This is a genomic window from Streptomyces alboniger, from assembly GCF_008704395.1.
In the GTDB taxonomy this organism is placed as follows: Bacteria; Actinomycetota; Actinomycetes; order Streptomycetales; family Streptomycetaceae; genus Streptomyces; species Streptomyces alboniger.
Map to the genome: position 1 here is coordinate 3753464 of NZ_CP023695.1, position 230686 is coordinate 3984149.

Sequence of the window (230686 nt, forward strand, 5' to 3'; positions counted from 1 at the left end):
GTGCCGCCGGGTACGCGAAGGTGGCCGCGCTCGTCGGTTGCGGCACCGTGAGCGCGGGCGCCGCGGGAGCCGCCGGCACGGCGGCCACGGGCGGGGCCTCCGGAGGGTCGGCCGCGGGCGGAGCAGCCGCCGCCGAAGGGCTCGGCGCCCCCGCCAAGGCCGGTATCGCCGCGGGCGTCGTCGTGGCGGCCGGGGTCGCCGCGGCGATCGCCCTCACCGGTGGCGACGGCAAGCCCAAGGAGGACCGGCCGCCGAAGGCCAAGGAGCCCGCGGTGTCCGAGTCGATCGTGCCGCAGAAGCCGCCGCCCCTGAAGCCCAAGCCCTCTCCTCCGCTCCCCGCGGCGAAGCCGACCCCCAAGCCCACGCCGCCGCCCCCCACGCCGAAGCCTCCCGCCGAGGAGAAGCCCAAGCCGAAGCCGCCGCCACCGCCGCCACCTCCTCCTGAGCCCGAGCCCACCCCCCCGCCCGAGCCGACCCCGAAGCCACCGCCGCCGCCACCGGCCCCGGCGGTCTACCACTGGAGCGAGCTCCAGTACGGCACGGTGGGCGACGGCACCAAGCCCGAGATGCGGCTCGGCGAGAGCAGCTGGGTGTGGCAGCGCCGGGGCCTGTCGATCGACGACCGGCGCTACTCCCACGGCGTGACCGTGCACGGCAAGTCCTCCGTGACGATCGACCTCAACCGCAGCTGCACGACGTACGACGCGCTCGTCGGCGTCGACGACATGACGATGGAGCTGGGCGCGGTGCGCTTCTCCGTGTACGCGGACGGGGCGCGGCTGTGGCAGTCGCCGCTGATGAAGGGCGGTGACCCCGCGCTGCCCGTGCAGGTGAACCTCACGGGCCGCAAGACCATCCGCCTCGTCGTCGAGCCGCACACGCCCTTCTCCTCGGTGGCGCTCGCGGACTGGGCGCAGTCGCGGATGCGCTGCTTCTAGGGAGTCCCCGGCCCCGCTTGACCGGACGGGTCCGGGCCACCCATGGCCTCGGTCAGCTCCCTGAGCAGTTCGTCGATCGTGAGGTCGCCGCCGGCGGCGTACGCAGCCTCGTACCGCGTCGCGGTGAGGGCGGCCGTGGCGGCGGACATGACGCGGTCGGCGGCGGTCACCTCGGGCCGAGGGCGCGGATGGCCGCCCCGGAGGCGTGTGCCGACGGCCAGGAGGCGGACCGCGCGCACGTGGTCACCGAGGTCGCTCAGGAACGTGGCGCCCGTATCCACCAAGGACGCGACGATCACCTCGGAGCAGCGCGCGTTCACGGCCTCGCGCAGCGCGTCGGTCAGCTCGGGCAGGGCCGCCGCCGGGCCCGACTCGGCGGCGGTGACCCGGGCCTCCACACCGCGCACGGCCACGCTGAACTGCGGTGGCGGCGTGCCGTACGTCGACTCGCCGCGGGCAGCGGCGCACAGCCTGCCGGCCGCGGCCGGATCGCCGTCGTCCAGCGCCATCACCGCGCGCAACAGCCGTACGTACGAATGGGAGTCGGTCACGCCGTAGCGGTCGGCCTCGGTGCTCGCCTCGTCGAGGGTCTTCTCCGCCGCCTCCCGGTCGCCCTCCAGATACGAGATCTCGGCGAGCCTCGCCAGGAGGAACGGCGTCTCCGCGTACGCCCCCACTTCGTAGGCCAGGCGCAGCCCTTCCTCGTAGGCAGCGCGGGCCTCTCCGTGGCGGCTGCGGGCCATCGCCGCCTCGCCCGCGGCGCTGCTCACCTGGGCCCTTATCCACCGGTCGCCCACGCGTCCGCTGAGCGCACGCAGCTCGGCCAGGTCCTCGTCGACGCCCGAGAAGTTGCCGTTCATGTCGATGGCCATGTGCGCGCGGAACATGAGGATGACGCAGAGTTCCCAGTCGCCTCCGTAGCGGCGGCAGTTCTCGACCGCCTGGTCGACGGCGGGGCGGGTGTGGTCGTGCGTGCCGCCGGTGAAGAAGATCGTGAACGGCCAGATCAGCCCAGGGAACCGGGCGGACTCCGGACCGGGGCGTGCGAAGACGGCGCGCACCCGCTCGACGTACCTGTCCTTGGTCCAGCCGTCCTGGTCCGTTCGCGCGTCGGCGGGCAGGGTCTCCGTCACCAGGAAGAGGTGCAGCAGCCGCAGCTCCATCCACGGCCAGTAGAGCGGGTCGTCCTCGTCGGGCAGGCCCCAGGCGCCGTACGTGGCGCAGACGGGGGCCAGGCCGAGGACTCGGCTCATCCACTCGCAGCCCTCGCGGCGGAAGTTGCGCAGCCACCAGAACCAGCCGGTGTGCAGGGCGAGGGCGAGTGCCGTCGTCGTGTCGCGCGTCTCGACGGAGTGCTGGAGGGCCGCGCGGATGTTGTCCAGCTCCGTCTCCAGGCGTCTGATCCACGGCAGTTGCTCGGCGGTGCGCAGCAGGGGCTCGGCGCGCTCGACGAGCGCGCGGAAGTACGCGCTGTGGCGCCGGGCCGCGGCCGGGAGCAGGCCGGGGGTCTCGGCGGCGCGCTCGGCGGCGTACTCGTGGATGGTCTCCAGGAGGCGGTAGCGCATGCCTCCGTCCTCGGGCCCGGCGCCCGGGACCGCCACGATCAGGGACTTGTCGACGAGGGCGCCGATCAGTTCCGTGGCGGGACCGGTGCAGACCGCCTCGGCGGCGGGCAGGTCCCAGCTGCCCGCGAAGACGGACACCTCGCACAGCACGGTCCGCTCCGCCTCGCCGAGCAGGTCCCAGGACCAGTCGACGACGGCCCGCAGGGTCTGCTGGCGGGGCAGGACCGTGCGGCTGCCGCTGGTCAGGAGGCGGAAGCGGTCGTCGAGCCGGTCGGCGATCTGGCGCGGGGCGAGCAACCGCAGGCGGGCGGCGGCCAGTTCGATGGCGAGCGGCAGGCCGTCCAGGCGGCGGCAGATCTCGGCGACGGCCTCGGCGTCCTCCTCGGGGGCGAAGCCGGGCCGCACCGCCGCGGCCCGCTCGGCGAACAGGCGGTGTGCCGGGTCGGGCGGGAGCGGCTCGACCGGACGTACGGACTCGCCGGGCACGCCCAGGGGCTCGCGGCTGGTGGCGAGGATCGTGAGGCCGGGGCAGTGCGTGAGGAGTGTCTCGGCGAGCGCGGCGGCGGCGTCGATCACGTGTTCGCAGTTGTCAAGGATCAGGAGCAGCGCGCGCTGGGCGCAGTACTCGACGAGCAGGCCGAGCGGGTCGTCCTGCGGGACGGACAGTTCGCTGGTCATCAGCAGGGTCTCGCGCAGACCGAGCGCGCTGACGACAGCGCCGGGCACCGCCTCGGGGTGGTCGAGCGGGGCCAGCTCGGCCAGCCATGCCTGCGGATGCCCGGCGGCGGCTTCCTCGGCGAGGCGGGTCTTTCCGGAGCCGCCCGGTCCGGTGAGGGTGACGAGGCGGGCCCTGTGCAGATCCGAACGGATGGCGGCCAGCTCGGGTTCCCGTCCGACGAAAGAGGTCAAACGGTTGCGGATGTTCCCCTTACGGGCAGGTCCGGTACGGATGCTTGCCTGCTGGTGGGCGATCCGGTCGACCGCTCGTTCGCCTGCTGGACCTACTGGGCCTACTGGGCCTGCTGCGGGTTCGACTGACGGGCCGGCTGCCTGGTCGACTGCCCGCCCAACCGTCGTCTCAGCCGTCCACTCAGCCGCCCGCTCGGCCTGAGGCGGGGGGAGGGGCGGCGTCCTGCGCGGACGGGGAGCCGCTTCGGCCGGGGCGAGCAACTCTTCGTGCAGGGCGCGCAGTTCCGGCCCCGGATCGGCTCCGAGGCCCTCGGCGAGGGCGCGGCGCGCGTCCTCGTAGGCGGCGAGCGCGTCGGCCCCGCGCCCGGCGTCGCGCAGGGCGCGGATCAGCAGGGCGCGCACTGTCTCGTCGTACGGCTGGGCCGCGGTCAGTTCCCGCAGTTCCGGTACGACATCGGGCGCGCGGCCCAGCAGCAGGTCCGCCTCGATCCGCGCCCGGAGCACCTCCGCGCGCTGAGCCTCGGGGCGTGCGGCGGCGGCCCCGTCGGGCAGGTCGGCGAGGGCCGGGCCGCGCCACAGGGCGAGCGCGTCACGCAGGGCGCGGGCGGCGGGCGCGGGGTCGTCGCGGTCCAGGGCGGCCCTGCCCTCACGCGCGAGGCGTTCGAAGCGGTGCAGGTCGACGTCTTCGGGGGCGACGGCGAGGCGGTAGCCACCGGGGGCCGAGGCGACGGCGTCCTTGCCGAGGGCGCGGCGCAGCCGGCCGACGAGGGCCTGGAGGGCGGCTGGGGCGTCGGTCGGCGGATCGTCGGCCCAGACCTCGTCGATGAGGGCGCCGACGGTGACCGTGCGGTTCGCGTGCAGCGCCAGGGCGGCGAGCAGGGCGCGCAGCCGCTGGCCCCCTACGGGCAGGGGGGCGCCTTGCTCGTCGTACGCCTCGGTGGCGCCCAGGATTCCGTACCGCACCGGGCCATTCTCCCTGGCATGTCCCCTTAAGGCGCGCGCTTTAGGGGCGCACGCTCCAGGCGCGCGGTTTACGGCGCACGCCTCAGCGGCCCAGGCGGGTGAGCGGATCAACGCCCCGCCCCTGAGGCGTCAACGCCCCGCCCCCAGCGCGCCCCTCTCCGGAACCACGCTCCCCGTAGGGACGGCTCGTTGCCGTGCGGGAGTGCCCGTCCAGCACGTTCCCCTTCGCGACAGCAGCCTGCGCAGCCACAGCTCCGTGGAGACCAGGTCGGCCAGGCCGTCCAGCGGGAGCGGCTCCCCCTCCGCTGCCTCGCGCAGCGCCTTGCGGACGACGCGGGCCTCTACCAGGCCCGCCTGAGCGAGCAGCGGGGTGTCGAAGAGGGTGATCAGCTCGTCCACCGCCACGCGCAGGCCGGTGCGGGCGGCGGCCGCGTTCGAGGCGTGGGAGGGGGCACCCCAGCCGGAGGGCAGATCGGCGACCCCGGCGCCCTCCAGCACCGTGCGCAGGATCGCGGCCCGCGCCCCCGGCTGAACGCGCAGGGCCTCGGGAAGCGCACGGCACGCGCGGACGACCTGGTTGTCCAGGAAGGGCGCGTGCAGGCGCTGGAAGCGGACCTCGGCGGCCTGCTCCAGGATGCGGAGGTCGGCGGCGTGCCGGGCGAGGGCCGCACGCGCGCGGAACTCTCCGGGGCGCTGGCCGGGGCCGCCGGGGCGCATCGTCGTGTCGTTCAGCCGAACCGATACTTCAGCGAGGGCCTCGCCGGTCAGCCAGCGCGCGGCCGGGCCGGGTCTGGCCCACGCGAGGGCGGCGAGCGACGCCCCCACGGCTCCGCCCGGTTCGTCGAAGCGGCGGTGCAGCAGCCGCTCGGCGAGCGACTGGACGCCCGCGCGGTGCGGCATGCGGGCCAGCTTGCGCGCCGCGCCGTACACGCGCGCGGGGACCATCACCGAGCCGTCGGCCTTCGCCAGCGCGGCCACCGGACGCACGAGGTGGCGGCGCTTGCGGTCCATCAGGAGGTCGGCGAGCCGTGCCGGGTGGGCGTCGAGGACCTGTCGCGCCCCGTGGCCCGTGAAGTGGTCCGCGCTGCCCGAGGAGAGCCGGGCGCGGTGGCGCTGGGCGGTCACCAGGGTGCTGCTCGGTTCGTCCGTCAGGGGCCCTTCCAGGTCGGCGTAGGGCAGGGCGTCCTCGCCCCCGGCGACGACCACGTGGTGCAGGCGCGGGTTGGCGGCGATGGCACCGGCCCGTTCCAGTTCCGCCTCGCGGCCGTTGACGGCGAGGTCGTTGAAGGTGACGGCGAGGAGGCGCTCCCCGGCGCCGGTGCCATGGCCGAGGACCGTGCCGGGCATGCCGGGCAGACCGGCCGCGAGGAGGGCGAGGGTTCCTGACGCGGGTCCTCCGGAGAGGTCCGCTCCGATGCCCGGCACCGGCATGCCGCGGGCGGCGCGCCGCTCGGCGGGCCCCATGCCGGGCACCGGGCCGGGGTCGACGTCCGTGCCGGGCACGTGACGCGGGGCGGTGAGGCGGGCTCGTACCGCCTCCACGAGGGCGTCACGGACGCCGTCCACCGCGCTCGCCGCGTCGGCGGAGGGGGCGGCGACGGCGAGCGAGGCGACCGGCTCGTACCCGGCGACTTCCCGTGCGCCCGCGCGCAGGATCAGCGCGTGCCCCGGGGGCACGCGCCGCACACCCTGGTAGGGCGTCGAGTCGTGCAGTGCCTCGGGGACGTCGGGGGCGGCGAGCAGCGCCGCGAGGTGGCCGATGTCGAGGTGGGCCTCGATGAGGTCGGCCAGCGGCAGCGCGGCGGTGGCGTAGGCCGTACCGCCCGCCCAGGGGGTGTGGAAGACGGGGCGCGCGCCCGCGAGATCACCGGCGATCATGACGCGGCGGCCGACCTGGACGACCGCCGTATAGCTGCCGGACCAGGCAGTGAGGTGGCGCAGCGCGCCGCCGCGCGCGGCGAACAGGCCCACCCGCAGCTGCTCGTCGGAGGCTCCGCAGGTGCCGAGGACCGCGATGCGTGTCTGTTCGTCGACCTTCAGCGTCCGCACTTCGTCGGGCCGCCAGTCGCCGACCGCCCAGAGCGGGTCCGGGTCGCCCCACAGGAGCTGGGAGCCCACGGGGTGCACGGACTCGCCGTCGTCACCGGTGGCCCCGGCCGAGCCCACCACCGAGGGCCTCGCGGCGGTACTGCTCCACCCCACCAACCACCGCATCACTGCCTCCACAGGCTGTGGACGACCGTCGGCGAGGCGCCGAGAGGCACGGCCGACCAGTGCACCGAAGCACTGGGGTCCCATGCTGCCACGAAGGAGGCGCACGGGAGGGGCCGCGTGGCCGCTTGCGCGGCGGTGAATCCACCCTGCGAGGGCGGTAGTTGAAGGGCGGAAGATGCCCTTCTCCTTGCGCACGATTCCAGCGGGCCGGGGCACGCGTATGGCGCCCGGCTCGCGAATGGGCGAAATGCCCGATCCATCACATAGGCTATTTTCGGCCAAATCGGCCTGGGATGAGCCCAGGACGTCATCGTTGAAGGGCAACACACAGCCCGGGAGGCGGTGTTCGCCTCCCGGACCGGTCCGCCGCCCGCGGGGACGGAGGCGGCGGTGTCCCCCAGCCCACTGACTCCAGCGCAGCGGGCCGACCCACGCATCCCCAAGGGAAGCGCTCCCGCCATGGCCGCAGAAGAGCGCACGGACAGGCGCACGGCCACACACCGGGAGCACGCTCCGGGGCCCCTCGCGCTTCCGTACGGACAACAATCCCGCCATACGGAACTGCGCCTCTTAACGCTTGGGATGCGGCGAACTACGCTGTGTGTGCTGATGTTTTCGCGGAGGCATATACCTGGAGGATCGGCCAAACGCTCTTGCGGCCGGGATTCCGGCCACCGGGCCCACTGCCCCCGGGGGAACGCAGCACGAATGCCGTGCGGTCCAGTCATCGCCCGGCAGCCGTCTGTGTCGAGGGGTGGCGCATGTCCAGGGAGCAACGCGGGCCGAACGAAAAACTCGGCACCGTTCTCGCCCTCGCGGGAATCAGCAACGCGGGACTCGCACGCCGGGTCAACGACCTCGGCGCACAACGCGGGTTGACGCTTCGATACGACAAGACATCGGTGGCCCGCTGGGTGTCCAAGGGCATGGTGCCGCAGGGCGCCGCCCCGCACCTGATCGCGGCGGCCATCGGCCAGAAGCTCGGCCGCCCGGTGCCGCTGCACGAGATCGGCCTCGCGGACGCCGACCCGGCGCCCGAGGTCGGCCTCGCCTTCCCCCGTGATGTGGGGGCGGCCGTGAAGTCGGCCACCGAGCTGTACCGCCTCGATCTGGCGGGCCGCCGCGCGGGCGGCGGCATCTGGCAGTCCCTCGCGGGATCCTTCGCGGTCAGCGCGTACGCGACACCCGCCTCACGCTGGCTGATAACCCCGGCCGACAGCTCCGTGGCGCGCGACGCCTCGCGCGACGTGCCGCGGGACCTGGCGCACGCCGACGACGGCGGCGCGCCGATGAAGGTCGGCCACAGCGACGTGCTGAAGCTGCGGGAGGCCGCGGAGGACGCGCGGCGCTGGGACTCCAAGTACGGCGGCGGCGACTGGCGTTCCTCCATGGTCCCGGAGTGCCTGCGGGTCGAGGCGGCGCCGCTGCTGCTCGGCTCCTACTCCGACGAGGTGGGCCGCGCCCTCTTCGGAGCGTCCGCCGAGCTGACCCGCCTCGCCGGGTGGATGGCCTTCGACACCGGCCAGCAGGAGGCCGCCCAGCGCTACTACATCCAGGCGCTGCGGCTCGCCCGCGCGGCGGCCGACGTCCCCTTGGGGGGCTACGTCCTCGCCTCCATGTCCCTCCAGGCGACCTACCGCGGCTTCGGGGACGAGGGGGTCGACCTCGCGCAGGCCGCCCTGGAGCGCAACCGCGGGCTCGCGACGGCCCGCACCATGAGCTTCTTCCGCCTCGTCGAGGCGCGGGCACACGCGCGTGCCCATGACGCGCCGGCCGCGGGGGCGGCGCTGCGGGCCGCCGAGGGCTGGCTGGAGCGGGCCCGCGACGGCGACAACGACCCCTCCTGGCTCGGGTTCTACTCCTACGACCGCTTCGCCGCGGACGCCGCCGAGTGCTACCGCGACCTCAAGGCGCCCCGGCAGGTGCGGCGCTTCACGGAACAGGCGCTGTCCCGCCCCACCGAGGAGTTCGTACGGTCGCACGGCCTGCGCCTTGTCGTCTCGGCGGTCGCCGAGCTGGAGTCCGGCAACCTCGACGCGGCCTGCGAGCAGGGCACGCGCGCGCTGGAGGTCGCCGGGCGCATCTCCTCCGCGAGGACCACGGAGTACGTGCGCGACCTCCTGCACCGCCTGGAGCCGTACGGGGACGAGCCCCGGGTCGTCGAGCTGCGCGAGCGGGCCCGCCCGCTGCTGATGGCACCCGCGTAGAGGCGCAGAGTGGGGCATATCGTCCGCACGCATCCACCCCAGGTTTGAGGGCGTTGTCAGTGGCGCAGGGCAGTATCTGTGGTGGGAGGTGAGGCGCGGTGAAGAAGGTCGCGTACGACTGCGATGTGCTGGTGATCGGCGGCGGGATCGTCGGTCTCGCGACGGCGTACGCCCTCACGCGCGCCGCCCCCGGCACCAGCGTCACGGTCCTGGAGAAGGAGACGGGCCCCGCCCGCCACCAGACGGGCCGCAACAGCGGCGTGATCCACAGCGGGATCTACTACGCCCCGGGCTCGCTGAAAGCCAGGTACGCGGTCCGCGGCGCCGCCGAGATGATCAAGTTCTGCGCGGAGTACGGCATCGCGCACGAGGTCACCGGCAAGCTGATCGTCGCCACCGGCCGGGCCGAGCTGCCCCGCCTCCACGCCCTCGTCCAGCGCGGCAGGGAGAACGGCATTCCGGTGCGCGAGCTGGGCCCCGCCCAGATCGTGGAGTACGAGCCGGAGGTCCGCGGCCTGGCCGCCATCCACGTCGGGACGACCGGCGTCTGCGACTACGGCGCGGTGGCGGAACACCTGGCGGCGGCCTCGGGCGCCGACATCCGCTACGGCGCGGGCGGGCACGTCGTCCGCGTGGACCGCCGCCCCGACCGCGGCGTCGCCGTCCGCACCGCCGACGGCGCCATCGTCCGCGCCAAGGTCCTGGTGAACTGCGCGGGGCTGCACTGCGACGAGGTCGCGCGGCTCACGGGCGACGACCCGGGCATGCGGATCGTGCCGTTCCGCGGGGAGTACTTCGAACTGGCCCGCCCCGAGCTGGTGCGCGGTCTCGTCTACCCCGTGCCCGACCCCGCCTTCCCCTTCCTCGGCGTCCACCTCACCCGGGGCATCGACGGCGGCGTCCACGTGGGGCCGAACGCGGTCCCGGCCCTGGCCCGCGAGGGGTACACCTGGTCGGCCGTCCACCCCCGCGAACTGGCCGGCACGCTCGGCTGGCCGGGCTCGTGGCACATCGCCCGCCGCCACTGGCGGTACGGGGCGGGTGAGCTGCGCCGGTCCGCCTCCAAGGGGGCGTTCACCGAAGCGGTGCGCAGGCTGCTGCCCGGGATCGGCCCCGAGGACCTGGTGCCCGCCCCGGCCGGGGTCCGGGCCCAGGCGGTCCTGCGGGACGGGACGCTGGTCGACGACTTCCTGATCCGGGAGGGGCCGCGCGCGGTGCACGTTCTGAACGCCCCCTCGCCCGCGGCGACGGCGTCCCTCCCCATTGGCAGGGAGGTGGCCCGCCGGGCTCTCGGGGCGCTGCGGGGGGCCTCTCAGGGGGCCTGAGGGTGGCAATCCCGGGGGCCCGGAGAGGGGCGGCGACCCGGAGGGCCCGGAGAGGCTGAGCGCGGATTCCCTGCGGGGCGGCGGTGGCTGAGCGCGCAGTTCCCCGCGCCCCTTACGGGGCACATCTGCGCGCCCCGCGTCGATTCCCCGCGCCCCTTACGGGGCACGTCTACGTGCCCCGCGTCGGATCCCGGGGCACGTCCGCGCGCCCCCTACTAGGCACAAGCCCGCGTCCGCCCGTCCCGACCCGTAAAATCGCCGCACTGTGTCTGACTCATCCCATACCCCCGAAGCCCCTCGGTCCGGTGGCCGTGCGCAGGCCGCGCCCCGTTTTCCCGGAGGGCCCTCCCCCGATCCCGCCGGGTCGCACCACGAGCGGCGCATCCGCAGTTTTCAGCCGCGTCGCAGCCGGGTGACCGCCAGCCAGGGTGATGCCCTGCGGCGGCTCTGGCCCACGTGGGGGCTGGACATCGACGGGCTGCGGAAGCTGGACCTCGCCGAGCTGTTCGCGGACGAGACCGGGCCGCGCCCCGACCTCCCCGTCGTCCTGGAGATCGGCTTCGGCATGGGCGAGGCCACCGCGCAGATGGCCGCCGCCGACCCCGGCACCGGCATCCTCGCCGTCGACGTGCACACCCCCGGCCAGGGCAACCTCCTCGGACTCGCCGAGCGCGGCGGCCTGACGAACGTCCGCGTGGCCAACGGCGACGCGATCATCCTGCTCCGCGAGATGCTCCCGCCCGAGTCCCTCGACGGACTCCGCGTCTACTTCCCCGACCCCTGGCCCAAGGCCCGCCACCACAAGCGCCGCCTGATCCAGCCGGAGTTCCTGACGCTGGCCGCGCCCTCGCTCAAGCCCGGTGCGCTGCTGCACTGCGCGACGGACTGGGAGCCGTACGCCGAGCAGATGCTGGAGGTGCTCACCGCGCACCCCGACTTCGAGAACACCCAGCCCGACGGCGGGTACGCCCCGCGCCCCGGCTTCCGCCCCTTCACCCGCTTCGAGGGCCAGGGCCTGGACAAGGGCCACACCGTCCACGACCTGCTCTTCCGCCGCGTCGACACCCTTCACGAACCGGCCCGCGAGGACGCCGGAACAAGCCCCCGGATCTGACACCCCGTCGCGGCCACCCGTATCCCTCGTTAGGGTCAACGACGTGGCCACCAGTCCTCCGTATCCGATACCCCCCGAGGCCCCCGCCCCGGGGGAGCTGCGCCGCGCCCACTGGTGGCAGCGGCGCGCGATACGGGCGGCCGGGCTCGTCACGCTGCTCGCCCTCTCCGGCCTGGTGATCCTCGCCCTGGTGAGGGAGCAGACCGGCACCGAGGGCTTCCTCGTCGGGCTCGGCCTCGCCACGGTTCCTGTACCGCTGCTCGTCGCCGCGTTCCGCTGGCTGGACCGGGTGGCGCCGGGACCCTGGCGGAACCTCCTCTTCTCCTTCGCGTGGGGTGCCTGCGCGGCCGCGCTCATCGCGATCGTCGCGAACAGTTTCGCGATCCGCTGGATAGCCACCGCCACCGCCGATCCCCACAGCGCCGACACCCTCGGCGCCACGGTCATCGCCCCGATCGTCGAGGAATCGGCCAAAGCGGCGGCGATACTCCTCGTCTTCCTCTTCCGCAGACGGGACTTCACCGGCCTCGTCGACGGCGTGGTGATCGCCGGGGTGACCGCGACCGGCTTCGCGTTCACCGAGAACATCCTCTACCTCGGCAACGCCTTCGTCACCGACCAGCTCAGCCGCGACAGCGGCCTCGCCTCCGTGACGGCCGCGACGTTCTTCGTACGCGTGGTCATGTCACCCTTCGCGCACCCGCTGTTCACGGTCCTGACCGGCATCGGCTTCGGCCTCGCCGCGTTCGCCGCCGAGCGCCATCACCTGCGCCGCGTGCTGCTCCCGCTCACCGGGCTGCTGCTCGCGATGGGCATGCACGCGCTGTGGAACGGCTCCGCGGTCTTCGGGCAGTACGGCTTCTTCACCGTGTACGCGCTGATCATGCTGCCCTCCTTCGGCCTGCTGACCTGGCTGGCGATCTGGACCCGGCAGCGCGAACTGCGCCTGATCCGCGCGGAGCTGCCCGCGTACACGGCGGCGGGCTGGCTCACCCCGCCCGAGCCGTTCGCGCTCGGCTCGATGCGCGCCCGCGCGCTGGCCCGTGACTACGCCTCGTACACCTGGGGGAAGGCCGCGGCCCGCACGGTCGTGGAGTACGAGATGTACGCGACGTCGCTCGCGTTCCTGCGCCACCGGGGCCGGCGCGGCAGGGCGGGACCCGACTTCGTCGTACGCGAACGGGAACTGCTCGAAAAGCTCTGGGAGCGCCGCGAACCGGCCCGCCCCGCCCTGGCCTACGCGGCCCGCGCGACGGCCCCGGTCATGCTCCCCATGCCCATGCCCATGCCCATGCCCATGCCGTACGCCGGGTACGGGTACGGGTACGGGCACACGTACGGGTACCCGGGTCACCCCCAGGCCCCGTACGCGGGGGCTCCGTACGTCCAAGCCCCGTACAACCCCTACCGCTCGTAGCCGCCGCTAGGCCGAAGCCGCCGTGAGCGCCGCGGTCTCCGTCTCCGTCAGTTCCACGTCCGCCACCGCCAGCAGGGCCGGCAGCTGCTCGACCGTGCGTGCGGATGCGATCGGTGCCGCCACGGTGGGCTGTGCCGCCAGCCAGGCGAGCGCCACGGTCGCGACCTGGACGCCGCGCTCCGCCGCGATCGTGTCGAGCGCGGCGAGGACACGGTCGCCCCGCTCGCTGCCCACGTACTCCTCGACCCGTCCGCTGCGCGCGCTCTCGACCCGCGCGCCGGGGCGGTACTTGCCGGTGAGGAAGCCGGACGCGAGCGCGTAGTAGGGGACGGCCGCGAGGCCGGAGCGGGAGGCGACCGCCTGGAGCGGACCCTCGTAGGTGTCGCGGGAGACGAGGTTGTAGTGCGGCTGGAGCGCGACATAGCGCGCGAGGCCCTCGCGGTCGGAGAGGTCGAGGGACTCCTGGAGCCGCTCGGGGCTGATGTTGGAGGCGGCGATCGCGCGCACCTTGCCGGCCCTGACCAGCTCGTCGAGCGCCCCGATGATCTCCTCCACCGGGACCGACGGGTCGTCGTAGTGGGTGTAGTAGAGGTCGATGTAGTCGGTGCCCAGGCGGCGCAGGGACGCGTCGACGGCCCTCTTGACGGTGTCGGCGGCGAGCCCCTGGTACTCGGGGTGGGCGCCGGCCTTCGTCGCGATGACGACATCGGAGCGGTTGCCGCGCTCGGCCAGCCACTCGCCGATGACGGTCTCGGACTCGCCGCCCTTGTTGCCCTCCACCCAGTACGAGTAGGCGTCGGCGGTGTCGATGAAGTTGCCGCCCGCCGCGGTGTAGGCGTCGAGGACGGCGAAGGACGCGGTCCGGTCGGCGGTCCAGCCGAAGACGTTGCCGCCGAGGGCGAGCGGGAAGACTTCGAGGTCGGATGCGCCGAGGGTACGAAGAGGAGTCATGCATTCCTCAACGTCCTTGCCGGAAACCGAATTCCGGAGGCCTGCCCAAAGAAGCGTCAAGTCCGCTCAGGGGTTGAGGCCCTTGCTCCGCAGCCAGGCCAGCGGGTCGATGGCGGCGCCGCCGGAGGTGCGGACTTCCAGGTGGAGGTGGGGCCCGGTGACGTTGCCGGTCGCGCCGACGCGGCCGATGACGTCGCCCGTGCTGACCTTCTGCCCGACGCTCACGTTGAGGGAGGACTGGTGGCAGTACCAGACCTCGGTGCCGTCCGACAGCTCAAGGACCGTGCGGTAGCCGTACGCGCCCGCCCAGCCGGCTTCCTTGACGGTGCCGGTGTGCACGGCCTTGAGCGGGGTACCCGTCGGCGCGGCGAAGTCGAGACCGGTGTGCTGACCGGAGGACCACATCGAGCCCGAGTCACCGAAGTGCGAGGTCAGGGTGTACGAGGAGGTGGGGATGGCGTAGCTTCTCGCGAGCTTGGCGCGGCGCTCGGCCAGGGCCTTGGCCTTGCGGGCCTCCTCCTCCTTCTTCTTCTTCGCGGCGGCCTTGGCGTCGGCCTCGCGCTCGGCTTCCTTCTGCTGGGCGGCGGCCTCCTCGGCGGCCTTCTTGGCGGCGGCCTCCTCGGCCGCGGTCCGCACCGCGTCGTCCGCCTGGTCCTGCTGGCTCTCGGCCTGCTGCATGATCCGGGCGCGCAGGGCCTCGCCCGCGTCGGAGGTGCCCTGCCCCGCGTCGGCGGAGGTCATACCGGCGGTCGTGAGCGGGGCGCCGGCGGGGACGGCGTCGGAGCCCGCGGCGTCCGGAGCGTCGTCGGATATCAGGGAGCCCACGCCCGGAAGGGACTTGGCCTCCGGCAGCGAGTCCGTGACGGTGCCCAGGTCGGGCATCGATAGGGAGACGGGGGGCTTGCCGTCCTGCGCGGTGGCGATGCCGCCCGCGCCGACGGCGGCGATGACGCCGACGCCCAGCACGGTCGAGCTGCGGGCGAGGCCGCCGCCGCCCTTCTTGTGCACACGGTGCCTGCCGCGGACGGGACGGACGGACTCCTCAGTGGGATTCCATTCCTCCCAGGTCTCTGGGTCGTACCCACCGAACTCGTCGTCGTTCGGTACGTACACGGCTTGGGGGGCAGGCCGGTTGGACGCCACTGGGGCGCACTCCTTTCCTTCCTTCTCGCCTACCGGGTTAGCTGACGGGTTCGGAGCAGGAAGGTCTCCTACGAACATCTGGCACGGATGCACAGATGCCCGATTCACCCCAAGTTGGTGGTTCCCCGGCTCCCTTGCGGGATTAGGCGTGTGCGCACGGAGCCGCCTCTAGTGACGGCTGGGACGACCGCGCTGCGTTATCGAACGTTAATAGACAGTGGGTCCGTATTCCAAGCTGTTCCGGTTGATCGTTAACGCGGACCCCCGCCCACCCGCCACCGGAACTTCACATTCCCTTGACACGACGTCACTTGTTATGCAGAGGGGTGCACTTCAGTCACGGCCGGTGACCTCGGCGTCCCCGGCCGTCGGCCGCCGCACCGCGAGCAGCGCCATGTCGTCCGTCGCCGCGCCCCCGGTGTGCCGCCGCACCTCCTGCGCGAGCGCGGCGAGCAGCGCGTGCGGCCCCTCGCGGCCGGGGAAGATCCGCCCGCCGAGCCGGGTCGCGGGATCGTAGAACTCCCCCGCTGCGTCCCGCGCCTCCGAGAGGCCGTCCGTGTAGAAGAGCAGCATCGCGCCGGGCGGGAACTCCGACTCGTCCGCCCGGTCCGGCCAGAACCCCAGCTCACCCATGCCGAGCGGCAGCGCGGGCTCGCTCGCGGAGAGCACACACAGCCGCCCGTCGCCGCGCAGCAGCAGGGGCGCCGGGTGCCCTCGGTTGACCAGCCGTACGAGCCCTTCGCCGTGCCGGATCTCCGCGAGGACGGCGGTGGTGAACCCCTCGAAGGCGTCGAGCCCGTCCCGCCGGGTGCCCTCACGCGCGAGCGCCCGCTCCAGGCGCTCCGCCACGGCCTCCAGAGTGGCCTCCTGCTCGGCGGCCTCCCGGAACGCGCCGATGACGACGGCGACGGCCGCCACCGCGCCCATGCCCTTCCCCCGTACGTCACCGACGACGAGCCGTACGCCGTGCGGGGTGTCCTGTACGGCGTACAGATCGCCGCCGATGAACGCGTCGGCCTGCGCGGCCTCGTACCGCGCCGCGATGTCGAGCCCGCCGATGCGGGGGTCCGGCTGCGGCAGGACGGCCCGCTGGGTGGCCTCGGCGATGGAGCGGGCGGTGGCGAGACGGTCGTTGCCGCGATGGATGACGCCGTTGATGACGATCGCGAGGGCGGCGACGGTCGCCACGGTGACCAGTTCGGTGACGGCCTCGACATGGCTGGTGTTGGTGTTGCCGTAGTGCAGCACCAGGACGGAGACGGAGGCCGTGATGCCCGTGAGGACGGTGTTGAGCAGCGAGTAGAAGGGAGCCGCGATCAGCGGGGCGGCCGTGAAGAGCGGGGCGGCGGTGAACTCGGCCGGGGTCGAGGCGTCGTACACGATGCCGACGGTCAGGAGCAGGAGGGGCAGGGCGCGGACGAAGGCCCGCTCGTGCGCGGTGGTTCCGCGGGTCCCACCGCCGGTTCCTCCACGCTGCCCCACCGCTTGTCTCCCGCCGAGTCCGCGCCCATCACCGCGCTGCACTCAGGCTTCCCGGAGCGGGGTGCGGGGGCGACCTGGTGTGGGCCGAGCGGGTTACGCACGTCCTGCCCCGGCACACGGAGCCGGAAAACACCCAGGGCCGGAAGCGATGAACGCTTCCGGCCCTGGGTCTTCAGTAGCGGGGACAGGATTTGAACCTGCGACCTCTGGGTTATGAGCCCAGCGAGCTACCGAGCTGCTCCACCCCGCGTCGGTAAACACAACTGTACGCCATCCGGAGGGGTGGTGCGAACCAATGCCCGAGGGCCCCGCTGAGCGGGGCCACCCGGGCCCGACGGGCGTCTAAGCCGCCGTGGTCAGCTCACCGCTGCGCGCCGCTTCGGTCTCGGTCTCCTCCGGGGTGGCCTCCTTGCGGTCCCTGATGAGGAGGACGGCGAGGGCGGCGGCGGCCAGGACGCCCGCGGCGCCGGCCCAGAAGCTGGCGGACATCGCCTCGGTGAAGGCCTCGCGGGCGGCCGTGGCGAGGGCGTTGTCGCCGGTGGACGCGGCGAGGGCGAGCGCGTCGGAGACGGAGTGGCTCGCGTCGGCGGGGGCGGAGTCGGGCATCGCGTCGGTGTAGGTGCGGGAGAGGACCGTGCCGAGGACGGCGACGCCGAGGGCCGCGCCGGCCTGCTGGACGGTGTCGTTGAGTGCGGAGCCGACCCCGGCGTGCTCGGCGGGCACCGCGCTCATCAGCGCGGCGGTCGCGGCCGGCATCGCCAGGCCGCCTCCGATGCCGATCAGGACCATGGCCGCGGCGAGCATCCAGAACTCGGCGTCCGAGGGCAGCGAGGCGAGCGCCCCGAACCCGGCGGCGATGACGGCCAGGCCGAGGGCGGTCATGGGCCGGTTGCCGATCTTGTTGCCGAGGGTGGCGCCGATGCCGTTGAAGAGCAGGGTGGCGACGGCCATCGGGGCGAAGGCGAGGCCGGTCTCGGCGGGCGTGTAGCCGAGTACGAACTGGAGGTACTGGGTCAGGACCAGCATCAGCCCGCCGTTGGCGAAGGTCAGCAGGACGAGGGAGAAGCTGGCGCCGCTGAAGACACGGTTGCGGAAGAGGCCGAGCGGGACCATCGGCGAGTCGCAGCGGACCTCCCAGATCCCGAAGGCGGCCAGGGCGAGGACGGCGACGCCGAGGGAGACCTGCGTACTCGTGTCGTCGAGCCCGGCCTTGGCGGACTCGATGATCGTCCACACCAGCGCGGTCATCCCGACCATCGAGAGGATCATGCCGAGCGGGTCGGCCTTGCGGGCGGGGCCCTTGGACTCCGGCATGAGGACGAGGGCGGCGACGATGGCGAGGAGGGCGATCGGGACGTTCATCAGGAAGACGGCACCCCACCAGAAGTGGGCGATCAGCACACCGCCGAGCACGGGCCCGCCGACCAGACCGACCACGGCCACCGCGCTCCAGGCACTGATCGCCTTGCGCCGCTCCTCGTCGTCGAAGACGGTGATGAGGATCGACAGCGTGCTCGGCATCACCAGGGCGCCCCCGATACCCATCAACACCCGCCCCGCTATGAGCTGTTCGGGATTCTGCGCGACGGTGGCCAGCAGGGAAGCGGCCCCGAAGAGGACGAGCCCCACGACCATCACCCGCCGCCGCCCGAACCGGTCGGAGAGGCTTCCCGCGGTGAGCAGCAGACCCGCGAAGACCAGGATGTACGACTCGATGATCCACTGGATGTCCTGGGCGTCCGCGCCCAGGTCCTCGGCGATCGGCGGGACCGAGACGGTCAGGACCATGTTGTCGACGACCAGGACCAACGTGCTCAGGCAGAGCACGATCAGGATGAGCCAGCGGCGCGGATGACGGCGCTCTTCCATCGTGGAACCCCTCAGGACTTGGGCGGCACGCCTGCTGCGTACGACGTGCCCTCGTTGCGAACACTGTACGCACAGCGCACGGTGTACGCAAGGAGCGAACGTCATACGCACTACATGGGAGCACCGTCGCTGGCCTGCGGTTCACGGGCAACGAGAGGGGGGTGGAATGACCGCTTGTCGTAGAGATCGCCCCGCGGACGCAGGCGGCTCATCGCTCACCGCAGCGCGCAGCGGGGCTTCGGGCGGCAGGTGGCGGTCCGGCCCGGCTAGCTCTCGGGCAGCAGGACCCGGCTAGCTCTCGGGCAGCAAGCCCGGATCGGTGCACAGCCCGCGCAGGCGCAGCAGTACGGCGCCGCGCGCATGGGCGAAGACCGCCTCCCGCTCAAGCAGCCGGGAGCGGGTGACCACGGCCTGACCGAGCCGGCCGAGGAGCAGTTGTCCGGCCGACGCTGCATCTGGTGCATGGCCAGCCTCAGCAACAACACCGCCATCGACCTCGGGGCGCGCGAGGAGATCGCACACGGCAGCGCCACTCGCTGGTTCCCCCGCAGCTGCCGCGCCTGCGGCTTCCAGCACATCTACCAGGCGCTCCTCGACCACACCCAGAACTGTGAGCAGCGCGCCGACGACCTCACCCGCTGCACCGCCGGTACGGCGCTGCGCATGGCCATGCGGACGGTGCGGTGATGAGCGGCCTCGCAGCACAGGGCACGTCCCTCAGCCACTTCCCGACGGAACCGCGGCGTGGAAGAGACAGTGCGGCTGGCTACAGGGCGGCCGCCCGCAGCCAGGAGGCCCCGGCCGGCATGTCCCCGGTCGGGGCCTCCTGGTGTCTCGCAGGGTGACGATCGCCGGCCCCTCGGGCCGGCAGGGGGCCAGCAGGGGGCCAGCAGCTGATCCTCGGGCCCCCGAAAACGACATCGGGCCCCTGGCCAAATCCCTCTGACCAGGGGCCCGTGCGGTAGACCGTGTGGGACTCGAACCCACAACCAATGGATTAAAAGTCCACTGCTCTGCCAATTGAGCTAACGGTCCTCGGCGGTGCACCCCCGAGCATAGCGGGACGCGCCCCGTCTTCCGATCGGGTATCGCCGGTTCACTGATCATGAAGTCGTCGGCACGTACGCCAGTGGCCCCCACCCGGATCGGGTGGGGGCCACTGTCAATGCGGCTCAGCGCGGCTCAGCGCGGCTCACGCGCGGCCGAGTGCCGTCAGCTGTTGCGCTTCCAGCGCGGCTTGTCGTCGCGGCGGCCGAAGGAGCCCGTGCCGGTGCCGGAGCGGTCGTCGCGGCGGTTGTACGACGGGCGGTCGTGGCCACCGGCGCGGAAGCCGCCGGAGGGGCGGTCGTCGCGGCGGTCACGGTTGAACGGACGGTCGCTGCCGCGGTGGCCGCCGGCGGGGCGGTCGTCGCGGCGGAAGCCGGAGCCGCCGCGGTCGTCACGGCGCTCGAAGGGACGGCCGCCGCGGTCGCCGCCCGAGGGACGGTCGTCACGACGGAAGCCAGAGCCACCGCCACGGTTGTCGTCACGGCGGAAGCCGCCACGGTCGCCGCCCGAGGGACGGTCGTCACGACGGAAACCGGAGCCACCGCCACGGTTGTCGTCACGGCGGAAGCCGCCACGGTCGCCGCCACCCTCACGGCGGTCGCCACCGCGGAAGCCGGAACCGCCGCGGTCGTCACGACGCTCGAAAGAACGGCCACCACGGTCGTTGCCACGGTCACGGTTGAAGCCGCCGCCCTCGCGACGGTCGCCGCCGCGGAAGCCGGAGCCACCGCGGTCGTCACGACGCTCGAAGGAACGGCCGCCACCGCGGTTGTCGTCGCGGTCACGGTTGAAGCCACCACGGTCACCGCGGTCACCGCGACGCTCGTAGTTGCCACGCTCGTCACGCTGCGGACGGCGGTTCTCGTACGAGGAGGAACGCTCCTCGCGAGCCGGGCGCTCGGTGCGCTCGGCGACCGGCTGCTCCGGAACCGACACGGCGGCCTCGACGACGGCCTCGGCAGCGGCGGCGGCCTCGGCGATCGCGGTCTCCGGGTCCTCGCCGCGCTCGCGGGCGGCACGCGCGGTGAGGCGGTCGGCCTCCTCGCGCAGCTCGGCGGCGCGGCGGGTGGCGCGCTCCAGCTCCTTGGTCAGCTCCTTGACCTCGCGCTCGGCCTGGGTCGCGGCGTTGCCCGCGGAGTCGGCCTGGACCTCGGTCATGGAACGGGCGCCGGTGATCTCGGCGACCTCCGGGTCGAAGGTGCCGCCGCCGTTGATGATGTGGCGCGTGGCGTCGACGCCCGCGTCCTCCATCAGGCGGAAGATCTGGCGGCGCTGGTGCGGCAGGGAGAGGGAGACGACCGTACCGCTGCGGCCGGCGCGGGCCGTACGACCCGAGCGGTGCAGGTAGTCCTTGTGGTCGCCGGCCGGGTCCACGTTCAGGACCAGGTCGATGCCGTCGACGTGGATGCCGCGGGCGGCGACGTCGGTGGCGACGAGCGCGTTGACGTAGCCCTTCTTGAAGTCCTCCAGGACGCGGGTGCGGGCACCCTGCGTCATGCCGCCGTGCAGCGCGTCGGCCTTCACGCCGGACTCGCAGAGCTGCTCGGCGATGCGATCGGCGCCCAGCTGGGTGCGGACGAAGATGATCGTGCGGCCCTTGCGCGCGGCGATGGCGGCCGTGACGGGCGCCTTGTCGCGGGGCTTCACGATGAGGATGTGGTGCGTCATGGTCGTGACGTTGCCCTGGGCGCTGTCGACCTCGTGCGTGACCGGGTTGGTCAGGTAGCGCTTGACCAGCGTGGAGATCTCGTTCTCCATCGTGGCCGAGAACAGCATGCGCTGACCGCCGGACGGGACCTGGTCGAGCAGCTCGGTGACCTCGGGCAGGAAGCCCAGGTCCGACATCTGGTCGGCCTCGTCGAGCACCGAGATCTGGGTGTTCTCCAGCGAGCAGGCGCCGCGGCTGATGATGTCGCGCAGACGGCCCGGGGTGGCGACGAGGATGTCGACGCCGCGCTCCAGGGCGTAGATCTGGTTGCCCATGGACGTACCGCCGCAGACGACCTTCATCTTCAGGCCGAGCACGTCGCCGTAGGGCTGGAGGGCGTCCGCGACCTGCATCGCCAGCTCACGGGTCGGGGTCAGGATGACGCCGCGGGGCTTCTTCTTCTCGGTGCGGCCGCCCTCGGCGAGCGTCGCCAGCATCGGCAGGCCGAAGGAGAGGGTCTTGCCGGAGCCGGTGCGGCCGCGGCCGAGGATGTCCTTGCCGGCCAGGGCGTCCGGGATGGTCGCGGCCTGGATCGGGAAGGGCGTGGTGACGCCGTTCTGCGCGAGCTTGCGGACGATGCCCTCGGGCAGACCGAGGTCCGCGAAGGTCATCTCGGGCTCGGCGTCGGCGACAGCCTCGGCGTGGGCCTCGGGGGCGGCGACAGCCTCGGCGGCCGCGGCGTCGGGGGTGACCTCGGCGACAGCCTCGGACTCGACGATGTCGATCGTCTCGACGGTCTCGACGGCGGCAACCGCGCCGGTCTCGGCGACCGCGCTGGTCTCGACGGCCTCGGCAGCGGCCTCAGCGGCCTCTACAGCGTCGACGATCTCAACGATCTCGTTCTCGGGCAGGACGGCGTGGTCAGAACTGAAAATGGACATGCGAAATGCGAAACCTTCCGGAGTCTCGGCACGCGCCCGTCAACTCCGTGATTTCGCAATGGACCGCCTCGATGCGGTCAGCCACGGCAAGGGAGAGTACGCGCCACGCGGCGCTCTTCTGTGTCGGCGCCGGGCAAATGGGATCAAACGATCTACCACCATACGCACCCCCCACCCCATATGGCAAACCGCTCCCCCTCTCCCCCCTCCCACCTGCGGATACGAGGCTCAGCTCCGCCCCGCGACAGTCGGCGGCAGCTACCGCGGACCCGCTTCGGGCGAAGGCTCCCGCTCCTCGATCTGCGCGCTCCGCCGCTGCAACTGCGCGCCCTGCCCCGACCCCTCGTGCGCCGACGAGGAGGGCTCCGGAGTGGTCGGATCCGGCGTCGGGGTCGGCGTCGGCTTCGGCGGCTCGGGCTCCGCGGTCGGCCGCGTCGGGGTCGGCTTCGGCCGGGGCGGGGCGGGCTTGCCGGGCCCGTCCGGTTTCGTCGGTCTCGCGGAGGCCGGGGCGGAGGCGGACCCCGACGGCTGCCCTCCCCGGGGCGCCGATTCGCCGCCCCCCGCGGACTTGCCGCCCGCGCCCTTGCGCTTGCCCTTGGCCTTCCCCTTGTCCCGGCCCTGTCCCCGCTCACCTCCGGACGCGACGCCGTCGCCCCGGGTCACCGGCTTGCCGTCCGACGCGGCCGCCCCGCCGCGGTCGCCCGCCGAGCGCCCGGGTCGCGGCCCGTCCCCGTCGTCACTGACGCTCATGCAGCCCGCCGTCGCCGCGACGGCCATCGCGACCGCGGCCCAACGGACGGAAACGTACAACTGGCGCACGGCCGAGCACCTCCTGAGGCGCTGAGAATCGGGACGCCCTGTCCAACTCCCGCGGCCCACAAGAGGACACGGACGCGACCCGCGCCCGCACCGCCCCCACACACCGACCGGACACGCTCGCTCACCCGTGCCCGTACCCGGACGCGTACGACCGGTCTCGCTCACCCGTACCCGAGCGCGTGCAGCCGGTCGTCGTCGATCCCGAAGTGGTGCGCCACCTCGTGCACCACGGTGATCTCCGTCTCGGCGACCACGTCCTCGCGCGATGCGCACATCCGGAGCGTGGGCCCCCGGTAGATGGTGATGCGGTCGGGGAGGACGCCCGCGTACCACTCACCACGGTCCGTCAGCGGAGTCCCCTCATAGAGCCCGAGCAACTCGGGATCGTCGGCGGGCGGCTCGTCCTCGACAAAGACGGCCACGTTGTCCATCAACCGCGTCAACTCCGGCGGAATCCGGTCAAGGGCCTCACTGACCAGTTCCTCGAACTCCTCGCGCGTCATCTCCAGCACACCCCCATTGTCGGCCACGCCGCCGCCGCCGTCCCGGCATACCCCTCGCCGCGACTGGGCATACGGGACCAATGGCTCGCGCCTTCACGGTCGTTCCCCAGGGCGTACGAAGGGCAGTGACCGCCCTCGTAAGCCACCGTCCCCTCAATTCCGCCCTCGGCCTCATAGCCGTCGTCCTCTTCGGTGCCTGGCTCGGCCTGCTGATCGTCGGCAGCGTGCACGCGCCCGTCGGCCCCATGGACACCCGCATGACGCTGCGCCCGTCCCTGACCGGCGGCACGAAGATCGACGTCTCCCCGCTCGGCGCCCTGGAACTGCGCTCCCACACCGCCCCCATCCGCCTCGACGTGGACGTCGACCGCCTCGACCCCGTGCGCTCCCAGGCCCTGGTCGACCACCCCGAGCGGCTCGCGGGCCTCCAGGACGAGGTGGCGCGCGATGTCGGACACGGCACGCTCGACCTGGCCGTACGCTCCTGCGTCGCCGTCGTCTCGGGCGCCACCGCACTCGGCCTCGCCGTCTACCGCCGCCCGCGCCGCGCCCTCGCGGCGGGCGGTCTCGCGCTCGCCCTGCTCGCGGCGTCGGGCACGGCCGCGTACGCCACCTGGAACCCGAAGTCGGTCCTGGAACCCAAGTTCTCCGGCCTCCTCAGCAGCGCCCCGTCGGTGGTCGGCAACGCGCGCAGCATCGTCAGCGAATTCGACGTCTACCAGCAGGAGTTGGCCCGCCTGGTCACCAACGTCACCAAGCTCTACGACGTCACGTCCACGCTCCCCGCCTACCAGCCGGACCCCACCACCATGCGGGTCCTGCACGTCTCCGACATCCATCTCAACCCGGCGAGCTGGAAGATCATCGCCTCGCTCGTCGAGCAGTACGAGATCGACGTCATCGTCGACTCCGGCGACACCATGGACCACGGCTCGGCCGCGGAGAACGGCTTCCTCGACCCCGTCGAGGACCTCGGCGCCCCCTACGTATGGGTGCGCGGCAACCACGACTCGTTCACCACCCAGCGCTATCTGGAGCGCTTCAAGAACGTCCACGTCCTCGACGACGGCAAGGCCGAGACCGTCGCCGGCCTGCGCTTCGCCGGGATCGGCGATCCGCAGTACACCCCCGACCGCTCGACGAAGCAGGAGGGCTCCGCCGTGCAGCACATGGCCGGCATCCGCCTCGCCTCGGCCCTGCGCGCCGAACGCGCCGCCGGTACGCCCGTCGACGTGGCGATCGCGCACAACCCGACGGCGGCGCGGGAGACGGACGGCGAGGTGCCGCTGGTCCTCGCGGGCCACATCCACCGCCAGGAGATGGAGGTCATGGACGGCGGCACGAGGCTGCGTATCGAGGGGTCGACGGGCGGCAGCGGGCTGCGGGCGGTCGAGGGCAAGTACCCCGACCCGGTCGAGGCGTCCGTCCTCTACCTGGACCGCACGACCAAGCGGCTCCAGGCCTGGGACGAGATCAGGCTGGGTGGGCTCGGCCTGACGAAGGCGGAGGTCAGCCGTCACCTCCCCAAGGAGAACCAGCCCGGGGCGACGCCCTCCCCGACGGCTCCCTCCCCCTCCCGCGCCGGGTCCTCCGGGGAGCGGTCCCCGGGCCCCGGGTAACCGTTTTGGCGATACCTCCCCGCATCCCATATGCTTCTCACGTCCCCGACGCGCTGCAAAGCGCCCAGGCGGGCCTCTTAGCCCTCATCGTCTAGTGGCCCAGGACGCCGCCCTTTCAAGGCGGTAGCACGGGTTCGAATCCCGTTGGGGGCACGCAACACCTTGTGCGAGACTAGTGCTCGCACAATGCTTGGTCCTGTGGAGCAGTTTGGAGTGCTCGCCACCCTGTCAAGGTGGAGGCCGCGGGTTCAAATCCCGTCAGGACCGCTTGCGATTCCACGCGGATCGCGTGGCTGGGTAGCTCAGTTGGTACGAGCGATCGCCTGAAAAGCGATAGGTCGCCGGTTCGATCCCGGCCCCAGCCACCTCTTCCGAAGGCCCCGTCCCCTGGACGGGGCCTTCGGCGTTCCCCGGCGGGGCTCACGCGTGCGCAGGCGTACCCCCACGCCCACCCGGATGCCGATGCCGCCACACCCAGAACACCGCCGACGACAGCACCGCCCACCCCCCGAGCACCAGGAAGGGGAACGCGTGCTGGTGTCCGCCGAAGTACACCGCCGTGTGCTGCGCGTTGACCGACGCCCCCGGCGGCAGCCACCGTCCGATGTGCCCCAGCACCGACGGCAGCAGCGGCCACGACACCGCGCCCCCGGACGACGGGTTCCCGAGGAGCACCATCAGGCCCCACGTCGGCAGCATCGCCCAGCGCCCGAACATCGTGTTGAACATCGTGAAGACCATCCCCGACGCGAACATCGTCAGCGCGAGGATCAGCCACGACTCCACGAACGGCAGGTCCACCGCCCCGAGCCACCAGTCCACGACCGCCGCGATGACGAACGCCCCGAGCAGCGCGTACAGCGCCGTGAAGCCGATCCGCTCCGCCGGATTCAGCCCCCGCGCGTGCACGCTCAGCTGGATCGCCCCCACGAAGCCGATGATCACCGCGGCCAGTGAGATGTAGAAGATGGCGAGCCCCCGGGGATCGCCCTCCTGGAGCGGCTTGATGTCCTTCACGGTGACGGGGACCCCGACCTGCTCGCCCACCTTCGGCGCGGTCTCCGCGAGGACCTGGGCGACCGAGGCCCCGGACGCCCCGGAGACGTCCAGGGTCACCTTCTTCTCGCCCTTCTCCTCACCCACATCGAGGATCGCGAAGACCTCCTGCTCCTCCACGTCCCGACGGGCCCCGGCCACGCTGTCGTACCGCCGCACTTCGAGCGAGGCGTTCAGCGCCTTCTCCATGCCGCCGAGGAAGGCCTTGCCGTGCGCCGCGTCGGGGCTGCCGACGACGGCCGTGGGGACGTGGTGGGGCGTCGGGTTCGCCATGGAGTACGTGTACGAGCCCGCGAAGAGCCCCGCGGCGGCCGCCAGGATGAACACCAGAACGATCGCGGGCAGGAACGGCGATTTCTTGAAGGCGACCCACCGTTCACGGGGGGTGGGGACCCTTCCGTGTGCGCCGTGCGGATACCGACTCTGCTCTCCCGGCTCATGATCAGGCATATAAATACGCTAAACCACACATAAGTCAGCAGCCGCCCAACTCACTCAGCTATCGACGAAACGGACTTCTCCCTCCGCCGCCACGTCCGCACCCCGAGCACCGCCCCCACCAGCACCACGACACCAATCAGCAGCACCGAGTCCGGTACGGCCCTGCCGACGCCCCCCGCCCACTGCTCCACCGCGAACGAGTCGTCGACGTCCAGGAGACCCGGCAGCGCGGTCGTCCCGTCGTAGGCGAGGAAGAGCGCCCCGAGGCCGATGAAGAAGAGCCCGGACAGCAGCGAGGTCGTGTGCAGTTCGAACCGGCCGAGCCGGAAGGCCCGCCCCCGCAGCCACCTCCGCCGCCCCAGCTCGAACCGCTCCCAGAGCAGGGCGAGGAGGAAGAGCGGCACGGCCATGCCCAGCGCGTACCCGGCGAGCAGCAGACCTCCGTACACCGGGCTGCCGCTCACCGCCGCGACCGTCAGGACGCTGCCGAGGATCGGGCCGGCGCAGAACCCGGCGAGCCCGTACACCGCGCCGAGCGCGTAGACGGAGACCGCGGTCGTCGGCCGGATCCGCCCCGAGAGTTCCGCGAGCCGCCGCGAGGCGAACCCCATGCCCACGATCTGAAGCGCCCCGAGCCCGATGATCAGCCACCCGGCGACGAGCACCAGCTGGTCGCGGTGGCCGAAGAAGAACCGCCCCGCGTAGGAGCCGGCCGCGCCCAGCGGCACCAGCGTCGTGGCCAGTCCGGCGTAGAAGATGCCGGTGCGCGCGACGAGCCGGGACGTGGAGTCGATCGAGTAGGCGAAAAAGGCGGGCAGGAGCAGCGCACTGCACGGGCTGACGAGAGCGAGCAGCCCGCCCAGGAACGCGGCGAAGTACCCCACGTCGGCGGTCACTCGGAGCCGCCCTTGCCGGACGCGGAGCCGCCCTTGCCGCTCCCCTTGCCCTGGGAGGCCGCGCTCTTGGCCGCCGCCTCGATCGCCTGATCGAAGACCTGGTCCGGCTGCGCGCCCGAGATGGGCCGCCCGTTGACCAGGAAGGACGGCGTCGAGGTGGCGCCGAGGCCGTACGCCTCCTCCTGGTCCTTCTTCACCGCCGCCTTCGCCGCGTCGCTCCCGGCGTCGCGCACGAAGCGGCCGACATCCTTGACCCCGGCTTCCTGCGCGAGTTCCTTCAGCCTGTCCTCGCCGAAGCCCTTCTCCTTGGACCCGTCGGCGTACGCGGCCTCGTGGAACTGCCAGAAGCGCCCCTGCTTCCCGGCGGCCCACGCGCCGCGCGCGGCCCGCTCGGAGTCCGCGCCGAAGATCGGGAAGTTGCGCCACTCGATGCGCAGGGTGCCCTCGTCGACGTACTTCTTCACGAGGCCCGGCTCGGTGTCACGGGCGAACTTCCCGCAGAAGCCGCACTTGAAGTCGGCGTACTCGACCATCACGACGGGCGCGTCGGCGCGGCCCTGGGCGAGCGGGTCCTCGGCGTTACGCCGCGCGAGCCTCTCCAGTTCGGGGTAGACCCCGGCCTGCTGCCCCGCGGAGGGCGCGGCGCCCTCGGCCGCCTCCTTCACGGTCCCGCCCGCGGAGTCGGAGGGCTTGGTCGCCGTGTAGGAGGCGGCGCCGAGCAGCAGGGCGGCGGCGGCGACACCCGCGCCGATGGCGATGTTCTTCTTCTTGTTGTTGTTGCTCTGCGGCATCAGGAGGTTCTCTCTGTTCCTGTACGTGGTGGAAGGGCCCGGACGCGGGCGCCTCTACACACGCAGGACAGAGAGATCCACGGGGGAGGGAGGCGCGAGCGGCGGCGGCCCCCGCACCGGCGTCACGTCAAGGACGGCCTGGTCGCCGCTCCAGGAGCCGCAGGCGCCGTGGGCCTCGTACAGCGCGGGCAGCAGATCGTGCGCGGAGCTGGAGCGCGGCGGCGACACGGGGCTCTGCCCGGTGTCCCCCTGCCCGCCCTTGCCGCAGCCGGGCCCGTCGTGCCTCTCCGCCGCGTGCGCCACCGCGGAGATCGGCGCCCCGGCGTCGGCCACCGCGGGCCCGCAGAACCCTCCGAGCACGACGAGCAGCACCGCCACCAAGGGGCACCACGCCGTACGCGCACGGGACAACATGCCCGGAATCGTACGTGCCGGGACACCGCCGAGGGGAAATCGGTTCGCCACTGTCGAGCGGCGGGTGAGATCCTGGACGGCGTATGTCTACGCAGCCCGCCCTCGCCCTCGACACCCTCGCCCCCCGCCTGTCCGAGCTCTCGTTGCGCGATGAGCACCGGATCGGCCGCCGGCTGGAGGGTGCGCGCCGCATCCGTAAGCCCGAGGCCCGCGCCGCTGTTCTCGCCGAGATCGCGGCGGACGTGGAGAAGGCCGAGGCGCGGATGGCCGAGCGCGGCTCCCGCGTGCCCGCGATCACGTATCCCGAGCAGCTGCCGGTCAGCCAGAAGAAGGACGAGATCGCCGAGGCGATCCGCGACCACCAGGTCGTGATCGTCGCGGGCGAGACCGGTTCGGGCAAGACCACGCAGATCCCCAAGATCTGCCTGGAGCTGGGCCGGGGCGTGCGCGGCATGATCGGCCATACGCAGCCGCGCCGCATCGCGGCCCGTACGGTCGCCGAGCGCGTGGCCGAGGAGATGGACACGCCGCTGGGCGAGGCCGTCGGCTGGAAGGTCCGCTTCACCGACCAGGTGAACCCGGACGGGACGTTCATCAAGCTGATGACGGACGGCATCCTGCTGGCCGAGATCCAGACCGACCGCGAGCTGCGCGCGTACGACACGATCATCATCGACGAGGCCCACGAGCGCTCGCTCAACATCGACTTCCTGCTGGGCTACCTCGCCCAGCTGCTGCCGAAGCGCCCCGACCTCAAGGTCGTCATCACCTCGGCGACCATCGACCCCGAGCGTTTCTCCCGGCACTTCGGGGACGCCCCGATCGTGGAGGTCAGCGGGCGGACGTATCCGGTGGAGGTGCGCTACCGGCCCCTCCTCGAAGAGGACTCGGACGACTCCGACCGGGACCAGATCACCGCGATCACGGACGCCGTCGAGGAGCTCCAGGCCGAGGGCAAGGGCGACATCCTCGTCTTCCTCTCCGGAGAGCGCGAGATCCGCGACACGGCGGACGCGCTGAACAAGAAGAACTACAAGTTCACGGAAGTCCTCCCGCTCTACGCCCGGCTCTCGCACGCCGAGCAGCACCGCGTCTTCCAGCAGCACACGGGCAGACGGATCGTCCTCGCGACGAACGTCGCCGAGACCTCCCTGACCGTCCCGGGCATCAAGTACGTGATCGACCCGGGCACGGCCCGCATCTCCCGCTACAGCCACCGTACGAAGGTGCAGCGCCTGCCCATCGAGGCGATCAGCCAGGCCAGCGCCAACCAGCGCAAGGGCCGCTGCGGCCGTACGTCGGACGGCATCTGCATCCGGCTGTACAGCGAGGACGACTTCCTCTCCCGCCCGGAGTTCACGGACGCGGAGATCCTGCGGACGAACCTCGCCTCCGTCATCCTCCAGATGACCGCGGCCGGCCTCGGCGACATCGAGAAGTTCCCCTTCATCGACCCGCCGGACCACCGCAACATCCGCGACGGCGTGCAGCTCCTCCAGGAGCTGGGCGCGCTGGACCCCACCCAGAAGGACCCGAAGAAGCGGCTCACCCAGCAGGGCCGCAAGCTCGCCCAGCTGCCGGTGGACCCGCGTCTTGCCCGCATGGTCCTGGAGGCCGACAGGAACGGCTGCGTGCGCGAGGTCATGGTGATCGCGGCGGCGCTCTCCATCCAGGACCCGCGCGAGCGCCCTGCGGAGAAGCAGGCGCAGGCCGACCAGCAGCACGCCCGCTTCAAGGACGAGACGAGCGACTTCCTCGCGTACCTGAACCTGTGGCGGTACGTCCGTGAGCAGCAGAAGGAGCGCGGCTCGTCGTCCTTCCGCCGCATGTGCAAGGCGGAGTACCTGAACTTCCTGCGCATCCGTGAGTGGCAGGACATCTATACGCAGCTGCGTACGGTCGCCAAGCAGCTGGGCATCCACCTGAACGAGGACGACGCGCCGGACGACCGCGTCCACATCTCCCTCCTGTCCGGTCTCCTCTCCCACATCGGGATGAAGGACGTGAAGGAGTCCAAGGAGAGCAAGGAGAAGGACCCCAAGCAGCGCGGTGGCGGGCGGGGCGAGTACATCGGCGCCCGTAACGCCAAGTTCGCGGTCTTCCCCGGCTCGGCGCTCTTCAAGAAGCCGCCGCGCTTCATCATGTCGGCCGAGCTGGTGGAGACCTCGCGCCTGTGGGCCCGCGTCAACGCGCGGATCGAGCCCGAGTGGGTCGAGCCGCTGGCCGAGCACCTCCTGAAGCGCACGTACAGCGAGCCGCACTGGGAGAAGGACCAGGCGGCGGTGATGGCGATAGAGAAGGTCACGCTGTACGGCGTCCCGATCGTCACCGACCGCAAGGTGAACTACGGCCGCATCGACCCCGAGGTCTCCCGCGACCTGTTCATCCGCAACGCGCTCGTCGAGGGCGACTGGCGCACGCACCACAAGTTCTTCGCCGCCAACCGCAAGCTGCTCACCGAGGTCGAGGAGCTGGAGCACCGGGCCCGGCGCCGCGACATCCTCGTCGACGACGAGACGCTCTTCGACTTCTACGACCAGCGGGTGCCCGCCGATGTCGTCTCGGGGGCGCACTTCGACTCCTGGTGGAAGAAGAAGCAGCGGGAAGAGCCCGAACTGCTCGACTTCGAGCGGTCGATGCTGATCAACGAGAAGGCGGGTGACGTCTCCAAGGACGACTACCCCGACTCGTGGCGTCAGGGGCCGCTCAAGTTCAAGGTGACGTACCAGTTCGAGCCCGGCGCGGACGCGGACGGCGTCACGGTCCACATCCCGCTCCAGGTGCTGAACCAGGTCACGGACGAGGGCTTCGACTGGCAGATCCCGGGCCTGCGCGAGGAGGTGGTCATCGAGCTGATCCGCTCCCTGCCGAAGCCGATCCGGCGCAACTACGTCCCCGCGCCGAACTTCGCGAAGGCGTTCCTGGAGCGGGCGGTTCCCCTCCAGGAGCCGCTGCACGTCACGCTGGCGCGCGAACTCCAGCGGATGGTCAGCGTGCCGGTCGCGCCCGACGACTTCGATCTGACGCGCGTACCCGACCACTTGAAGATCACGTTCCGGATCACCGACGAGCGGCGCAGGAAGCTCGCCGAGGACAAGGACCTCGAAGCGCTCAAGCTGCGGCTGAAGCCGAAGGCCCGCAAGGCGCTCTCGCAGGCCGCCGCCGCGACCGCCGAGCGGACGGGCGGCTCGGCCGTGGAGCGCACGGGGCTGACGGACTGGAGCATCGGCACGCTCAGCCACGTGTTCGAGACGCGCCGCGCGGGGCAGCCCGTGAAGGCGTACCCGGCCCTCGTGGACGACGGCGACACCGTCTCCGTGCGCCTCTTCGACACCGAGGCGGAACAGCGGCAGGCGATGTGGCGCGGCACGCGCAGGCTCGTCCTGCGCAACATCCCGGTCAACCCCGGCAAGTTCGCCTCGGACAAGCTGACGAACCAGCAGAAGCTCGCCCTGTCCGCGAATCCGCACGGCTCCATACAGGCGCTGTTCGACGACTGCGCGATGGCGGCGGCGGACAAGCTGATCGCGGACTTCGGCGGGCCCGCCTGGGACGAGGAGTCGTACCGCAAGCTCTTCGACAAGGTGCGGGCGGAGATCGTCGACACGACCGTGCGGGCCGTCGGCCAGGTCCAGCAGGTCCTCGCCGCCTGGCAGGCCTGCGAGCGGCGCCTGAAGTCCGCGAAGAGCCCGGCGCTGCTCGCCAACCTCTCGGACGTACGGGAGCAGCTGAACGCCCTCATCAAGCCGGGCTTCGTGACGGAGACGGGCCTGCGCCGCCTTCCCGACCTCATGCGGTACATGGTGGCGGCGGACCGGCGGCTCCAGCAGATGCCTACGAACGTGCAGCGGGACACCGCGCGCATGGAGAAGGTCCGCGAGATGCGGGACGAGTACCTGTGGCTCCTGGAGCAGCTGCCGCGGGGCCGGCCCGTCCCCCAGGAGGTCCTGGACATCCGCTGGATGATCGAGGAACTCCGCGTCAGCTATTTCGCGCACGCGCTGGGCACGGCGTATCCCGTCTCGGACAAGCGGATCGTGAAGGCGATCGACGCGGCGGCGCCGTGAGCGCCCGCGCACGCAGGGTGAGTTCGACCGCCGGGCCTGCGCTGCTGTAGAGTCCTGTCTCGCAGCACAACGCGCAAGCAAGTGCCGCGAAGCAAGGTCCTGTGGAGCAGTTTGGAGTGCTCGCCACCCTGTCAAGGTGGAGGCCGCGGGTTCAAATCCCGTCAGGACCGCAGTAAAGAAAGGCCCGCAGCCAGTTCTGGCCGCGGGCCTTTCGCATGCCCCCCCCGCCGCACCACAAAGGCCCGCAGCCAACTCCGGCCGCGGGCCTTTCCCGTACCTCCCGTCGGCCACCCCGCCCAAGCCGGAAGCCGCGCCGCGCGCCGCGCCGCGATCCGGCACAGCAAATCCCGTCAGGGCCGCCGCCAGACGCCCCCGCAGCACTCCCAGCGGACGCCAGGCCCCTCCACGCGCCCTCACCCTTCCCCCGGAGCAGGCCAACACCCCCGCCGGCCCCCGGTGGCGTCAAGACCGCCTCCCGAGGGGGTGACCCCCCGGCCCCACCGGATCCAGCCCGTTCTCGCGTTCGCGTCTTGACTGCGTCACATTCCGCCGGTACCCCAGACAACAGGAGAGGGAGTCGGCGGCAGGCTCCCCCGGGAGGTGACGCATGTCTGCTTCTTCCGCGTCCGCGCGGCACGAGACGCGTGCCCTGTTGCGCGCGCACCTCGCGGCGGCCACCAGCTATCGGCATCTGACACGGCACTGCCCCATCTGTCACCGGCTGCTGAGGCTCGCCCTGGAGCCCTCTCCGCACCGTCCGGGCGAGTGCGAGGCGATTGAGGCCGGCTTCGTCCAGGAGAGCGCCGTACGGGACGAACCCGACGGCGAGCAGGGCGAGCGGGGCGAGGACGAAAGTCCCGCCAACGCATGACCAAAGCCGCCGCACGGCCCGCCCCCTCGGTGGGAGGCTGGGACCGGCGGGCCCAACACCCCTCTAGCGCAGGGGTATCGCACACAACAAGCCGCACGGCATGTGACGGGTGTCACCGAACAAGTTTTAGGAACACCCGAACTTACACCTCCCCTACATGGGGTCAATTTAATATGTGCAATTGCACCGCCACTGGGGCACACCCCGCGACACACGGCTCGGACCCCTCCGAGAGCCCCTCAGGGCTCCCCGGGGTGCGACAGGGGGCAACAGGGCCGCTCACGACCCTGCCCGCCCCCACACCCCCGGCGCACAAAAAAAGATCGCGCTGGACCCGGCGGAGTCCAGCGCGATCGAACGACTCACCCATGCGGCTCAGGCGTGGATCCCGTTGGGGCGGGAACCGCGTCGTGTGTAGCTATATGTCGGACGTACGGCCAGGTTGGGGGACCCGGCAGCAGTGGTGCTCTTCGCCCGAGTTGTGCGGGTTACTGCTGGTTAAGCGGTAGTTCAGGCCTCGCTGCGCTGCTGCGGGATACCCGCGAGCAGTGCGCGGACCTCAGCCTCGCGGTACCGGCGGTGTCCGCCGAGCGTGCGAATCGACGTGAGCTTGCCAGCCTTGGCCCAGCGCGTCACCGTCTTCGGGTCGACGCGGAACATCGTGGCGACCTCAGCCGGGGTCAGCAGCGGCTCGGCATCAGGGGTGCGAGCGGTCATGAGCGGCCTCCTCGGGAGAACCGAACCTTCTCGGTTCATTCCTCTAAATTCTGCACCTTGACCCGCGTTGCCCGAAATGGCGGACGCGAGTCGAGTCGGTTATAGGACGAACGGCTTGTCCTCGGCACTACAACTACACCATCCGTCCAGCCACGTCGGCCAAACCGATGGAATTGCCCTCCCAGGTGTTCATCACCGACGGAAGCCGATGGACCATGCCATAGCGGACAGTCACGCCACCGTGACGATCAGTCACAGAGCGATCAGGAGTCAACAGACCCCCCATAGAGTGCAATGCTGAGCATTCCGCCCGTACATGGGCGGAAGGAGCCCTCCCCGGGCTCCTTGTCCTATTTTGGCACGAGGGGGGGCGATGGGCGCAAGGGCGCAGTAAAGTGCGGTCCGTCACGCTTGAGACAAAGGCCCGGATCGGGACCTACGTCCCGTCACCGGATGACCGCCGACCTTCAGTTCGCGAACTGAAGGTGCCGGACCGCCCGCCATCGCTCCACGAGCCTCGCATACGCCTCGCCGGCCCCCTCGCCGTCGCCCGCGCGCAGCGCCTCGATCCCCTCGGCGACATCCGCCGCCGAGTGGTCCTCGTCCAGCTCGTCGGCGGAGACGGCGTGCACGAGACCGCCGTAGTCCAGTTCGACCAGGGAACGCGGATGGAACTCCTCCAGCCACCGGCCGACGTCCACGAGCCCCTCGATGAGCGGCGCCTCGTCCAGCGCGTCCCGCAGCGTCTTGAGGCCGCGCGCGACCCGGCGCCGCGCCTCGACCATCGGAGTGCGGTAGCGAAGGACCGGCGGGGCGCCCGGCGCTGCCCTGTCACCCCTGTCACCCCTGTCGTAACTGCGCTCCTCGTCCGAGACGAGGACGAACCAGTGCAGCGGCACCTGCCACGTCGACGTACGGATCCAGGGGCGCGCGTCGGGGTTGCGGGCCAGCCACTGCTCGTAGTCCGCGGTCGTCTGGCGGCGCAGCACCGGGGGGAGCACCGCGTCGAGGACGGGCGCGGGCAGCTGCCCGCTCAGCTCGCCCATGGCCTGCCAGCCGCGCAGCCGGGTCCGCCACGGGCAGACGCACAGCACGCCGTCGGTCTCCAGGACGAAGGCGTCGCTGCTCTCGTGCACCGGCACCGGCACCGGCGGCGTGGGCACCAAGTCCGCCAGCGAGCGACGCAGTTCGTCCTGGTACGAGGGGCGCTCCGGGCGGCGGGCGTAGCGCGCCCAGTGGTCGCGTTCCGGCTCGGGGAAGGCGGCCAGCGGCTCATAGACGCGCAAGTACGACGCGTACGGGACCGTCACCGATGACACCTTGGGCACGGCTGCTCTCTCCCCCGCGGACGGTCCGGAAAACACTGCTGATCGTGCCATGGCCGAACCGCACGGTGGACAGGCTCTAGTGTCATGCCCCACGGGCCCCGCCACCCGTACGGAAAGCCCGTCCACCGCCGCTACTCGACCGGGAGTCACCACAGTGACCGAAGCAGACAACGGCGTCCTGCGCACCCTGTTCCACTCGGACCAGGGCGGCCATGAGCAAGTAGTGCTCTGCCAGGACCGCGCCAGTGGCCTCAAGGCCGTCATCGCCCTCCACTCCACCGCCCTGGGCCCGGCCCTCGGCGGCACCCGCTTCTATCCGTACGCGAGCGAGGAGGAGGCCGTCGCCGACGCGCTGAACCTCGCGCGCGGGATGTCGTACAAGAACGCCATGGCCGGCCTGGAGCACGGCGGCGGCAAAGCGGTGATCATCGGCGACCCCGACCGGATCAAGAGCGAGGCCCTGCTCCTCGCCTACGGCCGCTTCGTCGCCTCGCTCGGCGGCCGGTACGTGACGGCGTGCGACGTCGGTACGTATGTGGCGGACATGGACGTCGTCGCGCGCGAGTGCCGCTGGACCACCGGGCGCTCCCCCGAGAACGGCGGCGCGGGCGACTCGTCCGTGCTCACCGCCTTCGGTGTCTTCCAGGGCATGCGCGCCTCGGCCCAGCACCTGTGGGGCGACCCGACGCTGCGCGGCCGCAAGGTCGGCGTCGCGGGCGTCGGCAAGGTCGGGCACCACCTGGTCGAGCACCTCCTGGCGGACGGTGCCGAGGTCGTGGTCACCGACGTACGCGAGGCGTCCGTGAACCGGATCGTCCACAAGCACCCGTCGGTGACGGCGGTGGCGGACACCGACGCGCTGATCCGCTCCGAGGGGCTCGACATCTACGCCCCCTGCGCGCTGGGCGGCGCCCTGAACGACGACTCCGTCCGGGTGCTGACCGCGAAGGTGGTGTGCGGGGCCGCCAACAACCAGCTCGCGCACCCGGGCGTGGAGAAGGACCTGGCCGACCGGTCGATCCTCTACGCGCCGGACTACGTGGTGAACGCGGGCGGTGTCATCCAGGTCGCCGACGAGCTGCACGGCTTCGACTTCGACCGGTGCAAGGCGAAGGCCACGAAGATCTTCGACACCACGCTCGCCATATTCGCTCGCGCAAAGAAGGACGGCATTCCGCCGGCCGCCGCGGCCGACAGGATCGCCGAGCAGCGGATGGCCGACGCGCGCTGACCGCACGCTCGCGGGGGCCCGCCGGCGTATTCGGGAGACAAGACTCACCCCCGTCGGCGGGTCGCCCGGCAAGAAGAGGTTAAAATCGCAGTTGACCAGCGAGGACGGGGCTCCTCGCGGGTTCTGCGCCGAGGCGCGTCCTGCGGGCGACGTACCGTATGGCCGCAGGAACAGGTACCGTGGAAGCCCTACGGACCGGTCTCTCCGAGGAGAGTCCGTCCTAGATCATGAACGCGTGTCAAGACTCTGGGGCCGTCGAGCCCCGTATCCGAGGGGGTCGAGCCATGGGGCGCGGCCGGGCAAAGGCCAAGCAGACGAAGGTCGCCCGCCAGCTGAAGTACAGCAGCGGCGGGACTGACCTGTCGCGTCTGGCCAATGAGCTGGGCGCTTCGACTTCGCAACAGCCGCCAAATGGCGAGCCGTTCGAGGACGACGACGAGGAAGACGACCCGTACGCCCAGTACGCGGATCTGTATAACGACGACGAGGACGACTCTTCCGAAGAGTCCGGTCCGTCGTCGCAGCGCCGCGGCGCTTGACCTCGTTGTAGCGACTGCACTTCACCCGGTCCGGGGTGGTCACCACACCGGACCGGGTTTTGTGCTGCCTCGGGGCTTTCGAGGGGCGCCCCCGGACCAGGAGCGCCCCCGGGACTACTTCGCGTAGTCACCGATCAGGGCCGCGCCCGTCGCGTGTTCGCCGCGGTCGGTGATCTCACCGGCGACCCAGGCTTCGACACCACGGTCGGCGAGGGTGGTGAGCGCCGCGTCCGCCGACTCCTCGGGGACGATCGCGATCATGCCGACGCCCATGTTCAGCGTCTTCTCCAGTTCGAGCCGCTCGACCTGACCGACCTTGCCGACCACGTCGAACACCGCGTCCGGGGTCCACGTCTCGCGGTCGACGATCGCATGCAGACCGTCCGGGATGACCCGGGCGAGGTTCGCCGCGAGGCCGCCGCCGGTGATGTGGCTGAAGGCGTGGACGTCCGTGGTGCGGGTGAGCGCCAGGCAGTCCAGGGAGTAGATCTTGGTGGGCTCCAGAAGCTCCTCGCCGAGCGTGCGGCCGAACTCCTCGACCTGGCGGTCGAGCGCCCAGCCCGCGCGGTCGAAGACCACGTGCCGCACGAGCGAGTACCCGTTCGAGTGAAGACCGGAGGCCGCCATGGCGATGACCGCGTCCCCCTTACGGATGCGGTCGGGGCCGAGCAGGCGGTCGGCCTCGACGGCGCCCGTGCCGGCGCCCGCGACGTCGAAGTCGTCCGGGCCGAGCAGGCCCGGGTGCTCCGCGGTCTCGCCCCCGACGAGGGAGCAGCCGGCGAGGACGCAGCCCTCGGCGATGCCCTTCACGATGGCGGCGACGCGCTCCGGGTGGACCTTGCCCACGCAGATGTAGTCGGTCATGAACAGCGGCTCGGCGCCGCAGACGACGATGTCGTCCATGACCATCGCGACGAGGTCGTGGCCGATGGTGTCGTACACGCCCATCTGCCGGGCGATGTCGACCTTCGTACCGACGCCGTCGGTGGCGGAGGCGAGCAGGGGGCGCTCGAAGCGCTTGAGGGCGGAGGCGTCGAAGAGCCCGGCGAAGCCGCCGAGGCCGCCGAGGCCCGCGACCTCCGGGCGCTGGGTCTTCTTGACCCACTCCTTCATCAGCTCGACGGCGCGGTCGCCCGCCTCGATGTCGACGCCCGCGCTTGCGTAGCTGGCACCAGTGGTCTCAGACATGACGGTGAGAACTTTCGTGTCGTACTGCGTGGGGTCTTACGGGCGACGGATCGCGTCGGCGGCGGCGGTGCCCGCCGGGCCCGCGGCCAGTTCCGTCTCCAGAAGCTGCTTGCCGAGCAGTTCGGGGTCGGGCAGGTCCATCGGGTACTCGCCGTCGAAGCAGGCGCGGCAGAGGTTCGGCTTGTCGATGGTCGTGGCCTCGATCATGCCGTCGATGGAGATGTACGAGAGGGAGTCGGCGCCGAGCGACGTGCCGATCTCCTCGATGGTCATGCCGTTGGCGATCAGCTCGGCACGGGTCGCGAAGTCGATGCCGAAGAAGCACGGCCACTTCACGGGCGGGGAGGAGATCCGGATGTGGACCTCGGCGGCGCCGGCCTCGCGGAGCATCTTGACCAGGGCGCGCTGGGTGTTGCCGCGGACGATCGAGTCGTCGACGACCACCAGCTTCTTGCCCTTGATGACTTCCTTGAGGGGGTTCAGCTTGAGGCGGATGCCGAGCTGGCGGATCGTCTGCGAGGGCTGGATGAAGGTCCGGCCCACGTAGGCGTTCTTGACCAGGCCCGCGCCGAAGGGGATGCCGGAGGCCTCCGCGTAACCGATCGCGGCGGGGGTGCCGGATTCGGGGGTCGCTATGACGAGATCGGCCTCGACCGGAGCTTCCTTGGCGAGCTTGCGGCCCATCTCGACGCGCGAGAGGTAGACGTTCCGCCCGGCGATGTCCGTGTCGGGGCGCGCCAGGTACACGTACTCGAAGACGCAGCCCTTGGGCTTCGCTTCCGCGAAGCGGGACGTTCGCAGGCCGTTCTCGTCAATGGCGACGAACTCGCCCGGCTCGATCTCGCGGACGTAGGAGGCGCCGCAGATGTCGAGCGCCGCGGACTCCGATGCGATGACCCAGCCGCGCTCCAGGCGGCCGAGGACCAGCGGGCGGATGCCCTGCGGGTCGCGGGCGGCGTACAGCGTGTGCTCGTTCATGAAGACGAGGGAGAAGGCGCCCTGGACCTGCGGGAGGATCTTGGCGGCGGCTTCCTCGATGGTCAGCGGCTTGCCGTCGTCGTCCACCTGTGCGGCGAGCAGCGCCGTGAGGAGGTCGGTGTCGTTGGTGGCCGCCACGCGTGTGGTGCGGCCCTCCTGCTTGGGCAGGTCGGCGACCATCTCGGCGAGCTGGGCCGTGTTGACGAGGTTGCCGTTGTGCCCGAGCGCGATGGAGCCGTGCGCGGTGGCACGGAACGTCGGCTGGGCGTTCTCCCAGACGGAGGCGCCGGTGGTCGAGTAGCGGGCGTGACCGACCGCGATGTGACCCTGGAGCGAGCTGAGAGAGGTTTCGTCGAAGACCTGGGACACGAGGCCCATGTCCTTGAAGACGAGGATCTGGGAGCCGTTGCTGACCGCGATTCCCGCGGATTCCTGGCCCCGATGCTGGAGGGCGTAGAGCCCGAAGTACGTGAGCTTTGCGACCTCTTCGCCCGGAGCCCAGACACCGAAGACGCCGCAAGCGTCCTGGGGGCCCTTCTCGCCGGGAAGCAGATCGTGATTGAGTCGACCGTCACCACGTGGCACATCATCGAGTGTAGGCGAGATCGACCACTGGTCCGAATTGGGGATACGACCCTTGTACGGACGGTGACGACTCTCTACCGCACGGCGGCGCGCGCGTCGATCACCGTGCCGTCGGCGGCGGTGAGCTTCAGGGTGTCCCGCTCGACCTCGTAGCGGGCCGTGCCGTCGAAGAGCCTCAGCAGCTTGCGTTCGGTGGTCATCGTGTCGCCCGGGCACATCTTCCGGGTCGTGGTCGGGGCGCCGAAGGTGATGCGGCCCTCCTTGGCCTCCGCCTTGGCGGTGACGTCGTTGCAGCCGAGGTCGCCGCGGGCCTTGCCGTCCTTGCCGAAGGTCAGGTGGACCTTGCCGGACACGTCCTTGGGCAGGGGGGCGGCGGTCTTGCCGTCGCCGACGGTGTTCACCGTCCATTTGGTGCCGGTGAGCGGGGTGCCGGTCCTCTCGGGGCCCGAGGTGAGGTCCACGCGGTCCCCCTCGGCGGTGGTGAGGGTCAGCCGGTCGCCGTCGGCCTTCGCGGTGAGCTTCTCCCCGGCGAGGGCGCGCGTGAGGTTCTCCTCGAACTTCATCAGGCCCTCGGGGCAGGCCCTCTTCGTCATCGTGGCCTTGCCGAAGTCGAGGGTGTCGCCCTTGATCCTCACGGCGACACCGGCGTAGTTGCAGCCGAAACTGCCGCCGGCCCGCCCGTCCTTGCCGATCTTGAGGTGGGCGTCGTCCGGGGCGTCGTACTTCTTGCCGCCCACGGTGACGCTGTCGACGTTCCAGCGGACACCGGTGAGGGGCAGCTCGCTCTCCACGGAACGGCCTTCGGAGCCGCTTCCGGAGCTGCTTTGGGAGCCGGCTCCGGACTCGGTGCCGCATGCGGTGAGCAGCAGCCCGGCGGAGGCCAGCGCGGTCAGGGTCAGGGTCAGACGCTGCGTGTGCATGACGATGTGACGGGCAAGTGGGGGAGCCGGTTCCATCTGCGCCCCCGTCGGGCTGTCCCTTGCCGGGCTGACCATGCCGGGCTAGCCCATGATCGGCAACAGGCCCGAGAGGTCGGCCCGTTCCCCGCTCGCGCTCACCTTCGCCGCGTCCAGGGCGCTAGCCCAGTCCGTGCGGCCCGTGGCGAGGCGGATCCAGGTCAGCGGGTCGGTCTCGACGACGTTGGGCGGGGTGCCGCGGGTGTGCCGGGGGCCCTCGACGCACTGCACCACCGCGTACGGCGGAATCCGCACCTCCGTCGATGCTCCCGGCGCCTTCAGCGCGAGCGCGTCGGCGAGCAGGCGGGCGCAGGCGGCCAGGGCCTGACGGTCGTACGGGACGTCGAGTCCCGGCACGGCGTCGTTCAAGTCGTCGGTGTGGACGGTCAGTTCGACGGTACGGGTGACCAGGAAGTCGCCGAGGGTCATGGCGCCGAAGCGGGACGGCACCAGGCGCCCGTCGGAGGCGGCGGCCAGCGACGCCTCGATGTCGGCGAGGGTGCGCGTGAACAGCTCGTCGAGTTCCGTGCCCGCGCTCTCCGCGATGGCGCGGGTGTCCTCGTCGACCTGGGCCGCGGCGGTGACGGTCACGAACGGCCAGTCCATGAGCGGCACTTCGTGCTTCGCGGGCTCCGGAAGGCCCAGGTAGCGGTGGACGGTGCCGAGCACCATCGCGATGTGGGCGGCCAGTTCGTGGACGGTCCAGTCTCCGAGGCGGGTCGGGCGGGCGAGCTGCTCGGGCGTGAGGGTGCGCACGGCGGCTCGTACGTTGCCGAACTGGGCGAGCACGGCGGTGCGGATCTTGGCGGGGTCGTACGAACGCGTGCGCTTCTTGGCCGGTGGCATGGGCCGAGCCTAAGTGTTTCCGGGGTAGCCCTGAAGTCCCTTTTCCACCAGACCGAAGGCGCGCTCCGCGGACTCGGCGCAGTCCTTCGCGATGTCGCCGGGCGCGTCGCCGTCGAGGGTGCGCTGATGGTTCTCCATGATGAGCGCGTTCCGGGCGCCTATCAGCTGGGTGGCGGCGACCCGCGCGAGGAGCGGGTCGCCCGTCTCCTCGGCGAGAGCGTCCGTGAGGAGCTGGACGCTGCGCATATGGAAGATCACCATGCGGTGCGCGAGGGTCGGTGTCTCGTTGATGAGCTGGCGCACCTTGAGGGTGCGCGGGTCACCGCTGAGGCCGATCGACGGGTCCCGCCCGGTGATCTGCTCCAGGAACTGGCGGCGCATGGCGGCCACCGCGGACTCTCCCGGCTGTCGCTCGCGCACCGCGCGGGCCGGGTCCCCGGCGTGCTCCTCCATCGGCCCGACGATCACGCCTTCCTTGGTGCCGAAGTAGTTGAAGACGGTCATCTTCGACACGTCGGCCGCCTCGGCGATCTCCGCCACGGAGACGTGGTCGAAGCCCCGCTCGGAGCAGAGGTCCACGGCGACCCGCCAGATCCGCGCGGCGGTCTGCTGCTTCTTGCGCGCGCGCAGCCCCAGCTCCTCAGTCATGCAGCACCTCAGTCATCCAGCCGCTCAGTCATGCCGGTCACGGTACCGGGGTGACCTCTTCCCGCACCGTGAACGTCTCGCGGTTGCCGGGCACCCCGACCCCGCGCCAGCTGAACGGCACACCGCGCGCCACGTTCAGGTCGGGCCCGTCCATCAGCTGGAAGTGCAGATGCGGCTCGGTGGAGTTGCCGGAGTTCCCGCAGCTGCCGAGCCGCTGGCCCGCCACCACCTCGTCGCCCGCCCTGACGGCCAGCGACCCCTGCTTGACGTGCGCGTACACGGCGTACGTGCCCTCGCCGAGATCCAGCACCACGTGGTTGCCGACGACGCGGCGGTTCCCGCCGAGCGTCCTGCCGATGCCCTCGATCACGAAGAAGTACAGCAGCGCGGCGAGGGAGTTGCGGCTGAGGTGGTCCCGCTGGCCGTCCTCGGCGTGCACGACGGTGGCGTCGCCGACGGCGAGCAGCGGCGCCCCGAAGGCGGGGAAGGCGCGGTTGCCGCGCGCGATCGGCCACAGCCAGGCGAAGGCCGGGCGCGCGGGCCCCTCCTCCGGTACGGCCACGATGTCGATGGCGTAGGTCTGCCCGAGGCCGTGCGTGCCGTGGCTCGGCACCTTGTCGGCGGGGCTGTTCAGCGCCGACCAGCGGCCGGTGACCGGCGGGTCGACCTCGACGGGGGCCGGGGGGCTCGCCACGATCTCCCGGCTGACGGCCCGGCGCCGGGGGATACCGATCGCGAAGACGCCGACGATCGGGATCCAGCCCACCCAGTACGGGTACGGCAGCTCGACGAAGAACCCGGCGACGACCTGGACGAAGACGTACAGCACCAGCAGGCGCTCAAGCACCCCGGTGAACTTACGCATACCTATGGACATGTCGTTCCCCCTGCTGCGGTCGGTGCGGTCGGTCAGGGACGCGCGGCGGAGAGCATCACGAGCAGCGGGACCACCCGGCCCGCCGGAACCTCGTAGCGGCCGCGTCCCGTGCTGTGCAACCAGCCCGCGCCGGTCAGTTGGCGCAGGTGGTGGTAGATCTGGCCGGTCGTGCCGATGTCGTCGAGCGCGGCCAGCTCGGCGGCGGTGTGCGTGCCCGTGAGGATCTCCCGCAGCAGCCGGAGCCGCACGGGGCTGCCGAGCGCGGCGAACGAATCGGCCGCCTCGGACCAGTCGTCCTCGAACAGCGACTCCGTGAGCCGGCCGTACTGCCACTCGTACCGGTGCCCGGTCGGCACCCGCACGGCTCCGGTGAACAGGACGGCTCCGTCCGCGTCCCGCGTCACCGGGTGCTGCGCCTTCAGCGCGTCGAGGGCCCAGAAGTCGCCCTCTTCCACGGGGGGCGCGGGCGGGCCCGCGCTCTCCAGCTCCGCCACGCGCCGTTCCAGCGCGACGACGCGCTCTTCCAGATCCATGGGTGAGAGGTTACGTAATTACGTAATTTTGATCAAGGGCGTTGATCCACCGGCGTCGGACCCGAAAACGCCGAAGCCCCCGCCCGGACGGTGAGGTCCGGGCGAGGGCTTCTCCGAGACGGCCGTCAGGCGAAGAGGCCCGGAATCGTCCCCTCGTGCGCCTCGCGCAGCTCGCTCAGCGGCAGCGTGAACTCGCCCTGGAGCTCGATCGCGTCACCGTCGACGACACCGATGCGCCGCACGGGCAGACCGCGCGCCCCGCACATGTCGGTGAAGCGCAGCTCCTCGCTGCGCGGCACGGACACGACCGCGCGCCCGGCCGACTCGGAGAACAGGAAGGTGAACGCGTCCAGGCCGTCCGGGACGACCAGCCGCGCACCCTTGCCGCCCCGCAGGCAGGACTCGGCGACGGCCTGCACGAGACCGCCGTCGGAGAGGTCGTGCGCGGCGTCGATCATGCCGTCGCGCGAGGCCGAGATGAGGATGTCGCCGAGCAGCTTCTCGCGCGCCAGGTCGACCTTCGGCGGCAGCCCGCCGAGGTGGTCGTGGATCACCTGCGACCAGGCCGAGCCGCCGAACTCCTCGCGCGTCTCGCCGAGCAGGTAGAGGAGCTGGCCCTCTTCCTTGAAGGCGATCGGCGTGCGGCGCGCGACGTCGTCGATCACGCCGAGGACGGCGACGACCGGCGTGGGGTGGATCGCCGCCTCGCCCGTCTGGTTGTAGAGCGAGACGTTGCCGCCGGTGACCGGGGTGCCCAGCTCCAGGCAGCCGTCCGCGAGGCCGCGGACGGCCTCGGCGAACTGCCACATGACGTCCGGGTCCTCGGGCGAACCGAAGTTCAGGCAGTCGGAGATCGCGAGCGGCTTGGCGCCGGACGCGGCGACGTTGCGGTACGACTCGGCGAGCGCGAGCTGGGCCCCCGTGTACGGGTCGAGCTTCGCGAACCGGCCGTTGCCGTCGGTGGCGATGGCGACGCCGAGGCCCGTCTCCTCGTTGATCCGGATCATCCCGGAGTCCTCGGGCTGGGCGAGCACGGTGTTGCCCTGCACGAACCGGTCGTACTGGTCGGTGACCCAGGACTTCGCGGCCTGGTTCGGGGCGGCGACCAGCTTGAGGACCTGCGCGCGCAGCTCGTCCGCGTTCGCCGGGCGGGCCAGCTTGTTCGCGTCGTCGGCCTGGAGGGCGTCCTGCCACTTCGGGCGGGCGTAGGGGCGCTCGTAGACCGGGCCGTCGTGGGCGACCGTGCGCGGGTCGACGTCGACGATCTTCTCGCCGTGCCAGAAGATCTCCAGCCGGTCGCCGTCGGTCACCTCACCGACGACGGTGGCGATGACGTCCCACTTCTCGCAGATCTCCAGGAAGCGCTCGACCTTGCCCGGCTCGACGACCGCGCACATCCGCTCCTGCGACTCACTCATGAGGATCTCCTCGGGAGTGAGCGTGGAGTCGCGCAGCGGTACGTCGTCCAGCTCGACCCGCATGCCGCCGGAGCCGTTGGACGCCAGCTCGGACGTCGCGCAGGACAGGCCGGCCGCGCCCAGGTCCTGGATGCCGACCACGAGCTTCTCAGCGAAGGCCTCCAGGGTGCACTCGATGAGGAGCTTCTCCTGGAAGGGGTCGCCGACCTGGACGGCGGGGCGCTTGGAGGGCTTGCTGTCGTCGAAGGTCTCGCTCGCCAGGATCGAGGCGCCGCCGATGCCGTCGCCGCCGGTGCGGGCGCCGTACAGGATGACCTTGTTGCCGGGACCGCTCGCCTTCGCGAGGTGGATGTCCTCGTGCCGCATGACGCCGATGGCACCGGCGTTGACCAGCGGGTTGCCCTGGTAACAGGCGTCGAAGACCAGCTCGCCGCCGATGTTGGGCAGGCCCAGGCAGTTGCCGTAGCCGCCGATGCCCGCGACGACGCCGGGCAGCACGCGCTTGGTGTCGGGGTGGTGCGCGTCGCCCATCCGCAGCGGGTCCACGACCGCGACCGGGCGGGCGCCCATCGCGATGATGTCGCGCACGATGCCGCCGACGCCGGTCGCCGCGCCCTGGTAGGGCTCGACGTACGAGGGGTGGTTGTGCGACTCGACCTTGAAGGTGACGGCGTAGCCCTGGCCGACGTCGACGACGCCCGCGTTCTCACCGATGCCGACGAGCATGGCGTCGTTCTCCGGGACCTTCTCGCCGAACTGCCGCAGGTGGACCTTGCTGCTCTTGTACGAGCAGTGCTCGGACCACATCACGGAGTACATGGCCAGCTCGGCGCCGGTCGGGCGGCGGCCGAGGATCTCGCGGACGCGCTCGTACTCGTCTTCCTTCAGGCCCAGTTCGGCCCAGGGCAGCTTGACGTCGGGGGTCTCTGCTGCGTGCTTGACGGTGTCCAGAGTCATGCGTTGACCAGCTTCTTCAGGATCGAGGTGAAGAATCCGAGGCCGTCGGTGCGGCCGGTCCCGACGAGCGGCTCGACCGCGTGCTCGGGGTGCGGCATGAGGCCGACCACGTTGCCCGCCTCGTTGGTGATGCCGGCGATGTCACGGAGCGAACCGTTCGGGTTCGTGTCCAGGTACCGGAAGGCGACGCGGCCCTCCGCCTCCAGCATGTCCAGGGTCCGCTCGTCGGCGGTGTACTGCCCGTCGATGTTCTTGAGCGGGATCGAGATCTCCTGGCCGGGCGTGTAGTCGGCGGTCCAGGCGGTCCGGTCGGTCTCCACGCGCAGCTTCTGCTCGCGGCAGATGAAGTGCAGGTGGTTGTTGCGCAGCATCGCGCCGGGCAGGAGGTGCGTCTCGGTGAGGACCTGGAAGCCGTTGCAGATGCCGAGGACCGGCATCCCGGCCTTCGCCTGATCGATGACGGACTCCATCACCGGGGAGAAACGGGAGATGGCGCCGGCCCGCAGGTAGTCGCCGTAGGAGAAACCGCCGGGCAGCACCACGGCGTCGACCTGCTTGAGGTCCTTGTCCTTGTGCCAGAGCGGCACGGCCTCGGCGCCCGCCACGCGGACGGCGCGCTGGGTGTCGCGGTCGTCGAGGGTTCCGGGGAAAGTGACGACGCCAATTCGAGCGGTCACTTCTCTTCCTCCGCCTTCTCGTCCTCCACCTTTACGACGAAGTCCTCGATCACGGTGTTGGCGAGGAAGGTTTCCGCCATCTCGTGGATACGGGCGAGGGCCGCGTCGTCGACCGGCCCGTCCACCTCGAGTTCGAATCGCTTTCCCTGACGTACGTCGGAGATGCCCTGGAAACCGAGGCGCGGCAGTGCACGCTGCACCGCCTGGCCCTGGGGGTCGAGGATCTCCGGCTTGAGCATGACGTCGACTACGACGCGTGCCACTGGCACTCCCGGTGTGTGGTGCTGGCGTGTGCTGCTTGCACGGTGCTGAGCAGGTGCCTTCAGACTACCGGCACAAAATTTCTACTCGCGTAGATTCGTAGAAACCTACGTGATGGCGGTCACGTTCCGACGATCCGGGAGGTTTCGAACGGGACATCTTCAGGAGGAATCCAGGAAAAGATCACGGCCCCGCATTGAGGGCGGACACGCGGAGATATTCGGCCGGGCTTCACAATGCATTGCCAAGCACTGTACAAAGGAAATGGCAATAGTCGATACTTTCCCCAAAACAGCCGGACAGTCGGCATCACCGCACGTCAGCGTGGTGGAGCCGCACGAAGGGACCGATATTCGTGGCGCAGCGTGTCGTAGTCGCACTCTTTGACGACATGGACGGCGGGGAAGCGGCGGAAACGGTCGCGTTCGGTCTTGACGGCAAGTCGTACGAGATCGACCTCAACCAAACCAATGCCAAGAAACTGCGCACTGCGCTCGCCCCCTACCTGGAGGCGGCCCGCAAGCACTCGAAGTCCGGGAAGGTGTACCGGCACACGGCCGTCTCCCCCGACCCGTCGGCCGTCCGGGCCTGGGCCCGCTCGCACCAGATGGACGTGCCGCCGCGCGGCCGCATCCCCAAGCGGGTCTACGAGGCCTTCGAGGCCGCCAACTGACCCCGCGCCCCACCCCGGTCCGAGCCCCTCGCGGCCACCGACTTGCGCTGCACCCCCGCTGGTCAGCTAGAGTCTGGAGCACGCCGAGGGGCAAGGCCGAAAGGCCGGACCTCACGGAGTCGTGCGGGTGTAGTTCAGTAGTAGAACATCCCCCTTCCAGGGGGAAGGCGCAGTGTGCAATTCCTGTCACCCGCTCCGCATCGCCTACCGACCAGTCTTCTGGTTGCGGTAAGCTGGTGCTCGCGCCGATCAGTGAAAGCTGTTCGGATGCAATGCGAACGTAGCTCAGTTGGTAGAGCGCAACCTTGCCAAGGTTGAGGTCGCGAGTTCGAACCTCGTCGTTCGCTCCAGTTTCAAGAAGGCCCCGGTCGAATCGACCGGGGCCTTCTTCGTGTGCCTATGGCTTCGTGGTGCGGCGCGCTTCTGACATTTGTCATGCGGGTCGGTGACAGGCCGCACTGCTGCCGCGCCCCTGACCAGGCGAAGCTTCTTCCATGACTGACCAAGTGATCGACGTGACCGATCTTCGGCGCGTGTACGGGGGCGGTTTCGAGGCGGTACGAGGGATCTCCTTCGGCGTGGGCCGCGGGGAGCTGTTCGCGCTGCTCGGCACCAACGGCGCCGGCAAGACGTCCACCGTCGAACTCCTGGAGGGCCTCGCCGCACCGGTCGGCGGGCGGGTCCGGGTGCTCGGACACGACCCGTACACCGAGCGGTCCGCGGTGCGGCCGCGCATCGGCGTGATGCTCCAGGAGGGCGGCTTCCCCACGGAGTTGACGGTCGCCGAGACCGTACGGATGTGGGCCGGATGCACCAGCGGGGCCCGGCCCGTCGCGGAGGCCCTGGAGATCGTGGGGCTCGCCAAGCGGTCCGGCGTACGCGTGAAGCAGCTGTCCGGCGGCGAGAAGCGGCGGCTCGATCTGGCCATGGCGCTCATCGGGCGCCCCGAAGTGCTCTTCCTCGACGAACCCACCACCGGGCTCGACGCCGAAGGGCGCCGCGAGACCTGGGAGTTGGTCAGGGAGCTGCGCGACAACGGCACGACCGTGCTGCTCACCACGCACTACCTGGAAGAGGCCGAAGTGCTCGCCGACCGGCTCGCGATCCTGCACGAGGGGCGGATCGCCGCCGAGGGGCGCGTCGCCGACGTCGTCGCCGCGCAGCCTTCCCACGTCTCCTTCGAACTGCCCGAGGGGTACTTCGTCGGTGACCTGCCGCCGCTCGCCGAGCTGGGCGTCAGCGGGCACGAGAGCGAGGGGCGCCGCGTGACCCTGCGGACGAACGAGCTGCAACGGACCGCCACCGGCCTGCTGTTGTGGGCCAGGGACGCGCGGGTCGAACTGGGGTCGCTCGATGTGCGGGCGGCCTCGCTGGAGGAGGCGTTCCTGCGGATCGCGCGGACCGCCGAGGGCGGGGAGCGCGGCGAGACCGGCGAGCGCGGAGAGCGCGGGGGCTCTGCGGTGCCTTTCGCCGAGAAGGAGATGGCGGCATGAGCACGGTGACCTTGACGACCCCCGCGGGGCGGATGCGGGCGCTGGCGCGCGCCGAACTGACCCTGCTCGGACGGAACAAGGGGACGCTGTTCGCGGCCCTGTTCGTACCGGTGGCGCTGCCGTTCAGCGTCATGTCGGCGATGAGCGAGGGCGAGCTGAAGGAGGTCGGGCTCTCCGTCGGCACCATGGTCCTGCCGTCCGCCATCGGCTTCTCCCTGGTCTTCGCCGTCTACGGCTCCCTGATCGGCGTCTTCGTCGCCCGGCGCGAGGAACTCGTACTGAAGCGGCTGCGCACCGGAGAGCTGCGGGACCACGAGATCCTGGTGGGCGCCTCACTGCCCGCCGTCGCCATCGGCCTCGCGCAGATCCTGGCGCTCGTGGCCGGGTGCCTCGCGCTGCTCGACGCGGGGGCGCCCGACAACGCGCTGTTCCCCGTCCTCGGGATACTGCTCGGCATCGTGATGTTCGGCGCGCTCGCCGCCGTCACGGCGAGCTTCAGCAGGACCGCCGAGACCGCGCAGGTCATGAGCATGCCGCTGATCTTCGCGTCGATGCTGGGCTCGGGGCTCGCCGTGCCGCTCGAAATGATGCCCGACACGCTCGCCTCGGTCTGCGAACTCCTTCCGCTCTCCCCGGTGATCGAACTCGTACGCGGCGGCTGGACCGGCGGGCTCTCGGCCGGCGAGGCCCTCGGTGCCGTCGCCACGGCGGTGGCCTGGACCCTGGTGTCCGTGTTTGCTGTACGGCGATGGTTCCGCTGGGAACCCCGGCACTGAGGAAGGGGATCCGCGTGGTCGGCGGGATACGGGCCTTGCAGCGTGGCTGGCAGGGCCGGAGCAAGATCGAGAAGGTCGAGTTCCAGAGCATGGCCATGTGGCACGCCATGCCCTGGCTCTTCTTCCTCAGCTGGGGTTCGCTGCCCCTCGGCCTGAGCCTGGACTCCGAGCCCGTCCCGCAAGTCCTCGGCTGGACGCTGATCGCGGTCGGCGCCCTGCAAGGCGTGCACGTCAACCGCAGCCTGCGGCGCTCGGTCGACCACTACCTGAAGCGGGCCGCGGCGCCGCGCCGCGACCTCGCCGTCTCCGGTTGCCTGCTGGCGCTCGCGCTGGGGCTCGTGCTCGGCCTGGAGGCGGTGGACGGCGTCGCCGACGGGATGATCGGCTTCACCACGCTGTATCTGGCGGTGCCGTTCTGCCAGGCGCTCGCCTTCGCGGTGTCGGTCCGCGGCTTCCTCGTCCGGGTGGCGCTGATCGACGTGGCGGCCGTGGCCGCCTTCGCCGCCATCGGGGTGCGTGACGAGCGGCTCGCCGGGTTCGCCGCCCTCATCGCCTTCGCCGGGCTGCTGACGCTGCTCTCCGCGCGCTGCGGGGCCTGGACGCTCTCCGTGATGTGGGAGGCCGACCGGGCCCGCGAGGTCGAGGCGCGGCTCGCGGTCGCCGAGGAGCGGCTGCGGTTCGGGCGTGACCTGCACGACGTCATGGGCCGCAACCTCGCCGTCATCGCGCTCAAGAGCGAACTGGCGGTGCAGCTCGCCCGGCGCGGGCGGCCCGAGGCCGTCGACCAGATGGTCGAGGTGCAGCGGATCGCGCAGGAGTCGCAGCGTGAGGTGCGGGAAGTGGTGCGGGGCTACCGCGAGGCCGACCTCGGGGTCGAACTCCTCGGCGCACAGGGCGTGTTGGAAGCGGCCGGGATCGGCTGCCGGGTGACCGGCTCGACGGCGGGGTTGCCCGTGCCCGTGCAGTCGGCCCTGGGGTGGGTCGTAAGGGAGGCAGCCACGAACGTACTGCGGCACGGGGACGCGACGCGGTGCGACATCTCCCTGACGGTCGCTGAAGGGCGTACGACGTTGACCGTCGAGAACGACGGGGCACCGGACGTACCGCCTCCGGGCACGGGCCGCGAGCCCTCGGCGCCGGGCGGCGGATCCGGCCTCGCCGGGCTCCGGGAGCGGCTGGCGGAGGTGGGCGGCTCGCTGGACTTCACGTGCACGCAGGGGCGGTTCCGGCTCACCGCGGAGGTGCCGGTGTCGGGCGCCGACGACGAACGGCAGCCTCGGGGGGCCGCCGGGGGCCGCCTGCGGGCCCCCGAGGGCTCGGCTCGGGGGGCCGCCGGGAGCCGCCTGCCGGAGCCTGCCGGGAGCCGCCTGCCGGAGCCTGCCGAGAGCCGCCTGCCGGAGGCTGCCGAGAGCCCAACTCCGGAGACCGCCGAGGGCTCAGCCCAGGGGGCCGGCGAGGGTTGTCCGCGGGGAGCCGGCGAGGGTTGTCCGCGGGGAGCCGCCGAGGGTTGTCCGCGGGGAGCCGCCGAGGGCTCGGCTCGGGGGGCCGCCGGGAGCCGTACCCAGGAGGCCGCCAAGGGCTCAGCCCAGGCAGCCGCCGAGGACCGTCCGCGGGGAGCCACCAAGGCCCCGGCTCAGGAGGCCGCCGGGAGCCGTACCCAGGAGGCCGCCGAGGACCATCCGCGGGAGCTGGCCGAGGGGACCGCCGAAAGCCGTACCCAGCAGCCCCCCGAGCGCTCAGGGCGTCCTCGGGGGGCCGCCGAGAGCCCCCTGCCGGAGGCCTCCGAAAGCCCGGCCCAGAAGGCCGCCGAGGGCTCAGCCCAGGGGGCTACCAACGGCTGTTCGCAGGAGGAGGCAGCCGAGAGCGCAATCCCGGAGGCCTCCGAGGGCTTGACCCAAGAGGTCGTCGGCCAGGGCCCTCCGCCTCTCCTGCCTCAGCCCCAGCCCCCGCTCCGGAAAGAAGCTCTGCTGTGACCCTGCGCGTGCTGCTCGCCGATGACGAGCACCTCATTCGCGGCGCGCTCGCCGCGCTCCTCGCCCTGGAGGACGACCTCGTCGTCGTCGCCGAGGCCGCGACCGGGCCCGAGGCGCTCGCCATGGCACGGGCCCACCGCCCCGATGTCGCGGTGCTCGATCTCCAGATGCCGGGCGCCGACGGTGTGAGTGTGGCCACATCCCTCCGGGACGAACTCCCGCACTGCCGGACCATGATCGTGACGAGTCATGGCAGACCGGGACATCTCAAGCGGGCCCTCGCGGTAGGCGTGCGGGGCTTCGTCCCGAAGACGGTCAGCGCGCAGCGGCTCGCCGAGATCATCCGCAGCGTGCACGCCGGAAACCGTTACGTGGACCCGGAGTTGGCCGCCGACGCGATCTCCGCCGGGGACTCGCCGCTGACCGCCCGCGAGGCCGAGGTGCTCGAACTCGCCGCCGACGGGGCGCCCGTCACGGAGATCGCCGAGCGCGCCGCCCTCTCCCCCGGGACCGTCCGCAACTACCTCTCCTCGGCGGTCACGAAGACCGGGGCGGAGAACCGTCATGCGGCAGTGCGTCTCGCACGCGAGCGAGGTTGGGTATAGTTGTCCTCGCGCTACGGCGCAGCGCGGACGTAGCTCAGTTGGTAGAGCGCAACCTTGCCAAGGTTGAGGTCGCCAGTTCGAACCTGGTCGTCCGCTCAGAGATAAGGCCCCGCTCCTCGGAGCGGGGCCTTTCCGCGTTCCCGGCCCGGCCTACCAGGCGGTGCCCGTCAGACGCTCGTACGCCTCGATGTACTTGGCACGTGTGGCGTCCACCACGTCCTGCGGGAGCGCCGGGGGCGGCTGCTCGCTCTTGCGGTCCCAGCCCGAGGCCGGAGACGTCAGCCAGTTCCGCACGAACTGCTTGTCGTACGAGGGCTGGGCGTGCCCCGGCTCCCACTGGTCCGCGGGCCAGAAGCGGGAGGAGTCCGGCGTCAGGACCTCGTCACCGATGAGCAGCTCCTCGCCGTCGAAGCCGAACTCGAACTTCGTGTCCGCGAGGATCAGGCCGCGCTCACGGGCGATGTCCCGCGCCCTGCCGTAGACGGCGAGCGTGGTCTGGCGCAGCTGGGCGGCGGTCTCTGCGCCGACCTGGCGGGCCACTTCCTCGTAGCTCACGTTCTCGTCGTGCTCGCCGACCGCGGCCTTCGCGGCGGGCGTGAAGATCGGCGCGGGCAGCTCCGAGCCGTCGGTCAGGCCCTCGGGCAGCGCGAGGCCGCAGACCGTACGCGAGTCGTTGTACTCCAGGAGGCCCGAGCCCGTGAGGTAGCCGCGGGCGACGCACTCGACCGGGACCATCTCCAGGGACTTGCAGACGAGCGTGCGGCCCGCCCAGTCGGCGGGGGCACCCTCGGGCACGTCCGTGGAGATGACGTGGTTCGGGACGATGTCCGCGAGCTGGTCGAACCACCACAGGGACAGCTGGGTGAGGACGCGGCCCTTGTCGGGGATCTCCGAGGGCAGCACCCAGTCATAGGCGGAGAGGCGGTCGCTGGCGACCATGACCAGCTCGCCCGCCTCGTTCTGGTACAGCTCGCGCACCTTGCCGGTGTGGAGGTGCACCAGCCCCGGAACCTGAAGCGGCTCGGGCTTTTCTACGAATCCGGACACGGTTCCCTCCAGTGGTTCTGGCCAAGTGATGCCGATTCTCCCGTATCGGGAGCGCGGTCTTGGCCAGGGGTTCGGCGGAGTGGCGCGATCACGGGGCCCGCGGGGGTCAGTCCCGCTTGCAGATGCGGTCCAGGAGGTTCGCCGTGGCGCGCTGGACGCGGGTGTCGACGTGGCCGGGCCGGTCGAGCGCCGGGGACCAGGCGAAGGTGCCGGACGCGAAGACCAGGGCGCCCGAGGGCGCGCGGTACAACGACGTCTCCTGGTGGCGTGTGACGCCCTCCGCGTCCGCGTACGGCGAGTGGGCGAGCAGGATGCGGCCCTGGTGCTCGGGGAGCGCGGTCCGCGGGTAGTAGCGGTCGGCCTCGCCCGCGACCAGGCCCTCGATCTCGTCGCCCTCGTGCGCTCCCGTCGCCTCCCACAGCCAGTGGTCGGCGTTGCGCACGACGAGGGGGTGCGGCTCGGGGACGCGGCCCGCGTACTGGATGCCGAGCAGTTGCTGTTCGGCCGCCTTGCCGCCGTCCCGCTCGCGCCAGAGGGCGGGCCTGCCGGGGCCGTGGCGCTTGCGGCAGGTCAGCAGGCGGTCCTCGACGCCGGACGGGGAGGGGCCCAACTCCACCTGCCAGTACATGGTGTTGGCCGAGAGGAAGACCAGGGAGGTGCCGCCGTCGCGGGCCAGCTCCGTGGTGCGGCGCATGGCCGGGGACCAGTACTCGTCGTGGCCGGGGAAGACCAGGCCTCGGTAGCGGGTGGGGTCGATGCTGCCGGCGTGCAGGTCCCGGGCGTCGGCGTACGCCAGGTCGTAGCCGTACCGCTCGGCCCAGCGGATGAAGTCGTAGGCGTGGCCCACGTGCAGGGGCAGGCCCGCGCCCGCGTACGGCCGGTCGAAGGAGACCGTGACGGCGGCCTCGCTCTCGCCGAGGAGACGGCCCTGCTCGTCCCAGGCGTGGTAGAGGCTGGCGCCCGTGCGGCCGTCCTCCGGGTAGAGGTTGTACGCCTGCCAGGTCACGTCCGGCAGGAGGAGCAGGAGGTCCGCGGGGTGGCTGTCGCGGACCGTGAAGGGCACGTGCGAGCGGTACCCGTCGGCGGTGGTGAGCACCGCGACGTACGCCCCGATGCTCCAGTAGGTGGGGATCTGGAGGCGCCAGGAGAGCCACCAGTGGTGGCAGGAGACCGTGCGGTCCGCGGTGAGCGGGGCCGGCTGGACGATGCCGGACAGGCGCGGGCTCGTCGTGATCTTGCTGGCGCCGTCACCCCCGTAGTGCCCGATGCGGTAGATGTCGACGCTGAACTGCTGGGGCGGGTCGACGGTGACGTGGAAGTCGATCGCCTCGCCCGGGGCGGCGGCGCCGGTGGACGTGAAGCCCTTGATCTGGCAGCGCACGTCGTCGGCGGTCAGGGGGGCGCCGGTGCGGGGCGCCGGGATGTTCGCCCCCGGGGCGGGGGCGTGGTCGACGTACCAGGGCACGACCTTGCCCGTGTCGTCGAAGTAGTGCTCGGATCCTCGCAGCCAGGGGAGCGGGCCCTGGCCGAAGGGGTCCGACACGGCGTGCGCCAGCGCGCCCGATTCCCAGCGGCGGATCTGCTCCTGCCCCATGTCTTCCCCTCCCTCGCTCCCCCGAGCCTGCGGTCCCGGTTGATACGCACGGCCCGGCGACCACTCCCAGCACATCACATTACGCACGCGCTCCGTCACCGTTCGTCGCGATTGACGGGGAACGGGGGGAGGGGCGGTGGGCCGCTGGGCGAGGGCGATGCGCGGGTTCCCCGCGGCGGGGTGAGTGGTACGCGGGGCCCGCGGGGACCGGAGCCTGCGGGCCGGCCTGTGGGCCGTCGTCCTTGTTCCTGGTCAGATCCCTTGTTCCTGGTCAGACCAGGCGGACCGGCTTCTCCTGGCGGACGCCGAGGCGGGTGAGCCAGTCCCGCAAGGGGGACGGATCGCCGTGCTCGACGAGACGCAGGACCCGCGGCGCGAGATCCGCCGCGCGCTCCCCGTCGACCAGCAGCGCGGGCCCGTCGAGCCAGTCGAGGCCGGGCGCCGCGCCCGCGGTGTCCACCGCCGCGCAGCACACCATCGCCGTGACGTGGTCGGCCAGCAACTCCCGGCCCGTGCGCGGCGGCTGGAGCGGGAACAGCGGCAGCGCGCCGTCGTCCCAGAGCGCCTCGTCCGGGCCCTGTCCCGCGGGTGCGGGGCGGGCAGGTGCCGCGGCCTCTTCCCTGGCCAGCTCGGCGCTGAGGCCGGCGGCGAGGATGCCGCTGGGGCTCTCGTCGTGGGCCTCTGCCCCATACGCCTCACGCGTGCCCGGGACGGCGAACTCCTCATACGCAGCCGCCTCGGACGCAGCAACCACCCCATACCCCCCAGCTGTGCTGGCCGAGCCGCTCAAGTGGTCCAGGACGCGGGCGAGGGTCGGGCCCTCGGGGTCCGGGGCCGTCGGGTCGGCGGGGTGGTGGCCGACGCCCAGGGAGTCCAGGACGCGGTGCAGACGGGCGGCGTCCATGCGCCACTTGCGGTCGACGACCTCGTCCGGATACTCCTGCCAGGCCACCGGCGCCCAGTCCGGCCCCGTCTCCGCGGGGCCGCCGTGGAAGAGGCGGGCCGCGAGCAGCGAGGCCGCCTCATCCACCGAGCCCGGCTCCTCCAGGAGGTCGCAGGCGGGGCGCTCGCCCAGACGCGAGGCGAAGCCCTCCGCCAGGCGGTCCCTGCGGGACAGCTCCGTGAGCGCGGAGACCACGCCCGCGTCGAGCCGGGAGGGCCAGCGGCCCATGCGCCAGGCGGGCAGCGCGACCCGGGTGAGCAGCCGGTCCCAGCCCGCGTACGCGAGGCCGACCTGCTCCTGGGCGACGATCCGCACTCCGTAGTCCACGGTCTGCGCGCGCTCCGCGGCGGCCGCGGCGACGCCGCGCTCCATCTCGGCGGCGTGCACCCGGCAGTTGCGCAGCAGCAGCCGGGCGATCCAGCCGATGCCGCCGAGCACCGTACGGATCACGGGGCCGCGGCCCGGGGCCGAGGCGACCGCGACGGCGGCGTCGAGCCCGCGCACGAAGCGCCGGGCGGCTGCTATGTCGGGGTGCGCGGAGGGGCCCGTGCCCGCGACGACGGGCGCGAGGACCGCGCGCAGCTCGCCGACCCGCATCCACCACAGGAACGGGGAGCCGATCACCAGCACGGGAGCGGTGGAGGGCACACCGTGCGGGACGCGGGCGCCGCGCACGGTGTCGGAGGCGCCTTTCGCAGCCCCGGCGGTGTCCCGCTCCTTCGCGGGCCCGTGCGCCGGGTGGGTGCGGTCCTCCAGCCAGCTGTCGCAGTCGGGGGTGAGCGCTATCGCCGAGGGCGCGGGGACGTCCAGCCGGTCGGCGAGATCACGGACCAGGCGGTACAGATCGGGGGCCGACTCCTCGGCGATCGCGACCGTCGGGCTCAGGGCCGGTCTGGCCCGGGCGACGACCAGCGCGACGCCCGCCGCGACGAGCAGCACCAGCACGGCGAGCGCCGTCACGATCCAGCGCGCGACGTCCCAACTCGGGCCGACGACATGGCCCGTGGCCCCGCCCGCGAGCAGCACGACGGCGGCGGCCGCGGGCAGCAGGGCGACGGCCAGCGCCCGGCTGCGCAGACGCAGCACGGCGATGGCCCGGGAGCGCGCGGCCTGCGCGCCGACCTCCACACCCGTACCTGACACGACCGATGGCACCCCTCTGCTTGCCTACTGCTCGGCTGCTTGCCTACTGCTCGGCCACCGGCCGGGGCCGGTGGTCACATCAACGGCGTTGCTCTTGCTCACTCCCCCACTGTGGCACCCGCCACTGACATCGCAATGCCGGTGGTCTGTTTGGCTCTGGGTGCTCTGAACGCTTGCGCCGCACCCTAGTTGGGGTACCGGTCGTCGTCAGCCGGATGGGCCAGCGGTCACTCGATGGAATGGCTTTGGCTAGAGGTGGGTGCCAAAAGGCCCCGGATCCAGTGTCGGATCCGGGGCCTTGAGGCTGTTCGGCGGGGGTGCGGGGGCCGCGGGGGTGGCGCGGGTCTCCGCGGGTTACGCCTCCGCGGCCGCCTTCGCCGCGATGTCCGTACGGTGCTGGGAGCCGTCGAGGCGGATGCGCGACAGGGCGGCGTACGCGCGTTCGCGGGCCTGGGTGAGGCCGTCGCCGGTCGCCGTCACGGACAGCACGCGGCCGCCCGCGCTGACGACGGCGTCGCCGTCCCGCTTGGTCCCGGCGTGCAGAACGTACGCGTGGGGGGCATCCTGTGCCGCCACCTCGTCGAGTCCCTCGATGGGGTCGCCCGTGCGAGGGGTGCCGGGGTAGTTGTGCGAGGCGACGACCACGGTCACCGCGGCGTCGTCGCTCCAGCGCAGCGGGGGCAGGTCGGCGAGGTTGCCGGTCGCCGCGGCCATCAGGAGCCCGGCGAGCGGGGTCTTGAGGCGGGCCAGGACCACCTGGGTCTCGGGGTCGCCGAAGCGGGCGTTGAACTCGATGACGCGTACGCCGCGACCGGTGATCGCGAGGCCCGCGTACAGCAGCCCGGCGAACGGCGTGCCGCGGCGGCGCAGCTCGTCGACCGTCGGCTGGAGCACGCTCCGCATGACATCGTCGACCAGCTTCGGGTCGGCCCACGGGAGGGGCGAGTACGCGCCCATACCGCCGGTGTTCGGGCCCCCGTCCCCGTCGAGCGCGCGCTTGAAGTCCTGGGCGGGCTGGAGCGGGACGACGGTCTCGCCGTCGGTGATCGCGAAGAGGGAGACCTCGGGGCCGTCCAGGAACTCCTCGATGACCACGCGGTCGCAGGCCAGGGCGTGGGCGCGGGCCGCCTCGATGTCGTCCGTGACCACGACGCCCTTGCCGGCGGCGAGCCCGTCGTCCTTGACGACGTAGGGCGCTCCGAAGGCGTCGAGGGCCTCGTCGATCTCCTCCGCGGTCATACAGACGTACGACCGAGCGGTCGGCACGCTCGCGCCCGCCATCACGTCCTTCGCGAACGCCTTGGAGCCCTCCAGCTGGGCGGCCTCCTTGGACGGGCCGAAGCAGGGAATGCCCGCGGCGCGCACGGCGTCGGCGACGCCCGCGACGAGCGGGGCCTCCGGCCCCACGACGACGAGCCCCGCGCCGAGCCGCTGGGCGAGTGACGCCACGGCGGCGCCGTCGAGGGCGTCGACCTGGTGCGTCTCGGCCACTTCCGCGGTGCCGGCGTTGCCGGGGGCGCAGTGCAGCTCGGAGACGTCGGGATCGAGGGACAGAGAGCGGCACAGGGCGTGTTCGCGGGCACCACTGCCGATGACGAGGACCTTCACGGGGTCAGCCTAGCTGGCGGGGCGGGGCGGGTTTGTGCGGCCCACCTAGGGCTGGCTCCGGACCCTTTTGTACGTTCCTCCAGGTGAGCCCTGGCTGTCGTTCGGGGCGGGGCTGGGGCGCCGTGTTGTCGGGTGCGGGTTGTGTCCGGCCGGACTGCGCCGCCCCTTCGCGGCGGATATCTCCCACCCGCCCGTTTACCCCGCGCTGCGGAGTGGAGGAAGGGCGGGCGGGAAGCTATCCGCCCCGCCCGGATCTATTCGTTCGGATACTCGTCCACTACCGTCGCGCCCAGCTCGCGAACGATCAGGTCGTGGCCGGACAGGGCCGATTCGACGAGGTCCGGGTCGTCGTCCTCGGGCACGTCGTCCTCGGGGGACACATGCTCCGGGGCGGGGGCCGACCGAGGAGGCGGCGTCGGCTCCGGGGCCGGCGGGGGCGGGGCCTGCGGGGCCGGGGCGGCGGGGCGCGGCGTCGGCTGCTGCGGCGGGGCCGCGGGGCGCGGAGCCGCAGGAGCACCGCCCCCGCCGAAGTTCCCCGCGGCCGGCGGCGGCGCGGAACCGCCCGACGGGTCGACGATCGCCTCGACCTTCCACTGCACGCCGAACTGCTCGGACAGCGCCTGCCGCAGCACGTCCTCGCTGCCGCTGCTCGCGAAGTTGTCCCGCGCCCCCGCGTTGACGAAGCCGATCTGGAGCGTCGTGCCGTCGAAGCCCGCCACCTGGGCGTTCTGGCTGAGCAGGATCCAGGTGAAGCGGCGGCGGTTCTTCACCGCCTCGAGGATGTTCGGCCACAGGGTGCGCGGGTCGGGCCCGCCCGCGGGAGGCGACTGGTGCGCCAGGGGCGCGGGGCCCGGGGCGGGGGCCTGCGGAGCCGGGGCCGACGCCGGCGCGGAGGCCGGCGCTCCACCGCCCGTGGACGCCGCGGTGGGCCAGCCGCCCGGCCTCGGGCCTGACTCCGGAGCGGGGGCCGCGTGCGTGGGCGCGGGGCCGCCGCCCGGGGCCGAAGCCGTCGGCCACCCGCCGGGCCTGCGCTCCTCCGAAGGAGCCGAGGCCGCGGCGGGGGCGACGGGAGGGGCAGGAGCGGGCGCGGGGGGCGGTGCGGGAGCCGACGGCGGGGCGACCGGAGGCGCAGCCTGCGGCGCGGGCGCGAAACCCGCGCCCGGAGCGACAGGACCGCCCGCTTCAGGGGCGGGGCCCGGCCCTGCCTGCGGCGCTCCGGAGCCTCGTACAGCCGCGCGCGCGGCGGCGGGACCGGCCCCCGGAGCCACCGGCGCGGGACCGCCCGCGTGGGCCTCGGGTCCGGGAACGTACGCCATGGCGGGTCCGGGGCCCTGCCCGCCCGGTACGAAGTTCCCGCCGCGCTCCAGGCGGTCGAGGCGGGCCATGACCGAACGCTCGTCGTCGTACGCGGCGGGGAGCAGCACGCGTGCGCAGATCAGTTCGAGCTGGAGCCGTGGGGATGTGGCGCCCCGCATCTCCGTCAGGCCCTCGTTCACGATGTCGGCCGCGCGGCTCAGCTCGGCGCCTCCGAAGACACCGGCCTGCGCCTGCATGCGCTCCACGACGTCGGCGGGGGCGTCGATGAGCCCCTTCTCGGCGGCGTCCGGCACGGCCGCGAGGATGACCAGGTCGCGCAGCCGCTCCAGGAGGTCGGCGACGAAGCGCCGCGGGTCGTTGCCCCCCTCGATCACGCGGTCCACGACCTCGAAGGCCGCCGCCCCGTCCCCCGAGGCGAAGGCCTCGACCACGGAGTCGAGCAGCGAACCGTCCGTATAACCGAGCAGGGACGTCGCCATGGCGTACGTCACACCGGCCTCGCCCGCGCTGGCGAGCAGCTGGTCCATGACGGACATGGAGTCACGCACGGACCCGGCACCGGCGCGCACGACGAGCGGCAGCACGCCTTCCTCGACGGCCATGTCCTCGCGGCCGCAGACCTCGGCGAGGTAGTCCCGCAGCGTGCCGGGGGGCACGAGCCGGAACGGGTAGTGGTGCGTACGCGAGCGGATCGTGCCGATGACCTTCTCGGGCTCGGTCGTCGCGAAGATGAACTTGAGGTGCTCCGGGGGCTCCTCGACCACCTTCAGCAGGGCGTTGAAGCCCGCCGAGGTGACCATGTGGGCCTCGTCGATGATGTAGATCTTGTACCGGCTCGACGCGGGCCCGAAGAAGGCCTTCTCGCGCAGGTCACGGGCGTCGTCCACGCCGCCGTGCGACGCGGCGTCGATCTCGATGACGTCGATGGACCCCGGGCCGTTCCTCGCCAGGTCGCGGCAGGACTGGCACTCGCCGCAGGGCGTGGGAGTGGGACCTTGCTCACAGTTCAGACAGCGGGCCAGGATGCGCGCGCTCGTCGTCTTGCCGCAGCCGCGCGGGCCACTGAACAGGTACGCGTGATTGACCCGGTTGTTCCGCAGCGCCTGCTGCAGCGGGTCTGTCACATGCTCCTGCCCGATGACCTCGGCGAACGACTCCGGGCGATAACGGCGGTACAACGCGAGAGACGACACGCATACGAGGTTATAGGCGACCACTGACAACCCGGACCGCCCCAACGCAAAGCGCCCCCCACGCACCCGCCAGAGCCGACCTACCCTTGCTGCCTTCCGGCCCTGGGGGAGTTCAGTCAGATAGCGCCACGTGAGGGGCTGAGCCCCACCCTAACGGATCCCCGGGCCCGAAAGCGACGCCGGGACCCACCCTCCCGGCCTCCTCATCCCCCGGCCGGGATCGTGTTCGCGAGCACTCCCCAACGTCTTGTATTGTTTGCGGCGGAGGATTCGCCTAGTGGCCTAGGGCGCACGCTTGGAAAGCGTGTTGGGGGCAACCCCTCACGAGTTCGAATCTCGTATCCTCCGCACTCGCCCGTCAGGGCAGACGAAGGCCCCCACCGGTTCCCCGGTGGGGGCCTTCGTCGTTCTGTGGTTCCGTGGCCGTAGTACTGAGGGAGGCCGTCCATGGCGCAGGAGCGGATCAGATTGGCCGAGGTGCTCGCCAGGGCGGAGGACGCCCAGCCGGGGGCCTCGCTCGATGTGGTGGCGCGCAACCTCCGCGACCGTTTCGGTGCGAAGTACGTGTCGTTCCTGTTCGTCGACATCGTCGGCCGGCAGATGGTGCGGGTCAGCGAAGAGGGCGAGGCGCCGGACAACGGCTGCGCCGAGCAGATTCCGCTGGCCGGCAGCGACTACGACGAGGTCCTGCGCAGCCAGAAGGTGGGGCACACCCCCGCCGGTCCGCGCGGGCATCACGTGATCGCGCCGGTCACCAACCGGGGCGACACCATCGGCGTCCTGGAGCTGTACCTCCCCCACGTCACGCAGGACGTCCTGGGGCAGGTGGAGGAGACCGCGCACGCCCTGGCGTACATCGTGGTCACCGACCGCCGCTTCACCGACCTCTACTTCTGGGGTCAGCGCACGATCCCGGTGAGTCTGGCCGCCGAGATCCAGCGTCAGCTCCTGCCCTCGGCCCCCTCCTGCGAGGCCGCCGAGTTCACCCTCGCCGCGGCGCTCCTGCCCGCCAATCACATCGCCGGTGACACCTACGACTACGCCCTGGACCACGGCACCCTGCACCTGTCGATCACCGACGCCATGGGGCACGACGTGGACGCGGCCCTCATGGCCACCCTCCTGGTCAACGCCTCCCGCGGCGCCCGCCGCACCGGGCACGACCTGGCCGAACAGGCCCGCCAGACCCATCAGGCCCTTCTCGACCACGGCCGCCGCACCCTGGCCACCGGCCAGCTCCTTCGCATCTCCCTCGACGGCAGCGGCGCCCAGCTCGTCAACGCCGGGCACCCCCGCCCCCTGCGTCTGCGCGCGGGCGCCGTGGACGAGGTGGACCTGACCGCCAACCTGCCCTTCGGCGTCCCCGCTCCCGCCCCTCACCGCGTCGACGGACTCGACCTGCGCCCCGGTGACCGGCTCGTCCTGTTCACCGACGGCATGCAGGAACGTCAGGCCCAGTACGTCGATCTGCCCGCCCTGATCCGCGAGACCGCCGACGAGCACCCCCGGGAGGTCGTACGGATCATGACGGCGGCGGTCGCCGACGCCTGTGAGGGCCGCCTCGCCGACGACGCCACCGTCATCTGCCTGGACTGGCACGGCCCCCGCCCCGGTGGCCGTCACTCCCGGGCCGGCGCCAACACCTAGGGCGTGTGGCCGTGTCCGCAGCGGCGCCCGCGTCGCGCGCGCCGGCCGGCGATTTCGCGCGACTCGCCCCAGGCACGTCATGCCGTTTCGCCACCCGCCGCATGGTTACTTGTGAGACCTGCATGCCAAGTCGGGATCTCAGCCGTCGCGTTCCTCGGGTTCGGTGGCGTGGGCAAGGCGGGGACCGGCCATCGACATCGCCCGGCGGAGGCCGCTTGTGAACCAAGGCGCGGAAGAGAAGGACAGCCGGATGCACCGGGTCGGGAGGGCGTTCCACCGAGTCGGCAGCGCCTACGCGCCGCGGGAGGAACGCCGGCTCGGCGGACACCTCGGTGCCGTCGTCGCGTTCGGCGGGTACACGGCCGCCTGGGCCGCCGTACTCGCCCGGCGGAAGGCCAAACTGCCGGACCGTTACGAACCCTGGGACATCGTGCTGACCGCGGCGGCCGTCTTCCGGCTGAGCCGGCTGCTCAGCAAGGGGTCCGTCACGAGTCCGCTGCGGGCGCCGTTCACCCGGTACGAATCGGCGACGGGCCCCGCCGAGGTGAGTGAAAGCCCTCGCGGAGGGGGCCTCAGGTCGAGCGTGGGCGAGCTGGTGACCTGCCCGTTCTGTCTGAGCGTATGGCTGACGACCACCTTCACCGGCGCCCGCCTGCTGTGGCCGGGCGCCACCCGGGCCGTGACGGGCGGGATCACCACCCTGGCGATCGCCGACACCTTGCAGCTGAGCTACGACTGCTTGTTGCAGAAGAACGGCGAGTGAGCCACGCGGGTGCGGAGTTCCCGCACTTTCCCGTACAACCCTGCCGCCCCACCGAAGGTCTCCTCTGCGCCGACGCGGCACGTCAGGGGCCCGACTCCTCCGGAGTGAGGGCGGGGTGGTGATGGCGCGCGGTGTCCCTTTCGACACGGGGGCCCGGAATGTGGGCTCTCCGTATGCCGCCGCAGGAGAATCGCATGCCCAAGAAGTTCCGTATGGCCCTGGCCGGTGTGGCCACCGTCGCCCTGACCGGGTCGTTGCTCGCCGCCGCGTCGGCGCCGGCCGGAGCGGAGCCCGGGGCGGGAGCCGACCGCGCGCGTGCCGACTTCAACGGTGACGGTTACGGCGATCTCGCGATCTCCGCCCCCCTGGGCAAGGTCTCGGGCAAGAGCGGCGCCGGTTACGTCGCCGTCGTCTACGGCACCGCGAGCGGGCTCGACACCTCCGAGCGGACCCTGATCAGCCAGGCCACCACCGGCGTCCCCGGCACCCCCGAGACCGGGGACTACTTCGGTGACCGGGTCACCACCGGGGACCTGGACGACGACGGTTACACGGACCTGATCGTCGGCGTGCACGGTGAGCGCATCGGGAGCGGCGACGAGTTCGGCGCTCTCACCGTGGTCTGGGGTGGCGCCGGTGGCCTCACCACGGGCACGGACATCGCCTCCCCCCTGCCCGCGACCCGCTACGAGCTGGGCTGGTCCGTGGCCGCGGGTGACTTCGACGGGGACGGCAAGGCCGACCTCGCGGCCGCCAACAACGCCTCGCCCGGACTGAACATCTTCAAGGGGCCCATCTCCCGGGCCGGCAAGGCCGCGGCGCTCACCGGAGTCGACACCTCCGAGGCGACCGGCATCAACACCGACAAGATCATCGCGGGCGACGTCGACGGCGACGCGGCCACCGACCTGCTGATCATGGGCCAGGAAGAGCGCAGCGGCGGCGGCTACCGCACCCGCAGCGTGCTCTACAGGGGCGGTACGACCCCGAAGCCCGCGGGCAAGGTCGCGGGCGGCTACGACGCGACCATCGCCGACGTGGACAAGGACGGCTACGGCGACATCGTCACCGGCAACTTCATGGAGAAGTCGGCGGACGAGCCCAACGGCGGCCCCGGCGGCGCGGTCACCGTGACGTACGGCGGCGCGACCGGCCTGAGCACCCGTACCCCCGTGCGCGTCACCCAGGACACGGCGGGCGTCCCCGGCGCCGCGGAGAAGGGCGACGCCTTCGGGTGGAGCCTGTCGTCGGGGGACACCAACGGCGACGGCTACGCGGACATCGCGGTCGGCGCGGCCTCCGAGAGCCTGGGTTCCGCGAGGAAGGCCGGTTCCGCGATCGTGCTGCGCGGCTCGGCGAGCGGCCTCACCGGCGCGGGCGCGAAGGCGTTCTCGCAGGACACCTCGGGCGTCCCCGGAACCGCGGAGACCTCGGACTTCTTCGGCGGCGAGGTCCGGCTGACGGACGGCGACGGCAACGGCCGCGCCGAGCTTATCGCCGGGGCGTACGGCGAGAACGACGGCGCCGGTGCCGTCTGGCTCTTCAGGTCCACGTCCTCCGGTGTCACCGCGACCGGCTCGAAGTCGGTCAGCGGCCCGGGGCTCGGCGGCCCGGCGGGTACGTCGTACTTCGGTGACGTGCTCCAGGGCTAGCGGCTGCACCTGCACCTGCATCTGCATCTGCATCTGCGTCTGCTGACAGCCGGGGTATCCTCCGCAGTCGCCCGTCCGGGCGGCCGAGGAGGAGAGAGGCATTGACAACGCGGGTAACGCGGGTTGCGCGGGTATCCCGCCTCGTCGCCGAGTGGGGCCGGGAGAGGCTGCTCCATGAGTGGCGGGGCGTCGTCTCCGTACCGTGGCGCACGCTCCGCGCGCGTGGGCCCCTGGGGGTCTCCCTCGCCCTCTTCGCCGCCGTCGCGGTGACCGGCCTGCACGCGTTCCAGCAGACGGCCCTCGGGGCCGACGTGCTGCGGGTGGTCAGCGAGGTGCGGGCCGACCAGCCGGTCTGGCTGACTCTGCTGCGTACGCCCGTATCGGTGTTCGTGCCCGCGGTGGATCTGCCCGTGTGGGGCGGGCTGCCGCGGCTCGTCCTGGCCTTCGCGCTGGCCGAACTCCTCTTCGGCCGCGTGCGCACCCTCGTGGTGGCGTACGCCGTCACACTCGCCGGGACCTTCGGGGCGCGCGTGATGATCGCGCTCGGTCCCGACCGCCTCGGGCTCCCCGGCAGCGCCGCGCACGCCGTGGACACCGGGACCTCCGCCGCCATCGTCGGGCTCTTCGCCTACGCGGCGGTCACCCTGCGGGCGCCGGTGCTCTTCGTCGCCGCCGTGGTCCCCACGGTGGCCGGTTCGTTCGCCGAGCCCGATCTCGCCGGCCGTGAGCATCTGATCGCCGTGGGCGTCGCCGTGGTCCTCGGCACCGCGACATTCCGGAGGCAGACCCTCCGCAGTCCGGGCCCGGCCGTTGTCAGTGGGCGCTGACAGAATCGGCGGCAGTCGCTCAGGGAGGTGGGGCATGGCAGTTCTCGACGCGCGGGACCCGCTGGCCGTGGCGGTGACCGGGGCGATCAGGACCGGCGACGTCCAGGCGCTCCAGGACCTGCTCGACGCTCATCCAGGGCTCGCCTCCTCGGGGATCGGACAGGACGGCGAGGCCGCGGGGACGCGCAGCCTGCTGCACATCGCCACGGACTGGCCGGGGCACTTCCCCTCGGGCCCCGAGGTCATCCGCGTCCTGGTCGCGGCGGGCGCCGACCCCGACGCCCGCTTCGTCGGCGCCCACGCGGAGACGCCCCTGCACTGGGCGGCGAGCAGTGACGACGTGGCGGCGCTGGACGCCCTCGTCGCCGCCGGTGCGGACATCGAGGCGGACGGAGCGGTCATCGCGTACGGCACACCGCTGGCCGACGCGCGCGGCTTCGGCCAGTGGCGGGCGGCGCGGCGGCTGCTGGAGCACGGGGCGCGGACGACGTTGCGGGACGAGGCGGCGCTCGGGCTGCTCGATCGCGTCCGGGCCCGCGTGGCGGCGGGCCCGCCGGGCACCGACGACCTCGACGCCGCCTTCTGGAGCGCCTGTCACGGCGGGCAGTTGGCCACCGCGCGGTATCTGCTGGAGCGGGGCGCCGCGCTCGACCGGGTCGGGTACGACGAGATGACGCCGCTGGACATCGCGGTCGCGTCGGGCGCCGAGGAGGTCGCCTCGTGGCTGCGGGAGCGGGGCGCCAGGGCGGGGGCGGAGCTGTGACGGGCGTCAGCCTCGCCCCTGGCTGGGGGCATTGACGTCTACCCGACGCCCGGAACCGTTACGCGCGATCCACGCGGCGGTACGGTCCGGCTCACCGCTTCAACCGGCGCTGCGGGGGTTGTTGGAGGCGCTGCGGGGAGCGGCGGAAGCGGGCGGGGCGCCTTCCGCCGTCGCGTCACCGGGCGACGTCCCGCTCGCCGAGGGCCCCGCGTAACAGCGCAGGGCCACCCGCTGCCCAGGACCCCACTCCTGCTCGACGACGGCCAGGAGCCGCCAGCCCATACGTTCGTAGAGCGCGGCGGCCGAGGCGTCGGAGGGGGTGTCGGGAGAGCCATCGGAGGAGACAGCGGAGGAGACCATGTCCAGGACCGGGTGCAGGCCGCGCGCCCGCGACTCCCGCACGGCCCGCCCCATCAGCAGCGCGCCGATGCCGTGACCCCGCGCGTCCGGCGCTACGAACAGGCGGCTGATCACGGCCGCCCCCTCGACGTCCACGCCCGCGCGCTCACTCCACAGGCGGGGCGCCACGTCTTCCGCCCCGCTCCGGGCCAGCGCCACGTGCCCGACGATCCGCCCGTCCAGCTCCGCCACCCAGGCGCCGAGCGCGGCGGATCCGGTGAGCCAGTCGGCAGGCAGGGCAGGCCAGTTGACGGGGTATCCGTCGGCCTTGTGGACCTGGACGAGCACACCGACGCACGCCTCCAGATCCCGCTCACCGGCACGCTCCCGCACGCGCAGCACGGGATGCCCCTCGGCCGCGTCGGCGACCCGGTCTCGTCTCATCGCAGCATGGAAGCACAGCGGGGCTTGCGGGGAGGGCCGAACAGGCGAGTCGAACAGGCGGAGCACCGCGCCCCCGAAAGCCCCGCCCACTCAGGCCAGCCCCACCAGCCCCCGGTAGTCGGGGCTCCACAGGTCCTCGGAGCCGTCGGGGAGCAGCAGGACGCGGTCCGGCCGGAGCGCGTCGATCGCGCCCTCGTCGTGCGTGACCATCACGATGGCCCCGGGATACGTGCCGACCGCGGTGAGCACCTCGTCCCTGGACGCCGGGTCGAGGTTGTTGGTGGGCTCGTCGAGCAGCAGGACGTTCGCGCCCGAGTGCACGAGCCCGGCCAGCGCCAGCCGCGTCTTCTCGCCGCCCGAGAGGACCGCGGCGGGCTTGTCCGCGTCGTCCCCGCCGAACAGGAACGACCCCAGCACCCGCCGCACCTCGCCGTCGGTCAGGTGCGGGGCCACGCCCGAAAGGTTCTCGCGGACGGTCTTCGAGGCCTCCAGGGTGTCGTGCTCCTGCGCGAAGTAGCCGAGCCTGAGCCCGGGCCCCGCCACGACGCGCCCCGCATCGGGCTGCTCACGCCCGGCGAGGAGGCGCAGCAACGTCGTCTTCCCGGCGCCGTTGAGCCCGAGGACGACCAGGCGGCTGCCCCGGTCGACGGCCAGGTCGACGCCCGTGAGGACGGGCTGGGACCCGTACGCCTTGCTGAGGCTGACCGCCCCGAGCGGCATCCGGCCGCACGGCGCGGGCTCGGGCAGCCTGATCCGCGCGACCTTCTCGCCCTGCCGCACCGGCTCCGTCCCTGCGAGCATGCGCTCGGCCCGCCGGTCCATGTTCTTCGCGGCGGTGGCGGTGGAGACGTGCGAGCGCATCTTGTCGGCCTGGGCGCGCAGCGAGGCGGCCTTGCGCTCGGCGTTGGCGCGTTCGCGGGTACGCCGTCGCTCGTCCGCCGCGCGCTGGGCGAGGTAGGTGTGCCACCCGGTGTTGTGTACGTCGATGGCGGCGCGCCGCGGGTCGAGGTGGAAGACGCGGTTCACGGTGTCGGCGAGGAGCCCGGTGTCGTGGCTGATGAGTACGAGACCGCCGGGATACGACGACAGGTACCCGCGCAGCCAGCCGACCGAGTCGGCGTCGAGGTGGTTGGTCGGCTCGTCGAGCAGCAGCGTGTCGTGCCGCGAGAACAGGATCCGGGCCAGCTCGACGCGGCGCCGCTGGCCGCCCGACAGTTCGCCGACGGGCCGGTGCAGGGCCCGCTCGGGCAGTCCGAGCCCGGCGGCGACACGGGCGGCCTCCGCCTCGGCGGCGTAACCGCCGCGCGCCTGGAAACGGTCGTCCGCGCGGGTGTAGGCGGCCATGGCCCGCTCCTGCGCGGCCGGGCTCGTGGCGTCCGCCATGGCGGCCTCGGCGGCGCGCAGCGCGGTGACGGCCTCGTCCAGGCCGCGGGCGGAGAGGATGCGGTCGGTGACGGTGAGGGCGGGGTCGGCGGCGCCGGGGTCCTGGGCGAGGTGACCGACGGAGCCGGACCGGGTGACGGTGCCGGCGGCGGGGGCCGCGCCGCCCGCCAGGATCTTCATCAGGGTGGTCTTGCCGGCGCCGTTGCGGCCGACCAGGCCGATGCGGTCGCCGGGGGCGATGTGGAAGTCGACGCCGGACAGCAGGAGCCGGGCGCCGACGCGTACGTCGATGCCTCGTACGGTGATCATGGGGTAACGCTCCGCAATAGCGAATGGACACACGGGTGACGTGAGAGCGGGTGTCCTGGCTAGGAAACGCGGGGCGTAGACATGCGGGCGAGGCTACCGGCGCGGCCCCGCCCGGCGCACGGCCTTTTCCTCGCGCCCGGCCCCGCCGAGTTGCCCGCCGCCTCCGGCTCGCGGGGTCGCTGAGCTGCGGCTGCGGCATCCCCAAGGACGCGAGACCATCGACCCATGAGCGACATGGACGACCACGTCACCCTCCACCTCGCCCAGCACCCCGAGGCCGACGAACTCCTGGGACGCAGTCCGCTGGCCGCGCTGGTCGGGATGCTGCTCGACCAGCAGGTGCCGATGGAGTGGGCGTTCGCCGGTCCCTACACGATCGCCCAGCGGCTGAACGCGGCCGACCTCGACGCACACGAGATCGCGGCGTACGACCCCGAGGACTTCGCCACGCTCCTCGCCACGAAGCCGGCGGTCCACCGCTACCCCGGCTCGATGGCCAAGCGCATCCAGCAGCTCTGCCAGTACCTGGTGGACCACTACGAGGGTGACGCCACCGCCCTCTGGCAGGACGCCGACACCGGCGAGGAACTCCTCCAGCGCCTCAACGACCTGCCCGGGTTCGGCAAACAGAAGGCCCAGATCTTCCTGGCCCTCCTCGGCAAACAACTCGGCGTACGCCCCAGGGGCTGGCAGGAGGCCGCGGGCGACTACGGCGCCCCCGAGGCGTACCGCTCCGTCGCGGACATCACGGGCCCGGACTCCCTCCACAAGGTCCGCGCCCACAAACAGGAACTCAAAGCCGAGGCCAAGGCGGCCAAGGCGGCCAAGGAACCGAAGTCCAAGTAGGCCCGCCAACACCCCGGAACCCACTCGTTCGGGCGTTTCCGGGACCCCGGCGTGGACAGCATCGACCGGCTCTCGCTCACCTCGGCCCCTGCTCCCAGCGGACGTGTTTCCGCTTTGCCCCGTTTTCCGGTGGCATTTCCCAGGGGCGTACTCCGTCGCCATGGCTGCGCCCGGAGAGTCTTGACCGGTAGGCTTTCCGTGTGATCTTCAAGCGCATCGGAAACGGCCGGCCGTACCCCGACCACGGCCGGGAAAGCACCCGGCAGTGGGCGGACGTCGCGCCGCGCCCGGTCCGCCTCGATCAGCTCGTGACGACCAAGGGGCAGCTCGACCTGGAGACCCTGCTCGCCGAGGACTCGACGTTCTACGGCGACCTCTTCGCGCACGTCGTGAAGTGGCAGGGCGACCTCTACCTGGAAGACGGGCTGCACCGCGCGGTCCGCGCCGCGCTCCAGCAGCGCCAGGTGCTCCACGCGCGCGTACTCGAACTGGACTGACGGCCGCGTCATCATCCTCGCCTGCCCTCAGCGGCCCCCGTTGGCCCTTTTGGGTTGGACTGAGCCCCGGTCAATGATCATTTAGTAGGCATCACCGCCACGCCGCACTACGCTGCGCCCATGAGCATGCTCACTCCCCCCGGCATGGGCGGCGAATACCGCATCACGGGGGACAAATATCCGCGCATGCGCCGCACCGGCGGCCGCCGCAGGCTCGTGCTCGCGATCATCGCGTCCGCCGCGGCCGTGGGTCTGATCGGCTGGGGCACGTTGCAGCTCATCCACGTCTTCTCGGGCGGTGACAAGGCGTCGGCCACGGCCCCGGTCACTCCGGACTGCGCCGGCGAGCCGGACAAGCCCGCCGCCGAGGACAAGACCGAAGCAGGCACCAAGGCCGCGGCCAAACCGCTGCCCAAGCCCGGCCAGATCACCGTCAACGTCTTCAACGCCACGCCCCGTGGCGGCCTCGCCAAGAAAACCGCCGACGAGCTGAAGAAGCGCGGCTTCGCCATCGGCGAGGTGGGCAACGCGACGAAGCAGTTCGACAAGAAGGTCGAGGGCACCGGGATACTGCTCGGCGCCAAGGCGGCCGCAGGCACCGCGCTTCCCGTGCTCGGCACGCAGCTCGCGGGCGCCGAGCACAGGACCGACGCCCGCGAGGGCGGCGAGGTCGACCTGATCCTCGGCACGCGGTTCAAGGACCTGGCCAAAAAAGAGGACGCCGACAAGGCCCTGGCGGAACTCGCCAAGCCCAAGCCGGCGCCCAAGCCGTCCAGCGGCGCGAAGAACTGCTGACCGCTGCCGTTCCAGCAGGAAGCCGGAGAACAGGCAGCCGGAAACAGGCAGCAGGCAGACTCCGCTACTCCGCCGCCCCGTACATCCGGTCCCCCGCGTCGCCGAGCCCGGGCACGATGTAGCCCTGCTCGTTGAGCCGCTCGTCGACCGAGGCCGTCACGACCGTCACCGGCGTGCCCGCCAGCTCGCGCTCCATGACCTCGACGCCCTCGGGGGCGGCGAGCAGCACCACGGCGGTCACGTCGTCGGCGCCGCGCTTGATCAGCTCCCGGATCGCCGCGACGAGCGTGCCACCCGTGGCGAGCATCGGGTCCAGGACGTACACCTGGCGCCCGGAGAGGTCCTCGGGCATGCGCGTCGCGTACGTGGAGGCCTCCAGGGTCTCCTCGTTGCGGATCATGCCGAGGAAGCCCACCTCGGCGGTCGGGAGCAGCCGCACCATGCCGTCGAGCATGCCGAGGCCCGCCCGCAGGATCGGCACGACCAGCGGACGCGGGTACGAGAGCTTGACGCCCGTCGTCCTCGTCACCGGGGTGTCGATGTCGACCTGCTCGGTGCGCACGTCCCGGGTGGCCTCGTACGCGAGCAGGGTGACCAGCTCGTCGGCGAGGCGCCGGAAGGTCGGGGAGTCGGTGCGCTTGTCGCGCAGCGTGGTGAGTTTGTGCGCCACCAGCGGGTGGTCGACGACGTGGATCCGCATGACGTCAACAGTAACCGGGCCCGGGCCCGGCACCGCGCTGGCATCAACACCGCCGACCGGGGGAAGGTGGGGACGTACGAACCGAGGTGGTGTGGCCCATGGCGGAACGCAAGCCGGACGACGAGACCGATACCGAGCGCCGCAGGCGGCGTGCCCAGTTCCTGCGGGAGCGTGCCGAGGCCATCGAGCTCCGCGACCGCGTGAAGCCGCGCCGCGCCCGGGCGGCACGGATGCGTCAGCAGATGCGCATGCGTACGTTCCGCTGGTGACCGCCCCGGCGTGCGGCGGGCCCCGCGGGGGCACCGGATGAACGCGACGCGGACACAGCGGCCCGAAGACCTCTCCTGACGGCGCGGTTTCTGCCACGATTCCGAATGGGCGGGGCTCGACACAGCACTCCCCGCTCCCCGACCTCGCCGGGGGGACCCCAAACCGCCAACCGGCACTGCCTATGACCAGTGGGAGAGTCACGGTGTACTTCGCCGCACTGCTCGCGCGCACCGAAGACGGGTGGGAAGCGAGCGACACGGAGCTCGACGATGTGGAGACCCTGGCGGATCTGGCCGATCTGGCCCGTGAAGCCACGGCCGACTACGACGACGACACAGTGCTCGTCTTCATCGAACAGGAAGAAGCGTGGTTCGGCGTCGTCCGTGTGGACGGCGAGGAGGACCCGCGTATCTACGTCTCGGACGCGGCCGCGGCCGCCCGCAGCTCGTACGGGGAGATCCTGCTCACCGACGAGATGCTCGGCCGCGACCCGGGGGCCGACGACACGGTCGCCGACCTCGACGCACTCGACCTCGACGGTACGGAGGACGGAGAACCGGAGGATTCCGCCGACGACGGGGAGGAGGAGCCCGTCGAATCCGGTGACGCGGTGCCCGCGGGCCCGCTCGGCGACACGGAACTCCTCGCCGACCTCGGTGTGCCGCGCAAGGACCTGCTCGGCCTCGAGGCCGGGGACGCCCTGAACTCGATCGCCGACATCCTCGGCGCGGCGGAGGTGCTGGAGGCCGTCCGCTGAGTTCCGGGTGTGGACTAGGTTCCGGGTGTGGACCACCTCACCGAACACGACCCCGTACGCGACCGCTGGCGGGCGCCCATGCGGCTGGCTCTGGCCGAGGCCGAGCTGGCCGGCAGGGGCGGTGACGTACCCGTCGGCGCCGTCGTGCTGTCCCCGGACGGCACGACGGTGCTCGGCGCGGGGCACAACGAACGCGAGCTGACCGGCGACCCCACCGCGCACGCGGAGGTGCTCGCCCTGCGCAGGGCCGCCGCCGAACTGGGGCAGTGGCGGCTGACCGGCTGCACGCTCGTCGTGACACTGGAGCCCTGCACGATGTGCGCGGGCGCGCTCGTCCAGTCCCGCGTCGACCGGGTCGTCTACGGCGCGCGGGACGACAAGGCAGGAGCCGCGGGCTCGCTCTGGGACGTCGTACGCGACCGGAGGCTCAACCACCGCCCCGAGGTCGTCCACGGAGTCCTCGCGGAGGAGTGCGCCACCCCGCTGACGGACTTCTTCCGCAACCGGTGATACAGAGACCTGCCCAACGGATTTCAGAACACGGGCCACCTTGGGCTAGAGTTCCTCTCGGTAGCGTGTCCGAGCGGCCGAAGGAGCTCGCCTCGAAAGCGAGTGAAGGGTAACCCCCTTCCGTGGGTTCAAATCCCACCGCTACCGCTTCTCAGCACGAAGGGCCCGTCCATTGGACGGGCCCTTCGTCGTGCCACCGCGAAAGAGCCTGGGGAAAGAGCCTGAGGGAAGAGGCTGAGGGAGGAGGACGGGGGAAGCGGCATCGGGGGGACAAGCCGCTTCCCCCGATGGGGGCCGGCCCTCAAGTCCACGCCGTCGTCGGGGGGGAAGCGCACGGCGCGGACCCCGCAGTGGGGTCGGTCCCTCGCCCGCGGATTCCTGCCAGATCCGCCGGGCTCACTCTCCATCCTGCGCCCCGCGCGGGCCGCGCAGGGCAGGCAAAGGGCCTCTGCCGTCGGGCCGTTGGTCCCTAAAAGCCCGGTGAGTACGGGCCGGGTTAGACTCACCGCGGTCACAGGGGTCACACGGGGCGCGGGTAAGGGGAGGCCAGATCGTGGCGGTGCAGTGGAAGAAGATCGGCCTCTTCGTGGTGGTCGTCTTCGTGCTCTACGTGATCATCACCGACCCCGCCAAGGCCGCCGACTACGTGCAGATAGGGTTCGAAGGCATTTCGAGCGCCGCTCAGAGCATCGGTGACTTCATGACCTGGGTCGCCAACGGAGGCAAGGACTGAGCGGCCGCCCAGGCCGCCGGCGCCGCCCGGCCCCAGCCCTCTCCAAGGAGTGCCCGTGATCCGCCATCTGGTCCTCTTCAAGCTCAACGACGGTGTGCGGCGCGACGAGCCGCGCGTGGTCGAGGGCGTCAAGGCCTTCCGCGCCCTCGGCGAGCAGATCCCGGAGCTGACGTTCTGGGAGTGCGACTGGAACATCACCGACCGCCCCATCGCCTACGACTTCGCCATCAACTCGGCGGTCGAGGACACCGATGCGCTGAAGCGGTACATCGAGCACCCGGCCCACCAGGCGGGCGTCGCGCTGTGGCGGGAGTTCGCCACGTGGGTGATCGCCGACTACGAGTTCTGAACCACCGGGCGGGCCCTGCGCCCGAGGCTTTCCGAACGGCCCCGCACCATCGTGGTGCGGGGCCGTTCGGCGTCCTCGGCCCCAACTTCGCCCTCAACACGTAGTTATCGGGTGCTTGCACACAGTGCACATGTCTTGTGATGCTATGACCGCTTTTGACGGATGAGTTGACCGAGGTCGATCGACGAAGTGGCCAAGGTCGATCGAGCTTGACTGGGCTTGACTGAGAAGGGGTGGCGTTGACCGTGCCGGCCAGTACTGCGCCTGAGGCTCCACCCGCGAAGACGGCTCCGCCCGCCACGCCCGCCGCCACCGCCACCGCCACGACCAGTCCCCCCGCCAAGACCGCCCCGAGCGCCGGAAGCACCGGAAGCACCCGTGGAGCCGACACCCGGGCCCTCACCCAGGTCCTCTTCGGCCAGCTCAAGGAGCTGGAGCCGGGCAGCCCCGAGCACGGCCGGGTGCGCGGCGCCCTCATCGAGGCCAACCTGCCGCTCGTGCGGTACGCGGCGGCCCGCTTCCGCAGCCGCAACGAACCGATGGAGGACGTCGTCCAGGTCGGCACCATCGGGCTCATCAACGCCATCGACCGGTTCGATCCGGACCGCGGGGTGCAGTTCCCCACCTTCGCGATGCCGACGGTCGTCGGCGAGATCAAGCGGTACTTCCGCGACAACGTACGTACGGTTCACGTGCCGCGGCGGCTGCACGAGCTGTGGGTACAGGTGACCGGGGCGACCGAGGACCTCACCACCGCCTTCGGGCGCTCCCCGACGACCGCGGAGATCGCCGAGCGGCTGCGCATCACCGAGGAGGAGGTGCTCGCCTGCATCGAGGCGGGGCGGTCGTACCACGCGACGTCCCTGGAGGCCGCCCAGGAGGGCGACGGACTGCCCGGCCTGCTCGACCGGCTCGGCTACGAGGACCCCGCGCTCGACGGCGTCGAACACCGCGATCTCGTACGCCACCTCCTCGTCCAACTGCCCGAGCGGGAGCAGCGGATCCTTCTGCTCCGCTACTACAGCAATCTGACGCAATCACAGATCAGCGCCGAATTGGGCGTTTCCCAGATGCATGTGTCGAGACTGCTGGCCAGGAGCTTCGCACGACTTCGATCCGCAAATCGGATCGAGGCGTAACCGTATCGAGTGGAGTGCCGTCGGGGCTGTTCCCGACGGCACTGCTTGCTGAAAAGCCCCAGACCCCCTCTTTCCTGCACGGATGTCACCCTTGTTTGTCGACAAGTAACTACAGCGTGTTGCCGACATGTGACATTCTGCTGGAACCGCGTTTGCCGTAGCCCCACCTCCGGTATTCAGGTGGAGGCTGCGTTCCTCCGACGGGAGCGTCCGCCGCGACCGTCCGCGACCTCAAGGGGGTGGCATGTCCGCAGACCAGGGCAGCTCGAAGGTGCTCACGCTCACGCTCACGAAGAGCCCGAGCGAATCCGCACCCGCCGACGCGCTTCCGAGCGCACCCGACGCTCTCCAGAGCTCACCCGAAGCTCTCCAGAGCTCAACGGCCCCGGAAGCCATCGACACCCGGACCCTGTCCCGCTCCCTGTTCCTGCGGCTCGCCGCGCTCGACCAGGACAGCCCGGAGCGTGTCTACGTACGCGACACGCTCATCGAGCTCAACCTCCCGCTCGTGCGGTACGCGGCGGCCCGCTTCCGCAGCCGCAACGAACCGATGGAGGACATCGTCCAGGTCGGCACGATCGGCCTGATCAAGGCGATCGACCGTTTCGACTGCGAACGGGGCGTGGAGTTCCCGACGTTCGCCATGCCGACGGTCGTCGGTGAGATCAAGCGCTTCTTCCGCGACACCAGTTGGTCGGTGCGCGTCCCGCGCCGCCTCCAGGAGCTGCGGCTCGCCCTGACGAAGACGAGCGACGAGCTGGCCCAGCGGCTCGACCGCTCGCCGACCGTGCCCGAACTCGCGCTGGCGCTCGGGGTTTCGGAGGAGGACGTCGTCGACGGCCTCGCGGTGGGCAACGCCTACACCGCCTCCTCGCTCGACTCCCCTGCCCCCGAGGACGACGGCGGCGAGGGCTCCCTCGCGGACCGCCTCGGGTACGAGGACACAGCTCTGGAGGGCGTCGAGTACCGCGAGTCGCTCAAGCCGCTGCTGGCCAAGCTGCCGCCGCGCGAGCGCCGCATCATCATGCTGCGCTTCTTCGCCAACATGACGCAGTCGCAGATCGGCGAGGAGGTCGGCATCTCGCAGATGCACGTCTCGCGGCTGCTCACGCGGACGCTGGCGCAGCTGCGCGACGGCCTCATCTCGGACTGACGCGGTCCCTCAACCCGGACTGTCGCGACCGGAGTTGCTGACGGGGTTCCTCATTGACGGACCGTCAGCCACACTGACGCGATGCGACGTGGTGTTCGGAACGTGCTCGGTGCGTCCGTGGCCGTGGCGTGCCTCGGCGGGCTCCTCGCGGAGTGCGGAGGTGAGAGCGGCGGCGGCTATGTGGCGTCCGGCGTGCCGGATTCATCGCCGGACCGGGCTGCGGGCCCGACGGGTGACGTCAGGCTGATCCCGCTCGACGGAAGTGGCGGCAAGGGTGACTCGGAGGGGAAGTCACCTGCCGACAGCGGCAGTTCAGCCCCGGATGCCGGGGCCGGCCGCCCGGGCGGGGCCCCTGAAGCTCCTGACACTACCGAAGCTCCCCGATCCCCGGGGACTGCCAAAGCTCCTCGAACTCCTCAAGCCCCCGAAGCCCCTGAGACTTCTGAAGCTCCTGAGGCCGGCTCCTCCGGCGAACCGTCCCCCTCGGACCCGGGCCCGGCAGGCCCCGCCGAGCTGCGTGTCGGCGACCCGGAGCGCGCGCCCGCGGACAAGCGCTGGTGCGAGAAGGTGACGGTCACCTTCCGCAACACGGGGGGCTCCCCGGTCCGTTCGGGGGCGGTCACCTTCGGCACGCACATCATCGGCGCGCTGGGTATCGACTGGGGCACGGTCGAGTCGACCGTCCCCCTGCCGGTGCCGATCGCCTCCGGCGGGGAGAGGCGGAAGACCTGGCTGGTGTGCGTGGACGCGTGGCGCGTGCCGCTGGGCATGCGGGTGGAGACGCGTGAGGTCTCCACGAAGTGGACCTAGCGTCTGCCCTCCGGGGGCCGGTTCTTTGTGTGCGGGCGCGTCGTGCCCGCTCGCGCAGTTCCCCGCGCCCCTATCGGGGCACCCCTCATGACGGGCGTGACGAGATGCGCCCCGTCAGGGGCGCGGGGAACTGCGCGCCCAGCCACAGCGAGCCCGCGGGCAGAAGAAGCCCCACCCCCGCCAAAGCGCCGCCGCTACTTAAGCGCGAGCCACGCCACCGCCACCACCACCGCGACCGCGAGGACCACGCCGAGGATCAGGCCGACCCGCGGGCCGGAGGAAGAAGCCGCCGCCTGCTGGCGGCCCCGCGGGGCCTCGTCGACGAAGGCGCGGAACATCTGCGTGCTGCCGGCGGGATCGGGGTTGCCCTGGGATCCCTGGGGGTTGTGTGCCATGGGTCAGGACCCTAGCGAATGCACTGCTCCCGGCCCAACCCCTGCCCGCCTGGGACTTTACGACCGTACCCCCAGACCTTTGCCGACTCTTTAGGGCGTTGGTCCGGTTTTAGTTTGCCTGCGGCAACCAACTGCTTCTATCGTTGCCCTAAGCAACAAATACCCAGGAGGTGCCGTGGCCGCGCAGCGTCAGTACGAGGAGCTGGCCCGACAGCTCAGCGCCATCGGTGCCGTCAAGCGGGGCCTCGGGCGGGGGCTGCCCCACGACTGCCCCGGCGGGTCCGCCGCCGTCCTCGTACTCCTTGAGCGCCACGGCGCCATGCGGATGAGCCGGCTCGCGGAGCTGCTCGCCGTCGACATGTCGGTGACCAGCCGCCACGTCGCGCACGTCGCGGAGCGGGAGTGGATCGTCCGCGACCCCGACCCCGCCGACAAGCGCTCCCGCATCCTGCGGCTCACGCCCGAGGGCAAGGCCAAGGTCGACGAGCTGTCCGAGCTGTCCATCCGGACGCTCACCCACTACCTGCACGACTGGACCGACGACGAGGTCGTCCAGCTCAGCACGTTGCTCGCGCGTCTGCGCGACAGCTTCGGGGACTGCCGCGCGGCTTCGGCCCGGCTGCCCGACGTACAGACCACCCCAGAGACCACCCGTACACCCGCGTAAGAAAAGGAAACCCATGGCAACAACCACACCAGCCGGTGTGCGGGGCAGCCATGCCAAGCACGGAGCCCACCACGGTCACGCCGATGCGAACGCTCCGATGACGCACCGGCAGATCATGGAAGCGCTGTCCGGGCTGCTGCTCGGCATGTTCGTGGCGATCCTGTCGTCCACGATCGTCTCCAACGCCCTGCCCGAAATCATCGGTGACCTCGGCGGCGGCCAGTCCGCCTACACCTGGGTCGTCACCGCGTCGCTGCTCGCGATGACGGCGACCACCCCGCTGTGGGGCAAGCTGTCGGACCTCTTCAGCAAGAAGGCCCTGGTCCAGATAGCCCTGATCATCTACGTCGGCGGGTCGGTCGTCGCCGGTCTCTCGCAGAGCGCGGGCATGCTGATCGCCTGCCGCGTCGTGCAGGGCATCGGCGTCGGCGGTCTCTCCGCCCTGGCGCAGATCGTCATGGCCGCGATGATCTCCCCGCGCGAGCGCGGCCGTTACTCCGGCTACCTCGGCGCGACCTTCGCCGTCGCCACCGTCGGCGGACCGCTGCTCGGCGGCGTCATCACCGACACCTCGTGGCTCGGCTGGCGCTGGTGCTTCTACGTCGGCGTGCCCTTCGCGATCATCGCGCTGATCGTCCTCCAGAAGACCCTGAAGCTCCCCGTCGTCAAGCGCGACGTGAAGGTCGACTGGGCCGGCGCCTTCTTCATCAGCGCCGCCGTCTGCCTGCTGCTCGTCTGGGTCACCTTCGCCGGTGACAAGTACGACTGGATGTCGTGGCAGACCGGCGCCATGGTCGGCGGCTCGATCGTCCTCGGGCTGCTCTTCGTCCTCGTCGAGTCCAAGGCCAGCGAGCCGATCATTCCGCTGCGGCTCTTCCGCAACCGCACCATCACGCTCGCCTCGCTCGCCTCGCTCTTCGTGGGTGTCGCGATGTTCGTGGGCACGGTCTTCTTCAGCCAGTACTTCCAGCTGGCGCGGGGCGAGTCCCCGACGATGTCCGGCGTCATGACGATCCCGATGATCGGCGGTCTGTTCATCTCGTCCACCGTCTCGGGCCAGGTCATCACCAAGACGGGCAAGTGGAAGGCCTGGCTGGTCAGCGGTGGTCTGCTGGTGACGGCGGGCCTCGGTCTGCTCGGCACCATCCGGTACGACACCGAGTACTGGCACATCGCGATCTACATGGCCCTGATGGGTCTCGGCATCGGCATGATGATGCAGAACCTGGTGCTCTGCACGCAGAACCAGGTCGAGCCGCAGGACCTCGGTGCCGCCTCCTCCGTCGTCACCTTCTTCCGCTCGCTGGGCGGTGCGATGGGTGTCTCGGCGCTCGGCGCCATCATGGCCACGCGCATCACCGACTACGTGAAGGACGGCATCACCGACCTCGGCCCGAAGGCCGCCGCGCAGTTCGGCCACGGCGGCACCGGTGGCGGTGGCATCCCCGACCTGGACAAGATCCCCGAGCCGTTCCGCACGGTGATGGAGAGCGCGTACGGGCACGGCATCGCCGACGTCTTCCTGATCGCCGCGCCGATGGCACTGATCGCCTTCCTGATCACACTGTTCATCAAGGAGGTTCCGCTGCGGACGTCGGGCGCGCTCGCCCAGGCCGCGTCGGGCCCCGCGGACTCCACGGACTCCGCAAGCTCCCCGAGCGGTGCCGCACCGGCCGCCGCGGCCGTCGCCGACGAGCCCGTGCTCGCCTCCGTCGCCGCGCGCACCGAGACCGGGCCCGAGGGCACGCAGCGGCTCGCCGCCGTGGCGTCCGCCGCCGAGGCATCGGCCGGGGGACTTCCGCCGGTCACCCACGGCATCCCGGTGCACGGCTACGTCCGCGGCGCCGAGAGCGCGCCCGTGCCGCAGGCCGCGGTCACGCTGATCTCCCTCGGGGGACGCCAGCTGGGCCGCGCGGTCGCCCAGGGCGACGGGGCCTACGCCCTCGACGCCCCCGGCGCCGGTTCGTACGTGCTCATCGCCTCCGCCGACGGGTTCCAGCCGCAGGCGTCGACCGTCGTCGTCGGCGAGGACGCCCTCGCGTACGACATCCTGCTCAGCGGCACCAGCGGGCTGAGCGGGCTCGTGCGGGACGCGGACAGCAAGCTGCCGGTCTCCGGGGCCATGGTCATCGTGACCGATGTACGCGGTGATGTCCTGGCCACCGGACTCTCCGGCGAGCAGGGCGAGTTCACCTTCGCCGAGCTGGTGCCGGGCAGTGTGACCATCGCGGTGAACGCCGCCGGTCACCGGCCCGTCGCGCTGCCGGTCGAGGTCGGCGGGACCGGGGTCACCCGGGTCGAGGTCGAGCTGAACTCCGGTGCGCGGGTTCTCGGCACGGTGCGCGCGGGCGGCTCGGCTCTGAACGACGCCCGGGTCACGCTGGTGGACGCCGCCGGCAACGTGGTCGCCACCGCGACCACCGGGGCGGACGGGGCGTACGCCTTCACCGACCTCGACAGCGGTGAGTACACGGTCATCGCGACCGGATACCCGCCGGTGGCGACCGGCCTGACGGTGACCGGCAGCGGCATCGACGGCCACGACATCGAGCTCGCCCACCCGGGCGAGTGACGACCCCGGCCCGTGGCCGCGCCCCGAGCGGAGGCGCGGCCACGGGCCGGTTGCGGAAAGGGGACCCGGGCCGGCGGTGACGTTCACGGCAAGGGACGGCCGGTCACCGCCGGCCCGGGGCTCTCCGTACGGGCGCCGGCGCCTGACGCAGTACGAACTTTTTGAGGCCTTCCGCACGGGAGGCCCGGCTAGGAGTAAACGGGATGGGACTCAACGCTCGGATCCGCACGCGTGACGGGTGGGCCGTGCCGCACGCCGTCGTCACGGTGACCGACATGACCGGGACGCAGGTGCTGCGGGCGGCCACGGACGGGGAGGGCGTCGTACGCGACGACACGGCGCTCCCGGCGGGGCCGTACACCGTCATCGTCACCGCGGTCGGCTACGCGCCCGTCGCCTCCACCGCGCTGGTCACCGCCAGCGGGCGGGCCGAGGTCGGCAACGTCGTCCTCGCCCGGCAGGGCGGCAGCGAGCTGCCGCCGCCCGGCCCGTGGACCATCGACCCCGCGCACTCCACGGTCGGCGCCGTCGCGCAGCACCTCGGGATCACGAGCGTGCACGGGCGGTTCCTGGAGTTCGGGGGCCGGGTGGAGATCGCCGAGGACGTGGCGAAGTCGCGGGTCGAGGCGGTCATCCGGGCCGCCTCGATCGACACGGGCAACGGCATGCGGGACGGGCACCTCAAGTCGCCGGACTTCCTGGACGTCGACCAGTACCCCGAGATCACCTACCGGTCGAACGGGCTCACGCCCGCGGGCCCGGACCGGTGGACGGTGCACGGGGAGCTGGGCATGCACGGTGTCGTACGGCCCGTCGACCTGGAGCTGAGCTACCTCGGCACCGGGGCGGACCCCTGGGGCGGGACCCGGGCGGCGTTCCGGGCCACGGCCGAGCTGCGCCGGGAGGACTTCGCGATGAACTACAACCAGGTGGTGCAGGCGGGGATCTCGGCGATCGGCACGACACTGCGGGTGGAGCTGGACGTGCAGGCCGTGCAGGGGGAGACGCTGCCGGGGGTGTGACGCCATCTCTGCGCGCGGGGCCGGCACCGCCCGGCTACTCCCGGGTGAGGAGGGACTCGATGCCCGCGATCATGAGGTCGAGGGCGATCGTGAAGTCCCGCTCCCACATCTTCTCGACCGTGTCCGAGCCCCGCGCCGCCAGCAGCTCACTGGCACTCTCCATGATCCCGTGCGACGCCAGCTCGATCTGGACGCTCCCGGTCGCCTCCCGGTAGTACTCGTCCTGGGTCATCCCCGCCTCCGCGCACCGCGCCATGTAGTGGCCCTCGATGGTCCCGAAGCCGTACACGAACTGGAAGACCGCCGCGATCGCGCCGTGCCGCGTATGCACGGGAAGGCCCGTCCTCCCCACCGTGCGCTGGACCGCGAGCGCGAACTCCAGCCAGTTCGGCCCGATGTTGAGGAAGCGGCCGACCAGCGGTGACACCCACGGGTGGCGGATCAGCAGCGCGCGGTACTCCTCGGCGAGGGACCGGAGCTGGTCGCGCCAGGCCCCGTCGGGCGCCTCGTCGCCGGGGAGGCGCATCTCGCCGCAGACCGCGTCGAGGGCCAGCTCCAGGAGGTCGTCCTTGGTGTCCACGTACCAATAGACGGACATCGCCGTCACGTTCAGCTCCGCGGCCAGCCTGCGCATGGAGAACTTGGCGAGGCCCTCCGCGTCCAGGAGCCGGACCGAGGCCTCGGTGATGCGGTCCCGGTCGAGGCCGCTTGGCTGGTCGCCCTTGCGGCCGCCGCCGCGGGGCGCCTTGCCCTCCAGCCACACGCTCGTCCGCGCCAAGTTCTTCGTGCGGCCGTCGGCTGCCTTGACCATGGCGCACCTTCCTGGTTGGTACTGGGCCCGAAGTGGAGTGATCCGCGCGCCTCGATGCTATGCCGACGCCTTCCCCACCGAGTCTGCCCTCTCCGCCCTGCGCAGCAACGCCGCCGCCAGAACACCTCCGAGGAACACCGCGGCCGCGCCCACCAGCTGACTCGTCTCAAGGCCCGAGGCGAACGCGTCGGCGATCCGCTCCCGCTCGCCCGGCGACTTCGCCGCGGCCACGGCCGCCGGGAAGGACACCGCGGAGACCGCCACGAGTGAGGCGAAGCGGGAGTTGAGGACCGCGCCGAGCACGGCGACGCCGAGGCCGTTGCCGAACTCCGCGAGCGTGCCGTTGACGCCCGCGCCGACGCCCGCCTTCTCCACCGGAATCGCGCTCATGATCGCGTTGGCCATGGCCGGCATGGCGAACGCGATGCCGGCGCCCATGACGACGAGCCCGGCCAGCATGCCGTTGTAGTCGTCGCCGCCGAACAGCGCTATCACCGCGAGGCCCGCGGCCAGGGCGCTCATGCCGGACAGGATCGTCGCCGGGGTGCCCAGCTTGGCGTGCAGCTTCGCGCCGACGCCCGTGAGGTTCAGGGCGACGATGGTCACCGCGAGCGGCGCCGTCCGCAGGCCCGCCTCCAACGGCTCGTACCCGAGGACGAACTGGAGGTGCTGGGTGAGGAGGAAGAGGGAGCCGGCGAGGCCGAACGCGACGAGGATCGCGCCCGCCACCGCGCCGATGAACCGCTGGTTGCGGAAGAAGTGCATGTCCAGCATCGGGTACGGGATGCGCAGCTCCCAGAGCACGAACACGCCGAGGACCAGCACACCGGCGACCGCGGCGCCCAGCACCTGCGCGGACGTCCAGCCGTGTTCGGGCCCGGAGATGATCGCGTAGACCACGGAGGCCATGCCGATCGTCGACAGCAGCGCGCCGAGCAGGTCGGGCCGGTCGCCCCGCGGGTTCTTGGACTCGGGCACCAGCTTGGCGACCGCGACGATACCGATCAGCGCCACGGGCAGGTTGATCAGGAAGATCGAGCCCCACCAGAAGTGGTTCAGCATGAAGCCGCCGAGCAGCGGACCGGCGGCGAATCCGAGGGAGTTGATGGTCGACCAGAGGCCGATCGCCTTGACGCGCTCGGTGTCGTCGAAGATCTGCACGACGACCGCGAGGGTCGTGGTCATCAGGAGCGCGCCGCCGATCCCCATGCCCGCGCGGGCGGCGATGAGCTGCGCGGAGGACTGCGCGAACGCCGCGACGAGCGAGCCGGCGCCGAAGAGGGCGAGGCCCGCCATGAGCATCTTCTTGCGGCCGTAGCGGTCGGCGGAACTGCCCGCGGTGAGCAGCAGCCCGGACTGCACGAGCGAGTACGCGTTGATCATCCACTGGATGTCCGACGTGGACGCGTCCAGCTCCCGGGTGAGGGAGGGGATCGCGACGCTCAGGACGGTGTTGTCGAGCAGCACCACGAGCTGGGCGAGGCAGATGACGCCGAGGATCAGCCAGCGCTGCGGATGCCGGGGTGGGGCGGCCGGTGTCTCGGCGGTCGTCGCCGTCATGCGGGCTCCTTCGGGGCGGTGCCTGGGCGGTGGCCGGCAGCCGGTTATACGGTGTACGAGGCTGACGTCACGTACACCGTAGAACAAACCCCATACGCCGTACAAGGCACGGGCCCCTCAGGCTCCCTTCTCTCTCACGAAGGCGAAGCGACTCACGAAGGCGAGGCCCCTCACGAAGCCGAGGCGACGGGCGCGGGCAGAGCGGCCTTGATCAGGTACCCGGCCCCGCGCCGCGTGTGGATCATCGGCTCCCGCCCGGCGTCGATCTTCCTGCGCAGATACGAGATGTACAGCTCGACGACGTTGGCCTGGCCTCCGAAGTCGTAGTTCCACACCCGGTCGAGGATCTGCGCCTTGCTGAGCACGCGCCGCGGATTGCGCATGAGGTAGCGCAGCAGCTCGAACTCGGTGGCGGTCAGATGGATCGAGTCCCCGCCGCGCGTCACCTCGTGGCTGTCCTCGTCCAGCGTCAGGTCCCCCACCACCAGGGCGGACGCGCCGCGCTTGTCGGCGGCCCCGGCCCGCCGGATGAGCCCGCGCAGCCGCGCCACCACCTCCTCCAGGCCGAAGGGCTTGGTCACGTAGTCGTCGCCGCCCGCGGTGAGCCCCGCGATGCGGTCCTCCAGCGCGTCCTTCGCGGTCAGGAACAGCACGGGCACGTCCGGCAGCTCCCGGCGCAGCCTGCCGAGCAGGGAGAGGCCGTCCATGTCGGGCAGCATCATGTCCAGCACCACGGCGTCGGGCCGGAACGCGCGCGCCACCCGCACCGCGCCCGCGCAGTCAGCCGCGCTGCGGATCTGCCAGCCCTCGTACCGCAGGGCCATGGACATCAACTCGGTGAGCGACTCCTCGTCGTCCACCACGAGTACGCGGACGGGACTCCCGTCCGGCCGGAGCAGTTCGGTACGCGCCTGGGGCGTGGTCGTGGTCATACCCCAGAGGTTGGGCGGCGCCCCTGAGAGCACTCTTGCGCGAAGCTGTGAATTCCCTGAGAAACGGTCCGCCGCCCAGTTGCCGTACCCGGCCCGGCATTTACGCATCGAACGGGCCGGAACCCATCTGATCGGTTGAAGAGGGGCATTCTTCCGAGTGAACGCGCGCCGTTCGTCCTGGTGGCCCGGGGCCGCGTTGGGACCCTCAAGTCGAGGTCCGCGCAGCCCAGCTCCGCGGAGCGACATCTGTGACGCAGTCCTCCCACCCCTCTGACCCGATCAAGGAGCCTCCGTGGCCTTCGCACGTATCCGACGCCTGGCGACCACCGCCCTCTCCGCCACAGCCCTCGCCCTCACGTCCCTGGGCGCGGTGACCGCCACCGCGGCCCCCGCGGCCGCCGACCCGTGCGGCTTCTACGAGACCCACTCCGACGCCTACTACAACCACTGCACGTCGGACGGCTCCCGTGTCGTCATCCACGTCAGGGTCGCCCTGGCCCCCGACTACGAGCGCTGCGTCGCCCCCGGCAGGACCTGGCTGGGCTCGGCAAGCAAGATCCAGGGTGCCCACTACGTCGGCCGCACCTGCTGACGAACGACCGCCGGTGAGGGGGCGGGGCCACCCGCGGCTCGGGCGCGCGAACTCTCAGCGCACCCCGAAGAGCCGGGCCCCGTTCCCGTACAGCACCCCCCGCAGCCACGCGTCCCCCAGGCCGAGCCGCCCCAGCGCCTCCAGCTGATGGACGTACGCGTACGGGATGTTGGGAAAGTCGCTCCCCAGCAGGATCCGATCGCCCAGCTCCACCAGCCGCCCCGACTCCTCCTTCGGAAACGGCATCAGCCCCTCGCTGAAGTCGGTGAACGCCATGGTCGTGTCGAGGCGCACCTCCTCGTACCGCTCGGCGAGGTCGAGGAAGTCGGCGTACTCGGGCATCCCCATGTGCGCCACGACGAGCCGCAGCCGCGGATGCCGCGCGAGGAGCCGCGCCATCACGCCGGGACCCGTGTGCTTGCCGGGCTCGGGCCCGGACCCGCAGTGCGTCACCACGGGGATCCCGGCGTCGGCGAGCAGCCCCCACACGGGATCGAGCAGAACGTCATTTGGGTCGTAACCCCCCACCTGCACATGTGCCTTGAAGACCCGGGCCCCCGCCTCGACGGCGTCCCGCACGTACTCCTCGACTCCCGGCTCCGGGAAGAAGGTCGCGGTCTGGAGGCACCCGGGCGTGCGCCGCGCGAACTCGACGGCCCAGCCGTTGAGCCACTTCGCCATCCCCGCCTTGTGCGGATAGACCATCGAGGTGAAGGCCCGCACCCCGAACTCCCCGAGCAGCTCGACCCTCCGCTCCTCCTCGTGCCGGTAGCTGATGGGCCACTCCACCCCGCCGCCGGCCGCGTAGGCGTCGAAGTAGGCCCAGACCTTCCGCAGCACCCGGTCCGGCATGAAGTGCGTGTGTACGTCGATGAGTCCGGGCACCCCGAGCCGCCCCCAGAACTCCCGCACCCCGGCGGCCTCCGGGCCGCTCGCGCCGTCCCGGCCTCCGCTATCCCCGCACATAGCCGTAGCTCCGCTCGACCTTGGCGACGTGCACGGCGTACGACTCGTACCACTCCTCGCGCCCGCGCCGCTGTGCCGCACGGTGCTCGGGATCGCTCTGCCAGGCCCTGATGGCGTCCTCGTCCCGGAAGTACCCGACGGTGATGCCGACCCCGCCGGGTGTCCGCGCGGACTCGGCCCCGAGGAACCCGGGCACGGCGGCGACCAGCTCATCCATACGCTCGCCCGTCTCCCCGTACCCCTGGCCGCCCTCGGCGAGGACCGAGGTGAAAACGACGGCGTAGTAAGGCGGTTCAAAGGGCCCGACCGGCCCCACTGGATCACTCATGCCCCCACCCTCAGAGCCCCGGCACCCCGTGTCCACCCTCCCCGGCCACTCCTTGCCCTCCGGTCACCGATCCTTGACCATCCGGTCAGCGAAACCCACGGAGCACAACGGACCCGCAAGGCCCGCGGAGCACAACCCGGACAGCGAAACCCGCGGAGCACCACGGGCCCGCAAGGCCCTCCGAGTACAACCCGGTCAGCGAGGAGCCCGCGGGGCGCGCAGGGCCCGCCACGCCCCACCTCAGAACAGTCCGCCCTGCTCCCCCTCGCCCCTCGCCACCGGCCCCAGCCCCTCAACCGGCACGGTCACCCCCGCCTCCGTGTCGGCCCCCACCAGCTCCCACCCCACGAGCGCCCGCGTATCGACGACAAGCAGGCCCCCGCCCCCGCTCCCGTCCTCGCCCGCGCCCGCGATCTCCAGATACAGGTCAGGTCCGGCCGCCGCGACAAGCCGCCCCGCGACCGCCCCGCCGTCGGCGACCTCCCGCACCACACCCCGCGCCGCCCCGGCACCGCCCGGCCCCAGACCGAACGCCGCCGCGTGATCGACCGCCTCGAAGGCGACCCGCTCCAACGCCTCGGCCCACCCCTCCAGTACGACGGCCCGCCGGTACAGCTCCGCCAACTCCGCCGCCCGTTCGTCCCACCCGGGCAGCGCCCCCCGCACCGCCCGCTTGCGCGCGTACGGCACCCGGTCCGGCACCCCGAGCGCCGCCCGCAGCAGCTCCTCCGTACGCCGGGCCGCCATCAACGGCCCCCGCCCCAGCCAGCAGAACGCCACGGCCCCCTGCTCAAGCAGGCGCACGGCACCCCGCTCCTCCGCGGTGATCCCGACCTTGACGAGACCGCTCCCGAACCACGCGAGATACACCCGGTACGTCCGCGGATCGTCCGGCACCCCGTCCGCCGCCACGGAGAACACCCGGTCGAGCCGCGCGCACTCGGGACACCGCGCCTGCCCGGCCCGCGCCGGCACCACGGCCCGCAGCGGACACGGATTCCCCCGCGCCCCCACACACCGCCGCTCACCGACGGCCCGGAACCCAACAGTCCTCCCGTAGGCGAGGGCGCTGGTCCTGCCGCCCTGCCACCGCAGCACGGGCTCCCCACCCGGCCACCCGAGCCCCGCGCAACGCCACTCCATCGCCGTACCCCTCCCGGAAGGAAGCCCGCACAAACGACCAGAGGCCCTCAGGATTTCTCCTGAGGGCCTCTGGCCTGCTGTGCACTCGGCAGGATTCGAACCTGCAACCTTCTGATCCGTAGTCAGATGCTCTATCCGTTAAGCTACGAGTGCTTGTGCTTCCGGGGTTTTTTCTGCCCCGTCGGCGTTGCGAGAACAACATTACATGACCTGCGCCGTGAGGCGAAATCCGTTTCCCAAACCCGCTCTGAGCTGGGCAAACGCCCTTCGGTGGCCCCGGACAGAGCCCGGTCGGAGCCCGGAGACGACCGAAGCCCCGGTCGCGTACGACCGGGGCTTCGGGCTCACAGCGCGGAGGCGGAGGGATTTGAACCCTCGATGGGCTTTAAGGCCCAAACCGCATTAGCAGTGCGGCGCCATAGACCGGACTAGGCGACGCCTCCAGCTTGCACACCTGCGCGAGCGCGGGGGTGCGTGCAGATGATGACACAGCCAGGCGGCGTGTCACCAATCGCGTCCTCCACGGTACTAGTCGCGCGGCCCGCAGGGCAAAGCGATACGCGCCCCCGCAACCGCACGGGGCGGACCGCGTTAAAGGGTGTGGATCCGCCCCTGGATCCACCGGCCTCGACGCGACCATCCGCGATGCCACCATCCGTACCGCTGTGCCCGACCCCGTGGAGTCCTCATGCTGCGCCGTCTCGTTCTCACCGCCGCCGCCTCCGCCGCGGCGCTCTCCGCCGCCCCCTTCACCGCGCACGCCGTCACGCCCGCCGAGACCCCGACCGACCGGCTCACGATCACCGTCTCCGACTCGGGAGGCGACGGAGAGGGAACGTACGAACTGACGTGCCACCCCACGGGCGGCACCCACCCCGCCAAGGAGAAGGCGTGCGCGCGGCTGGACGAGATCACTGTCTATGGGAAGGACACGTTCGCTCCGGTCCCGGACGACGCGATGTGCACGATGCAGTACGGCGGCCCCGCCACCGCGCACATCACGGGCACCTGGCAGGGACGGCCCGTCGACGCGCGCTACAGCCGCGGCAACGGCTGCGAGATCTCGCGCTGGAACAACCTGGCACCGGTGCTTCCCCGCACCTCGTAGCGACCGACGGCCCGACCGGTCACCGGCCGGCGGCCGCTACCCTCCCGTGACCAGGCGGTACTGAAAACTCACACCATCTGCGTGCGACCTCCCTCTCATCCGGCGTCGCGCGGGCAACCACTCCCCGTAGACTCCCTCCCGTGACACGCCACGGGCCGAGGGGCAAGATGGCCTGAGCGAGTCGGCAAGCAGCGGTAACCAGGGAGGAAGCGTCGTCGTGAGCAGCAGGCCATCCCGAGGCGCTGCTCGCCTCGCAGCCATACTCGACGCGCTCCCGGACGCGCTGGTGCTCGTCAACGCCAACGGCACCGTCGTGAACGCGAACGCGATCGCGCTGGAGGCGTTCGAGACGCCGGGCACCGCACTCGTGGGGCGCGGTCTGCTCGATCTGCTGCCGGAGTTCGACTCCCGGCTCATCCCCGGCTCCATGCGGCGCCCGGACACCGTCGACGAGCGCGGGCGCACCAAGCCCACGCGCATGACGGCGCGGCGCACGGACGGCACCGAGTTCCCCGTCGAGGTCACCAGCTCCCCGCTGGAAGACGGCAGGCACGCGTACGACAACCACGGCTACACCGGCGACGAGCTGCTGATGCTCGTCGTGCGGGACCTGTCGGGCACCGTCGACACCGAGGCCGAACTGGCCCGTTCGCAGCGGCAGACCGAGATGATCCTGCGTGCCGCGGCCGAGGGCGTCGTCGGGACGGACACCGACGGACGCGTCGTCCTCGTCAACCCGGCCGCCGCCCAGATACTGGGTTTCCGGGCGAGCGATCTCGGCGGGCAGGAACTGCACCCGCTGGTCCTGCACTCGCGCGCCGACGGCGAACCCTTCCCCTACGAGGAGTCCCCGCTCGCCGACACCCTCCGCTCCGGGCGCAAGCACCGGGTGCGCGGACAGGTGCTGTGGTCCAAGAGCGGCGCCAAGGTACCGGTCGACCTGACGACGTCCCCGGTACGCGACGGCGACCAACTGGTCGGCGCGGTGATGACGTTCACCGACCGCAGGCCCTACGACGAGCTGGCCGAGAAGCACGAGGCCGCCCTCGCCCGGCACGCGGAGGAGATCCGTGCCGCCGCCGAGCGGCACGCCGAGGAGATCAAGGCGGCGGAGGAGCGGCGCGCCGAGGAGATCAAGGCCGCCGAGGAGCAGCGCGCCGAGGAACTCGCCGCCGAACAGGAGCGTTACGCGGCGCTCGCCGAGCGCGAGAAGGACCGCTTCGAAGAGCTGGCCGAGCGCGAGAAGTCGCGGTACGAGACGCTGGCCGCCCGGCATGAGCAGCTGCTCGCCGTCCTCGGCTCGTCCCTGCGCGGGCCCCTCGACGAACTGCGCCGCGAACTGGCCGCGCTCGCCGCGGACGACGCGGGCCAGCTGTGGCCCGAGGCCAACCAGGTCCTGCACCACCTGTCCGCCGGGTACGCCCGGATGACCACGCTCGTCGACAACGTCCTCGGCTTCCAGCGGCTCGACGCGGGCGAGGAGCAGCTGACCCTCACCCCGGCCCTGCTCGACGCGGTCGTCGCCACCGGCGTGGAGGGCGCGGTCGAGCTGATCGGGCCCGGCCGGGCGCAGTTCGCCGTGCACGCGCCGCCGATAGAGATCGTGGTCGACGCGGGACGGCTCGCCACCGCGGTGGCCCATCTCGTCGCGGACGTGGCCGGGATCGACGCGACGGGCAACACGCGCGCGGGTGCCGGTTCCGGCGCCGCCGCGACGGGGGCTTACGTCGACTCGACGATCGTGGTGGCCGCGGCCCAGCGCGGCGAGGTCGTCCGCATCGAGGTCCGGGGGCCCTACGCGGGCGGGGACCCGGTGCACGAGCCGATCGTGCGCGGCATCGTGCGGGCCCACGGAGGGGTGCTCCAGACGCACGAGGTGCCGGGTATGAGCGGCAGTGCGTACGTACTTGAAGTGCCGATCGTGGCGGTCGGGGAGGCGGGCGCGACAGGGGCGGCAGGCGCGACCGTGGCGGTCGGAGCGGGTTCTACGGAGAGCGGCGGTTCGGGAACGGGCTCTACGGAGAGGGCCGGTTCGGCTGCGCCCGCAGCTCCGGGTGGCGTGGTCGCGGTGCCCGAGCAGGCGTCGCCCGCCACGGGCGGCGGGCGTCGACGGGCTCGGCGTCCCTCGGTGGACTCCTTCCTGGAGAGCGGCGTTCCGGCGGCCCCTTCCGGCGGCACGGAGGCGGGGGCGGCCACCGCGCCGACCGGCACGGGTCGGCGCAGGGGGCGGCGCGCGGCGGAGGCCACCGCTGTCCCGGGGAGCCCGGACACCCTCGGCAGCGGCACGGTGGCGACCGACCAGGGGGCGAGCCCCACGGCCGGGCCGGCGAGCGGGCCCGGGGGCGGGCCTGCGGTCGGGCCCATGGGTGGTCCTGCTGGCGGTCCCGCGGGTGGGCCCGCGGGCGGTTCCGTGTCGGAGGCGCAGGCTTCGGAGACTTCGGAGACGGCCGGTGGTGCGTCGGGGCTCCCCTCTGGTGGTACCTCGGGCGGTACCGGGCGGCGGCGCGGGCGGCCGAGTGCCGCCGAGGGTGCCGTGCTGACGGCGGCCGAACACGCGGCCGGATCCGCCGCGTTGGGCCAGACCGTGCCGCCGCAGGGCGTGCCGGTCCCGGCGAGCGGGACCGGCCGTCGCGCACGGCGGGCCGGTGAGCAGCACGCGCTGCCCGCGCTGGCCTCGGGTCCTTCGGAGACCTCAGGCGGCGCACCGGGTACGGAACTCGCCGCGGTGGAGGCCGGTCACGGCGACGCCGCGCGGCCCACGGGGCGCCGGGCGCGGCGCGCGCTGGCCGCCGCCAAGGAGCGGGCCGCGGCGGAAGGGGCCAACAGCGGACGCGTCTTCGCGCTTCCCCCGGCCACGGCCGACCGTGACACGCCGGACCAGGAGATCGCGGCCCAGGAGACCGTGGGTCCCGTGGGTCCCGTGGGCCATGCCGTGGTGAATCAGGCTGCGGTCGCGGTGGGCCAAGGCGTCGTGGATCAGGGCGTCGGAGTGCCGGGGGCCTTGGGGCAGGGCGTCGTGGGTCAAGGTGCCGTAGGACAGGACTCCGTAGGACACACCCCCGCGGGGTCGGCTCCCGTAGGCCACGCCGTAGTGAATCAAGCCGCTGTGAGCCGGGGCTTCGGCGCGGGCGCGCCCGTGCCGGGGTACCCGGGCGTCCAGGGTGACACCGGGCAGCACGCCGCGGTCCCGCACGGCCCTGGCGACGACCACACCCCGCCGCAGCCGCACCCCGCGCAGGCTCCGACGGGCCGCCGCCGCTCCCGGCAGCCGGTCACCGCGAACCCCGCGGCTCCGCAGAGCCCCGTGACTCCGCAGAATCCGGGGACTCCCGCCGAGGACCCGACATCTGCCCCGGCTGCCCCGACCGCACCGGGCGCCCGGGTGGCCCCGCAGCCCCCAGGCGTTCCGACCGCCCCTGCCGCCCCCACCGCCCCGGCGGCACCGGCCACACCGACCGCACCGGGTCAGGGGCCGCTCCCGCCCGGCGCCCAGCAGGGCCGTCGGGCCGCCGGGGCCGGGCAGCCGCTGCCCGCGCCGCGGCCGTGGCCCGACGGCACCACCCCCGCCGAGGGCGTGCCCGCGCAGGGCAACGCGCGCTCCGCGGGCGCCCCCGCACAGGGCGTTCCGGCGCCCGCCCGGGGCGCGGCGCTCCCGCCCGAGCGCGGCACGCAGGCGTCGCGCGCGGCGCAGCCGCTGCCCGCCGAGGCCCCCGGTGACCCGAACTCGACGCAGGGGCGCGCGTTCAGCGTGCGTACGCTCGGCCAGGGCGTACCGTTCGGCCAGCAGGTCTCCGAGCAGCAGCAGGGCCGCCAGGCCGCCGCGGCCTCGCCCGACCAGGGCGGTCGTCCGACGGGCAACGTCCGGCCCCCGGGGTCCCCGATGCCGCCCCAGGGCGCCCAGCCGGAGCAGCCGCCGTCGGCCACGCTCCCGCAGGAAGGCACGCCCGAGCCGCAGCAGGGCCAGGCCGCCGCCCCGCAGTCGCAGACGCTCGGCGGCTCCGGGCGCAGGCGCAGGCTGGGCACGCCTCCGGCACCCACGGCCGAGGAGCGCCCCGAGGCCTCGGGCCGCCCGCACCCGCAGACCCCGCCCCCGGCGCACCCCCAGTCCCGTATCGCGGCGGCCACCGAGGGCGCCGGACGTTCGTACGCGATCGGCGCCCCGGACGAGAACGCGGCCGAGGGACCCGAGCCGCTGGACGGCCCCGGTGGCGCGGTCGAGGTCGACAACCGGCCCCAGCCCCGGCCGATGGACGACGAGCTGCCGCCCGAGCCGCTCGACAACCCGCGCCGCCTCCTGGTGTGGCCCGCGCCCGACGTCACCACGCAGCAGGCGCTCAGCGACCGCGGCTACCGTCCCGTGATCGTGCACTCGCGCGAGGAGGTCGACGCCCAGATCGCGGCGTTCCCCGCGGCCCTGTTCGTGGACCCGCTGACCGGACCGATCACGCGCACGGCGCTTCAGTCGCTGCGGCAGGCCGCCGTGGCAGCCGAGGTGCCCGTGCTCGTGACGGCGGGACTCGGCCAGGCGACGCGCGAGGCGGCGTACGGCGCCGACCCCGCCGTACTCCTGAAGGCGCTCGCGCCGCGCGACAGCGAGCAGCATCCGCCACGCGTCCTGCTCATCGAGGAGCACGAGGAGATCGCGCTCGCCCTGACCGCGACGCTGGAGCGGCGGGGCATGCAGGTCGCGCGGGCCGAGAGCGACGCGGACGCGGTGACGCTCGCGGCGCAGATGCGGCCGAACCTCGTAGTGATGGACCTGCTCCAGGTGCGCCGCCGCCGGGCCGGGATCATCGACTGGCTACGCGCGAACGGGCAGTTGAACCGCACTCCGCTGGTCGTCTACACCGCCGCCGTCGACGAGACGGAGCTGCCGCGCCTCGCGGCGGGCGAGACGGTGCTGTTCCTCGCGGAGCGCTCCACGAGCAACGAGGTGCAGAGCCGCATCGTGGATCTGCTGGCGAAGATCGGCACCAACTGACGTACCTCGGCGGGCCTACGTCCGTGGATCGGTGGCGGTGAGGCGGCGGACCGCCGCCTTCACCGAGGCCCGGAGCTGTTCCTTGTCGGCGTCCTCGTCGCCGACAAGGATTCGCCGCATCTGCGGCACGGCCGTGGACCAGCCGGCCAGCGCGACCACCATGAAGAGCAGGTGGGGCGCGGGGATCTCGTCGCTGATCACGCCGCGGGCCTGCGCGTCGGCGAGTACGGCGACCTTGCGGTCGTAGTGGTCCCGGCGCTCGCGCTCGTCGGGCAGGTCCTCCGTGCCGTACTCGATGCCCTCCCAGAAGAGGAGGCGCAGCAGTTCGGGGTGGGCGGCGTGGTAGTCGATCAGCCGGTCCATCCAGCCGTCCATGTCGTCCGCGTCGACGGGGTGGGAGACGGCCATCTCCAGCATCCGCTTCTCCAGGACCTGGGTGAACAACTCCGCCTTGTTGCCGAAATAGGCGTAGATGAGCTGCTTGTTGGCCTTGGCCTGGCTCGCGATGCGGTCGATGCGGGCGCCCGCGATGCCGTACCGGGCGAACTCGGCGACCGCCGCCTCGAAAATCCGCGCCTTGGTGGCCTCGGGGTCTCTGACTGCCATGGGGACAGAGTAGGTGAACCCGTTCGGGTAACCAACTGGTTGGTTGCTTGACAGGTTGGATGCGGCGAGCGCAGACTTTTTCCAACCAACTAGTTGGTTGCCGTGCTCGTACGTTGACGCGTTCGCCTGTTCTCGCGTTCTCGCGTCTCGTGTTCTGTCGTCCGAGGAGACCCGCATGCCCTCAGCCACGCCACCCCAAGTGACCTCGACCGCCTCTGCGGGCCCAGACGCCACGGCCCGGGCGCCGCGGCGGCCCTCCGCGCCAACACTGACCCCGCTCCCCGTCCCGCACGGCCTCTTCCTCGTCCTCATCGCGGTCTGCACGGCCGTGACGGCCGCCAATATCTACGTCGCCGCGCCCCTGCTCCCGCTGATAGCCCGCGACTTCGGCTCGACGCCGTCGGCCGTCGCGTGGATCGCCTCGGTCGCCCAGTTCGGGTACGCGGCGGGGCTGCTGTTCTTCGCCCCGCTCGGAGACAGCGTGAACCGCCGCAGACTCGTCGCGGTGCTCTCCGTGGTCACGGCGGGAGCGCTCGCTCTGGGCGCGGCCGCCTCGGGCGCCACCGCGCTGGCCGCCGCCGTCCTGGTGGCGTCCGCCGCGACAGTCGTCCCGCAGCTGCTCGTGCCGCTGGTCGCCGAGCGGGCGCCCGCGCATCGGAGGGCCAGCCATGTCGCGGCCCTCATCGCCGGGCTCTTCACGGGCATCGTCGCGGCCCGCGTGCTCGGCGGGCTCGTCGGCCAGGCCTTCGGCTGGCGTTACGTCTTCCTGGGCGCCGCCGCGCTCACCGCGCTGCTCGGCCTCGCCTCGGCCGCCGTACTGCCCACCGAGAACCGCAAGCGGTCAGGGCCGCTCCTCGCGGGCCTCGCGCACCTCCCCGGCGTGGTGCGCGGCTCCGCCGAGCTGCGCCGCGCGTGCATACGCCAGGCCGGGATGTACGGCGCGTGGAGCGCGCTGTGGACCTCGCTCGCACTGCTCCTCACCGGCCGGGGCGGTGACGGCTATGGGATGACGACCGCGACGGCGGGCCTGTTCGGGCTCTTCGGCCTCGCCGCGAGTCTCGTCGCGCCGCTCGCGGGCGGCCTCGTGGACCGCTTCGGCGCGTCGAAGGTCGTCGCGTACGGCTACGGCCTCGCGGCGGTGTCGGTGCCGCTGTTCTGGCTGGGCGGCGGGGCGCTGTGGGCCCTGTGCGCGGCGGCGGTCGCCATCCATATGGCACTGGTGGCCAACCACGTCGCCAACCAGACCCTGGCGCTGACGACCACCAGAACCCCGGCGGTCGCCAACACCGCCTATGTGGTGGCCGGTTTCGCGGGCGGCGCGCTGGCCTCCGCGCTCGCGGGCGGCGCGTTCACCCACTGGGGCTGGTCGGGCGTGTGTGCGGTCGCCGCCCTGTGGCTGGCGCTCGGCTGGGCGACGACCGCGATACCGGCCCGGTACCGGCAGGTCAGAGCTGCGTGACGGTCAGCTCACCGTCGGCGTACTGCCTGCGCAGGACCTTCTTGTCGAACTTGCCGACGCTGGTCTTCGGAACCGCGGGGATGATCGCCCAGCGCTCGGGGAGCTGCCACTTGGCGATGCTGTCCGCGAGGAAGTCGCGCAGGGTCGCGTAGTCGGCGGTCGCGTTCTCCTTCAACACGACCGTGGCGAGCGGACGTTCGCCCCACTTCTCGTCGGGCACGGCGACGACCGCGGCCTCGGCGACGTCCGGGTGGGCCATCAGGGCGTTCTCCAGCTCGACCGACGAGATCCACTCGCCGCCCGACTTGATGACGTCCTTCGCCCGGTCGGTGAGGGTCAGGAAGCCGTCGGGGCTGATCACACCGACATCGCCGGTCTTCAGCCAGCCGTCCTCGCTGAACTTGTCCTCGGGCCTGAGGGTCTCGCCGCCCGCGCCGCCGTAGTAGGCGCCCGCGATCCAGGGTCCGCGCACCTCCAGCTCACCGGCCGACTCACCGTCCCAGGGCAGGTGTTCACCACCGGGGCCGATCAGCCGGGCCTCGACGGCGGCGGGGAAGCGGCCCTGCGTGAGCCGGTAGCCGAACTCCTCGTCGGTGCCGATCGCGTGGGCCGGCGGGCGGGCGACCGTGCCGAGCGGGGACGTCTCCGTCATGCCCCAGGCGTGGCAGACCCGCATGCCGAGGCGGTCGAACGCCTCCATCAGGGACGGCGGACACGCCGAACCACCGATGGTGACCTGCCCGAGCGAGCTGACGTCACGCGGCCTCGCGGAGAGTTCGGCGAGCAGGCCCTGCCAGATGGTGGGGACGGCGGCCGCGTGAGTGGGCCGCTCCGCCTCGATCATCTCGGCGAGCGGGCCGGGCTGGAGGAAGCGGTCCGGCATCAGCATGTTCACGCCGGTCATCAGGGCGGCATGGGGCAAACCCCACGCGTTCACATGAAATTGGGGCACTACAACCAAGGAGGTGTCCGCGTCGCTCAGCCCCATCGACTGGGCCATGTTGACCTGCATGGAATGCAGATAGATGGAGCGGTGGGAGTAGGTGACGCCCTTGGGGTCACCGGTGGTGCCGGAGGTGTAGCACATGGCGGCAGCGGCGCGCTCGTCCAGCTCGGGCCAGTCGTACGAGGTGGGCTTACCGGTGAGCAGTTCCTCGTACTCATGCACCCGCGCCCGCGCGTCCGCCAGGAGGGAGCGGTCACCGGGGCCCGAGACCACGATGTGCTCGACGGTCGCCATGTGGGGGAGCAGCGGCGCGAGGAGGCCGAGGAGGGAGCCGTTGACGATGATGACGCGGTCGGCGGCGTGGTTGACGATCCACGTCAGCTGGTCGGCGGGCAGCCGCAGATTGAGGGTGTGGAGGATGGCGCCCATGCAGGGCACGGCGTAATAGGCCTCGACGTGCTCCGAGTTATTCCACATAAACGTGGCAATTCGGTCATCGTCCGAGACGCCGAGGTCCTCGCGCAGGGCGTGGGCGAGCTGCGCGGCGCGCTCACCGATCTCACGGAAGCTGCGGCGCTGCGGGGCGCCCTCTCCGGTCCAGGTGACGACCTGCGACGTGCCGTGCACGGTCGAGCCGTGCCGGAGGATCCGGGTGACAGTCAGCGGTACGTCCTGCATCGTGCTCAGCACGGCGTCCTCCTGGGGCGACATCGCCTACGCGGCGGTAAGGGGTGCGCTGATTCTGCGCGCATACCGCTCGGTATGTCACTACTCCAGGAGATGATCGATCATCGGACGGGCGTCAGCTCCGGGTCCTCGCGGAGTTTGCCGAGCGCCCGCGACACCGCGCTCTTCACCGTTCCGACCGAGACCCCGAGCACCTCGGCGGTCTGGACCTCGCTGAGATCCTCGTAGTACCTGAGGACGACCATCGCCCGCTGCCGGTCCGGCAGCTTCATGATCGCGCGCCACATCGCGTCGCGGAGCACCTGGTGCTCGGCCGGGTCCCCGAGCGGCGTCACCTCCGGTTCCGGCAGCTCGTCGCAGGCGAACTCGTCGACCTTGCGCTTGCGCCACTGCGACGTACGCGTGTTCAGCAGGGCGCGTCGCACATAGCCGTCGAGCGCGCGATGGTCCTCGATCCGGTCCCACGCGACATACGTCTTGGTCAGCGCGGTCTGCAACAGATCCTCGGCATCGCTCGGATTCGCGGTCAGCGAGCGGGCGGTGCGCAGCAGTACGGGCTGGCGTGCCCGTACGTAGGACGCGAACGACGGGTACGCGAAGGGCCCCGTGCCCCGCGTCGGACCCGTGCCCCGCGTCGCGGCCTTCGATGCGCTGGTGCACACGGACACCATGGATGCGGTCATGGCTCCACGCTAGGAGCACCCCCTACTTCAGCGGATCGGCCCCAAGTCCCGAAGCCGTGTCCGCCTCAGGTTGTACGAGGGGTGCCGGCCCCACCTCCTACAGGTGGAGGAGGCGGAGCGCACCCCCGAGTGGTCATCCCTGAGAACCGCCCCGGCGCACGGCCCCCGGTGGCCGGATTCCGCTAGCCGATGCGCGCCACGGGGGCGTGCATCAGATTGCGGTCGATCACCATCGTGCGACCGCCGTGCCGCTCCTTCACGTTCCCCGCGTACTGGTGGATGCGCCGTCCCGGGTTCCACGCGTCCTGCCGCAGTGAGGGCTCGCGGTACAGGTGCGGCCGGGTGTGCCAGCGCGCGAACCACATCACCGCCGGAAGGTCCCGCACGCCCGCCCGCCGGGCCAGCTCCATGTGCCGCACACCGGAGTCGGCGCTGCTGTAGAAGCCGGGGACGTAGCCGAGCCTGCGCACCTCGCGGTCCCAGGCCCGTACGAAGGACAGCGTGGTGTGGGCGCACGCCTTCTTGCGGTGGGCGTACGCCTCCATGTCCAGATAGAGCGGGCTGCGCGTCCGGATGCCCATGGACTCGGCCCTGCGGACCGCGTCGCGTGCCTCCCGCGTCCCCTGGCTCCAGGGGTGCCGTCCGATACGCACACCCTTCTTGTTCTGCGCGATCACGCAGGGCGACTGCGAACCCACGTACACCGGCAGCACCCGCCACCCCATGCCGTCCACCGTCCGCATCCAGCTCCGGCTCAGGTGCGGCTGTCTCTTGCAGGCCCGGCCGCGCCCTCCGTAGTAGACGCCCACGGCGCCGTACTGGGAGTTCTGCCAGCGGCGCATGGTGTCGACGGACGGCGCGATGCAGGTGTCGAACGCCCGACCTCGGAAGGCCGGCGCCCTGACCGCCAGATCGGCGGGCTCCGTGAAGGTCGCGGGGACGCCGGGCACGCCGGGCACGGTCGCGAGGTCGGCGGGAGAGGGGTCGGTGGAGGCGGCCGCGGCGCCCGGCGGGGACGCGGTCATATCGAGGGTCAGGACCGCCAGCGCGAGGACCAGTCCAATGATCAGCTTTTGGAGACGCATACGGCGAGTGAACGTCCCCGAGGCTCGTACCCGGCCGGGACACGCACCGCATTCATCCGTCCGACCCCAGAATCAACCCCGATGTGGGAACGCCCGTACCCGCCGTCACGAGAGTGTGGGTGACGCCCGGTATCCGGTTCACCGATGTGCCCCGTATCTGCCGGACGGCCTCCGCCACGCCGTTCATCCCGTGCAGATACGCCTCCCCGAGCTGTCCGCCGTGGGTGTTCAGGGGCAGCCGCTCCTCGGCGACGAACCCCGCGGCCTCGCCCGGCCCGCAGAACCCGAACTCCTCCAACTGCATCAGCACGAACGGCGTGAAGTGGTCGTAGAGGATGCCGACGTCGATGTCGGCCGGTGCCAGCCCCGACGTGCGCCACAGCTGCCGGGCCACGACGCTCACCTCGGGCAGCCCGCTCAGATCGTCGCGGTAGAAGCTGGTCATCTGCTCCTGCGCCCGCCCCGCCCCCTGGGCCGCCGCCGTGATCACGGCGGGGGGACGCGGGAGGTCACGGGCGCGCTCCCGGCTCGTGACGACCACGGCCTGCCCGCCGTCCGTCTCCTGACAGCAGTCCAGGAGCCGCAGCGGCTCGGCGATCCAGCGCGAGGCCGCGTGGTCCGCGAGCGTGATCGGCTTGCCGTGGAAGTACGCCGCGGGGTTGGTTGCCGCGTACTTCCGGTCCGTCACGGCCACATGACCGAAGGCCTCCGGTGTCAGCCCGTACGCATGGAGGTAGCGCTGGGCCGCCATCGCCACCCAGGAGGCGGGGGTCAGGAGGCCGAACGGCAGGGCCCAGCCGAGCGCCGCGCCCTCCGCGGACGGTTCGCGCCGCTGCACTCCGGAGCCGAATCTGCGGCCCGAACGTTCGTTGAAAGCGCGGTAGCAGACGACGACCTCGGCCACTCCGCTCGCCACCGCGAGGGCCGCCTGCTGGACGGTGGCGCAGGCCGCTCCGCCGCCGTAGTGGACGCGGGAGAAGAAGGACAGCTCGCCGATGCCGGCCGCCTGGGCGACCGTGATCTCCGGGTTGGTGTCCATGGTGAAGGTGACCATGCCGTCGACGTCGGCGGGAGTGAGCCCGGCGTCGTCCAGCGCCGCCCGCACCGCCTCCACCGCCAGCTTCAGCTCACTGCGGCCGGAGTCCTTGGAGAACTCCGTCGCCCCGATCCCGACGATCGCGGCCTTTCCGCCGAGGGCGTCGCGCGTACGGACGCTCATGCGAGGCCCCCCGCGGGCAGCGTCACGCTCACGGTGCCCGTGACGTGCCTGCCGATGCCGTTGACCCCGATGACCTTGACGGTGGCCGTCTCGCCGCCGGGGGAGGCATTTCCGGGGGAGGCGTCCCCGGGGGAGACGTCGACCTTCTCGACCGTGCCGGTCAGCACCATGGTGTCCCCGGGGTAGTTGGGCGCGCCGAGCCGTATGGCCACCTTGCGCAGGACCGCCGCGGGGCCGAAGTGGTCCGTGATGTACCGGCCGACGAGGCCGTTGGTCGTCAGGATGTTCATGAAGATGTCCGGGGAGCCCTTGGCCGCGGCCAGCTCCGCGTCGTGGTGGACGTCCTGGTAGTCGCGGGAGGCGATGGCCCCGGCGACGATCAGGGTGCGGGTGATCGGGATCTCCAGCGCCGGCAGTTCCTCACCCGGCCTCATCCCCGCGCCCCCCGCGTGCTCTCCCCGGCCCCGTCGTCCAGCGCCCTGAACAAAGGCAGCTCCAACTCCTCGTCCACCCGCCGGAACGCGAGCCGCACCGGCATCCCGATCCGCACCTCGTCGTACGGCACCCCGATGACGTTGCTGACGATCCGCACACCTTCCGCCAGCTCGACGAGCCCCACCGCGTAGGGAGGGTCGAAGGCCGGGAAGGGCGGATGGTGCATCACGACGTACGAATAGACCGTGCCCTCCCCGCTCGCCTCGACCGTGTCCCACTCGGGCGAACCGCAGGCGTTGCAGCCGGGCAGCCAGGGGAAGCGGAGTTCGCCGCAGCCGACGCAGCGCTGGATCAGCAGCCGGTGCGCGGCAACGCCCTCCCAGAACCCCGCGTTGTCGCGGTTGATCACCGGGCGGGGGCGCTTGCCCTGGGGCTTTCGTGGCGCGGGCGCGTACTTGAGGATCCGGAAGCGGTGCGTCCCGGCCGGCTCACCGTCCGCCCTGACGTCCATCCGCGTAGTGATGAAGTGGCCCGTGCCGAGCTTGGTGGTCTTGCGCTCCGACACCGACTCGATCACCGCGTCGAAGGTGATCCCGTCGCCGGGGCGCAGCGCCCGCGCGTACTCCTGCTGGCAGTCGGTGGCGACCACCGCGGTGTACCCCGCGCCGTCGAGCAGCGCGAACAGCGCGTCGTACGCCTCCGAGCGCCCCTCGTGCCCGGAGAGGCCGCCCATCGTCCAGGCCTGCAACATCGTGGGCGGAGCGATGGGGTCCGCGCCCGCGTACGCGGGGTTGGTGTCGCCCATCGCCTCGCACCAGTGCCTGATCATCGGTTCGTTGACCGGGTCCTTGCCGCGTCCTGCCTCCGCCGCCGCCAGCCCCTCGAACGCCTTCAACTCCGCGTACGGGATGTCTCGTACAGCACCCGCACGGTCCTCGGGGCCGCTCCCGCTCCCCCCGCCACCCGCCGCACGGCTCACCGCCGCCCCCTCCGCCTCGCACCTGAAAGACTTTCTGACTGTCCGTCAGAAAGTGGGCCGGTGTCAAGAGATCGCATAGAGCGCAGAGGTCGCATAGTTCGCAGAGATCGCACCTGCGACCGGCGAAGCAGGACCCCTTCCCGGGGAAGCAGCCCCCCGGACACGGCTGTGCGGCGACGCCGAAGCGCCGCCGCACAGGACCCCGTCACACCCCACTCACGAACCCCGCGGAGCCGTCCCGAGCGGCTCCAGGGGTTCTCGGCTCACCAGAGTTCGGAGAAGTTCACCGCGAGGTTCTCGTTGGACTGGTCGAGCGCCGTGAACGCCGAGCCGTTCACCTGAGCGGTGTTGTTCTGGTTCGAGGCGCCGCTGCCGACGGCCTGCTGCTGCGTAGTGGTCGAGTTGCCGTGGTTGTTACCGCCGACACCGCTGCCGTTCACGGTCGCCACTCCCGCGTTCGATCCATTGTTCGCGAAGGCGCCGTTGTCGGCCATCGCCACACCTGAGAAGAGCGCGGCGGCCAGCGGCAGGGCCGCGGCGGCTGCGATGACGCGAGCGGTGCGAGTGCTTGCCATGTCTATTCCTCCAGAACGGGAGGTACGCGCCGGCGATGAGCCGGAGGTACCAGGAAAAACGGTTTGTCCCAAGGCGGTTGGCCGACCGCTCCCGGGGTGCTGCACGACGTCGCGGCCTCAGAGTTGCCCACCGAATCCCCGGCGAACCACCCCGGAAGCCCCGATTCCCTCGCAAGCGTGAGGACATGTCGATAAACATTCCTCGCCTCACGAACACCCGGATCAGCCCCACGCGACGCACTCGCGCCCCGCCTCTCGCCGCGGTCGAACCCGGCCGCCACCGGCGGCGAAGCGTTTCAGCCGACCGTCATCGACATCCTTGAGAAGGGGGCGCTTTTCCTCTTCAGGCCCTCTCCGTTCACCCCACTCGGGACTCGACCCCCCTTCCCTTCTTCGAACATGTGTACGAGCATGAAGTCATGGCCACCATCGACCGCCATGCCTCCACCCTCGCGCTCGCCCACGCCCTGTCCGCCGCCGAGCGGCGCCTCGCGGTGATCCCGCTCTCCCGCACCAAGCTCCCCGCCCTGCGCTCCCCCCATCACGACGACCCCGGCACGGCGGGGCCCTGCCACGGCGCGTGCGGCCGCCTCGGCCACGGGGTGTACGACGCGTCGACCGACCCGCGCCGCGTCCGCGAACTCTTCGCCGCCGCCCCCTGGGCCACCGGTTACGGCATCGCCTGCGGACTGCCCCCGCACCACCTGATCGGCGTCGACCTGGACACCAAGTCCGGCGCGGACGCCTCCGCGGCCCTGCGCGAACTGGCGCTGCGCCACCTCTTCACGATCCCCGAGACCGTCGTCGTGACCACGCCCAGCGGCGGCCGGCACATCTGGCTGGCGGGCCCGCCCGACACCGTGGTCCCCAACTCGGCGGGCCGGCTCGCCCCCGGCATCGACATCCGGGGCGCGGGCGGCTACCTCGTCGGCCCCGGCTCCCGCACCGAACACGGCGTCTACGGCACGGTCCCCGGCACCGCCCAGCTACCCCCCGCCCCCTGCCCACCCGCGCTGCTGCGCCTGCTCACGCCCCCACCCCGTGCACGGCACGCGGCGCCCCCGCAGGCTGCGCCCGAACCGGCCCAACAGGGCCACGGACTCGTACAGTTCGTCCTCGCGGCGCACGAGGGCCAGCGCAACACCCGTCTCTTCTGGGCGGCTTGCCGCGCGTACGAGAACGGCATCGGCGAGACCCTGGCCCCCCACCTCACGGACGCCGCCCTCCGCGTGGGCCTCACCCACCGCGAGGCCCGCTCCACCATCGCCTCGGCGGCACGCCTCACGGGGCACGCGTAAGGGGCGCCCGCAATAGCGAACGCCCCTTACAGACTGGCGGTGGGTGTGGGATTTGAACCCACGGTGACATCGCTGCCACGACGGTTTTCAAGACCGTCCCGCCGGACACCGGAAGAGCCCCACTGACCTGCCCATTGGCCAACGTGTCAGCCACATGCCACCCCTGTGGCCCACGCATGGCCCACAGGGGCTGAAGACGGCCCCGGTACGCAAGCAGCGGGGAAGCTAGGGCTCGTCCGCCGACCCCCTCTGGTCAGTGCGCCCTTCCCGGCACAGCCACTGCCCCAAGGGCACAGCCACAGCCACGACGCCGGCCGCGGTCCCGATCGGCGCAGCAAGCCCAGGCACAGCGAGGACGAGGACCACGACAAGCAGCCCTACGCCCCCAATCCCAGCCACGACCGCCCTGCGACGACTCCACGGCTTACGAGGCTGCACGACGGACCGCACCGCAGCCCGTTCGACTCCGCCCGGAGTTGAGGCCCCGGGCTCAGTCGGTACTGTCATTACTGACCTTTCTCGCGCTAGGGAATAGGTCAGGGCGGCTCCCGTGCCAGCGGGGGCCGCCTTTCTTGCGTCGCAGCCACGCCACCCATGTCGACATGGTGGCAGGCGGTTAACCAACGTCAAATCTGGTTATCCACAAGCCCTGTGGACAAGCGCTCCATTACTGTGCGTAAATGCCTGGAACTTGTGCACAATCCTGGGGAAGAGCCGGTGGAAAAGCCCACAGAACTGTGGATACATGCGACCTGACCTGCGGCTTTAGTCTCCTTACGCTGTGGATTGAAAAATCTCCACCAGTCGCACAAAGATTTACTCGCAGTCATTCGGAACTCTTGATTCCACCCTTATATCTATACGCGTAGATACGCAGGGTGAAAATTTTTCACTTTACCGCCAGACACTGACAAGCGGAATGCCGTCTACCAGTTAGTGAACTCCCGAGGTTCTCCAACACGGCCGGACCAAGGTGACGCCTGACGGTGGAACGACACGTGCTTCGGAACGGCCTCGGAGAACCGACCCACCTACGACTGGAGGCAGCGTGCCCCTCTCCCACTACGCTGGTGTGCACCACCTGAGATCGGAGAGTGCTCCACGGATGGGGCCGAAGTCGACGAAGGCCTACAAGAAGATCCTTCGTCCTGCCGCCTGAGAGTGAGCCCGATGCCTGGGGCGAAGTCCTCGTCTCCGAGAGCCACGCCAAGGTGGGAGCGGGTTGGACAGACAACGGCAAGTCACACGATGAACGAGGGCTCAAGCACCGTGGGTGCAACGCCGTCCGCGCGGTACCGATCCCTCCGGTCTACGTGCGGATGGTGCGCTCGCACATCGAGCGCTTCGGCGTGGCTCCTGATGGTCGGCTGACAGGGCAGCCAACGGCGGACGGATCAGGTCGACCGAGTACTGCGAGATCTGGGAGGAGGCCCGCAAGGCCGTCCTCAGTCCGCAGGAAGTAGAGACCGAGCTGGCTGACGTTCCGTACTGCCTTCGCCATGCCGCGATCTCTCTGTGGATCAAACGCGGCGTGGGCCCCGTGGAGGTCGCCTACCGGGCAGGCCACAGCGTTGCAGTGCTCTACCGCTTCTACGCCAAGATCCTCAAAGGCGGCTCGGCACACGCCAACCGCCTCATTCAGGAGGGGCTGGAGGCTGAGGACGAGTGAAGAGCCTGGCCCACGTATGGCCCACACGCACTGGTCAGAGGCGGTACACACCCGATTCTGGGTGAGACAGGGTGAACAGAAAGGGCGCGATCCCCAACGGGATTCGCGCCCTCTGACCTGCTAGTTCTCTGACCTGCAAGCGGTGGGTGTGGGATTTGAACCCACGGTGACATCGCTGCCACGACGGTTTTCAAGAGGGCTGTGGTTCAGGGAACTGCACACCATGTGCCCTGGCCTTTCCCCTCCCTGACTGCGTCTACGGGCCGATAGTGGTCCACACCTGGTCCACCGGGCAGCGGCCACGGACAAGATGTCGCTGGCTACCTCCCGGGCCTGCCGAACTCGCGTACGCACCTCTACCGGTCTGAGATCCTGGAGTCCGATCGAGAGGGGCGGCAGGCATGGAGTGGAAAACCCACGGGGAGCGGCAGGTTTACACCAACAAGTGGGTGAATCTCTGTCTGGTCGATGTTCAGCAGCCTGACGGGCGCAGGTGGGAGTATCACGTCGTTCGCCTGCGTCACCTGGCCGTGGCGGCCGTGGTGAACGCTCGCCAAGAGGTCCTGATGATGTGGCGGCACCGGTTCATCACGGACTCTTGGGCCTGGGAGCTGCCCATGGGCCTGGTCGAAGAGGGTGAGAGCCCTGAAGAAGCGGCGGCTCGCGAGGTACTGGAAGAAACGGGCTGGCGCCCCGGCCCCATCAAGCCCTTGATCTACGCCGAGCCGGCCAACGGGATCACCGACTCACAGCATCACGTCTTCCGTGTGGAGGGAGCCGTCTACGACGGGCCGCCCACCGAGAAGAACGAGTCGGACCGCATCGAGTGGATTCCCCTCTCAGAGGTGCGGGGGATGATCGACCGCCGTGAGATCCGAAGCAGTGGCTCGCTCGTCGGCCTGCTGTACCTGCTCATGGATGAAGGGGTCCGCTGACCGGTGGGAGAAGCTCCCGTAGCCGCGCTTCGAAAGCGAGGGCTACGGGTTCCTTCCTGTGCGGGGCCAGCTGGTCGTAGAACTCCCTGAGGTGGCTCGTCACTCGCTCTGAGGCGACTGCGGAGGCGGGCTCCAGCGCTTGTGTGGCGGTGTGGCACGCCTGGTCGAGCTTGCCCTGGTCGAGCTGTGTACGGGCAAGCCAGAACGAGTGAAATGCCCGACCGCGTTGATTGGTGTGGGCCTCACGCCGCAGAGCGTCCGCGATCAGGGGTTCAGCGGTCGCGGCCTCGCCCAGTCGTCCGTGTGCGATGCCCGTGTCCACGATCAGCTTCGTCTCATCGAAGTACGTCACCCATGACGGGTCCGGGTCGCTCGTCCGGATCTGCTCGAAACGGCGGTGCGCCTCCTTCATCGCCCGATGCGTGGACTCCCGGTTGCCAAGCGTCGCGTGGGCAAAGGCTTCTCGCATCGACAGCATGGAGAGGACGCGGGGGGTGGTGTCGAGCGCTGAGCGGGCCTGGTCCTGAGCGGCTGCCACGAGGGCCAGAGAGTCGGCAGGCTTGTCCTGGTACGTGCCCTGCAAGCTCATGCACGCCAAGACATTGGCCATGAACTGCCGGTCGTCGATCTCCTTGGCCAGTTGCAGGGCTTCGGTGAAGTACAGGCGAGCTTGGTCGTACTGACGCGCGTCGAAGTAGGTCCATCCGGTGAGACGTGCCAGCTCGGCGGCGATGCCGTACAGACCGCTCTGGATCGACGGACTCCGGATCTCCTTCAGGAGGCCGACCACATAGCGGAGTTGCCCGACGATGGCCGGTCGTAGTGCTTCTCCGCCGTGCTGGTCGTCTCGTCGCCAGTAGTCCTCGATGGAGGAGCGAAACGCCGCAAGGGTCGCCGTGTTGAGGCTTGTACGGGTGGCCAAGACCAGGATGCTGTCCACATCGGCACCGGGCAGCGACATGGCGTTTTGCTGGCCCGGTCCCTGCCCAGGCGTTTGGGGCAACGCTCTCTCGGTGGTCGCCAGGGCCTGAGGCGTCTCCCAGGCCCGGCGGGTGAGTCCGAGCATGTGTCCGGGGATGCGCAAGCCATCCGCGATGCGCTCGACGACATCCATGTGGAGCAACTGACGGCGCCCCGCGATGACTTCGCCGACACGGCTTGGCGTGAGGTCGCACCGCCTGGCGATCATCGAGGGGTAGATGCCTGCCCTGGTCTTGACCAGTCGAAAGACTCGGGCGAAGTCTCGCGCTCGACACGCGTCGATCATCTCGGGATCGGTGAGCAGCCGGGCAGGCAGTTCCTGCGGCCGGTCGGCGTCGGGCATTGGGCAAGCTCCCACACTGCGAGGGCTACGCAACGTCGTTGGGTCTCTACGTGCCGCGATATTACCCAAGTTGGGTAATCAGCCTGGCCTTTTAGCCGCCACCTCGCCTTCGCGATGCTTCTCTCCATGGCGAAGAACCAGCAGACCAGACCGGGCATCGGTGAACTGGCGAAGGACAACGCCAAAGGACGCGTCGGCGTTGTCATGGCGATGATCGGCGGTCGTGTGCAGATACGGCCGGTCGGTGGTGGCAAGGAGTGGGATGCCATGCCGGACGACGTGGCAACCCCCAGCGCACGCGAGGAACTGAGCGTCCGCCTGGCCGTCAGGGCTGGCAGTGGCTGGGTGAAGCGGTGATCCGCACAATCGGCCGCTACGCGGGGATTCTGTTCATCGTCATGATCAGCGGGTCGTGCGGCCTGGTGATCGGTATGGCTCTCAGCATGAGCCAGTAGACCGGCCGCCCCGAACGGGTGCATTACTCGGGCTCCCCCCGCCCGTTCGGGCCGGCCATCCATGCACGGCAACACGAGGAGATTCGCATGACAGCAACGGCGAACGACCTGAGGTCCGGCCGCGCGGTGGCTGGTGAGGAGCTGTTCGAAAGCCTCGCTCACTTTGTGGCTGTTCACAACGGGCAGTCACCCGAGCGTGCGAGGAAGATCGCGGATCAGGCGGTGGCCTTCCTGGTCACTGCGGCCAACGCCACGATCCCCATGGTTCCGTCGGACGACGTGGACTTCGGCCTGCACGCGCTCATCCTGCAAAGGAAGGAGTACGCCGACCTGTGCCAGCGGTACGCGGGTCGCTTCCTGCACCACAACCCGAAGCCGGGAGGCGGAGGCCGCGACGCGGAAAAGGTCGCTGCCTCGGCACGTGCCATGAAGGCCGGCGGTTTCGTGGTCTTCGATGAACTGTGGACCGTGGACGGCGCGAACCTCGCGCAGTGCGACTCGGACTGCGGCCGACCGTACGGTCAGGCATAGCTCACGGCAGTAGGACGCGGCTGGCGGTAACTCACCGCTGGCCGCGTCCACTTGGAAGGAGACAAGACGTTGTCCGGGTCACCCCCTGAACTCCCGATCGTGGTGCTCGACGCACTCATGCCGACGGCTCAACGTCTCGTGGCGGATCGCCGTGGCTCCATGGTGTGGGAAGTTGAGAGCTGCCGGGGCCGTTACGCGGTGAAGGTCGGGCACCCGATCGAGGCGACGGCCGATTGGCCTGCCCAGCCCTGGACCGCGCTCGCGCCCGCGCGTGAAGGGGCCGTGATGTATCGGCTGGGCCGCGCTGACTTCGCATACGGCGAGTGGGAGCACGGAACGTGGAATCTCCAGCCGTGGCATGAAGGACCGGATTTGCATCGGCTTTGGGAGCCGTGTCGTAGATCCGACTCCTCTGCGCCACCGGACTCCAGCGTGGCACTCGGTTGCGTGATGGCGCTGGCCGACCTGCACGCCAAGGGGTGGGCCCACGGTGACGTGCAACCCGCTCACTTCATCATCGGGCCGGACGGGACGCAGCTCATCGATCTCGCCTTGGCTCGGGGTGGTGGACAGATGCCCAAGGGATACGACTTCCCGTTCCGCGGTTGCCTGGTCCACTACGAAGCGCCCGAGATCGCGCGCAGTGTGCTGGCGACAGGGGAAGCCGAACCCACCCAGGAAGCCGACGTATACGCGCTCGGTGCCTCGCTGCTCATCTCCGCCACGGGCTGGCGGGTGATGGAGTACCCGGACGATGCTCCTCGCTCAGTGCAGAGAGAAGCCGTGGCGAAGGGTCGGCGTCGACCTGTGAAGGTGCCTGGCGAACTGGGCGGGCTGATCGACTCGATGCTCAGCCAAGCGCCAGAGGACCGGCCCACCATCTTCGAGGTGGGAAAGGCTCTGAGCTGCCTCTGAAGCGCCGGTGCACCTGGCGCTGCTCACCCGCTACGACGACGTAGCAATGACCGGACCACCCCTCAGCCTGGACAGCATTCCGGGTGGTCCGGTCGCGGAAGCCCTGATCAGGACCCCGGTGCCGATGGTACCGGGGCGGTCGGCGTGCTCGAATGCGGGTACGACTCCAACCCCGGTGCGCAGTACGCGATTCGGGGAGGATCAACGATGCGGTGGGACGGACTTGGGCCCCGTTCTGACCTCAGCCACCGAAAGTCAGCCACGACGGCGGGACGGACGAACGAGCACCCGTCACGTATGTCTCCCGCAACCCCGTGCCGGTCTCAGCCACGCTGCTTCCATACGTCACGGCCCGCGCCCGTGGCCCACTTGGCCGTTGCCCACGCGCCTCGGCACCGGGGGCTCTTCGTGGTGTGGCTTCAGGGGCCACATGACCTAGGGCCGGTGGGCGGTGAGTGGCGTGGTGGAGCTGGCGTATTTCGGCTTGGCCCTGGCGCTCGGAGTGGTCGGGTTGCTACCTGGTCACACTGCCCGCCTTGACTGGATCGGCCGGAAGTCCGTGGACATCTCGTCCCTGAACACGCCGACGGTCGTGCGGCCTGCCCTGGACGCGCTTGCCCACAGGATGGACGGGACCGCTGCGGCGGACAACACGGTGAACCGCAAGGTGCCCGTGTTCAGCAACTGCCTGCGGTACGCGGTCGAGCTGGACCGCCTGCCCTCGCTTCCCCTGGCCAAGGTGGACTGGACAACACCCGAGAATGACGACGAGATCGACTTCCGATACATCCCCGGCCCGGCCCTGGCCCGCGAGCTGATCGACCCCGTGGGCGAGCAGAACGACCATGGTCGGCACCTCAAGGCGTTCTTTGGGTGCCTCTACTACGCGGCCACCCGTCCAGGTGAAGCCGTGGGTCTCCGCGAGTCGGACTTCACTCTGCCTGAGGAAGGCTGGGGCCGAGTCATCCTGTCGTCCAGCTCCCCTCGCGTCGACTCTGGCTGGACCGACTCCGGGGAGTCCTACGACTCCCGAGGCCTCAAGAAGCGCGCCCGAAAGGCCACCCGCGAGGTACCGATCCCGCCGGTCCTGGTCCGTCTGATCCGCGACCACATCGCGGAGTTCAGCACGGCCGAGGACGGCCGACTCTTCCGCGCGGCCCGTGGCGGCGGCCTCCTGAGCAAGGAGTACGGCGACGTTTGGAAGGCTGCTCGTCGGGCCGTCCTCACCAAGCAGGAGGTCAAGACGCCCCTGATGGACTCCGCGCCGCGTGCGTCTCCCTCTGGCTGGAGTCCGGGGTCTCCCCGGCCGAAGTCGCCCGCCGCGCGCCGGCCACAGCATCGCCGTGCTGCTCCGCTTCTACGCCAAGGCGATCCACGGGCACCAGGCCCGGCCGTCCGCAGAACCCGACTATCAGGCGACTACGTAAAGATCAATTCACTCGATCGCGCTCGACATTCAGACCAAAAGGGCAGATGGCCGAGAGTCGGTTGTCGTTCTGGTTTCTAGGCCGGTACCTTGTCCAGTATGAGCGAGCGCGAAGTGTACCCCAACTCACCACTGGCGCTGGTCGCCATCGAGGTGCGACACCCCACTGCGGCGCCCCTCAGCAGCACCCAAGAAGCTGAGATCAAGAGGGGTGTCGCTTCGGTGACCCCTCTGTCGAAGCCTGCCCACGTTCAAACAGTCACCATCACAGCCGGATTGAACCTGGGCAAACCCGATGTAAGCACGCAGACATCACCTCGTTTCATGAGCCGCGACAAAGCACTCTCCGTCACGTTTCGCGACGACGCTCTCGTAGTCGAGACAACTCGGTATGAACGCTACGAAGTCCTGCGCAAGCTGGTCACCTTGGCTTTGAAGGTACGGCAGAATGTGGCGCCAGTCGACGGAATCGAGCGCGTCGGAATTCGCTACATCAACGAGGTGCGAGTTCCATATGTCGAAACACCGACAAATTGGCAAGACTGGGTGCGGCCTGCCCTATCGGGGCCGACCACGCTAAAAACACCGACTGGGCTCGATCTAAATTCATGGCAGGGCGTAACTCTGTTTGGTGACCCAACCCAGGAGGCATCACTCGTACGACATGGCCTACACGAAGGCTACGCCGTAAACCCGGGCGGCGACCTCCGCCGAAAGACACCCCCACCCGGCCCTTTCTTCCTCATCGACATCGATAGCTTCTGGCTCTCCACAGAAGAGACGCCTGCGGCGACTCCAGAGAACACCCTCACCTGTCTAGATAGGCTTAATACGTCCGCGAGAGAACTATTCGAATCCGTAATTACCGATCGCCTTCGAAACGAGGTTCTCCGCAATGGAATCTAATTCGCACTCGCAGACGAAATCCAGCACCATGGCTTCCACCGAACTCGTTGAACTCCAGCCCGAGGTCGCCTCGCCGCCTACCCGACCGATCGAGAGTATCGAGGTCGGAGACCTTGCAGACCGAACCGGCTCCCTCCGCTCCCGCACACGGTTCACCCACGAGGACGCAGCCGAGCTCCACCGCGATGTCCTGTTCACCGAGTGGCAGCAACTGACCAGCACAAGAGGCAAGCTGGCGCCAGCAGCGATGCTGGAGCAGATCGCGGAACTAGGCTTCTCCTGGCGCGACGTAGCCCGCCTCCTCAAGGTCAGCGTGCCGGCAGTTCAGAAGTGGCGCCGAGGCGAGGGCGTTACCGGCCCAAATCGTCTCAACATCGCCAGCCTGCTGGCAATGTGCCAGATGCTCGCTGAGCACTATGCCGTCCAAGAAGTGGCCTCATGGTTCGAGATGCCCCTTACGTCCAAGTGCCCCGTCACTCCTATGGACCTCTACGCAACCGAGCGACAAGATTTGATCTTCGACTACGCAAGTAGCCACGCCGACGTAGAGCAAGTACTCAATGACTATGACCCGGACTGGCGCGAGCGGTACGCTTCGACCTTCGAGGTTTACGAGGCCGCCGATGGCGATCTCGCTATCCGTCCGAAGGAATAGCGTTGGCGTACCAGCTCGAAGCACCGCAAGAGTGGGATCACCTCTACCAAGCACGCGGCGATGATGTCAATCTCTACCGCCCTTTCTTGACTGGCGACGTTTTCCGCGGAGTCCCGACAGTCGATTCAGCCGGCGAAAAGAAAAGGGACGTCATCCTTGTTCAGCACCCATGCAGTCTGCGGATAGCTGGCGTGCACTTGGTGCCTAAACTGCTCGTAGCGAAGGTCCAGCAGTTTCCGGTAGTCGAGCGCGAAGACTGGACCGGACATGTGCGAATAATGCCCCTGCCGGAGCTTCGCCCCGAGGAGAAGAATGCCAAAAAGCGTCACTTCTCCGCCCGCTTCGAGGACCTCTTCATCGTGACACCTGAGCAGCTATCGCAAGGGGTGAGGCACGCCTGCATGAGCCCCCTAGGCATCAACACGTTAATGCAGCGATGGGTGTTCAACTCCACCCGAGTCACCGTTCCGACAACAACCTTCCACGAACGCAATGCCGCGGTGTTCGAGGAAGTAGACCTCATCGAAGAATGGTGCGAGGAGCGGGCAGAGACCATGGACCCGGTAGATGCTTCCGCCGAATGCGCGGCCTGGCTTCGGCAACCGAGCGTGGAGGGTGGTGTGTCCCGCCAACTCGCCCTACGCGAAGCCCAGCAGCGCAGTTCGATTCGACGTCAAATGCGCACGTACCTCAAAGCCACACCCCCTGGTTGATGCACCATCAGTGGAGGAGACCCATGGCTGACCATCCCTCTGGCCGGACACGGGGTGGCCCACGCCTGGTCCACACACCATGATCCAAAGTGGCACACGGGCGGGTCAGGGTTGAGACAGGACCGCATGACGAAGGGGTGCCCCTGGTCGGGACACCCCTTCTAATCAGCACCTCGGCTGACCTGCTGCGGTGGGTGTGGGATTTGAACCCACGGTGACATCGCTGCCACGACGGTTTTCAAGACCGTTCCCTTAGGCCGCTCGGGCAACCCACCCCGCGCCGTCCACCGGGAAACCGGTACGGCGCGGGGACAAGACTAGCGGGTTGGTCCGGCGGCGGAGCAGGGGATCAGCTGTCGCCCTTGCGCTGGCCCAGGGTCACGTCGACCGTGTGCTCCTCGCCGTCGCGCTCGTAGGTGATCTTGACGGTGTCGCCGGGCTTGTGCGTCCAGATCTGGCCGATCAGGGTCGGGCCGCTGTCGATCACCGTGTCGTCCAGCTTCGTGATGACGTCGCCGGGCTTGAGGCCCGCCTTGTCCGCGGGGCCGTTCGGAGTGACCGGCTCCGAACCGCCCACGCCCTCCCGGGAGATCGTCGCGCCGTCCGAGGAGTCCTGCTGGAGCGAGACCGAGGCGCCGATCACGGGGTAGACCGGCTTGCCGGTCTTGATCAGCTGCTGGGCGACGTACTTCGCCTGGTTCACCGGGATCGCGAAGCCGAGGCCGATGGAGCCCGACTGGCCTGAGCCGCCGAGGCCGCCGCTGTCGGCGGGCTTGATCGCGGAGTTGATGCCGATGACCGCGCCGCGCCCGTCCAGGAGCGGGCCGCCGGAGTTGCCGGGGTTGATGGACGCGTCGGTCTGGAGGGCGCTCATGTACGAGCTCTTGCCGCTCTGCCCGCCGTCGCTGGAGGTCACCGGGCGGTTCTTGGCGCTGATGATGCCCGTCGTGACGGTGTTCGAGAGGCCGAAGGGGGCGCCGATCGCGATCGTCGAGTCGCCGACGGCCACGCGGTCGGAGTTGCCGAGGGGGAGCGGCTTCAGGTCGCCCGGGGGGTTCTTGAGCTTCAGGACGGCCACGTCGTAGCCCTCGGCACGGCCGATGACCTCGGCGGCGTACTTCTTGCCGTTGGAGAACGTCACCTGGAGCTTTCCGCCCTCGGCCGCCGACGCCACCACGTGGTTGTTGGTGAGGATGTGGCCCTGCTTGTCGTAGACGAAGCCGGTGCCCGTGCCGCCCTCGCCGCTGCCGCTCTGCGCCTCGATGGTGACCACGCTCGGCAGCGCGTCGTTCGCGATCTTGGCGACCGAGCCCGGTTCGCGCTTCAGGTCGGCGGGCGTGTCGGCCGCGGAGACCGTGGTCGAGCCGGTGTCGTTGTCGTTCCGCTCGGCTGCCCAGTAGCCGACGCCGCCGCCGACACCGCCCGCGATCAGGGCGGCCGCGAGCATCCCGGCAACAAGACCGCCGCGCCGACGGCCGGGCTTCGGGTCCTGCGGCTGGTACGAGGCGCCCCAGCCGGAGCCGGCGCCCCCACCGGAGGCGTACGACGGCACGGCGGGCGGCGGCGGAGGCGGCCAAGCGCCCGAGCCGGTGGCGGTCGCGGTGGTGGTGGGGGCATCAGGACCGGCGCCAGGACCGGCGCCAAGGGCGGCGCCCGTGCCCGCACCGGCACCCGTACCGGCGGAAGCCTGCTCGGAAGCGGCAGAAGGGACGGAGTGCGCGGCGTCGGCGGAAACAGCGGGAGCGTCCACCGGCACGGGAGGTGCGGACGGGGCCTGGGGTACCTCGTTGCCCTCGTTCTCGGTGCTCACAGCTCTTCTCCTCGGTCCATGCTGTCGTGGGTGACGTTCTCGGTCACGGCCTGGCTGCGCCAACTGTGCATCTGTCCGCAGTCAGCTTTTCCCATCGGCTGTCAGGGCACCATAAGCCGAGCCTGTGCGTCCGGCGCTCTGGGACGCGACCCTCCGGCGAGCCTTCGGGTACCCCGTGATGGCACCATGACGCGGTGACCCTCGCACGACAGCACCAGATCCAGGTCGTCGCCCACCGCGGAGCCTCCGAGGACGCCCCCGAGCACACGCTGGCCGCCTACGAGAAGGCGGTCGACGACGGGGCCGACGCCCTCGAATGCGATGTGCGGCTCACCGCGGACGGCCACCTCGTCTGCGTCCACGACCGCCGCGTCAACCGCACCTCGAACGGCCGCGGAGCCGTCTCGGCCCTCGAACTGGCCGATCTGGCCGCCCTCGACTTCGGCTCCTGGAAGCGGCACCACAACGAAGCCGAGGAGGGGGAGGGCCCCGACTGGGAGGGCTCGGAAAGTTCGGAGGGCTCGGCAGGCTCGGCAGGCTCGGGCCTCAGCGCGGACACCTCCGTACTGACCCTGGAGCGGCTCCTCGAACTGGTCGCCGACTCCAACGCCTCGGGCCGCCAGGTACGGCTGGCCATCGAGACCAAGCACCCGACGCGCTGGGCGGGCCAGGTGGAGGAGCGCCTGCTCATGCTCCTCAAGCGCTTCGGTCTGGACGCGCCGCCCGCCGACGACCCCTCCCCGGTACGGGTCATGAGCTTCTCGGCGCGTTCGCTGCACCGCGTGCGGGCCGCGTCCCCGACGCTGCCGACTGTCTATCTGATGCAGTTCGTCCTGCCCCGCCACCGCGACGGGCGCCTCCCGGGGGGCGTGCGCATCGCGGGCCCCGCGCTGCGGATCGTGCGCAACCACCCCGGCTACGTGGCCAAACTGAAGCGCGCGGGGCACCAGGTGCACGTCTGGACCGTGAACGAACCCGAGGACGTCGAACTGTGCGCCGAACTCGGCGTCGACGCGATCATCACCAACCGCCCCAAGCAAGTGCTGACCCAACTGGACCAGCTGGGACTCCGGTAACTCCCGTTACAGGGAGTGCACCGGCGCGTTCGGTCCGTATTCGATCGTGACGAGTGCGTCACCGGAGGGGGATTGGCCGGTTTCCGGTCCAGTCCATTGGGGCATCCACACCGTGGCGTGGGGCGAAGGAGGTCTCGGGGGTGGCGTTGGTGGTGGCACGGGAGGTGCCCACGTCGTCGAGCATGGCCGTTCCCCATGGCCCTGCGGGCGTGGGGGAAGCAAGGCACCGGATGCGTGATCAGTTGCGCATCGGCGGAGTGTCCGAGTCGGTCATCGACGATGCCGTACTGATCCTGTCCGAGTTGCTCAGCAATGCCTGCCGGCACGGCAGGCCGCTGGGGCGCGGGATGGTCGGCGACGGTGACGTGCGAGCGGCATGGCACGTCGACAAGACAGGCCGACTGACGGTCGAGGTGACGGACGGCGGCGGCCCGACCCGCCCGGTTCCGGCCACGCCGTCGGTGACGGCGCACGGCGGCCGCGGGCTCAACATCATCACGGCGCTCGCCGACACCTGGGGCGTGCGCGACGACGTGCACGGCGAGGTCACGGTCTGGGTCGTCGTCCAAGCGGGGCACCGCCATGAGGATTTCGCTACGCGCGTCGCCGCCCCGTCGGCGGCCGCACTGTCGGACCTCGCCTTCGCGGACCCCTTCGACGATATGGACTGACGGGATGGACTGACGGGATGGACCGACGTCATCGGCTATCGACTGAAGCGCGGTCCCCGCGGCGGGCGGCACGGCACCACCCGGCGGGGAGTAGGCCGCCGCATGTGCATCCCGGCGGCCCTGTCACCAACGGCTAGGCTCGCGCCCGTACGCAAGTGAGCACGAGAGCCGCAGCCGGGAGACACCCAAGATGGCCAAGAAGCGCCCCCAGACCAAGGGCAAGCAGCAGCCGCAGCTCAAGGGCGGAGCCGACGAGAACTATCCGGCCGTCGGCGCCCGCGAACCCTGCCCCTGCGGCTCGGGCCGCCGCTACAAGGCCTGTCACGGCCGGGCCGCGTCGCACGCGGTGGCCGAGCTGGTGCAGCGCCCCTTCGAGGGGCTGCCCGGCGAGTGCGACTGGGTCGCGCTGCGCGAGCTGGTGCCCGCCGCCACCGTCGAGTTGACGCTCAAGGACGGGCTGCCCGAGGGCGTCCCCTCGGTCACGCTGGCGACCGTGCTGCCGATGGCATGGCCCGCGCTGCGCCGCGACGACGGCTCGGTCCTGCTCGGGCTCCAGAACGACACCTCGTCCGGCGACATCAGCCGCGACCTGGCCGACACCCTGCGCCGCGCTCTGGAGGCCGAGCCCGGCACGCCGGTACAGGGCCGCCGCGCCCCCGCGGACGGGCCGCGCCTCCAGGATCTGCTCGCCCCCGAGGCGCCGTTCGAGCCGGAGGTGCACGCCGGCTTCGAGTTCTGGGTGCCGGACTCGGAGAACGCGACCCCGGAGGTCTCCGCCTCCCTGGAGCGGGCGAACGCCGCCGCCGTCCCGACCGTGAAGCTCACCGGCGTGGACGCCGCGTACTGGTGCGAGACGCCGGAGAAGAACCACCTGCGATGGGTCATGCCGCATCCCGAGGAGCAGCTGCTCGACGCGCTGGCCCGGCTGCACGCGGCCGGCACGTCGAGCCTCGGCGAGGGCACCCGCCTCGTCGGCTCCTTCCGGGCCCACGGTGTGATCGTGCCGGTGTGGGACCTGCCGAGCGGTGTCGGCGCCGACGACGTCGAGAAGCCCGCGGCCGAGTTCGCCGAGCGGCTCGCGGCGGCGCTCGCCTCGGACGCCCCGCTGACCGCGGACGAGCGCCGGGCGCGCGGTGGCCTCACCAACCGCCAGGTCACGCTCAGCTGAGGCGATCGAGCCACGAACGGCTGACCCACCAGTCAGTCGGAAGGGATGCGTGACTCCTGTCACAACTCCCCGTACCCGCAGGTAAATCCCTGTCCGGATAACTGAGATCGAATTTGCCGTGAGCCGATCTCTTGTTACCGTTCAGATAGCCCGGTTGCTGGTGCATCCCCCGTCGCCAGCAACCGGGCCCTTCCATGTCCGGGCCCGGTTCAGGGCTCAACTGCCGTGTGTGGGCGCTGAGTTGCTCCCCGAGCGCAGCAGCAGTCCGTCCGACTCCCGCGCCGCGAACTCCGCCACCGCCGAGTACGCGGCCGCCTCGCCCGCCGACCGCTCGCGCGGCGTCTCGCACACTCCCGGCTCGTCCCCCGCGTCCACCGCGCAGTGCATCTGTACGGTGCGCCCTCGCGGCCCCATCTGGGTCAGTACGCCCTTCAGGTCCTCGCCGGTGGCGTTGCGGTAATAGGTACGGGCCCAGGTCTCGCGGCCCTGTGTGAGGACACAGGTCTGGGCTTCGATGCCCTCGGGGGAGGAGAGTTCCGGACCGCACCGGGATACCGCGTCCGTCCCCGTCTCCGTCTGCGGCTTCGCGCCCGAGCCGGACCGCGCGTCCGGAGAACTGTTCGAAGGGGCGCCCGCGGGGGCGGGCAGGGGCGACTTCGCGTCACCGTCGCCGACCGGCCCCGCGGATGCGCCGGCGAGCGGCAGAACTACCGTGGCGGCCACGACGCCCAGAAGCACGATCAGGCGGGGTTGCATGGGCCGAACATAACGACAGTTGGCACGCGGCCCGTTCGCCGCGCGCCCATTTCCCCTACAACTCGGGTGCGCTCACACCCGTACGAGTGAGAGCGTCGACGACGGCGTCCACGACCGCCTCGACGTCGGGCACCCAGGGGGCCGCCGAGCCGGGCAGCGGGGCACGCTCCCAGCGGACAGGACCCTCGCCCGTCCCGGAGGGGGGCAGCGCGAGATAACCGCCCTCTCCGTGGAAGCGGAGCGAGCCGGGGACGTAGTCCTTGGCATAGAGAAGCTCGCCCAACTGGGCCAGGGAGTACGGGGCGACGAGCACGTAGAAGCGGCTTCCGGTGGCGACCACGGGGCCGAGCCTGATGCCCGCCTCGTCGAGTGCGGCCAGCGCGCGCCCGCCCGCGTCGACGGGCAGGCTGACGGCGCACGGGGCGCGGCCTCCGGTGGCGAGCACCACGGGGGCGCCCGGGCGGTTGCCCCACCACCAGCGGATCATCCGCTCGTCAGTGGTCGCCGCGAGGAGTCCGGGGTCGAGGGGGTGCGCGCCGGGCACCACGCAGTCGGGGTCCGGGCAGGCGCACCGGCTGCCGTCGCGCCGGTCGAGGCCGACTCCTGGCAGTACGGGCCACCGCCACTCGGTCGCGAAGGTCAGGGCCGCGCCGAGCTGTCCGGTACTCCGGCCGGGCTTCCTCCCCATTCGCCAGGACAGGAGCCTGCGTCGCCTTCCGAGGATCTCGCGCATGAGCGCTCGTTCCTTTCCGTTGCACGCCGGCGTTTGACGCCGGGGAGACTGCGGGCCACATCACACCATGCGTGGATCTCTTCACCCAGGTGTGGATCACTTCGCTGTACGTACGAGCTGGCACATCCGACCCCAGCCTGCGGCATGGGGAACCACTCTGAACCGAGCGTTGACGTGGCGTGGGGTGGCGGCGCCTGGCGTTTGCCGTCCCGCGTTATTGCTTGCCGCCTCCCCCACGGGAGGATGGGGCACGGTCGTCGTGAGGTAGGACGCCCGGGTCCTCCGCGAGGTTCCGGGCGGGCCCCAACTGCCCCTGGTCATCACTGAGTACGTACCCAGGACGACCACTGCAACGCTCTACCGAACAACGTCAGTCGACCGCAATATGCCCTAACCCTGCACGGTTTTAGGCCAACTTATCAAGATCGCTAATAGTGCTCGGAATGCACACGGACACCAGGAATCCCAGCAGGACAATGCTGGACATCCCCTCACCAGGGCGTGTACATCTGGAGACATTGCTAGCGGCGCATAATGACATGGGGGTTTGCGATGCTATTGAGCATTACGCACCGGCCGGAAAGCCGTCAGCCATGAACGCCCCGCACCTTCCGAAAGTGGCCGGAATCGATTCCACTGTTCCGCCACCAGCCCACACTGTCGCGCCCACCGCGCCCGCCCCGCCCGCATCCGCGGGCTCCTGCGTCCCCGGCGCCCCCGGCGCCGTGCTCCAGGACCGCCTCGCGGGCTGGGTCTCCGACCTCACCACGCTGCACGAACTCACCGAGCGGCTCGCCCGCACGGAGACCGTCGACGAGGCCCTGCGGGAGCTGCTGCGCGCCGGTGCCGCCCTCGTCGGCGCCCGGCGAGGGCTCGCCGTCCTCGAGCCCTCCGACGGGCTCGGCCCCGACAGCACGACCGGCCTGGGGCTCACCCGTGCGGAACTGGGACACCTTGAGACCGTGCCGCGCGGCGCCACGTCGTACGGCCAGATCCTCGACGCGCCGGCGGTCGGCGCCCCGGGACCCGGCACCGAGATCGTCCGGCCCGACCTGCTCGCCGACGACGGCCTCGACCCGCGCCACCGCGAGGTCGCCACCCGCATCGGCTACGCCGCGAGCTACGCCCTGCCCCTGGCCAGCGACGGGGCGGGCCGCGTCGGCGCCGCCGTCTGGCTGTACGACGAGCCCGCCGAGCCGACCGAGCGCAGACGCCACCTCGCCGGGCTCTACGCGGCCTACGCCACCGAACACCTCGCACGGCTGCTCGAACTGGACCGCGCCCGCACGACGGCCGCGACCCTCCGCGAGGAACTCATGCCCTCGCGGCTGCCGCGGGTCGCCGGGGTGCAGCTCGCCGCACGGCAGCGCACCGGGCCGCGCGGCGGAGGCGACTGGCACGACGCGCTGCCGCTGCCGGACGCCGCCCTCGGCCTCGCGGTCGGATCCGTCACCGGATCGGGGCCCAGCGCGGTGGCCGCGATGGGTCGGCTGCGGGCCTCCTTGCGGGCGTACGCCGTGATGGAGGGCGAGGACCCCGTCGCCGTACTCTCCGATCTGGAGCTGCTGCTGCGGCTCACCGAACCCGCGCGGTCCGCCACGGCCCTCTTCGCCTACTGCGAGCCCGCCCTGCGCAAGATCGTGCTCGCCGGGGCAGGACACAGCCCGCCGCTCATCGTCGGCGAGCGGCGCACGGAGTTCGTCGAGACGTCCCTGTCCGCGCCGCTCGGGATGCTCGCCTGCTGGGAGGCGCCGAGCGTGGAGATCTCCCCGGAGCCCGGAGAAACGGTGCTTCTCTATACGGACGGCCTGCTGCACCGCACCGGGGACCCGATGGACCGGGCGTTCGCGCGCCTGCACGCGGCGGCGGCGAGCGTACCCAAGACCATCAGGGGCGACCCCGGGGCGATCGCCGACCACGTCCTGCGGACCGTCCTGCCGGACGGGCTCGACACGGTGGACAGCGACGAGGACGTGGTGCTTCTGGCGGCCCGCTTCGAGTGAGGGCGCCGATGCCTCCCCACGCGCGCGTGGCCGACGTTTTCGCGTGAGGCCACGGGTACGCGCTGTAAGCGGTCCAAGGGCCCTGTGCCCCCTTCCGTACGCCCGTACGATGGAGGGTGGCCCAGTGTCGTACCTAGGAGGCAGACCGTGTCGGACGCTCTCAACCCGGAGACTTCGGAAGAGACCGAAGAAGAGCCGATCAAGCAGCGCAAGAACGGCCTGTACCCGGGCGTTTCCGACGAGCTTGCCGAGAGTATGAAGTCCGGCTGGGCCGACACGGAGCTGCACGAGCTGGAGCCGATCCCGCAGGCCGCGAACACCGCGGCACGCCGCGCCGCGCTCTCCGCGCGCTTCCCGGGCGAGCGCCTGGTCATCCCCGCGGGCAACCTCAAGACCCGCTCGAACGACACCGAGTACGCCTTCCGGGCCTCCGTCGAGTACGCCTACCTCACCGGCAACCAGACCGAGGACGGCGTCCTGGTCCTGGAGCCCACCAAGAGCGGCCACGACGCGACGATCTACCTGCTGCCGCGCTCCAACCGTGAGAACGGCGAGTTCTGGCTGGACGGCCAGGGCGAGCTGTGGGTCGGCCGTCGCCACTCCCTCACCGAGGCCGAGAAGCTGTACGGCATCCCCGCCGCCGACGTGCGAGAGCTGGCCGAGGCGCTGCGCGAGGCCACCGGGCCCGTGCGTGTCGTCCGCGGTTACGACGCCGGCATCGAGGCCGCGCTGACCGACAAGGTCACCGCCGAGCGCGACGAGGAGCTGCGCGTCTTCCTCTCCGAGGCCCGTCTGGTCAAGGACGAGTTCGAGATCGGCGAGCTCCAGAAGGCGTGCGACTCGACCGCGCGCGGCTTCGAGGACGTCGTGAAGATCCTCGACAAGGCCGAGGCGACGAGCGAGCGCTACATCGAAGGCACGTTCTTCCTGCGCGCCCGCGTCGAGGGCAACGACATCGGCTACGGCTCCATCTGCGCCGCGGGCCCGCACGCCACCACCCTGCACTGGGTGCGCAACGACGGCCCCGTGCGCTCCGGAGAGCTGCTCCTGCTCGACGCGGGCGTGGAGACGCACACGTACTACACCGCCGACATCACCCGCACCCTGCCGATCAACGGCCGCTTCAACGCGTTGCAGAAGAAGATCTACGACGCCGTGTACGAGGCCCAGGAGGCCGGCATCGCGGCCGTGAAGCCCGGTGCCAAGTACCGCGACTTCCACGACGCCTCGCAGCGCGTGCTCGCCGAGAAGCTGGTGGAGTGGGGCCTCGTCGAGGGTCCCGTCGAGCGCGTCCTCGAGCTGGGGCTCCAGCGCCGCTGGACGCTGCACGGCACCGGTCACATGCTCGGCATGGACGTCCACGACTGCGCCGCCGCGCGTCAGGAGACGTACGTCGACGGCACGCTGGAGCCCGGCATGTGCCTGACCGTCGAGCCCGGCCTGTACTTCCAGGCGGACGACCTGACCGTGCCCGAGGAGTACCGCGGCATCGGCGTCCGGATCGAGGACGACATCCTCGTGACGGAGGACGGCAACAGGAACCTCTCGGACTCGCTGCCGCGGCGCTCGGACGAGGTCGAGGCGTGGATGGCGCAGCTCAAGGGCTGAGCGACGCCGTCCGGGAGCTGAGCGGCCTTCAGTGAGCCGACTCCCGCTCGTCCTCGCCCGCGACCTTGGCCGTGCTCAGGGCGATGCGGTTCCACGTGTTGATGGTGAAGACCAGGGCGAGGACGCGGGCCAGCTCCGCCTCGTCGAAGTGCTCGGCGGCACGGGCGTAGACGTCGTCGGGCACGCCGCCCTGGGCGACCAGCGTGACCGCCTCGGTCAGGGCGAGGGCCGCCTGCTCCTTCTCGGTGAAGAAGTTCCTGGCCTCGCGCCACACGCCGATCATGTGCAGACGGGCCTCGTCCTCGCCCGCCTTGCGGGCGTCCGAGGTGTGCATGTGGAGGCAGTAGGCACAGCCGTTGAGGAGCGAGGCACGGATCTGGATCAGCTCGACCAGGGCCGGGTCGAGGCCGTCGCGGGCGGCTGCGTCGAACCCGATGAGGGCCTTGAAGGCCTTGGGGGCGGCCTTGGCGAAGTTGAGGCGGGGGGTCTCCTGGACGGGGACGGTCGCGGCCGTCTGCTTCGCGTGCTGCGTCTGCTTCGTGTGCGTGTCAGTCGTCATGGCTGTGAATCTAGGCGCGTGAAAGACCTCGGTTAAGGTGCATTCCCATGGCTGAACCATGGGTCAATTCCGCGGAGCGCATCGGCAGTGACCTGCATCTGGAGCTGTCGGGCGCGGGCAGCCGCCGCGCCGTCCTCATCCGGGCCCTGCGGGACGCCGTACGCGACGGAAGGCTCGCCCCCGGCACCCGGCTGCCGCCCTACCGCTCGCTCGCCGCGGACCTCGGCCTCGCCCGCAACACGGTCGCCGACGCCTATGCCGAGCTGGTCGCCGAGGGGTGGCTGACCGCCCGGCAGGGGTCGGGGACGCGGGTCGCTGAGCGGGCGGCGCCGCCCTCACCCGCACGCACACCGAAGCCCGCCCCCGCGCGGCCCGCCGCTCCCGCCCACGACCTCCGCCAGGGTCGGCCCGACCCCGCCTCCTTTCCCCGCACGGCCTGGCTCGCGGCGGCCCGGCGCGCCGTCAACTCCGCGCCGGGCGACGCCTTCGGGCCCGGTGACCCGCGCGGCCGCGTCGAGCTGCGGCAGGCGCTCACCGACTATCTGCGGCGGGCCCGCGGGGTACGCGCCGACCCCGATCGGCTCGTCGTCTGCTCCGGCTTCGCGCACGCACTGCGGCTGCTGTACGGGGGGTCCCACGGCGCGGGCGGCGCGGCGCTGCGCGGCCCGCTCGCCGTGGAGTCGTACGGCCTGGGCTTCCACCGCGGGATCCTGGAGAGCACAGGCGTTCGGACGGTTCCGCTGGAGCTGGACGAACAGGGCGCCCGGGTCGAGGAACTGACCGGCGGTCAGGGCATACGAGGTGTACTGCTCACGCCCGCACACCAGTTCCCGACCGGCGGGCCGCTGCACCCGGCCCGGCGGGCGGCGGTGGTCGACTGGGCCCGCACGAGCGGCGGGCTGGTCCTGGAGGACGACTACGACGGGGAGTTCCGCTACGACCGCGAGCCCGTCGGCGCACTGCAAGGCCTGGACCCCGAACGGGTCGTCTACCTCGGCTCGGTCAGCAAGAGCCTGTCCCCCGCGGTGCGCCTCGGCTGGATGGTGCTGCCGGAACACCTCGTCGACAGCGTGCTCGCGGCGAAGGGGGAGCGGGAGGCGTGGGCGGGCGTACTCGACCAGCTCACGCTCGCCGACTTCATCGCCTCCGGGCAGTACGACCGCCACATCCGCCGGATGCGTCAGCGCTATCGGCGCCGCCGCGACCGGCTGGTGTCCGCCCTCGCCGAGCACGCCCCGCACATCACGGCCACCGGTGTCGCGGCCGGGCTGCACGCGGTGCTGCGGCTGCCGCCGGGGACGGAGGCCTCCGCGGCCAAGGCGGCTGCCTGGCAGGGGATCGCCCTGGACGGCCTCGCCGCGTTCCGCCATCCGCGGGCCACGGGTCCTGAGGCGGACGGCCTCGTCGTCGGGTACTCCACGCCGTCGGAGCACACCTACGGGGCGGCGGTGGAGGCGCTGCTGCGGGCGTTGCCGCCGGCCGATGCGAGCGCGGGTCCGGGGGCCTGAAGACGCGGATGCGGGGACCTGAACACGCGGCGCCTTTGAGGGCGTGCGCCTGCTGCCGCTCACCACGCGCGGCGCGAAGAGCGGCTGCTCCGGACGGCTCCGGCGGACCGGGCCCCGCACGCGATCCCGCCGATCGCACTGACGCGCGAACGCGTCAGGCCGTCATGAGCGGCGCGCCCTCACGCCACTTCAGCTTCCGGTCGAAGCTGATCACCGCTCCGCCCCGGCCCGGCTTGTTGCCGAGGTGGACGTGGTCGGCCAGCTCCCTGATCAGGCACAGGCCGCGGCCGTGCTCGTCACTCTCCGCGGCGGCCGGCCGGGGCGCCGGCGCCGGGCAGCCGCGCGAGGCGCCGGGGAAGCCGGGCCCCGAGTCGGCCACCTCGATGCGGCACTTCTCGCCGTCCAGATAGGCCGTCACCCGATACGCGCCGGCGGTCCCGCCGGGAGCGCTCGCGCCCCCGTGCTCCACGGCGTTGGCACAGGCTTCGCTGAGAGCGACCGACAAGTCGAAGGAGACGTCGGGATCCACGCCCGCTGTCTCCATGGTGCCGATCAACAGGCGGCGGGCGAGCGGAACGCTCGCAGCTTCGCGCCGCAAATGGAGGGACCACCAGATGCTCATGCTCCAGCCTCCTGGCTGCGGCTCGACATACCGATACGTATTGCCGCAAGCGCGCGCGGATAAGCACGCGGGCCGCGTGAAGCCGCCCATACGGCGGACGCGCGGCCCGCGCGGCTCGTGTAGGGCGCACGGTCGCCCCCTCCGGCGCAGTCCCCCTCCTCCGGCGCAGTCCCCCTCCTCTGGAACCGGACCTTCCGGACCTGCCGCACGCGCCGGGCGGGCCCAGTGCGATGATGACCCCGCCATGACTGCCCCCCACCAGCGCCAGCCGCGTGACGGAGTCGATCTCCGGCTGCTCAGGGCCGCGGTGTTCGCCGCGGTCTGCGTCGTGCTGTCCGCCGGGGGCCATGTGCTCGCTTCCTGCGTCGCCGTCCCGCTGTGGACCCTCGGCGCGGGCTTCCTCGCCGTCCTCGCGGTCGCGCTGCCGCTCGCCGGGCGGGCGCGTTCGCTGCCCGGCATCGCCGCACTCCTCGCGGTGGGCCAGCTCGGGCTGCACGCCCTGTTCGGCCTCGGCCAGCACGGCACGACGGCCGCCGCCCAGGTGAGCGCCGACGCGTCCCTGGTGGAGCGGGCCGCGCGCCTGGTCTGCGGGGCGGGCGCCGCGACGATCACTCCCGCCCAGGCCCATCGCATCCTCGCCACGGCCGGGCTCGGCCCCGGCGGGGGCGCGGACCACCCGGCCGCGCACCACCACGGTCAGTCCGTCGCCGCTGCGGACTCCGCGCTGGATTCCCTCTCCACAACGGGTGCCACGGAATCTGCGGGCCCGATGGGCGCCATGGGGCTGATGGGCCTCATGCCCTCCCTCCCCATGCTCGTCGCCCACCTCCTCGCGGCCCTCGCCGCGGGGTGGCTGCTGCGCTGCGGGGACCTCGCCCTGCTCCGGCTCGTCCGGCTCGCGCACGGGGCGCAGGGGGTCGCCGAAGGGGCGCTCGTACGTTCGTTGCGCTCGGCCCTCACGCTCGTACGCGCTCTGCGGGCCGGTCTGCCCGGGGCGCCCGAGACCACAGGGCCCCGGGTTCCGCGCGCCGCGCTGCCCGCGCCGCCGAGGCCGCGCACCGTGGCGCTGGAGGACGCGGTGATCCGGCGCGGCCCGCCGCTCCGCGCCCCCCACGTCGGACTCGCTGCCTGACGCGACGCACTCCACCAGCCGTACGGAGGGGTCGCTCGGCACGCACGCGCGCGTGTCCGCCAACCAGACCGCGCGCCTCCCCCTCGTACTGAGTAGTGAGCGGTGAGTACGGAGCACCGCGCCACGCGTATCGCATCGTGCACCGCACGTCTCGTGCAGCGCACGCCGCATCGTGTGCGCACGCCTTGTGCACCGCACGCCGCTCGCGCGTACCGCTCGCCGCGCACTGCTCGCCCCAGCCAAAAGTGGAGTGTTCCTTCATGAAGATGTCCCGTATCGCCGCCGTCGGCACCGTCGCCGCCTCCGCCGTTCTCGTCCTCTCCGCGCCCGCGTTCGCGCACGTCAGCGTCTCGCCGGAAGGCGCGGCCGCCAAGGGCGGATACGCGACGGTCAACTTCAAGGTGCCGAACGAGATGGACGACGCCGCGACCAACAAGCTCGAGGTCTCCTTCCCCGGCGACCACCCCCTCGCCTCCGTGATGACGCAGCCCGTCCCCGGCTGGACCGCGAAGGTCACCAAGTCCAAGCTCGACAAGCCGCTCGAGATCCACGGCAAGAAGATCGACGAGGCCGTCACCAAGGTCACCTGGACCGCCGACGGCAAGGGCATCCAGCCCGGCACCTTCCAGAAGTTCCCGGTCTCCATGGGCCAGCTGCCGACGGACGCCGACGCACTCGTCTTCAAGGCGATCCAGACGTACGACAACAAGGAAGTCGTCCGCTGGATCGAGCCGCAGCAGAAGGGCCAGGAGGAGCCGGAGCACCCGGCGCCCACCCTCCAGCTGACCGCCGCCTCCGACGACCACCACGGCGGCGGCGCCGCGTCCGACGACGCGAAGTCGGACGCGAAGTCGCACGCCAAGGCCGAGAGCGCCGCCGCGGACTCCTCCGACAGCAGTGACACCACCGCCCGTGTCCTCGGCATCGTCGGCATCGTCGTGGGCGCCGCGGGCGTCGCGTTCGGCGTCGTCGCCACGCGCCGCCGCGTCACCGGCTGAGCCGTCGCCGGAGCCATTCCTCGGGGTGCGCCGAGGCGGCGAAACGCCCGCCCCGGTGCACCCCGGCCCCCTCACATCTGGGACATTTTCCTATGCGCACGAAGAGCATGAACAGCACGCAGAGCACGCAGAGCCCGCGGAGCACGCAGAGCCCGCGGAGCACGAGGAGCACGAGGAGCACGCACAAGAAGCTCGCCGCCGCTGCCCTGCTGGCCGCGGCCGCACTCACCCTGACCGCCTGCGGCGGCGGTGACGAGAAGAAGCCCGTCGCCGACGTCTCCGTGGAGACCGACTCGGGCAAGGCGGCGACCGTCCTCGACAAGGCGTTCGAGAAGCCGGACCTCGTCCTGACCGACACCCGCGGCAAGAAGTACGACCTGCGCGAGGAGACCAAGGGCAAGCCGACACTGATCTACTTCGGCTACACGCACTGCCCCGACGTCTGCCCGCTGACGATGAACAACATCGCGGTCGCCAAGAAGGAACTGCCCAAGGCCGACCAGGACAAGCTGAAGGTCGTCTTCGTCACCACCGACCCCAAGCGCGACACCCCCGGTGAACTGGGCAAGTGGCTCAAGGGCGTGGACGCCGACTTCACCGGCCTGACCGGCGACTTCGCGACCATCCAGGCCGGGGCCCGCCAGATGGGCATCACCGTCGTGCCGCCCAAGAAGGACAAGAACGGCAAGATCGTCTCGATGCACGGCAAGCAGGTCATGGCCTTCTCGCCGAAGACCGACGGCGGATACGTCATGTACGGCGAGGACGCCACCGCCGCCGACTACACCAAGGACCTCCCCAAGCTCGTCAAGGGAGAGACCCCGTGACCCACCGCACCGCCACCCGCCACCGCGCGCTCGTAGGCGGGGCCCTCGCGCTGGCCGCCGCGCTCACCCTGGCGGGCTGCGGCGACGACTCGGGGCCCGACGCCGAGAAGACCGCTCAGAAGCCCGACCTCAAGGTCGGCGGGGCCTACATCCCCGAACCCACCATGGACGACATGGCGGCGGGCTTCTTCACCGTCACCAACAGGGGCGGCGCCGACAAGCTCACCTCCGCCACCAGCGACATCGCGGGATCCGTCACGCTGCACAGCTCGAAGGGGGGCGTGATGAAGGAGCAGAAGTCCTTCGACGTGCCCGCGGGCGGCAAGCTCGAACTCGCGAGCGGCGGCAACCACCTGATGCTCGAAAAGCTCAAGCGCAAGCCGAAGCGGGGCGAGAAGGTCGCCGTGACGCTGCACTTCCGGACGGCGGACCCGATCACCATCGAGGTGCCGGTCAAGGAGGCGACGTACAGCCCGAAGAAGGGCCACGACGCCTCGCACACCTCGGACGCCTCGCACACGCCGCAGACGTCGCACTCGTCGGCCTCTTCGCACTCGTCGCACTCGTCGCACTGAGGGATGGACCGTTGATGCAGACCATCGCTCCCCGCCTCTGGCGGCTTCTCCTCGTGCTCGTCGCCGCGAGCGCCGCCTTTCTCGGCGGCGCCGCGCCGGCCTCCGCGCACGCCGCGCTGACCGGCAGCGACCCGAAGCAGGGAGCGGTGGTCGACAAGGCCCCCGCCCAGGTGAAGCTCACCTTCTCGGAGAAGGTCGCCATGTCGGACGGCTCGGTACGGGTCCTCGACCCGGCCGGGAAGCGGGCCGACACCAACAGGACCACCGACCTGGGCGCCAACACGTACGGCGTGAAACTCCGCAAGAGCCTGCCCGACGGCACCTTCACCGTCGCCTACCAGGTGGTCTCCGCCGACAGCCACCCGATCGCCGGCGCCTTCACCTTCTCCATCGGCGCGCCCTCCGACACGAAGGCCGTCCTGCCCGCCCAGGAGGCGGGCGGCGGCCTCGTCGGCGTGCTCTACGACATCGCGCGCTACCTGTCCTACGCCGGCTTCATCCTGGTCGTCGGCGGCGGCGCCTTCGTACTCGGCTGCTGGCCGCGCGGCGCGGGGGTGCGGCCCGTGCAGCGGCTGGTGACGTACGGCTGGGTCACGCTCACCGGATCCACGCTCGCCCTGCTCATGCTGCGCGCCCCCTACACCGGCTCCGGGAAGCTCGCCGACGCCCTCGACATGGGCAAGCTCGGCGACGTCCTCAACACCAAGACGGGCGCGGCCCTGGTCTCCCGGCTGCTGCTGCTCGCCGCGGCCGCGCTGTTCATCGCGGTGCTCTTCGGGGCGTACGACAAGCGCGAGGACCCGAAGGAGAAGAAGGACCTCACCTTCGGGCTCGCCATCGGCGGCACGGTCGTCGCCATCGGCATCGCGGCGACCTGGGCGATGGCCGAGCACGCCTCGACCGGCATCCAGGCGGGCATCGCCATGCCCGTCGACGTGCTGCACCTGCTGGCCGTCGCCGCCTGGCTGGGCGGCCTCGCCGCGCTGGTCGTCGCGCTGTACCGCACCTCTTCAGTAGAAGCGGTGGCCGTACGGCGCTTCTCGCGGGTGGCGTTCGCGAGCGTCGTCGTCCTGGCCGCGACGGGGCTCTACCAGTCGTGGCGGCAGGTCGGTTCGTGGTCGGCGCTGACCGGTACGTCGTACGGGCAGCTGCTCCTCGTCAAGATCGGCCTGGTCGTCGTCCTGGTGGGCGTCGCCTCCATCTCGCGGCGCTGGACCGGCCGTATCGCCTCCGGGGCGGGCGAGGCCCCTGCGGAGACCGCCGCCGTGATCGTCGAGCAGCGCGCGGAGAAGACGTCGGCGAACGCCGGGAAGGCGTCGGCGAACGCGGAGAAGACATCGGCGAACGCCGAGAAGAAGGCGGCGAACAAGCCCGCGGGCGTCAGGAAGCCGGTCACCGTGCCGGCTCCCTCCGGGGGCGCGGACGACACCGAGCGCTCCGCGCAGCTCGCGCGCCAGCGGGCCGCCATGGCCACCGCGCGCGAGAAGCGCATCCGCGACGCCGACCCGCACCGCTCCGGGCTGCGCCGCTCGGTGCTCACCGAGGCGGGCATCGCCGTCGTCCTGCTCGCCGTCACGACGGCCCTGACGACCACCGAGCCGGGCCGCACCGAGGAGGAGGCCGCCAGGGCCACCTCCGCCGCGGCGGCCGCCCAGCGCTCGGGTCCGCTCGCCCTCAAGGTGCCCTTCGACACGGGCGGCCAGGACGGCAAGGGCACCGTGCGCATCGAGCTGGACCCGGGGCGCACCGGCAGCAACGACCTGCACGTGTACGTCAAGCGGCCCAACGGCAGCGCCTTCGACGTCCCCGAGGTGAAGGTCTCCTTCACCCTCAAGGCAAAGGACCTGGGCCCGCTGCCCGTCGCCCCGGACCACATCGCCACCGGACACTGGACGGCGAGCGGGGTGCAGATCCCGATGGCCGGAAACTGGAAGATCGCGGTCACGGTACGGACCTCCGACATCGACCAAGTGACCGTGAACAAGAACACGCAGATCGGCTGAACGAGCATGACGGACCACGGGATTTCCAGGCGGCGGCTGCTCGGCACCGCCGGCGCGACCGGCCTCGCGCTGGGGGCGGCGGGCGGTGCGGCCGGGTACGCCGCGGCGTCCTCGTCGGGTGCGTCCGACCCGTCCGGCGCGTCCGGCTCGGCGAAGGACGCCCTGGCCTCCCTCGGCACGGGCGAGGTGATGTTTCACGGGAAACATCAGCCCGGCATCACCACGCCCATGCAGTCCCGCGGCCATCTGCTCGCCTTCGACCTGACGGCGGGTACGAGCCGCAAGGAGGCGGCCGCCCTGCTGCGCCGCTGGTCGGCGACGGCCGCGCGGCTGATGGCGGGCGAGCCGGTCGGTGGGGACGACACGGCGGTCGCCCGCGACGCGGGCCCCTCCTCGCTCTCCGTCACCTTCGGCTTCGGTGCCTCCTTCTTCTCCCGCACGGGCCTGGAGAAGCAGCGACCGAGCGCGCTGGAACCGCTGCCCGACTTCTCCTCGGACCGCCTCGACAAGGCGCGCAGCAACGGCGACCTGTGGGTGCAGATCGGTGCGAACGACCCGCTCGTCGCCTTCCACGCGTTGCGCGCCCTCCAGAAGGAGGCGGCCGGGACCGCGCGCGTGCGCTGGCAGATGAACGGCTTCAACCGTTCGCCGGGCGCCACGGCCCGCCCGATGACGACCCGCAACCTCATGGGCCAGATCGACGGGACGAACAATCCGAAACCGTCGGAGAAGGACTTCGACGAGCGGATCTTCGTGCCCGCCGACGGTGACCCGGCGTGGATGGCGGGCGGTTCCTACGCCGTCGTACGCCGCATCCGGATGCTCCTCGACGACTGGGAGAAGCTCGGTCTGAAGGCGCAGGAAGCGGTGATCGGGCGGCACAAGTCGGACGGCTCGCCACTGACCGGCGGCACGGAGACGACCGAGCCGAAGCTGGAGGAGACGGGGGCGGACGGCAAGGTCGTGATCCCCGTCAACGCGCACGCCCGCATCACACGGCCCGACCAGAACGGCGGCGCCGCGATGCTGCGCAGGCCGTTCTCGTACCACGACGGCTTCGACGCGCACGGCGAGCCGGACGCGGGGCTGCTCTTCGTCTGCTGGCAGGCGGACCCGATGCGCGGCTTCGTACCGGTGCAGCGCAAGCTCGACCGGGGCGACGCGCTCTCGGAGTTCATCCGCCACGAGGCGAGCGGGCTCTACGCGGTGCCGGGCGGGGCGGCCAAGGGCGAGTACGTGGGGCAGCGGCTGCTGGAGGGATAGTCACCCGGGGCAGGCCCCCGGGGTGCGGTCTTCGCGGGGGGCAGTCCCGGGGGGCGGGAGAGGCGGGTGCCGCTCTGTGAGACGCGACGGCCATGCCTCCTCGGCCCCATTAGGGTGACGGTATGTCGGCGACGCGCTACACCTATCTCGGCCCCGAAGGCACCTTCACCGAGGCCGCCCTCCGCACGCTGCCCGAAGCGGCCGCCCGTGAACTGGTCCCGATGGTGTCCGTACCGGCCGCGCTGGACGCGGTCCGCAGCGGCCAGGCGGCGGCGGCGCTCGTGCCGATCGAGAACTCGGTCGAGGGCGGTGTCACCACCACCGTCGACGAACTCGCCAAGGGCGAGCCGCTGATGATCTACCGCGAGGTGGTCCTGCCGATCACCTTCGCACTGCTCGTGCGCCCCGGCACGAAGCTGAAGGACATCAAGACGGTGACCGGTCACCCCGTGGCCCAGCCCCAGGTGCGCAACTGGCTGGCCGCCCACCTCCCGGACGCCGTGTGGGAGTCGGCGGCGTCGAACGCCGACGGCGCGCGCCTGGTCCAGGAAGGCCGCTTCGACGCCGCCTTCGCGGGCGAGTTCGCGGCGGCCACCTACGGCCTCGAACCGCTGGTCTCCGAGATCCACGACGCGGCGAACGCCGCGACCCGCTTCGTCCTGGTGGGCCGCCCGGCCCGCCCGGCCGCGCCGACCGGCGCCGACAAGACCTCCGTCGTCATCTGGCTGGGCGACGACCACCCCGGCGCCCTGCTCGAACTGCTCCAGGAGTTCGCCGTACGCGGCGTCAACCTCATGCGGATCGAATCGCGCCCGACCGGCCAGGGCATCGGCAACTACTGCTTCTCGGTCGATGCCGAGGGCCACATCACGGACCGCCGGGTCGGCGAGGCCCTGATGGGGCTCAAGCGGATCTGCCCGCAGGTGCGCTTCCTCGGCTCGTATCCGCGCGCGGGGGTGGCCCTGGACGAGGTACGGGAGCTGCGGCCCGGCACGTCGGACGGCGAGTTCGCGGCGGCCTCGGACTGGTTGGCGCGCTGCCAGGACGGCCGTTTCTAGCCACTGATGGCCATCAGGCGCCCTGGGAGACCCTCCGGGCGCCATTCCTACCTGCAGATTTACGTTGTCCACAGAAGTTATCCACAGGCCCGCATCTCGACCTGGGGACAAGTCGACAACGAAGCGTGACATGGTCGACAAATCGGCCCACAGCCCCCAACTCCGTCCACAGTCCCGCACGTCACCCCTCGTCCACCCTTTTCCAATGATCAACTCTTTGGAGCGAACCATTTCCACTCGAAAGTGGGTGACGGGATGGTTTGGGAAGGGAATCCTTCGCATGTCTCGCGGCTTTCGGAACGACTACTTCCGGCATCCACAGATCTTTCGCACACCCTGTGGATAACTTTTCGGAAGTGCCCATTCCTGTGGACAACCGACGTGGACGAAGCCCTCAAGTCCCGCTCCCCGCAAGGGGTTCGAGTCAAGGTCATGCGCACACTCTGCCCCATTTCGGGGAGGGGCGCCCCATTTATTGACCGGGCGTCACCGTGAACGTGAGCGGACTTTTCCAGCCGCGCGAGCCTTCTTCGATCTTCGCCCCAGCCCCTTGAATTCATTCCGGCAAAACGGTCATAACGTACTCAATGGAATACGAGTCGTAGGCCGGAACCGCTCGACGGTAGCCTTGAGGGGTGATTGACCTTCGCCTGCTCCGTGAGGACCCCGACCGTGTTCGCGCCTCCCAGCGCGCCCGTGGAGAGGACGTCGCGCTCGTCGACGCCCTGCTCTCCGCCGATGAGCGGCGCAGGTCGTCCGGCGCCCGCTTCGACGAGCTGCGCTCCGAACAGAAGGCGCTCGGCAAGCTGATCCCGAAGGCGTCGCCCGAGGAGAAGCAGGACCTCCTGAAGAAGGCGGGCGAGCTGTCCGCCGCGGTCAAGGCGGCCGACGCCGAGCAGGACGAGGCCGACGAGGAGGCCAAGCGCCTCCTCCAGCAGCTCGGGAACATCGTCCACCCCGACGTCCCGGTCGGCGGCGAGGAGGACTTCGTCGTCCTCGACACGATCGGCACCCCGCGCGACTTCGCGGCCGAGGGCTTCGAGCCCAAGGACCACCTGGAGCTGGGCGAGATGCTCGGCGCCATCGACGTCGAGCGCGGCGCGAAGGTCTCGGGCTCGCGCTTCTACTACCTGACCGGCGTCGGCGCGCTCCTCGAACTGGCCCTGGTGAACGCGGCGATCGCCCAGGCGACGGAGGCCGGGTTCATCCCGATGCTGACGCCCGCCCTGGTCCGGCCGCGCGCCATGGAGGGCACGGGCTTCCTCGGCCAGGCCGCGGAGAACGTGTACCACCTGGAGAAGGACGACTACTACCTGGTCGGCACCTCCGAGGTCGCGCTCGCCGGTTACCACATGGACGAGATCATCGACGCCGACAAGCTGCCCCTGCGGTACGCGGGCTTCTCGCCCTGCTTCCGCCGCGAGGCAGGCACGTACGGCAAGGACACCCGCGGCATCTTCCGCGTGCACCAGTTCGACAAGGTCGAGATGTTCTCGTACGTCGACCCGGCCGACGCGGAGAACGAGCACAAGCGCCTCCTGGAGTGGGAGAAGCAGTGGCTGACCGGCCTCGGCCTGCCCTTCCAGGTGATCGACGTGGCGACCGGTGACCTCGGTGCCTCGGCCTCGCGCAAGTTCGACTGCGAGGCGTGGATCCCCACCCAGGGCAAGTACCGCGAGCTGACCTCCGCCTCGAACTGCGACGGCTTCCAGGCCCGCCGCCTGTCGATCCGGATGCGCGACAACCGCGACGGCAAGAAGGTCATGCAGCCGCTCGCGACGCTGAACGGCACGCTGTGCGCCGTCCCGCGCACGATCGTGGCGCTCCTGGAGAACCACCAGCAGGCCGACGGCTCCGTGTGGGTGCCCGAGGTGCTGCGTCCCTACCTCGGGGGACGAGAGATTCTGGAGCCCATCGCCAAGTGAGCCACCCAGCTCCGGTCACGCCGTCCTTTCCTTACAAGCTGGTCGCGACCGACCTCGACGGGACGCTGCTGCGCCCCGACGACACGGTCTCGGGACGTACGCGCGACGCGCTCACCGCGGCCACCGCGGCGGGCGCCGCGCACATCATCGTCACCGGCCGTGCCGTGCCGTGGACACGGCACATCCTCGACGACCTCGGTTACGACGGGATAGCCGTCTGCGGGCAGGGCGCGCAGGTCTACCACGCGGGGGAGCACCGGCTGCTCACCTCGGTGACGCTCGACCGGCAGCTCGCGGGTCTTGCGCTGGCGAAGATCGAGGCGGAGATCGGCCCGCTCGCGCTGGCCGCGAGCCGTGACGGGCTCGACGGCGAGATCCTGGTCGGCCCCGGGTATGCGGTCCAGGACGGGCCGCTGCCGACCGTCCCGTTCACGGACGTGTCCGACCTGTGGGCCGCCCCGCTGAACAAGGTGTACATCCAGCACCCCGGCCTCGGCGACGACGCGCTGACGGACGTGGCGCGCCGGGTGGCGGGCGATCTGGTCGGCGTGACCATGGCGGGCGAGGGCGTCGTAGAACTGCTCCCGCTCGGCCTCTCCAAGGCCACGGGCCTCTCCCTGGCGGCCCGCCGCCTGGGCGCGAAGGCCGTGGACACGATCGCCTTCGGCGACATGCCGAACGACATCCCCATGTTCGGCTGGGCGGCACACGGCGTGGCCATGGCCAACGCACACGAGGAACTCAAGGCGATCGCGGACGAGGTGACCACGTCGAACGAGGCGGACGGCATCGCGGTGGTCCTGGAGCGATTGCTTCCCTGACCGTCCGCCCTGACCGGCTACTCCTCCCCGGCCAGCTTCAGGGAGCGGAGCTTCTGTCCCGCGTACCAGGTCGTGACCAGCGTGACGGCGACCAGCAGGATCGTCGCCGTCGGCAGACCGACGTCCGAGGTGATCAGGTCGCCGTCGCCGACCTTCTGGGCCACGGCGAGGGACCACTGCTGGACGCTGAGCGTGCGCGCCCCCGCGACGAGCGACCCGAAGAGGGCCTCCCACACCAGGGCGTAGACGAGCCCGAAGACCACGGCATGCCGGGTGATCGTGCCGAGGAGCAGGAATATCGCGGCGTACGTGATGGAGGCGACCAGGGCCGCGATCGTGTACGCGATGGCGATCTGCTGGCCGTTGCCGTTGAGGATCATCCCCGCGATGAAGGTGGGGATCGCGGAGAAGGCCATGGTGACGGCGATGGCGACGATCAGCTTGGTGAAGATGATCGTGGGCCGCTTCACCGGCTTGGAGAGGAGATAGACGACCGAGCCGTCGTCGATCTCCGGGCCGATGGCGCCCGTGCCCGCGATGACGCCGATGATCGGCACCATCGTGGCGAGCGCGAAGCCGCCGAGGATGTCGACGGCCACTTGGTCGTCGGCGCCGTTGAAGCCGCGTACGGCACCGGCCATGACGATCAGCAGGACGGGCAGGGCGAAGAGGATGAGGGCCCGGCGGCGGCCGAGCAGGGCCCGGTAGGTGAGCCGGGCGACTGTGGGGTCGTACATGATGCTCCCTTCAGGCCGCGACGAGGTAGGAGAAGACCGACTCGAGGGACTCGTCCGAGGGCGAGACCGTCAGCAGCCGGATGCCGTGCTCACGGGCGACCCGGGGCAGCAGCGTGGTGAACCGGCCGAAGTCGACCGCCTGAATGCGCAACGCGCCCTCCTTGAGGTCGACTTCGATTCCGGCCGTCGACGGGTCGGCGATCAGCGCGGCGGCCAGGGCGCGGTCGTCGCTGGAGCGGATCAGATAGCGGTGGGGCCGGTCGGTCATCAGGCGGCGGATCTTGCGGAAGTCCCCGCTCGCGGCGTGCCGTCCTGCGACGATGACCTCGATGTGCGAGGCCAGCTGCTCGACCTCTTCGAGGATGTGGGACGAGAAGAGAACCGTGCGGCCCTGGGCGCCCATGGTCCGCAGAAGCTCCATCAGCTGCATGCGCTGGCGCGGGTCCATGCCGTTGAACGGCTCGTCGAGCAGGAGCACCGACGGGTCGTGGACCAGGGCGGAGGCCATCTTCACGCGCTGGCGCATGCCCTTGCTGTACGTGGAGATCTTCCGGTCCTGCGCGTACTCCATCTCGACCGTGGCGAGGGCCTTCTTGGCGGCCCGCTCGTCCAGGCCGTGCAACTCGGCATTGGCGACGACGAATTCACGTCCGGTGAGGAAGTCGTACATCGCCTCGCGCTCGGGGACGATGCCGATGTCCTTGTAGATCTGTTCGTTGCGCCAGATCGGCTTGCCGTCGAGCGTGACGCTGCCCGTGGAGGGGGCGAGGAATCCGCCCATCATGTTGATGAGCGTGGACTTGCCCGCGCCGTTCGGACCGAGGAGCCCCGTGACTCCCGGGCCGATGTTCATGGTGATGTCGTTGACGGCCACGACGTTGCCGAACCAGCGGGACGTGTGGTCGATGTTGATCGTGGTCATCAGAGGCCGACCTTTCGGTAGCGGCGCATCATCGCGCCGTAGCAGCCCGCGATGAGGCCGAGGACGACGAGTACGTAGACGACGCCGACGCCGGACGAGGGGCCCTCCCCGCCGGGGAAAGCGGACGTCGCGCCGAGGAAGGCGGTCTGCACTCCGTCGATGAGCGTGATCGGCGAGAAGAGGCCGAGCCAGGCGATGGCTTCGGTGCTGCCCTGTTCGTAGGCGATGGCCTGGACCGTGGACACCGCGCCGTACGTGATGGTCATGACGGCGATGACGGCGGCGATGCCGAAGCCGCGGCGGGGTGTGATCGCCGAGATCACCAGGGCGATGCCGGAGAAGAAGAGGGAGAGCAGGGCCACGGAGACCAGGCCCTGGGCGAAGCCCTTCGTCTGGTCCGCGAAGTTGAGCTTGGCGAGCAGGGCTCCTACGTAGAGCACCAGCAGCGGCGCGGCCGTCAGGACGAAGAGGGCGGAGGACATCGCGGCGAGCTTCGCGAGGACGTAGTCACCGCGCTCGATGGGCCGGGAGAAATAGAGCGGCACGGTCTTGAAACGCAGGTCTCGGGAGACGGTCTGCGGGGCCTGGGCGGCCAGGAACAGGCTGATGACGGCTTGCAGGAAGATCGCGTAGCGCGTGTAGTCGACGGGGAGGTCCTTGGCCTTGGTGGCCACGGCGACCGCCACCATGATCGCGGCGGGCACGCACATCACCGCGAAGAGGATCATCGGCAGGACCTTGGACTTGGCGGAGCGCCCGAGGCCGTACGCGCCGCGCAGGCTCTGGGAGAAGAGCGAGCGGCGGGCATAGGCACGGCCGAGGCGCGGGCCGTCGTAATTCCTGTACCCGATGTTGTGGATCTGGGTGGACTCAGCGCTCATCGCGTCCGCCTCCTGTCTGCTGTGCGGTGGCGGCCCACGCGGCGGCGCGCTCGGGGACGGGCGCCGGCCGGTCCTCGTCCTGGTCCTTGAAGACCTCGGCGATGTGGTGCCTGCGCTGCTCCATCCTGATCAGGCCGAGGCCGAGGTCGGCGACAAGGTCGCGCACGAGGTCGTATGTCTCCTCGCCCTCGGCGGTGAGCAGGATCGTGTGGCCCGCGCCGGGCAGTTCGCCGCCGGTCTCCGTCTCGATGCCGCGCCCGCGCAGCGCGTCGCGCAACACGCGCGTGCCGTCGGGGTGTTCGTCGGTGTCGGTGACCTCGACGGCCAGGGTCGTGGTGGTCTGGGTGAAGTCCGTGGTGGAGCTGGACCGCAGGAGCTTGCCGCCGTCGATGACGACGACGTGGTCACAGGTGCGCTCCAGCTCGCCCAGGAGGTGTGAGGTGACGAGGACGGAGATGCCGAAGTCGGTGTGGACGCGCCGGATCAGGCCGAGCATCTCGTCGCGGCCGACGGGGTCCAGGCCGTTCGTCGGCTCGTCCAGGAAGACCAGCTGGGGGTCGTGGACGAGGGCCTGGGCGAGCTTCACGCGCTGCTTCATGCCTGTCGAATAGCCGCCGATGGGGCGGTACCGCTCCTCGTAGAGCCCGACGTGTCGCAGGGTGTCCGCGGTGCGCTCGCGGGCCGCTGTGGGCGGGAGTCCGGACATGCGCGCCATGTGGACGACGAACTCGGTGGCCGAGACGTCGGGTGGCAGGCAGTCGTGCTCGGGCATGTACCCCACGCGCTCGCGGATCTGGCCGCCGCTGGTGGCGACGTCGAGGCCGAGCACGGCGGCGCGGCCCTCCGTGGCGGGGGACAGACCCAGCAGGATCTTGATCAGTGTGGACTTGCCGGCTCCATTGGACCCGACGAGTCCGGTCACACCGGGCCCGATATCCATGGAGAGCCGGTCAAGCGCGGTCACCCTCGGGAACCGCTTGCTCAGGCTTTCGGTCGCGATCACAGTCACGCTTCGACGGTAGTGGCGCAGACCACACGAGTCGTCAGACCACGGGCTTGCCCTGGACTCACTCTGGAGTATTACGGGCCCGTAGGGGTCGTACGGAAGTCGTCCCCTGGGGGATCTCCCGGACCTGTCCCGCGGGGTTGGGCGGAACTATTGACGCAGCCGCCGGTCATTGTCACATTCATCAGTGTCAAGTTACGACCGCGTACGGCGATCAGCCGGACACGGGATGGACCGGACTCGGGACGGACGGTGGCATGACCTCAGCAGGTGCAGACGAACTCACCGCGGAACTGCGGGGGTTCAAGGAAGTGCAGACCCTCGCGTATGAATGCGCGGAGGCGGTCGCGGCGCAGCTCAAGCCGGGCGTGACGGAGCGCGAGGCCGCGAGGATGCAGCGCGAGTGGCTGCGGGAGCGGGGTGTGCGGGACTGGTTCCACCTCCCCTTCGCCTGGTTCGGCGACCGCACGGCGTTCGTGAACTTCCGCATACCGCTGCAGTTCTTCCCCACTCACCGCAAGCTGGAGCCGGGGATGCCCTTCATCCTCGACATGGCCCCGGTCTACAAGGGCTTCACGGCCGACATCGGCTACTCGGGCTGCCTGGGCCTCAATCCCGTGCACGACAAGCTGCTCGCCGATCTGGAGGCCCACCGCGAGCTGATCCTGCGCGAGGTGCGCGAGCGCCGTCCGCTGCGCGAGATATACGAGGACGTGGACCGCCTCATGGTCCGCCAGGGCTACGCCAACCGCCATCGCGCGTATCCCTTCGGCGTCATCGCGCACAAGGTCGACCGGGTCAAGGAGCGCCGGCTGACACCGCACCTCTTCGGGTTCGGCACGCAGTCGCTCAAGGGCCTGGCGAGCGACGCGATCCACGGCCACCGGGACGGCTGGTCACCGCTGTGGTCCCCCTACAAATTCTCCGACCACCCGCCCCGGGAGGGGCTCTGGGCGGTCGAACCGCACCTCGGATTCAGGGGTACGGGCGCGAAGTTCGAGGAGATCCTGGTCGTCACCGACTCCAAGGACCCCGAACAGAGCGCGTTCTGGCTGGACGACGACCTGCCGCATGTGCGGCGCTGGGCTGAGGAGAGGGCCGCCGTATGACGACCGGAGCAGTCGCCGTGAGGATGAAGGACGCCCGCGAGCGCTGGGTGCGTACGGGCGGGGTGGAGCTGTGCGTCGCCGAGCTGGGCGATCCCGAGCGGCCGACGGTCCTGCTCGTGCACGGCTACCCGGATTCCAAGGAGGTGTGGTCCGAGGTCGCCGAGCGCCTCGCGGACCGCTTCCACGTCGTGCTGTACGACGTGCGCGGGCACGGCAGGTCGACGGCTCCGCGGCCGCTCCGGGGCGGCTTCACCCTGGAGAAGCTGACCGACGACTTCGTGGCGGTGATCGACGCGGTCAGCCCGGACGAGCCGGTGCACGTGGTGGGGCACGACTGGGGCTCGGTGCAGTCCTGGGAGTTCGTCACGGTGAAGCGGACCGAGGGGCGGATCGCGTCCTTCACATCGATGTCGGGGCCCTCGCTCGACCACTTCGGGCACTGGATCAAGAAGCGGGTGTCCCGGCCCACGCCCCGCAAGGTCGGCCAGCTCCTCGGCCAGGGCGCCAAGTCCTGGTACGTCTACATGCTGCACACCCCGGTCCTCCCCGAGCTCGCCTGGCGCGGCCCGCTCGGCAAGCGCTGGCCAAGGATCCTCCAGCGCGTGGAGAAGGTCCCCGCGGGGGACTACCCGACGCCGTCGCTGCCCCAGGACGCCGCGCACGGAGCCTGGCTCTACCGGGACAACATCCGGGCGAGGCTGCGCAGGCCCCGCGCGGACGCGTACGCCCACGCGCCCGTGCAGCTCATCACGCCCTCCGGGGACGCCTTCCTGTCCGAGCGACTCTACGACGACCTGGAGCTGTGGGCGCCTCAGCTGGTCCGGCGCACCCTGCCGGCCAAGCACTGGGTTCCGCGCACCCGCCCCGACCAGTTGGCCGCGTGGATCGGCGCGTTCGTGACGAGCAACGAGGACGGCATGCCCGCGAAGGACAGCGTGGCCACGGGGAGGTACGCCGACCGGTTCGGCGGCCAGCTCGTGCTGGTCACCGGCGCGGGCAGCGGCATCGGGCGGGCCACCGCCTTCGCGTTCGCCGAGGCGGGCGCGCGCGTGGTGGCCGTCGACAGGGACGCGGAGAGCGCGGCGCGTACGGCGGAGATGTCCCGCCTGATCGGCGCCCCCGAGGCCTGGGGCGAGACGGTGGACGTCGCCGACGAGCAGGCCATGGAGAAGCTCGCCGAGAAGGTCGCCAGGGAGTACGGGGTCGTGGACGTCCTGGTGAACAACGCGGGCATCGGCCTCTCCGGATCCTTCCTCGACACCAGCTCCGAGGACTGGAAGAAGGTCCTCGACGTCAATCTGTGGGGCGTGATCCACGGCTGCCGTCTCTTCGGCGGGCAGATGGCCGAGCGCGGACAGGGCGGCCACATCGTCAACACCGCGTCGGCGGCGGCGTACCAGCCCTCCAAGGCGCTGCCCGCCTACAGCACCTCCAAGGCCGCGGTCCTGATGCTCAGCGAGTGTCTGCGCGCGGAGCTGGCGGGCCGGGGCATCGGGGTCTCCGCGATCTGCCCGGGCTTCGTGAACACCAACATCACGTCGACGTCGCGTTTCGTCGGGGTCGACGCCGCCGAGGAGCAGCGCCGCCAGAAGCGCACCTCCCGGCTCTACGGCCTGCGCAACTACCCGCCGGAAAAGGTCGCCGACGCCGTCCTGCGCGCGGTCGTCCGGAACCAGGCGGTCGTCCCGGTCACCCCTGAGGCCCGCGGCGCCCACCTCATGTCCCGCTTCACGCCCAGGGCACTGCGCGCGATCGCCCGATTGGAGCCGCCGCTGTGAACGAGGAGAAAAGGCCCGGCGCGGGCGTCGAGGAGCGCCCGGCCGCCGATGGGCACTACGCGATCGTGCCGCGCCGGGTCTCGTTCGACTGGGACGAGACGCCGCTGCACTGGATACCGGACGAGCCGACCGCCACCCACGTCATCAACGTCCTGCATCTGCTGCTCCCCGCGGGGGAGCGGTGGTTCGTGAAGGTCTTCAAGGAAGGTCTGCCGCTCGTCACCGATCCGGTGCTGCGCGGGGACGTCAAGGGGTTCATGGGTCAGGAGGCCACGCACAGCGTGCAGCACGCGCATGTGCTCGACCACCTGGCGGCGCAGCGGCTCGACACCGCCGCGTTCACCCGGTACGTCGACTTCCTCTTCGAGAAACTCCTCGGCGAGAAGCCGCCGTGGGGAGTCCCCGTACCGACGCAGGAGTGGCTGCGCTTCCGGCTGTCGATCGTCGCCGCGATCGAGCAGTTCACGGCGGTCCTCGGGAACTGGGTGCTGCACGCCGACGGCCTCGACCGCGCCGGTGCCGACGAGGTGATGCTCGACCTGCTGCGCTGGCACGGAGCGGAGGAGGTCGAGCACCGCGCGGTCGCCTTCGACATGTACCAGCACTGCGGCGGCGAGGGCCTGCCCCGGTACGCCCGCCGCATCGTCGGCATGACGGTCACGGCGCCCGTGATGCTGTACCTGTGGGTGTGGGGCACGGCCTATCTGATCCGCCACGATCCCCAACTGGCGGGCCGCTTGCGGTACTCACTGGCCGAGCACAACAGGGCGGTCGCCAAGGGCCTGCTGCCCACCTGGCGCGAGATCGGCACGGCGATACCCCGCTATCTGCGGCGGTCGTACCATCCCTCGCAGGAGGGCTCGCTGCGCAAGGCCGTCGCGTACCTGGCGCAGTCGCCCGCGGCGCGGGCCGCGGCGGGCGCGGTGGGCCGCGCCGCGCTCGCCTAGCACGAGGCGATCCAGGCGGCCACCACCCGGGCATGAGGCAACACGCACGAGGCAATACGCACAAGGCAACACGGAGGACGGTCAGCGTGGAGTACCGCATCGAGGACCTGGCGCACCACAGCGGCGCGACGGTGCGCACGATCCGCGCCTATCAGGACCGCGGGCTGCTCCCCCGCCCAGAGCGGCGCGGTCGGGCCAACGTATACGGGGAAGCGCATCTCGCCCGGCTGCGGCAGATCGCCGATCTGCTCGACCGTGGCTACACCCTGGCCTCCATCAAGGAACTCCTGGAGGCCTGGGACACCGGCCGGGGCCTCGGCGGGGTACTCGGTCTGGCCGCGGAGGTCGACGGTCCCTGGACGGACGAGAAGGCGGACCGAATCACCCGGGCTGAGCTGGACGCCGCGTTCGGGGGCGTGCAGGACGAGGCGGCGGTGGCCGACGCGATCGCGCTCGGCGTGCTGGAGCCGGTGCCGGGACGCGACGGCGAGTTTCTGGTGCCGAGCCCCCAAGAGCTTTCCGTGGCCGTCGAGTTGCATGCCGCGGGAGTCCCGTTGTCAGCAATATCGGGCCATTTGCGGGAGTTGAGGGGGCAGGTCGAGCACATAGCTTCGCGTTTCCTGGAGTTCACCACGGAGCATATCTTTGGTCGCTATCTCGGAGACAGTCCACCGACCGAGGCGGATGCCGCCGAGGCCGCTTCCCTCGTACGCAGGCTTAGGCCGCTCGCGCAGCAGTCCGTCGACGCCGAACTGGCGCGCGCCATGCGCCTCTTCGCGACCCGGCATCTTCGCCAGCGCCTCGACCCAAAGCAGGCGCGTCGGCACATTGAGGAGCCGCAGATGGTGACAGTCCCGGCGTCCACAATGCGCGCTGTAAAGGCGCTGGTTGGTGAGGCGGGTGCTGGGGCGTTCGTAGCGGCGGCCGTCGAACGCGAAGTGCAGGCAAGGACATTGGACTCACTTGCGGCAACACATAAGAAGGAGGCCATAGTTACACAAATGCCCTCTGAAGCCTAAGAGTTGTTCACAGAATCGCCAACTAGCCTGTGGATAACCTGACTTGGCTGTGGATCAAACCTGTGGCCCCTCAATGGTGGATGAAAAATGGGTGGATGAAAATCGAGTGCGCGGAGAACGGATCACCCCGACGCTGAAAGCATGTCCAACGCTGAAAACATGAAAGAAAGACCCTCTGAGCAACGCACGGTGAAGGTCTCCAAGTACTTGTCGAAACACCTACGGCATCAACCGGACCGGATCGGCCTCGCCCTCGACGAGAACGGCTGGGTGGAGATCGACGCGCTGCTCGCCGCAGCCGCCGCGCACCGCTTCGGCATCACCCGGGCCGAACTCGACCACGTGGTCGCCGTCAATGACAAACGGCGCTTCGCCATCGAGGGTGGCCAGATCCGCGCCAACCAGGGCCATTCCGTGGACGTCGACCTGGACCTGCCCCCGGCGTCCCCGCCCGCGTACCTCTTCCACGGCACCGTGGCCGCTCACCTGGCCGCGATCCGCGCCGAAGGGCTGCGCCCCATGAAGCGGCACGCCGTGCATCTCTCGCCCGACCGCGAGACCGCGACGCGCGTCGGCGCGCGCCGGGGGCGTCCCGTCGTCCTGTCCGTCGACGCGGGCGCGATGCACCACGACGGCCACGTCTTCCAGGTCAGCGCCAACGGCGTCTGGCTCACGTCCGCGGTCCCGCCCGGCTACCTCCGCTTCCCCGGCCCTCGCTGAGTGGGCCCACACGGAGCCGGGCCCCGCACGGAGCCGGGCCCGCACTTGGACGATCAGTTCAGCTGTGAGAGCGCCTCGGTCGCGATCCGCTCGAAAACGGCCTGGTCGGTGGCGAAGTCCGAGTCCGGGATCGGGGCGTGGACGACGATCTCGGTGAAGCCCAGTTCGATGTGCTTGCCCGCGAAGTCCACAAAGGCGTCGAGGGACTCCAGGGGGCGGTTGCGGTCCGGGGTGAAGCCGGTCAGCAGGATCTTGTCCAGCTCGTCCGCGTCCCGGCCGACGTCCGCGCACGCCTTGCCGAGCTTCTCGATCTGCCCCCGGAGCGCCTCGCGGGACTCCTCGGGCGTGCCCTTCTCGAAGAGCTTCGGGTCTCCCGTGGTCACCCACGCCTGGCCGTGCCGGGCCGCGAGCCGCAGACCGCGCGGGCCGGTCGCCGCCACCGCGAAGGGGAGCCTCGGCCGCTGTACGCACCCGGGGATGTTGCGTGCCTCGGTCGCCGAGTAGAAAGTCCCCTCGTACGTCACCGAGCCCTCGGTCAGCAGCCGGTCGAGCAGCGGTACGAACTCGCCGAACCGGTCGGCGCGCTCACGCGGGGTCCAGGGCTCCTGGTCCGCCTTCAGCAGCGTCGTGGCGTCGAAGCCGTTGCCACCCGCGCCGATACCGAGCGTGATCCGCCCGCCGGAGATGTCGTCGAGCGAGATGAGTTCCTTGGCGAGCGTCACGGGGTGGCGGAAGTTGGGTGACGTCACGAGCGTGCCGAGACGCAGCCGCTCGGTGGCGGCCGCGGCGGCCGTCAGCGTCGGCACCGCCCCGAACCACGGGCCGTCGCGGAAGGAGCGCCAGGCGAGGTGGTCGTACGTGTACGCGGTGTGGAAGCCCAGTTCCTCGGCGCGCAGCCACTGGTCGCGGCCGCCTTCGTGCCAGCGGCGGACAGGAAGAATCACGGTGCTCAGACGCAGGCTCATGCCTCAGAGCTTACGACCGTCCCCTTCAGCCCCATGAGTCACGCTGAGCGCTCTTCGACCGCACTCAGATGTGCGCCCCAGCGCACGGCCGTGCGGGCATATGCGGGACAATCGATGGCGTGACCTCCGCTACCCCAGGGCATCAGACCCCGGCCGCCGCCGCCCCGGCCGCCACCGCCCCGGCCACCCCTGCCAGGACCGGTTCGCGCCCGCGGCCCAGGCTGATCGCGACGGACCTGGACGGCACGCTGCTGCGTGACGACAAGTCGGTCTCCGCCCGCACGGTCGCCGCGCTCGCCGCGGCCGAGGAGGCCGGGATCGAGGTCTTCTTCGTGACCGGCCGCCCGGCCCGCTGGATGGATGTCGTCAGCGCCCACGTCCACGGTCACGGCCTGGCCATCTGCGGGAACGGCGCGGCGGTGGTCGATCTGCACGGCGGCCCCGGCACCCACAGCTTCGTGAAGATCCGCGAGCTGGAGAGGGCGTGCGCGCTCGACGTCGTCCGCAGATTGCGCGCGGCTTCGCCCGGTACGTCCTTCGCGGTCGAGCGGACCGGGGGACTGCACCACGAGGAAACGTACCCGCCGCTCCACATGGAGCCCGGCGAGAGCGTCGCGCCCGCCGAGAAGCTCCTCGCCGAGAATACCGGTGACCCCGCCGTCGCCGAGCAGCCCGTCCTGAAGGTCCTCGCCTTCCACCCCGAGGTCGCCCCCGACGACTTCCTCGTGACGGCCCGCGCGGCCATCGGCGACCGCGCGATGGTCACCCGCTCCAGCCCCAGCGCCCTCCTGGAGATCAGCGGCCCCGGCATCTCCAAGGCCAGCACCCTGGAGCTGTGCTGCGCCGAGCGCGGCATCACCCCCGACCAGGTCGTCGCCTTCGGAGACATGCCGAACGACATCGAGATGCTGACCTGGGCGGGTACGTCGTACGCGATGGGCAACGCCCACCCGGACGTCATCGCCGCCGCCTCCGGGCGCACGGTGGCGAACAACGAGGACGGTGTCGCGGTCGTGATCGAGCGGATCCTGGCGGAACGCACGGACGACGACCGGACTTCGTAGTCCTGAGACGCGTCTGATCCCTGTCTGAGGCGTACCTAGAGCTTGACGCCGCGCTCCGCCAGCCACTTCCTCGGGTCGACCCCCGACCCGTGATCGGGCGTGAGCCGTGTCTCGAAGTGCAGGTGCGGCCCGGTCGAGTTGCCCGTGGTGCCTGACTGACCGATCCACTGGCCCGTGCGCACCTTGTCACCCTGGTCCACGGCAACGGCCGCGAGATGCGCGTACTGCGTGAAGTATCCGCCGCGGTGCCGCACCACGACCTCGATGCCGAAGCCGCCGCCGCACGAAACGCTTTCCACCCGGCCCGCGCCGACCGACCGCACCGGCGTCCCGATGTCGACCGCGAAGTCCTGTCCCGTGTGCCGACGCGCCCAGCGCTCACCGACGCTGTCGAAGCCCGCGGAGAGTTCGTACGTCTTGACGGGCGTGACCCACGCGCGCGTGGAGGACGATTTCGACTGCTTCAGGCGCACCGCGCCCCGGCACTTGCCCGCGGCGACCGACCGGTCGGCCTCGCCCTGCAAGGTCCACTGTGCCGTTTCCAGCTTCCGTTCGATGCCGCGCTTCAGCTTCGCGAGGCGTGCGTTGCGGCGGTCCAGGCCACGCTTGGCCCGGTCCGCGTCGCGCTGGGCGACCGCGAGCCGGGCCGCCGCCCGCTGCGTCTTGGCGACAGCGCTGTTGACGGCCAGGTCGGCCTGCCACATGGCCTGCTTGCCCCGCACCAGGTCCTCGGGGTCGTCGGCCAGGAGCAGCTGCGCGGTATAGGGGAGCCCGCCGCCGGTGCGGTACTGCGCACTGGCCAGTCGGCCGAGGTCGTCGTGCAGGACGGCCACGTGGCGCCGCTTCTTGGAGAGGAGTCGGTCCAGTTTCCGGACCTTCGCCTTCTGAAGGCGCGCCGCCCGCCGCCCCTCTTCGTAGCGGACGGTCGCAAAAGAGGCCTCTTCGTAGAGACGCGCCACGGCGGCGCTCGCGCTCGGCCCCTCGGAGGCCCCGGCGGGAGTCGTGAGCCCGAGCAGCGCGCACAGCAGCACCGGCACGGTAAGGAGCGGGCACGGACGGCAGAGGCTCAGGCGCATGTCACGGATCGTTGCCCCGCGCGGCGGCACGGTCCCTCCGGAACTCCTGCACTCGGGGGGCACCATGCCCCCGTACAGCCCAGGCGCGTACCGCCGAACAGGGCTCCCCGGCCGTCAGTACGGCGCCTGCCACACCACCGTCGTGCCGCCGCCGTCCTCGCCGATTCCGGGCCCGTACCAGCTGTCGCCGCCCAGCGACTCGGCCCGCCGCTTGAGGTTCTTGAGGCCGCTGCGCCGACCGCCCTCCGCGATGCCCACGCCGTCGTCGGCGACCGTCAGGCGTACGCCCCGCTGCCCGTCGGGCAACGACACCGTCGCGTCGACGACGACGTCGATACGGGCGGCGTGCGCGTGCCGGAAGGCGTTGGAGAGGGCCTCGCGCAGAGCCGCGATGAGGTTCTTCCCCGCCAGCTCACCGACCACGGTGTCGACGGGCCCCACGAAGTGGTGGGTGGGCTTGAAGCCGAGCGGGACGGCGGCCATGTTGATCTCCCGGAGCACGCGTGTGCGCAGCCCCGAGGGGGCCTCGGCGGGGCCCTGCTGGAGAGCGAAGATCGCCGTGCGGATCTCCTGGATCGTCACGTCCAGCTCGTCGACGGCCTTGCCGACGCCGTCCTGCACCTCCGGTACGACGGACCTGCGCTGGGCGCTCTCCAGCATCATCCCGGTGGCGAAGAGCCGCTGGATGACGAGGTCGTGGAGGTCCCTGGCGATCCGGTCGCGGTCCTCGTACACCGCGAGCCGCTCCCGGTCCCGCTGCGCCTCGGCCATCATCAGGGCGAGCGCGGCCTGCGAGGCGAACTGGGCGGCCAGCGTCCGCTCGGCCTCACTGAAGGGACGCGCCCCCCGCGCGCGGGGCGTGACGAGCGTCCCGAGGACCCGGCCGTCGCTGTGCAGCGGCAGCATCATGACGGGGCCGTAGTGGCGAGCGAGGTCGGTCACGGGGCGAGGGTCGGTCGCCGCGTCGTCCATGAACACGGCCTCGCCTTCGAGCAGTTGCTCGACGATGCGGTTCTCCGGAGGGATGACCATGCCGAGCGCCCCGGCGGGCCCCTCCGAGGAGACGGCGACGATCTCCATACCGCCCTCGTCGTCGGGCAGCAGCACGATCCCGGCGGCCGAGTCCGCGAGGTGCCTGGCCTGCTCGGCGACGACGGCGAGGGCTTCCTCCGCGTCGCTGCCCGCGAGCAGGGCGGTGGTGACCGCGACGGAACCGTCGATCCAGCGTTCGCGCTGCTTGGCGGCTTCGTACAGGCGGGCGTTGCCGATGGCGATGCCGGCCTCCGTGGCGAGCACGCGGACCATCTGCACGTCGTAGTCGTTGAACTCGGCCCCGTCCCGCTTCTCGGTCAGGTAGAGGTTGCCGAAGATCTCCCCCTGGACGCGGATGGGGACGCCGAGGAAGCTCCGCATCGGCGGGTGGTGGGCCGGGAAACCGCAGGACCGCGGATCGGCGGAGAGATCGGCGAGGCGGAGCGTCCTCGGCTGGTGGATGAGGGCGCCGAGCAGGCCCTTGTGGCCGTCGGGCAGCCGCCCGATCCGCTCGGCGGTGTGCTCGTCGATGCCGTGGTAGACGAACTCGGAGAGCCCCTTGCCGTCTTCGGAGACCACGCCGATCGCGGCGTAACGGGCGTCGGCCAGCTCGGCGGCGGTCTCGCAGATGCGGTCGAGGGTGGTGTGGAGTTCGAGTCCGGTACCGACCGACCGCATGGCTTCGAGCAGCTGCGGCACCCGCGAGGTCAGTTCCGGCGGGAGCCCGTGCAGGCCACCGCTGGTCGGCCGCGCCGCCGATTCCCCCGAGCCCCCCGGGTCCGGTGTGCCGTCGGGGAGCGGGGAGTCGGCGGAGGCCGAAGGTACTGACATGACTTTGAGCCTAGTAAGTCCTATTTGCAGGGGAAAGTCGAGGCAGCCCGGCGGGGAGGGCGGGCCTGCCGGCCCGGGGGGCGGGCTCGGTGACCGAAAGGGGCCCCGGTGGCGGGTTTCCTGGCCGCGCCTCACCCCACCGCCAGCAGATCCGCGGCCCGCTCCACCTCCAGCATCCTCCGCAGCGGCCCTTCCACCGCGGCCAGTTCCTCGTACGTGCCGCGCTGTGCCACCCGTCCCGCGTCGAGCACGAGCACCTCGTCCACCGCGTCGAGCCCGGCGAGGCGGTGCGTGATGAGCAGCGTCGTACGGCCCTCCGTCGCGGCGAGGAGGTCGGCCGTGAGGGCGTCGGCGGTCGGCAGGTCGAGGTGCTCGGCGGGCTCGTCGAGGACCAGGACGGGAAAGTCCGCGAGCAGCGCGCGGGCGAGCGCGAGGCGCTGACGCTGCCCTCCGGAGAGCCGCGCGCCGTGCTCGCCGACGAGGGTGCCGAGCCCGTCGGGCAGCGAAGCGACCCAGCCGTCGAGCCGCGCCCGCTCCAGGGCGTACCGCAGCTCCCCTTCCGTGGCGCCCTTCTTGGCGAGCAGCAGGTTCTCCCGCACGGAGCTGTCGAAGATGTGCGCGTCCTGGGCGCACAGCCCGACCAGGCCGCGCACGGTGTCGCCGTCCAGCGTGGCCGCGTCCGTGCCGCCGAGCGTGTACGTCCCCTCGTACGGCCCGAGGAACCGCAGCAGCACCTGCGCGAGCGTCGTCTTGCCGGAACCGGAGGGGCCGACCACGGCGATCCGCCGCCCCCGCTCCAGCGTGAGATCGACACCCGCGAGCGCCGGCGCGTCGCTGCACTGCCCTTCGTACCGGGCACGCAGCCCCTCGACACGCAGCGGGAAGGGCGAGCGTGGCGCCTCGGCGGGCGTGGTGGGCTCCGGTACCGGCTCGGGCGCGTCGAGGACCTCGTAGACCCGCTCGGCGCTCTTCCTGACCCGCTGGCGGTACTGCACGGCGAGCGGCAGACCCAGGACCGCCTCGAAGGCGGCGAGCGGCGTGAGGACGACCACGGCGAGGGCGATCCCGCCGAGCCGCCCGTCCTGCACCGCCTGTACTCCGACGAGCGCGGCCGCCGCGACGGTGAGCCCGGTGGCGAGCGCGCCGAGACCGGCGCCGAGCGCGGTGGCGGTGGCGCCCCGGGAGGCGATCCGCGTCAGCTCGGCGTCGGCCTCCCCTGCCTTGGCCCTGCGCCCCTTCAACGCACCGGCGACGGTCAACTCCGCGGTGCCGGTGAGCAGATCCGCCACGCGCGTGGCGAGCGCCCCGCGCGCGGGAGCCAGCTTTCGCTCCGCACGACGCGCCACGGCACCGCTCAGCAGCGGGACCCCGACACCCGCGACGAGCAGCCCGGCAGCGAGCACCGCGCCCGCCTCGGGCAGCAGCCAGGCGGTGAAGCCGACGGCTCCCGCGCTCACCACGGCCGCGGCGGACGCGGGCAGCAGCCAGCGCAGCCAGTAGTCCTGAAAGGCGTCGACATCGGCGACCAGACGGGAGAGGAGATCACCGCGGCGGGTCGTGCGCAGGCCCGCCGGGGCGAGCCGCTCCAGGCGCCGGTAGACGGCGACGCGAGTGTCGGCGAGCATCCGCAGCACGGCGTCGTGCGAGACGAGACGCTCGGCGTAGCGGAAGACGGCGCGGCCGATGCCGAAGGCACGCGTAGCCGTCACGGCGATCATCAGGTACATCACCGGGGGCTGCTCCGAGGCCCGCGAGATGAGCCAGCCGGACGTGGCCATGAGCCCCACGGCACTGCCCAGCGCGAGGCTGCCGAGCAGCAGCGCGAGCGCCAACTGCCCGCGCCGGGCCCGCGCGGCTTCCCGTACGCGGGCCAGAACGCTGCGACCCGCACCGGCACCGCCCGCCCCCGCGCCGCCCGCCCAGTCGCCCGGCAGCACGTAAGAACCGGCTTCCCGGCTCTCACGGGCAGGCGTACCGACAGACTCCCCAATGGTCCGCGGCACCGACCGCACGCCCCCGTCACGCGAGGCCTCCAGCCGCACCACCCGGTCCGCGACCGCCAGCAACGCCGGCCGGTGCACGACGAGCAGCACGGTCCGCCCGACGGCCAGCCGCCGGACCGCCTCGACGACCTCGGCCTCGGTCCCGCCGTCCAGCGCCGCCGTCGGCTCGTCGAGCAGCACCACGGGCCGGTCGGCGAGGAACGCCCGCGCCAGCGCGAGCCGTTGCCGCTGCCCCGCCGAGAGCCCGGCGCCGTCCTCCCCGAGCACCGTCCCGGCCCCGCCGGGCAGCGCGTCCACGAACTCCAGCGCCCCCGCGTCCCGAAGGGCCTCCCGCAGTTGCGCCTCGGACGCCTCGGGCCGCGCCAGCCGTACGTTCTCGGCGATGGTCCCGGCGAAGAGGTGCGGCCGCTGCGGCACCCACGCGATCCGCTCCCGCCACCGCTCGGGGGAGACCTCCGCGAGGTCGACGCCTCCGACGCACACCCGCCCCTCGGTGGGCCGCACGAACCCGAGCACCACGTTCAGGAGCGTCGACTTGCCCACCCCGCTGGGGCCGACGAGCGCCACGGTCTCGCCGGGCGCCACCTCGAAAGCCGCGCCGGACACCGCGTCCGACGTCCGCCCCGGATACCGGACCGTCACGCCCTCCACACTCAGCACTCCCGAGGGTGCCGCCTCCGTCCCTGCGGCCGGTACCGGAGCCTCAAGCACCTCGAAGATCTCTTCGGCGGCGGCCAGTCCCTCCGCCGCCGCGTGATACTGCGCCCCGACCTGGCGCAGCGGCAGATAGGCCTCCGGCGCGAGGATGAGGATGACGAGACCGTCGTACAGATCCATCTCGCCGTGGACGAGCCGCATGCCGATGGTCACCGCGACCAGCGCGACCGAGATCGTAGCGAGGAGTTCCAGGGCGAAGGAGGACAGGAAGGCGATGCGCAGCGTCCGCATCGTCGCCTGGCGGTACTCATCGGTGATCTTCCGGATCGACTCGGCCTGCGCTTTGGCACGCCCGAACACCTTGAGGGTGGGCAGGCCGGCCACGACGTCGAGGAAGTGCCCCGAGAGCCGTGAGAGCAGCCGCCACTGACGGTCCATCCGGTTCTGCGTCGCCCAGCCGATCAGGATCATGAAGACCGGGATCAGGGGGAGCGTCACGATGATGATCGCCGCCGAGACCCAGTCCTCGGTGACGATGCGGGCCAGCACCGCCACCGGCACCACCACCGCGAGCCCCAGCTGCGGCAGATAGCGCGAGAAGTAGTCGTCGAGCGCGTCCACACCCCGCGTCGCGAGCGAGACCAGCGAACCGGTCCGCTGTCCGCCCAACCACTCGGGCCCCAGCTCACCCGCCCGTTCGAGAAGCCGTCCCCGCAGTTCGGACTTGACCGCCGCGCTCGCCCGGTGCGCGGCGAGTTCGGTCAGCCAGGAGACCAGACCCCGGCCCGCCGCGACCAGGGCGAGCAGCATCAGCGGCCCGCCCAGGTCGGCGACGGAGAGGTCCTTCTGGAAGGCGCCCACCACGATCTCGGCGATGAGCATCGCCTGACCGATGACCAGAACCGCCCCGACCAGCCCCAGGCCCACCACCGCGACCAGGAAGAAGCGAGTGGCGCGGGCGTACCGGAGCAGACGCGGATCGATTGGTTTCACGTGAAACACACCTTCCCGAAGGCCACAGGAACGTCAGGACCTAGTGCGCGACATCGCCTAGTGCGCGCAATTCACCTAGTGCGCGGCGTCGGCGATGTGCTGCGTGCCGATCCGCTTGCGGAACACCCAGTACGTCCACCCCTGGTAGAGCATCACCACGGGCGCGGCGATGACCGCGCACCAGGTCATGATCTTCAGGGTGTAGGGGCTGGACGAGGCGTTGGTGACCGTGAGGCTCCACTCGTCGTTCAGCGAGGACGGCATGACGTTCGGGAAGAGCGTCAGGAAGAGCATCGCGACGGAGGCCGCGATGGTGATCCCGGACAGGGCGAAGGACCAGCCCTCGCGCCCCGCCTTGATCGCCCCGATGGCGCCGACCAGCGCGAGGACCGCCACGATCATCGCGACCAGGCTCTTGCCGTCGCCGTTGTCCGCCTGGGTCCACGCCAGGAACCCGAGTGCCAGCACGGCCGTGACGAGGCCGAGGCCTAGGGCCAGCTTGCGCGCCCGCACCCGGATGTCGCCCACCGTCTTGAGCGAGGCGAACACCGCGCCGTGGAAGGTGAACAGCGTCAGGGTGACCAGGCCGCCCAGGATCGCGTACGGGTTGAGCAGGTCCCAGAAGGTGCCCACGTACTCCTTGTGGGCGTCGATCTTGACGCCGCGCGTGATGTTGCCGAAGGCCACGCCCCACATCACCGCAGGGATCAGCGAGGTCCAGAAGATCGCGTGTTCCCAGTTGGTCTGCCACCGCTCCTCGGGCCGCTTGGCGCGGTACTCGAAGGCGACACCGCGCACGATCAGGCAGAGCAGGATGACGAGCAGCGGCAGGTAGAAGCCGGAGAAGAGCGTCGCGTACCACTCGGGGAAGGCGGCGAAGGTCGCTCCGCCCGCCGTGAGCAGCCACACCTCGTTGCCGTCCCAGACGGGGCCGATGGTGTTGATGAGGACCCGCTTCTCGACCCGGTCGCGGGCGAGCAGCTTGGTCAGGACCCCTATCCCGAAGTCGAAGCCCTCCAGGAAGAAGTAGCCGATCCACAGAACGGCGATCAGTACGAACCAGATGTCGTGGAGTTCCATGTCCTGAGCGCTCCTTCCTTCAGTACGAGAAGGCCATGGGCCGGTCGGCATCGTCGTCGGAGTCCGCGCCGCCCGACCCCGGGCCCGGTCCGCCGATCTTGGTAGGCGGGTTGAGGTCCGCCTCGGTCAGCTCGGGCGGCCCCTTGCGGACGTACTTGAGGAGCAGCTTCACCTCGATCACGGCGAGGATCGCGTAGATGAGCGTGAACCCGATCAGCGAAGTGAGCACTTCACCCTGCGAGACGCCCGGCGAGACCGCGTCCCTGGTGCGCAGAACTCCGTAGACCACCCAGGGCTGACGGCCCGTCTCGGTGAAGATCCAGCCCCAGGCGGTGCCGATGAGGGGGAAGATCAGCGTCCACTGCGAGAGCCGCCACCACCAGTCGCCGAGCTTCGGCGACAGCTCCTTGTTCTTGGTGAGCATGAGCTTGGGGATGTCGTCCGCGCCGGTGCGGTGTTCCGGAGCGAGCCAGAACTTCTTCCGCGTCAGCCACAGGCCCGCCGTGCACAGGGCCATGGAGACTCCGCCGAAGCCGATCATCCAGCGGTATGACCAGTAGGCGGTGGGGATGTTGGGCCGGTAGTCGCCGGGCCCGAACTTGTCCTGCGCCTCCTTGTTGAGGTCGTTGATGCCGGGGATCTCGGCGCTGAAGTTGTTCTTGGCGAGGAAGGACAGGACCCCGGGGACCTCGATGGCGACCTTGTTGTGCCCCTCGGCGACATCGCCGTACGCGAAGATCGAGAAGGGCGCCGGCTTCTCCGACTCCCACAGGGCCTCGGCCGCCGACATCTTCATCGGCTGCTGCTCGTACATGACCTTGCCGAGGGTGTCGGCGCTGACCACGGTGAGCAGGGTGCCGACGAAGGCGGTGACCAGGCCGAGCCGCAGCGACATGCGCATGGTGCGGATGTGCCGCTTCTTGCGCAGGTGCACGATGGCGATGCCGGTCATGAAGGCGCCGCCGACCAGGATGGCCGCCGAGATGACGTGGAAGAAGTTGACCAGCGTCGTCTCCTGGAAGAGCACCTTGGCGAAGTCGGTGAGTTCCGCCCGCTTGGTGCCGTCCCGCTCCACGATCTTGTAGCCGACCGGGTGCTGCATAAAGGCGTTCGCGGCGATGATGAAGTACGCCGACAGGATCGTGCCGACGGAGACGATCCAGATCGTCGCGCAGTGCAGCTTCTTCGGCAGCTTGTCCCAGCCGAAGATCCACAGGCCGATGAAGGTCGACTCGAAGAAGAAGGCGATCAGGGCCTCGAAGGCGAGCGGTGCGCCGAAGACGTCACCGACGAAGCGCGAGTAGTCGGACCAGTTCATGCCGAACTGGAACTCTTGGACGATGCCGGTGACGACACCCATCGCGATGTTGATCAGGAACAGCTTTCCCCAGAACTTGGTCGCCCGGAGGTAGTGCTCCTTGCCCGTCCGCACCCACGCCGTCTCGAGGATCGCCGTCAGGGCGGCCAGCGAGATCGTCAGGGGGACGAACAGGAAGTGGTAGACGGTCGTGATGCCGAACTGCCATCGCGCCAGAGTCTCCGGCGCCAGAGCCAGGTCCACTGCGTCTCTCCTTACTCGCCGTGGTCATCGCGGCAATTACCCCGGTCTGTCCCACCGATCTCCGGAGGAACCGGGACGCGCTTGTGAACGCGTTCACATTCACAAGCATTATGTCGTACTGGCAATCGGCACCCAAACGGGGGTCCCCTCTTACCGCCGGAAACGCGAGCAGGCCCCGGCATCGCATGCCGGGGCCCACGCAGAGTTGCCGGGCCTCACCCAGAGTTACAGGACGTCTGCGCTAAAGCTCCTTGCGGAACGCCTCCGCCGCCGCCAGGAAGATGTCATTGGCCTCGGTCTCACCGATCGTGGCCCGCATCCCCTCGCCGGCGAACGGCCGCACCACCACGCCGGCCCGCTCGCAGGCCGCCGCGAAATCGGTCGTACGGTCCCCGAGCCGCAGCCACACGAAGTTCGCCTGGGTCTCGGGCACCGTCCAGCCCTGCCCGCGCAGCGCCTCGACCACCCGCGTGCGCTCGGCGACCAGTGAGCCGACGCGGCCCATCAGCTCGTCCTCGGCCCGCAGCGAGGCCACCGCGGCGTCCTGCGCGAGCTGGCTCACACCGAAGGGCACCGCCGTCTTGCGCAGCGCGGCGGCCACCGGCTCATGCGCCACCGCGAAGCCGACGCGCAGCCCCGCCAGCCCGTACGCCTTGGAGAACGTACGAAGCACACAGACGTTCGGGCGATCGCGGTAGATCTCGATGCCGTCCGGGACCCCACCCCCTTCACCTTCGGCGGCTCGGATGAACTCGCGGTACGCCTCGTCGAGCACGACAAGGACGTCACTCGGCACCCGGTCGAGGAAGCGCTCCAGCTCGGCCCTGCGGACCACTGTGCCGGTGGGGTTGTTGGGGTTGCAGACAAAGATGAGGCGGGTGCGGTCCGTGATGGCGTCGGCCATCGCGTCCAGGTCGTGGACCTCGCCCTCCGTCAACGGCACCCGTACCGACGTCGCGCCGCTGACCTGCGTGATGATCGGGTACGCCTCGAAGGACCGCCAGGCGTAGATGACCTCGTCACCCGGGCCCGAGGTGGCCTGGAGGAGCTGCTGGGCCACGCCGACCGAGCCGGTGCCGGTGGCGATGTGCGAGACGGGCACCCCGAAGCGCTCCGCCAGCTCACTCATCAAGCCCGTGCACGCCATGTCGGGGTAGCGGTTGAAGGATCCGGCCGCGGCGAGCGCGGTCTCCAGGACGCCGGGGAGCGGCGGGTAGGGGTTCTCGTTGGAGGACAGCTTGTAGGCCACCGGGCCGTCGGCCGCGGCGGGCTTGCCCGGCTTGTAGGTGGGAATACCCTCCAGCTCGGCGCGCAGCCTCGGGCTCGTCTCGCTCACCGCAGTCCTCCTCGTACCAGTGCCAGAACAGTTCGAATACTGCTCACCTTATGAGGATTCGCCGCCGGTGCGAATGGCCTCAGGACATCCGCGTACGAAGGTCCGGACCACCGCCCCACGAAGGCGCGCGGAGCCGGTGGAGCGCCCTGTGCTCCCCCGTGCGCCGGTGGCCCGCTCCGTGGCGCGCGTCACCCGTGAAGGTGAGTTGAGACCTCTTCGAGACCTACCGCATTCGACAGGCCCGCACGCGACGATCAGCGGCACCCAGCGTCTGTCTCGCCAACTCCCTTGCATTCCATGGTCATTGAGGAGCCGACACCATGCAGAAACGTGCCTGTCAACGAGTGAATATGCGCCCGCGCTACCCACCCCAATGAGCCCTACTATCGGCTCGCCATGACAGCAGCAGGGAAGCACCAGGTGAGCCGAGCGGAGACCGCCCGCCGGGGCAACCGGCAGAGCCGAGCGGGCATCAGAGACGTCGCCGCCGCAGCCGGTGTCTCCATCACGACGGTCTCCGACGCCCTCAACGGCAAGGGACGGCTGCCCGATGCCACCCGACGCCACGTCCGAGAAGTCGCCGAGAGACTGGGCTACCGCCCGTCCGCGGCGGCCCGAACCCTCCGTACCGGCAAGTCCGGCCTCATCGGCCTGACCGTGACGACGTACGGGGATGAACCTTTCACCTTCACCGAGTTCGCCTACTTCGCGGAGATGGCCAGAGCCGCCACCTCCGCCGCCCTCGCCCGGGGCTACGCCCTGGTCATCCTCCCCGCCACCTCGCGCCGCAGCCCGGTCGACGTGTGGTCCAACGTCGCGCTCGACGGCACCGTCGTCGTCGACCCCTCCGACCACGATCCCGTCGTCACCGAGCTGGTCAGACAAGGCCTCCCGGTGGTCTCCGACGGCCGCCCGGCGGGCTCGCTGCCCGTCACCGCCTGGGTCGACAACGACCACGAGGCCGCGGTCCTGGAGATCCTCGACCACCTCGCGGCCGCGGGTGCCCGCCGGATCGGCCTGCTCACCGGCACCACCACGGACACCTACACCCATCTGTCGACGACCGCGTATCTGCGCTGGTGCGAGCGCGTGGGACAGGACCCGGTCTATGAGTCCTACCCCGCCCACGACCCGTGCGCGGGCGCCGTCGCCGCCGACCGGCTGCTCGCCAGGCCCGACCGGCCCGACGCCGTCTACGGCCTCTTCGACCCCAACGGCACCGACCTGCTCGCCGCCGCCCGGCGGTACGGCCTGCGCGTCCCCGACGACCTGCTGCTCGTCTGCTGTAGCGAGTCGACGGTGTACGCCACCACGGAACCGCCCATCACCACGCTCTCCCTCAAACCGCGCCGCATCGGCACGGCCGTCGTGCAGCTCCTCATCGACGCCATCGAGGGCCTCGACTCGGGGCGGCCCGTCGAGCAGGTGATACCGACCGAACTGATCGTGCGCACCTCGTCCGAGCGGCGTCCGCCGCGCACGACGGTCAGCCCGCCGCGCTCCTCGGGCTCCGGCTGACCCTCACGATGACGGGCAGAGGCCTGCTCCCACCCCGCTACCAACAGGGAAACCTCTGCCCAATTCGGGATAAATCCTCGGTGAACACGTGCCGGGGGCCGATTCACCACCCCTGGTGCACCACACAGCGGGAGCCGCATTCCTATGATGGGCGGACGACACCGCGGGCGCTGCGACCAGGCAGTCCGTTCTCGGTGCAGATGCGGCGCAATGGTGGTGGAGGGGTCGATGACTCAGGGGGCCGGTCAGGGACCCGATGTGCGGACGGCGACGCTGCGCGACTTCCGCGTACCGGCGTACGTCCATGAGACAGCCGGCCCCGCCGAGGTGAGCCCCGCGCCCCCGGTCCCGGCGCCGGCTGAGGTGCCGGGCGACGGCTACACGCCGACCCAGCGCGACCTGCCGGTCATCAACCGCGGGGACACCGTCCAGGTGCAGGTCATGCCGGAGCCCCCGCAGCCGCGGCCGGGCGACGAGCACGGCCCCCTGTTCGTCGTCGGCGACGTCCACGGCTATCTGGACGAGCTGCTCGCGGCCCTCCAGGAGCAGGGCCTCATCGACGACGACGGCAACTGGTCCGCGGGCAACGCGCGCCTGTGGTTCCTCGGCGACTTCACCGACCGCGGGCCCGACGGCATCGGCGTGATCGACCTCGTGATGCGGCTGTCCGCCGAGGCCGCGGCCGCCGGCGGCTACTGCAAGGCCCTCATGGGCAACCACGAGCTGCTCCTGCTCGGCGCCAAGCGCTTCGGTGACACCCCCGTCAACTCCGGGGCGGGGACCGCCACCTTCCAGGCCGCCTGGCTGCTCAACGGCGGCCAGAAGACCGACATGGAGCGCCTGGAGGACCACCACCTCCAGTGGATGGCCCGCCTGGACGCGATGGAGGAGGCCGACGGCCATCTCCTCGTGCACTCCGACACGACCGCCTATCTGGATTACGGCGACTCGATCGAGGCAGTGAACGACACCATCCGCGAGACCCTCACCCGCAACGACGCCAACGAATGCTGGGACCTCTTCCGCAAGTTCACCAAGCGCTTCGCCTTCCGCGACGAGTCCGGCCCCTCGGCCGTACGCGAACTCCTGGACATGTACGGCGGCACACGCATCGTCCACGGCCACAGCCCCATCCCCTACCTCCTGGGTGACGTCGGCTCCGAGGACGAGTCGGACGGCGGCGGCCCGGTCATCGAGGGGCCGCACGTCTACGCCGACGGCCTGGCCATCGCGATGGACGGCGGAGTGACCATGGCCGGAAAGCTACTGGTCTGCCAACTCCCCCTGGGTATCTGAGCGTTCGCTGGGCAGGCGCCCCTTTACAGGATCACGCTGGCCAGGGGGGCGAATTCTGGAAACCCCCTGTCACCGCGTGCCTTCACGGCTCTACCATCGGCTTATCCGTAGCAGGCTCCCCTCCGTTTCTGCCCGACGGCTCGTAGCCATGCGAGCCTTAGCCCTACGGAGCATCGGGGGATGCACATGAACAGCGCTCCACACCTGCTCAATGAGGACCGCCCCGAGTACGAGCGGATCCTCGACGAGGCGCTGCGCACCGCACCTGACCGTCCTGAACTCGCCGCAGTGGGCCAGCGGCTCAACACCGAACAACTGCGCACCATGGCCCTGAACGCGACAGCACTGATCACGGCCGCTGCCGCGGCCGAGTACGCGCACTACGTGAAGGTTCGCGAGGAGTTGCGCGAACCTCGACCGTCCTCCACCTCGATTCGCGAAGGGAGCGGACAGGGCACCGCGGAGACGGGCTCCGGCGGCGTCGGCCTCGCCACGGCGATGGGCGAGGTCGCCGAACCGACGGCGGTGGCGGGCGCCGGGGCGGTGGCCGTCGTCGCGGTCCTCGCACCCGTCCTCGCGGGCACGGCCGCCGCGATCTTCCTGCTCGTCGGCTACATCCTCAAGATGCTCAACCCCGAGCCCGCCTTCGCGGACACCCTGCTCACCGCGGGTTGGCTGTTCGGCGCGCTCACCGCCGGGGGCATCCTGGTCGGCGCGGTCGGCCTGCTCCTGACGGCCCTGCGCAACGGCTCCACCTCGCTCCAGGCGGGACGGCTCCACGGCGAGCGGCACGAGGAGGTGTCCCGAGCCAGGGAAGCCTGGGGACAGGCGCTCCTGGAGCAGGGCGTCGTGCCGTTCCTCCGGGAGGCCCTGGCGGATCCCGGGGCGGTACGCACCGCTCGCGCGCGCGTTTCCGAAGCCCCCGGAGGGGGCGGCCGCATGCCGCAGCTGGGCTACGACCGGCCGGGGTTCAGCAGCCCCGACGGCGGCCCGGCCGCCGGTTCACGGCCGAGCTTCTCGAGCCCGGACTTCTCCAGCCCGGACTTCGGCGGGCCCGATCACAAGCCGGAGTAGGCCGGGGTGTCCGCAGAGCTGCCACGGTGCTCTGCGGACACCCCGTCCACAGCCGCCGGCTCAGTCGGCGATCGGCAGATAGACCCGGTTGCCCGCCGCGGCGAACTCCTTGGACTTCTGCTCCATGCCCGCCTCGATCTCCTTCTCCTCCAGGTCACCGCCGTGCCGGCGGCGGATGTCCTGGGAGATCTTCATCGAACAGAACTTCGGCCCGCACATCGAGCAGAAGTGCGCCGTCTTCGCGGGCTCGGCGGGCAGCGTCTCGTCGTGGAACTCCCGTGCGGTGACCGGGTCCAGAGCGAGGTTGAACTGGTCCTCCCAGCGGAATTCGAAGCGCGCGTCCGAGAGCGCGTCGTCCCAGTCCTGCGCGCCCGGGTGGCCCTTGGCGAGGTCCGCCGCGTGCGCCGCGATCTTGTATGTGATGACGCCGGTCTTCACGTCGTCGCGGTTGGGCAGGCCCAGGTGTTCCTTGGGCGTGACGTAGCAGAGCATGGCCGTGCCCCACCAGCCGATCATCGCGGCGCCGATGCCGGAGGTGATGTGGTCGTAGGCCGGGGCGATATCCGTGGTCAGCGGGCCGAGGGTGTAGAACGGCGCCTCCTCGCAGATCTCCTGCTGGAGGTCGATGTTCTCCTTGATCTTGTGCATCGGGACGTGACCGGGGCCCTCGATCATCGTCTGTACGTTGTGACGCTTGGCGATCGTGTTGAGTTCCCCGAGGGTGCGCAACTCCGCGAACTGCGCCTCGTCGTTGGCGTCCGCGATCGAACCGGGCCGCAGGCCGTCGCCGAGCGAGTACGTCACGTCGTACGCCGCGAGGATTTCGCACAGCTCCTCGAAGTGCTCGTAGAGGAAGCTCTCCTTGTGGTGCGCCAGACACCAGGCGGCCATGATCGAACCGCCGCGCGAGACGATGCCGGTCTTGCGGTTGGCGGTCAGCGGGACGTACGGGAGGCGCACACCCGCGTGCACCGTCATGTAGTCCACGCCCTGCTCGGCCTGCTCGATGACCGTGTCCTTGTAGATCTCCCAGGTCAGCGCCTCGGCCTGGCCGTCGACCTTCTCCAGGGCCTGGTAGAGCGGGACGGTGCCGATGGGGACGGGGGAGTTGCGCAGGACCCACTCGCGGGTGGTGTGGATGTTGCGGCCGGTGGAGAGGTCCATGACCGTGTCGGCGCCCCACTTCGTCGCCCAGGTCATCTTGTCCACCTCCTCCTCGATGGAGGAGGTGACCGCGGAGTTGCCGATGTTGGCGTTCACCTTCACCAGGAACTTCTTGCCGATGATCATCGGCTCGATCTCCGGGTGGTTGACGTTCGCGGGGATCACGGCCCGGCCCGCGGCGACCTCCGCCCGCACGATCTCGGGGTCGATGTTCTCGCGGATCCCGATGAACTCCATCTCGGGCGTGATCTCGCCGCGCCGGGCGTACGCGAGCTGCGTGACCGCCTGGCCCTGGCGGCCGCGGCGCGGCTGGCGGGGGCGGCCGGGGAAGACCGCGTCGAGGTTCTTGAGCCCGCCGCGGGGCGAGGTGTGCTTGATGCCGTCGTCCTCGGGACGGGGCGGACGGCCCACGTACTCCTCGGTGTCGCCGCGGGCGATGATCCAGTTCTCCCGCAGCGGCGGCAGTCCGCGGCGGACGTCGGTCTCGGCGTTCGGGTCGGTGTACGGACCCGAAGTGTCGTACAGGGTGACGGCCTTGCCATTGGTGAGGTGCACCTGGCGGACCGGCACGCGCAGGTCGGGGCGCGAGCCCTCGACGTACGCCTTGTGCCAGCCGATGGACTTCCCGGCCTCGTTCAGGGACTCGCCCTGGCTGGAGGCAGGCGTGCGTGCGTCCGATGTGGTCATGAGACCTACTCCCTACGCCGGCATTACCCGGTAACAGGTTCGGCGGTCGACGCAGCGGATCCCGTACGGCTCGTGCACGAATCGTGCCGTTTCGTACGGAGGTCAGCGCCCTCTCAGCCCGGTGCTCCGAGCTCCCGCGATTGCAAAGGTGGCTCCACGCTAGCGTCATGTCGGGCGCGCTGAACAGAGGGCCCCCTCCGTTCTTGCGATGATCGGGCAGTGACCACCACAGCGCCGCCGCCGCCTCCGCCCGCGCAACCACCCCACTCCGGCCCGCCCCCGGACGACAATGGGCATGGTCACGGGCACGGCCACGGGCACTCCCACAGCCACGGTCCGGCCGCTCCCGTCTCCCAGCATCTGCGCAAGGTCATCGCCGCGGTGCTGATCCCCTTCGCCGCCGCGGTCGTCGTGGGCCTGGTGGTGCTCTGGCCCGGCGGCGCCCCCTCGCACGAGCGGACCGGCGTCGGCTTCGACCGGCAGACGCAGTCGGCGAAGGTCACGAAGGTGCAGGAACTGCCCTGCAAGGACCTCAGCCCCTCGCAGCCCCAGCCGAACGGCGACACCTCCACCCCCGAGGGCCAGTCAGCCCAGTCCCGGGCCACCGGCACCTGCAAGAAGGCGCTGATCGAGGTGACCAGCGGCGAGGACGACGGCCGCACCTTCACCGAGATCATCCAGCCGGACTCGCCCCGGCAACTCCGCAAGGGCCAAGAGGTGGTGGTCGCCTACGAGCCCAAGGCGCCCGAGGGGTTGCAGTACTCGGTCACCGATGTGAACCGCAAGATGCCGATGGCGCTGCTCGCCGGCATCTTCGCGCTCGCCGTCGTCGTGGTGGGACGGCTGCGCGGCGTGATGGCCCTGGTCGCCCTCGCCATCAGCTTCCTGGTCCTCACCTTCTTCATCCTGCCGGCCATCCTCCAGGGCTCGAACCCGCTGGTCGTGGCGGTGATCGGCGCGAGCGCCATCATGCTGGCCGCGCTCTATCTCTGCCATGGCCTCACGGCCCGTACGTCAGTCGCGGTACTCGGCACTCTCATCTCCCTCCTGCTGATCGGCCTGCTCGGCTCGCTCTTCATCGGCTGGGCCGCGCTGACCGGCAACACCGACGACAACACCGGCCTCATCCACGGCCTGTACCCGTCCATCGACATGAGCGGTCTGCTGCTCGCGGGCGTCATCATCGGCTCGCTCGGCGTCCTCGACGACGTGACGGTCACCCAGACCTCGGCCGTGTGGGAGCTGCACCAGGCCAACCCGGCCATGGGCTGGCGCGGCCTGTACCGCGCGGGCATCCGCATCGGCCGCGACCACATCGCCTCGGTCGTCAACACCCTCGTCCTCGCCTACGCGGGCGCCGCCCTGCCCCTGCTCCTCCTCTTCTCCATCGCCCAGTCCAGCGTGGGCACGGTCGCCAACAGCGAGTTGGTCGCCGAGGAGATCGTGCGGACCCTGATCGGCTCGATCGGCCTGGTCGCCTCCGTGCCGGTGACGACCGCGCTGGCCGCCCTGGTCGTCTCCGCCGACCGCTCCTCCGGCCCCGGCGCCCCGGCCCCGGCCACCGGCACCCCCGCGCGCCGCTCCTCCCGCGGAGGAAAGGGCCGACGCCGCAAGGCCTGACATCCTGACGGCCTGACCCCGGAACGGCCCCGAAGACGCCGACGGCACCCCGGTGACCATGGCGGCGCCCTGGCGATGCCCTCAAATGCCCCAATCTGCCATTGGCATAGGCACATTGAGCCCGGTGCTCATCCCGCGTTCTGCTCCTCCGCCAGGATCCGGTCGAGCGTCTCGTCCAGATGCGCGTCGAAGTCGGCGAGCGCGCGCTCCTGCCCGAGCGGCACCAACTTGTCCGTACGGTCCAGGAAGGCGAGCAGTGGCGGAATGCCCACGCGGAACAGCGCCTGGTCAGCGCCGACCTGAAGCCTGATCAGGGCCTCGTCGAGCAGATCGGGATCGGTGGGCTCGATGCGCACGTCCCCGACCCCACACGGCCTGCCCACCCCGTCGATCAGCAACTCCCTCCCGAAGGCCCAGGTCACCGGCGCGTCCCCGGGCAGATGGAACGTCAGCCGCACGGCATAGGGGTCATCGGTCTCATAGCGCAACTCCACCGGGATACGAAACGACAGCTCCTCGGAAACAAGGAAGCTCATCATGACCTCTGCCTGAACCGACTCGTCCATCGCGCCGCCCTACCCCGTCACTAAGCCATCAAGGGGCCAGGAACCTACTCCTGACACTTATGGCATCTTGCTTAACGTGCACACCAGATCACAAGGAGTGAGTTTTCAGATGCTGATAGAGAAGGCGAGTGTCCCTAGTAGCTTTCCGATCTCACGCTGCAACCTCTCCGCCGCGGGCAGCAACCGGTCGGCCTGACCGACCGGCACGGAAATGGCCAGGGTCGCCGCGGTGTCCCCCGCCAGGATCGGAACCGCGGCGCAGACCGTCCCGAGTGCGTACTCCTGGCGCTCCACGACGGGCCGCATCCGCTCCATCGCGTCGAGTCGGCGCAGGAACGTGCGGTCGTCGCGCACCGAGTAGCGCGTGATCGACTGAACCGGATAGCGGTCGATGTGGTCCCGCCGCGCCTCGCCGTCGAGTTGGGACAGCAGGCACTGACCGATGGCGTGGGCGTGGCCTGTCTCGCGGAAGTCCGCCCACTCCTCCACGGCGGGGTTGCCCGGAGTGTCGGAGACCGCCACGATCTCGATCTCGCCCGCGCGGTAGACGGCGAAGTACACCGGCACTCCGATGGCGTCGCGACAGTGCGCCAGGGCTTCGCCGACCATGCCGCGACGCTTCTGCTGCGCCCCGCTGCTGCTGAGCCGCTCGGCCGCCTCGCCGAGCATGAACACTCCTTTCTCTCGGCGCAGGTAACCCTCGTGGGTCAGCGTGCGCAACAGGTGGTAGGCGGTAGGGAGCGCCAAACCCGCCTCGCGGGCCAACTGCTTGGCGGGCGCCCCGTACTGATGTGTGGCGGCGGCTTCCAGCAGCCGCATCGCACGCTGCACGGAGCCGATGAGGGTGGGGGTGACGGACGCGGCACCCGATGCGGTGGCGTCGCCCGCCGGGCCTGCGTCGTTCGTCTGGCCTGCGTCCCCCGCCGAGCCTGCACCGCCTGTCGGACCTGGACCACTCGGACCACTCGGCGGGCCAGCGCCACTCGTCGGACCAGCGGCATGTGTGGCGCTGGCGGCACTCGTGGGACTAGCGGCACTCGTCGGTCTAGCGGCCCTGGCGGTAACTGGTGAAGTGGCGCCGACCGGTGAGGTGGAGGTGTCGACCGCGGCCAAGGTTCACTCCCGAAGCGCGTGGGGGGGCCGCCCGTGCCCGGAGCAACACGGGTGGGCAGTGCGCCCGTCCGCGGGGAACGGCCCCGCGTCGGTTTTCGGACTCTAACCCTTGGCCACCGCTCTACGGCCGTTTGCCGGGAAACTTCCCCCGGCCGAGGGAATCGGTTCGAAAAGTCACCTCTCGGCAGTAACCACTCGCAGGCGAGCATCAATCGTTACGGTCGATCACTGATCGGTACGGACGATCACCAATCGGCGCGCGACGAGGACGATCCGGATATGAACTTCCGTACGACATAGATGAGTCCACCGACCAAGGCGACGAATAGCAGCGCCTTGAAAAGCAGGGCGATCACGAACCCGACAACGGCCGCTATCACGCTGCCGAACACGACCAAGGCGATGACGGGCACAGCCACCCACTTCACCCACCACGGCATTCCCGCAAAGATCTCCTTCGCTGCCATCGTCCTTACCTCTCTCCGCACACATCGCGTCGGCGGGTTCCTGAATGTCCGCAGGCTCCCGGCTTCTTGCATTCGATGCTAGGTCGCCAAAGGGCTCGGTGGGGGCCTCGCAGCCCTTGTCCTCCCCTGATCCGCCCCCTAGGGGTCAGGCCTCCGGCGGGGAGAAGACGACCAGAACGCGCAGGTCCTCGCTGATGTGGTGGAACTTGTGGGGCACCCCGGCCGGCACATAGACGACGCTGCCGCGCGCAACCGACGTGGTCTCCATGCCGACCGTGATCGAGGCGCGGCCGCTCACGACCATGTAGACCTCGTCCTGCCCGTGCGGCTGCTGCGGATCGGACTCCCCGGCGTTGAGCGCGTAGAGGCCGACCGACATGTTCCGCTCCCGCAGAAACTGCAGATACGCCCCGTCGTTCGCCGCGCGCTCCGCCTCCAGCTCGTCCAGTCGGAATGCCTTCATCGCCCTCGTACGCCCCTCGCTGATACTCGCCCCGCGGAATCCCGCCGGTGCGCGTGGCCCGACCACTCTCGTTCCACGTCTGCCACGATCAGACACATGAAGAATTTCGTAGTCAAGACGATCGCCAACGCCGCGGCCCTGGCCGTCGCCGTGTGGCTGCTCGACAAGATCACGCTGACCGGCGACAGCACCGGCAAGGAGGTCGGCACCCTCATCGTCGTCGCCCTGCTCTTCGGCCTGGTGAACTTCCTGGTCAAGCCGGTGGTGAAGGTCCTGACCTTCCCGTTGTTCATCCTGACCCTCGGCCTGATCACCCTCGTGGTCAACGCCCTGATGCTGCTGCTCACCTCCTGGCTGGCCGACAAGTTCGACGTCAGCTTCCACGTGGAGGGCTTCTGGACCGCCGTCCTGGGCGGCCTGATCATCTCGATCGTGTCCTGGGCCATGAACGTGGTGCTCCCCGACGACAAGGACTGAACGGCATGACGGACTCTGCTGCCATAGGCCTCGGAGACGGCACACGGGCGGTGCGGGCCGGGCTGCCCGAGCCGGTGAAGCACGAACCCACCCTCCCCGGCCCGGTGTTCGCCGCGCACTTCCACCTGCCCGGCGATCCCACGGGCGGATACGCCTACGCGCGCGACGAGAACCCCACCTGGACGCACCTGGAGCGCGCCATCGGCGAGCTGGAGGCGCCGGGCTCGGCGGTTGCCGGGGACGACGTCGAGACGCTCGTCTTCGCCTCGGGCATGGCCGCCATCTCGGCGGTGCTGTTCTCCCAGCTGCGCGCCGGGGACACGGTGGTCCTGCCGGACGACGGCTACCAGGTGCTCCCGCTGGTCCGCGAGCAGCTCACGGCGTACGGCATCGAGGTGCGCACCGCCCCGACCGCCGGTGACGCCCAGCTCGACGTCCTGGACGGTGCCAAGCTGCTGTGGCTCGAGACCCCGTCCAACCCGGGCCTCGACGTGTGCGACGTGCGTCGCCTCGCCGAGGCGGCACGCGCGCGTGGCGCTCTGGTGGCGGTCGACAACACTCTGGCCACACCGCTCGGCCAGCGGCCCCTGGAGCTCGGTGCGGACTTCGCTGTCGCCAGCGGTACGAAGATGCTCACCGGCCACGGCGACCTGCTCCTGGGATACGTCGCATGCCGCGACGCGGACCTGGCTGCCTCGGTGCGACGGTGGCGCAAGATCGTCGGGGCGATCCCGGGGCCGATGGAGGCCTGGCTCGCCCACCGCTCGCTCGCCACGCTCCAGCTGCGCGCCGACCGGCAGAACGCGAACGCCCTGGCTCTCGCCGAAGCCCTGCGTGACCGGCCCGAGGTGGCGGGGCTGCGTTATCCCGGGCTGCCCGACGACCCCTCGTACACGGTCGCCTCGCGGCAGATGCGGCGCTTCGGGTGCGTGGTCTCCTTCACGCTGCCCAGCCGCGCGCGTGCCGAGCGTTTCCTGGAGGCGCTGCGTCTCGTCGACGACGCGACGAGCTTCGGCGGTGTGCGGTCCACGGCCGAACGGCGCCGGCGCTGGGGCGGCGACGACGTCCCGGAGGGCTTCATCCGCTTCTCCGCGGGCGCCGAGGACCCCGATGACCTGGTGGCGGACGTACTCCGCGCGCTGGACGAATCAGCCGGGTGACCGCTGCCGACTGGCCCGGCCTCCACCGCCGACGCCGCCGATCGAGGCAGCATCCCGGCTACGCACAATGAACGGTCCGAGCCTCCCCCCTCGTGGCTCGGACCGTTCCGGTTCTGCTCGCGAAGAACCGTGTCAACGAGGCTAGTTGACTGTGTGTCAGTGTCCAGTCACAGTAGCCCGCCGCGTGGCAGATCCGCACCCCGGAGGGCCTCACCTCTTACTTGGATGCCCTCGTGGAGATCGCCGAGACCGGGCTCGACGAGGACTCGTGCACGAACGGCTGCTGCGGGCGGCCGTCGACTGGGCTTGATGGCGGTCCCGGCTGGTGCGCGATGTTTCACGTGGAACAGTCCGGGCCACATTTCCCCCATGACCGTCCGACCCGTGGTCAAGCGCACCGCACGCGCCGTCCTGCTGGACGGAGACGACCTGATCCTGATCAAGCGGACCAAGCCCGGCGTCGATCCGTACTGGATCACCCCTGGCGGTGGCGTGGAGCCGGACGACGCCACCGTCGTCGACGCGCTCCATCGCGAGGTGCACGAGGAACTCGGCGCCAAGATCACCGACGTCGTGCCCTGCTTCGTCGACACCGTGGAGCACATCGGCGAGGACGGCGGCGCGACCGGAGTGAAGGTGCAGCACTTCTTCGTATGCCGCCTGGAATCCATGGACACCGGACAGCGGCACGGCCCCGAGGTCGAGGAGCCGTGCGGCGAGTACGAGATCGTGCATGTGCCGTTCACCCGGGTCGGCATCGCCTCGGTCCATCTCGTACCGCTGTCACTGCGGCACTACCTGGACGGCAACATCGAGGGCGTACGCGCGATGCACGCCCCTGACCTCGGTTAATCCCCCGCTGCCGCCGCCACGAGTTCCTCGACGGAGTCGTGGCGGATCCGGCCCTCGGGGATGCCCGCGTCCCTGAGGACGTCCACGCCGCTGCGGATCATGCCGGGCGGTCCTGAGAGGTACGCGTCGTACTCGTTCCAGGGGCCGTACTCGCGCACGGCGTCCGGCAGTTGGATCCCCTGGTCGACGATCGGGCGTACGGCGAGCCAGGGGTGGGTCTGCTGGAGTCGCAGCATCGTGTCGATGTCGTACAGGTCGTGGTCGGTGCGGGCGCCGTAGAACACCTCGACCGGGCGCCTTCTGCCGTGCTCGGCGACGTCCTCGACCAGGGCTTTGATGGGCGCGATGCCCGTGCCGCCGCCCAGGCACAGCAGACCGCTGTCGGTGGTGTGGTCGACGGTCATGGAACCCGCGGGCGGGCCGAGCCGCAGTACGTCGCCGGGGCGGGCGTGGTGCACCAGGGCGTTGGAGACCCAGCCCGCCGGAACCGCCTTGACGTGGAAGGACAGCAGGCCGTCGGAGCGCGGCGCCGACGCGAAGGAGTAGTGCCGCCAGATCCGCGGCCACCAGGGGGTCTCCAGGCTGGTGTACTGCCCGGCGAGGAAGGGATAGGGCTGGTCCGGGCGGACGGTGACCACGGCTATGTCCGGGGTCCTGAGGTCGTGCGAGACGACCTCCGCGAACCACCAGGCGGGAGCGCGCAGTTCGTCCTCCGCGGCAGCGTCGATCATGACCTGGGAGATCGTCGTGTACGTGCGGACCCAGGCGGCCTCGGTCTCCGCGTCCCAGAGCGCGCTCGCGTACCGGCTCAGCGAAGCGATCAGACATTCGCCGACGGCCGGATAGTGCTCGGGCCGGGTGCCGTACTTGCGGTGTCCGCGGCCGAGGTTCTTCAGGTACGAGACGAGCACGTCGGTGTGGTCGATGTGCTCGGCCGCCGTCAGCAGCGCCTTGAGGAGGCGGTCCCGCTGGGTGTCCATCGCGGCGGGGAACAGGGCGCGCAGATCGGGGTGGCGGGTGAAGAGCAGTGCGTAGAAGTACGAGGTGACCTGGTCGGCGACCGGGCCGATCTCGGCCATCGTGCGCTGCACCAGGGCGGCGTCGGGGGACGCGGGCTTCGACGGCTTCGCCAGCTTCGCCGACTGGGCGAGGGCTTCGGCCTCCGGCTCGGCTGTTTCCGGGGACAGCCGGGGCCCGGGGGGCACTGGGGACGGCTGCGGCTCGGCGTCGGCGGACGGGTCCCGCTCCAGTACGGAGGGGGCGGTCGCGCGGGCCTGGGTTGTCGCGGCGGGAGCAGTCGCAGCGGGAGCAGTTGGGGCGGGAGCAGTTGGGGCGGCGGTATGGGCGGCGGTCGTAGCGGCGTGGGCGGTCGAGGCCGTAGGGGCGTTGACGGTTGCACGGGCCGCCGGTATTCGCTCGACCGCGGACGCGGCGGGCTCCGGGGTGGGCGCGGACTCGACGGCGGGCGCCGGCTCAGCCCTGGTCGCGGGCTCAGCCGTGGGCATGGAAGCGGCTGTGGGCGCGGGCCCGGCAGTGGGAGCGGCACCGGGAGTGGCCGCGGGCCCGGCGGTGGGCGCGGGAGCCGCGGTGGGCGCCGGAGCGGGCGCTGCGGCCTCAGGCCTGCCCAGGGGGCGTATCGCGGTCGGTCGGCGCGCCTCGGCGGCTACCTCCGGGGCGTCGGCGCCGGGCTGCTGCTGTCCTTCCTCCGGCCGCTTGGGCGGCCTGCGCGGGGTGAACCAGCCGCTCCCAGCGCCCGAAGTGCCGTCGTCCCCCGACGTGGTGGTCGGAGCGTCCATGCTGTGCCTCGCCTCGAACATCTCTCGGTCGGTGTGTGCGCTTCCTGCCGGAAGTCGTCTGCTTTCCCCGCTCTGTCTCGTCGGCCGATCCGGCCACATTGAACCTCGGATTCCCGAACTACGGACAAGTAGGTCAAGAATGTGACATTGGCCGCAGCCATCTCACCGCAGCATCCCATTCACGGCCGCCGCGTCGGCCGCATATCGAGAAGGACCGACTCTCGATCTCCGTGCCTCGATAGGCTTCGCCACCTGCGCGCGTGCCCCCCCCAGGATGTGAGGAAGCACACCCGGCACGGACCGGAGTCGACCATACCGGCAGCCGTCCGGCACACAAGCCCCCTTCCCTTCCTCGGGAATTCAACGCCTCCGCCTGCCAATTGCCTCAATTAGCGGGCTTGCCGCACCAATTCGTACGCCTTACGCAGGTCCCGCCCGACATAGGAGTGGGTGGCCAGGCTCACCAGTCGCGGATCGGCAATGATCGCGACGGAAACCGGCACCGCCCCGAAGAGCCTCACGTCGGAGAGCGAGTCGCCGTACACGACGCAGTCGCCGCGGTCGACCCCGAACTCTTCACAGAGGCCGTTCGCGATCTCCACCTTGGCCGCCGCGTCGAGAAGGCCCGTGGGCTCGACGGGCTCGGTGAACGGCACGGCCGGGAACCGCGACCCGTGCGCGGCATGCGCACCCCAACCGATGAGTCGCTCCACGAAGAAGGACGGCGAGAGCGTCACCACCGCGCAGTAGTCGCCGGCCTCCCTGATCCAGTTCCAAGTGTCCTGTATACGAAGTTCTGGCTGACGCCGGCCACCACGACGACCTCGGCCTTCGCGCTGCGCCCGGGGGTCGACGACTCGGTCAGGACGGTGGCCGCGGGCCACCCGGTGGCCGATACGACGGGCTTGATCGCTGGCCCTCCCGTCTCGCTCAGCGCCTACCTGTTCATGACGGTCCTTTCGGTGCTCAAGCCCTGGGGACTCACCCGCCGCGGCCAGAAGCAGCATGCCCAGAAGCCGCGTGACCAGAAGCCGCGAGACCAAATGCGGCGTGCTTCTGCCCACAAACGGGTGGACGCCGAGGACGTACGTCGGACAGCCTGACCCGGGTGTCGACACCTTCCCTCTCCGCACTCCCCGTCCGCCGGCTCACCCCCCGCGACCTGACGTCCTGCGCCGATCTGTCCGAGGACCGGGGCTGGCCCCGTGAAGAACACAAATGGGGCCTCCTGCTCTCGGCCGGAACGGGCTACGGCATCGACGACCCCGACGGCAACGGCCTTATCGGTGTGTACGTAGTGACCCGGTACGGCCCGCTGGAACGCCCCGGCCTTGAGGCGATCGGCATGGTCCTCGTCGCCGAGCGGTACGCCCGCCGGGGCATCGGCCGCCGGCTGATGCGGCACGCCATCGAGCAGGCGGCCACTGTCCCGCTGACGCTCCACGCCACGCCCAACGGCCGTCCCCTCTACGAGCAGCTCGGCTTCAAGGCGATCGGCCGTGCCGAGATGGTCCGCGGACACTTCACGCCCTCGGGTCCGCTACCCGACATCGCCACCCGCCCGGCCACCGCGGAGGACCTGACCGCCATCCTCCGCCTCGACACGGCGGTCTTCGGCCACGACCGGACGCATGTGATCACCAGGCTCCCCGCCTTCACCGACCAGCTCCGCATCGCGGAGGCCGACGGCGAGATCATCGGGTACGCGGGGGCCTGGCCGAACATGGACACCCATGTCGTCGGCCCGCTCATCGCCCGGGACACGGCGACCGCGAAGGCACTCATCGCCTCCCTCGCCGCTCACACCGACCGCCCGCTGCGCACCGACATCGACGTACGGCACGAAGAGCTGCTGGCCTGGGTGAAGGCGAGCGGCCTCGAAGCCGTCGCCTTCAACACGGTGATGGCCTACGGCACGCCCGAGCTGCCCGGCGACTGGACCCGCCGCTTCGCACCGCTGACGGTGGCCACGGGCTGACACGGCCATGGGGCTCGGGGCACGGCACCGGCACGGCACGGAAAGCCTGGGACGACCCTGATAATCGTCCGCCTCCGTAGGAGCGCGTTACGCGAGGACCTTCACGGCCTCCGTCGCGAACCCGTGGTCCTGTTCGGGCGCACCGCCGCCGACGCCGATCGCGCCGATCAGGCGGCCGTCGCGGTGGACCGGCACCCCGCCCGCGATGAAGAGCAGCGGCCGGTCGAGAGCGGTGGGCAGGGTGTGGAAGAGGCCGCCGGGCTGCACGGCGTCGACCAGATCGGCGGTCGGGGCGTTCAGCTGGAGGGCGGTGTACGCCTTGCGGGTGCTGGTCTCGCCGGAGATCAGCACGGCCCGGTCGTCACGCCGGAAGGCGAGGAGGTGGCCGCCCGCGTCCAGGACGGTGACGCTGACTGTCACATCGGCGGCCTCGGCGGCGCGACAGGCCGCGGTGACGAGTGCTTCCGCGTCCTCGATGGTCAGCGGGGCGACGGCGGTGGTGCTCATGAGAGGTGCTCCTTGTGGGTGGTGCCGGTGAGTCGGGGGAGAGGTCAGTGGTGGACGGGCGTGGCCTGCTCGACGGGCGCCCCGCCGGTCACGACGAGGCTCGGGGCAGCCGCGGTCGAGCGGCGCTCCAGCGCGGCCGAGAGGATGGCCAGGACGAGGGCGGATGCCGCGAGGGCCGCGCCGACCCAGTTCGGGGCGGTGTAGCCGAGGCCGGCGGCGATGACGAGGCCGCCGAGCCAGGCCGAGAGGGCGTTGCCGAGGTTGAAGGCGCCGATGTTGACGGCCGAGGCGAGGGTGGGGGCGCCGGAGGCCTGGTCGAGGACGCGCTTTTGCAGCGGTGGGACGGTCGCGAAGCCCAGCGCGCCGATCAGGGCGATGGTCACGGCGGCCGCGATCTTGTTGTGTGCGGTGAGCGTGAAGAGGGAGAGCACGACGGCCAGGGCGCCCAGGGAGACGTAGAGCAGCGGCATCAGCGCACGGTCGGCGAGCTTCCCGCCGACCAGGTTGCCGGCGACCATGCCGAGACCGAACAGGACGAGCAGCCAGGTGACGGAGGAGTCCGCGTAACCGGCGACGTCCGTCATCATCGGGGCCAGGTAGGTGACGGCGGCGAAGACCCCGCCGAAGCCGAAGACGGTCATCGCCATGGCCAGCAGCACCTGTACGTTGCGGAAGGCGGCCAGTTCATGGCGGAGCCGTACGCCTTCGGGCTTCGGCAGGTCCGGAACGAGCTTGGCGACGCCCGCCAGGCCGACGACGCCGAGCGCCGCGACGAGACCGAAGGTCGTCCGCCAGCCGAGCGTCTGCCCGACGAAGGTGCCGAGCGGCACACCCACCACGTTGGCCACGGTCAGGCCCGTGAACATCATGGCGATCGCGCCGGCCTTCTTCTCGGGCGCCACCAGCTCGGCCGCGACGACCGAGCCGATTCCGAAGAAGGCACCGTGGGCGAGGGAGGCGATGACACGGCCCGCCAGCATCACGCCGAAGACGGGGGCTGCGGCGGAGAGCAGATTGCCCGCGATGAACAGGCCCATCAGCAGCATCAGCATCCGCTTGCGCGAGATCTTGGTGCCGAGGGCTGTCATCAGCGGGGCACCCAGGACGACACCTAGGGCGTAACCGGTGACGAGGAAGCCGGCCGTGGGGATGGAGACGCCGAAGTCACCCGCGACCTCGGGGAGCAGCCCCATGATCACGAACTCGGTGGTTCCGATCCCGAAGGCCCCGATCGCGAGGGCCAGGAGCGCGAGAGGCATGGACCTACCTTCCAAACGATTGCATGTGCGCTTAGCGTGCGTCCACAATAATTGCAGACGCGGGTTACTTGCAAACGCTGGATATTGCGTACGTGGCCTATCCTGGTCGTAGTCACTCCGGGACGGAGGCACCAAGAGCCATGACAGCGACGGATCCCGCACTCACCGCCCTTGCGCAGGGCTGGTGCGCGCTCTCCCTGCTTCACGGGCAGATCGAGACCCACATCGAGCGCGCCCTTCAGGCCAAGCACGGCTTGAGCGTGCGCGAGTACTCCCTGCTCGACGTCCTCAGCCGCCAGCACGACGGCGAGGGCGGCCACCTTCAGATGAAGCAGGTCGCGGATGCCGTGGTGCTGAGCCAGAGCGCCACCACACGGCTGGTCACCCGCCTTGAGGACCGCGGACTGCTCTCGCGCTACCTGTGCCCCACCGACCGTCGCGGCATCTACACGGACGTGAGCGAGGCCGGTGCCACGCTTCTCGACGAAGCTCGCCCCACCAACGACGCGGCTCTGCGCGAGGCACTCGACGAGGCGGCGCGGAATCCCGAGCTCGCTCCGCTGGTCAGGGCCGTCGAAACGCTGCGCGTTCCCGCCTAGGCTGCGACCATGGGAGACCTTGAGATACGCCCTGCCGTAGCCGACGACCTGCCTGCCATCGTCGCCATGCTCGCCGACGACCCACTGGGAGCCTCACGCGAGTCGCCGGACGACCTCACCCCGTACGTGACCGCGTTCCAGCGTTTGGCCGATGACCCGAACCAGCATCTGGTCGTCGCCGCGCGCGAGGGGCGCGTGGTCGGCACGCTCCAGCTCACGATCATTCCGGGGCTCTCTCGTCAGGGCGCCACGCGGTCGATCATCGAAGGCGTCCGCGTCCATGCCGATGAGCGCGGCAGTGGGCTCGGGACGCGGTTCATGGAGTGGGCCGTCGAGGAATCCCGGCGCCAGGGCTGCCAGTTGGTGCAGCTGACCTCCGACGTCTCCCGCGGCGACGCCCACCGCTTCTACGAGCGATTCGGGTTCACCGCGTCGCATCTGGGCTTCAAGCTCCAGCTCTGAGGCGGCTCTTGCGGCTCTTGCGGCTCTTGACGGGGCGCCCCGGCCCTTGACGCATGAGGGGGCATGTTTCACGTGAAACAAGCCCCCTGGTTTCACGTGAAACATGCCCCCTCGTCACCAGCTCCTAAAAGGCACGCCACCCCTGCGGGTCCACCCCACCAGGGATCGGCGCGCCCTCGTCGTAGGGCCGACGTGTGAAGACGAACGATCCCAGGTCGATGTGGCTCACCGAGCCGTCCGTCCGCCGCACCACCCGCAGCAGCTCCCCTGCGTAGTAGCCGTCGAGACCCGTCCACGTGCCGTCACCGTTGTCCCGGAAGCGTGCCGCTCGGCCCGCCCCAGCCAGCGGACCGAGTTCGACACCACCGTCCGCCGATAGCCGAAGGGCGAGAACCTGCGTGCCCCAGTACCAGGGTCCGGTCAACTCCAAGACGTTCGCGTCGATTTCCGCGATAGGCCGCCACGGCTCGGGAATGCGCGGCTCGGCCTCCGCCACGATCTTCACCAGATCCGCGGCCAGAGCCGCGATCTGTGGACCCGAGGTGCAGTTGGCGAGGGCGACCGCGGCCACCCCCTCGCGCTCGCTCACCCACAGGCCGGCCAGGAACCCCGGGAGTGATCCCGTGTGGCCGGCCAGGCTCAGCCCCTCCCACCGCAGCAGATCCATTCCCAGGCCGTACGTCCCGTCCCAGCTCCCGGCCTGTGACGGCGCCGAGGGCGTCCGCATCTCCCGTAGGGTCTCCGCCCCGAGGACCCGCCCATCACCCTTCGCGAGGAAACACGCGAACCGCGCCAGGTCCGCCGTCGTGGACCACAGCTGACCCGCTGGAGCCATCAGCCCCAGGTCCTCGACGGGCTCCGGCATCATCACGTCCGCCCAGGGGTGCACGGCCCACCCTCCCGCATGCGGGGCCCGGGGCTGCGCGCTCGTGCGGGTCAGCCCGAGCGGATCCAGCACCTCGCGGCGCAGCACCTCCTCCCACGGGTCACCCTTCATCGCCTCCACCAGCGAACCGAGCAACGTATAGCCGGGGTTGGAGTAGTGGAAGCGGCGACCGGCCGGATGCCTGAAGGGTTGATCACCGAGGACATCGGTGATGTCCGGGCGCGCTGTCCCCGGGGTGCGCTCCCACCACTCGCCGGGCGTCTCGGCCGCCAGCCCACCGGTGTGGGAGAGGAGTTCGCCGATAGTGGCCTCTCCCGCGCCCGTACCCGGCAGATGCTTCTCAAGGGGGTCCCCCAAGTCCAGCAGGCCCTCGTCCCGCAGCCGCATCACCAGGACGGCGGTGAAGGTCTTCGTGATGGAGCCGATGCGGTACTGGACGTTCTCGTCCGGCGCGTGCCCGTCCACCATGCTGCGGCCGGCACTCCACACCACCTCGCCGTCCCGGGCCACCGAGGCCACCACCGAGGGGGCCCGGCCCTCCGCCTGAGCGGTAGCGACGCGGTGCAACAGGGCTCGACGGGTGGAGGGGAGCAATTCTTCATGGGGTTTCGTCATGGGCCCTAGTCCACCTGGGAGGTGCCTGCACGTCGAGCGAATTCGAGTGTGTCCGCCACCCGAGTGCTTGCTCTGGCGCGCACTCCAAGTTCTAGCGTCACCCGCATGATCACGGAACAGCAGCAGCTCGGCACCCCGTTCGGCGCCCACAGCACCGCCGACGACGTCCTCACGGGTATCGATCTCAGGGGTACCACCGCCCTGGTCACGGGCGGCTACTCGGGCCTCGGCCTGGCGACCACCCGCGCTCTCGCCCGCGCAGGCGCCCACGTCGTCGTCCCCGCCCGCCGGCCCGACCTCGCCGAGGACGCCCTGCGTGACGTCCCCCAGGCGGAGGTACACGCCCTCGACCTGGCCGATCTCGACAGCGTCCGCGCCTTCTCGGAGCGTTGGCTGGAGACGGGCCGTACCCTCGGCATCCTCATCAACGGCGCGGGCGTCATGGCCTGCCCGGAGACGCACGTCGGCCCCGGCTGGGAGGCGCACTTCGCCATCAACCACCTCGGCCACTTCGCCCTCACCCAGCGCCTGCGCCCGGCCTTCGCCCCCGGCGGAGCCCGGGTGGTGGCCGTCGCCTCCTCCGGGCACTTCCTGTCCGGCATCCGATGGGAGGACATCCACTTCCGGACCGGTTACGACCGGTGGCTGGCCTACGCACAGTCCAAGACCGCGAACGCCCTCTTCGCCCTGCACCTCGACCGCCTGGGATCCGATCACGGCCTGCGCGGCTTCGCCGTACACCCCGGCAGCATCCTCACGCCCCTGCAACGCCATATCCCCCGCGAGGAGTGGCTGGCCCAGGGCTGGATCACGGAGGACGGCTCACCGGCCGGCGGTTTCAAAACGCCGGAACAGGGCGCGGCGACAGCGGTCTGGGCGGCGACTTCACCCCTGTTGAACGGCTGTGGAGGCGCGTACTGCCAGGACTGCGACGTCGCCGAACCGGCCACCACCGACGACATGCTCGTCGGTGGGGTGAAGCCGTGGGCCAGGGACCCCGAAGCGGCGTCCAGGCTCTGGGACCTCTCCTGCGAACTCACCGGGCTCAGCGCCTTTTGACGGTGCGTTACTTCGGGTCGCGGTTGAACGTGGAGGTCGACCAGAAGTAGCCGAGCACCGTGAGCCCGAGGCACCAGGCGATGGCCAGCCACCCGTTGTGGCCGATCTCGGTGCCGAGGAGCAGGCCGCGCAGGGTTTCGATGGCGGGAGTGAACGGCTGGTACTCGGCGATCGGCTGGAACCAGCCCGGCATGGACTCCACCGGGGTGAAGGCGCTGGAGAGCAGCGGCAGCAGGATCAGCGGCATAGCGTTGTTGCCGGCGGCCTCGGCGTTCGGGCTGATCAGGCCCATGCCGACCGCTATCCAGGTGAGCGCCAGGGCGAAGAGCACGAGCAGCCCGAACGCCGCCAGCCACTCCAGGGCGGTCGCGTCCGTGGACCGGAACCCGATGGCCACGGCCACAGCACCCACGAGGACCACGCTCAGGACCGATTGAAGAACGCTGCCGACGACGTGTCCGACGAGGACCGAAGGACGGTGGATCGCCATCGTACGGAAGCGGGCGATGATGCCCTCGGTCATGTCGTTGGAGACGGACACCGCGGTGCCGATCACGGTGCTGCCGATGGTCATCAGCAGCAGGCCCGGGACGATGTAGGCGACGTATGCGGCGCGGTCGGGGGCGCCGCCGTTGATGCCCGCGCTCATCGCGTCGCCGAAGATGTAGACGAAGAGCAGCAGCAACATGATCGGCGTGAACAGCAGGTTCAGCGTGAGGGACGGGTAGCGCCTCGCGTGCAGGAGGTTGCGGCGCACCATCGTGGAGGAGTCGCGCAGGGCGAGGGAGAGGGTGCTCATCGGGCGGTCTCCTTGGGCTGGTGGAGGGTGTGGGTGTCACCGGTCAGGGCGAAGAAGACGTCGTCGAGGTCGGGGGTGTGGACGGTCAGTTCGTCCGCTTCGATGTCCGCCGAGTCCAGCCGGTCGAGGAGGGAACGCAGTTCGCGCTGGCTGCCGCCGCTGGGGATCTGCAAGGAGAGCGCTTCGTCGTCCCGGGTTGTCTCACGCAGAGTGGCGGCGGCGGACTGGTAGGCGGCCGGGTCGGTGAAGCGGAGCCGGACGTGTCCGCCGGGGATGAGCCGCTTCAGTTCTTCCGCGGTGCCTTCGGCGGCGATGGTGCCGTTGTTGAGGACAGCGATGCGGTCGGCGAGCTGGTCGGCTTCTTCGAGGTACTGGGTGGTGAGGAAGACGGTGACGCCGTCGGAGACCAGCTGGCGGATGATCTGCCACATGTTGTGACGGGAGCGCGGATCGAGGCCGGTGGTCGGTTCGTCGAGGAAGATGATCCGCGGGTTGCCGACCAGGGTCATGGCGATGTCCAGGCGGCGTTTCATGCCGCCGGAGTAGGTGGAGACGGGCTTCTTGGCCGCTTCCACCAGATCGAAGCGAGCGAGGAGGTCGGCGGCGACCCGCCGCCCCTCGCCGCGGGCGAGGTGGTGCAGGTCCGCCATGAGGAGCATGTTCTCCTCGCCGGTGATCAGGCTGTCGACGGCGGAGAACTGTCCGGTGACACCGATCGCGGCCCGCACCGCCTGCGGATCGGCGGCCAGGTCATGGCCGCCGACGTGCAGGGCGCCGGCGTCGGCGCCGATGAGGGTGGAGAGGATCTTGACGGCGGTGGTCTTCCCCGCGCCGTTCGGCCCGAGCAGGGAGAAGACGGTGCCTTCGGGGACGGCCAGGTCGATGCCGTCGAGCACGGTCTTGTCGCCGTAGGACTTGCGCAGCCCGTTCGCCGCGATGGCCAACTTGGTCATGATGGGTGCTCCTCAGAGGCTGCGGGCGACGATGTCGCCGTAGGCGGTGGTCGCGTGGATGTGCAGGCCCGCGGCGGCGCCGTCGGCATTCGTGAGCGCGTTGTGGATCCGGCCGTAGGTGGTGCCGGCGTCGAGGGACGCGGAGACTCCGTGGGCGGCGCCGACCGACACCTCGCCGGCCTCGGTGCGCAGCACGACCGTGCCGCGCACGGCCTCGGCGACCTTGATGTCGCCCTTCTGGACGCTGATCTCCGCGGGGCCGCCCAGGCGGCCGACCGAGACGTCACCGGCGAGGAGGGAGAGGCGGGCGCCCGCGGTCTCGTCGAGCTTGACCGAGCCGTGCGAGCCCTCGAAGTCGACCTCGCCGAGCCGCCCGACGCCTCTCAGTTCGGCGCTGGCGGCCTTCGCCTCGACCCGGGAACCGGCGGGCAGCTGGACCGTCACCTCGATGGATCCGGAGCTGCCGAGGATCCGGTTCTGCACCGAGGCCTCGATCCGCAGGACACCGTCGCCGTAATCGACCGTGGTCTGCTCCGCGGCCTTCACGTCACGGGCGTTGGCGGCGTTCGCCGGCAGGATCTCGACCTTGGTGTCGGCCCGGTCGGCGGCGATGAACCGGACGCGTCCCGCGGGGATCCCAACGACAGCGGAGATCGGGGAGGGGGTGGCGAACTTCTGCATGGTGCTGCTCCTTGACTCGTTGTTTCCGACACCAGAAACGCTACGTTGCATTCAAGGATCCAGCAACGACTTCGTTGCACGACAAAAGCATTCATGCAGGTGAGAGCGGCAATATCGTTGCAATGGTTTGAAACTCAATGCAACAAAGAGTCGGCCACTCGTTGCATTGGGTGGACAGTGAACGCTACATTGGAGGCATCGACGGAGAACGAAGGAGATCGCGATGCCCGGAGGCAGGCTCACCGAGCGGGAACGCCAGCAGATCGCGCTGGGCCTGGCCGACGGCCTCGCCTACGCGGAGATCGCCAGACGCCTCGACCGGCCGACCTCGACGATCACCCGCGAGGTGATGCGGAACGGCGGCCCCACCGCCTACCGCGCCGACCTGGCCCACCGCGCCACCGAACAACGCGCCCACCGGCGCAGACAGACCGCGCCCCGCGGGCAGCAGGCTCCCCCGCAGGCCCATGGCCGGGACTCCGAGACCGTACGCGCGTACGAGGAGATGTTCGCGACCTTCCTCATGCAGCAAGGACTGCCCAAGATGATGGCCCGGGTGCTGACCTGCCTCTACACCACCGACGCGGGCAGCCTCACCGCATCCGAACTCGTCCAGCGACTCCAGGTCAGCCCGGCGTCCGTCTCCAAGGCGATCGCGTTCCTCGAAAGCCAGGGACTCATCCGCAGGGAACGCGACGAACGCCGACGCGAGCGCTACGTCGTCGACGACGACGTCTGGTACCAATCGATGACCGCCGCCGCCCGGTCCCACGCACAGTTCGCTGAGACCGCGCGGCAGGGCGTCAGCGTCCTCGGCCCCGACACCCCGGCCGCCGCCCGCCTCGAGAACATCGCACGCTTCATCGACTTCATCGGCGAGAGCATCGCCCGCGCCGCGGAGCAGGCCCGCGAGGTCCTCTATACGAAACCGGAAACGACCCAGGATCAGGTCTGCGCCATGTCCACGAACCGCGAGTAGTGGCCCTGGAAGGCCACGGTGATAGTCGCCGTCGGGCCGTTACGGTGCTTTCCCACGATGATGTCCGCCTCGCCCGCGCGGGGCGACTCCTTCTCGTACGCGTCCTCGCGGTGCAGCAGGATCACCATGTCCGCGTCCTGCTCGATCGAGCCGGACTCACGCAGGTCGGAGACCATCGGCTTCTTGTCCGTACGCTGCTCGGGGCCACGGTTCAGCTGCGAGAGCGCGATCACCGGCAGCTCCAGCTCCTTGGCCAGGAGCTTCAGGTTTCGCGACATGTCCGAGACTTCCTGCTGCCGGCTCTCGGCCCGCTTGGAACCACCCGACTGCATCAGCTGCAAATAGTCGATGACGACGAGCTTCAGGTCGTTGCGCTGCTTGAGGCGACGGCACTTGGCGCGGATCTCCATCATCGACAGGTTCGGGGAGTCGTCGATGTAGAGCGGCGCGGCCGAGACGTCCGGCATGCGGCGGGCGAGCCGCGTCCAGTCCTCGTCCGTCATCGTGCCGGACCGCATGTGGTGCAGGGCCACGCGCGCCTCGGCGGACAGCAGACGCATGGCGATTTCGTTGCGCCCCATTTCGAGCGAGAAGATCACGCTCGGCATGTTGTGCTTGATCGAACAGGCCCGCGCGAAGTCCAGCGCCAGCGTCGACTTACCCATCGCGGGACGGGCCGCGATGATGATCATCTGGCCCGGGTGCAGGCCGTTGGTGAGCTGGTCGAGGTCGGTGAAGCCGGTCGGCACACCGGTCATCTCCCCTGACCGCGAGCCGATCGCCTCGATCTCGTCGAGGGCGCCCTCCATGATGTCGCCGAGCGGCAGATAGTCCTCGGTGGTCCGCTGCTCGGTGACCGCGTAGATCTCCGCCTGGGCGCTGTTGACGATCTCGTCGACGTCGCCGTCGGCCGCGTACCCCATCTGGGTGATGCGGGTGCCTGCCTCGACGAGGCGACGCAGCACCGCGCGCTCGTGGACGATCTCCGCGTAGTACTCGGCGTTCGCCGCGGTCGGGACCGTCTGGACCAGCGTGTGCAGATACGATGCGCCGCCGACCTTGGTGATCTCACCGCGCTTGGTCAGCTCGGCCGCCACGGTGATCGGGTCGGCAGGCTCGCCCTTCGCGTACAGATCGAGGATCGAGGCGTAGATCGTCTCGTGCGCGGGGCGGTAGAAGTCGTGGCCCTTGAGAACCTCGACGACATCGGCGATGGCGTCCTTGGAGAGCAGCATGCCGCCGAGCACGGACTGCTCGGCGTCGAGGTCCTGCGGGGGGACGCGCTCGAAGGACGAGCCTCCGCCGTCCCAGCCGCCCTCGCGGCCGCGCTCGTGCTGCTCGTCACGGCCCCGGCCTCCGTCACGGCGCTGACGGGAGACGGGCAGACGGTCACTGGGACCGCTGTCGGCCCAGGGGTCGTCCAAAGGCTCGGAAATACTCACCGGGCCACCTCCTCCCGTCCGCCGCGCGGACCTCGCCGTGCCCCTCTTTCCTACGGCACGACACTGACAAATAAGGGGGCCCAACTCCGGTTCTGACGCGTCGGTTTTGCAGGGTTTCCGAGGTCGTACGACGAGGCGGGCGCCGGACCACGGTAGGCCTGTGGGCACCGTCAGCCAATCTGGTTATCCACAGGCGGTGTGGATGACGGGCCCGATGCTGTGGAGAACTCCGCCAAACCTGTGCACGGGCCGGTGGACAGTCCTGTGAACAAGCACTCAGCCACCGCATAACACTGCCTGTGACCTGCGGCTTTCCCATCCACCGGCTGTGCAGAAGAAAAACTTTCCCCACGGGACCAAGATCACGACAAACGGCACGCCAAGGAGCGACCGACGCCGTCCGAAGTAAGGGTCAGTAGAAGCTTGCATCTCTTACCTGTGGAAGATTAGATTGATGCCTATGACACAGGCTTCCGCCGCCCCCAAGGCCGACCGACGCAGACATGACCGAGAGATCATCGCGCTCGCCGTCCCCGCCTTCGGCGCACTGGTGGCCGAGCCACTCTTCGTGATGGCCGACAGCGCCATCGTCGGCCACCTCGGCACCGCGCAACTGGCCGGGCTCGGCGTCGCCTCGGGTCTTCTCGCCACCGCGGTGAGCATCTTCGTCTTCCTCGCCTACGCCACCACCGCCGCGGTCGCCCGCAGAGTGGGCGCCGACGACCTCCCGGCCGCCATCCGCCAAGGCATGGACGGCATCTGGCTCGCGCTGATCCTGGGCGCCGCCGTCATCGCCGTCTTCCTGCCCGCCGCACCGTCGCTCGTGGACGTCTTCGGCGCCTCGGACGCCGCCGCCGGTTACGCGGTCACATACCTGCGGATCTCCTCGCTCGGCATCCCCGCCATGCTCGTCGTCCTCGCTGCCACCGGCGTACTGCGCGGCCTCCAGAACACCCGGACACCGCTCTACGTCGCCCTCGGCGGCTTCGTCGCCAACGGCCTCCTCAATGTCGGCCTGGTCTACGGCGCCGGTTTCGGTATGGCCGGTTCCGCCTGGGGCACCGTCATCGCCCAATGCGGCATGGCGGCGGTCTACCTCTTCGTCGTCGTACGCGGCGCCCGGCGATACGGCGCCTCACTGCGCCCCGACGCCGCCGGCATCCGGGCCTGCGCCCAGGCGGGGGCACCACTTCTGGTCCGTACGCTCTCGCTACGGGCCATCCTGATGATCGCGACGGCCGTGGCCGCGCGCCTCGGTGACGCCGAGGTGGCCGCCCACCAGATCGTGCTCTCCCTGTGGAATTTCCTGGCCTTCGCACTGGACGCCATCGCCATCGCCGGACAGGCGATCATCGCCCGCTACCTCGGGGGCGACGATCCGGCCGGGGCCCGTGCCGTCTGCCGGCGCATGGTGCAGTGGGGCATCGCCTCGGGAGTCGTACTCGGCCTGCTGGTCGTCCTCGCGCGGCCCCTGTTCATCCCGCTCTTCACCGGTGACCCCGGCGTCCAGGACACGGCGCTGCCCGCTCTCGTGGTCGTGGCGCTCGCCCAGCCGATCTGCGGCATCGTCTTCGTACTCGACGGTGTCCTGATGGGCGCGGGCGACGGGCCCTATCTCGCGTGGGCGATGCTCATCACGCTGGCGGCCTTCACCCCGGTCGCCCTGCTGGTGCCGACCCTCGGAGGCGGGCTGACCGCCGTATGGGGGGCGATGACGTTGATGATGATGGTGCGGATGGTGACCCTGTGGCTGCGCTCCCGCTCCGGCCGCTGGATCGTCACGGGCGCCACGCGCTGAGCGGCGTTCCTCCTTGTTTCACGTGAAACAGGGACGGGGGGGCAGGGGGTCAGGGGGCAGGCTCCACGGCAAAGGGGCCGCACCCGATGGGTGCGGCCCCTTCACTCAGTCCAGCCAAGCGGAACGCTTAGGCGGAGACGACCTCGACGTTGACCTTCGCGGCAACCTCGGGGTGCAGACGCACGGACGTCTCGTGGGCGCCCAGCGTCTTGATCGGCGAGCCCAGCTCGACGCGGCGCTTGTCGATCTTCGGACCACCGGCGGCCTCGATCGCCGAAGCGACGTCGGCCGGGGTGACGGAACCGAAGAGACGACCGGCGTCGCCGGAGCGGACGGCCAGACGGACCTTGACGCCCTCGAGCTGGGCCTTGATCTCGTTGGCCTGCTCGATCGTCGCGATCTCGTGGATCTTGCGAGCACGACGGATCTGCTCGACGTCCTTCTCGCCGCCCTTGGTCCAGCGGATCGCGAAGTTCCGCGGGATCAGGTAGTTGCGGGCGTAGCCGTCCTTGACGTCTACGACCTCGCCGGCGGCACCGAGGCCGGAGACCTCGTGGGTGAGGATGATCTTCATTAGTCGGTCACCCTTCCCTTATCGCGCGGTGGACGTGTAGGGCAGCAGCGCCATCTCACGGCTGTTCTTCACGGCCGTGGCGACGTCACGCTGGTGCTGCGTGCAGTTGCCGGTCACGCGGCGGGCACGGATCTTGCCGCGGTCGGAAATGAACTTCCGCAGCATGTTCGTGTCCTTGTAGTCCACGTACGTGACCTTGTCCTTGCAGAAAGCGCAGACCTTCTTCTTAGGCTTGCGCACAGGCGGCTTCGCCATGGTGTTTCTCCTGTGTGATCAAGAAGTGGGGGTACGACCCACCCTCGGCCCGGAGGCCTGAAAGCCCTGAGGCTTAGAAGGGGGGCTCGTCCGAGTAGCCGCCACCGGAGCCGCCGGAGCTTCCGCCCCAGCCGCCACCGCCGCCGCCCTGCTGCTGGCCGCCGCCAGCCGGCGCACCGGTCGCCCAGGGGTCGTCGGCGGGAGCCCCGCCGCCGCCCTGCTGCTGACCGCCGCCAGAGCCACCGCTCCAGCCGCCGCCCTGCTGGCCGCCACCGCCGCCGTAACCGCCCTGGCCACCTCGGCCGGTGGTCTTGGTGACCTTGGCCGTGGCGTTCTTCAGGCTGGCGCCGACTTCCTCGACGTCCAGCTCGTAGACCGTGCGCTTGACGCCCTCACGGTCCTCGTAGGACCGCTGCTTCAACCGGCCCTGCACGATGACGCGCATGCCTCGCTGGAGCGACTCCGCGACGTTCTCCGCCGCCTGACGCCAGACCGAGCAGGTCAGGAACAGGCCTTCGCCGTCCTTCCACTCATTGGTCTGCTTGTCAAAGATGCGGGGGGTGGACGCGACACGGAACTTCGCGACCGCCGCACCGGAAGGGGTGAAGCGCAGCTCGGGGTCGTCGACAAGATTGCCGACGACCGTGATGACGGTCTCGCCTGCCATGGGGGAACCTCTCGGCGGGTTTGCTGCTGGCTGCTTGTTGCTGCTACTCGATTCCCGGGTGCTGCTGAGCTAGAAAGCTCAGTGCATCTCGGGACGGAGGACCTTGGTCCGGAGGACCGACTCGTTCAGGTTCATCTGTCGGTCGAGCTCCTTGACGACCGCAGGCTCGGCCTGGAGGTCGATGACCGAGTAGATGCCCTCGGGCTTCTTCTTGATCTCGTAGGACAGACGACGACGGCCCCAGGTGTCGACCTTCTCGACCTTTCCGTTGCCCTCACGGACGACGGAGAGGAAGTTCTCGATCAGCGGGGAGACAGCGCGCTCCTCGAGATCGGGGTCGAGGATGACCATCACTTCGTAGTGACGCATGTGGAACCCACCTCCTTTGGACTCAGCGGCCACGGTCGTTCCGTGGCAGGAGGGTCGTGATGCGTACGCAACCGTATCGGCCGCCACTGACAATCGGCTCCCGCGAGCGGGAGCTCCTGCCGTGGCCCGGGCAGACACGGGTGCAGACGGTACAGACTACCCGCACCGAGGCTTCCGGTTGAAATCCGGCGGCGGACGGGCAGAATCTGTACACATCGGGTGTGTATGGCGCTACGATGCGCCGCTTTCCGCAGGAGGTGCCTCACATGGCACAGACGATGCGACACAACACCACTACTTCGCTCCTCGCCTCGGACGGCAGGTCCCATCCACTCCAGGACACGCTGGTCGGTGTGACCCTGGTGCTGGGTGCGATCGCCTTCGTGACGGCGATGTTCCACAACCTCCATCTGCTCAGCTCGTGGACGGGCCTGGTCGGGATCATCACCGGTGCGTACGGCCAGTTCATCTCGGTGACGACCCGAGAGCGCTTCGGCCTGATCCTGGGCATGGGCGCCTCGGCGATCGGGTTCTTCCTGGGCATGGCGCACGGCGGTCTCTTCGGCGGAATCGTCGGCTGACCGCCGCACGGCACCCCGTCCCGGTCCGGGGACAGGGACGGGGCCAGGGACGGAGCCGGGGGCGTAGGTTCCGTACGGCCAGACGGGGCGCTCGCAGGGCGCAGTAGGCTTCGGCGCGAGAGCCGGAGCCCCTGAACCCATGGGGACACACCAGCCCGAGGAGCGCCCCGAATGAGTCTGACCCTGAGGACCATCAGCCGCGAGCAGCATCTGGCGTACATCCAGACACTGCCGTCGGCGAGTCATTGCCAGGTCCCGGCATGGGCTGACGTGAAGAGCGAATGGCGCTCGGAGAACCTGGGCTGGTTCGACGACACGACCGGCCAGCTGGTCGGCGCCGGCCTGGTGCTCTACCGACAGCTGCCCAAACTGAAGCGGTACCTCGCGTACCTCCCCGAGGGCCCGGTCATCAACTGGTACGCCCCGAACCTCGACGAGTGGCTCCAGCCGATGCTGGCGCACCTCAAGCAGCAGGGCGCCTTCTCCGTGAAGATGGGCCCGCCCGTCGTGATCCGCCGCTGGGACGCTCCGGCGATCAAGGCAGGCATCCAGAACCCGGACGTGAAGCGGCTGCGGGACGTCGAGGCGACGTACATCGAGCCGCGTGCCTTCGAGGTCTCCGACCGGCTGCGCCGCATGGGCTGGCAGCAGGGCGAGGACGGCGGCGCCGGCTTCGGTGACGTGCAGCCCCGCTTCGTCTTCCAGGTGCCGCTGGCCAACCGCTCTCTGGACGAGGTCCAGAAGGGCTTCAACCAGCTGTGGCGACGCAACATCAAGAAGGCCGAGAAGGCGGGCGTCGAGGTCGTCCAGGGCGGCTACCAGGACCTCGCCGAGTGGCAGCGCCTCTACGAGATCACGGCCGTGCGCGACAAGTTCCGCCCGCGCCCGCTCGGCTACTTCCAGCAGATGTGGCAGGCCCTCAACTCCGAGGACCCCAACCGCATGCGGCTGTACTTCGCCCGGCACAACGGCGTGAACCTGTCGGCCGCCACGATGCTCGTCGTCGGCGGGCACGTCTGGTACTCCTACGGCGCCTCGGACAACATCGGGCGCGAGGTCAGGCCCTCGAACGCGATGCAGTGGCGGATGCTCCGCGACGCGTACGCCATGGGGGCCACGGTCTACGACCTGCGCGGCATCTCCGACTCCCTGGACGAGACGGACCACCTCTTCGGTCTGATCCAGTTCAAGGTGGGTACCGGCGGCGAGGCCGCCGAGTACATCGGCGAGTGGGACTTCCCGCTCAACAAGCTGCTGCACAAGGCTCTCGACATCTACATGTCGCGTCGCTGATCCCGCACAATTCGTTTCATCACTCTGATACACCGCAGACACGAGAAAGGTTCCGGGATCCAGCCATGGCGCTCACGCTCTATGTCGACACCGCGCGCTGGCGGGCACATCACAAGCACGTGCTGGAGCAGTTCCCGGGCATCGTCCCGGTCTGCAAGGGCAACGGCTACGGCTTCGGTCATGAGCGCCTGGCCGAGGAAGCCACGCGCTTCGGCTCCGACATCCTCGCCGTGGGCACCACCTACGAGGCGGCCCGGATCAAGGACTGGTTCGGCGGCGATCTGCTGGTCCTGACGCCGTTCCGGCGGGGCGAGGAGCCGGTGCCGCTGCCGGACCGCGTCGTTCGCTCCGTGTCGTCCCTGGACGGCGTGCACGGCCTCGTGGGGGCCCGTGTGGTCATCGAGGTCATGTCCTCGATGAAGCGCCACGGCATCAGCGAGCAGGAGCTCCCGCAGCTGCACGCCGCCATCGAGGACGTACGGCTCGAAGGCTTCGCGCTCCACCTGCCGCTGGACCGCACCGACGGCTCCGACGCCGTCGAGGAGGTCATCGGCTGGATGGACCGTCTGCGCGCCGCCCGCCTGCCGTTGCACACGATGTTCGTCAGCCACCTCAAGGCCCACGAACTCGCCCGTCTCCAGCAGCAGTTCCCGCAGACCCGCTTCCGGGCGCGCATCGGCACGAACCTCTGGCTCGGCGACCACGAGGCCACCGAGTACCGCGGCGCCGTCCTGGACGTCACCGCCGTCGCCAAGGGCGACCGCTTCGGCTACCGCCAGCAGAAGGTCGCGTCCGACGGCTGGCTGGTCGTGGTCGCCGGCGGCACCTCGCACGGCGTCGGCCTGGAGGCCCCGAAGGCGCTGCACGGCATGATGCCGCGGGCCAAGGGCGTGGCCCGCGCGGGCCTCGCGACCGTCAACCGCAACCTCTCGCCGTTCGTCTGGGCGGGCAAGCAGCGCTGGTTCGCGGAGCCGCCGCACATGCAGGTCTCCATCCTCTTCGTGCCCTCCGACGCACCGGAGCCCAAGGTCGGCGAGGAACTGGTGGCCCATCTGCGGCACACCACCACGCAGTTCGACCGCATGGTGGACCGCTAGCCCCAGCGGAAGGGCCGGACGCGACGCATGTCGTGTCCGGCCCTTCCGTCGTCAGCGGGGCCGTGAGCGGCCCTGTTCAGGGCGCGAGCGGCCCTTGTTCGCTCAGGGCGAAACCCCGTCGGTGGCCGTCCCCCACTTCACGAACGGCCCCTCACTGGAGTGCGCCACGGGCCGCCCGGGGAGTGCCGCCGTCCCCAGAATGAAGACATCCTCGGCCCCGTCCAGAACACCGCCCGCGGGGTCGTCGTCACCGCCCCGTCGCACCACGTCCCGCTCCGGCATCAGGATGTCGCGTACGACCACGGCGCACAGGTACAGCGTCCCCAGCAGGTGGACGACGATGGCCCCTTGGTAGCCCTCGGTGGGCAGCCCCTTGTGAGCGTCACCGCTCGTCGTGTACGCCAGGTACATCCAGATCCCGAGGAAGTACGCGACCTCGCACACCTGCCAGATCAGGAAGTCCCGCCAGCGCGGCCTCGCGAGCGCCGCGAGGGGGATCAGCCACAGGACGTACTGCGGTGAGTACACCTTGTTGGTGAGGATGAAGGCGGCGACCACCAGGAAGGCCAGCTGCGCGAAGCGCGGGCGGCGCGGCGCGGTGAGTCCGAGCGCGCCGATGCCCAGACAGGCGAGGAACATCAGCGCCATCGCCAGGGTGTTGACGGTGTCGGTGGCCAGCGGGGAGTCCATGCGCTGGTTGAGGATCAGCCAGAAGGACCCGAAGTCGACACCGCGTTCCTTGCTGAACGTGTAGAACTTCGACCAGCCGTCGCCGGCGAGCAGTATCACCGGGAGGTTGACGGCGAGCCAGGTGCCCGCCGTGCCGAGCAGCCCGATCCCGAACTCCCGTCCCCGGCCCGCCCGCCAGCACAGGATCAGCAGCGGCCCGAGCAGCAGCACGGGGTAGAGCTTGGCCGCTGTCGCGAGCCCCAGGAGGACGCCGAAGGCGAGGACGCGCGCGCGTGACCACATGAGCATCGCGGCGGCCGTCAGGGCGACGGCGAGCAGGTCCCAGTTGATGGTGGCCGTCAGGGCGAAGGCCGGTGCGAGGGCGACGAGCAGCGCGTCCCAGGGGCGGCGCCGGTGTGTGCGGGCGACACAGACGGCGACGACCGCCGTGCAGGCCATCAGTATCCCCGCGTTGACCATCCAGTAGATCTTCTCCTGGTGCTGGATGGATCCGCTGCCCGGCGTCACCCAGGAGGCCATCTCCATGAACATCCCGGTCAGGACCGGGTATTCGAGGTACTCCATGTCGCCGGGCAGCTTGTCGAAGTACGGCAGGAGACCGTCCGCGAAGCCGCGGCCCTGGTAGAGGTGCGGGATGTCCGAGTAGCAGGCGTGCGTGTACTGCGAACTCGCGCCGACGAACCACGCGCCGTTGTAGCACGGCATCTTCTGGACCATTCCGAGCGCGAACATCCCGATCGCAACGAGCGCGATGATGCGTACGGGAGACCACCAGGTCGGGGCGGACAGCGCTCTGCGGCCGAGCGGACCGCCGAGCAGCTCGCTGCCGGCCCGAGCGAGCTCGTCCTCCTTCGTCGGCCGCACCGGCTCCGGTTCCTGCGGGCTCACGGGCGCGTGCACGCTCGTGCTCGGCGTCTCTGCGCCGGGGCCGGCGCTGCGGTCTGCACTGGGCATGCCCGCCATCCTGCCGTACGCGACTGAGAACACGGAGAGGGCCGCCACACCGGTCGGTGTGGCGGCCCACGTTTCACGTGAAACATCCCGCGGCTCAGCCTGTTGGGCCGCCGAAGATCGCTCCGCCGTTCTGGTTTCCGTTGTTGGTGCCGGGCGGATCATCCGTGGGAGGCGGTGATTCCCCGCCCGGTCCGCCGTCGGCGCCACCGTCCTCGGAGCCGCCGTTGGCGCCACCGTTGTCGTTGCACTCCCAGTCCCACTGGCTACAGGACTCCTCGGGGTCGGGCGACTGCGTAGCGGGGGGCTTCGTCGTCTCCGTCTCCGTGGGTGTCGGGGACGAGGGCTCCTCCTCCGGTTCCTCGGTCGCCGTGGGACTCGGCGGCGGGGGCGGCGTCTCACCGACGACCTCACCGATCGCTTCCGGCACGGGGAAGGGCTCCACGGGCTCGCCCTTGAGTGCCTTCGCCATGTAGTCCTGCCAGATCTGGGCGGGGAACGAGGCGCCGTGGATCTTCTCCTCGCCGCCCGTGCCGAACATCTCCAGGAACTCGCGCTTCTTGTTGGCCTCGTCGTCGTCGAGTCGGTACATGCTGACCGCCGTCGACAGCTGCGGGGTGTAGCCGACGAACCAGGCGGACTTGTTGCCGTCGGTCGTACCGGTCTTGCCGGCGACCGGGCGGTTGCCCAGCTGGGCCGAGGTGCCGGTGCCCTTCTCCACCACGGTCCGCAGCACGTCGGTGACGTTGTCCGCGACCTTGGAGGTGAAGGCCTGCCGGGTCTCCTTCTCGTGCCGGTAGACCGTGTCGCCCTTGTGCTCGACCTTGGTGACCGAGTACGGCTCGTTCTGCTTGCCGCTGGCCGCGAACGTGGAGTACGCCCCGGCCATCCGGATCGCGCTCGGCGACGAGGTGCCGAGGGAGAAGGAGGGGTAGTTGGCGCTGGCCATGGAGCTGTCGTCCTTGAGGCCCGCGTCGATCGCCGCCTCCTTCACCTTGTTCAGACCGACGTCCATGCCGAGCTGCACATAGGCGGAGTTGACGGACTCCCTCATCGCCTCGCGGAGGTCAATCTGATAGCTGGGAGGGTTGTACGACTGGTCTCCGTCGTTCTTCTGGTTCCACTGCTTGCCCTCGCGGTCGGTCCAGACGCTCCCGTCGTAATTCTGGATCTTCAGCTCGTTCTTGCCGCTGTACCGGCTCTTGGGGTTGACGATCTTGCGCTCGATCTCGCTCTGCGTCTCCGCGCCCTCGGGATCGCGCACGCCGTACTTGAAGGCGGCGGCCAGCACGAACGGCTTGTACGTCGAACCCACCTGGGCGCCGGTCTGGTCGGCGTTGTTGGTGAAGTGCTTCGTCGCGTCGACACCGCCGTAGATCGCCTTGATCGCGCCGTCCTCGGGATCCACGGACGCGCCGCCGAACTGGACGTGCGTGTCCTTGTCCGGGCGCAGCTTCGGCTTGATCTTCTCCTTGCGGACCTTGTTGACCGCCTTCTCGAGCTCGTTGACCTTCGTCCTGTCGAAGGTCGTGTGGATCTCGTAGCCACCCCGCTGCAACTGCTCGGCAGTGATCTTGCCGTCCCGGATGACGTACGCCTTGGCCAGGTCCACGAGGTAACCGGTCTGGCCGCCCAGCTGGGTGTTCGACCGCGGGTTCTGCAACTTCGGGAAGTCCTGGTACTTGTCCCGCTCCGCGCGGGTCAGCCGGCCGTCCTTGACCTCCTCGTCGAGGATCCACCTCCACCGCTTCTTGGCGCGCACGGTGTTGTCTTCCTTGTTGGCCGCGGGGTCGATCTCGGGATAGCCGGCCGGGTCGTAGTACGTGGCGCCCTTGAGCACCGTCGCGAGGAGCGCGCACTCGCTCGGGTTCAGCTTCCTGGCTTCCTTGTCGAAGTACGCCCGCGCCGCCGCCTGGATGCCGTAGGCCCCACGGCCGTAGTAAGCGGTGTTGAGGTAGCCGGCCATGACCTTTTCCTTGGGCTCGGTCCGGCCGACCTTTATGGAGATGAAGAGCTCTTTGAACTTCCGGCTGAACGTCTGGGACTGGTCGCCCAGGCGCGCGTTCTTCACGTACTGCTGGGTGATCGTGGAGCCACCCTGGGTCTGCCCGCCCTTGGCCATGTTGACCACGGCACGCGCGATGCCCATCGGGTCGACGCCCTTGTCGCTCTCGAACGTCTTGTTCTCCGCCGACATGACGGCGAAGCGCATCTCCTTGGGGATGTCGTCGTAGTCGATGATCTGACGGTTGCGCTCACCGCCGGTGGCGACCATCTGCTTGCCGTCGGCCCAGTAGTAGACGTTGTTCTGAGCCTCGGCCGCCTTGTTGACGTCCGGCACCTCCACCAGCGCGTACGCGATGCCGGCGACCGCCATCAGACTGCCGACGAAGCTAAGGAAGAGGCCACTGACCAGGCGCCACGACGGAATCCAGCGCCGCGCACCACGCCTGCCCGCGCGCGGGTAGTCGATGAACCGCCTCTTGCCGGACGGTTCGGGACCACGACCCCGGCCGCGCCCCGCGCCGCCCGGACCACCGGCCCCGCCGCCGCCCCGGCGCCCACCACCACCGGCGCGCCCGCCACCGGCGGCGTCGGCCGCCCTGCGGCGGCCGCCTCCCGTGCCGGCCGAACCGCTGCGTTGCGCGGCGCGACGGGCCTCGGCCCGGCCGCCGTAGGGCCGGCCCTCCTCGTCCGGGGCCCCGGACCCATGCGCCCCATAGGAGGAAGCGGACGGTCCAGTGGCATCTCTCGGCGCCGCACGGCGGCCCGACGACGCTCCTTGGGCGCCACGCCTGGCCGCGGCGCGTCCGCCGCCCTGCGGCTGCGGCGGTTTGCGACGGTGCTCGCTCATCGAACGATTACTCCTCGGGCAGGCGCAGCTGTCCGCGCCTGGAAACGGCGGCTGGTTTCCGGTCCCCCCGAAGTACGGATGCGCACGATCCGGCGCTCACCCGCACTACACCGGGGACGACGACGCTCCCTGGCGTCACTTGGTTCCCGGCGGCATGCATGGCGCACAGACTACGCACCGTCAAAACCCTCGTAGAGCCGAAGTTCACCCCAAATCAGGCAACTTACTTCCTACGAATCGGTGATGTGACGCCGTTCACCGTGCCCCCTCTTGTCTCAACCGGATCACCGTTCTATCGTCTCGATGTATCGAGTCGATACATCAGCTCGGCATAAAGGCCGTACTGAGGGGACCTCGGCAGACGGGAGGCGAAGATGAGCAGGCGCTCCGGCATCCTGGAATTCGCCGTCCTCGGCCTCCTCAGAGAGTCTCCGATGCACGGCTATGAGCTGCGGAAACGGCTCAATACGTCGCTGGGGGTGTTCCGCGCCTTCAGCTACGGGACGCTCTACCCCTGCCTCAAGACGCTGGTCGCCAACGGCTGGCTGATCGAGGAGGAGGGCAGCACCTCCGAGGACGCCCTCGCGGCTCCGCTCACCGGGCGACGCGCCAAGATCGTCTACCGGTTGACGGCGGAAGGCAAAGAGCACTTCGAGGACCTGCTCTCGCAGACCGGCCCCGACGCGTACGAGGACGAGCACTTCGCGGCCCGCTTCGCCTTCTTCGGACAGACCTCACGGGACGTACGCATGCGGGTGCTGGAGGGCCGCCGCAGCCGCCTCGAGGAGCGTCTGGAGAAGATGCGCGCCTCCCTGGCCCGTACCCGGGAGCGCCTGGACGACTACACGCTTGAGCTACAGCGGCACGGCATGGAGTCCGTGGAGCGCGAAGTGCGCTGGCTGAACGAGCTCATCGAGAGCGAGCGAGCGGGACGGGACCAGCAACGGCCCGCCCGCGGAAGCTCCGCTCAGCAGGACAGCACATCTGGGGAGTCGGCGGGCCTGCCCCGGCGGCGGGACAACGACCCGCCGCCGGATCCGTCCGACGACCCCGCCAAGTGAGACCCAGCGTTCCGCGGGGTTTCAACCGGAATACCGAGAACACACAGGGAGCAACCGGAATGGGTTCGGTTCGCGTAGCCATCGTCGGCGTGGGCAACTGCGCCGCCTCGCTGGTCCAGGGCGTCGAGTACTACAAGGACGCCGACCCGGACGCCAAGGTCCCGGGCCTGATGCACGTCCAGTTCGGCGACTACCACGTCGGTGACGTCGAGTTCGTCGCCGCCTTCGACGTCGACGCGAAGAAGGTCGGCCTCGACCTCGCGGACGCGATCGGCGCCAGCGAGAACAACACCATCAAGATCTGCGACGTGCCGAACACCGGCGTGCAGGTCCAGCGCGGCCACACCCTCGACGGCCTGGGCAAGTACTACCGCCAGACCATCGAGGAGTCCGCCGAGGCGCCGGTCGACATCGTCCAGATCCTCAAGGACCGCAAGGTCGACGTCCTCGTCTGCTACCTGCCGGTCGGGTCCGAGGACGCCGCGAAGTTCTACGCGCAGTGCGCCATCGACGCCAAGGTCGCGTTCGTCAACGCGCTGCCGGTCTTCATCGCCGGTACCAAGGAGTGGGCGGACAAGTTCACCGAGGCCGGCGTCCCGATCGTCGGCGACGACATCAAGTCGCAGGTCGGCGCCACCATCACGCACCGCGTCATGGCGAAGCTGTTCGAGGACCGCGGTGTCCGCCTTGAGCGCACGATGCAGCTCAACGTCGGCGGCAACATGGACTTCAAGAACATGCTCGAGCGCGACCGCCTCGAGTCCAAGAAGATCTCGAAGACGCAGGCCGTCACCTCGCAGATCCCCGACCGCGAGATGGGCGAGAAGAACGTCCACATCGGCCCGTCGGACTACGTCGCGTGGCTCGACGACCGCAAGTGGGCGTACGTCCGCCTCGAGGGCCGCGCCTTCGGCGACGTCCCGCTGAACCTGGAGTACAAGCTCGAGGTCTGGGACTCCCCGAACTCGGCGGGTGTCATCATCGACGCCCTGCGCGCCGCGAAGATCGCCAAGGACCGCGGCATCGGCGGCCCGATCCTCTCCGCGTCCTCGTACTTCATGAAGTCCCCGCCGGTGCAGTACTTCGACGACGAGGCCTACGAGAACGTCGAGAAGTTCATCAAGGGCGAGGTCGAGCGCTAAGCACCCTCTCCTTGTGGCGTGTTGAGGGTCCCCGGGCGTTTTGCCCGGGGACCCTCCTCGTATGTGAAGGTGGGGGCCATGGCTGTCGTCGGTGACCTGCGTGTCCTCCTGCGTCTGCGGGATTTCCGGCGGCTGCTCGCCGTACGGCTGATCTCCCAGAGCGCGGACGGCGTCTACCAGGTCGCGCTCGCCACGTACGTCGTCTTCTCACCGGAGAAGCAGACCTCGCCCGGGGCGATCGCCTCCGCGATGGCGGTACTGCTCCTTCCGTACTCGCTGATCGGCCCCTTCGCGGGCGTTCTCCTGGACCGCTGGCAGCGCCGGCAGGTCTTCCTCCACGGGAACCTCCTGCGCGCCGCGCTGGCGGCGCTGACCGCCGTGCTGATGCTCGGCGGTGTCCCCGACTGGCTCTTCTACGCCTCAGCGCTCTGCGTCACGGCCGTCAACCGCTTCGTCCTCGCCGGTCTTTCGGCCGCGCTGCCGCGGGTCGTCGACGCCGACCGTCTGGTCATCGCCAACTCCCTGTCGCCGACCGCGGGGACGCTCGCCGCGACCGCGGGCGGCGGCCTCGCTTTCGTGGTCCGCCTGTCGGGGTCGGACTCGGACGCGGCGGTGGTCCTCCTCGGGTCCGCCCTGTACCTCTGCGCGGCGTTCGCCTCGCTCCGCATGACACGCGAACTGCTCGGTCCGGACCTCGGCTCGGTGCGGCCCCGGCTCGGGGAGGCGCTGGCCGGCACCGCACGCGGCCTGGCAGGGGGAGTACGGCACCTGGCGGAGCGCCCCGCGGCGGCCCGCGCGCTGGCCGCCGTGACGGTGCTCCGGTTCTGCTACGGCGCACTGACGGTCATGGTCCTGATGCTGTGCCGGTACGCCTGGACGTCGTCGGAGTCCGACGGGCTCGCGCTGCTCGGGCTCGCCGTGGGCATCTCCGGTGCCGGGTTCTTCGCCGCGGCCGTGGTGACGCCGTCGGCGGTCGCGCGGCTCGGGGCGGGCGGATGGATCGCCGCCTGCGCGGGTACGGCGGCGGTGCTCGAACCGGCCCTCGCCCTCTCCTTCGCACCGGCCCCGCTGTTGGTCGCCGCCTTCGTGCTCGGTCTGACGACCCAGGGCGCGAAGATCGCCACGGACACGGTGGTGCAGTCCGCGGTGGACGACGGCTTCCGTGGCCGGATCTTCTCCCTCTACGACGTGCTGTTCAACGTCGCCTTCGTGGGCGCGGCGTCAGTAGCAGCCCTGATGCTGCCGCCTGACGGCCGGTCGGTTCCGCTGGTCGTCACCGTGGCATTGCTCTACGCAGCAATTGCGGTGGCTATGACCCGGTTTGACGTGCAGTAAGTGTCACATCAGTGCCACAGAGCCGCTCTGGGCTTCAGAGATGCCAGTGGACCCCGATAACTTACGGGCGTCTTATCCGGCCATCGCGCTCTCGTTCGAGGGGACCCTCAAAAGTGACCACTCCGCCGCCCCAGGGCCAAGCTCCGTACCCGCCCCAGGGCCAGAACCCGTACGGCCAGCCCCCGGCCGGTGCGCCGTACCCCCCTCAGCCGGGCCAGCAGGGCATCCCGCAGCAGCCTTACCCGGCGTACAACCAGGGCGGGCCGGTTCCTCCGCCAGCTGCTCCGAGCCGGGGCGGCCGCGCCAAGAAGTTCATCCTACGCATCGTCGGCTTCATCCTCGTCGCCATCCTCATAGCCGTCGGCAAGTGGTACTTCGGACAGAGCGACGCCGAGACGACCTCCGTGGGCAGTTGCATGCACAACAAGGGCACGCAGGGCACTCCCGACCTGGAAGAGGTCGACTGTTCCTCCAGCGACGCCGAATTCAAGGTGGTCGAGAAGTTCGACGACACCAGCGACAGCACCAAGTGCGAGGCCGTCAAGACCTCCGAGATCGCCTACTACCAGCAGGGCAAGGGGCACAACCTGGTGCTCTGCCTGAAGAGGACGAAGTAGGGGGACAGCCGAGGGGCGCTGGTTCACGGTTTCACGTGAAACAGCGCCCCTCGGCGTATACCGGTCAGGTGGTGTGTTTCACGTGAAACACACCTAACGACCGGCTCAGTCCTGCGCCGCCCACCACTCCTTGAGCGCCGCCACCGCCGCGTCCCGCTCCATCGGACCGTTCTCCAGCCGCAGTTCCAGCAGGAACTTGTAGGCCTTGCCGATGGCCGGTCCAGGGCCGACGTCCAGGACCTTCATGATGTCGTTGCCGTCCAGGTCGGGGCGGATCGAGTCCAGCTCCTCCTGTTCCTGGAGGCGGGCGATGCGCTCCTCCAGGCCGTCGTACGCGCGCGACAGGGCGTTCGCCTTGCGCTTGTTGCGCGTCGTGCAGTCCGAGCGGGTCAGCTTGTGCAGGCGCTCCAGAAGGGGGCCCGCGTCCCGTACATAGCGACGTACGGCCGAGTCCGTCCACTCGCCCGTGCCGTAGCCGTGGAAGCGCAGGTGGAGCTCCACGAGGCGCGAGACGTCCTTCACCAGCTCGTTGGAGTACTTGAGCGCCGTCATGCGCTTCTTGACCATCTTGGCGCCCACCACCTCGTGGTGGTGGAAGGAGACCCGGCCGTCGCTCTCGAAGCGCCGCGTCTTCGGCTTGCCGATGTCGTGCAGCAGCGCCGCGAGCCGCAGCGTCAGGTCGGGGCCGTCCGTCTCCAGCGCCATCGCCTGCTCCAGGACGATCAGCGAGTGGTCGTAGACGTCCTTGTGCCGGTGGTGCTCGTCCCGCTCCAGGCGTAGGGCCGGCAGCTCCGGCAGGACCCGTGCGGCGAGCCCCGTGTCGACGAGGAGGGCGAGGCCCTTGCGCGGGTGGGCGGAGAGGATCAGCTTGTTCAGCTCGTCCCGTACGCGCTCCGCGGACACGATGTCGATGCGCTCGGCCATCGCCTTCATCGCGGCGACCACCTCGGGCGCCACCTCGAAGTCCAGCTGCGCGGCGAACCGCGCCGCCCGCATCATCCGCAGCGGGTCGTCCGAGAAGGACTCCTCGGGGGTACCGGGAGTGCGCAGGACGCGCTCGGAGAGGTCCTCCAGACCGTCGTGCGGGTCGACGAACTCCTTCTGAGGGAGCGCCACGGCCATCGCGTTCACGGTGAAGTCACGGCGGACGAGGTCTTCCTCGATGGAGTCGCCATAGGAGACCTCGGGCTTGCGCGAGGTCCTGTCGTACGCCTCCGACCGGTACGTCGTGACCTCGATCTGGTAGCCCTCCTTCTGGCAGCCGACCGTCCCGAAGGCGATCCCGACCTCCCACACCGCGTCGGCCCACGGCCGGACGATCTTCAGTACGTCCTCGGGGCGGGCGTCGGTCGTGAAGTCCAGGTCGTTGCCGAGCCGGCCGAGGAGTGCGTCCCTGACCGAGCCACCGACCAGGGCGAGAGAGAACCCGGCCTCCTGGAAACGGCGGGCGAGATCGTCCGCGACAGGGGACACACGCAGCAGTTCGCTGACCGCGCGGCGCTGCACCTGGCTCAGTGCGCTGGGATTGTCTTCGTTGGCGTTCGGCACAACAGAAAAGGGTACGTGCCCCGGGCGCCGGGAGCCGACCCGATTCCCGCCCGGCCGCCCACGGCCCGTGGCGCCGGCCGTTCACGACCCGTGGCACCGCCCCCGGCCGGGTCTTCCGATCCCGTGGAGCAGTCCGCGGCACTTCGCCCCAGCGCGCATCGTTACCATGCGTGGACGCACAACCGACGACCACTGACGACGAGGGACGGGCGAACGCGTGGCCGAGGCGGCAGACTTCCCGGGGACAAGCCCCTCACCTGCCCGCCGGTGGCTGCGGCGCACCGCCGCACTGCTGGTGGGCACTCCTTTGCTGGCGGGCCTCCTCCAGGCCCCGGCAGGCCCTGTCGCGCATGCCGCTGTGCCGGGCGCGATGGCCGACGCCACCGGTTCCAGGACCGTCGACGTGTCGCTGGACGCGCTCACCCCCACCGCCCCCGATGAGGGGGACACCCTCACCGTCTCCGGCACCGTCACCAACAACGGCAAGCAGACGGTGACCGGCGCCCAGGTCGGACTGCGGGTGGGACCGACCGTCAACGGCCGGAGCGAGATCGACCGCGCCTCGAAGCGCACGGGCTTCCAGCCGGGGGCCGACGGCACCGAGGTCGGCGGCAAGTACGTCGACAAGTTCGCCAAGCTCGCGCCGGGTGTCCGGCAGGACTTCAGCATCTCCGTGCCCGTCAAGGCCCTGGACCTCGGCGCGGACGGCGTCTACCAGCTGGGCGTCGCCCTCACCGGTCAGAGCGCCGCACAGCCCTATCCGCAGGTGCTCGGGATCGAGCGCACGTTCCTGCCGTGGCATCCCGGGGCCGCTGACACGAAGACGAAGACGACTTATCTGTGGCCGCTCATCTCCGACACGCACCTCACGGCGAAGACGGAGTCCGACGAACAGCAGACGGCCGTCTTCAAGAACGACGACCTGGCCGACGAGCTCGCCTCGGGCGGGCGTCTACAGCAGCTTCTGTCCCTCGGCAGCGACCTCGACGTCACCTGGGTCATCGACCCGGACCTGCTCGCGTCCGTCGAGGCGATGACGAAGGGCTACCGGATCCAGAATCCTGACGGGAAGACCACCAGGGCGGGCAAGCACCAGGCGGTGGCCAACGAATGGCTCAACGACCTGGAAGCCGCCGTCAAGGGCAAGAAGGTCGTCGCGCTGCCCTTCGCCGACCCCGACCTCGCCTCCCTCGCGCACAACGGCAGGGCGGTCACCGGCTCCCTCAGTCACCTCAAGGAGGCCACCGACGCCGGGTCCAAGGCGGTGGAGACGATCCTGCACGTCAAGCCGAGCACGGACTTCGCGTGGCCCGCCGAGGGCGCGATCGACCCGTCCATCGTCGACGTCTCCACCTCCGCGGGCGCCCACACGGTGATCGCCCGCAGCGACAGCATGCGCGAGACCAGCGGCCTGACGTACTCGCCGACCGCGGCCCGGCCCATCGGCGGCGGCACGACCGCCGTGGTGGCCGACGCACGGCTCTCCACGGTCTTCCAGGGCGACATGACGGAGGCCGAGAACTCGACGCTCGCCGTCCAGGAGTTCGTCGCCCAGAGCCTGATGATCAACCTCCAGAACCCCTCCAAGCAGCGCAGCATCGTGGTCGCCCCGCAGCGGATGCCCTCCGCCAGCCAGGCCCAGACCATGGCGAAGGCGCTCACGGCCCTCCAGGAGGGGCAGTGGTCGCAGTCCGAGCAGCTGACCGCCGCGACGAAGGCGAAGCCGGACCCGCAGGCCACGACCCGGGTCCCGTCGGCCGGGGCCTACCCCGCCTCGCTGCGCAAGCAGGAGCTGCCCCAGTCGGCTTTCGAGTCGATCCGGGACACCCAGAGCATGCTCGAACGCTTCCAGGTGATCCTCACCGAGAAGGACCGCGTGGTCACGCCCTTCGGGCGGGCCATAGACCGTGAGATGTCCACGTCCTGGCGCGGCCACGCGCAGGAGGCGGACAGGTACCGGGGCGGCGTCGGGAGCTATCTGCGGGAGCTCACCGGACAGGTGGCCCTGATCCAGCGGTCCGACGCGAAGCTCTCCGGACGCAGCGCGACCATCCCGGTGTCGGTGCAGAACAACCTGGTGCAGGGCGTCGACCATCTGGTCCTGCGCCTGTCCTCGCAGAACCCTACGCGTCTGAAGATCGGCGACGGGCAGTACGAGGAGCACCCGGTCAAGATCGCGGGCGGTCACTCCCAGTCGGTGAAGTTCACCACCACGGCCAACGCCAACGGCCCGGTCCCGGTCTACGCCCAGCTCTACACGGAGGACGGGGAGCCGTACGGCGATGCCGTCCGCTTCGAGGTCAACGTCACCGAGGTCACGCTGACGGTGATGCTCGTCATCGCCGGCGGCCTCCTGCTGCTCGTACTCGCCGGTTTCCGGATGTACACCCAGCGCAAGCGCGCGGCGCGCAAGCAGGCCGCTCAGGAAGGCCCGGACGAGGGTCCCGACGGCGGATCCGGCACCGAGTCGGGGGAAGGTGACCCCGGGCAGCCGAGTGACCCGACACCGGACACCGCACCGGAAAGCACCGACCCTTCTGACACGGGTGAGAGAGTGGACCGTTGAGCGATGTCGTGGCCGGTGGGCCCGGGGACGATGAGGTGGGGTAAACCATGAACGCGCCGTACGACGGTGACCGTGGCCAGGGCTCGGGCGGCTCTGCCTCGCCCGAGGGCCCTCCTGCGGGCTCTGCCGACCACGAGCAGCAGGTTCCGCCGCAGCCCGCGCCCGACATGTACCTCCAGGACGCCTACGACCAGGATCCCTACCGGGCGCAGGACCTCTCCGCCCAGGATCCGGTGACCGAGGCGCTCTACGACCGCGCGGCACACCCCCCGCCGCCGCCCGGCACCTATCAGCACCAGCCGCTGTACGGGCAGCCGCCCAGCCCCGAGCACGCCCCCGACCCCCGCGTGTGGGCCCAGACCCCGGCCCCCGAGCCGGAGGGCCCGACCCGCCACCTCCCCTACGGCGACGACGTCCGCACGACACAGTTCGTGGGCGTCGACGACCTGGTGACCCAGGCCGGCGAGGAGTACCACGAGCCGGACGCCTTCGCGCATCTCTTCCGCGACCAGCAGCCCGGCGGGTACCACGGCCAACAGGTCGGCTACCAGCAGGGTGGTTACGCGCAGGACAGCGGCTATCCGCAGGACAGCGGCTATCCGCAGGGCAACGGCTACTCCCAGGGCAACAGCCACCCGCAGGACAGCGGCTACCCCCAGGACGGCGGCTACCAGCAGCCCGTCAACGGCGCCTACGCACCCGCCGACCAGCCGATCGTTCCCGCCCCCGCGCCGCCCGCTCCCGCGCCCCCTGCCGCCGCGCCGGTCCCCGCCCCGAAGTCGGGCGGCCGGGCGGCGGGCCTGCTGAAGTCCAGCGCCGTCATGGCGGCGGGCACGCTCGTCTCACGCCTCACCGGCTTCATCCGCTCCGCCCTGATCGTCTCGGCGCTCGGCGTCGGCCTGCTCGGTGACACCTTCCAGGTCGTCTACCAAATCCCGACGATGATCTACATCCTCACCGTCGGCGGCGGCCTCAACTCCGTGTTCGTCCCGCAGCTGGTCCGCTCCATGAAGGAGGACGAGGACGGCGGCGAGGCCTACGCCAACCGCCTGCTGACCCTCGTCATGGTGGCGCTCGGAGCGCTCACCGTCCTGGGCATCGTCCTGGCCCCGCAGCTGGTGCGCGTGATGTCCGTCCCGGTCGCGAACAACGCCGACGCCACCGCGGTCGGCACGACGCTGCTGCGCTACTTCCTGCCCTCGATCTTCTTCATGGGCATCCACGTGGTGATGGGCCAGATCCTCAACGCCCGCGGGAAGTTCGGCGCCATGATGTGGACCCCGGTCCTCAACAACATCGTCATCATCGCCACGCTCGGCATGTTCATCTGGGTCTACGGCACCGCGGCGACGTCCGGCATGACCGTCACGAGCATCCCGCCGGAGGCGGAGCGCCTCCTCGGCGTCGGAGTCCTGCTCGGGCTCGTCGTGCAGGCGCTGGCGATGATCCCGTATCTGCGCGAGACCGGCTTCAGGCTCCGTCCGCGCTTCGACTGGAAGGGCCACGGCCTGGGCAAGGCCGCCAAGCTCGCCAAGTGGACGATCCTGTTCGTACTCGCCAACCAGGCGGGCGCCCTCGTCGTCACCCAGCTGGCCACCGCCGCCACCGTCGACCTGCCCTCGGTGAGCGGCATCGGCTTCGCCGCCTACGCCAACGCCCAGCTCATCTGGGGCCTCCCCCAGGCGATCATCACGGTGTCCCTGATGGCGGCCCTGCTGCCCCGGCTGTCCCGCTCGGCACAGGACGGGGACACCGGATCCGTCCGCGACGACATCTCACAAGGACTGCGCACGACGGCGGTCGCGATCGTTCCCATCTCCTTCGGGTTCGTCGCGCTCGGGATCCCGATGTGCACGCTCATCTTCGGCTCCTCGGGCAGCGACCAGGCCACGAACATGGGCTTCATGCTGATGGCCTTCGGTCTCGGCCTGATCCCCTACTCCGTGCAGTACGTCGTGCTCCGTGCCTTCTACGCCTACGAGGACACGCGCACGCCCTTCTACAACACGGTCATCGTGGCGGCCGTGAACGCCGCCGCCTCCGGGGCCTGCTACCTGCTCCTGCCCACCCGCTGGGCGGTCACCGGCATGGCGGCCGTCTACGGCCTCGCGTACGCCATCGGCGTGGGCGTCGCCTGGCGGCGGCTTCAGAAGCGGCTCGGCGGCGACCTGGACGGTGCCCGTGTGCTGCGTACGTACGCACGGCTGGGCATCGCGGCGTGGCCCGCGGCGGTCCTCGGCGGCGGCGCCGCGTACGCCATCACCAAGGCGCTCGGACAGGGCGTCCTCGGTTCGCTCGCGGCACTGGTCGCGGGCGGCGCCGTACTGATCGGCGTCTTCTTCGTCGCGGCCAAGCGCATGCGCATCGAGGAGATCAACTCCATGGTCGGCATGGTCCGCGGCCGTCTCGGTCGCTGAGATGAGGAGTACCGCACAACCATCGCCAGGCACCGCGTGTCGTGCATAGCACTGGACTGTGGGCACAATTGGCTTTGGCGTCTGACGAAGCGCAATGGATGGGGAGGCAGGAACGACGGTGGCGGAACGGAGCACGGCTGCCGTCGACGTGGCAGACAACAGCGGTGATGAGCCGCTGACCGCCAAGGCGGAGCAGCCCACGGCCGACGGGGTGGCCCAGACCCGGGAGCGGGACACGGCAGCGGACGAAGAGGCGGCGGAGAACGAGAAGCCCATGAGCCGTGGGGCCTCCTCACCCCCGGAACTGCACAGTGGCCACAAGCTCGCCAGGCGTTATCGCCTCGAGGAGTGCGTCACCCGTCTGGACGGTTTCAGCAGTTGGCGGGCGGTGGACGAGAAGCTTCGCCGCGCCGTCGGCGTGCACCTGCTGCCGGCGGACCACCCACGGGCCCGCTCGGTGCTGGCGGCGGCCCGTTCCTCGGCCCTCCTCGGCGACCCGCGGTTCGTCCAGGTCCTGGACGCGGTCGAGGAGAACGACCTCGTCTACGTCGTCCACGAGTGGCTTCCGGACGCCACAGAACTGACGGCCGTCCTCGCGGCGGGCCCCCTGGAGGCACACGACGCCTACCAGCTCGTCAGCCAGATCTCCCAGGCCATGGCGGCGGCACACCGCGAAGGACTCGCCCATCTGCGGCTGACGCCGAGCGCCGTGCTGCGCACCTCCTCCGGCCAGTACCGCATCCGCGGCCTCGCGGTGAACGCCGCGCTGCGCGGCATCAGCTCCGACACCCCTCAGCGCACGGACACGGAAGCGATCGGCGCCCTCCTGTACGCCTCGCTGACCCAGCGCTGGCCGTACGAGGACGACGCCTACGGCCTCTCCGGGCTGCCCAAGGACATCGGCCTCATCGCCCCCGACCAGGTGCGGGCGGGCGTCCACCGGGGCCTCTCCGAGCTGGCCATGCGGGCGCTGGTCAACGACGGCGCGACCGCGTCCCGGCAGGACCCGCCGTGCACGACTCCGGAGGAACTGGTCAAGGCCATCGGCGAGATGCCCCGCATCCGCCCGCCGGAGCCCGTCTTCACCGCCCCGCCCGAGTACCAGCGCACGACGTACCAGCAGGGCAGCTACGGCCGCCCCGCGGCTCACCCGGGCGTGACCCAGCCCGTGGCCGCCCCGCCGCCCCCGCTCCAGAGCCGCACCGGCAAGGCCCTCAAGTGGGCCGTGTCCGCCCTCCTCATCGCCGCCCTCGGCCTGGGCAGCTGGCAGCTCGCGGACGCCCTCATGAACCGCGAGAAGTCCGGGGACGCCAACGAGACGCAGACCACCCGGGGCGACGACAAGGACCGGCCCAAGCCCAAGAAGCCGGTCAGCATCAAGGGCGCCCAGGAGTACGTACTGGAGGGCTATCCCCAGGACCCGGAGGACGTCGACAACACCTACGACAAGGACCCGGCCTCACTCTGGCGCACCAAGACGTTCAAAGACGGCCCGAGGCTCGCCCCCTTCAAGCCCGGTGTCGGTATCGTCTACGACCTCGGCTCGAAGCAGGACGTCTCGGCGGCGTCGATAGCCCTTGAGTACGGCGGACCCCACACCACGGTGTCGCTGTACGCCGCTGATTCGCTCTCGCCGTCGACACCGATCGACTCCATGAAGAAGATCGGCACCACCACCACTTCGGACACCACCGCGAAGATCGTGGCCAAGAAGCCCGTGAAGTCGCAGTACGTCCTCCTGTGGATGACCGCGGTGCCGTATTCCGGCGTCCACGGGTACAACCGGGCAGGATTCAAGCAAGCCATCACGGACGTGAAGTTCAAGGGCTGAAAGATCGGCTCGGCCAAGCTCACTGGGGGGAGGGGTCCGACGGTGGACAGCACCACGCTGGGTGACATGAACGACCAGGACCTCCTCGCCCGCCACGTCGCGGGGGACAAGGACGCCTTCGGTGAGCTCGTTCGACGCCACCGCGACCGGCTGTGGGCCGTGGCGCTGCGCACCCTCGGGGACCGCGAGGAGGCCGCTGACGCGGTGCAGGACGCCCTTGTCTCCGCCTACCGCGCGGCGCACACCTTCCGCGGTCAGTCCGCCGTGACGACCTGGCTGCACCGGATCACTGTGAACGCCTGCCTCGACCGGGCCCGCAAGGCGGCCTCCCGCAAGACCTCCCCGATCGACGACACCGAGCGTCTCGAACAGCTTCTGGAGCCGGAGGAATCGGCGGCTGCCCCCGCCGAGCGCAACGATCTGCACCGGGAGCTTCTCGAAGCCCTAGGCACACTCCCCCACGACCAGCGCGCCGCTCTCGTCCTGGTCGACATGCAGGGCTACCCCGTCGCCGAGGCCGCCAGCGTCCTGGACATCCCCACCGGCACGGTCAAGAGCCGCTGCGCCCGCGGGAGAGCCCGACTGCTGCCGCTGCTCACTCATCTGCGCACAGAGACACGTACGCAGACGCGTAAGGAGCCCCGTCAGCGGAAAGAGGACAGCGGCGAGGACGACGAGAGCAAGAAGCCCGGCTCGGGAAGGAACCGGACGCAGGGGACATCCGTCCCACCGGCAGCAGGGCCACGGGATGCAGGACCAAGCGATTCAGCTGCTGTGAAGGGCGGAGGTGGGCGAGCGTGACAGCCACGACCGACTCGGCCGGGCATCCGGAGGTCGCAGAGATCTCCGACCTGACCGAAGGCCTGCTCTCCCCGTCGCGCACGAGCGAGGTGCGTCGGCATCTGGACGGCTGTGAGCTGTGCGCCGACGTCTACGCCTCCCTGGAGGAGATCCGCGGCATGCTCGGCACCCTGCCCGGCCCGCCGCGCATGCCCGCCGATATCGCGGGGCGCATCGACGCCGCCCTGGCGGCTGAAGCCCTGCTGAGCGCCACCGCTCCGGAAGAGCTGCCCTCCACGGACGAAGTACCCGAGCCCGCAACCTCCGCTCAGGTCTCCGCCTCGTCGCGTGTTTCACGTGAAACATCGCCCGCCTCCGCCCCCGGTGCCTCCACCGACCGCCCCACTGGGCGTCCGCGAGGGGCCACCGGCCCGGGGCGCGGCTCCCGACTGCGGCGCACCCGCCGTCGTACCGCCGTGCTCGGTGCCGTCTTCACCGCGGCCGCCATCGGCCTCGGCTCTCTGTTGATGCAGACCATGGGCAGCGGCTCGGACGGCACGTCCGCCGGTCACCGGGACACAGCGGACTCGTTCTCCGAAGGGAAGCTCAAGGGGCAGGTGGCCGACCTTCTCGCCAAGCGCCCCGTCAAAGAACTGCGCGGCGAGAAGCCGGATAAGACCGAGCGGTCCTTTGATACGCGTTCGAGTCCGGCCTCCCCGAAGGCCGATTCACCGATGCGCGAGGCAGCGGTCCAGGTGCCCGACTGCATCCAGCGCGGTATCGGCGCCAGGACACCGCTCGCCGCCGAGGAGGGCTCGTACGACGGCAAGCGTGCCTACCTCGTCGTGGTGCCCCATGATTCCGACGCCGCCCAAGTCTCCGCCTACATCGTCGACGCCGCCTGTGTGGGCAAGTCCTCCCCGTCCGCGGGCAAGGTCCTGCTGACCCACTCCTACCCTCGGGGCTGACGCATCCGGGCTGCCTCGGTCGGGGGACCAGTGGTGCGGGGCACCCTCCCGCTCTGACACGCTTCCGTACGCACGGACCCGTCGGGGAATGCACGCCCCGTAGGATCCGTTGGGTGGGGTGAGAGACCTGAGACAGGCACCCGCCAGCAGTACGCAGCAGTCTCCAGAGACGAGGAATCAAGCCGTGACCGACGTCCGTAACGTGATCATCATCGGCTCCGGGCCCGCCGGCTACACGGCGGCGCTCTACACCGCGCGCGCGTCGCTGAAGCCGCTGGTGTTCGAGGGCGCCGTCACCGCAGGCGGTGCGCTGATGAACACCACCGAGGTGGAGAACTTCCCCGGCTTCCAGGACGGCGTCATGGGCCCCGAGCTCATGGACAACATGCGCGCCCAGGCCGAGCGCTTCGGCGCCGAGCTGGTGCCCGACGACGTCGTCGCCGTCGACCTCAGTGGTGAGATCAAGACGGTGACGGACACCGCGGGCACCGTGCACCGTGCGAAGGCCGTGATCGTTACGACCGGCTCCCAGCACCGCAAGCTCGGCCTGCCGAACGAGGACGCCCTCTCCGGACGCGGCGTCTCCTGGTGCGCCACCTGCGACGGCTTCTTCTTCAAGGACCAGGACATCGCCGTGATCGGCGGCGGCGACACCGCGATGGAGGAGGCGACCTTCCTGTCGCGCTTCGCCAAGTCCGTGACGATCGTGCACCGCCGCGACAGCCTGCGCGCCTCCAAGGCGATGCAGGAGCGCGCCTTCGCCGACCCGAAGATCAAGTTCGTCTGGGACAGCGAGGTCGCCGAGATCAAGGGCGAGCAGAAGCTCTCCGGCCTGACGCTGCGCAACCTCAAGACGGGTGAGACGTCCGAGCTGCCGGTGACCGGCCTGTTCATCGCGATCGGCCACGACCCGCGCACGGAACTGTTCAAGGGTCAGCTCGAGCTGGACGACGAGGGCTACCTCAAGGTCGAGGCTCCCTCGACCCGCACGAACCTGACCGGTGTCTTCGGTGCGGGTGACGTCGTCGACCACACGTACCGCCAGGCGATCACGGCAGCCGGCACCGGCTGCTCCGCCGCCCTCGACGCCGAGCGTTTCCTCGCTGCCCTCGCTGACAGTGAGACCGCCGCGGCTGCCACCGTCTGACCCCCATCTTCCCCACCGCACCAAGTTAAGGAGACTGCCGTGGCCGGCACCCTGAAGAACGTGACAGACGCCTCCTTCGAGGAGGACGTCCTCAAGAGCGACAAGCCCGTACTGGTGGACTTCTGGGCCGCCTGGTGCGGCCCGTGCCGCCAGATCGCCCCGTCTCTCGAGGCGATCGCGGCCGAGCACGGCGACAAGATCGAGGTCGTCAAGCTCAACATCGACGAGAACCCCGGCATCGCGGCCAAGTACGGCGTCATGTCCATCCCGACGCTGAACGTGTACCAGGGCGGCGAGGTGGCCAAGACGATCGTCGGCGCCAAGCCGAAGGCCGCGCTGGAGCGCGACCTCGCGGACTTCATCGCCGAGTAATCAGCGACGACGTTTCACGCGACGGGCGATGTTTCACGTGAAACACGAATGGACCAGTCCCTCCTTGGAGGGCTGGTCCATTCTGCTGTCCGACGTCAGAGCGGTCGGAGCACAGGCTCCTTCTGTACCGCTCCAAGAAGGCGATCGATAGCCAGCTCGACGTCTTCCTTCCAAGAAAGCGTCGTCCGCAGCTCCAGTCTCAACCGCGGATAGGCGGGGTGCGGGCGGACCGTCTTGAAGCCCACCGCCAGAAGGTGCTCCGCGGGCAGCAGACACGCGGGCTTCTCCCACCGAGCATCCCCGAAGGCCTCGATCGCCTTGAAGCCCCGGCGCAGCAGATCCTTGGCCACCGTCTGGACGACCACCCGGCCGAGGCCCTGCCCCTGGTACTCGGGCATGATCCACGCTGTCATGAGCTGGACGGCATCCGGAGACACAGGGCTCGTGGGGAACGCGGTGGAGCGCGGAACGTACGCGGGAGGTGCGTAGAGCACGTAGCCCACCGGCACATCGTCGACGTACACGACCCGGCCGCAGGACCCCCACTCCAGCAGGACCGCGGAGATCCACGCCTCCTTCTCCAGCTCTGGCGTGCCCGCCTTTACCGCGGCTTGGCCGCTGACCGGGTCCAGCTCCCAGAAGACGCACGAGCGGCAGCGCGTGGGGAGGTCCGGGAGGTTGTCCAGCGTGAGCGGTACGAGCCGACGCCCCATGAAGGCGGTTCCTCACTTTCCTCGCCCGCCGCGCTGCGGGCGGCTGTCAGAGCGCTGCGTTCCCGGAGCAGGCTGCCGACGAACCCGCCGACCGCTCCCAGCCCCAGGCCCGCGGTCATCAGTCCGGTGCGGCTCATCGATCGCATGGCCCCCGCCTCCCCAATGAGGTGCCGTCAGGTGGATGCGCCATACCCGAACGCATCGTATCCACGAAGTGATTCCATCGATACCGCAGGAAAGCAAAGAGCGGGCCGTGTTCCGGTGCAGACCGGACACGGCCCGCTCTCGCGAGTCCGTCCCTTGTGACTCAGGCCCTGTCGTCCTCAGCGGCGTCTTCCGAGGCGTCCTCGGCCTGCCCGTTCTGAAGGACAGGCCCCTCGCCCGGAGCCAGCGTGCTGAGAATGCGCTCCAGGTCCTCCAGGGAGGCGAAGTCGACGACGATCTTGCCCTTCTTCTGGCCCAAATCCACCCGCACCCGGGTCTCGAACCGGTCCGAGAGCCGGGTGGCGAGGCTGCTCAGCGCCGGCGAAAGCCGGGCACCGGCACGCGGCCCCTTGGCCTTGGGAGCGCTCTGCGGCCGTGACCCCATGAGGGTCACGATCTCCTCGACGGCACGCACCGAAAGGCCTTCGGCCACGATCCGGTGAGCCAGCCGGTCCTGTTCCTCCGAGTCCTCGACGGAGAGCAGCGCGCGGGCGTGCCCCGCGGAGAGAACCCCGGCGGCCACCCTGCGCTGCACGGCCGGCGAGAGCTTCAGCAGGCGCAGCGTGTTGGAGACCTGCGGGCGGGACCGGCCGATGCGGTCCGCCAGCTGGTCGTGCGTGCAGTTGAAGTCCTTGAGCAACTGGTCGTAGGCGGCTGCCTCTTCCAGAGGGTTCAGCTGGGCGCGGTGCAGGTTCTCCAGCAGCGCGTCCAGCAGGAGCTTGTCGTCGTCCGTGGCCCGCACGATCGCCGGGATACGCTCCAGGCCCGCTTCACGGCAGGCCCGCCAGCGCCGCTCGCCCATGATGAGTTCGTAGCGCGCGGGGCCCAACTGCCGTACGACGACCGGCTGGAGAAGCCCGACCTCCTTGATGGAGGTGACCAGCTCCGCGAGAGCGTCCTCGTCGAAGACCTCACGAGGCTGCCGCGGGTTGGGCGAGATGAAGTCGAGCGGCAGCTCGGCGAAGTGCGCACCGGCCACCGGAGCGTTCTCCAGGGCCTCCACGGACCGCTGGGCCGGCTCCGCCGTTTCGTGTGAAACAGGGCTCTGCGGAAGCGCGGTCACCTTCGCCGCGGCCACTCCCCGCTCGGCAGTGAGTACCGGCACAACCGTGGGGGACGTCGAGGCTCCCGCCGCGCTCTGCGACACCTGCTTCTCTGTCGGGGCCGCAGGGATCAAGGCACCGAGGCCTCGCCCCAGTCCCCTCCGTCGCTCGCTCACTGCATCCCCTCCGTCGTGCTGTGCTGGTCGTTCTGAGCGCCCGCGTGGGCGTGTTGGACGTCGTAGCGCACTCCGACTCCGCGCAGCGCGATCTCGCGTGCCGCTTCGAAGTAGGAGAGGGCGCCGCTCGATCCCGGGTCGTAGGTGAGCACCGTCTGGCCGTAGCTCGGAGCCTCCGAGATGCGGACCGAGCGCGGGATGCTGGTCCGCAGCACCTCGCCGCCGAAGTGGTTGCGCACCTCGTCCGCCACCTGGGAGGCGAGCCGGGTCCTGCCGTCGTACATGGTGAGCAGGATCGTCGAGACGTGCAGGTTGGGGTTGAGATGGCCCCGCACGAGGTCGACGTTGCGCAGGAGCTGGCCGAGCCCTTCCAGTGCGTAGTACTCGCACTGGATGGGGATCAGCACCTCCGCGCCGGCCACCAGGGCATTGACCGTCAGCAGTCCGAGGGACGGCGGGCAGTCGATGAGGATGTAGTCCAGCGGCTGCTCGTAGGCCTGGATGGCCCGCTGAAGCCGGCTCTCCCGCGCCACCAGGGACACCAGCTCGATCTCCGCACCGGCGAGATCGATCGTGGCCGGGGCGCAGAAGAGACCCTCGACGTCCGTCACCGGCTGAACGACGTCGGAGAGCGGCTTGCTCTCGACCAGGACGTCGTAGATGGACGGCACTTCGGCGTGATGGTCGATACCGAGAGCGGTGGAGGCGTTGCCCTGCGGGTCGAGGTCGATCACCAGGACGCGGGCGCCGTGCAGAGCGAGCGAGGCGGCGAGATTGACGGTTGTCGTCGTCTTGCCCACCCCGCCCTTCTGATTGGCGACCACCATGACACGGGTCTGCTCGGGGCGTGGCAGGCCTTCGCCCGCGCGGCCGAGGGCTTCCACCGCCAGTTGGGCAGCACGACCGATGGGGGTGTCGTCCATCGGGGTCGGTGTTTCACGTGAAACATCCTCCCCCGCCGATTCGGTACGGGGACCGGGGACCGGATCGGTCATCGGTCCCGCGATGTTGGCGTCGGACCGCAAGGATTCACTCTCCTCGACATCAGGCTCGCAATGAACAGAGCCTCCCATGCTTTGAGGGTCATGAACCAGCGAGGCCCGGTCTTCTGTGGACGAATCCCCCTCTGTGGACAACTCCGTGCCCTTATCGAGGGACCCAAGTGGTCGACGTTCGCGAGGTTCCGCGGCGCGGCCGCGACTGATGATGCCATGCAGCAGTGAGCGACGTTTCACGTGAAACACGATGCACGGCAGCCGGGGTGCCGCTGGCGCGACACCCCGGGATGCGTACGTTTGGCAGATTTTGTGGAGTACAGCCCGCCGAGCCGTCAGCCGCGGCGGCGCCTCGCACGCCCGGTGCGCGCGGCCTTGGCCCGCTTCGCGGCGAAGCGCACACCTCCCGGGCTCTCCCCGACCTCGACCCGCACGACGGTGGACAACGGATCCACCACGCCCTCACCGACATGCAGGACCGAGGTGCCCACCGCACCGAGCTTGCTCAGCGCGGATCCAGCGGCCTTGACCTCTTCCTCGGCGGTGTCGCCCTTGAGGAGGAGCATCTCCCCATAAGGACGCAGCAGCGGGACGCCCCAGGCAGCCAGGCGATCCAGCGGCGCCACGGCTCGCGCGGTGACCACATGGACCGGAGGCAGCTTGCCGAGGACCTCCTCGGCGCGACCCCGCACCACCGTCACATGGTCGAGGCCGAGCAGCTCCACGACCTCCGTGAGGAAGTTCGTACGCCGCAGCAGCGGTTCGAGGAGCGTGATCTTCAGGTCTGGGCGCACCAGGGCCAGGGGGATGCCGGGCAGCCCGGCACCGGAGCCGACATCGCACACCGTGACGCCCTCGGGCACGACCTCGGACAGCACCGCGCAGTTCAGCAGATGCCGTTCCCAGAGCCGGGGCACTTCCCGGGGGCCGATCAGGCCTCTCTGCACTCCCGCATCGGCGAGCAGCTCCGCGTACCGGACCGCGTCCGTGAAGCGATCGCCGAATACCGTCCGGGCCTCTTCAGGCGCCGGGGGGAGCTCCGCATCCTCCGTCACGGGGACCGTCCTTCCGTACCGCACTGGGGTGGCTGACTATCAGGCTGACAAAGACCGGCCCCGCCTGCGAACAGACGGGGCCGGGCGTACGCGGGACCGCTCAGGCGGGGAGTACGACGACGAAGCGCTGCGGCTCCTCGCCCTCGGACTCACTGCGCAGGCCGGCGGCCTTGACCGCATCATGCACGACCTTGCGCTCGAACGGCGTCATCGGCTTGAGCTTGGTCGGCTCACCGGAGCTCTTGACCTCGGCCGCGGCCTGGGCGCCGATCTCCGAGAGCTCCTCACGCTTCTTGGCGCGGTAGCCCGCGATGTCGAGCATCAGGCGACTGCGGTCACCGGTCTCGCGGTGCACGGCGAGACGCGTGAGCTCCTGGAGTGCCTCCAGGACCTCTCCGTCACGGCCGACCAGCTTCTGGAGGTCACGGCTGGCGGTGTCGCTGATGATCGAGACAGCGGCCCGGTCGGCCTCGACGTCCATGTCGATGTCGCCGTCGAGGTCGGCGATGTCCAGCAGACCCTCGAGGTAGTCCGCAGCGATCTCGCCCTCCTGCTCGAGGCGGGTGAGCGTGTCGCCGGCCTCGGCCTCGGCTGCGGCGGAGGTGGTGCCTTCCGTCACGGGATGGACTCCTTCTACTTCTTGGAGGACGGGTGCTTGGGCCGCTGCTGGCCCTTGCGCTGCTGTCCCGACTTGGCTTTGCTGCGCGTTCCGGAGCCGGGCTTGTTGCCCGTCGTGCTACCGCCTGTCGGCTTGGCCTTGGGGGCGGCGTCCTCAGGCTGGTCCTGAGCCTTCTCCAGCGACGTCTTGGGTACCTCTTCGCCCTCCGCCTTGGCGCCCTGCGCGATGGCGGACTGGCGCTTGGCCTTGCTCTGGCGCTTGGGCTGCTGGCGCTTCGGAGCCCCGGCGGCCGTGGCCCCGTCCTCGGTCAGCGTGGCGACGGCACTCTCGCTCTCCACCACGGAGCCGTCGGCCTGGGCCGCGAGGCCCGCCTTGGTCAGACCGTTGATGAACTTGCGCTCGAACTCGTTGCGGTCCCGGCCCTTGGCGACGATCGCCTTGACGACGTTCACGTTGCCGCGGCCCCGCACCTTCTTGTGGTGCGTGACCTGCTTCTGCAGGCGCTCCAGGAAGGCGGCCTGGGCCTTGGAGCCCGGCGTGGGGTTCCGGCGGATCACGAACATCTGCTGGCCCATGGTCCACACGTTGGTGGTCAGCCAGTAGACGAGGACACCGACGGGGAAGTTGATGCCGAAGATGGCGAACATGATCGGGAAGACGTACATGAGCATCTTCTGCTGCTGCATGAACGGCGTCTTGACCGTCGTGTCCACGTTCTTCGTCATCAGCTGGCGCTGGGTGAAGAACTGCGACGCCGACATCAGGATGATCATGACGGCGGTGATGACGCGGACGTCGGTCAGCGTGGCACCGAGCGAGGCGACCTTGTCGGCGCTGTCCATGAACTTCGCGGCCAGCGGGGCACCGAAGATGTGCGCGTTACGCGCGCTCTCCAGGAGCGGGCCGTCGATGACACCAATCTCCTTGCCCGTCGCGATGCCGTTCAGCACGTGGTACAGGGCGAAGAAGAAGGGCGACTGCGCCAGGATGGGAAGGCACGAGGAGAGCGGGTTGGTACCCGACTCCTTGTACAGCTTCATCATCTCTTCGGACTGGCGCTGCTTGTCGCTCTTGTAGCGCTCCTGGATCTTCTTCATCTCGGGCTGAAGCGTCTGCATGGCCCGAGTGGCCTTGATCTGCTTCACGAAGAGCGGGATCAGGCAGATACGGATCAGGATCACCAGGGACACGATGGACAGGCCCCAGGCCCAGCCCGTGTCGGGACCGAAGATCTTCCCGTACACCGAGTGGAACTGGACGATGACCCACGAAACTGGTGTCGTGATAAAGCTGAAGAGACTGGCAATCGTGTCCACTAATCAGGCTCCTTGAGCATGGGACGGGGTCTCGGTCTCGGCAGCCGTGCTCGGGGGAAGAGCCCCGGTCGGCCCGCCTGCGGCGGAGGGCCCGCCCTTGCGTTCGCGCCAGGCGGCGCGCAGCATCTCGTGCCACCGCGGACGCTTGCGCGGCGGAACATGGTCGACACCACCGAGCGACCACGGGTTGCACCGAAGGATGCGCCAGGCAGTGAGCGCCGTTCCCTTGATCGCGCCGTGCCGGTCGATGGCCAGATAGCCGTAGCGGGAACACGACGGGTAGTACTTGCACACCGGGCCCAGGAGTGGACTGATCGTCCACTGGTACAGCTTGATCAGGGCCAGCAGCGGGTACTTCATCGCGCGCCCCCTCCCAGCAACCGCTGCAAGGCGGCGTCCAGGTCTCGGGCCAGCTGTGCATGGTCGGCGTCACCCGCTCCGGGCAGCGCTCGTACGACTACCAGGCTACCGGGGGGCACGGAGGCCAGCCGGTCACGCATGAGGTGGCGAAGCCTGCGCTTCACCGTATTGCGTACGACTGCTCCACCCACGGCCTTGCTGACAACGAAACCCGCACGTGTCGGGGGAAGGGTCTCCCCAGGCACGTGCGGGTCCATTGCACCGCTACGTAGATGGACGACGAGGAGCGGGCGACCAGCCCGGCGCCCTCGTCGTACCGCGGTCGCGAAGTCTTCGCGCCGCCTCAGCCGATGCTCGGTAGGCAGCACGACGTCATGACCTGACTGAGATCAGGCGGACAGGCGGGCGCGACCCTTGCCACGGCGGGACGCGAGAATCGCGCGGCCGGCACGGGTGCGCATGCGCAGCCGGAAGCCGTGGGTCTTGGCGCGACGACGGTTGTTCGGCTGGAAGGTGCGCTTGCTCACTCGGGGGCTCCAGAAATGATCGTGTGGTGGCGGGACATCGCCTGGCTGTCACCGTGCGCCCACGAGAAGCTCGCGAATACGCACCGAGTGCACCGCTTCACAATCACAGATCGTGATCTTTGCCCATCGGAGGCAGGCGGCAGCAGCCATCGACAACTCGACCTGGTCACGGTACGCGGGACTACGCCATCCGGTCAAACCGACCGCTGAAGGGAGACACTGTGCACAGCCTGTGGACAACAACTTGAACCGCAGCCGTCGCCCTGACTACCTTGGCTGAACTCCGATTCGTTCCCTTCCCCCTCCCCATCCCGATTTCCGTCCCAAGAACCACACCTTCGTGGGACCCCGTGAGAGAGCGTGCCCTGTGGCTGACGTACCTGCCGATCTTGCCGCAGTGTGGCCACGAGTTCTGGAACATCTGCTGGGTGAGGGGCGGGGTCAGGGCGTCGAGGCGAAGGACGAGCGGTGGCTCAGGAGCTGCCAGCCCCTGGCGCTGGTCGCCGACACGGCGCTGCTAGCCGTCCCGAACGAATTCGCCAAGGGCGTACTCGAGGGACGCCTCGCACCCGTGGTCAGCGAGACCCTGACCCGCGAGTGCGGCCGCCCGATCCGCATCGCCATCACGGTCGACGACTCCGTGGGCGAGCCGCCGGGTCCGCCGGCGCCGCCGATGCAGCACCAGAACGGCCAGCAGCAGTCGCACCAGCAGCGTTACGAAGAGCCCGAGCTGCCCTCCGGGTCCGGTCAGGGGCGCGACTCGTACGACGGTTACGGGCGCCGCCCCTCGGACGAGCACCAGTCGGGCTCCCGGTCCGATCAGATGCCGTCCGCCCGGCCCGCCTACCCCGACTATCAGCGGCCGGCCCCGGGCGCCTGGCCGCAGCAGCAGCCGCCGCAGGACGACTACGGCTGGCAGCAGCCGCGGCTCGGCTTCCCCGACCGCGATCCCTACGCGAGCCCGGCCCAGCAGCCGCAGCACGACTACCGCTCGCAGCCGCCGCAGGAGCGCTCGCCGTACGAGCAGCAGCGCTCCGAGCAGCAGGACCGGCGCGAGCGCCACGACATGCCCGACTCGTCCGGCGATCACCGGGGCCATCGCGATCCCCGCGATCACCGCGACCCGCGTGACCACCGGGGCAATGCCGGGCACGGCGGCCACGGAGTGCACCGGGGCGGTCCGGTGGGCCCCACGTCGTCGAGCGGCGCCCCCGGCCCGCTGGCCGCGCAGCCGGCGCCCGCGACGGGACCCGGCGAGCCGACCGCGCGGCTCAACCCCAAGTACCTCTTCGACACCTTCGTCATCGGTGCGTCCAACCGCTTCGCGCACGCGGCCGCGGTCGCCGTCGCCGAGGCGCCCGCGAAGGCCTACAACCCGCTCTTCATCTATGGGGAGTCCGGGCTCGGCAAAACGCATCTTCTGCACGCGATCGGGCACTACGCCCGCAGCCTGTACCCCGGCACGCGCGTGCGGTACGTGAGCTCCGAGGAGTTCACCAACGAGTTCATCAACTCCATCCGCGACGGCAAGGGCGACAGCTTCCGCAAGCGCTACCGCGAGATGGACATCCTGCTGGTCGACGACATCCAGTTCCTCGCGGACAAGGAGTCGACGCAGGAGGAGTTCTTCCACACCTTCAATACGCTCCACAACGCGAACAAGCAGATCGTCCTCTCCAGCGACCGGCCGCCCAAGCAGCTGGTGACCCTGGAGGACCGGCTGCGCAACCGCTTCGAGTGGGGACTGATCACCGACGTCCAGCCGCCCGAGCTGGAGACGCGTATCGCCATCCTTCGCAAGAAGGCGGTGCAGGAGCAGCTGAACGCCCCTCCGGAAGTGCTCGAGTTCATCGCGTCGCGGATCTCGCGGAACATCCGTGAGCTGGAGGGCGCGCTGATCCGGGTCACGGCGTTCGCGTCGCTGAACCGACAGCCCGTGGACCTGGGGCTCACGGAGATCGTCCTCAAGGACCTGATCCCGGGCGGGGAGGACGCGGCTCCGGAGATCACGGCGACGGCCATCATGGCCGCGACCGCCGACTACTTCGGGCTGACGGTGGACGACCTGTGCGGATCCTCGCGCAGCCGCGTCCTGGTGACGGCCCGCCAGATCGCCATGTACCTGTGCCGCGAGCTGACAGACCTCTCCCTGCCGAAGATCGGGGCGCAGTTCGGCGGCCGTGACCACACGACCGTCATGCACGCGGACCGCAAGATCCGCGCACTGATGGCCGAGCGGCGCTCCATCTACAACCAGGTCACCGAGCTGACCAACCGCATCAAGAACGGCTGAGAGCCGCCGCGACACGTCGCTGAGGGCGCCCCGGGACAAGTCCTGGGGCGCCCTTTTTCGTTGCTCACGCGCGCGTGGAGCCCGTTCCGACCGCGCCGGAAGCGGTCAGGGACCGCACAGGGATGTCGTACGAGCAGGCCTCGCTGTTCGATTTCCCCTGTTCAGACGGGGGTTCTCCACAGATGTTCGAACTTTTTCGCTTCCACACCCTGGGGACTGGAAAGTTGTCCAGACGCTGTCCACAGGGGACGCTGCTGAGAGATCATCAGGCCTGGTCAGCTGGTTGTGGATTCGTGGACGAAGACTGTCCACAGGGTGTGGATGGAAATTCCGTCCACAGGATGTGCACGACGTTGTCCACCGGCGGCCCACAGGATCGGGCTCGTTGTCCCCAGCTTTCCCCAGCTTCTCCACACGGCTGTCCACTGTTCGGCAACGTGACGCGCCCTCTCACCGGGTCGAGTGAAAGGCGTCACACCAAGGTGGTCGGTTGGCCTGTGGGGAAGCTGGGTAAAGCTGGGGACAGCGCTGGGGAGAAGTGGCCCCTACCTGTGCATCGGGTGTGCAGAACTTTCGCCCGTCCACAGAAACACCCGGTTGTCCACGGGCTCCGCCCACAGGCTCAGTGGATAAAAAACCGGCACTGACCAGCGCATTCGCGGTTATCCACGGTTTCCACAGCCCCTACTACTACTCCCAACTAGAGAGACCGGGGAAATGGTTTCGAAGCTGGGGCTGTGCACAACTCTCGCTCCGGGCCTCCGACACCGCTCGCCACGACTTGACCCCGACAGGCACCGACTGTCAGTGCCGTGCGTCAGACTGGACCCCGGTGTCCCTCCCACGGCATGGCTGAGAGGCACCGAGTCAGACGACGAGGGCCACAGGCCCAGCGGGCGAGAGCAGCCAGCAACAGCAGGAGGGCGGCTTAGGTGAAGATCCGGGTTGAACGCGACGTACTCGCGGAGGCGGTGGCCTGGGCGGCGCGCAGCCTCCCGGCCCGGCCGCCTGCGCCCGTCCTCGCAGGCCTGCTGCTGAAGGCCGAGGAAGGCGCACTGAGCCTGTCGAGCTTCGACTACGAGGTCTCGGCGCGCGTCTCGGTGGACGCCGAGGTGGACGAGGAAGGCACGGTCCTCGTGTCCGGCCGCCTCCTCGCGGACATCTGCCGCGCGCTCCCCAACCGCCCGGTGGAGATCTCCACAGACGGTGTACGGGCGACGGTCGTCTGCGGCTCCTCGCGATTCACACTCCACACGCTTCCTGTGGAGGAGTACCCCGCGCTGCCGCAGATGCCGACCGCCACCGGCACCGTCCCCGGTGAGGTCTTCGCCTCCGCCGCCTCCCAGGTGGCCATCGCCGCGGGCCGCGACGACACACTGCCCGTGCTGACCGGCGTACGCATCGAGATCGAGGGCGACACGGTCACCCTGGCCTCCACCGACCGCTACCGCTTCGCGGTCCGCGAGTTCCTGTGGAAGCCGGAGAACCCCGAGGCGTCCGCGGTCGCCCTGGTCCCCGCCAAGACGCTCCTGGACACCGCCAAGGCGCTCACGAGCGGCGACACGGTCACCCTGGCGCTGTCCGGCTCGGGCGCGGGCGAGGGCCTGATCGGTTTCGAGGGCGCGGGACGGCGTACGACCACGCGTCTCCTCGAGGGCGACCTGCCGAAGTACCGCACGCTGTTCCCGACCGAGTTCAACTCGGTGGCCGTGATCGAGACCGCCCCCTTCGTGGAGGCCGTCAAGCGCGTGGCCCTGGTCGCCGAGCGGAACACCCCGGTGCGGCTCAGCTTCGAGCAGGGCGTGCTGATCCTGGAGGCCGGCTCCAGCGACGACGCACAGGCTGTGGAAAGGGTCGACGCCCAGCTCGACGGCGACGACATCTCGATCGCCTTCAACCCGACGTTCCTGCTCGACGGCCTGAGCGCGATCGACTCCCCGGTCGCCCAGCTGTCGTTCACGACCTCCACGAAGCCCGCGCTGCTGAGCGGCAGGCCGGCCGTGGACGCCGAGGCGGACGACGCCTACAAGTACCTGATCATGCCGGTACGTCTGAGCGGCTGAGCCCACAGGTGTGTGCGTGCGTCCGGGCGTAGGCTCGGACGCAGGTACGAAAGTGCCGTAACGCCACGTCGCTAGTGAAGGAACCACTGATGGAGCTCGGTCTCGTCGGCCTCGGCAAGATGGGCGGCAACATGCGCGAGCGCATCCGCCGCGCAGGTCACACCGTCATCGGATACGACCGCAACCCGGACCTCGCGGATGTCCACAGCCTGGAAGAGCTTGTGGGCAAGCTCAAGGGCCCGCGGGTCGTGTGGGTGATGGTCCCCGCCGGGGCCGCGACGCAGTCCACCGTCGACGAGCTGTCCGAGCTCCTCCAGCCTGGTGACGTCGTCGTCGACGGCGGCAACTCCCGCTGGACGGACGACGAGAAGCACGCCGAGGAGCTGAGGGCCAAGGGCATCGGCTTCGTCGACTGCGGTGTCTCCGGCGGCGTCTGGGGCCTGGAGAACGGCTACGCCCTGATGTACGGCGGCGACAAGGACGACGTCGCCAAGGTGCAGCCGATCTTCGACGCGCTGAAGCCCGAGGGCGACTTCGGCTCGGTGCACGCGGGCAAGGTCGGCGCGGGCCACTTCGCGAAGATGGTCCACAACGGCATCGAGTACGCCATGATGCAGGCCTACGCCGAGGGCTGGGAGCTGCTGGAGAAGGTCGACTCGGTCACGGACGTCCGTGAGGTCTTCCGCTCCTGGCAGGAGGGCACGGTCATCCGTTCCTGGCTGCTCGACCTCGCGGTCAACGCCCTGGACGACGACGAGCACCTGGAGGGCCTGCGCGGCTTCGCCCAGGACTCCGGAGAGGGCCGCTGGACCGTCGAGGCGGCCATCGACAACGCCGTGCCGCTGCCGGCGATCACCGCGTCCCTCTTCGCCCGCTTCGCCTCGCGGCAGGACGACTCGCCGCAGATGAAGATGATCGCCGCGCTGCGCAACCAGTTCGGCGGCCACGCGGTCGAGAAGAAGTAATCCACAGCCTGTGCGTCGCGCACGGGCTTGCCGGGGGAGGTCGGCGCACACCATGCACGTCACGCATCTGTCGCTGGCCGACTTCCGCTCCTACGCCCGGGTCGAGGTCCCTCTCGATCCGGGCGTCACCGCGTTCGTGGGCCCGAACGGACAGGGCAAGACGAATCTCGTCGAGGCCGTCGGCTATCTCGCCACGCTCGGCAGCCACCGGGTCTCCTCGGACGCCCCGCTGGTGCGCATGGGTGCCGAGCGGGCCATCATCCGGGCCAACGTCAGGCAGGGCGAGCGGCAGCAGCTGATCGAGCTGGAACTGAACCCGGGCAAGGCCAACCGCGCCCGCATCAACCGGTCCTCGCAGGTCAGGCCGCGGGACGTGCTGGGGATCGTCCGTACGGTGCTGTTCGCGCCCGAGGACCTCGCGCTGATCAAGGGCGACCCCGGGGAACGGCGGCGTTTCCTCGACGAGCTGATCACCGCGCGCTCCCCGCGCATGGCGGGTGTCCGGTCCGACTACGACCGTGTCCTCAAGCAGCGCAACACCCTCCTGAAGTCTGCCGCCCTCGCCAGACGCCACGGCGGGCGCTCCATGGACCTGTCCACGCTCGACGTCTGGGACCAGCATCTCGCGCGCGCGGGAGCCGAGCTGCTGGCTCAGCGGCTCGACCTGATCTCGGCGTTGCAGCCGCTGGCGGACAAGGCGTACGAGCAGCTGGCGCCCGGCGGCGGACCTGTCTCCCTGGAGTACAAGCCGTCCGCGCCCGGCGACGGCCACACGCGCGAGGCGCTGTACGAACAGCTGACCGCCGCCCTGGAAGAGGCCCGCAAGCAGGAGATCGAGCGGGGGGTCACGCTGGTCGGTCCGCACCGCGACGACCTGCTGCTCAAGCTGGGCCAGCTCCCCGCGAAGGGGTACGCGAGCCACGGCGAGTCCTGGTCCTACGCACTGGCGCTGCGCCTGGCCTCGTACGACCTGCTCAGGGCCGAGGGCAACGAACCGGTGCTCGTCCTCGACGACGTCTTCGCGGAGCTGGACGCGCGCCGCAGGGAGCGGCTGGCGGAGCTGGTGGCCCCGGGCGAGCAGGTGCTCGTCACGGCCGCGGTGGACGACGACGTGCCGGGCGTGCTCGCCGGTGCGCGGTACGCGGTGGCGGAGGGCGCGGTGGAGCGCGTATGAGCGCCGAGGAGCCCGCCAAGGGCGACCCCAAGGACGGGGGCGCGCCGAAGACCCCCGAACCCTCCGGCGTCGACCTGGCCCGGGTCGCCCTGCGCGCCGCCAAAGAACAGGCACGCGCGCGTGGCGATGCCGCTCAGCAGAAGAAGCAGGCCCGCCGCGGCGGACTCCGCTCCGGCGCGCGGGCCGACGGGCGCGATCCGCTGCCGCTCGGCTCCGCGATCAACCGGCTGATCACCGAGCGCGGCTGGGAGACCCCGGCCGCGGTCGGCGGGGTGATGGGCCGCTGGCCGCAGATCGTCGGCGACGACCTGGCCAAGCACTGCGTCCCGCAGAAGTACGACGAGGACGAGCGCGTCCTGACCGTGCAGTGCGATTCGACGGCCTGGGCCACGCAGCTGCGCCTCATGGCCCCGCAGCTGGTCGCCCGCCTCAACGAGGACCTGGGCCACGGCACCGTGCGCCTCATCAAGGTGCTCGGCCCCGGAGGCCCCCCGCGCCGCTTCGGCCCCTTGCGCGCCCCGGGCAGCACGGGCCCCGGCGACACCTACGGCTGAGACCGCCGACGACGGTCGCTGGGGGTTGACGGCTCGAAGCGCTGAGTGCCGCTGTGAGCCCTCTGGAGCCCCGTTCCGCATATGGGGAGTCGGCCGAGTCCGGTTCAGGGCGGCACATGAGGACTCAGGTACCGGCAAGCCCCCATCAATGTCAGTGCTACCGGTAGACTGGAAGCTAATCCCGCCTCACTCGTGGGACGCACCGAGCAACGCTGACTATCGCTGAACGACGCAGCCGCTCCGGCACCGCCGGGAGCTTGGCTTGTGCTGTGCCAGAAAGGGCGCTTCGTGGCCGATTCCGGCAACCCCAACGAGAACATCCCGTCCACCGCCGCCGGCGAGAACGGCGAGGTCAACGCCTCGTACGACGCCAGCGCGATTACCGTCCTCGAGGGTCTGGACGCGGTCCGCAAGCGACCGGGCATGTACATCGGCTCGACCGGTGAGCGTGGCCTGCACCACTTGGTGCAGGAAGTCGTCGACAACTCCGTCGACGAGGCCCTCGCCGGGCACGCGGACTCGATCGACGTCACGATCCTCGCCGACGGCGGCGTGCGCGTCATCGACAACGGCCGTGGCATTCCGGTGGGCATCCACCCCGTCGAGAAGAAGCCGGCCGTCGAGGTCGTGCTCACCGTGCTGCACGCGGGCGGCAAGTTCGGCGGCGGCGGTTACGCCGTCTCCGGTGGTCTGCACGGCGTCGGTGTCTCCGTGGTGAACGCGCTCTCCACCAAGCTCTCCGTCGAGATCAAGACGGACGGCTACCGCTGGACGCAGGACTACAAGAGCGGCGCCCCGACCGCGCCCCTCGAGCGTCACGAGGCCACCCAGGAGACCGGCACCTCGGTCACCTTCTGGGCCGACGGCGACATCTTCGAGACCACCGAGTACTCCTTCGAGACGCTGGCGCGGCGTTTCCAGGAGATGGCGTTCCTCAACAAGGGTTTGACGATCAAACTCACTGATGAGCGCGAGTCGGCGAAGGCCACGGCGGGTGCGGACTCGGCCGAGGCGACCGACGACGAGGCCGCCGAGGCCCGCACGGTCACGTACCACTACGAAGGCGGCATCGTCGACTTCGTGAAGTACCTCAACTCCCGCAAGGGTGAGGTGATCCACCCGACCGTCATCGACGTCGAGGCCGAGGACAAGGAGCGGTTGCTCTCGGTCGAGATCGCGATGCAGTGGAACTCGCAGTACACCGAGGGCGTGTACTCCTTCGCGAACACGATCCACACGCACGAGGGCGGCACGCACGAAGAGGGCTTCAGGGCCGCGTTGACGGGCCTGGTCAACCGCTACGCGCGCGAGAAGAAGCTGCTGCGCGAGAAGGACGACAACCTCACGGGTGAGGACGTCCGCGAGGGTCTGACGGCGATCATCTCGGTGAAGCTGGGCGAGCCCCAGTTCGAGGGCCAGACCAAGACCAAGCTGGGCAACACCGAAGCGAAGACCTTCGTACAGAAGGTCGTGCACGAGCACATGACGGACTGGTTCGACCGGCACCCGAACGAGGCCGCGGACATCATCCGCAAGGGCATCCAGGCCGCCACGGCCCGTGTCGCCGCCCGCAAGGCGCGTGACCTGACCCGCCGCAAGGGCCTCCTGGAGACGGCTTCCCTGCCGGGCAAGCTCTCCGACTGCCAGTCGAACGACCCGACGAAGTGCGAGATCTTCATCGTCGAGGGTGACTCCGCCGGTGGCTCGGCGAAGTCCGGCCGCGACCCGATGTACCAGGCGATCCTGCCCATCCGAGGCAAGATCCTGAACGTCGAGAAGGCGCGCATCGACAAGATCCTGCACAACCAGGAAGTCCAGGCCCTCATCTCGGCCTTCGGCACCGGTGTGCACGAGGACTTCGACATCGAGAAGCTCCGCTATCACAAGATCATCCTGATGGCGGACGCCGACGTTGACGGTCAGCACATCAACACGCTGCTCCTGACGTTCCTCTTCCGCTTCATGCGGCCGCTGGTCGAGCACGGGCACATCTACCTGTCGCGCCCGCCGCTGTACAAGATCAAGTGGTCGCGGGACGACTTCCAGTACGCGTACTCCGACCGCGAGCGCGACGCCCTGGTGGAGATCGGCCGACAGGCCGGCAAGCGCATCAGGGACGACTCGGTCCAGCGCTTCAAGGGCCTCGGCGAGATGAACGCCGAGGAGCTGCGCATCACGACGATGGACCAGGAACACCGCGTGCTCGGCCAGGTCACCCTGGACGACGCGGCACAGGCCGACGACCTCTTCTCGGTGCTGATGGGAGAGGACGTGGAGGCACGGCGCTCGTTCATCCAGCGCAATGCCAAGGACGTCCGCTTCCTCGACATCTGAGTCGGCCCGTACAAGCCGCACCTCGAAAGGACTTTGACCAGCAATGGCCGACGAGAACACCCCTGTGATGCCCGAAGAGGAACCCGCCGTTCCCGGTGTGGGCATGCGCGTCGAGCCCGTCGGGCTCGAGACGGAGATGCAGCGCTCCTACCTCGACTACGCGATGTCCGTCATCGTGTCCCGCGCGCTGCCCGACGTACGGGACGGCCTGAAGCCCGTCCACCGCCGCGTCCTGTACGCGATGTACGACGGCGGCTACCGCCCCGAGAAGGGCTTCTACAAGTGCGCCCGCGTCGTCGGCGACGTCATGGGCACGTACCACCCGCACGGCGACTCCTCCATCTACGACGCCCTGGTGCGCCTCGCCCAGCCGTGGTCGATGCGGATGCCGCTGGTGGACTCCAACGGCAACTTCGGCTCGCCGGGCAACGACCCGGCGGCCGCCATGCGGTACACCGAGTGCAAGATGGCGCCGCTGGCCATGGAGATGGTCCGTGACATCGACGAGGACACCGTCGACTTCACGGACAACTACGACGGCCGCAACCAGGAGCCGACGGTCCTGCCGGCACGCTTCCCGAACCTGCTGATCAACGGCTCGGCGGGCATCGCGGTCGGCATGGCCACCAACATCCCGCCGCACAACCTCCGCGAGGTCGCGGCGGGCGCGCAGTGGGCCCTGGAGCACCCCGATGCCTCGCACGAGGAGCTGCTCGACGCCCTCATCGAGCGCATCAAGGGCCCCGACTTCCCGACCGGCGCCCTCGTGGTGGGCCGCAAGGGCATCGAGGAGGCCTACCGCACGGGCCGGGGCTCCATCACGATGCGCGCGGTCGTCGCGGTCGAGGAGATCCAGAACCGCCAGTGCCTGGTGGTCACCGAGCTCCCCTACCAGACCAACCCGGACAACCTCGCGCAGAAGATCGCCGACCTCGTCAAGGACGGCAAGGTCGGCGGCATCGCCGACGTCCGCGACGAGTCGTCCTCGCGCACCGGCCAGCGTCTGGTCATCGTCCTCAAGCGGGACGCGGTCGCCAAGGTCGTCCTGAACAACCTCTACAAGCACACCGACCTCCAGTCGAACTTCAGCGCCAACATGCTGGCCCTGGTCGACGGCGTGCCGCGCACCCTCTCGCTGGACGCGTTCATCCGCCACTGGGTCACGCACCAGGTCGAGGTCATCGTCCGGCGTACGAAGTTCCGGCTGCGCAAGGCCGAGGAGCGGGCGCACATCCTGCGCGGCCTGCTCAAGGCCCTGGACGCCATCGACGAGGTCATCGCGCTCATCCGCGGCAGCCAGACCGTCGACATCGCGCGCGAGGGCCTCATGGGCCTGCTCGCGATCGACGAGATCCAGGCCAACGCCATCCTCGAGATGCAGCTGCGCCGCCTCGCCGCCCTGGAGCGCCAGAAGATCGTCGCCGAGCACGACGAACTCCAGGCGAAGATCAACGAGTACAACTCGATCCTGGCCTCCCCGCTGAAGCAGCGCCAGATCA

Annotated in this window: 199 protein-coding genes, 14 tRNA genes, 1 other RNA gene and 1 riboswitch (2 of these 215 cut by a window edge); of the genes, 113 read left to right on the top strand and 101 right to left on the bottom strand. The window is 70.5% G+C overall.

All coding sequences use genetic code 11. The features are described 5' to 3' along the window. Positions 1 to 938: the final stretch of a sigma-70 family RNA polymerase sigma factor gene (locus CP975_RS16610; protein WP_150477051.1), read on the top strand. 955 nt of this gene lie to the left of the window's left edge; 938 of the gene's 1893 nt are visible here — the last part of the coding sequence; the start codon falls outside the window, past its left edge; the stop codon is at positions 936 to 938. On the opposite strand, the gene CP975_RS16615 is transcribed toward CP975_RS16610, so the two are convergent. Next, positions 935 to 4375, bottom strand: coding sequence for an AfsR/SARP family transcriptional regulator (locus tag CP975_RS16615; RefSeq protein WP_150477052.1), 3441 nt, complete (start codon positions 4373 to 4375; stop codon positions 935 to 937). The two genes, CP975_RS16610 and CP975_RS16615, sit on opposite strands and share 4 nt — an antisense overlap. Before the next feature lie 129 nt (positions 4376 to 4504). Next, entirely contained in the window at positions 4505 to 6589 is a 2085-nt protein-coding gene (locus CP975_RS16620; RefSeq protein ID WP_150477053.1) for an asparagine synthase-related protein, read from the bottom strand. Positions 6590 to 7350: 761 nt separating this feature from the next. Between CP975_RS16620 and CP975_RS16625 the strand changes: the two genes are divergently transcribed. From CP975_RS16625 to CP975_RS16640, 4 genes are all read left to right on the top strand, one after another. After that, positions 7351 to 8796 carry an NsdA family TPR-like regulatory protein gene (locus tag CP975_RS16625; RefSeq protein WP_030790252.1) on the top strand — a complete coding sequence of 482 codons (1446 nt, stop codon included), beginning with the start codon at positions 7351 to 7353 and terminating at the stop codon, positions 8794 to 8796. A gap of 98 nt (positions 8797 to 8894) precedes the next feature. After that, positions 8895 to 10121, top strand: coding sequence for an L-2-hydroxyglutarate oxidase (gene lhgO / locus CP975_RS16630; RefSeq protein WP_150477054.1), 1227 nt, complete (start codon positions 8895 to 8897; stop codon positions 10119 to 10121). A 265-nt stretch (positions 10122 to 10386) separates the two neighbouring features. Further along, on the top strand, positions 10387 to 11235 hold the full coding sequence (gene trmB, locus CP975_RS16635) for a tRNA (guanosine(46)-N7)-methyltransferase TrmB (RefSeq protein ID WP_070321322.1): 849 nt from the start codon (positions 10387 to 10389) through the stop codon (positions 11233 to 11235). A gap of 43 nt (positions 11236 to 11278) precedes the next feature. After that, on the top strand, positions 11279 to 12652 hold the full coding sequence (locus tag CP975_RS16640) for a PrsW family intramembrane metalloprotease (RefSeq protein WP_055536192.1): 1374 nt from the start codon (positions 11279 to 11281) through the stop codon (positions 12650 to 12652). A 6-nt stretch (positions 12653 to 12658) separates the two neighbouring features. Here the strand turns inward: CP975_RS16640 and CP975_RS16645 are convergent, their stop codons facing one another. The 5 genes from CP975_RS16645 to CP975_RS16665 all read right to left on the bottom strand — a co-directional run bounded on the left by CP975_RS16645 (position 12659) and on the right by CP975_RS16665 (position 18097). Beyond that, a complete protein-coding gene (locus tag CP975_RS16645; RefSeq protein WP_055536193.1) occupies positions 12659 to 13603 on the bottom strand; it encodes an aldo/keto reductase in 945 nt (314 codons plus the stop codon). 66 nt (positions 13604 to 13669) lie between these two features. Then, positions 13670 to 14746 (bottom strand): M23 family metallopeptidase, encoded by a 1077-nt coding sequence (locus CP975_RS16650; RefSeq protein ID WP_055536194.1) that lies wholly within the window; start codon positions 14744 to 14746, stop codon positions 13670 to 13672. A gap of 11 nt (positions 14747 to 14757) precedes the next feature. Further along, positions 14758 to 14905: riboswitch (cyclic di-AMP (ydaO/yuaA leader) on the bottom strand. A 174-nt stretch (positions 14906 to 15079) separates the two neighbouring features. Next, positions 15080 to 16228 carry a PP2C family protein-serine/threonine phosphatase gene (locus tag CP975_RS16655; protein ID WP_055536195.1) on the bottom strand — a complete coding sequence of 383 codons (1149 nt, stop codon included), beginning with the start codon at positions 16226 to 16228 and terminating at the stop codon, positions 15080 to 15082. A 176-nt stretch (positions 16229 to 16404) separates the two neighbouring features. Then, positions 16405 to 16478 (bottom strand) — tRNA-Met (locus tag CP975_RS16660). A gap of 92 nt (positions 16479 to 16570) precedes the next feature. Continuing rightward, positions 16571 to 18097: an MFS transporter gene (locus CP975_RS16665; protein WP_055536196.1), complete on the bottom strand. Its 1527-nt coding sequence runs from the start codon at positions 18095 to 18097 to the stop codon at positions 16571 to 16573. 360 nt (positions 18098 to 18457) lie between these two features. Here CP975_RS16665 and CP975_RS16670 point away from each other — a divergent pair, with 360 nt between their 5' ends. Further along, a complete protein-coding gene (locus CP975_RS16670; RefSeq protein ID WP_055536197.1) occupies positions 18458 to 18784 on the top strand; it encodes a hypothetical protein in 327 nt (108 codons plus the stop codon). A 275-nt stretch (positions 18785 to 19059) separates the two neighbouring features. Here CP975_RS16670 and CP975_RS16675 read toward each other — a convergent pair. From CP975_RS16675 to CP975_RS16690, 4 genes are all read right to left on the bottom strand, one after another. Continuing rightward, a tRNA-Lys gene (locus CP975_RS16675) sits at positions 19060 to 19132 on the bottom strand. A 177-nt stretch (positions 19133 to 19309) separates the two neighbouring features. Further along, a complete protein-coding gene (locus CP975_RS16680) occupies positions 19310 to 21733 on the bottom strand; it encodes a DEAD/DEAH box helicase (RefSeq protein ID WP_055536198.1) in 2424 nt (807 codons plus the stop codon). A 258-nt stretch (positions 21734 to 21991) separates the two neighbouring features. Continuing rightward, positions 21992 to 22552 carry a hypothetical protein gene (locus CP975_RS16685; RefSeq protein WP_150477057.1) on the bottom strand — a complete coding sequence of 187 codons (561 nt, stop codon included), beginning with the start codon at positions 22550 to 22552 and terminating at the stop codon, positions 21992 to 21994. A gap of 161 nt (positions 22553 to 22713) precedes the next feature. Beyond that, on the bottom strand, positions 22714 to 23064 hold the full coding sequence (locus CP975_RS16690; RefSeq protein ID WP_199783210.1) for a metallopeptidase family protein: 351 nt from the start codon (positions 23062 to 23064) through the stop codon (positions 22714 to 22716). Between the two features lie 71 nt (positions 23065 to 23135). Between CP975_RS16690 and CP975_RS16695 the strand changes: the two genes are divergently transcribed. From CP975_RS16695 to CP975_RS16710, 4 genes are all read left to right on the top strand, one after another. Continuing rightward, positions 23136 to 24674, top strand: a complete 1539-nt coding sequence (locus tag CP975_RS16695; RefSeq protein ID WP_150477058.1) for a metallophosphoesterase family protein — start codon at positions 23136 to 23138, stop codon at positions 24672 to 24674. Positions 24675 to 24754: 80 nt separating this feature from the next. Continuing rightward, positions 24755 to 24827 (top strand) — tRNA-Glu (locus CP975_RS16700). Positions 24828 to 24866: 39 nt separating this feature from the next. After that, positions 24867 to 24941 (top strand) — tRNA-Asp (locus CP975_RS16705). A gap of 24 nt (positions 24942 to 24965) precedes the next feature. Then, a tRNA-Phe gene (locus CP975_RS16710) sits at positions 24966 to 25039 on the top strand. 55 nt (positions 25040 to 25094) lie between these two features. Here CP975_RS16710 and CP975_RS16715 read toward each other — a convergent pair. From CP975_RS16715 to CP975_RS16730, 4 genes are read right to left on the bottom strand one after another with little or no spacing between them, the layout of a single operon-like run. Continuing rightward, positions 25095 to 26180 carry an ABC-2 transporter permease gene (locus CP975_RS16715; RefSeq protein ID WP_055534855.1) on the bottom strand — a complete coding sequence of 362 codons (1086 nt, stop codon included), beginning with the start codon at positions 26178 to 26180 and terminating at the stop codon, positions 25095 to 25097. A gap of 41 nt (positions 26181 to 26221) precedes the next feature. Beyond that, positions 26222 to 27067 carry a cytochrome c biogenesis CcdA family protein gene (locus tag CP975_RS16720; RefSeq protein ID WP_055534857.1) on the bottom strand — a complete coding sequence of 282 codons (846 nt, stop codon included), beginning with the start codon at positions 27065 to 27067 and terminating at the stop codon, positions 26222 to 26224. Next, positions 27064 to 27858: a DsbA family protein gene (locus tag CP975_RS16725; protein ID WP_055534859.1), complete on the bottom strand. Its 795-nt coding sequence runs from the start codon at positions 27856 to 27858 to the stop codon at positions 27064 to 27066. Before CP975_RS16725 ends, CP975_RS16720 begins: the two co-directional genes overlap by 4 nt. A gap of 54 nt (positions 27859 to 27912) precedes the next feature. Continuing rightward, entirely contained in the window at positions 27913 to 28272 is a 360-nt protein-coding gene (locus CP975_RS16730; RefSeq protein ID WP_246201538.1) for a hypothetical protein, read from the bottom strand. A gap of 83 nt (positions 28273 to 28355) precedes the next feature. Here CP975_RS16730 and hrpA point away from each other — a divergent pair, with 83 nt between their 5' ends. The 3 genes from hrpA to CP975_RS16745 all read left to right on the top strand — a co-directional run bounded on the left by hrpA (position 28356) and on the right by CP975_RS16745 (position 33210). Continuing rightward, on the top strand, positions 28356 to 32339 hold the full coding sequence (hrpA, locus tag CP975_RS16735) for an ATP-dependent RNA helicase HrpA (protein WP_150477059.1): 3984 nt from the start codon (positions 28356 to 28358) through the stop codon (positions 32337 to 32339). A gap of 95 nt (positions 32340 to 32434) precedes the next feature. Beyond that, positions 32435 to 32509 (top strand) — tRNA-Asp (locus tag CP975_RS16740). Positions 32510 to 32946: 437 nt separating this feature from the next. Then, positions 32947 to 33210, top strand: a complete 264-nt coding sequence (locus tag CP975_RS16745; RefSeq protein WP_055533140.1) for a DUF6274 family protein — start codon at positions 32947 to 32949, stop codon at positions 33208 to 33210. Between the two features lie 510 nt (positions 33211 to 33720). Here CP975_RS16745 and bldC read toward each other — a convergent pair. Together bldC and CP975_RS16755 are read right to left on the bottom strand one after the other, a co-directional pair. After that, complete coding sequence (gene bldC / locus CP975_RS16750; RefSeq protein ID WP_003949541.1) at positions 33721 to 33927, bottom strand: developmental transcriptional regulator BldC; 207 nt, start codon at positions 33925 to 33927, stop codon at positions 33721 to 33723. 467 nt (positions 33928 to 34394) lie between these two features. Continuing rightward, positions 34395 to 35255 carry a DUF8083 family protein gene (locus CP975_RS16755; protein WP_055533138.1) on the bottom strand — a complete coding sequence of 287 codons (861 nt, stop codon included), beginning with the start codon at positions 35253 to 35255 and terminating at the stop codon, positions 34395 to 34397. A gap of 154 nt (positions 35256 to 35409) precedes the next feature. Here CP975_RS16755 and CP975_RS16760 point away from each other — a divergent pair, with 154 nt between their 5' ends. Both CP975_RS16760 and CP975_RS16765 read left to right on the top strand, forming a co-directional pair. Next, on the top strand, positions 35410 to 36486 hold the full coding sequence (locus tag CP975_RS16760; protein WP_055533136.1) for a Leu/Phe/Val dehydrogenase: 1077 nt from the start codon (positions 35410 to 35412) through the stop codon (positions 36484 to 36486). A gap of 284 nt (positions 36487 to 36770) precedes the next feature. Further along, positions 36771 to 37025 carry a DUF3073 domain-containing protein gene (locus CP975_RS16765; RefSeq protein ID WP_030790319.1) on the top strand — a complete coding sequence of 85 codons (255 nt, stop codon included), beginning with the start codon at positions 36771 to 36773 and terminating at the stop codon, positions 37023 to 37025. A gap of 114 nt (positions 37026 to 37139) precedes the next feature. Here CP975_RS16765 and purM read toward each other — a convergent pair whose 3' ends face one another. The 10 genes from purM to purS all read right to left on the bottom strand — a co-directional run bounded on the left by purM (position 37140) and on the right by purS (position 46951). Further along, entirely contained in the window at positions 37140 to 38213 is a 1074-nt protein-coding gene (gene purM / locus CP975_RS16770; RefSeq protein WP_055533134.1) for a phosphoribosylformylglycinamidine cyclo-ligase, read from the bottom strand. Positions 38214 to 38249: 36 nt separating this feature from the next. Next, positions 38250 to 39776, bottom strand: coding sequence for an amidophosphoribosyltransferase (gene purF / locus CP975_RS16775; RefSeq protein WP_055533132.1), 1527 nt, complete (start codon positions 39774 to 39776; stop codon positions 38250 to 38252). A gap of 74 nt (positions 39777 to 39850) precedes the next feature. Continuing rightward, positions 39851 to 40696 carry an META domain-containing protein gene (locus CP975_RS16780; RefSeq protein ID WP_055533130.1) on the bottom strand — a complete coding sequence of 282 codons (846 nt, stop codon included), beginning with the start codon at positions 40694 to 40696 and terminating at the stop codon, positions 39851 to 39853. A gap of 81 nt (positions 40697 to 40777) precedes the next feature. Next, positions 40778 to 41578: a maleylpyruvate isomerase family mycothiol-dependent enzyme gene (locus tag CP975_RS16785; RefSeq protein WP_055533128.1), complete on the bottom strand. Its 801-nt coding sequence runs from the start codon at positions 41576 to 41578 to the stop codon at positions 40778 to 40780. A gap of 9 nt (positions 41579 to 41587) precedes the next feature. Further along, positions 41588 to 42226: a TetR/AcrR family transcriptional regulator gene (locus CP975_RS16790; RefSeq protein ID WP_055533126.1), complete on the bottom strand. Its 639-nt coding sequence runs from the start codon at positions 42224 to 42226 to the stop codon at positions 41588 to 41590. A 37-nt stretch (positions 42227 to 42263) separates the two neighbouring features. Next, positions 42264 to 43103, bottom strand: a complete 840-nt coding sequence (locus CP975_RS16795; protein ID WP_055533124.1) for a M23 family metallopeptidase — start codon at positions 43101 to 43103, stop codon at positions 42264 to 42266. A 32-nt stretch (positions 43104 to 43135) separates the two neighbouring features. Continuing rightward, positions 43136 to 43636 (bottom strand): helix-turn-helix domain-containing protein, encoded by a 501-nt coding sequence (locus tag CP975_RS16800; protein WP_055533122.1) that lies wholly within the window; start codon positions 43634 to 43636, stop codon positions 43136 to 43138. Positions 43637 to 43761: 125 nt separating this feature from the next. Beyond that, positions 43762 to 46011 (bottom strand): phosphoribosylformylglycinamidine synthase subunit PurL, encoded by a 2250-nt coding sequence (gene purL / locus CP975_RS16805; RefSeq protein ID WP_055533114.1) that lies wholly within the window; start codon positions 46009 to 46011, stop codon positions 43762 to 43764. After that, entirely contained in the window at positions 46008 to 46688 is a 681-nt protein-coding gene (gene purQ / locus CP975_RS16810; RefSeq protein ID WP_055533112.1) for a phosphoribosylformylglycinamidine synthase subunit PurQ, read from the bottom strand. The genes purL and purQ overlap by 4 nt, the downstream gene beginning before the upstream one ends. After that, a complete protein-coding gene (purS, locus tag CP975_RS16815) occupies positions 46685 to 46951 on the bottom strand; it encodes a phosphoribosylformylglycinamidine synthase subunit PurS (protein WP_055533110.1) in 267 nt (88 codons plus the stop codon). Before purS ends, purQ begins: the two co-directional genes overlap by 4 nt. 353 nt (positions 46952 to 47304) lie before the next feature. Between purS and CP975_RS16820 the strand changes: the two genes are divergently transcribed. The 8 genes from CP975_RS16820 (at position 47305) to CP975_RS16855 (ending at position 52565) form a co-directional block, all read left to right on the top strand. Then, positions 47305 to 47622 carry a histone-like nucleoid-structuring protein Lsr2 gene (locus tag CP975_RS16820; protein WP_055533108.1) on the top strand — a complete coding sequence of 106 codons (318 nt, stop codon included), beginning with the start codon at positions 47305 to 47307 and terminating at the stop codon, positions 47620 to 47622. Between the two features lie 123 nt (positions 47623 to 47745). Next, a tRNA-Gly gene (locus tag CP975_RS16825) sits at positions 47746 to 47817 on the top strand. Positions 47818 to 47896: 79 nt separating this feature from the next. Beyond that, positions 47897 to 47972: transfer RNA gene (locus CP975_RS16830), tRNA-Gly, on the top strand. A gap of 144 nt (positions 47973 to 48116) precedes the next feature. Beyond that, complete coding sequence (locus CP975_RS16835; RefSeq protein ID WP_055533106.1) at positions 48117 to 49115, top strand: ABC transporter ATP-binding protein; 999 nt, start codon at positions 48117 to 48119, stop codon at positions 49113 to 49115. Continuing rightward, positions 49112 to 49891, top strand: coding sequence for an ABC transporter permease (locus tag CP975_RS16840; RefSeq protein WP_055533104.1), 780 nt, complete (start codon positions 49112 to 49114; stop codon positions 49889 to 49891). Before CP975_RS16835 ends, CP975_RS16840 begins: the two co-directional genes overlap by 4 nt. A 14-nt stretch (positions 49892 to 49905) precedes the next feature. Next, positions 49906 to 51864, top strand: a complete 1959-nt coding sequence (locus CP975_RS35800) for a histidine kinase (protein ID WP_070321253.1) — start codon at positions 49906 to 49908, stop codon at positions 51862 to 51864. Next, positions 51861 to 52469 carry a response regulator transcription factor gene (locus tag CP975_RS16850; protein WP_055533102.1) on the top strand — a complete coding sequence of 203 codons (609 nt, stop codon included), beginning with the start codon at positions 51861 to 51863 and terminating at the stop codon, positions 52467 to 52469. Before CP975_RS35800 ends, CP975_RS16850 begins: the two co-directional genes overlap by 4 nt. Before the next feature lie 23 nt (positions 52470 to 52492). Beyond that, a tRNA-Gly gene (locus CP975_RS16855) sits at positions 52493 to 52565 on the top strand. 54 nt (positions 52566 to 52619) lie between these two features. Here the strand turns inward: CP975_RS16855 and CP975_RS16860 are convergent. The 6 genes from CP975_RS16860 to ffs form a co-directional block, all read right to left on the bottom strand. Further along, a complete protein-coding gene (locus CP975_RS16860) occupies positions 52620 to 53516 on the bottom strand; it encodes a phosphoribosylaminoimidazolesuccinocarboxamide synthase (RefSeq protein ID WP_055533100.1) in 897 nt (298 codons plus the stop codon). Between the two features lie 106 nt (positions 53517 to 53622). Further along, positions 53623 to 55110 (bottom strand): N,N-dimethylformamidase beta subunit family domain-containing protein, encoded by a 1488-nt coding sequence (locus CP975_RS16865; RefSeq protein WP_055533099.1) that lies wholly within the window; start codon positions 55108 to 55110, stop codon positions 53623 to 53625. A gap of 271 nt (positions 55111 to 55381) precedes the next feature. Then, positions 55382 to 57196: a hypothetical protein gene (locus tag CP975_RS16870; RefSeq protein ID WP_150477060.1), complete on the bottom strand. Its 1815-nt coding sequence runs from the start codon at positions 57194 to 57196 to the stop codon at positions 55382 to 55384. Positions 57197 to 57550: 354 nt separating this feature from the next. Further along, positions 57551 to 58804 (bottom strand): phosphoribosylamine--glycine ligase, encoded by a 1254-nt coding sequence (gene purD, locus CP975_RS16875; RefSeq protein ID WP_150477061.1) that lies wholly within the window; start codon positions 58802 to 58804, stop codon positions 57551 to 57553. Between the two features lie 254 nt (positions 58805 to 59058). Continuing rightward, positions 59059 to 61314, bottom strand: coding sequence for a DNA polymerase III subunit gamma and tau (locus CP975_RS16880; protein ID WP_150477062.1), 2256 nt, complete (start codon positions 61312 to 61314; stop codon positions 59059 to 59061). 44 nt (positions 61315 to 61358) lie between these two features. Next, positions 61359 to 61457: signal recognition particle sRNA small type (gene ffs / locus CP975_RS16885), an RNA gene on the bottom strand. Positions 61458 to 61577: 120 nt separating this feature from the next. Here ffs and CP975_RS16890 point away from each other — a divergent pair. The 6 genes from CP975_RS16890 (at position 61578) to CP975_RS16915 (ending at position 66966) form a co-directional block, all read left to right on the top strand. After that, a tRNA-Ser gene (locus CP975_RS16890) sits at positions 61578 to 61662 on the top strand. A 99-nt stretch (positions 61663 to 61761) separates the two neighbouring features. Further along, positions 61762 to 62961, top strand: coding sequence for a PP2C family protein-serine/threonine phosphatase (locus CP975_RS16895; RefSeq protein WP_055528564.1), 1200 nt, complete (start codon positions 61762 to 61764; stop codon positions 62959 to 62961). A 250-nt stretch (positions 62962 to 63211) separates the two neighbouring features. Further along, positions 63212 to 63724, top strand: a complete 513-nt coding sequence (locus tag CP975_RS16900) for a DUF1360 domain-containing protein (RefSeq protein WP_150477063.1) — start codon at positions 63212 to 63214, stop codon at positions 63722 to 63724. A gap of 194 nt (positions 63725 to 63918) precedes the next feature. Continuing rightward, entirely contained in the window at positions 63919 to 65376 is a 1458-nt protein-coding gene (locus tag CP975_RS16905) for an FG-GAP-like repeat-containing protein (RefSeq protein WP_055528567.1), read from the top strand. A 101-nt stretch (positions 65377 to 65477) separates the two neighbouring features. Further along, positions 65478 to 66203 (top strand): hypothetical protein, encoded by a 726-nt coding sequence (locus CP975_RS16910; RefSeq protein WP_055528569.1) that lies wholly within the window; start codon positions 65478 to 65480, stop codon positions 66201 to 66203. Between the two features lie 34 nt (positions 66204 to 66237). After that, on the top strand, positions 66238 to 66966 hold the full coding sequence (locus CP975_RS16915; RefSeq protein WP_055528570.1) for an ankyrin repeat domain-containing protein: 729 nt from the start codon (positions 66238 to 66240) through the stop codon (positions 66964 to 66966). 99 nt (positions 66967 to 67065) lie between these two features. On the opposite strand, the gene CP975_RS16925 is transcribed toward CP975_RS16915, so the two are convergent. After that, positions 67066 to 67749, bottom strand: coding sequence for a GNAT family N-acetyltransferase (locus CP975_RS16925; protein ID WP_150477065.1), 684 nt, complete (start codon positions 67747 to 67749; stop codon positions 67066 to 67068). A gap of 90 nt (positions 67750 to 67839) precedes the next feature. After that, positions 67840 to 69441: an ABC-F family ATP-binding cassette domain-containing protein gene (locus tag CP975_RS16930; RefSeq protein WP_055528571.1), complete on the bottom strand. Its 1602-nt coding sequence runs from the start codon at positions 69439 to 69441 to the stop codon at positions 67840 to 67842. 225 nt (positions 69442 to 69666) lie between these two features. On the opposite strand from CP975_RS16930, the gene CP975_RS16935 reads away from it, so the two are divergent. The 3 genes from CP975_RS16935 to CP975_RS16945 all read left to right on the top strand — a co-directional run bounded on the left by CP975_RS16935 (position 69667) and on the right by CP975_RS16945 (position 71579). Further along, the gene (locus CP975_RS16935) at positions 69667 to 70287 is read left to right on the top strand and encodes an HhH-GPD-type base excision DNA repair protein (RefSeq protein WP_425474255.1); all 621 of its coding nucleotides are present in this window, start codon (positions 69667 to 69669) and stop codon (positions 70285 to 70287) included. 200 nt (positions 70288 to 70487) lie between these two features. Then, complete coding sequence (locus tag CP975_RS16940) at positions 70488 to 70784, top strand: type II toxin-antitoxin system VapB family antitoxin (RefSeq protein WP_003999914.1); 297 nt, start codon at positions 70488 to 70490, stop codon at positions 70782 to 70784. Positions 70785 to 70904: 120 nt separating this feature from the next. Beyond that, entirely contained in the window at positions 70905 to 71579 is a 675-nt protein-coding gene (locus CP975_RS16945) for a LytR C-terminal domain-containing protein (RefSeq protein WP_150477066.1), read from the top strand. A gap of 64 nt (positions 71580 to 71643) precedes the next feature. Here CP975_RS16945 and upp read toward each other — a convergent pair whose 3' ends face one another. Beyond that, on the bottom strand, positions 71644 to 72279 hold the full coding sequence (gene upp / locus CP975_RS16950; protein ID WP_055528574.1) for a uracil phosphoribosyltransferase: 636 nt from the start codon (positions 72277 to 72279) through the stop codon (positions 71644 to 71646). 98 nt (positions 72280 to 72377) lie between these two features. On the opposite strand from upp, the gene CP975_RS35060 reads away from it, so the two are divergent. From CP975_RS35060 to CP975_RS35805, 9 genes are all read left to right on the top strand, one after another. Continuing rightward, positions 72378 to 72548, top strand: a complete 171-nt coding sequence (locus CP975_RS35060) for a hypothetical protein (RefSeq protein WP_167532703.1) — start codon at positions 72378 to 72380, stop codon at positions 72546 to 72548. 203 nt (positions 72549 to 72751) lie between these two features. Next, the gene (locus CP975_RS16955; RefSeq protein WP_055528575.1) at positions 72752 to 73306 is read left to right on the top strand and encodes a tRNA adenosine deaminase-associated protein; all 555 of its coding nucleotides are present in this window, start codon (positions 72752 to 72754) and stop codon (positions 73304 to 73306) included. A gap of 78 nt (positions 73307 to 73384) precedes the next feature. Then, positions 73385 to 73816 carry a tRNA adenosine(34) deaminase TadA gene (tadA, locus tag CP975_RS16960; protein WP_055528590.1) on the top strand — a complete coding sequence of 144 codons (432 nt, stop codon included), beginning with the start codon at positions 73385 to 73387 and terminating at the stop codon, positions 73814 to 73816. A gap of 59 nt (positions 73817 to 73875) precedes the next feature. Further along, positions 73876 to 73963 (top strand) — tRNA-Ser (locus CP975_RS16965). A gap of 406 nt (positions 73964 to 74369) precedes the next feature. Continuing rightward, entirely contained in the window at positions 74370 to 74549 is a 180-nt protein-coding gene (locus tag CP975_RS16970) for a hypothetical protein (RefSeq protein ID WP_030780404.1), read from the top strand. A gap of 55 nt (positions 74550 to 74604) precedes the next feature. After that, positions 74605 to 74898: a Dabb family protein gene (locus CP975_RS16975; RefSeq protein WP_030780402.1), complete on the top strand. Its 294-nt coding sequence runs from the start codon at positions 74605 to 74607 to the stop codon at positions 74896 to 74898. A 233-nt stretch (positions 74899 to 75131) separates the two neighbouring features. After that, positions 75132 to 76037 (top strand): RNA polymerase sigma factor SigF, encoded by a 906-nt coding sequence (locus CP975_RS16980; protein WP_070321164.1) that lies wholly within the window; start codon positions 75132 to 75134, stop codon positions 76035 to 76037. 244 nt (positions 76038 to 76281) lie between these two features. Next, positions 76282 to 77190 (top strand): RNA polymerase sigma factor SigF, encoded by a 909-nt coding sequence (locus tag CP975_RS16985; protein WP_055528576.1) that lies wholly within the window; start codon positions 76282 to 76284, stop codon positions 77188 to 77190. A 567-nt stretch (positions 77191 to 77757) separates the two neighbouring features. Further along, positions 77758 to 78000 carry a hypothetical protein gene (locus CP975_RS35805; protein WP_055528577.1) on the top strand — a complete coding sequence of 81 codons (243 nt, stop codon included), beginning with the start codon at positions 77758 to 77760 and terminating at the stop codon, positions 77998 to 78000. 194 nt (positions 78001 to 78194) lie between these two features. Here CP975_RS35805 and CP975_RS16995 read toward each other — a convergent pair whose 3' ends face one another. Then, on the bottom strand, positions 78195 to 78395 hold the full coding sequence (locus tag CP975_RS16995; protein WP_055528578.1) for a hypothetical protein: 201 nt from the start codon (positions 78393 to 78395) through the stop codon (positions 78195 to 78197). A 175-nt stretch (positions 78396 to 78570) separates the two neighbouring features. Between CP975_RS16995 and CP975_RS17000 the strand changes: the two genes are divergently transcribed. The 3 genes from CP975_RS17000 to CP975_RS17010 all read left to right on the top strand — a co-directional run bounded on the left by CP975_RS17000 (position 78571) and on the right by CP975_RS17010 (position 82656). Continuing rightward, positions 78571 to 79062 carry a MarR family winged helix-turn-helix transcriptional regulator gene (locus tag CP975_RS17000; protein WP_055528579.1) on the top strand — a complete coding sequence of 164 codons (492 nt, stop codon included), beginning with the start codon at positions 78571 to 78573 and terminating at the stop codon, positions 79060 to 79062. A 97-nt stretch (positions 79063 to 79159) separates the two neighbouring features. Continuing rightward, positions 79160 to 81634 (top strand): MFS transporter, encoded by a 2475-nt coding sequence (locus CP975_RS17005; protein ID WP_055528580.1) that lies wholly within the window; start codon positions 79160 to 79162, stop codon positions 81632 to 81634. A gap of 203 nt (positions 81635 to 81837) precedes the next feature. After that, positions 81838 to 82656, top strand: coding sequence for a YceI family protein (locus CP975_RS17010; protein WP_055528581.1), 819 nt, complete (start codon positions 81838 to 81840; stop codon positions 82654 to 82656). Positions 82657 to 82690: 34 nt separating this feature from the next. On the opposite strand, the gene CP975_RS17015 is transcribed toward CP975_RS17010, so the two are convergent. The 3 genes from CP975_RS17015 to CP975_RS17025 all read right to left on the bottom strand — a co-directional run bounded on the left by CP975_RS17015 (position 82691) and on the right by CP975_RS17025 (position 85959). After that, positions 82691 to 83467: a TetR/AcrR family transcriptional regulator gene (locus CP975_RS17015; protein WP_055528583.1), complete on the bottom strand. Its 777-nt coding sequence runs from the start codon at positions 83465 to 83467 to the stop codon at positions 82691 to 82693. Between the two features lie 57 nt (positions 83468 to 83524). Further along, positions 83525 to 85027: an MFS transporter gene (locus tag CP975_RS17020; RefSeq protein ID WP_055528584.1), complete on the bottom strand. Its 1503-nt coding sequence runs from the start codon at positions 85025 to 85027 to the stop codon at positions 83525 to 83527. Positions 85028 to 85197: 170 nt separating this feature from the next. Next, entirely contained in the window at positions 85198 to 85959 is a 762-nt protein-coding gene (locus CP975_RS17025; protein WP_055528585.1) for a response regulator transcription factor, read from the bottom strand. Between the two features lie 292 nt (positions 85960 to 86251). On the opposite strand from CP975_RS17025, the gene CP975_RS17030 reads away from it, so the two are divergent. Beyond that, positions 86252 to 86551 carry a DUF6355 family natural product biosynthesis protein gene (locus tag CP975_RS17030; RefSeq protein ID WP_055528586.1) on the top strand — a complete coding sequence of 100 codons (300 nt, stop codon included), beginning with the start codon at positions 86252 to 86254 and terminating at the stop codon, positions 86549 to 86551. Between the two features lie 54 nt (positions 86552 to 86605). Here CP975_RS17030 and CP975_RS17035 read toward each other — a convergent pair whose 3' ends face one another. The 5 genes from CP975_RS17035 to CP975_RS17055 form a co-directional block, all read right to left on the bottom strand. Then, positions 86606 to 87517, bottom strand: a complete 912-nt coding sequence (locus tag CP975_RS17035) for an amidohydrolase family protein (protein WP_150477069.1) — start codon at positions 87515 to 87517, stop codon at positions 86606 to 86608. Beyond that, on the bottom strand, positions 87504 to 87845 hold the full coding sequence (locus tag CP975_RS17040; RefSeq protein WP_150477070.1) for an antibiotic biosynthesis monooxygenase family protein: 342 nt from the start codon (positions 87843 to 87845) through the stop codon (positions 87504 to 87506). The genes CP975_RS17035 and CP975_RS17040 overlap by 14 nt, the downstream gene beginning before the upstream one ends. 240 nt (positions 87846 to 88085) lie before the next feature. After that, complete coding sequence (locus tag CP975_RS17045) at positions 88086 to 88988, bottom strand: DUF2797 domain-containing protein (RefSeq protein WP_150477071.1); 903 nt, start codon at positions 88986 to 88988, stop codon at positions 88086 to 88088. An 80-nt stretch (positions 88989 to 89068) separates the two neighbouring features. After that, positions 89069 to 89141: transfer RNA gene (locus CP975_RS17050), tRNA-Arg, on the bottom strand. A 199-nt stretch (positions 89142 to 89340) separates the two neighbouring features. After that, positions 89341 to 89431 (bottom strand) — tRNA-Ser (locus CP975_RS17055). A gap of 245 nt (positions 89432 to 89676) precedes the next feature. Here CP975_RS17055 and CP975_RS17060 point away from each other — a divergent pair. Together CP975_RS17060 and CP975_RS17065 are read left to right on the top strand one after the other, a co-directional pair. Further along, positions 89677 to 90096: an SSI family serine proteinase inhibitor gene (locus tag CP975_RS17060; RefSeq protein WP_055535885.1), complete on the top strand. Its 420-nt coding sequence runs from the start codon at positions 89677 to 89679 to the stop codon at positions 90094 to 90096. Positions 90097 to 90313: 217 nt separating this feature from the next. Next, positions 90314 to 95077 (top strand): PAS domain-containing protein, encoded by a 4764-nt coding sequence (locus tag CP975_RS17065; RefSeq protein ID WP_150477072.1) that lies wholly within the window; start codon positions 90314 to 90316, stop codon positions 95075 to 95077. Between the two features lie 15 nt (positions 95078 to 95092). On the opposite strand, the gene CP975_RS17070 is transcribed toward CP975_RS17065, so the two are convergent. Next, positions 95093 to 95683, bottom strand: coding sequence for a TetR/AcrR family transcriptional regulator (locus CP975_RS17070; protein WP_055536200.1), 591 nt, complete (start codon positions 95681 to 95683; stop codon positions 95093 to 95095). 175 nt (positions 95684 to 95858) lie between these two features. On the opposite strand from CP975_RS17070, the gene CP975_RS17075 reads away from it, so the two are divergent. After that, positions 95859 to 97142, top strand: a complete 1284-nt coding sequence (locus CP975_RS17075; RefSeq protein WP_150477073.1) for an MFS transporter — start codon at positions 95859 to 95861, stop codon at positions 97140 to 97142. On the opposite strand, the gene CP975_RS17080 is transcribed toward CP975_RS17075, so the two are convergent. The 7 genes from CP975_RS17080 to CP975_RS17110 all read right to left on the bottom strand — a co-directional run bounded on the left by CP975_RS17080 (position 97129) and on the right by CP975_RS17110 (position 103751). Next, on the bottom strand, positions 97129 to 98778 hold the full coding sequence (locus tag CP975_RS17080) for a long-chain fatty acid--CoA ligase (RefSeq protein WP_055536199.1): 1650 nt from the start codon (positions 98776 to 98778) through the stop codon (positions 97129 to 97131). The genes CP975_RS17075 and CP975_RS17080 overlap by 14 nt on opposite strands. A gap of 98 nt (positions 98779 to 98876) precedes the next feature. Then, complete coding sequence (locus tag CP975_RS17085; RefSeq protein ID WP_070321323.1) at positions 98877 to 99458, bottom strand: SigE family RNA polymerase sigma factor; 582 nt, start codon at positions 99456 to 99458, stop codon at positions 98877 to 98879. Positions 99459 to 99640: 182 nt separating this feature from the next. Beyond that, positions 99641 to 100543 carry a DUF1906 domain-containing protein gene (locus CP975_RS17090; protein WP_150477074.1) on the bottom strand — a complete coding sequence of 301 codons (903 nt, stop codon included), beginning with the start codon at positions 100541 to 100543 and terminating at the stop codon, positions 99641 to 99643. A gap of 52 nt (positions 100544 to 100595) precedes the next feature. Continuing rightward, positions 100596 to 101762, bottom strand: a complete 1167-nt coding sequence (locus tag CP975_RS17095; RefSeq protein ID WP_150477075.1) for a lipid-transfer protein — start codon at positions 101760 to 101762, stop codon at positions 100596 to 100598. Continuing rightward, a complete protein-coding gene (locus CP975_RS17100) occupies positions 101759 to 102196 on the bottom strand; it encodes a MaoC family dehydratase (protein WP_055536501.1) in 438 nt (145 codons plus the stop codon). The genes CP975_RS17095 and CP975_RS17100 overlap by 4 nt, the downstream gene beginning before the upstream one ends. After that, positions 102193 to 103107, bottom strand: a complete 915-nt coding sequence (locus tag CP975_RS17105; protein ID WP_055536502.1) for a bifunctional MaoC family dehydratase N-terminal/OB-fold nucleic acid binding domain-containing protein — start codon at positions 103105 to 103107, stop codon at positions 102193 to 102195. The genes CP975_RS17100 and CP975_RS17105 overlap by 4 nt, the downstream gene beginning before the upstream one ends. Before the next feature lie 332 nt (positions 103108 to 103439). Next, positions 103440 to 103751, bottom strand: coding sequence for a hypothetical protein (locus tag CP975_RS17110; protein ID WP_055529367.1), 312 nt, complete (start codon positions 103749 to 103751; stop codon positions 103440 to 103442). Between the two features lie 419 nt (positions 103752 to 104170). Here CP975_RS17110 and CP975_RS17115 point away from each other — a divergent pair, with 419 nt between their 5' ends. From CP975_RS17115 to CP975_RS17125, 3 genes are all read left to right on the top strand, one after another. Continuing rightward, complete coding sequence (locus tag CP975_RS17115; RefSeq protein ID WP_150477076.1) at positions 104171 to 105049, top strand: bifunctional DNA primase/polymerase; 879 nt, start codon at positions 104171 to 104173, stop codon at positions 105047 to 105049. Between the two features lie 1540 nt (positions 105050 to 106589). Beyond that, a complete protein-coding gene (locus CP975_RS36245; protein WP_281292887.1) occupies positions 106590 to 106718 on the top strand; it encodes a hypothetical protein in 129 nt (42 codons plus the stop codon). Positions 106719 to 107119: 401 nt separating this feature from the next. After that, the gene (locus tag CP975_RS17125; RefSeq protein ID WP_055532409.1) at positions 107120 to 107653 is read left to right on the top strand and encodes an NUDIX hydrolase; all 534 of its coding nucleotides are present in this window, start codon (positions 107120 to 107122) and stop codon (positions 107651 to 107653) included. Here the strand turns inward: CP975_RS17125 and CP975_RS17130 are convergent. Beyond that, positions 107631 to 108977 carry a helix-turn-helix domain-containing protein gene (locus tag CP975_RS17130; protein WP_055532407.1) on the bottom strand — a complete coding sequence of 449 codons (1347 nt, stop codon included), beginning with the start codon at positions 108975 to 108977 and terminating at the stop codon, positions 107631 to 107633. The two genes, CP975_RS17125 and CP975_RS17130, sit on opposite strands and share 23 nt — an antisense overlap. Positions 108978 to 109091: 114 nt before the next feature. On the opposite strand from CP975_RS17130, the gene CP975_RS17135 reads away from it, so the two are divergent. The 7 genes from CP975_RS17135 (at position 109092) to CP975_RS17165 (ending at position 114578) form a co-directional block, all read left to right on the top strand. Beyond that, positions 109092 to 109334, top strand: a complete 243-nt coding sequence (locus tag CP975_RS17135; RefSeq protein ID WP_055532405.1) for a hypothetical protein — start codon at positions 109092 to 109094, stop codon at positions 109332 to 109334. 185 nt (positions 109335 to 109519) lie between these two features. Next, the gene (locus CP975_RS17140) at positions 109520 to 109963 is read left to right on the top strand and encodes a glycine-rich domain-containing protein (protein ID WP_055532403.1); all 444 of its coding nucleotides are present in this window, start codon (positions 109520 to 109522) and stop codon (positions 109961 to 109963) included. Positions 109964 to 110032: 69 nt separating this feature from the next. Beyond that, entirely contained in the window at positions 110033 to 110878 is an 846-nt protein-coding gene (locus tag CP975_RS17145) for a protein kinase domain-containing protein (RefSeq protein WP_055532401.1), read from the top strand. Positions 110879 to 111338: 460 nt separating this feature from the next. Continuing rightward, the gene (locus CP975_RS35810) at positions 111339 to 112385 is read left to right on the top strand and encodes a site-specific integrase (protein ID WP_055532399.1); all 1047 of its coding nucleotides are present in this window, start codon (positions 111339 to 111341) and stop codon (positions 112383 to 112385) included. Between the two features lie 18 nt (positions 112386 to 112403). Beyond that, on the top strand, positions 112404 to 113210 hold the full coding sequence (locus CP975_RS17155) for a TIGR04255 family protein (protein WP_150477077.1): 807 nt from the start codon (positions 112404 to 112406) through the stop codon (positions 113208 to 113210). A gap of 28 nt (positions 113211 to 113238) precedes the next feature. Beyond that, positions 113239 to 113865 carry a helix-turn-helix transcriptional regulator gene (locus CP975_RS17160; RefSeq protein ID WP_150477078.1) on the top strand — a complete coding sequence of 209 codons (627 nt, stop codon included), beginning with the start codon at positions 113239 to 113241 and terminating at the stop codon, positions 113863 to 113865. A 2-nt stretch (positions 113866 to 113867) separates the two neighbouring features. After that, positions 113868 to 114578 (top strand): hypothetical protein, encoded by a 711-nt coding sequence (locus CP975_RS17165; protein ID WP_150477079.1) that lies wholly within the window; start codon positions 113868 to 113870, stop codon positions 114576 to 114578. A 188-nt stretch (positions 114579 to 114766) separates the two neighbouring features. On the opposite strand, the gene CP975_RS17170 is transcribed toward CP975_RS17165, so the two are convergent. Both CP975_RS17170 and CP975_RS17175 read right to left on the bottom strand, forming a co-directional pair. Continuing rightward, positions 114767 to 114853: transfer RNA gene (locus CP975_RS17170), tRNA-Ser, on the bottom strand. A gap of 74 nt (positions 114854 to 114927) precedes the next feature. Then, positions 114928 to 116388, bottom strand: coding sequence for a S1C family serine protease (locus CP975_RS17175; RefSeq protein WP_055532395.1), 1461 nt, complete (start codon positions 116386 to 116388; stop codon positions 114928 to 114930). 194 nt (positions 116389 to 116582) lie between these two features. On the opposite strand from CP975_RS17175, the gene CP975_RS17180 reads away from it, so the two are divergent. From CP975_RS17180 to CP975_RS17190, 3 genes are all read left to right on the top strand, one after another. Beyond that, entirely contained in the window at positions 116583 to 117464 is an 882-nt protein-coding gene (locus CP975_RS17180; protein WP_055532393.1) for a glycerophosphodiester phosphodiesterase, read from the top strand. Between the two features lie 53 nt (positions 117465 to 117517). Beyond that, positions 117518 to 118135, top strand: a complete 618-nt coding sequence (locus CP975_RS17185; protein WP_150477080.1) for an ATP-binding protein — start codon at positions 117518 to 117520, stop codon at positions 118133 to 118135. A gap of 190 nt (positions 118136 to 118325) precedes the next feature. Beyond that, complete coding sequence (locus CP975_RS17190) at positions 118326 to 119303, top strand: DUF5926 family protein (RefSeq protein WP_055532389.1); 978 nt, start codon at positions 118326 to 118328, stop codon at positions 119301 to 119303. A 216-nt stretch (positions 119304 to 119519) separates the two neighbouring features. Here CP975_RS17190 and CP975_RS17195 read toward each other — a convergent pair whose 3' ends face one another. Then, positions 119520 to 120059, bottom strand: a complete 540-nt coding sequence (locus CP975_RS17195; protein ID WP_055532387.1) for a hypothetical protein — start codon at positions 120057 to 120059, stop codon at positions 119520 to 119522. A 55-nt stretch (positions 120060 to 120114) separates the two neighbouring features. Then, the gene (locus CP975_RS17200) at positions 120115 to 120792 is read right to left on the bottom strand and encodes a bifunctional DNA primase/polymerase (protein ID WP_055532385.1); all 678 of its coding nucleotides are present in this window, start codon (positions 120790 to 120792) and stop codon (positions 120115 to 120117) included. Between the two features lie 476 nt (positions 120793 to 121268). On the opposite strand from CP975_RS17200, the gene CP975_RS17205 reads away from it, so the two are divergent. Both CP975_RS17205 and CP975_RS17210 read left to right on the top strand, forming a co-directional pair. Further along, the gene (locus CP975_RS17205; protein WP_150477081.1) at positions 121269 to 122795 is read left to right on the top strand and encodes a PP2C family protein-serine/threonine phosphatase; all 1527 of its coding nucleotides are present in this window, start codon (positions 121269 to 121271) and stop codon (positions 122793 to 122795) included. Between the two features lie 147 nt (positions 122796 to 122942). Further along, positions 122943 to 124403, top strand: a complete 1461-nt coding sequence (locus tag CP975_RS17210) for an aminopeptidase P family protein (protein WP_055532383.1) — start codon at positions 122943 to 122945, stop codon at positions 124401 to 124403. A gap of 28 nt (positions 124404 to 124431) precedes the next feature. Here the strand turns inward: CP975_RS17210 and CP975_RS17215 are convergent, their stop codons facing one another. Beyond that, the gene (locus CP975_RS17215; protein WP_055532381.1) at positions 124432 to 124962 is read right to left on the bottom strand and encodes a carboxymuconolactone decarboxylase family protein; all 531 of its coding nucleotides are present in this window, start codon (positions 124960 to 124962) and stop codon (positions 124432 to 124434) included. 47 nt (positions 124963 to 125009) lie between these two features. Here CP975_RS17215 and pdxR point away from each other — a divergent pair, with 47 nt between their 5' ends. Continuing rightward, positions 125010 to 126470 carry a MocR-like pyridoxine biosynthesis transcription factor PdxR gene (gene pdxR / locus CP975_RS17220; RefSeq protein WP_055532379.1) on the top strand — a complete coding sequence of 487 codons (1461 nt, stop codon included), beginning with the start codon at positions 125010 to 125012 and terminating at the stop codon, positions 126468 to 126470. 154 nt (positions 126471 to 126624) lie between these two features. Here pdxR and CP975_RS17225 read toward each other — a convergent pair whose 3' ends face one another. Continuing rightward, positions 126625 to 127092, bottom strand: coding sequence for an ATP-binding protein (locus CP975_RS17225; RefSeq protein ID WP_055532377.1), 468 nt, complete (start codon positions 127090 to 127092; stop codon positions 126625 to 126627). A 244-nt stretch (positions 127093 to 127336) separates the two neighbouring features. On the opposite strand from CP975_RS17225, the gene CP975_RS17230 reads away from it, so the two are divergent. The 9 genes from CP975_RS17230 to CP975_RS17270 all read left to right on the top strand — a co-directional run bounded on the left by CP975_RS17230 (position 127337) and on the right by CP975_RS17270 (position 137694). Next, the gene (locus tag CP975_RS17230; RefSeq protein WP_055532375.1) at positions 127337 to 128224 is read left to right on the top strand and encodes a hypothetical protein; all 888 of its coding nucleotides are present in this window, start codon (positions 127337 to 127339) and stop codon (positions 128222 to 128224) included. A 260-nt stretch (positions 128225 to 128484) separates the two neighbouring features. After that, positions 128485 to 129222 carry a YcnI family copper-binding membrane protein gene (locus tag CP975_RS17235; RefSeq protein WP_055532373.1) on the top strand — a complete coding sequence of 246 codons (738 nt, stop codon included), beginning with the start codon at positions 128485 to 128487 and terminating at the stop codon, positions 129220 to 129222. Between the two features lie 107 nt (positions 129223 to 129329). Further along, positions 129330 to 130049, top strand: coding sequence for an SCO family protein (locus tag CP975_RS17240; RefSeq protein WP_150477082.1), 720 nt, complete (start codon positions 129330 to 129332; stop codon positions 130047 to 130049). Further along, positions 130046 to 130624, top strand: a complete 579-nt coding sequence (locus CP975_RS17245; RefSeq protein ID WP_055532371.1) for a copper chaperone PCu(A)C — start codon at positions 130046 to 130048, stop codon at positions 130622 to 130624. Before CP975_RS17240 ends, CP975_RS17245 begins: the two co-directional genes overlap by 4 nt. A gap of 14 nt (positions 130625 to 130638) precedes the next feature. Further along, complete coding sequence (locus CP975_RS17250; protein ID WP_055532369.1) at positions 130639 to 132627, top strand: copper resistance protein CopC; 1989 nt, start codon at positions 130639 to 130641, stop codon at positions 132625 to 132627. Between the two features lie 6 nt (positions 132628 to 132633). After that, a complete protein-coding gene (gene efeB, locus CP975_RS17255) occupies positions 132634 to 133890 on the top strand; it encodes an iron uptake transporter deferrochelatase/peroxidase subunit (protein ID WP_055532367.1) in 1257 nt (418 codons plus the stop codon). A 122-nt stretch (positions 133891 to 134012) separates the two neighbouring features. Beyond that, on the top strand, positions 134013 to 134948 hold the full coding sequence (gene pheA, locus CP975_RS17260) for a prephenate dehydratase (protein WP_055527106.1): 936 nt from the start codon (positions 134013 to 134015) through the stop codon (positions 134946 to 134948). 635 nt (positions 134949 to 135583) lie between these two features. After that, positions 135584 to 136873, top strand: coding sequence for a serine--tRNA ligase (gene serS / locus CP975_RS17265; RefSeq protein WP_055527104.1), 1290 nt, complete (start codon positions 135584 to 135586; stop codon positions 136871 to 136873). After that, positions 136870 to 137694 carry an HAD family hydrolase gene (locus tag CP975_RS17270; protein ID WP_055527103.1) on the top strand — a complete coding sequence of 275 codons (825 nt, stop codon included), beginning with the start codon at positions 136870 to 136872 and terminating at the stop codon, positions 137692 to 137694. The genes serS and CP975_RS17270 overlap by 4 nt, the downstream gene beginning before the upstream one ends. 17 nt (positions 137695 to 137711) lie before the next feature. Here CP975_RS17270 and CP975_RS17275 read toward each other — a convergent pair whose 3' ends face one another. From CP975_RS17275 to CP975_RS17290, 4 genes are read right to left on the bottom strand one after another with little or no spacing between them, the layout of a single operon-like run. Further along, entirely contained in the window at positions 137712 to 138431 is a 720-nt protein-coding gene (locus CP975_RS17275; protein ID WP_055527101.1) for an ABC transporter permease, read from the bottom strand. Between the two features lie 10 nt (positions 138432 to 138441). Continuing rightward, positions 138442 to 139353: an ABC transporter ATP-binding protein gene (locus tag CP975_RS17280; RefSeq protein WP_030780219.1), complete on the bottom strand. Its 912-nt coding sequence runs from the start codon at positions 139351 to 139353 to the stop codon at positions 138442 to 138444. Then, positions 139353 to 140234: an ABC transporter permease gene (locus CP975_RS17285; protein WP_055527100.1), complete on the bottom strand. Its 882-nt coding sequence runs from the start codon at positions 140232 to 140234 to the stop codon at positions 139353 to 139355. Before CP975_RS17285 ends, CP975_RS17280 begins: the two co-directional genes overlap by 1 nt. Continuing rightward, on the bottom strand, positions 140224 to 141237 hold the full coding sequence (locus CP975_RS17290; RefSeq protein ID WP_055527099.1) for an ABC transporter ATP-binding protein: 1014 nt from the start codon (positions 141235 to 141237) through the stop codon (positions 140224 to 140226). Before CP975_RS17290 ends, CP975_RS17285 begins: the two co-directional genes overlap by 11 nt. 260 nt (positions 141238 to 141497) lie before the next feature. On the opposite strand from CP975_RS17290, the gene CP975_RS17295 reads away from it, so the two are divergent. The 5 genes from CP975_RS17295 (at position 141498) to CP975_RS17315 (ending at position 146813) form a co-directional block, all read left to right on the top strand. After that, positions 141498 to 142349, top strand: coding sequence for a M24 family metallopeptidase (locus CP975_RS17295; protein WP_055527097.1), 852 nt, complete (start codon positions 141498 to 141500; stop codon positions 142347 to 142349). Continuing rightward, entirely contained in the window at positions 142346 to 144127 is a 1782-nt protein-coding gene (locus CP975_RS17300; protein WP_055527095.1) for an SDR family oxidoreductase, read from the top strand. The genes CP975_RS17295 and CP975_RS17300 overlap by 4 nt, the downstream gene beginning before the upstream one ends. After that, positions 144124 to 145074, top strand: a complete 951-nt coding sequence (locus tag CP975_RS17305) for a metal-dependent hydrolase (RefSeq protein WP_055527094.1) — start codon at positions 144124 to 144126, stop codon at positions 145072 to 145074. Before CP975_RS17300 ends, CP975_RS17305 begins: the two co-directional genes overlap by 4 nt. A 32-nt stretch (positions 145075 to 145106) precedes the next feature. Beyond that, positions 145107 to 146093, top strand: a complete 987-nt coding sequence (locus tag CP975_RS17310; protein WP_055527092.1) for a MerR family transcriptional regulator — start codon at positions 145107 to 145109, stop codon at positions 146091 to 146093. Positions 146094 to 146252: 159 nt separating this feature from the next. After that, positions 146253 to 146813 (top strand): RNA 2'-phosphotransferase, encoded by a 561-nt coding sequence (locus CP975_RS17315; protein WP_055527109.1) that lies wholly within the window; start codon positions 146253 to 146255, stop codon positions 146811 to 146813. 53 nt (positions 146814 to 146866) lie between these two features. On the opposite strand, the gene CP975_RS17320 is transcribed toward CP975_RS17315, so the two are convergent. Continuing rightward, positions 146867 to 147778, bottom strand: coding sequence for an LLM class flavin-dependent oxidoreductase (locus tag CP975_RS17320; RefSeq protein ID WP_055527090.1), 912 nt, complete (start codon positions 147776 to 147778; stop codon positions 146867 to 146869). Between the two features lie 119 nt (positions 147779 to 147897). On the opposite strand from CP975_RS17320, the gene CP975_RS17325 reads away from it, so the two are divergent. Continuing rightward, a complete protein-coding gene (locus CP975_RS17325) occupies positions 147898 to 148842 on the top strand; it encodes a Cof-type HAD-IIB family hydrolase (RefSeq protein ID WP_246201539.1) in 945 nt (314 codons plus the stop codon). A 35-nt stretch (positions 148843 to 148877) separates the two neighbouring features. Here the strand turns inward: CP975_RS17325 and CP975_RS17330 are convergent, their stop codons facing one another. The 6 genes from CP975_RS17330 to hisC all read right to left on the bottom strand — a co-directional run bounded on the left by CP975_RS17330 (position 148878) and on the right by hisC (position 159411). Then, positions 148878 to 149918, bottom strand: coding sequence for a M23 family metallopeptidase (locus tag CP975_RS17330; protein WP_055527088.1), 1041 nt, complete (start codon positions 149916 to 149918; stop codon positions 148878 to 148880). A gap of 114 nt (positions 149919 to 150032) precedes the next feature. Then, a complete protein-coding gene (locus tag CP975_RS17335; RefSeq protein ID WP_055527086.1) occupies positions 150033 to 151781 on the bottom strand; it encodes a GAF domain-containing sensor histidine kinase in 1749 nt (582 codons plus the stop codon). 131 nt (positions 151782 to 151912) lie between these two features. Beyond that, positions 151913 to 155434: a thiol reductant ABC exporter subunit CydD gene (gene cydD, locus CP975_RS17340; RefSeq protein WP_150477084.1), complete on the bottom strand. Its 3522-nt coding sequence runs from the start codon at positions 155432 to 155434 to the stop codon at positions 151913 to 151915. A 75-nt stretch (positions 155435 to 155509) separates the two neighbouring features. After that, positions 155510 to 156514 (bottom strand): cytochrome d ubiquinol oxidase subunit II, encoded by a 1005-nt coding sequence (gene cydB, locus CP975_RS17345; RefSeq protein ID WP_055526527.1) that lies wholly within the window; start codon positions 156512 to 156514, stop codon positions 155510 to 155512. A 19-nt stretch (positions 156515 to 156533) separates the two neighbouring features. After that, positions 156534 to 158075 carry a cytochrome ubiquinol oxidase subunit I gene (locus CP975_RS17350; RefSeq protein ID WP_055526529.1) on the bottom strand — a complete coding sequence of 514 codons (1542 nt, stop codon included), beginning with the start codon at positions 158073 to 158075 and terminating at the stop codon, positions 156534 to 156536. Positions 158076 to 158316: 241 nt separating this feature from the next. After that, positions 158317 to 159411: a histidinol-phosphate transaminase gene (hisC, locus tag CP975_RS17355; RefSeq protein WP_055526531.1), complete on the bottom strand. Its 1095-nt coding sequence runs from the start codon at positions 159409 to 159411 to the stop codon at positions 158317 to 158319. 396 nt (positions 159412 to 159807) lie between these two features. Between hisC and CP975_RS17360 the strand changes: the two genes are divergently transcribed. The 3 genes from CP975_RS17360 (at position 159808) to CP975_RS17370 (ending at position 163299) form a co-directional block, all read left to right on the top strand. Next, positions 159808 to 160929 (top strand): LacI family DNA-binding transcriptional regulator, encoded by a 1122-nt coding sequence (locus CP975_RS17360; protein WP_055526533.1) that lies wholly within the window; start codon positions 159808 to 159810, stop codon positions 160927 to 160929. A gap of 213 nt (positions 160930 to 161142) precedes the next feature. Then, the gene (locus CP975_RS17365) at positions 161143 to 162225 is read left to right on the top strand and encodes a metallophosphoesterase (RefSeq protein WP_246201792.1); all 1083 of its coding nucleotides are present in this window, start codon (positions 161143 to 161145) and stop codon (positions 162223 to 162225) included. Positions 162226 to 162405: 180 nt separating this feature from the next. After that, the gene (locus CP975_RS17370) at positions 162406 to 163299 is read left to right on the top strand and encodes a hypothetical protein (RefSeq protein ID WP_055526537.1); all 894 of its coding nucleotides are present in this window, start codon (positions 162406 to 162408) and stop codon (positions 163297 to 163299) included. A 60-nt stretch (positions 163300 to 163359) separates the two neighbouring features. Here CP975_RS17370 and thiC read toward each other — a convergent pair whose 3' ends face one another. Further along, complete coding sequence (gene thiC, locus CP975_RS17375; RefSeq protein WP_055526539.1) at positions 163360 to 165150, bottom strand: phosphomethylpyrimidine synthase ThiC; 1791 nt, start codon at positions 165148 to 165150, stop codon at positions 163360 to 163362. Between the two features lie 219 nt (positions 165151 to 165369). On the opposite strand from thiC, the gene CP975_RS17380 reads away from it, so the two are divergent. Beyond that, positions 165370 to 166770 (top strand): YibE/F family protein, encoded by a 1401-nt coding sequence (locus CP975_RS17380; RefSeq protein WP_055526541.1) that lies wholly within the window; start codon positions 165370 to 165372, stop codon positions 166768 to 166770. A gap of 128 nt (positions 166771 to 166898) precedes the next feature. Here the strand turns inward: CP975_RS17380 and CP975_RS17385 are convergent, their stop codons facing one another. The 4 genes from CP975_RS17385 to CP975_RS17400 form a co-directional block, all read right to left on the bottom strand. Next, positions 166899 to 167336, bottom strand: coding sequence for an SsgA family sporulation/cell division regulator (locus tag CP975_RS17385; protein ID WP_055526542.1), 438 nt, complete (start codon positions 167334 to 167336; stop codon positions 166899 to 166901). A 105-nt stretch (positions 167337 to 167441) separates the two neighbouring features. After that, on the bottom strand, positions 167442 to 168167 hold the full coding sequence (locus CP975_RS17390; RefSeq protein ID WP_055526544.1) for an IclR family transcriptional regulator: 726 nt from the start codon (positions 168165 to 168167) through the stop codon (positions 167442 to 167444). Between the two features lie 527 nt (positions 168168 to 168694). Continuing rightward, positions 168695 to 168916: a DUF5326 family protein gene (locus CP975_RS17395; RefSeq protein ID WP_055526546.1), complete on the bottom strand. Its 222-nt coding sequence runs from the start codon at positions 168914 to 168916 to the stop codon at positions 168695 to 168697. A gap of 145 nt (positions 168917 to 169061) precedes the next feature. Beyond that, positions 169062 to 169379: a cupin domain-containing protein gene (locus CP975_RS17400; RefSeq protein ID WP_055526548.1), complete on the bottom strand. Its 318-nt coding sequence runs from the start codon at positions 169377 to 169379 to the stop codon at positions 169062 to 169064. Positions 169380 to 169475: 96 nt separating this feature from the next. On the opposite strand from CP975_RS17400, the gene CP975_RS17405 reads away from it, so the two are divergent. The 3 genes from CP975_RS17405 to CP975_RS17415 all read left to right on the top strand — a co-directional run bounded on the left by CP975_RS17405 (position 169476) and on the right by CP975_RS17415 (position 171868). Then, positions 169476 to 169856 (top strand): phage holin family protein, encoded by a 381-nt coding sequence (locus CP975_RS17405; RefSeq protein ID WP_055526549.1) that lies wholly within the window; start codon positions 169476 to 169478, stop codon positions 169854 to 169856. A gap of 5 nt (positions 169857 to 169861) precedes the next feature. Continuing rightward, a complete protein-coding gene (locus tag CP975_RS17410) occupies positions 169862 to 171016 on the top strand; it encodes a cystathionine gamma-lyase (RefSeq protein ID WP_055526552.1) in 1155 nt (384 codons plus the stop codon). Positions 171017 to 171385: 369 nt separating this feature from the next. After that, positions 171386 to 171868 carry an NUDIX domain-containing protein gene (locus CP975_RS17415; RefSeq protein WP_055526554.1) on the top strand — a complete coding sequence of 161 codons (483 nt, stop codon included), beginning with the start codon at positions 171386 to 171388 and terminating at the stop codon, positions 171866 to 171868. On the opposite strand, the gene CP975_RS17420 is transcribed toward CP975_RS17415, so the two are convergent. Next, complete coding sequence (locus CP975_RS17420) at positions 171865 to 173664, bottom strand: globin domain-containing protein (protein WP_150477085.1); 1800 nt, start codon at positions 173662 to 173664, stop codon at positions 171865 to 171867. The genes CP975_RS17415 and CP975_RS17420 overlap by 4 nt on opposite strands. Before the next feature lie 389 nt (positions 173665 to 174053). Next, positions 174054 to 174671, bottom strand: a complete 618-nt coding sequence (locus tag CP975_RS17425) for an HAD family hydrolase (RefSeq protein ID WP_150477086.1) — start codon at positions 174669 to 174671, stop codon at positions 174054 to 174056. Between the two features lie 101 nt (positions 174672 to 174772). Here CP975_RS17425 and CP975_RS17430 point away from each other — a divergent pair, with 101 nt between their 5' ends. Beyond that, positions 174773 to 175642: a GNAT family N-acetyltransferase gene (locus CP975_RS17430; protein WP_055526558.1), complete on the top strand. Its 870-nt coding sequence runs from the start codon at positions 174773 to 174775 to the stop codon at positions 175640 to 175642. A gap of 87 nt (positions 175643 to 175729) precedes the next feature. Here the strand turns inward: CP975_RS17430 and CP975_RS17435 are convergent, their stop codons facing one another. Together CP975_RS17435 and CP975_RS17440 are read right to left on the bottom strand one after the other, a co-directional pair. After that, a complete protein-coding gene (locus CP975_RS17435) occupies positions 175730 to 176149 on the bottom strand; it encodes a GlcG/HbpS family heme-binding protein (protein ID WP_055526560.1) in 420 nt (139 codons plus the stop codon). 44 nt (positions 176150 to 176193) lie between these two features. Further along, positions 176194 to 177408, bottom strand: coding sequence for an MFS transporter (locus tag CP975_RS17440; RefSeq protein ID WP_055526563.1), 1215 nt, complete (start codon positions 177406 to 177408; stop codon positions 176194 to 176196). A 140-nt stretch (positions 177409 to 177548) separates the two neighbouring features. Here CP975_RS17440 and CP975_RS17445 point away from each other — a divergent pair, with 140 nt between their 5' ends. After that, positions 177549 to 178007 carry a MarR family winged helix-turn-helix transcriptional regulator gene (locus CP975_RS17445; protein WP_055526566.1) on the top strand — a complete coding sequence of 153 codons (459 nt, stop codon included), beginning with the start codon at positions 177549 to 177551 and terminating at the stop codon, positions 178005 to 178007. A 9-nt stretch (positions 178008 to 178016) separates the two neighbouring features. Then, positions 178017 to 178469 (top strand): GNAT family N-acetyltransferase, encoded by a 453-nt coding sequence (locus CP975_RS17450; protein WP_055526567.1) that lies wholly within the window; start codon positions 178017 to 178019, stop codon positions 178467 to 178469. Positions 178470 to 178593: 124 nt separating this feature from the next. On the opposite strand, the gene CP975_RS17455 is transcribed toward CP975_RS17450, so the two are convergent. Further along, the gene (locus CP975_RS17455; protein WP_055526568.1) at positions 178594 to 179970 is read right to left on the bottom strand and encodes a serine hydrolase domain-containing protein; all 1377 of its coding nucleotides are present in this window, start codon (positions 179968 to 179970) and stop codon (positions 178594 to 178596) included. Between the two features lie 105 nt (positions 179971 to 180075). Here CP975_RS17455 and CP975_RS17460 point away from each other — a divergent pair, with 105 nt between their 5' ends. Beyond that, positions 180076 to 181029 carry an SDR family NAD(P)-dependent oxidoreductase gene (locus CP975_RS17460; protein WP_055526569.1) on the top strand — a complete coding sequence of 318 codons (954 nt, stop codon included), beginning with the start codon at positions 180076 to 180078 and terminating at the stop codon, positions 181027 to 181029. Positions 181030 to 181036: 7 nt separating this feature from the next. On the opposite strand, the gene CP975_RS17465 is transcribed toward CP975_RS17460, so the two are convergent. Genes CP975_RS17465 through CP975_RS17475 form a run of 3 tightly spaced genes read right to left on the bottom strand, consistent with a single transcriptional unit; the run spans position 181037 to position 183462 of the window. Further along, a complete protein-coding gene (locus CP975_RS17465; RefSeq protein ID WP_055526574.1) occupies positions 181037 to 181828 on the bottom strand; it encodes an ABC transporter permease in 792 nt (263 codons plus the stop codon). Then, entirely contained in the window at positions 181825 to 182781 is a 957-nt protein-coding gene (locus tag CP975_RS17470) for an ATP-binding cassette domain-containing protein (RefSeq protein WP_055526575.1), read from the bottom strand. Before CP975_RS17470 ends, CP975_RS17465 begins: the two co-directional genes overlap by 4 nt. A gap of 12 nt (positions 182782 to 182793) precedes the next feature. Continuing rightward, positions 182794 to 183462, bottom strand: coding sequence for a DUF4097 family beta strand repeat-containing protein (locus tag CP975_RS17475; RefSeq protein ID WP_055526576.1), 669 nt, complete (start codon positions 183460 to 183462; stop codon positions 182794 to 182796). Between the two features lie 223 nt (positions 183463 to 183685). Between CP975_RS17475 and CP975_RS17480 the strand changes: the two genes are divergently transcribed. Then, positions 183686 to 184441: a GbsR/MarR family transcriptional regulator gene (locus CP975_RS17480; protein ID WP_055526578.1), complete on the top strand. Its 756-nt coding sequence runs from the start codon at positions 183686 to 183688 to the stop codon at positions 184439 to 184441. On the opposite strand, the gene dnaB is transcribed toward CP975_RS17480, so the two are convergent. Continuing rightward, positions 184408 to 185883, bottom strand: a complete 1476-nt coding sequence (dnaB, locus tag CP975_RS17485) for a replicative DNA helicase (RefSeq protein WP_030780096.1) — start codon at positions 185881 to 185883, stop codon at positions 184408 to 184410. The two genes, CP975_RS17480 and dnaB, sit on opposite strands and share 34 nt — an antisense overlap. A gap of 460 nt (positions 185884 to 186343) precedes the next feature. Here dnaB and CP975_RS17490 point away from each other — a divergent pair, with 460 nt between their 5' ends. Further along, positions 186344 to 187681 carry an MATE family efflux transporter gene (locus CP975_RS17490; RefSeq protein ID WP_055526581.1) on the top strand — a complete coding sequence of 446 codons (1338 nt, stop codon included), beginning with the start codon at positions 186344 to 186346 and terminating at the stop codon, positions 187679 to 187681. 127 nt (positions 187682 to 187808) lie between these two features. Here the strand turns inward: CP975_RS17490 and rplI are convergent, their stop codons facing one another. The 4 genes from rplI to rpsF form a co-directional block, all read right to left on the bottom strand. After that, positions 187809 to 188255 carry a 50S ribosomal protein L9 gene (gene rplI, locus CP975_RS17495; protein WP_055533040.1) on the bottom strand — a complete coding sequence of 149 codons (447 nt, stop codon included), beginning with the start codon at positions 188253 to 188255 and terminating at the stop codon, positions 187809 to 187811. Between the two features lie 18 nt (positions 188256 to 188273). Next, positions 188274 to 188510, bottom strand: coding sequence for a 30S ribosomal protein S18 (gene rpsR / locus CP975_RS17500; protein WP_003949403.1), 237 nt, complete (start codon positions 188508 to 188510; stop codon positions 188274 to 188276). A 73-nt stretch (positions 188511 to 188583) separates the two neighbouring features. Beyond that, positions 188584 to 189177 carry a single-stranded DNA-binding protein gene (locus CP975_RS17505; protein WP_055533042.1) on the bottom strand — a complete coding sequence of 198 codons (594 nt, stop codon included), beginning with the start codon at positions 189175 to 189177 and terminating at the stop codon, positions 188584 to 188586. A gap of 78 nt (positions 189178 to 189255) precedes the next feature. Continuing rightward, entirely contained in the window at positions 189256 to 189546 is a 291-nt protein-coding gene (gene rpsF, locus CP975_RS17510; protein WP_016644628.1) for a 30S ribosomal protein S6, read from the bottom strand. A gap of 266 nt (positions 189547 to 189812) precedes the next feature. On the opposite strand from rpsF, the gene CP975_RS17515 reads away from it, so the two are divergent. The 3 genes from CP975_RS17515 (at position 189813) to CP975_RS17525 (ending at position 192517) form a co-directional block, all read left to right on the top strand. Beyond that, positions 189813 to 190127, top strand: a complete 315-nt coding sequence (locus CP975_RS17515; protein WP_055533044.1) for a hypothetical protein — start codon at positions 189813 to 189815, stop codon at positions 190125 to 190127. 171 nt (positions 190128 to 190298) lie between these two features. Then, positions 190299 to 191420 carry a lipid II:glycine glycyltransferase FemX gene (locus tag CP975_RS17520; RefSeq protein ID WP_055533046.1) on the top strand — a complete coding sequence of 374 codons (1122 nt, stop codon included), beginning with the start codon at positions 190299 to 190301 and terminating at the stop codon, positions 191418 to 191420. A 65-nt stretch (positions 191421 to 191485) separates the two neighbouring features. Next, complete coding sequence (locus CP975_RS17525) at positions 191486 to 192517, top strand: alanine racemase (protein WP_055533048.1); 1032 nt, start codon at positions 191486 to 191488, stop codon at positions 192515 to 192517. 102 nt (positions 192518 to 192619) lie between these two features. Here CP975_RS17525 and CP975_RS17530 read toward each other — a convergent pair whose 3' ends face one another. Both CP975_RS17530 and CP975_RS17535 read right to left on the bottom strand, forming a co-directional pair. Next, positions 192620 to 194170: a glycosyltransferase family 87 protein gene (locus tag CP975_RS17530; protein WP_425474322.1), complete on the bottom strand. Its 1551-nt coding sequence runs from the start codon at positions 194168 to 194170 to the stop codon at positions 192620 to 192622. A gap of 85 nt (positions 194171 to 194255) precedes the next feature. Next, the gene (locus CP975_RS17535; RefSeq protein ID WP_150477088.1) at positions 194256 to 197012 is read right to left on the bottom strand and encodes a transglycosylase domain-containing protein; all 2757 of its coding nucleotides are present in this window, start codon (positions 197010 to 197012) and stop codon (positions 194256 to 194258) included. A gap of 374 nt (positions 197013 to 197386) precedes the next feature. Here CP975_RS17535 and CP975_RS17540 point away from each other — a divergent pair, with 374 nt between their 5' ends. The 4 genes from CP975_RS17540 (at position 197387) to CP975_RS17555 (ending at position 201167) form a co-directional block, all read left to right on the top strand. Next, the gene (locus CP975_RS17540) at positions 197387 to 198073 is read left to right on the top strand and encodes a PadR family transcriptional regulator (protein WP_055533050.1); all 687 of its coding nucleotides are present in this window, start codon (positions 197387 to 197389) and stop codon (positions 198071 to 198073) included. A 59-nt stretch (positions 198074 to 198132) separates the two neighbouring features. Continuing rightward, entirely contained in the window at positions 198133 to 199215 is a 1083-nt protein-coding gene (locus CP975_RS17545; RefSeq protein ID WP_055533052.1) for an inositol-3-phosphate synthase, read from the top strand. 78 nt (positions 199216 to 199293) lie between these two features. Continuing rightward, positions 199294 to 200550 carry an MFS transporter gene (locus CP975_RS17550; protein WP_055533055.1) on the top strand — a complete coding sequence of 419 codons (1257 nt, stop codon included), beginning with the start codon at positions 199294 to 199296 and terminating at the stop codon, positions 200548 to 200550. 113 nt (positions 200551 to 200663) lie between these two features. After that, on the top strand, positions 200664 to 201167 hold the full coding sequence (locus tag CP975_RS17555) for an LppU/SCO3897 family protein (RefSeq protein ID WP_055533057.1): 504 nt from the start codon (positions 200664 to 200666) through the stop codon (positions 201165 to 201167). 105 nt (positions 201168 to 201272) lie between these two features. Here CP975_RS17555 and CP975_RS17560 read toward each other — a convergent pair whose 3' ends face one another. Next, positions 201273 to 202715 (bottom strand): CCA tRNA nucleotidyltransferase, encoded by a 1443-nt coding sequence (locus CP975_RS17560; protein WP_055533059.1) that lies wholly within the window; start codon positions 202713 to 202715, stop codon positions 201273 to 201275. Positions 202716 to 202932: 217 nt separating this feature from the next. Here CP975_RS17560 and CP975_RS17565 point away from each other — a divergent pair, with 217 nt between their 5' ends. From CP975_RS17565 to trxA, 7 genes are all read left to right on the top strand, one after another. Continuing rightward, positions 202933 to 205281, top strand: a complete 2349-nt coding sequence (locus CP975_RS17565; RefSeq protein WP_055533061.1) for a DUF6049 family protein — start codon at positions 202933 to 202935, stop codon at positions 205279 to 205281. 47 nt (positions 205282 to 205328) lie between these two features. Further along, a complete protein-coding gene (gene murJ, locus CP975_RS17570; RefSeq protein ID WP_150477089.1) occupies positions 205329 to 207698 on the top strand; it encodes a murein biosynthesis integral membrane protein MurJ in 2370 nt (789 codons plus the stop codon). Positions 207699 to 207816: 118 nt separating this feature from the next. Further along, on the top strand, positions 207817 to 209529 hold the full coding sequence (locus tag CP975_RS17575) for a protein kinase family protein (RefSeq protein WP_055527271.1): 1713 nt from the start codon (positions 207817 to 207819) through the stop codon (positions 209527 to 209529). 66 nt (positions 209530 to 209595) lie between these two features. Continuing rightward, positions 209596 to 210330 (top strand): RNA polymerase sigma factor SigM, encoded by a 735-nt coding sequence (gene sigM, locus CP975_RS17580; RefSeq protein WP_055527293.1) that lies wholly within the window; start codon positions 209596 to 209598, stop codon positions 210328 to 210330. After that, positions 210327 to 211277, top strand: coding sequence for an anti-sigma factor family protein (locus CP975_RS17585; RefSeq protein ID WP_055527272.1), 951 nt, complete (start codon positions 210327 to 210329; stop codon positions 211275 to 211277). Before sigM ends, CP975_RS17585 begins: the two co-directional genes overlap by 4 nt. A gap of 184 nt (positions 211278 to 211461) precedes the next feature. Next, positions 211462 to 212424: a thioredoxin-disulfide reductase gene (gene trxB, locus CP975_RS17590; protein WP_055527273.1), complete on the top strand. Its 963-nt coding sequence runs from the start codon at positions 211462 to 211464 to the stop codon at positions 212422 to 212424. Positions 212425 to 212463: 39 nt separating this feature from the next. Beyond that, the gene (trxA, locus tag CP975_RS17595; RefSeq protein ID WP_055527275.1) at positions 212464 to 212796 is read left to right on the top strand and encodes a thioredoxin; all 333 of its coding nucleotides are present in this window, start codon (positions 212464 to 212466) and stop codon (positions 212794 to 212796) included. 95 nt (positions 212797 to 212891) lie between these two features. Here trxA and CP975_RS17600 read toward each other — a convergent pair whose 3' ends face one another. The 9 genes from CP975_RS17600 to rpmH form a co-directional block, all read right to left on the bottom strand. Continuing rightward, positions 212892 to 213509, bottom strand: coding sequence for a GNAT family N-acetyltransferase (locus tag CP975_RS17600; protein WP_055527276.1), 618 nt, complete (start codon positions 213507 to 213509; stop codon positions 212892 to 212894). A gap of 307 nt (positions 213510 to 213816) precedes the next feature. Further along, positions 213817 to 214932 (bottom strand): ParB/RepB/Spo0J family partition protein, encoded by a 1116-nt coding sequence (locus CP975_RS17605; RefSeq protein ID WP_055527277.1) that lies wholly within the window; start codon positions 214930 to 214932, stop codon positions 213817 to 213819. Beyond that, entirely contained in the window at positions 214929 to 216005 is a 1077-nt protein-coding gene (locus CP975_RS17610; RefSeq protein WP_150477091.1) for a ParA family protein, read from the bottom strand. The genes CP975_RS17605 and CP975_RS17610 overlap by 4 nt, the downstream gene beginning before the upstream one ends. Positions 216006 to 216262: 257 nt before the next feature. Further along, positions 216263 to 216982 carry a 16S rRNA (guanine(527)-N(7))-methyltransferase RsmG gene (gene rsmG, locus CP975_RS17615; RefSeq protein WP_055527279.1) on the bottom strand — a complete coding sequence of 240 codons (720 nt, stop codon included), beginning with the start codon at positions 216980 to 216982 and terminating at the stop codon, positions 216263 to 216265. 100 nt (positions 216983 to 217082) lie between these two features. Continuing rightward, positions 217083 to 217601 carry a Jag family protein gene (locus tag CP975_RS17620; RefSeq protein WP_055527280.1) on the bottom strand — a complete coding sequence of 173 codons (519 nt, stop codon included), beginning with the start codon at positions 217599 to 217601 and terminating at the stop codon, positions 217083 to 217085. 14 nt (positions 217602 to 217615) lie between these two features. Beyond that, positions 217616 to 218917, bottom strand: coding sequence for a membrane protein insertase YidC (gene yidC / locus CP975_RS17625; protein ID WP_055527281.1), 1302 nt, complete (start codon positions 218915 to 218917; stop codon positions 217616 to 217618). A gap of 3 nt (positions 218918 to 218920) precedes the next feature. Further along, the gene (gene yidD / locus CP975_RS17630; RefSeq protein WP_055527282.1) at positions 218921 to 219277 is read right to left on the bottom strand and encodes a membrane protein insertion efficiency factor YidD; all 357 of its coding nucleotides are present in this window, start codon (positions 219275 to 219277) and stop codon (positions 218921 to 218923) included. After that, on the bottom strand, positions 219274 to 219645 hold the full coding sequence (gene rnpA, locus CP975_RS17635; RefSeq protein WP_078593912.1) for a ribonuclease P protein component: 372 nt from the start codon (positions 219643 to 219645) through the stop codon (positions 219274 to 219276). The genes yidD and rnpA overlap by 4 nt, the downstream gene beginning before the upstream one ends. A 21-nt stretch (positions 219646 to 219666) precedes the next feature. Beyond that, positions 219667 to 219804 (bottom strand): 50S ribosomal protein L34, encoded by a 138-nt coding sequence (gene rpmH, locus CP975_RS17640; protein WP_003949374.1) that lies wholly within the window; start codon positions 219802 to 219804, stop codon positions 219667 to 219669. A gap of 397 nt (positions 219805 to 220201) precedes the next feature. On the opposite strand from rpmH, the gene dnaA reads away from it, so the two are divergent. The 7 genes from dnaA to gyrA all read left to right on the top strand — a co-directional run. Further along, positions 220202 to 222097, top strand: a complete 1896-nt coding sequence (gene dnaA, locus CP975_RS17645; protein ID WP_246201540.1) for a chromosomal replication initiator protein DnaA — start codon at positions 220202 to 220204, stop codon at positions 222095 to 222097. Between the two features lie 932 nt (positions 222098 to 223029). Continuing rightward, positions 223030 to 224160 (top strand): DNA polymerase III subunit beta, encoded by a 1131-nt coding sequence (dnaN, locus tag CP975_RS17655; protein ID WP_030780013.1) that lies wholly within the window; start codon positions 223030 to 223032, stop codon positions 224158 to 224160. Between the two features lie 89 nt (positions 224161 to 224249). Then, entirely contained in the window at positions 224250 to 225125 is an 876-nt protein-coding gene (gene gnd / locus CP975_RS17660) for a phosphogluconate dehydrogenase (NAD(+)-dependent, decarboxylating) (protein ID WP_055527284.1), read from the top strand. A 52-nt stretch (positions 225126 to 225177) separates the two neighbouring features. After that, entirely contained in the window at positions 225178 to 226299 is a 1122-nt protein-coding gene (gene recF, locus CP975_RS17665) for a DNA replication/repair protein RecF (protein ID WP_055527285.1), read from the top strand. Beyond that, on the top strand, positions 226296 to 226853 hold the full coding sequence (locus CP975_RS17670) for a DciA family protein (RefSeq protein ID WP_055527286.1): 558 nt from the start codon (positions 226296 to 226298) through the stop codon (positions 226851 to 226853). Before recF ends, CP975_RS17670 begins: the two co-directional genes overlap by 4 nt. A 264-nt stretch (positions 226854 to 227117) precedes the next feature. Continuing rightward, positions 227118 to 229187, top strand: a complete 2070-nt coding sequence (gene gyrB / locus CP975_RS17675) for a DNA topoisomerase (ATP-hydrolyzing) subunit B (protein ID WP_030780002.1) — start codon at positions 227118 to 227120, stop codon at positions 229185 to 229187. A 43-nt stretch (positions 229188 to 229230) separates the two neighbouring features. Continuing rightward, positions 229231 to 230686 carry the 5' portion of a DNA gyrase subunit A gene (gyrA, locus tag CP975_RS17680; protein WP_055527288.1) on the top strand. The gene runs 1148 nt beyond the window's last position, so the window shows 1456 of its 2604 coding nt (coding positions 1-1456); the start codon lies at positions 229231 to 229233; its stop codon lies off the right edge, out of view.

Coding starts and splice junctions, on each gene's coding strand:
- CP975_RS16620 (WP_150477053.1), bottom strand. CDS start 6,589: ATGCGGTGGTTGGTGGGGTGGAGCAGTACCGCCGCGAGGCCCTCGGTG.
- CP975_RS16625 (WP_030790252.1), top strand. CDS start 7,351: ATGTCCAGGGAGCAACGCGGGCCGAACGAAAAACTCGGCACCGTTCTC.
- CP975_RS16645 (WP_055536193.1), bottom strand. CDS start 13,603: ATGACTCCTCTTCGTACCCTCGGCGCATCCGACCTCGAAGTCTTCCCG.
- CP975_RS16665 (WP_055536196.1), bottom strand. CDS start 18,097: ATGGAAGAGCGCCGTCATCCGCGCCGCTGGCTCATCCTGATCGTGCTC.
- CP975_RS16670 (WP_055536197.1), top strand. CDS start 18,458: ATGGGCGAAGACCGCCTCCCGCTCAAGCAGCCGGGAGCGGGTGACCAC.
- CP975_RS16680 (WP_055536198.1), bottom strand. CDS start 21,733: ATGTCCATTTTCAGTTCTGACCACGCCGTCCTGCCCGAGAACGAGATC.
- CP975_RS16695 (WP_150477058.1), top strand. CDS start 23,136: ATGGCTCGCGCCTTCACGGTCGTTCCCCAGGGCGTACGAAGGGCAGTG.
- CP975_RS16715 (WP_055534855.1), bottom strand. CDS start 26,180: ATGCCTGATCATGAGCCGGGAGAGCAGAGTCGGTATCCGCACGGCGCA.
- CP975_RS16725 (WP_055534859.1), bottom strand. CDS start 27,858: ATGCCGCAGAGCAACAACAACAAGAAGAAGAACATCGCCATCGGCGCG.
- CP975_RS16730 (WP_246201538.1), bottom strand. CDS start 28,272: ATGTTGTCCCGTGCGCGTACGGCGTGGTGCCCCTTGGTGGCGGTGCTG.
- hrpA (WP_150477059.1), top strand. CDS start 28,356: ATGTCTACGCAGCCCGCCCTCGCCCTCGACACCCTCGCCCCCCGCCTG.
- CP975_RS16745 (WP_055533140.1), top strand. CDS start 32,947: ATGTCTGCTTCTTCCGCGTCCGCGCGGCACGAGACGCGTGCCCTGTTG.
- bldC (WP_003949541.1), bottom strand. CDS start 33,927: ATGACCGCTCGCACCCCTGATGCCGAGCCGCTGCTGACCCCGGCTGAG.
- CP975_RS16765 (WP_030790319.1), top strand. CDS start 36,771: ATGGGGCGCGGCCGGGCAAAGGCCAAGCAGACGAAGGTCGCCCGCCAG.
- purM (WP_055533134.1), bottom strand. CDS start 38,213: ATGTCTGAGACCACTGGTGCCAGCTACGCAAGCGCGGGCGTCGACATC.
- CP975_RS16780 (WP_055533130.1), bottom strand. CDS start 40,696: ATGCACACGCAGCGTCTGACCCTGACCCTGACCGCGCTGGCCTCCGCC.
- CP975_RS16785 (WP_055533128.1), bottom strand. CDS start 41,578: ATGCCACCGGCCAAGAAGCGCACGCGTTCGTACGACCCCGCCAAGATC.
- CP975_RS16790 (WP_055533126.1), bottom strand. CDS start 42,226: ATGACTGAGGAGCTGGGGCTGCGCGCGCGCAAGAAGCAGCAGACCGCC.
- CP975_RS16795 (WP_055533124.1), bottom strand. CDS start 43,103: ATGTCCATAGGTATGCGTAAGTTCACCGGGGTGCTTGAGCGCCTGCTG.
- CP975_RS16800 (WP_055533122.1), bottom strand. CDS start 43,636: ATGGATCTGGAAGAGCGCGTCGTCGCGCTGGAACGGCGCGTGGCGGAG.
- purL (WP_055533114.1), bottom strand. CDS start 46,011: ATGACTCTGGACACCGTCAAGCACGCAGCAGAGACCCCCGACGTCAAG.
- CP975_RS16835 (WP_055533106.1), top strand. CDS start 48,117: ATGACTGACCAAGTGATCGACGTGACCGATCTTCGGCGCGTGTACGGG.
- CP975_RS16840 (WP_055533104.1), top strand. CDS start 49,112: ATGAGCACGGTGACCTTGACGACCCCCGCGGGGCGGATGCGGGCGCTG.
- CP975_RS16865 (WP_055533099.1), bottom strand. CDS start 55,110: ATGGGGCAGGAGCAGATCCGCCGCTGGGAATCGGGCGCGCTGGCGCAC.
- CP975_RS16895 (WP_055528564.1), top strand. CDS start 61,762: ATGGCGCAGGAGCGGATCAGATTGGCCGAGGTGCTCGCCAGGGCGGAG.
- CP975_RS16900 (WP_150477063.1), top strand. CDS start 63,212: ATGCACCGGGTCGGGAGGGCGTTCCACCGAGTCGGCAGCGCCTACGCG.
- CP975_RS16905 (WP_055528567.1), top strand. CDS start 63,919: ATGCCCAAGAAGTTCCGTATGGCCCTGGCCGGTGTGGCCACCGTCGCC.
- CP975_RS16915 (WP_055528570.1), top strand. CDS start 66,238: ATGGCAGTTCTCGACGCGCGGGACCCGCTGGCCGTGGCGGTGACCGGG.
- CP975_RS16925 (WP_150477065.1), bottom strand. CDS start 67,749: ATGAGACGAGACCGGGTCGCCGACGCGGCCGAGGGGCATCCCGTGCTG.
- CP975_RS16930 (WP_055528571.1), bottom strand. CDS start 69,441: ATGATCACCGTACGAGGCATCGACGTACGCGTCGGCGCCCGGCTCCTG.
- CP975_RS16935 (WP_425474255.1), top strand. CDS start 69,667: ATGAGCGACATGGACGACCACGTCACCCTCCACCTCGCCCAGCACCCC.
- CP975_RS16945 (WP_150477066.1), top strand. CDS start 70,905: ATGAGCATGCTCACTCCCCCCGGCATGGGCGGCGAATACCGCATCACG.
- upp (WP_055528574.1), bottom strand. CDS start 72,279: ATGCGGATCCACGTCGTCGACCACCCGCTGGTGGCGCACAAACTCACC.
- CP975_RS35060 (WP_167532703.1), top strand. CDS start 72,378: ATGGCGGAACGCAAGCCGGACGACGAGACCGATACCGAGCGCCGCAGG.
- tadA (WP_055528590.1), top strand. CDS start 73,385: ATGCGGCTGGCTCTGGCCGAGGCCGAGCTGGCCGGCAGGGGCGGTGAC.
- CP975_RS16985 (WP_055528576.1), top strand. CDS start 76,282: ATGTCCGCAGACCAGGGCAGCTCGAAGGTGCTCACGCTCACGCTCACG.
- CP975_RS16995 (WP_055528578.1), bottom strand. CDS start 78,395: ATGGCACACAACCCCCAGGGATCCCAGGGCAACCCCGATCCCGCCGGC.
- CP975_RS17005 (WP_055528580.1), top strand. CDS start 79,160: ATGACGCACCGGCAGATCATGGAAGCGCTGTCCGGGCTGCTGCTCGGC.
- CP975_RS17010 (WP_055528581.1), top strand. CDS start 81,838: ATGGGACTCAACGCTCGGATCCGCACGCGTGACGGGTGGGCCGTGCCG.
- CP975_RS17015 (WP_055528583.1), bottom strand. CDS start 83,467: ATGGTCAAGGCAGCCGACGGCCGCACGAAGAACTTGGCGCGGACGAGC.
- CP975_RS17020 (WP_055528584.1), bottom strand. CDS start 85,027: ATGACGGCGACGACCGCCGAGACACCGGCCGCCCCACCCCGGCATCCG.
- CP975_RS17025 (WP_055528585.1), bottom strand. CDS start 85,959: ATGACCACGACCACGCCCCAGGCGCGTACCGAACTGCTCCGGCCGGAC.
- CP975_RS17035 (WP_150477069.1), bottom strand. CDS start 87,517: ATGTGCGGGGATAGCGGAGGCCGGGACGGCGCGAGCGGCCCGGAGGCC.
- CP975_RS17040 (WP_150477070.1), bottom strand. CDS start 87,845: ATGAGTGATCCAGTGGGGCCGGTCGGGCCCTTTGAACCGCCTTACTAC.
- CP975_RS17045 (WP_150477071.1), bottom strand. CDS start 88,988: ATGGAGTGGCGTTGCGCGGGGCTCGGGTGGCCGGGTGGGGAGCCCGTG.
- CP975_RS17060 (WP_055535885.1), top strand. CDS start 89,677: ATGCTGCGCCGTCTCGTTCTCACCGCCGCCGCCTCCGCCGCGGCGCTC.
- CP975_RS17070 (WP_055536200.1), bottom strand. CDS start 95,683: ATGGCAGTCAGAGACCCCGAGGCCACCAAGGCGCGGATTTTCGAGGCG.
- CP975_RS17075 (WP_150477073.1), top strand. CDS start 95,859: ATGCCCTCAGCCACGCCACCCCAAGTGACCTCGACCGCCTCTGCGGGC.
- CP975_RS17085 (WP_070321323.1), bottom strand. CDS start 99,458: ATGACCGCATCCATGGTGTCCGTGTGCACCAGCGCATCGAAGGCCGCG.
- CP975_RS17090 (WP_150477074.1), bottom strand. CDS start 100,543: ATGCGTCTCCAAAAGCTGATCATTGGACTGGTCCTCGCGCTGGCGGTC.
- CP975_RS17095 (WP_150477075.1), bottom strand. CDS start 101,762: ATGAGCGTCCGTACGCGCGACGCCCTCGGCGGAAAGGCCGCGATCGTC.
- CP975_RS17100 (WP_055536501.1), bottom strand. CDS start 102,196: ATGAGGCCGGGTGAGGAACTGCCGGCGCTGGAGATCCCGATCACCCGC.
- CP975_RS17110 (WP_055529367.1), bottom strand. CDS start 103,751: ATGGCAAGCACTCGCACCGCTCGCGTCATCGCAGCCGCCGCGGCCCTG.
- CP975_RS17115 (WP_150477076.1), top strand. CDS start 104,171: ATGGCCACCATCGACCGCCATGCCTCCACCCTCGCGCTCGCCCACGCC.
- CP975_RS17125 (WP_055532409.1), top strand. CDS start 107,120: ATGGAGTGGAAAACCCACGGGGAGCGGCAGGTTTACACCAACAAGTGG.
- CP975_RS17130 (WP_055532407.1), bottom strand. CDS start 108,977: ATGCCCGACGCCGACCGGCCGCAGGAACTGCCTGCCCGGCTGCTCACC.
- CP975_RS17135 (WP_055532405.1), top strand. CDS start 109,092: ATGCTTCTCTCCATGGCGAAGAACCAGCAGACCAGACCGGGCATCGGT.
- CP975_RS17140 (WP_055532403.1), top strand. CDS start 109,520: ATGACAGCAACGGCGAACGACCTGAGGTCCGGCCGCGCGGTGGCTGGT.
- CP975_RS17155 (WP_150477077.1), top strand. CDS start 112,404: ATGAGCGAGCGCGAAGTGTACCCCAACTCACCACTGGCGCTGGTCGCC.
- CP975_RS17160 (WP_150477078.1), top strand. CDS start 113,239: ATGGCTTCCACCGAACTCGTTGAACTCCAGCCCGAGGTCGCCTCGCCG.
- CP975_RS17190 (WP_055532389.1), top strand. CDS start 118,326: ATGGCCAAGAAGCGCCCCCAGACCAAGGGCAAGCAGCAGCCGCAGCTC.
- CP975_RS17195 (WP_055532387.1), bottom strand. CDS start 120,059: ATGCAACCCCGCCTGATCGTGCTTCTGGGCGTCGTGGCCGCCACGGTA.
- CP975_RS17200 (WP_055532385.1), bottom strand. CDS start 120,792: ATGCGCGAGATCCTCGGAAGGCGACGCAGGCTCCTGTCCTGGCGAATG.
- CP975_RS17205 (WP_150477081.1), top strand. CDS start 121,269: ATGCTGGACATCCCCTCACCAGGGCGTGTACATCTGGAGACATTGCTA.
- CP975_RS17215 (WP_055532381.1), bottom strand. CDS start 124,962: ATGACGACTGACACGCACACGAAGCAGACGCAGCACGCGAAGCAGACG.
- pdxR (WP_055532379.1), top strand. CDS start 125,010: ATGGCTGAACCATGGGTCAATTCCGCGGAGCGCATCGGCAGTGACCTG.
- CP975_RS17225 (WP_055532377.1), bottom strand. CDS start 127,092: ATGAGCATCTGGTGGTCCCTCCATTTGCGGCGCGAAGCTGCGAGCGTT.
- CP975_RS17230 (WP_055532375.1), top strand. CDS start 127,337: ATGACTGCCCCCCACCAGCGCCAGCCGCGTGACGGAGTCGATCTCCGG.
- CP975_RS17235 (WP_055532373.1), top strand. CDS start 128,485: ATGAAGATGTCCCGTATCGCCGCCGTCGGCACCGTCGCCGCCTCCGCC.
- CP975_RS17240 (WP_150477082.1), top strand. CDS start 129,330: ATGAACAGCACGCAGAGCACGCAGAGCCCGCGGAGCACGCAGAGCCCG.
- CP975_RS17250 (WP_055532369.1), top strand. CDS start 130,639: ATGCAGACCATCGCTCCCCGCCTCTGGCGGCTTCTCCTCGTGCTCGTC.
- efeB (WP_055532367.1), top strand. CDS start 132,634: ATGACGGACCACGGGATTTCCAGGCGGCGGCTGCTCGGCACCGCCGGC.
- pheA (WP_055527106.1), top strand. CDS start 134,013: ATGTCGGCGACGCGCTACACCTATCTCGGCCCCGAAGGCACCTTCACC.
- CP975_RS17275 (WP_055527101.1), bottom strand. CDS start 138,431: ATGTACGACCCCACAGTCGCCCGGCTCACCTACCGGGCCCTGCTCGGC.
- CP975_RS17280 (WP_030780219.1), bottom strand. CDS start 139,353: ATGACCACGATCAACATCGACCACACGTCCCGCTGGTTCGGCAACGTC.
- CP975_RS17285 (WP_055527100.1), bottom strand. CDS start 140,234: ATGAGCGCTGAGTCCACCCAGATCCACAACATCGGGTACAGGAATTAC.
- CP975_RS17295 (WP_055527097.1), top strand. CDS start 141,498: ATGACCTCAGCAGGTGCAGACGAACTCACCGCGGAACTGCGGGGGTTC.
- CP975_RS17300 (WP_055527095.1), top strand. CDS start 142,346: ATGACGACCGGAGCAGTCGCCGTGAGGATGAAGGACGCCCGCGAGCGC.
- CP975_RS17310 (WP_055527092.1), top strand. CDS start 145,107: ATGAGGCAACACGCACGAGGCAATACGCACAAGGCAACACGGAGGACG.
- CP975_RS17315 (WP_055527109.1), top strand. CDS start 146,253: ATGAAAGAAAGACCCTCTGAGCAACGCACGGTGAAGGTCTCCAAGTAC.
- CP975_RS17320 (WP_055527090.1), bottom strand. CDS start 147,778: ATGAGCCTGCGTCTGAGCACCGTGATTCTTCCTGTCCGCCGCTGGCAC.
- CP975_RS17330 (WP_055527088.1), bottom strand. CDS start 149,918: ATGCGCCTGAGCCTCTGCCGTCCGTGCCCGCTCCTTACCGTGCCGGTG.
- CP975_RS17335 (WP_055527086.1), bottom strand. CDS start 151,781: ATGTCAGTACCTTCGGCCTCCGCCGACTCCCCGCTCCCCGACGGCACA.
- cydB (WP_055526527.1), bottom strand. CDS start 156,514: ATGGAACTCCACGACATCTGGTTCGTACTGATCGCCGTTCTGTGGATC.
- CP975_RS17360 (WP_055526533.1), top strand. CDS start 159,808: ATGACAGCAGCAGGGAAGCACCAGGTGAGCCGAGCGGAGACCGCCCGC.
- CP975_RS17370 (WP_055526537.1), top strand. CDS start 162,406: ATGCACATGAACAGCGCTCCACACCTGCTCAATGAGGACCGCCCCGAG.
- thiC (WP_055526539.1), bottom strand. CDS start 165,150: ATGACCACATCGGACGCACGCACGCCTGCCTCCAGCCAGGGCGAGTCC.
- CP975_RS17385 (WP_055526542.1), bottom strand. CDS start 167,336: ATGGACGAGTCGGTTCAGGCAGAGGTCATGATGAGCTTCCTTGTTTCC.
- CP975_RS17395 (WP_055526546.1), bottom strand. CDS start 168,916: ATGGCAGCGAAGGAGATCTTTGCGGGAATGCCGTGGTGGGTGAAGTGG.
- CP975_RS17400 (WP_055526548.1), bottom strand. CDS start 169,379: ATGAAGGCATTCCGACTGGACGAGCTGGAGGCGGAGCGCGCGGCGAAC.
- CP975_RS17405 (WP_055526549.1), top strand. CDS start 169,476: ATGAAGAATTTCGTAGTCAAGACGATCGCCAACGCCGCGGCCCTGGCC.
- CP975_RS17410 (WP_055526552.1), top strand. CDS start 169,862: ATGACGGACTCTGCTGCCATAGGCCTCGGAGACGGCACACGGGCGGTG.
- CP975_RS17415 (WP_055526554.1), top strand. CDS start 171,386: ATGACCGTCCGACCCGTGGTCAAGCGCACCGCACGCGCCGTCCTGCTG.
- CP975_RS17420 (WP_150477085.1), bottom strand. CDS start 173,664: ATGGACGCTCCGACCACCACGTCGGGGGACGACGGCACTTCGGGCGCT.
- CP975_RS17425 (WP_150477086.1), bottom strand. CDS start 174,671: ATGCTGCTTCTGGCCGCGGCGGGTGAGTCCCCAGGGCTTGAGCACCGA.
- CP975_RS17435 (WP_055526560.1), bottom strand. CDS start 176,149: ATGAGCACCACCGCCGTCGCCCCGCTGACCATCGAGGACGCGGAAGCA.
- CP975_RS17440 (WP_055526563.1), bottom strand. CDS start 177,408: ATGCCTCTCGCGCTCCTGGCCCTCGCGATCGGGGCCTTCGGGATCGGA.
- CP975_RS17445 (WP_055526566.1), top strand. CDS start 177,549: ATGACAGCGACGGATCCCGCACTCACCGCCCTTGCGCAGGGCTGGTGC.
- CP975_RS17450 (WP_055526567.1), top strand. CDS start 178,017: ATGGGAGACCTTGAGATACGCCCTGCCGTAGCCGACGACCTGCCTGCC.
- CP975_RS17455 (WP_055526568.1), bottom strand. CDS start 179,970: ATGACGAAACCCCATGAAGAATTGCTCCCCTCCACCCGTCGAGCCCTG.
- CP975_RS17460 (WP_055526569.1), top strand. CDS start 180,076: ATGATCACGGAACAGCAGCAGCTCGGCACCCCGTTCGGCGCCCACAGC.
- CP975_RS17465 (WP_055526574.1), bottom strand. CDS start 181,828: ATGAGCACCCTCTCCCTCGCCCTGCGCGACTCCTCCACGATGGTGCGC.
- CP975_RS17470 (WP_055526575.1), bottom strand. CDS start 182,781: ATGACCAAGTTGGCCATCGCGGCGAACGGGCTGCGCAAGTCCTACGGC.
- CP975_RS17475 (WP_055526576.1), bottom strand. CDS start 183,462: ATGCAGAAGTTCGCCACCCCCTCCCCGATCTCCGCTGTCGTTGGGATC.
- CP975_RS17480 (WP_055526578.1), top strand. CDS start 183,686: ATGCCCGGAGGCAGGCTCACCGAGCGGGAACGCCAGCAGATCGCGCTG.
- CP975_RS17490 (WP_055526581.1), top strand. CDS start 186,344: ATGACACAGGCTTCCGCCGCCCCCAAGGCCGACCGACGCAGACATGAC.
- rplI (WP_055533040.1), bottom strand. CDS start 188,255: ATGAAGATCATCCTCACCCACGAGGTCTCCGGCCTCGGTGCCGCCGGC.
- rpsR (WP_003949403.1), bottom strand. CDS start 188,510: ATGGCGAAGCCGCCTGTGCGCAAGCCTAAGAAGAAGGTCTGCGCTTTC.
- CP975_RS17505 (WP_055533042.1), bottom strand. CDS start 189,177: ATGGCAGGCGAGACCGTCATCACGGTCGTCGGCAATCTTGTCGACGAC.
- rpsF (WP_016644628.1), bottom strand. CDS start 189,546: ATGCGTCACTACGAAGTGATGGTCATCCTCGACCCCGATCTCGAGGAG.
- CP975_RS17515 (WP_055533044.1), top strand. CDS start 189,813: ATGGCACAGACGATGCGACACAACACCACTACTTCGCTCCTCGCCTCG.
- CP975_RS17520 (WP_055533046.1), top strand. CDS start 190,299: ATGAGTCTGACCCTGAGGACCATCAGCCGCGAGCAGCATCTGGCGTAC.
- CP975_RS17525 (WP_055533048.1), top strand. CDS start 191,486: ATGGCGCTCACGCTCTATGTCGACACCGCGCGCTGGCGGGCACATCAC.
- CP975_RS17530 (WP_425474322.1), bottom strand. CDS start 194,170: ATGGCGGGCATGCCCAGTGCAGACCGCAGCGCCGGCCCCGGCGCAGAG.
- CP975_RS17535 (WP_150477088.1), bottom strand. CDS start 197,012: ATGAGCGAGCACCGTCGCAAACCGCCGCAGCCGCAGGGCGGCGGACGC.
- CP975_RS17540 (WP_055533050.1), top strand. CDS start 197,387: ATGAGCAGGCGCTCCGGCATCCTGGAATTCGCCGTCCTCGGCCTCCTC.
- CP975_RS17545 (WP_055533052.1), top strand. CDS start 198,133: ATGGGTTCGGTTCGCGTAGCCATCGTCGGCGTGGGCAACTGCGCCGCC.
- CP975_RS17550 (WP_055533055.1), top strand. CDS start 199,294: ATGGCTGTCGTCGGTGACCTGCGTGTCCTCCTGCGTCTGCGGGATTTC.
- murJ (WP_150477089.1), top strand. CDS start 205,329: ATGAACGCGCCGTACGACGGTGACCGTGGCCAGGGCTCGGGCGGCTCT.
- sigM (WP_055527293.1), top strand. CDS start 209,596: ATGAACGACCAGGACCTCCTCGCCCGCCACGTCGCGGGGGACAAGGAC.
- CP975_RS17600 (WP_055527276.1), bottom strand. CDS start 213,509: ATGGGGCGTCGGCTCGTACCGCTCACGCTGGACAACCTCCCGGACCTC.
- CP975_RS17610 (WP_150477091.1), bottom strand. CDS start 216,005: ATGGGAGGCTCTGTTCATTGCGAGCCTGATGTCGAGGAGAGTGAATCC.
- yidD (WP_055527282.1), bottom strand. CDS start 219,277: ATGAAGTACCCGCTGCTGGCCCTGATCAAGCTGTACCAGTGGACGATC.
- gnd (WP_055527284.1), top strand. CDS start 224,250: ATGGAGCTCGGTCTCGTCGGCCTCGGCAAGATGGGCGGCAACATGCGC.
- recF (WP_055527285.1), top strand. CDS start 225,178: ATGCACGTCACGCATCTGTCGCTGGCCGACTTCCGCTCCTACGCCCGG.
- CP975_RS17670 (WP_055527286.1), top strand. CDS start 226,296: ATGAGCGCCGAGGAGCCCGCCAAGGGCGACCCCAAGGACGGGGGCGCG.